Annotated in this window: 207 protein-coding genes, 1 tRNA gene, 1 pseudogene and 1 riboswitch (2 of these 210 cut by a window edge); of the genes and pseudogenes, 89 read left to right on the top strand and 120 right to left on the bottom strand. The window is 72.8% G+C overall.

What is annotated here, in order from left to right; all coding sequences use genetic code 11:
- Together ACFQO7_RS01315 and ACFQO7_RS01310 are read right to left on the bottom strand one after the other, a co-directional pair.
- On the bottom strand, positions 1 to 278 hold the 5' portion of the coding sequence (locus ACFQO7_RS01315; RefSeq protein ID WP_376804596.1) for a hypothetical protein. Its footprint begins 34 nt before the window's first position; only the first 278 of its 312 coding nucleotides appear in the window; it begins with the start codon at positions 276 to 278; the stop codon falls past the left edge of the window.
- A 68-nt stretch (positions 279 to 346) separates the two neighbouring features.
- Complete coding sequence (locus ACFQO7_RS01310; RefSeq protein ID WP_376804595.1) at positions 347 to 2257, bottom strand: anthranilate synthase family protein; 1911 nt, start codon at positions 2255 to 2257, stop codon at positions 347 to 349.
- Between the two features lie 307 nt (positions 2258 to 2564).
- On the opposite strand from ACFQO7_RS01310, the gene ACFQO7_RS01305 reads away from it, so the two are divergent.
- Positions 2565 to 3911: an ATP-binding protein gene (locus ACFQO7_RS01305; protein ID WP_376804594.1), complete on the top strand. Its 1347-nt coding sequence runs from the start codon at positions 2565 to 2567 to the stop codon at positions 3909 to 3911.
- On the top strand, positions 3908 to 4336 hold the full coding sequence (locus tag ACFQO7_RS01300) for a roadblock/LC7 domain-containing protein (protein WP_203694514.1): 429 nt from the start codon (positions 3908 to 3910) through the stop codon (positions 4334 to 4336). The genes ACFQO7_RS01305 and ACFQO7_RS01300 overlap by 4 nt, the downstream gene beginning before the upstream one ends.
- Positions 4337 to 4379: 43 nt before the next feature.
- Here the strand turns inward: ACFQO7_RS01300 and ACFQO7_RS01295 are convergent, their stop codons facing one another.
- Entirely contained in the window at positions 4380 to 5831 is a 1452-nt protein-coding gene (locus ACFQO7_RS01295) for a serine/threonine-protein kinase (protein ID WP_376804593.1), read from the bottom strand.
- 88 nt (positions 5832 to 5919) lie between these two features.
- Between ACFQO7_RS01295 and ACFQO7_RS01290 the strand changes: the two genes are divergently transcribed.
- The 3 genes from ACFQO7_RS01290 to ACFQO7_RS01280 all read left to right on the top strand — a co-directional run bounded on the left by ACFQO7_RS01290 (position 5920) and on the right by ACFQO7_RS01280 (position 10172).
- Positions 5920 to 7284: a mannosyltransferase family protein gene (locus ACFQO7_RS01290; RefSeq protein WP_376804592.1), complete on the top strand. Its 1365-nt coding sequence runs from the start codon at positions 5920 to 5922 to the stop codon at positions 7282 to 7284.
- A gap of 64 nt (positions 7285 to 7348) precedes the next feature.
- Positions 7349 to 7996 carry an HAD family hydrolase gene (locus tag ACFQO7_RS01285; RefSeq protein WP_376804591.1) on the top strand — a complete coding sequence of 216 codons (648 nt, stop codon included), beginning with the start codon at positions 7349 to 7351 and terminating at the stop codon, positions 7994 to 7996.
- A 268-nt stretch (positions 7997 to 8264) separates the two neighbouring features.
- Positions 8265 to 10172 carry a multicopper oxidase family protein gene (locus ACFQO7_RS01280; protein ID WP_376804590.1) on the top strand — a complete coding sequence of 636 codons (1908 nt, stop codon included), beginning with the start codon at positions 8265 to 8267 and terminating at the stop codon, positions 10170 to 10172.
- Between the two features lie 42 nt (positions 10173 to 10214).
- Here ACFQO7_RS01280 and ACFQO7_RS01275 read toward each other — a convergent pair whose 3' ends face one another.
- The 4 genes from ACFQO7_RS01275 to hrpB all read right to left on the bottom strand — a co-directional run bounded on the left by ACFQO7_RS01275 (position 10215) and on the right by hrpB (position 15409).
- Positions 10215 to 11324 carry a magnesium and cobalt transport protein CorA gene (locus ACFQO7_RS01275; protein WP_376804589.1) on the bottom strand — a complete coding sequence of 370 codons (1110 nt, stop codon included), beginning with the start codon at positions 11322 to 11324 and terminating at the stop codon, positions 10215 to 10217.
- 39 nt (positions 11325 to 11363) lie between these two features.
- Positions 11364 to 11888 (bottom strand): GNAT family N-acetyltransferase, encoded by a 525-nt coding sequence (locus tag ACFQO7_RS01270; protein WP_376804588.1) that lies wholly within the window; start codon positions 11886 to 11888, stop codon positions 11364 to 11366.
- Positions 11885 to 12784, bottom strand: a complete 900-nt coding sequence (locus tag ACFQO7_RS01265) for an NAD(+)/NADH kinase (RefSeq protein WP_376804587.1) — start codon at positions 12782 to 12784, stop codon at positions 11885 to 11887. The genes ACFQO7_RS01270 and ACFQO7_RS01265 overlap by 4 nt, the downstream gene beginning before the upstream one ends.
- A 78-nt stretch (positions 12785 to 12862) precedes the next feature.
- Positions 12863 to 15409, bottom strand: coding sequence for an ATP-dependent helicase HrpB (hrpB, locus tag ACFQO7_RS01260; protein ID WP_376804586.1), 2547 nt, complete (start codon positions 15407 to 15409; stop codon positions 12863 to 12865).
- An 85-nt stretch (positions 15410 to 15494) separates the two neighbouring features.
- Between hrpB and ACFQO7_RS01255 the strand changes: the two genes are divergently transcribed.
- Both ACFQO7_RS01255 and ACFQO7_RS01250 read left to right on the top strand, forming a co-directional pair.
- Positions 15495 to 15968: an RNA polymerase sigma factor gene (locus tag ACFQO7_RS01255; RefSeq protein WP_376804585.1), complete on the top strand. Its 474-nt coding sequence runs from the start codon at positions 15495 to 15497 to the stop codon at positions 15966 to 15968.
- A complete protein-coding gene (locus ACFQO7_RS01250) occupies positions 15958 to 17391 on the top strand; it encodes an outer membrane protein assembly factor BamB family protein (RefSeq protein WP_376804584.1) in 1434 nt (477 codons plus the stop codon). The genes ACFQO7_RS01255 and ACFQO7_RS01250 overlap by 11 nt, the downstream gene beginning before the upstream one ends.
- Positions 17392 to 17443: 52 nt before the next feature.
- Here ACFQO7_RS01250 and ACFQO7_RS01245 read toward each other — a convergent pair whose 3' ends face one another.
- Positions 17444 to 18859 carry a hypothetical protein gene (locus tag ACFQO7_RS01245; RefSeq protein ID WP_376804583.1) on the bottom strand — a complete coding sequence of 472 codons (1416 nt, stop codon included), beginning with the start codon at positions 18857 to 18859 and terminating at the stop codon, positions 17444 to 17446.
- A 217-nt stretch (positions 18860 to 19076) separates the two neighbouring features.
- On the opposite strand from ACFQO7_RS01245, the gene ACFQO7_RS01240 reads away from it, so the two are divergent.
- The 6 genes from ACFQO7_RS01240 to ACFQO7_RS01215 all read left to right on the top strand — a co-directional run bounded on the left by ACFQO7_RS01240 (position 19077) and on the right by ACFQO7_RS01215 (position 24611).
- Positions 19077 to 19715, top strand: coding sequence for a maleylpyruvate isomerase N-terminal domain-containing protein (locus ACFQO7_RS01240; RefSeq protein ID WP_376804582.1), 639 nt, complete (start codon positions 19077 to 19079; stop codon positions 19713 to 19715).
- A gap of 23 nt (positions 19716 to 19738) precedes the next feature.
- Positions 19739 to 20137 (top strand): GntR family transcriptional regulator, encoded by a 399-nt coding sequence (locus ACFQO7_RS01235; RefSeq protein WP_376804581.1) that lies wholly within the window; start codon positions 19739 to 19741, stop codon positions 20135 to 20137.
- A gap of 47 nt (positions 20138 to 20184) precedes the next feature.
- A complete protein-coding gene (locus ACFQO7_RS01230; RefSeq protein ID WP_376804580.1) occupies positions 20185 to 20526 on the top strand; it encodes a YciI family protein in 342 nt (113 codons plus the stop codon).
- Positions 20527 to 20700: 174 nt separating this feature from the next.
- On the top strand, positions 20701 to 22518 hold the full coding sequence (locus tag ACFQO7_RS01225) for a glycoside hydrolase family 15 protein (protein WP_376804579.1): 1818 nt from the start codon (positions 20701 to 20703) through the stop codon (positions 22516 to 22518).
- Positions 22519 to 22583: 65 nt separating this feature from the next.
- A riboswitch (ZMP/ZTP riboswitch) is annotated at positions 22584 to 22674 on the top strand.
- A 29-nt stretch (positions 22675 to 22703) separates the two neighbouring features.
- Positions 22704 to 24137: a glycine hydroxymethyltransferase gene (locus tag ACFQO7_RS01220; protein ID WP_376804703.1), complete on the top strand. Its 1434-nt coding sequence runs from the start codon at positions 22704 to 22706 to the stop codon at positions 24135 to 24137.
- A gap of 102 nt (positions 24138 to 24239) precedes the next feature.
- Complete coding sequence (locus tag ACFQO7_RS01215; protein ID WP_376804578.1) at positions 24240 to 24611, top strand: hypothetical protein; 372 nt, start codon at positions 24240 to 24242, stop codon at positions 24609 to 24611.
- 65 nt (positions 24612 to 24676) lie between these two features.
- Here ACFQO7_RS01215 and ACFQO7_RS01210 read toward each other — a convergent pair whose 3' ends face one another.
- The 3 genes from ACFQO7_RS01210 to ACFQO7_RS01200 form a co-directional block, all read right to left on the bottom strand.
- Positions 24677 to 27451 carry a PQQ-dependent sugar dehydrogenase gene (locus tag ACFQO7_RS01210; protein ID WP_376804577.1) on the bottom strand — a complete coding sequence of 925 codons (2775 nt, stop codon included), beginning with the start codon at positions 27449 to 27451 and terminating at the stop codon, positions 24677 to 24679.
- A gap of 187 nt (positions 27452 to 27638) precedes the next feature.
- Positions 27639 to 28328 carry a hypothetical protein gene (locus tag ACFQO7_RS01205; protein WP_376804576.1) on the bottom strand — a complete coding sequence of 230 codons (690 nt, stop codon included), beginning with the start codon at positions 28326 to 28328 and terminating at the stop codon, positions 27639 to 27641.
- Positions 28325 to 28939, bottom strand: coding sequence for an RNA polymerase sigma factor (locus ACFQO7_RS01200; protein ID WP_376804575.1), 615 nt, complete (start codon positions 28937 to 28939; stop codon positions 28325 to 28327). Before ACFQO7_RS01200 ends, ACFQO7_RS01205 begins: the two co-directional genes overlap by 4 nt.
- 204 nt (positions 28940 to 29143) lie before the next feature.
- Here ACFQO7_RS01200 and ACFQO7_RS01195 point away from each other — a divergent pair, with 204 nt between their 5' ends.
- From ACFQO7_RS01195 to ACFQO7_RS01185, 3 genes are all read left to right on the top strand, one after another.
- Positions 29144 to 29533 carry a hypothetical protein gene (locus ACFQO7_RS01195; protein WP_376804574.1) on the top strand — a complete coding sequence of 130 codons (390 nt, stop codon included), beginning with the start codon at positions 29144 to 29146 and terminating at the stop codon, positions 29531 to 29533.
- A gap of 2 nt (positions 29534 to 29535) precedes the next feature.
- Positions 29536 to 31668 carry a bifunctional polysaccharide deacetylase/glycosyltransferase family 2 protein gene (locus ACFQO7_RS01190; protein WP_376804573.1) on the top strand — a complete coding sequence of 711 codons (2133 nt, stop codon included), beginning with the start codon at positions 29536 to 29538 and terminating at the stop codon, positions 31666 to 31668.
- A 214-nt stretch (positions 31669 to 31882) separates the two neighbouring features.
- On the top strand, positions 31883 to 32980 hold the full coding sequence (locus ACFQO7_RS01185; RefSeq protein WP_376804572.1) for a glycoside hydrolase family 18 protein: 1098 nt from the start codon (positions 31883 to 31885) through the stop codon (positions 32978 to 32980).
- Between the two features lie 85 nt (positions 32981 to 33065).
- On the opposite strand, the gene ACFQO7_RS01180 is transcribed toward ACFQO7_RS01185, so the two are convergent.
- Entirely contained in the window at positions 33066 to 34016 is a 951-nt protein-coding gene (locus ACFQO7_RS01180; protein ID WP_376804571.1) for a zinc metalloprotease, read from the bottom strand.
- Between the two features lie 507 nt (positions 34017 to 34523).
- Between ACFQO7_RS01180 and ligD the strand changes: the two genes are divergently transcribed.
- Positions 34524 to 35963: a non-homologous end-joining DNA ligase gene (ligD, locus tag ACFQO7_RS01175; RefSeq protein WP_376804570.1), complete on the top strand. Its 1440-nt coding sequence runs from the start codon at positions 34524 to 34526 to the stop codon at positions 35961 to 35963.
- A 95-nt stretch (positions 35964 to 36058) separates the two neighbouring features.
- On the opposite strand, the gene ACFQO7_RS01170 is transcribed toward ligD, so the two are convergent.
- Positions 36059 to 36592 carry an EF-hand domain-containing protein gene (locus ACFQO7_RS01170; protein ID WP_191841069.1) on the bottom strand — a complete coding sequence of 178 codons (534 nt, stop codon included), beginning with the start codon at positions 36590 to 36592 and terminating at the stop codon, positions 36059 to 36061.
- A 210-nt stretch (positions 36593 to 36802) separates the two neighbouring features.
- Between ACFQO7_RS01170 and ACFQO7_RS01165 the strand changes: the two genes are divergently transcribed.
- Positions 36803 to 38182 carry an NAD(P)/FAD-dependent oxidoreductase gene (locus ACFQO7_RS01165; RefSeq protein ID WP_376804569.1) on the top strand — a complete coding sequence of 460 codons (1380 nt, stop codon included), beginning with the start codon at positions 36803 to 36805 and terminating at the stop codon, positions 38180 to 38182.
- Positions 38183 to 38257: 75 nt separating this feature from the next.
- Here the strand turns inward: ACFQO7_RS01165 and ACFQO7_RS01160 are convergent, their stop codons facing one another.
- The 3 genes from ACFQO7_RS01160 to ACFQO7_RS01150 form a co-directional block, all read right to left on the bottom strand.
- A complete protein-coding gene (locus ACFQO7_RS01160) occupies positions 38258 to 39706 on the bottom strand; it encodes an MFS transporter (protein ID WP_376804568.1) in 1449 nt (482 codons plus the stop codon).
- Positions 39707 to 39789: 83 nt separating this feature from the next.
- Positions 39790 to 40269 carry a MarR family winged helix-turn-helix transcriptional regulator gene (locus ACFQO7_RS01155; RefSeq protein WP_376804567.1) on the bottom strand — a complete coding sequence of 160 codons (480 nt, stop codon included), beginning with the start codon at positions 40267 to 40269 and terminating at the stop codon, positions 39790 to 39792.
- Between the two features lie 35 nt (positions 40270 to 40304).
- The gene (locus ACFQO7_RS01150; RefSeq protein ID WP_376804566.1) at positions 40305 to 40976 is read right to left on the bottom strand and encodes an adenylate kinase family protein; all 672 of its coding nucleotides are present in this window, start codon (positions 40974 to 40976) and stop codon (positions 40305 to 40307) included.
- An 80-nt stretch (positions 40977 to 41056) separates the two neighbouring features.
- Between ACFQO7_RS01150 and ACFQO7_RS01145 the strand changes: the two genes are divergently transcribed.
- Positions 41057 to 42418, top strand: coding sequence for an FAD-binding oxidoreductase (locus tag ACFQO7_RS01145; protein WP_376804565.1), 1362 nt, complete (start codon positions 41057 to 41059; stop codon positions 42416 to 42418).
- 7 nt (positions 42419 to 42425) lie between these two features.
- Positions 42426 to 43661, top strand: a complete 1236-nt coding sequence (locus ACFQO7_RS01140) for a class I SAM-dependent methyltransferase (protein ID WP_376804564.1) — start codon at positions 42426 to 42428, stop codon at positions 43659 to 43661.
- Position 43662: 1 nt separating this feature from the next.
- Here the strand turns inward: ACFQO7_RS01140 and ACFQO7_RS01135 are convergent, their stop codons facing one another.
- From ACFQO7_RS01135 to ACFQO7_RS01120, 4 genes are all read right to left on the bottom strand, one after another.
- Entirely contained in the window at positions 43663 to 44127 is a 465-nt protein-coding gene (locus ACFQO7_RS01135; protein ID WP_376804563.1) for an ATP-binding protein, read from the bottom strand.
- Positions 44128 to 44319: 192 nt separating this feature from the next.
- Positions 44320 to 45426, bottom strand: coding sequence for an amidohydrolase family protein (locus tag ACFQO7_RS01130; protein ID WP_376804562.1), 1107 nt, complete (start codon positions 45424 to 45426; stop codon positions 44320 to 44322).
- Positions 45414 to 46775 (bottom strand): type I glutamate--ammonia ligase, encoded by a 1362-nt coding sequence (locus ACFQO7_RS01125; RefSeq protein WP_376804561.1) that lies wholly within the window; start codon positions 46773 to 46775, stop codon positions 45414 to 45416. Before ACFQO7_RS01125 ends, ACFQO7_RS01130 begins: the two co-directional genes overlap by 13 nt.
- Before the next feature lie 153 nt (positions 46776 to 46928).
- Positions 46929 to 48863 (bottom strand): hypothetical protein, encoded by a 1935-nt coding sequence (locus tag ACFQO7_RS01120; RefSeq protein ID WP_376804560.1) that lies wholly within the window; start codon positions 48861 to 48863, stop codon positions 46929 to 46931.
- Positions 48864 to 49073: 210 nt separating this feature from the next.
- Here ACFQO7_RS01120 and ACFQO7_RS01115 point away from each other — a divergent pair, with 210 nt between their 5' ends.
- The 3 genes from ACFQO7_RS01115 (at position 49074) to ACFQO7_RS01105 (ending at position 52890) form a co-directional block, all read left to right on the top strand.
- A complete protein-coding gene (locus ACFQO7_RS01115; RefSeq protein ID WP_376804559.1) occupies positions 49074 to 51152 on the top strand; it encodes a PQQ-dependent sugar dehydrogenase in 2079 nt (692 codons plus the stop codon).
- Between the two features lie 206 nt (positions 51153 to 51358).
- Positions 51359 to 52420, top strand: coding sequence for an N-acetylmuramoyl-L-alanine amidase (locus ACFQO7_RS01110; protein WP_376804558.1), 1062 nt, complete (start codon positions 51359 to 51361; stop codon positions 52418 to 52420).
- Between the two features lie 68 nt (positions 52421 to 52488).
- Complete coding sequence (locus tag ACFQO7_RS01105) at positions 52489 to 52890, top strand: pyridoxamine 5'-phosphate oxidase family protein (RefSeq protein ID WP_376804557.1); 402 nt, start codon at positions 52489 to 52491, stop codon at positions 52888 to 52890.
- 4 nt (positions 52891 to 52894) lie between these two features.
- Here ACFQO7_RS01105 and ACFQO7_RS01100 read toward each other — a convergent pair whose 3' ends face one another.
- Complete coding sequence (locus ACFQO7_RS01100; protein ID WP_376804556.1) at positions 52895 to 53260, bottom strand: ATP-binding protein; 366 nt, start codon at positions 53258 to 53260, stop codon at positions 52895 to 52897.
- 140 nt (positions 53261 to 53400) lie between these two features.
- Between ACFQO7_RS01100 and ACFQO7_RS01095 the strand changes: the two genes are divergently transcribed.
- Positions 53401 to 54399: an alpha/beta hydrolase family protein gene (locus tag ACFQO7_RS01095; protein WP_376804555.1), complete on the top strand. Its 999-nt coding sequence runs from the start codon at positions 53401 to 53403 to the stop codon at positions 54397 to 54399.
- Entirely contained in the window at positions 54396 to 55106 is a 711-nt protein-coding gene (locus tag ACFQO7_RS01090) for a 4'-phosphopantetheinyl transferase family protein (RefSeq protein ID WP_376804554.1), read from the top strand. Before ACFQO7_RS01095 ends, ACFQO7_RS01090 begins: the two co-directional genes overlap by 4 nt.
- Here ACFQO7_RS01090 and ACFQO7_RS01085 read toward each other — a convergent pair.
- From ACFQO7_RS01085 to ACFQO7_RS01060, 6 genes are all read right to left on the bottom strand, one after another.
- Positions 55085 to 56536, bottom strand: coding sequence for an SDR family NAD(P)-dependent oxidoreductase (locus tag ACFQO7_RS01085; RefSeq protein ID WP_376804553.1), 1452 nt, complete (start codon positions 56534 to 56536; stop codon positions 55085 to 55087). The two genes, ACFQO7_RS01090 and ACFQO7_RS01085, sit on opposite strands and share 22 nt — an antisense overlap.
- 169 nt (positions 56537 to 56705) lie before the next feature.
- Positions 56706 to 56930 carry a ferredoxin gene (locus tag ACFQO7_RS01080; RefSeq protein WP_376804552.1) on the bottom strand — a complete coding sequence of 75 codons (225 nt, stop codon included), beginning with the start codon at positions 56928 to 56930 and terminating at the stop codon, positions 56706 to 56708.
- On the bottom strand, positions 56927 to 58135 hold the full coding sequence (locus ACFQO7_RS01075; protein WP_376804551.1) for a cytochrome P450: 1209 nt from the start codon (positions 58133 to 58135) through the stop codon (positions 56927 to 56929). Before ACFQO7_RS01075 ends, ACFQO7_RS01080 begins: the two co-directional genes overlap by 4 nt.
- 115 nt (positions 58136 to 58250) lie before the next feature.
- Positions 58251 to 59384: a serine hydrolase domain-containing protein gene (locus ACFQO7_RS01070; RefSeq protein ID WP_376804550.1), complete on the bottom strand. Its 1134-nt coding sequence runs from the start codon at positions 59382 to 59384 to the stop codon at positions 58251 to 58253.
- On the bottom strand, positions 59381 to 59992 hold the full coding sequence (locus tag ACFQO7_RS01065; RefSeq protein ID WP_360535978.1) for a TetR-like C-terminal domain-containing protein: 612 nt from the start codon (positions 59990 to 59992) through the stop codon (positions 59381 to 59383). Before ACFQO7_RS01065 ends, ACFQO7_RS01070 begins: the two co-directional genes overlap by 4 nt.
- A gap of 41 nt (positions 59993 to 60033) precedes the next feature.
- Complete coding sequence (locus ACFQO7_RS01060) at positions 60034 to 60207, bottom strand: hypothetical protein (protein ID WP_203696223.1); 174 nt, start codon at positions 60205 to 60207, stop codon at positions 60034 to 60036.
- Positions 60208 to 60417: 210 nt separating this feature from the next.
- Here ACFQO7_RS01060 and ACFQO7_RS01055 point away from each other — a divergent pair, with 210 nt between their 5' ends.
- A complete protein-coding gene (locus ACFQO7_RS01055; protein ID WP_376804549.1) occupies positions 60418 to 61179 on the top strand; it encodes a class I SAM-dependent methyltransferase in 762 nt (253 codons plus the stop codon).
- Between the two features lie 173 nt (positions 61180 to 61352).
- Here ACFQO7_RS01055 and ACFQO7_RS01050 read toward each other — a convergent pair whose 3' ends face one another.
- The gene (locus ACFQO7_RS01050; protein ID WP_376804548.1) at positions 61353 to 61922 is read right to left on the bottom strand and encodes a helix-turn-helix domain-containing protein; all 570 of its coding nucleotides are present in this window, start codon (positions 61920 to 61922) and stop codon (positions 61353 to 61355) included.
- A 59-nt stretch (positions 61923 to 61981) separates the two neighbouring features.
- On the opposite strand from ACFQO7_RS01050, the gene ACFQO7_RS01045 reads away from it, so the two are divergent.
- Positions 61982 to 63217 carry a benzoate/H(+) symporter BenE family transporter gene (locus ACFQO7_RS01045; RefSeq protein WP_376804547.1) on the top strand — a complete coding sequence of 412 codons (1236 nt, stop codon included), beginning with the start codon at positions 61982 to 61984 and terminating at the stop codon, positions 63215 to 63217.
- On the opposite strand, the gene ACFQO7_RS01040 is transcribed toward ACFQO7_RS01045, so the two are convergent.
- The 3 genes from ACFQO7_RS01040 to ACFQO7_RS01030 all read right to left on the bottom strand — a co-directional run bounded on the left by ACFQO7_RS01040 (position 63105) and on the right by ACFQO7_RS01030 (position 65478).
- On the bottom strand, positions 63105 to 63854 hold the full coding sequence (locus ACFQO7_RS01040) for an alpha/beta fold hydrolase (RefSeq protein ID WP_376804702.1): 750 nt from the start codon (positions 63852 to 63854) through the stop codon (positions 63105 to 63107). The genes ACFQO7_RS01045 and ACFQO7_RS01040 overlap by 113 nt on opposite strands.
- Positions 63855 to 64060: 206 nt before the next feature.
- On the bottom strand, positions 64061 to 64744 hold the full coding sequence (locus ACFQO7_RS01035) for a hypothetical protein (protein ID WP_376804546.1): 684 nt from the start codon (positions 64742 to 64744) through the stop codon (positions 64061 to 64063).
- Entirely contained in the window at positions 64741 to 65478 is a 738-nt protein-coding gene (locus tag ACFQO7_RS01030) for an ATP-binding cassette domain-containing protein (RefSeq protein WP_376804545.1), read from the bottom strand. Before ACFQO7_RS01030 ends, ACFQO7_RS01035 begins: the two co-directional genes overlap by 4 nt.
- 147 nt (positions 65479 to 65625) lie before the next feature.
- Here ACFQO7_RS01030 and ACFQO7_RS01025 point away from each other — a divergent pair, with 147 nt between their 5' ends.
- Positions 65626 to 66519 carry an LLM class F420-dependent oxidoreductase gene (locus ACFQO7_RS01025; RefSeq protein ID WP_376804544.1) on the top strand — a complete coding sequence of 298 codons (894 nt, stop codon included), beginning with the start codon at positions 65626 to 65628 and terminating at the stop codon, positions 66517 to 66519.
- A 4-nt stretch (positions 66520 to 66523) separates the two neighbouring features.
- Here ACFQO7_RS01025 and ACFQO7_RS01020 read toward each other — a convergent pair whose 3' ends face one another.
- Positions 66524 to 67174 (bottom strand): HAD family hydrolase, encoded by a 651-nt coding sequence (locus tag ACFQO7_RS01020; RefSeq protein WP_376804543.1) that lies wholly within the window; start codon positions 67172 to 67174, stop codon positions 66524 to 66526.
- Between the two features lie 138 nt (positions 67175 to 67312).
- On the opposite strand from ACFQO7_RS01020, the gene ACFQO7_RS01015 reads away from it, so the two are divergent.
- The 3 genes from ACFQO7_RS01015 to ACFQO7_RS01005 all read left to right on the top strand — a co-directional run bounded on the left by ACFQO7_RS01015 (position 67313) and on the right by ACFQO7_RS01005 (position 70346).
- A complete protein-coding gene (locus ACFQO7_RS01015; RefSeq protein ID WP_376804542.1) occupies positions 67313 to 68467 on the top strand; it encodes an ABC transporter substrate-binding protein in 1155 nt (384 codons plus the stop codon).
- A 41-nt stretch (positions 68468 to 68508) separates the two neighbouring features.
- Positions 68509 to 68964: an HIT family protein gene (locus tag ACFQO7_RS01010; protein WP_376804541.1), complete on the top strand. Its 456-nt coding sequence runs from the start codon at positions 68509 to 68511 to the stop codon at positions 68962 to 68964.
- 251 nt (positions 68965 to 69215) lie between these two features.
- A complete protein-coding gene (locus ACFQO7_RS01005; RefSeq protein ID WP_376804540.1) occupies positions 69216 to 70346 on the top strand; it encodes a hypothetical protein in 1131 nt (376 codons plus the stop codon).
- A gap of 47 nt (positions 70347 to 70393) precedes the next feature.
- Here the strand turns inward: ACFQO7_RS01005 and ACFQO7_RS01000 are convergent, their stop codons facing one another.
- The 6 genes from ACFQO7_RS01000 to ACFQO7_RS00975 form a co-directional block, all read right to left on the bottom strand.
- Positions 70394 to 70732: a nuclear transport factor 2 family protein gene (locus ACFQO7_RS01000; protein ID WP_376804539.1), complete on the bottom strand. Its 339-nt coding sequence runs from the start codon at positions 70730 to 70732 to the stop codon at positions 70394 to 70396.
- Positions 70733 to 70859: 127 nt separating this feature from the next.
- Complete coding sequence (locus tag ACFQO7_RS00995) at positions 70860 to 71984, bottom strand: YeiH family protein (protein ID WP_376804538.1); 1125 nt, start codon at positions 71982 to 71984, stop codon at positions 70860 to 70862.
- The gene (locus ACFQO7_RS00990) at positions 71984 to 72142 is read right to left on the bottom strand and encodes a hypothetical protein (protein WP_360536006.1); all 159 of its coding nucleotides are present in this window, start codon (positions 72140 to 72142) and stop codon (positions 71984 to 71986) included. The genes ACFQO7_RS00995 and ACFQO7_RS00990 overlap by 1 nt, the downstream gene beginning before the upstream one ends.
- Before the next feature lie 153 nt (positions 72143 to 72295).
- On the bottom strand, positions 72296 to 75670 hold the full coding sequence (locus tag ACFQO7_RS00985) for a 3-keto-alpha-glucoside-1,2-lyase-like domain-containing protein (RefSeq protein ID WP_376804537.1): 3375 nt from the start codon (positions 75668 to 75670) through the stop codon (positions 72296 to 72298).
- Positions 75671 to 75828: 158 nt separating this feature from the next.
- A complete protein-coding gene (locus ACFQO7_RS00980; protein WP_376804536.1) occupies positions 75829 to 76584 on the bottom strand; it encodes an adenosylcobinamide amidohydrolase in 756 nt (251 codons plus the stop codon).
- A gap of 155 nt (positions 76585 to 76739) precedes the next feature.
- Positions 76740 to 78950: an MMPL family transporter gene (locus tag ACFQO7_RS00975; protein ID WP_376804535.1), complete on the bottom strand. Its 2211-nt coding sequence runs from the start codon at positions 78948 to 78950 to the stop codon at positions 76740 to 76742.
- Between the two features lie 97 nt (positions 78951 to 79047).
- On the opposite strand from ACFQO7_RS00975, the pseudogene ACFQO7_RS00970 reads away from it, so the two are divergent.
- Positions 79048 to 79314 (top strand): annotated as a pseudogene (locus tag ACFQO7_RS00970) (Pr6Pr family membrane protein); the annotation flags it as partial.
- On the opposite strand, the gene ACFQO7_RS00965 reads toward ACFQO7_RS00970, so the two are convergent.
- A complete protein-coding gene (locus tag ACFQO7_RS00965) occupies positions 79307 to 80035 on the bottom strand; it encodes a carbon-nitrogen hydrolase family protein (RefSeq protein ID WP_376804701.1) in 729 nt (242 codons plus the stop codon). The pseudogene ACFQO7_RS00970 and the gene ACFQO7_RS00965 overlap by 8 nt on opposite strands.
- Positions 80036 to 80125: 90 nt before the next feature.
- A complete protein-coding gene (locus ACFQO7_RS00960) occupies positions 80126 to 81604 on the bottom strand; it encodes a LuxR C-terminal-related transcriptional regulator (RefSeq protein WP_376804534.1) in 1479 nt (492 codons plus the stop codon).
- Positions 81605 to 81660: 56 nt separating this feature from the next.
- On the opposite strand from ACFQO7_RS00960, the gene ACFQO7_RS00955 reads away from it, so the two are divergent.
- From ACFQO7_RS00955 to ACFQO7_RS00940, 4 genes are all read left to right on the top strand, one after another.
- Positions 81661 to 82155, top strand: a complete 495-nt coding sequence (locus tag ACFQO7_RS00955; RefSeq protein WP_376804533.1) for a hypothetical protein — start codon at positions 81661 to 81663, stop codon at positions 82153 to 82155.
- A 277-nt stretch (positions 82156 to 82432) separates the two neighbouring features.
- The gene (locus tag ACFQO7_RS00950) at positions 82433 to 83836 is read left to right on the top strand and encodes a cytochrome ubiquinol oxidase subunit I (RefSeq protein WP_376804532.1); all 1404 of its coding nucleotides are present in this window, start codon (positions 82433 to 82435) and stop codon (positions 83834 to 83836) included.
- Between the two features lie 12 nt (positions 83837 to 83848).
- Positions 83849 to 84868 (top strand): cytochrome d ubiquinol oxidase subunit II, encoded by a 1020-nt coding sequence (gene cydB / locus ACFQO7_RS00945; RefSeq protein ID WP_376804531.1) that lies wholly within the window; start codon positions 83849 to 83851, stop codon positions 84866 to 84868.
- Between the two features lie 161 nt (positions 84869 to 85029).
- Entirely contained in the window at positions 85030 to 87261 is a 2232-nt protein-coding gene (locus ACFQO7_RS00940; protein WP_376804530.1) for a M4 family metallopeptidase, read from the top strand.
- Between the two features lie 77 nt (positions 87262 to 87338).
- Here ACFQO7_RS00940 and ACFQO7_RS00935 read toward each other — a convergent pair whose 3' ends face one another.
- Both ACFQO7_RS00935 and ACFQO7_RS00930 read right to left on the bottom strand, forming a co-directional pair.
- On the bottom strand, positions 87339 to 88919 hold the full coding sequence (locus ACFQO7_RS00935; protein WP_376804529.1) for an SDR family oxidoreductase: 1581 nt from the start codon (positions 88917 to 88919) through the stop codon (positions 87339 to 87341).
- A gap of 243 nt (positions 88920 to 89162) precedes the next feature.
- The gene (locus tag ACFQO7_RS00930; protein WP_376804528.1) at positions 89163 to 89852 is read right to left on the bottom strand and encodes a hypothetical protein; all 690 of its coding nucleotides are present in this window, start codon (positions 89850 to 89852) and stop codon (positions 89163 to 89165) included.
- 212 nt (positions 89853 to 90064) lie between these two features.
- On the opposite strand from ACFQO7_RS00930, the gene ACFQO7_RS00925 reads away from it, so the two are divergent.
- From ACFQO7_RS00925 to ACFQO7_RS00895, 7 genes are all read left to right on the top strand, one after another.
- Positions 90065 to 91720, top strand: coding sequence for a hypothetical protein (locus ACFQO7_RS00925; protein ID WP_376804527.1), 1656 nt, complete (start codon positions 90065 to 90067; stop codon positions 91718 to 91720).
- Positions 91721 to 91792: 72 nt separating this feature from the next.
- Complete coding sequence (locus ACFQO7_RS00920) at positions 91793 to 92737, top strand: LPXTG cell wall anchor domain-containing protein (RefSeq protein WP_376804526.1); 945 nt, start codon at positions 91793 to 91795, stop codon at positions 92735 to 92737.
- Entirely contained in the window at positions 92734 to 93843 is a 1110-nt protein-coding gene (locus ACFQO7_RS00915; RefSeq protein ID WP_376804525.1) for a hypothetical protein, read from the top strand. Before ACFQO7_RS00920 ends, ACFQO7_RS00915 begins: the two co-directional genes overlap by 4 nt.
- Positions 93844 to 93846: 3 nt before the next feature.
- Positions 93847 to 95181 carry a type 1 periplasmic-binding domain-containing protein gene (locus ACFQO7_RS00910; protein ID WP_376804524.1) on the top strand — a complete coding sequence of 445 codons (1335 nt, stop codon included), beginning with the start codon at positions 93847 to 93849 and terminating at the stop codon, positions 95179 to 95181.
- Positions 95171 to 95890, top strand: a complete 720-nt coding sequence (locus ACFQO7_RS00905) for an ABC transporter ATP-binding protein (RefSeq protein WP_376804523.1) — start codon at positions 95171 to 95173, stop codon at positions 95888 to 95890. Before ACFQO7_RS00910 ends, ACFQO7_RS00905 begins: the two co-directional genes overlap by 11 nt.
- Positions 95887 to 98712 carry an ABC transporter permease subunit gene (locus tag ACFQO7_RS00900; protein WP_376804522.1) on the top strand — a complete coding sequence of 942 codons (2826 nt, stop codon included), beginning with the start codon at positions 95887 to 95889 and terminating at the stop codon, positions 98710 to 98712. The genes ACFQO7_RS00905 and ACFQO7_RS00900 overlap by 4 nt, the downstream gene beginning before the upstream one ends.
- Before the next feature lie 11 nt (positions 98713 to 98723).
- Positions 98724 to 99311 carry a neocarzinostatin apoprotein domain-containing protein gene (locus tag ACFQO7_RS00895; RefSeq protein ID WP_376804521.1) on the top strand — a complete coding sequence of 196 codons (588 nt, stop codon included), beginning with the start codon at positions 98724 to 98726 and terminating at the stop codon, positions 99309 to 99311.
- Positions 99312 to 99359: 48 nt separating this feature from the next.
- On the opposite strand, the gene ACFQO7_RS00890 is transcribed toward ACFQO7_RS00895, so the two are convergent.
- The 7 genes from ACFQO7_RS00890 to ACFQO7_RS00860 all read right to left on the bottom strand — a co-directional run bounded on the left by ACFQO7_RS00890 (position 99360) and on the right by ACFQO7_RS00860 (position 106088).
- Positions 99360 to 100949, bottom strand: a complete 1590-nt coding sequence (locus ACFQO7_RS00890) for a pectate lyase family protein (protein WP_360530258.1) — start codon at positions 100947 to 100949, stop codon at positions 99360 to 99362.
- A 598-nt stretch (positions 100950 to 101547) separates the two neighbouring features.
- Complete coding sequence (locus tag ACFQO7_RS00885) at positions 101548 to 102666, bottom strand: cytochrome P450 (protein WP_376804520.1); 1119 nt, start codon at positions 102664 to 102666, stop codon at positions 101548 to 101550.
- Positions 102663 to 103733 carry a glycosyltransferase family 2 protein gene (locus ACFQO7_RS00880; RefSeq protein ID WP_376804519.1) on the bottom strand — a complete coding sequence of 357 codons (1071 nt, stop codon included), beginning with the start codon at positions 103731 to 103733 and terminating at the stop codon, positions 102663 to 102665. The genes ACFQO7_RS00885 and ACFQO7_RS00880 overlap by 4 nt, the downstream gene beginning before the upstream one ends.
- On the bottom strand, positions 103721 to 104386 hold the full coding sequence (locus tag ACFQO7_RS00875) for a lysophospholipid acyltransferase family protein (RefSeq protein ID WP_376804518.1): 666 nt from the start codon (positions 104384 to 104386) through the stop codon (positions 103721 to 103723). Before ACFQO7_RS00875 ends, ACFQO7_RS00880 begins: the two co-directional genes overlap by 13 nt.
- Positions 104379 to 104708, bottom strand: coding sequence for a lycopene cyclase domain-containing protein (locus ACFQO7_RS00870; protein ID WP_376804517.1), 330 nt, complete (start codon positions 104706 to 104708; stop codon positions 104379 to 104381). Before ACFQO7_RS00870 ends, ACFQO7_RS00875 begins: the two co-directional genes overlap by 8 nt.
- Positions 104698 to 105171, bottom strand: coding sequence for a lycopene cyclase domain-containing protein (locus ACFQO7_RS00865; protein WP_376804516.1), 474 nt, complete (start codon positions 105169 to 105171; stop codon positions 104698 to 104700). Before ACFQO7_RS00865 ends, ACFQO7_RS00870 begins: the two co-directional genes overlap by 11 nt.
- Positions 105171 to 106088 carry a phytoene/squalene synthase family protein gene (locus tag ACFQO7_RS00860; RefSeq protein WP_376804515.1) on the bottom strand — a complete coding sequence of 306 codons (918 nt, stop codon included), beginning with the start codon at positions 106086 to 106088 and terminating at the stop codon, positions 105171 to 105173. Before ACFQO7_RS00860 ends, ACFQO7_RS00865 begins: the two co-directional genes overlap by 1 nt.
- A 66-nt stretch (positions 106089 to 106154) precedes the next feature.
- Between ACFQO7_RS00860 and ACFQO7_RS00855 the strand changes: the two genes are divergently transcribed.
- Genes ACFQO7_RS00855 through ACFQO7_RS00845 form a run of 3 tightly spaced genes read left to right on the top strand, consistent with a single transcriptional unit; the run spans position 106155 to position 109688 of the window.
- Entirely contained in the window at positions 106155 to 107285 is a 1131-nt protein-coding gene (locus tag ACFQO7_RS00855) for a polyprenyl synthetase family protein (RefSeq protein ID WP_376804514.1), read from the top strand.
- 17 nt (positions 107286 to 107302) lie between these two features.
- Positions 107303 to 108775, top strand: coding sequence for a phytoene desaturase family protein (crtI, locus tag ACFQO7_RS00850; protein WP_376804513.1), 1473 nt, complete (start codon positions 107303 to 107305; stop codon positions 108773 to 108775).
- A gap of 34 nt (positions 108776 to 108809) precedes the next feature.
- The gene (locus ACFQO7_RS00845; protein WP_376804700.1) at positions 108810 to 109688 is read left to right on the top strand and encodes a MerR family transcriptional regulator; all 879 of its coding nucleotides are present in this window, start codon (positions 108810 to 108812) and stop codon (positions 109686 to 109688) included.
- Positions 109689 to 109793: 105 nt separating this feature from the next.
- Here the strand turns inward: ACFQO7_RS00845 and ACFQO7_RS00840 are convergent, their stop codons facing one another.
- The 9 genes from ACFQO7_RS00840 to ACFQO7_RS00800 are packed head-to-tail and all read right to left on the bottom strand — an operon-like array spanning position 109794 to position 118175.
- A complete protein-coding gene (locus ACFQO7_RS00840; protein WP_376804512.1) occupies positions 109794 to 110537 on the bottom strand; it encodes a maleate cis-trans isomerase family protein in 744 nt (247 codons plus the stop codon).
- On the bottom strand, positions 110534 to 111196 hold the full coding sequence (locus ACFQO7_RS00835) for a hypothetical protein (RefSeq protein ID WP_376804511.1): 663 nt from the start codon (positions 111194 to 111196) through the stop codon (positions 110534 to 110536). Before ACFQO7_RS00835 ends, ACFQO7_RS00840 begins: the two co-directional genes overlap by 4 nt.
- Positions 111193 to 111966, bottom strand: a complete 774-nt coding sequence (locus tag ACFQO7_RS00830; RefSeq protein WP_376804510.1) for an SDR family oxidoreductase — start codon at positions 111964 to 111966, stop codon at positions 111193 to 111195. Before ACFQO7_RS00830 ends, ACFQO7_RS00835 begins: the two co-directional genes overlap by 4 nt.
- Positions 111963 to 112913, bottom strand: a complete 951-nt coding sequence (locus tag ACFQO7_RS00825) for a hypothetical protein (RefSeq protein ID WP_376804509.1) — start codon at positions 112911 to 112913, stop codon at positions 111963 to 111965. The genes ACFQO7_RS00830 and ACFQO7_RS00825 overlap by 4 nt, the downstream gene beginning before the upstream one ends.
- Positions 112906 to 113613: a hypothetical protein gene (locus tag ACFQO7_RS00820; RefSeq protein WP_376804508.1), complete on the bottom strand. Its 708-nt coding sequence runs from the start codon at positions 113611 to 113613 to the stop codon at positions 112906 to 112908. The genes ACFQO7_RS00825 and ACFQO7_RS00820 overlap by 8 nt, the downstream gene beginning before the upstream one ends.
- A 2-nt stretch (positions 113614 to 113615) precedes the next feature.
- The gene (locus ACFQO7_RS00815) at positions 113616 to 114818 is read right to left on the bottom strand and encodes an aromatic ring-hydroxylating dioxygenase subunit alpha (protein ID WP_376804507.1); all 1203 of its coding nucleotides are present in this window, start codon (positions 114816 to 114818) and stop codon (positions 113616 to 113618) included.
- A 3-nt stretch (positions 114819 to 114821) separates the two neighbouring features.
- The gene (locus ACFQO7_RS00810; RefSeq protein WP_376804506.1) at positions 114822 to 115793 is read right to left on the bottom strand and encodes an alpha/beta hydrolase family protein; all 972 of its coding nucleotides are present in this window, start codon (positions 115791 to 115793) and stop codon (positions 114822 to 114824) included.
- A complete protein-coding gene (locus ACFQO7_RS00805) occupies positions 115790 to 116590 on the bottom strand; it encodes an oxidoreductase (RefSeq protein WP_376804505.1) in 801 nt (266 codons plus the stop codon). The genes ACFQO7_RS00810 and ACFQO7_RS00805 overlap by 4 nt, the downstream gene beginning before the upstream one ends.
- Before the next feature lie 7 nt (positions 116591 to 116597).
- Positions 116598 to 118175 (bottom strand): carbon-nitrogen hydrolase family protein, encoded by a 1578-nt coding sequence (locus ACFQO7_RS00800; protein WP_376804504.1) that lies wholly within the window; start codon positions 118173 to 118175, stop codon positions 116598 to 116600.
- 88 nt (positions 118176 to 118263) lie between these two features.
- Between ACFQO7_RS00800 and ACFQO7_RS00795 the strand changes: the two genes are divergently transcribed.
- Positions 118264 to 118545, top strand: coding sequence for a Dabb family protein (locus tag ACFQO7_RS00795; RefSeq protein WP_376804503.1), 282 nt, complete (start codon positions 118264 to 118266; stop codon positions 118543 to 118545).
- Between the two features lie 6 nt (positions 118546 to 118551).
- Here ACFQO7_RS00795 and ACFQO7_RS00790 read toward each other — a convergent pair whose 3' ends face one another.
- Positions 118552 to 119118, bottom strand: a complete 567-nt coding sequence (locus ACFQO7_RS00790) for a dienelactone hydrolase family protein (RefSeq protein ID WP_376804502.1) — start codon at positions 119116 to 119118, stop codon at positions 118552 to 118554.
- Positions 119119 to 119220: 102 nt separating this feature from the next.
- Here ACFQO7_RS00790 and ACFQO7_RS00785 point away from each other — a divergent pair, with 102 nt between their 5' ends.
- The gene (locus ACFQO7_RS00785; RefSeq protein ID WP_376804501.1) at positions 119221 to 119709 is read left to right on the top strand and encodes a TspO/MBR family protein; all 489 of its coding nucleotides are present in this window, start codon (positions 119221 to 119223) and stop codon (positions 119707 to 119709) included.
- Positions 119710 to 119851: 142 nt separating this feature from the next.
- Here the strand turns inward: ACFQO7_RS00785 and ACFQO7_RS00780 are convergent, their stop codons facing one another.
- Positions 119852 to 120457, bottom strand: a complete 606-nt coding sequence (locus tag ACFQO7_RS00780) for a TIGR03086 family metal-binding protein (protein WP_376804500.1) — start codon at positions 120455 to 120457, stop codon at positions 119852 to 119854.
- A gap of 97 nt (positions 120458 to 120554) precedes the next feature.
- Between ACFQO7_RS00780 and ACFQO7_RS00775 the strand changes: the two genes are divergently transcribed.
- Positions 120555 to 121196, top strand: a complete 642-nt coding sequence (locus ACFQO7_RS00775; RefSeq protein WP_376804499.1) for a TetR/AcrR family transcriptional regulator — start codon at positions 120555 to 120557, stop codon at positions 121194 to 121196.
- A 127-nt stretch (positions 121197 to 121323) separates the two neighbouring features.
- On the opposite strand, the gene ACFQO7_RS00770 is transcribed toward ACFQO7_RS00775, so the two are convergent.
- The 7 genes from ACFQO7_RS00770 to ACFQO7_RS00740 form a co-directional block, all read right to left on the bottom strand.
- Positions 121324 to 121848, bottom strand: coding sequence for an RBBP9/YdeN family alpha/beta hydrolase (locus ACFQO7_RS00770; protein WP_376804498.1), 525 nt, complete (start codon positions 121846 to 121848; stop codon positions 121324 to 121326).
- A gap of 72 nt (positions 121849 to 121920) precedes the next feature.
- Positions 121921 to 123369 (bottom strand): aldehyde dehydrogenase family protein, encoded by a 1449-nt coding sequence (locus tag ACFQO7_RS00765; protein WP_376804497.1) that lies wholly within the window; start codon positions 123367 to 123369, stop codon positions 121921 to 121923.
- A gap of 43 nt (positions 123370 to 123412) precedes the next feature.
- Positions 123413 to 124699 (bottom strand): FAD-dependent oxidoreductase, encoded by a 1287-nt coding sequence (locus ACFQO7_RS00760; protein ID WP_376804699.1) that lies wholly within the window; start codon positions 124697 to 124699, stop codon positions 123413 to 123415.
- Positions 124587 to 125438: an isocitrate lyase/PEP mutase family protein gene (locus tag ACFQO7_RS00755; RefSeq protein ID WP_376804496.1), complete on the bottom strand. Its 852-nt coding sequence runs from the start codon at positions 125436 to 125438 to the stop codon at positions 124587 to 124589. Before ACFQO7_RS00755 ends, ACFQO7_RS00760 begins: the two co-directional genes overlap by 113 nt.
- Positions 125435 to 126910, bottom strand: coding sequence for an aldehyde dehydrogenase family protein (locus tag ACFQO7_RS00750; protein ID WP_376804495.1), 1476 nt, complete (start codon positions 126908 to 126910; stop codon positions 125435 to 125437). The genes ACFQO7_RS00755 and ACFQO7_RS00750 overlap by 4 nt, the downstream gene beginning before the upstream one ends.
- Positions 126907 to 128193: an acyl-CoA dehydrogenase family protein gene (locus ACFQO7_RS00745; RefSeq protein WP_376804494.1), complete on the bottom strand. Its 1287-nt coding sequence runs from the start codon at positions 128191 to 128193 to the stop codon at positions 126907 to 126909. Before ACFQO7_RS00745 ends, ACFQO7_RS00750 begins: the two co-directional genes overlap by 4 nt.
- Positions 128194 to 128216: 23 nt before the next feature.
- Entirely contained in the window at positions 128217 to 129206 is a 990-nt protein-coding gene (locus ACFQO7_RS00740) for a flavin reductase (protein WP_376804493.1), read from the bottom strand.
- 146 nt (positions 129207 to 129352) lie between these two features.
- Between ACFQO7_RS00740 and ACFQO7_RS00735 the strand changes: the two genes are divergently transcribed.
- Positions 129353 to 130162: an IclR family transcriptional regulator gene (locus ACFQO7_RS00735; protein ID WP_376804492.1), complete on the top strand. Its 810-nt coding sequence runs from the start codon at positions 129353 to 129355 to the stop codon at positions 130160 to 130162.
- A gap of 235 nt (positions 130163 to 130397) precedes the next feature.
- Here the strand turns inward: ACFQO7_RS00735 and ACFQO7_RS00730 are convergent, their stop codons facing one another.
- Together ACFQO7_RS00730 and ACFQO7_RS00725 are read right to left on the bottom strand one after the other, a co-directional pair.
- Positions 130398 to 131189 (bottom strand): hypothetical protein, encoded by a 792-nt coding sequence (locus ACFQO7_RS00730; protein WP_376804491.1) that lies wholly within the window; start codon positions 131187 to 131189, stop codon positions 130398 to 130400.
- A gap of 228 nt (positions 131190 to 131417) precedes the next feature.
- A complete protein-coding gene (locus tag ACFQO7_RS00725) occupies positions 131418 to 132125 on the bottom strand; it encodes a hypothetical protein (protein ID WP_376804490.1) in 708 nt (235 codons plus the stop codon).
- A 105-nt stretch (positions 132126 to 132230) separates the two neighbouring features.
- Between ACFQO7_RS00725 and ACFQO7_RS00720 the strand changes: the two genes are divergently transcribed.
- Positions 132231 to 133172, top strand: coding sequence for an HpcH/HpaI aldolase/citrate lyase family protein (locus ACFQO7_RS00720; RefSeq protein WP_376804489.1), 942 nt, complete (start codon positions 132231 to 132233; stop codon positions 133170 to 133172).
- 45 nt (positions 133173 to 133217) lie between these two features.
- Here the strand turns inward: ACFQO7_RS00720 and ACFQO7_RS00715 are convergent, their stop codons facing one another.
- From ACFQO7_RS00715 to ACFQO7_RS00700, 4 genes are all read right to left on the bottom strand, one after another.
- Positions 133218 to 133901, bottom strand: coding sequence for an FAD-dependent oxidoreductase (locus tag ACFQO7_RS00715; RefSeq protein ID WP_376804488.1), 684 nt, complete (start codon positions 133899 to 133901; stop codon positions 133218 to 133220).
- 312 nt (positions 133902 to 134213) lie between these two features.
- On the bottom strand, positions 134214 to 135683 hold the full coding sequence (locus tag ACFQO7_RS00710; protein ID WP_376804487.1) for an MmgE/PrpD family protein: 1470 nt from the start codon (positions 135681 to 135683) through the stop codon (positions 134214 to 134216).
- Positions 135680 to 136624, bottom strand: a complete 945-nt coding sequence (locus ACFQO7_RS00705; protein WP_376804486.1) for a cyclase family protein — start codon at positions 136622 to 136624, stop codon at positions 135680 to 135682. Before ACFQO7_RS00705 ends, ACFQO7_RS00710 begins: the two co-directional genes overlap by 4 nt.
- Positions 136624 to 137820, bottom strand: a complete 1197-nt coding sequence (locus ACFQO7_RS00700; RefSeq protein ID WP_376804485.1) for a CaiB/BaiF CoA transferase family protein — start codon at positions 137818 to 137820, stop codon at positions 136624 to 136626. The genes ACFQO7_RS00705 and ACFQO7_RS00700 overlap by 1 nt, the downstream gene beginning before the upstream one ends.
- A gap of 77 nt (positions 137821 to 137897) precedes the next feature.
- On the opposite strand from ACFQO7_RS00700, the gene ACFQO7_RS00695 reads away from it, so the two are divergent.
- Complete coding sequence (locus ACFQO7_RS00695) at positions 137898 to 139325, top strand: dihydroorotase (RefSeq protein WP_376804484.1); 1428 nt, start codon at positions 137898 to 137900, stop codon at positions 139323 to 139325.
- 106 nt (positions 139326 to 139431) lie between these two features.
- Here the strand turns inward: ACFQO7_RS00695 and ACFQO7_RS00690 are convergent, their stop codons facing one another.
- On the bottom strand, positions 139432 to 140319 hold the full coding sequence (locus ACFQO7_RS00690; protein ID WP_376804483.1) for a hydroxymethylglutaryl-CoA lyase: 888 nt from the start codon (positions 140317 to 140319) through the stop codon (positions 139432 to 139434).
- A 53-nt stretch (positions 140320 to 140372) separates the two neighbouring features.
- Here ACFQO7_RS00690 and ACFQO7_RS00685 point away from each other — a divergent pair, with 53 nt between their 5' ends.
- Together ACFQO7_RS00685 and ACFQO7_RS00680 are read left to right on the top strand one after the other, a co-directional pair.
- Positions 140373 to 141566, top strand: coding sequence for a CaiB/BaiF CoA transferase family protein (locus ACFQO7_RS00685; RefSeq protein WP_376804482.1), 1194 nt, complete (start codon positions 140373 to 140375; stop codon positions 141564 to 141566).
- The gene (locus tag ACFQO7_RS00680; protein ID WP_376804481.1) at positions 141566 to 142186 is read left to right on the top strand and encodes an isochorismatase family protein; all 621 of its coding nucleotides are present in this window, start codon (positions 141566 to 141568) and stop codon (positions 142184 to 142186) included. Before ACFQO7_RS00685 ends, ACFQO7_RS00680 begins: the two co-directional genes overlap by 1 nt.
- Positions 142187 to 142236: 50 nt before the next feature.
- Here the strand turns inward: ACFQO7_RS00680 and ACFQO7_RS00675 are convergent, their stop codons facing one another.
- The 3 genes from ACFQO7_RS00675 to ACFQO7_RS00665 all read right to left on the bottom strand — a co-directional run bounded on the left by ACFQO7_RS00675 (position 142237) and on the right by ACFQO7_RS00665 (position 146204).
- The gene (locus ACFQO7_RS00675; protein WP_360530389.1) at positions 142237 to 142845 is read right to left on the bottom strand and encodes a fasciclin domain-containing protein; all 609 of its coding nucleotides are present in this window, start codon (positions 142843 to 142845) and stop codon (positions 142237 to 142239) included.
- An 81-nt stretch (positions 142846 to 142926) separates the two neighbouring features.
- Positions 142927 to 144681, bottom strand: a complete 1755-nt coding sequence (locus ACFQO7_RS00670; protein WP_376804480.1) for an AMP-binding protein — start codon at positions 144679 to 144681, stop codon at positions 142927 to 142929.
- A gap of 20 nt (positions 144682 to 144701) precedes the next feature.
- The gene (locus ACFQO7_RS00665; protein WP_376804479.1) at positions 144702 to 146204 is read right to left on the bottom strand and encodes a succinic semialdehyde dehydrogenase; all 1503 of its coding nucleotides are present in this window, start codon (positions 146202 to 146204) and stop codon (positions 144702 to 144704) included.
- 117 nt (positions 146205 to 146321) lie between these two features.
- Here ACFQO7_RS00665 and ACFQO7_RS00660 point away from each other — a divergent pair, with 117 nt between their 5' ends.
- Positions 146322 to 147077, top strand: a complete 756-nt coding sequence (locus tag ACFQO7_RS00660; RefSeq protein WP_376804478.1) for an enoyl-CoA hydratase family protein — start codon at positions 146322 to 146324, stop codon at positions 147075 to 147077.
- 98 nt (positions 147078 to 147175) lie between these two features.
- Entirely contained in the window at positions 147176 to 148072 is an 897-nt protein-coding gene (locus tag ACFQO7_RS00655; RefSeq protein ID WP_376804477.1) for an alpha/beta hydrolase family protein, read from the top strand.
- A 58-nt stretch (positions 148073 to 148130) separates the two neighbouring features.
- On the opposite strand, the gene ACFQO7_RS00650 is transcribed toward ACFQO7_RS00655, so the two are convergent.
- The gene (locus tag ACFQO7_RS00650) at positions 148131 to 149387 is read right to left on the bottom strand and encodes an NAD(P)/FAD-dependent oxidoreductase (RefSeq protein ID WP_376804476.1); all 1257 of its coding nucleotides are present in this window, start codon (positions 149385 to 149387) and stop codon (positions 148131 to 148133) included.
- Positions 149388 to 149543: 156 nt separating this feature from the next.
- On the opposite strand from ACFQO7_RS00650, the gene ACFQO7_RS00645 reads away from it, so the two are divergent.
- Both ACFQO7_RS00645 and ACFQO7_RS00640 read left to right on the top strand, forming a co-directional pair.
- Complete coding sequence (locus ACFQO7_RS00645; protein ID WP_376804475.1) at positions 149544 to 151019, top strand: MFS transporter; 1476 nt, start codon at positions 149544 to 149546, stop codon at positions 151017 to 151019.
- Between the two features lie 177 nt (positions 151020 to 151196).
- Positions 151197 to 152567 (top strand): thrombospondin type 3 repeat-containing protein, encoded by a 1371-nt coding sequence (locus ACFQO7_RS00640; RefSeq protein ID WP_376804474.1) that lies wholly within the window; start codon positions 151197 to 151199, stop codon positions 152565 to 152567.
- A gap of 52 nt (positions 152568 to 152619) precedes the next feature.
- On the opposite strand, the gene ACFQO7_RS00635 is transcribed toward ACFQO7_RS00640, so the two are convergent.
- The 4 genes from ACFQO7_RS00635 to ACFQO7_RS00620 all read right to left on the bottom strand — a co-directional run bounded on the left by ACFQO7_RS00635 (position 152620) and on the right by ACFQO7_RS00620 (position 157231).
- On the bottom strand, positions 152620 to 154254 hold the full coding sequence (locus ACFQO7_RS00635; RefSeq protein ID WP_376804473.1) for a RecQ family ATP-dependent DNA helicase: 1635 nt from the start codon (positions 154252 to 154254) through the stop codon (positions 152620 to 152622).
- Positions 154255 to 154329: 75 nt separating this feature from the next.
- Positions 154330 to 154884 (bottom strand): protealysin inhibitor emfourin, encoded by a 555-nt coding sequence (locus ACFQO7_RS00630; RefSeq protein ID WP_376804472.1) that lies wholly within the window; start codon positions 154882 to 154884, stop codon positions 154330 to 154332.
- 35 nt (positions 154885 to 154919) lie between these two features.
- On the bottom strand, positions 154920 to 155588 hold the full coding sequence (locus ACFQO7_RS00625) for a Crp/Fnr family transcriptional regulator (protein WP_376804471.1): 669 nt from the start codon (positions 155586 to 155588) through the stop codon (positions 154920 to 154922).
- Complete coding sequence (locus tag ACFQO7_RS00620) at positions 155585 to 157231, bottom strand: adenylate/guanylate cyclase domain-containing protein (protein ID WP_376804698.1); 1647 nt, start codon at positions 157229 to 157231, stop codon at positions 155585 to 155587. Before ACFQO7_RS00620 ends, ACFQO7_RS00625 begins: the two co-directional genes overlap by 4 nt.
- 215 nt (positions 157232 to 157446) lie before the next feature.
- Between ACFQO7_RS00620 and ACFQO7_RS00615 the strand changes: the two genes are divergently transcribed.
- The 4 genes from ACFQO7_RS00615 to ACFQO7_RS00600 all read left to right on the top strand — a co-directional run bounded on the left by ACFQO7_RS00615 (position 157447) and on the right by ACFQO7_RS00600 (position 159886).
- The gene (locus ACFQO7_RS00615) at positions 157447 to 158133 is read left to right on the top strand and encodes a hypothetical protein (RefSeq protein ID WP_376804470.1); all 687 of its coding nucleotides are present in this window, start codon (positions 157447 to 157449) and stop codon (positions 158131 to 158133) included.
- Positions 158134 to 158181: 48 nt separating this feature from the next.
- Entirely contained in the window at positions 158182 to 158739 is a 558-nt protein-coding gene (locus ACFQO7_RS00610; RefSeq protein ID WP_376804469.1) for a DUF6529 family protein, read from the top strand.
- Positions 158739 to 159290: a Rieske (2Fe-2S) protein gene (locus ACFQO7_RS00605; protein ID WP_376804468.1), complete on the top strand. Its 552-nt coding sequence runs from the start codon at positions 158739 to 158741 to the stop codon at positions 159288 to 159290. Before ACFQO7_RS00610 ends, ACFQO7_RS00605 begins: the two co-directional genes overlap by 1 nt.
- 80 nt (positions 159291 to 159370) lie before the next feature.
- Positions 159371 to 159886: a DUF1990 family protein gene (locus tag ACFQO7_RS00600; protein WP_376804467.1), complete on the top strand. Its 516-nt coding sequence runs from the start codon at positions 159371 to 159373 to the stop codon at positions 159884 to 159886.
- Between the two features lie 27 nt (positions 159887 to 159913).
- Here the strand turns inward: ACFQO7_RS00600 and ACFQO7_RS00595 are convergent, their stop codons facing one another.
- Both ACFQO7_RS00595 and ACFQO7_RS00590 read right to left on the bottom strand, forming a co-directional pair.
- Entirely contained in the window at positions 159914 to 160966 is a 1053-nt protein-coding gene (locus tag ACFQO7_RS00595) for a hypothetical protein (RefSeq protein ID WP_376804466.1), read from the bottom strand.
- A 103-nt stretch (positions 160967 to 161069) separates the two neighbouring features.
- The gene (locus ACFQO7_RS00590) at positions 161070 to 161993 is read right to left on the bottom strand and encodes a GNAT family N-acetyltransferase (protein ID WP_376804465.1); all 924 of its coding nucleotides are present in this window, start codon (positions 161991 to 161993) and stop codon (positions 161070 to 161072) included.
- A gap of 126 nt (positions 161994 to 162119) precedes the next feature.
- Between ACFQO7_RS00590 and ACFQO7_RS00585 the strand changes: the two genes are divergently transcribed.
- Positions 162120 to 162782, top strand: coding sequence for an NADPH-dependent F420 reductase (locus ACFQO7_RS00585; protein WP_376804464.1), 663 nt, complete (start codon positions 162120 to 162122; stop codon positions 162780 to 162782).
- 127 nt (positions 162783 to 162909) lie between these two features.
- The gene (locus tag ACFQO7_RS00580; RefSeq protein WP_376804463.1) at positions 162910 to 163134 is read left to right on the top strand and encodes a hypothetical protein; all 225 of its coding nucleotides are present in this window, start codon (positions 162910 to 162912) and stop codon (positions 163132 to 163134) included.
- 46 nt (positions 163135 to 163180) lie between these two features.
- Here ACFQO7_RS00580 and ACFQO7_RS00575 read toward each other — a convergent pair whose 3' ends face one another.
- Positions 163181 to 164857, bottom strand: coding sequence for a DHA2 family efflux MFS transporter permease subunit (locus ACFQO7_RS00575; protein WP_376804462.1), 1677 nt, complete (start codon positions 164855 to 164857; stop codon positions 163181 to 163183).
- A 326-nt stretch (positions 164858 to 165183) separates the two neighbouring features.
- Between ACFQO7_RS00575 and ACFQO7_RS00570 the strand changes: the two genes are divergently transcribed.
- Positions 165184 to 166296, top strand: a complete 1113-nt coding sequence (locus ACFQO7_RS00570; RefSeq protein WP_376804461.1) for a lytic polysaccharide monooxygenase auxiliary activity family 9 protein — start codon at positions 165184 to 165186, stop codon at positions 166294 to 166296.
- Positions 166297 to 166401: 105 nt separating this feature from the next.
- Here the strand turns inward: ACFQO7_RS00570 and ACFQO7_RS00565 are convergent, their stop codons facing one another.
- Genes ACFQO7_RS00565 through ACFQO7_RS00555 form a run of 3 tightly spaced genes read right to left on the bottom strand, consistent with a single transcriptional unit; the run spans position 166402 to position 168585 of the window.
- Positions 166402 to 167508 (bottom strand): hypothetical protein, encoded by a 1107-nt coding sequence (locus ACFQO7_RS00565; protein ID WP_376804460.1) that lies wholly within the window; start codon positions 167506 to 167508, stop codon positions 166402 to 166404.
- Positions 167505 to 167852: a PadR family transcriptional regulator gene (locus ACFQO7_RS00560; RefSeq protein ID WP_376804459.1), complete on the bottom strand. Its 348-nt coding sequence runs from the start codon at positions 167850 to 167852 to the stop codon at positions 167505 to 167507. The genes ACFQO7_RS00565 and ACFQO7_RS00560 overlap by 4 nt, the downstream gene beginning before the upstream one ends.
- Before the next feature lie 46 nt (positions 167853 to 167898).
- Positions 167899 to 168585 (bottom strand): GNAT family N-acetyltransferase, encoded by a 687-nt coding sequence (locus ACFQO7_RS00555; protein WP_376804458.1) that lies wholly within the window; start codon positions 168583 to 168585, stop codon positions 167899 to 167901.
- A 245-nt stretch (positions 168586 to 168830) separates the two neighbouring features.
- On the opposite strand from ACFQO7_RS00555, the gene ACFQO7_RS00550 reads away from it, so the two are divergent.
- The 5 genes from ACFQO7_RS00550 to ACFQO7_RS00530 all read left to right on the top strand — a co-directional run bounded on the left by ACFQO7_RS00550 (position 168831) and on the right by ACFQO7_RS00530 (position 174011).
- Complete coding sequence (locus ACFQO7_RS00550; protein WP_376804457.1) at positions 168831 to 169415, top strand: nuclear transport factor 2 family protein; 585 nt, start codon at positions 168831 to 168833, stop codon at positions 169413 to 169415.
- Positions 169416 to 169484: 69 nt separating this feature from the next.
- A complete protein-coding gene (locus ACFQO7_RS00545) occupies positions 169485 to 170315 on the top strand; it encodes an aldo/keto reductase (protein ID WP_376804456.1) in 831 nt (276 codons plus the stop codon).
- 11 nt (positions 170316 to 170326) lie between these two features.
- Positions 170327 to 170737: a YkvA family protein gene (locus ACFQO7_RS00540; RefSeq protein WP_376804455.1), complete on the top strand. Its 411-nt coding sequence runs from the start codon at positions 170327 to 170329 to the stop codon at positions 170735 to 170737.
- A gap of 141 nt (positions 170738 to 170878) precedes the next feature.
- On the top strand, positions 170879 to 172966 hold the full coding sequence (locus tag ACFQO7_RS00535) for a peptidoglycan DD-metalloendopeptidase family protein (RefSeq protein ID WP_376804454.1): 2088 nt from the start codon (positions 170879 to 170881) through the stop codon (positions 172964 to 172966).
- 121 nt (positions 172967 to 173087) lie between these two features.
- Positions 173088 to 174011: a GNAT family N-acetyltransferase gene (locus ACFQO7_RS00530; RefSeq protein ID WP_376804453.1), complete on the top strand. Its 924-nt coding sequence runs from the start codon at positions 173088 to 173090 to the stop codon at positions 174009 to 174011.
- 85 nt (positions 174012 to 174096) lie between these two features.
- Here the strand turns inward: ACFQO7_RS00530 and ACFQO7_RS00525 are convergent, their stop codons facing one another.
- Positions 174097 to 175212, bottom strand: a complete 1116-nt coding sequence (locus tag ACFQO7_RS00525; RefSeq protein ID WP_376804452.1) for a M20 family metallopeptidase — start codon at positions 175210 to 175212, stop codon at positions 174097 to 174099.
- Between the two features lie 137 nt (positions 175213 to 175349).
- Here ACFQO7_RS00525 and ACFQO7_RS00520 point away from each other — a divergent pair, with 137 nt between their 5' ends.
- The gene (locus tag ACFQO7_RS00520; RefSeq protein WP_360530475.1) at positions 175350 to 176129 is read left to right on the top strand and encodes a GntR family transcriptional regulator; all 780 of its coding nucleotides are present in this window, start codon (positions 175350 to 175352) and stop codon (positions 176127 to 176129) included.
- A gap of 3 nt (positions 176130 to 176132) precedes the next feature.
- Here the strand turns inward: ACFQO7_RS00520 and ACFQO7_RS00515 are convergent, their stop codons facing one another.
- Both ACFQO7_RS00515 and ACFQO7_RS00510 read right to left on the bottom strand, forming a co-directional pair.
- Positions 176133 to 177110, bottom strand: coding sequence for an NAD(P)H-dependent glycerol-3-phosphate dehydrogenase (locus ACFQO7_RS00515; protein ID WP_376804697.1), 978 nt, complete (start codon positions 177108 to 177110; stop codon positions 176133 to 176135).
- A 108-nt stretch (positions 177111 to 177218) separates the two neighbouring features.
- Positions 177219 to 177620, bottom strand: coding sequence for a hypothetical protein (locus tag ACFQO7_RS00510; protein ID WP_376804451.1), 402 nt, complete (start codon positions 177618 to 177620; stop codon positions 177219 to 177221).
- A 250-nt stretch (positions 177621 to 177870) separates the two neighbouring features.
- Between ACFQO7_RS00510 and ACFQO7_RS00505 the strand changes: the two genes are divergently transcribed.
- Complete coding sequence (locus ACFQO7_RS00505; protein ID WP_376804450.1) at positions 177871 to 178437, top strand: HD domain-containing protein; 567 nt, start codon at positions 177871 to 177873, stop codon at positions 178435 to 178437.
- Between the two features lie 142 nt (positions 178438 to 178579).
- Entirely contained in the window at positions 178580 to 179458 is an 879-nt protein-coding gene (locus ACFQO7_RS00500; RefSeq protein WP_376804449.1) for a hypothetical protein, read from the top strand.
- A 48-nt stretch (positions 179459 to 179506) separates the two neighbouring features.
- Here the strand turns inward: ACFQO7_RS00500 and ACFQO7_RS00495 are convergent, their stop codons facing one another.
- The 12 genes from ACFQO7_RS00495 to ACFQO7_RS00440 all read right to left on the bottom strand — a co-directional run bounded on the left by ACFQO7_RS00495 (position 179507) and on the right by ACFQO7_RS00440 (position 193911).
- Positions 179507 to 180796, bottom strand: a complete 1290-nt coding sequence (locus ACFQO7_RS00495; RefSeq protein ID WP_376804448.1) for a toxic anion resistance protein — start codon at positions 180794 to 180796, stop codon at positions 179507 to 179509.
- A gap of 100 nt (positions 180797 to 180896) precedes the next feature.
- Positions 180897 to 182048 carry a hypothetical protein gene (locus tag ACFQO7_RS00490; protein ID WP_376804447.1) on the bottom strand — a complete coding sequence of 384 codons (1152 nt, stop codon included), beginning with the start codon at positions 182046 to 182048 and terminating at the stop codon, positions 180897 to 180899.
- A gap of 10 nt (positions 182049 to 182058) precedes the next feature.
- Positions 182059 to 182655: a hypothetical protein gene (locus tag ACFQO7_RS00485; protein WP_376804446.1), complete on the bottom strand. Its 597-nt coding sequence runs from the start codon at positions 182653 to 182655 to the stop codon at positions 182059 to 182061.
- 7 nt (positions 182656 to 182662) lie between these two features.
- Complete coding sequence (locus ACFQO7_RS00480) at positions 182663 to 184303, bottom strand: vWA domain-containing protein (RefSeq protein WP_376804445.1); 1641 nt, start codon at positions 184301 to 184303, stop codon at positions 182663 to 182665.
- A 153-nt stretch (positions 184304 to 184456) separates the two neighbouring features.
- Positions 184457 to 185740 (bottom strand): ATP-grasp domain-containing protein, encoded by a 1284-nt coding sequence (locus ACFQO7_RS00475; protein WP_376804444.1) that lies wholly within the window; start codon positions 185738 to 185740, stop codon positions 184457 to 184459.
- A 174-nt stretch (positions 185741 to 185914) separates the two neighbouring features.
- Positions 185915 to 186802 (bottom strand): DMT family transporter, encoded by an 888-nt coding sequence (locus tag ACFQO7_RS00470; protein WP_376804443.1) that lies wholly within the window; start codon positions 186800 to 186802, stop codon positions 185915 to 185917.
- A gap of 42 nt (positions 186803 to 186844) precedes the next feature.
- Positions 186845 to 188056 carry a glycosyltransferase 87 family protein gene (locus ACFQO7_RS00465; RefSeq protein ID WP_376804442.1) on the bottom strand — a complete coding sequence of 404 codons (1212 nt, stop codon included), beginning with the start codon at positions 188054 to 188056 and terminating at the stop codon, positions 186845 to 186847.
- On the bottom strand, positions 188050 to 189459 hold the full coding sequence (mptB, locus tag ACFQO7_RS00460; RefSeq protein WP_376804441.1) for a polyprenol phosphomannose-dependent alpha 1,6 mannosyltransferase MptB: 1410 nt from the start codon (positions 189457 to 189459) through the stop codon (positions 188050 to 188052). Before mptB ends, ACFQO7_RS00465 begins: the two co-directional genes overlap by 7 nt.
- A 268-nt stretch (positions 189460 to 189727) precedes the next feature.
- A complete protein-coding gene (locus ACFQO7_RS00455) occupies positions 189728 to 190342 on the bottom strand; it encodes a pentapeptide repeat-containing protein (protein WP_376804440.1) in 615 nt (204 codons plus the stop codon).
- A gap of 655 nt (positions 190343 to 190997) precedes the next feature.
- Positions 190998 to 191426, bottom strand: coding sequence for a hypothetical protein (locus ACFQO7_RS00450; RefSeq protein ID WP_376804439.1), 429 nt, complete (start codon positions 191424 to 191426; stop codon positions 190998 to 191000).
- Positions 191427 to 191539: 113 nt separating this feature from the next.
- A complete protein-coding gene (locus ACFQO7_RS00445) occupies positions 191540 to 192748 on the bottom strand; it encodes a glycosyltransferase (protein WP_376804438.1) in 1209 nt (402 codons plus the stop codon).
- Positions 192745 to 193911, bottom strand: coding sequence for a glycosyltransferase family 4 protein (locus tag ACFQO7_RS00440; protein WP_376804437.1), 1167 nt, complete (start codon positions 193909 to 193911; stop codon positions 192745 to 192747). The genes ACFQO7_RS00445 and ACFQO7_RS00440 overlap by 4 nt, the downstream gene beginning before the upstream one ends.
- Positions 193912 to 194058: 147 nt before the next feature.
- Between ACFQO7_RS00440 and ACFQO7_RS00435 the strand changes: the two genes are divergently transcribed.
- Positions 194059 to 194436, top strand: coding sequence for a VOC family protein (locus ACFQO7_RS00435; protein WP_376804436.1), 378 nt, complete (start codon positions 194059 to 194061; stop codon positions 194434 to 194436).
- Positions 194437 to 194442: 6 nt separating this feature from the next.
- Here ACFQO7_RS00435 and ACFQO7_RS00430 read toward each other — a convergent pair whose 3' ends face one another.
- The gene (locus tag ACFQO7_RS00430) at positions 194443 to 194937 is read right to left on the bottom strand and encodes a MarR family winged helix-turn-helix transcriptional regulator (protein WP_376804435.1); all 495 of its coding nucleotides are present in this window, start codon (positions 194935 to 194937) and stop codon (positions 194443 to 194445) included.
- Positions 194938 to 195011: 74 nt separating this feature from the next.
- On the opposite strand from ACFQO7_RS00430, the gene ACFQO7_RS00425 reads away from it, so the two are divergent.
- A complete protein-coding gene (locus ACFQO7_RS00425) occupies positions 195012 to 195488 on the top strand; it encodes a cupin domain-containing protein (RefSeq protein WP_376804434.1) in 477 nt (158 codons plus the stop codon).
- 9 nt (positions 195489 to 195497) lie between these two features.
- Positions 195498 to 196115 (top strand): mycothiol-dependent nitroreductase Rv2466c family protein, encoded by a 618-nt coding sequence (locus ACFQO7_RS00420; RefSeq protein WP_376804433.1) that lies wholly within the window; start codon positions 195498 to 195500, stop codon positions 196113 to 196115.
- Between the two features lie 100 nt (positions 196116 to 196215).
- On the opposite strand, the gene ACFQO7_RS00415 is transcribed toward ACFQO7_RS00420, so the two are convergent.
- A complete protein-coding gene (locus tag ACFQO7_RS00415) occupies positions 196216 to 196356 on the bottom strand; it encodes a hypothetical protein (RefSeq protein WP_361038920.1) in 141 nt (46 codons plus the stop codon).
- 106 nt (positions 196357 to 196462) lie between these two features.
- Entirely contained in the window at positions 196463 to 196987 is a 525-nt protein-coding gene (locus ACFQO7_RS00410) for a DUF4142 domain-containing protein (RefSeq protein WP_376804432.1), read from the bottom strand.
- 151 nt (positions 196988 to 197138) lie between these two features.
- Between ACFQO7_RS00410 and ACFQO7_RS00405 the strand changes: the two genes are divergently transcribed.
- The 3 genes from ACFQO7_RS00405 (at position 197139) to ACFQO7_RS00395 (ending at position 199302) form a co-directional block, all read left to right on the top strand.
- Positions 197139 to 197211: transfer RNA gene (locus ACFQO7_RS00405), tRNA-Val, on the top strand.
- Positions 197212 to 197240: 29 nt separating this feature from the next.
- Complete coding sequence (locus tag ACFQO7_RS00400) at positions 197241 to 197981, top strand: ankyrin repeat domain-containing protein (RefSeq protein ID WP_376804431.1); 741 nt, start codon at positions 197241 to 197243, stop codon at positions 197979 to 197981.
- 301 nt (positions 197982 to 198282) lie between these two features.
- Positions 198283 to 199302 (top strand): LacI family DNA-binding transcriptional regulator, encoded by a 1020-nt coding sequence (locus ACFQO7_RS00395; RefSeq protein WP_376804430.1) that lies wholly within the window; start codon positions 198283 to 198285, stop codon positions 199300 to 199302.
- 19 nt (positions 199303 to 199321) lie between these two features.
- Here the strand turns inward: ACFQO7_RS00395 and ACFQO7_RS00390 are convergent, their stop codons facing one another.
- From ACFQO7_RS00390 to ACFQO7_RS00350, 9 genes are all read right to left on the bottom strand, one after another.
- Positions 199322 to 201385, bottom strand: coding sequence for a hypothetical protein (locus tag ACFQO7_RS00390; RefSeq protein WP_376804429.1), 2064 nt, complete (start codon positions 201383 to 201385; stop codon positions 199322 to 199324).
- Between the two features lie 2 nt (positions 201386 to 201387).
- Positions 201388 to 202596, bottom strand: coding sequence for a hypothetical protein (locus ACFQO7_RS00385; protein ID WP_376804428.1), 1209 nt, complete (start codon positions 202594 to 202596; stop codon positions 201388 to 201390).
- Complete coding sequence (locus ACFQO7_RS00380; protein WP_376804427.1) at positions 202593 to 204383, bottom strand: HSP90 family protein; 1791 nt, start codon at positions 204381 to 204383, stop codon at positions 202593 to 202595. The genes ACFQO7_RS00385 and ACFQO7_RS00380 overlap by 4 nt, the downstream gene beginning before the upstream one ends.
- Before the next feature lie 121 nt (positions 204384 to 204504).
- Positions 204505 to 204816: a hypothetical protein gene (locus ACFQO7_RS00375; RefSeq protein WP_376804426.1), complete on the bottom strand. Its 312-nt coding sequence runs from the start codon at positions 204814 to 204816 to the stop codon at positions 204505 to 204507.
- Positions 204817 to 205017: 201 nt separating this feature from the next.
- On the bottom strand, positions 205018 to 206268 hold the full coding sequence (locus ACFQO7_RS00370; RefSeq protein ID WP_376804425.1) for a serine/threonine-protein kinase: 1251 nt from the start codon (positions 206266 to 206268) through the stop codon (positions 205018 to 205020).
- 93 nt (positions 206269 to 206361) lie between these two features.
- Positions 206362 to 207228 (bottom strand): AraC family transcriptional regulator, encoded by an 867-nt coding sequence (locus ACFQO7_RS00365; protein WP_376804424.1) that lies wholly within the window; start codon positions 207226 to 207228, stop codon positions 206362 to 206364.
- A 95-nt stretch (positions 207229 to 207323) separates the two neighbouring features.
- Positions 207324 to 208238 carry a serine hydrolase gene (locus tag ACFQO7_RS00360; RefSeq protein WP_376804423.1) on the bottom strand — a complete coding sequence of 305 codons (915 nt, stop codon included), beginning with the start codon at positions 208236 to 208238 and terminating at the stop codon, positions 207324 to 207326.
- Positions 208239 to 208369: 131 nt separating this feature from the next.
- On the bottom strand, positions 208370 to 209029 hold the full coding sequence (locus ACFQO7_RS00355) for a flavodoxin domain-containing protein (protein ID WP_376804422.1): 660 nt from the start codon (positions 209027 to 209029) through the stop codon (positions 208370 to 208372).
- Complete coding sequence (locus tag ACFQO7_RS00350; protein WP_376804421.1) at positions 209026 to 209274, bottom strand: dsRBD fold-containing protein; 249 nt, start codon at positions 209272 to 209274, stop codon at positions 209026 to 209028. The genes ACFQO7_RS00355 and ACFQO7_RS00350 overlap by 4 nt, the downstream gene beginning before the upstream one ends.
- A gap of 372 nt (positions 209275 to 209646) precedes the next feature.
- On the opposite strand from ACFQO7_RS00350, the gene ACFQO7_RS00345 reads away from it, so the two are divergent.
- Genes ACFQO7_RS00345 through lexA form a run of 5 tightly spaced genes read left to right on the top strand, consistent with a single transcriptional unit; the run spans position 209647 to position 212808 of the window.
- The gene (locus tag ACFQO7_RS00345; RefSeq protein ID WP_376804420.1) at positions 209647 to 210120 is read left to right on the top strand and encodes a hypothetical protein; all 474 of its coding nucleotides are present in this window, start codon (positions 209647 to 209649) and stop codon (positions 210118 to 210120) included.
- Positions 210113 to 210337 carry a helix-turn-helix transcriptional regulator gene (locus ACFQO7_RS00340; RefSeq protein WP_376804419.1) on the top strand — a complete coding sequence of 75 codons (225 nt, stop codon included), beginning with the start codon at positions 210113 to 210115 and terminating at the stop codon, positions 210335 to 210337. The genes ACFQO7_RS00345 and ACFQO7_RS00340 overlap by 8 nt, the downstream gene beginning before the upstream one ends.
- A 51-nt stretch (positions 210338 to 210388) precedes the next feature.
- A complete protein-coding gene (locus tag ACFQO7_RS00335; protein WP_376804418.1) occupies positions 210389 to 211501 on the top strand; it encodes a threonine aldolase family protein in 1113 nt (370 codons plus the stop codon).
- A 13-nt stretch (positions 211502 to 211514) separates the two neighbouring features.
- Positions 211515 to 212126, top strand: coding sequence for a nucleoside/nucleotide kinase family protein (locus ACFQO7_RS00330; RefSeq protein WP_376804417.1), 612 nt, complete (start codon positions 211515 to 211517; stop codon positions 212124 to 212126).
- 52 nt (positions 212127 to 212178) lie between these two features.
- Entirely contained in the window at positions 212179 to 212808 is a 630-nt protein-coding gene (gene lexA / locus ACFQO7_RS00325; RefSeq protein WP_376804416.1) for a transcriptional repressor LexA, read from the top strand.
- Here the strand turns inward: lexA and ACFQO7_RS00320 are convergent, their stop codons facing one another.
- On the bottom strand, positions 212809 to 213603 hold the full coding sequence (locus tag ACFQO7_RS00320) for an SHOCT domain-containing protein (RefSeq protein ID WP_376804415.1): 795 nt from the start codon (positions 213601 to 213603) through the stop codon (positions 212809 to 212811).
- Between the two features lie 95 nt (positions 213604 to 213698).
- Here ACFQO7_RS00320 and ACFQO7_RS00315 point away from each other — a divergent pair, with 95 nt between their 5' ends.
- A complete protein-coding gene (locus ACFQO7_RS00315; RefSeq protein WP_376804414.1) occupies positions 213699 to 214814 on the top strand; it encodes a hypothetical protein in 1116 nt (371 codons plus the stop codon).
- 92 nt (positions 214815 to 214906) lie between these two features.
- On the opposite strand, the gene ACFQO7_RS00310 is transcribed toward ACFQO7_RS00315, so the two are convergent.
- Complete coding sequence (locus ACFQO7_RS00310; RefSeq protein ID WP_376804413.1) at positions 214907 to 215893, bottom strand: ROK family protein; 987 nt, start codon at positions 215891 to 215893, stop codon at positions 214907 to 214909.
- Between the two features lie 146 nt (positions 215894 to 216039).
- Between ACFQO7_RS00310 and ACFQO7_RS00305 the strand changes: the two genes are divergently transcribed.
- The gene (locus tag ACFQO7_RS00305; protein ID WP_376804696.1) at positions 216040 to 217029 is read left to right on the top strand and encodes a LacI family DNA-binding transcriptional regulator; all 990 of its coding nucleotides are present in this window, start codon (positions 216040 to 216042) and stop codon (positions 217027 to 217029) included.
- Between the two features lie 150 nt (positions 217030 to 217179).
- Here the strand turns inward: ACFQO7_RS00305 and ACFQO7_RS00300 are convergent, their stop codons facing one another.
- Both ACFQO7_RS00300 and ACFQO7_RS00295 read right to left on the bottom strand, forming a co-directional pair.
- Positions 217180 to 218448, bottom strand: coding sequence for a Clp protease N-terminal domain-containing protein (locus ACFQO7_RS00300; protein ID WP_376804412.1), 1269 nt, complete (start codon positions 218446 to 218448; stop codon positions 217180 to 217182).
- Positions 218449 to 218565: 117 nt separating this feature from the next.
- Positions 218566 to 219369: an SGNH/GDSL hydrolase family protein gene (locus ACFQO7_RS00295; RefSeq protein ID WP_376804411.1), complete on the bottom strand. Its 804-nt coding sequence runs from the start codon at positions 219367 to 219369 to the stop codon at positions 218566 to 218568.
- 295 nt (positions 219370 to 219664) lie between these two features.
- Between ACFQO7_RS00295 and ACFQO7_RS00290 the strand changes: the two genes are divergently transcribed.
- Entirely contained in the window at positions 219665 to 220006 is a 342-nt protein-coding gene (locus tag ACFQO7_RS00290) for a cupin domain-containing protein (protein ID WP_376804410.1), read from the top strand.
- A 72-nt stretch (positions 220007 to 220078) separates the two neighbouring features.
- A complete protein-coding gene (locus ACFQO7_RS00285; RefSeq protein WP_376804409.1) occupies positions 220079 to 220702 on the top strand; it encodes a hypothetical protein in 624 nt (207 codons plus the stop codon).
- On the opposite strand, the gene ACFQO7_RS00280 is transcribed toward ACFQO7_RS00285, so the two are convergent.
- On the bottom strand, positions 220699 to 223044 hold the full coding sequence (locus ACFQO7_RS00280) for a hypothetical protein (RefSeq protein ID WP_376804408.1): 2346 nt from the start codon (positions 223042 to 223044) through the stop codon (positions 220699 to 220701). The genes ACFQO7_RS00285 and ACFQO7_RS00280 overlap by 4 nt on opposite strands.
- A 111-nt stretch (positions 223045 to 223155) precedes the next feature.
- On the opposite strand from ACFQO7_RS00280, the gene ACFQO7_RS00275 reads away from it, so the two are divergent.
- A protein-coding gene (locus ACFQO7_RS00275; protein WP_376804407.1) for a nucleoside hydrolase crosses the window boundary here: on the top strand, positions 223156 to 223367 show its 5' portion. It continues 724 nt past the right edge of the window; 212 of the gene's 936 nt are visible here — the first part of the coding sequence; its start codon is at positions 223156 to 223158; the stop codon falls past the right edge of the window.

Below are 223367 nucleotides of genomic sequence, written 5' to 3'. Positions count from 1 at the left end.
AGGCGGTCGAGGTTCGCGGCGGTCTGCTCCTCGGCGCGCCGGTGGGTGGCCGCGACGAGCAGCAGCCGGTCGGCGTCGGTGAGCAGGCCGTCGGCGAGCGCCGTGAGCGCGGCGGTCGCCGCGCGCACCGCGGCCAGGTGGGCCGTGGCGACGCCGGTGTCCATTCCGGACGGACGCTCCGGCGGCGGTGGCTGCGTCCGGTGCAGGGCTGTGGCCAGGGATTCCAGGTCCGCCGCGAGCCGCAGGGTCCGCGCGGGATCACTCGTCAGCTGTGTCACGCCATCGAGAGTGGCAGCGCGTGAGGGGCGGCACAACGCCCCTCACGCGATCTGTGGATAACTCTGCCTCAGGCGACCCCGGCGGGGGTGAAGATGCCGGTCACCAGCTCGGTGAGCAGCTCCGGACCGTGTTCGGTGAGCACCGACTCGGGGTGGAACTGCACCCCGGCGAAGCCCGGCCCGCGCAGCGCGTGCACGAATCCGGTGCCGTCCTCGATGGACAGTTGCAGGTCGCCGTACGCCGTCGGCATGGTGGGGGCGGGGGCGACCGCGGTGAAGGTGGAGTAGAAGCCCACCCGGCGGGTCACCCCGAACAGGTCGATGTCGCACGGCAGGCCCTGGTAGGGCACGTCGCGGCGGTGCATCGGCAGGCCGAGGCGGCGGCTGAGCACCTGATGGCCCAGGCACACGCCGAGCAGCGGCGCGCGGCGGGACAGCCGCTCCTCGACGACCCGGCCCAGCGTCGCCACGCGCGGGTCGCTGTCGTCGGCCGGGTCGCCGGGGCCCGGCCCGGCCACGACGAGGTCGTACGAGCTGAGCCCGCCCAGGGCCGTGGTGGGCTGGACGGTGACCCGCATCCCCAGCGAGCGCAGCACGTGCCCGAGCATGCCGGTGAAGGTGTCCTCCGCGTCGACGATCAGCGCGGTGCGGCCCACCAGCGGCCCGGTCACCGGCTCGGGGGCGCGCTCGGCCAGCCAGAACCGGGACAGCCGCTCGTTGCGGGCCAGCAGCGTGGCGCGTACCGCCGGGTCGGCGGCCAGCTCCTTGATGTCGGCGTCGGAGTGCGCGGCCGGCGCGGTGCGCAGGCCGAGCGCGGTGAGCACGCCGCCCGCCTTGGCGTGGGTCTCGGCGACCTCACCGTCCGGGGTGGAGTCGCGCACCAGCGTCGCGCCCGCCTTGACGGCGATGGTCCCGTCGGCGGCGATGTCGGCGCAGCGGAACAGGATCGGCGCGTCCAGGGTCTGCCTGCCGTCGGCGTCGCGGCCGAGCAGCGCCAGCACCCCGGCGTAGTAGGCGCGGCCGGTGGTCTCGTAGCGGGCGATGACACGGGCGGCGTTCTCGATCGGGCTGCCGGTCAGCGTCGGGGCGAACATCGTCTCCCGCAGCACGTCGCGCACGTCCAGGTCGGTGCGGCCGGCCAGCAGGTACTCGGTGTGGGTGAGGTGCGTCATGTGCTTGAGGTAGGGCCCGAGCACCTGGCCGCCCCGCTGGGCGACCACGGCCATCATCTTGAGCTCCTCGTCGAGCACCATGGACAGCTCGTTGATCTCCTTGCGGTCGCTGAGGAAGCCCAGCAGCGTCTCCCGCCCGTCCAGGCCGGGCGCGAGGTCGCGGTGGCGCAGCGTGCCGGAGATCGGGTTCATCATCACCAGGCCGTCGTCGACGCTGACGTGCCGTTCCGGTGACGCGCCGACCAGCGTGCGGCCCTGCTCACCCGGGATGTGCACGAGGAACGACCAGTACACGCCGCGCTCGCCGGAGATCAGGCGGCGCAGCGCGCCCCCGGCGAGCAGGCGCGGGTCGGCGTCGGTGCGGGCGCGGGCGGTGCGGTGGATGACGAAGTTGGACCCGGCGCCGTGGCCGATCTCGTCGCGCAGCACCGCGGCGACCAGTTCCCGGTAGGCGGCGTCGTCGATGTCGAAGCCGAGGTCGGTGACGTCCGGCACGGTGTCCGGCAGCGCGGCGAGGGCCTCGTCGAGCGGGATGCGGTCGTACGACTCGACGGTCAGGCAGGCCAGCGGGGTGCCGTCGTCGATGCGGTCGAAGCCGCGTTCGGCGAGCTGCCGGTAGGGCACCAGAGCGAGGGTGCGGGGTCCGGCCTCGTCGCCGTCCGCGTGCTCGGGCAGGGGGATGTCGGCCAGCCGTGCCACGGTGGACAGCGGACCTCGCAGCACCTCGAGGTGCTCGGAACCTTCGCGTCGGAGCAGCGCGAACGGGCCCGGGTCGGGCGCGCCGAGCAGATCGTGGAGCAGGTTCATCGATGGTCTCCCGGTTCGGGTGGCCGTGCGCCGGGCGACCGATAAAGCAAAGGCCGCCTCGTCGAGGCGGCCGCGGTGTGGGTTTGCCTACCCGCGTGTGTCGATGGCCGCCGGTCGGGCGCGCCACCACAGGTTGCGGTTGGAAGTCATGGCGGTAACCGTACCGGCGTCGCGCGCGACTGTCCAGAAGCCTCACCGGGTGGGGTGTCACATTCGCGCTCACCTATCCACTTTTCATTGTGTGACGGGTAACATACCGCGAGTCACCAATGGTGGCAGTGGTTCAGCCGAGGCAGGGGAGGGGCCGGTGGCGGACGACACGCGCGGCCAGCGGGCGGGTTCCCGTCTCGCGGTCGCGGTCACGCTGCCGACGGCAGCCTTCGCGGTGGCCGCCGGCGCGCTGCTGGCCTGGGCCGTGGCCGATGCGCTGAGCTGGCGAGAGCTGGTGGAGCTCCGGATCGACGGCGCCGCGCACGCCGAGGACGTCGCCTGGCGCTGGGTGGGCGTGCTCGGGGTCGGCGCGGTGCTGGTCCTGGCGGCGCTGATCCGGGGTGCGCTCGCCGCTCGCCGGGAACTGCTGGCCGCCGTCGACCGACTGCGGCGGGACGCGCTCGCGCTGGCCGAGGACGTGCCGGTGACCTTCGAGCGGCTGCGTGCCGGTGACGGTGAGGACACCGGCGAGGACGTGCCCGCGCCACCGGCCGGTGACGCGGACGAGTTCGTCGCGGCGGGGGCGGCTCTGGCGCAGGCCCGCCGCAGCGTCGTCACGCTCGCGCTGCGGCAGGCCCGCTCCCGGCGTACCGTCAACGGGATCTTCACGAATCTGGCCCGGCGCTCGCAGATCCTGGTGGAGCGGCAGCTGCGCCTGCTCGACGACATGGAGCGCGACGAGCGCGACCCCGACCGGCTGGCGGCCCTGTTCAAGCTGGACCACCTGGCCGCCCGGCTGCGCCGCAACGACGAGAACCTGCTGGTGCTCGCCGGGGCGGAGCCGCGCCGGCGGTGGCGCGAGGGCGTGCCGCTCGCGGCGCTGGTGCTGGCCGCGCTCTCCGAGATCGAGCAGTACGAGCGGGTCCGCGCCGACGTCGACGACTCGCTGCACATCGCCGGGCACGCCGCCGCGGACATCGGCCATCTGCTCGCCGAGCTGCTGGACAACGCCGCGGCCTTCTCCGCCCCGCACACGGCGGTGCGGGTGAGCGCGCACGCCCGGCCGGACGGGGCCCTGGTCGAGATCGTCGACGAGGGCATCGGCCTCAGCGAGCGGGCGCTGGCCGAGGCGAACGCGCTGCTGGCCGTGCCCGCCGAGGTCGACGTGGCGGTCAGCGAGCGGATGGGCCTGGTGGTGGTGAGCCATCTCGCGGCCCGGCACGGGGTGCGGGTGGGTCTGTCACTGTGCCCGGGTGGCGGCGTGCGCGCCGCCGTCGAGCTGCCGACCGCACTGCTTGCCGAGCCCGCGGCCCCGCCGGAGCCGCCCGCCGCGGCACCGGAGCGCCCGGCCACCGTTGAAACGCCGCGCGTTCCACAACGTCGGCGCGAGCCCGACCCGGCGGCCACGGCCGCCACGCTGACCCGGCTGTACGAGGGAGTACGGCGCGGCCAGGCCGGAGACGGCGCGGGGACGCCGCCGGACGACATCAAGGGGGAGCCATGACCACTGCGACGCTCAGCAAACCGGCCCAGGATCTCAACTGGCTGGTGGCCGGATTCGCCGACCGGGTGCCGGGGGCCCGCCACGCCGTCGTGGCGTCCTCGGACGGGCTGGTGGTCGCGGTCTCCGCGGACCTCGACCGGGCCACCGCCGACCAGCTGGCCGCGGTCACCTCCGGGCTGATCGGCATCGCCGGGTGCGTGGCGCAGCTGTCCGACGGCGACGAGGTGCGCCAGACGGTGATCGAGATGGGGCGGGGCTATTACCTCACCATGGCGATCCGGGACGGCTCGGTGCTGGCGGTGGTCGCCGACGGCGACGCCGACCTGGGCGTGGTCGGCTTCGAGATGGCGCGGCTGGCCAAGCAGACCGGGGAGATCCTCACCCCGGCGCTGCGGGCCGAGCTGCAGCGCGCACTGCCGCGCTGAGCACGGCGCGGCGCCCGGGCACCGGGCGCCGCCGCGATGTGGCTCAGCTGTTGCGCTTGGCGAGCTCTTCCAGCTCGTCGAGCAGCTTCTGCACCGGTTCGTACGCCTCCTTGGCGTCGTCCTCGGCGTCGGCGGCCCAGCCCTCGACCTTCTTCTGCAGGTTCTCGGCCCGCTTGCGCGCCTCTGCCCAGTCGCCCTGGAGCATCTTCGTGGAGATGTTCTTGAGCCCGTTCGTCAGCTCCGTCCGCTGCTTCGGAGTGATCACCTCGGTGTCGCGCAGCTTCTGCACGGCGTCGTTGAGGTCCGACAGCAGCTGCACCGCCTGGAACGGGCCACCCCGCTCAGGGGTGGGGCTGGGCTTGGGGGCCGCCGTGGTCCGGGCGGGCCGGTTCGGCGACTTGGTCGGGGTGGCGCTGGCGTCGAGCGGTTCGCGCAGTGCCGACATGATCATGAGTACGCCGCTGATCAGGATGATCGCCATCACCAGCATCACCGCGAGCAGAGGTTTGCGGCTGCGCTTGACCCGCACCGGCGGCGTCGGCCGGGCCTTCGGTGCGGCCTGCACCCGGGTCGCCGGGGCGGGCACCCGGGCCGCGCCGGCGATCGCGCCGCCGGTGGGCGCGAGCAGCGTCGGGCTGGGCCCGGCGACGGCGGTCGTCGGGGCGGACGCGGTCGGCACGGACAGGCCGCCCAGGGCGTGGGCCAGGTCGGCGGCCCGCGGGCGGCGGGCGGGGGAGGGGTCCACCGCGGCCGCGATCAGGGCGGTGATCGCCGGCGGCACCCCCGGCAGGGCGGGCAGCGGCCGCGGGCGGGCGTGCTCGGCCTCGAACTGCTCCCAGGACTCGATGCCGTTGCGGCGGCGGCCGGTCACCATCTCGATGAGCAGGACCCCGAGGGCGTACACGTCGGCGGCCGGATCGGCGGCCTTCTGGCGCAGCCGCTCCGGGGCCGCGTACGCGGGGGTGCCGATGACCAGCACGCCGGTCGCGTCGGGCAGGCCGGTCATCGCCGCGATGCCGAAGTCGAGCACCTTCGCGCCGGTAGCGGTGATCATGATGTTGCCCGGCTTGACGTCGCGGTGCACCACGTCCCGGGCGTGCGCGGCGGCCAGCGCCCCGGCGACCTGCGCGCCGATCGTGGCGGCCCGCGCCCAGCCCAGCGGCCCGCGGGCCATCAGCTCGGCCAGCGACTCGCCGGTGAGCAGTTCCATGACCAGGTACGGCTCGACGTGGCCGTCGGGGAAGGTGACCTCGCCGAAGTCGTGCACGGCGGTGATGTGCGGGTGGGTGAGCTGCGCCGCCGAGCGGGCCTCGCGCAGCGCCCCGGCGCGCAGGGCCGGGTCGGCGGCGGTCGGGCCGGCGAGCACCTTCACCGCCACCGGGCGGCCCAGCACGAGGTCGTGGGCCTGCCAGACCTCCGCCATGCCGCCGCTGCCGATGCGGCGGTCGAGCAGGTAGCGGTCGTGCAGCTTCAGACCGGGGGTGAAGGCGGACATGGTGGACAACCGTACCGTGTCTCAGCCACCGGTGACACCGAACGCAGGGCACCGTGAGTTCCGTCGCCCGCGACTACTATTCCTGCCTATGTCTGACTCCCCCGGACCAGGGCTCGTCCCGGTGCGCCGCCGCCCCGCGGACGCGCCTGGCGACACGGCTCTCCCTGCCGACGAAGTGACCGATTCGCCCGCTTCGTCGACCGAGGACGGGTCGGACGAGGCTGAGCCGACCCGAGGCCGGGTGGTCTGGCAACGGTGGCGGCCCTCGGTGGTCACCGGGTTCACGACCTGGGCCGCCGCGCTGCTGGCGTACTTCCTGGTCACGGCCGTGGCCTGGCTGCCGACCGAGGGGCTGGAGAGCAAGGCCGGGCCGGTCCCGTCGACGTTCGGGCAGCTGCTCCAGTCGTGGAACCACTGGGACACCGTCTGGTACGTGATCATCGCGGACTCCGGGTACGAGGCCGACTCGCGCAGCACCGCGTTCTTCCCGCTGTTCCCGATGGCGATGCGGGCGGCGAACCCGCTGCTGCCCGGGGGCGCGTTCGAGGCGGGCATCATCGTCAGCGCGCTGGCCTGCCTGGTCGCGCTGATCCTGGTGCACCGGCTGGCCACCGAGATGATCGGGGCCGAGGACGCCCGGCGCACCACGGTCTACCTGCTCGCCTTCCCGACCGCGTTCTACCTGGTGGCCGCGTACAACGAGTCGCTGTTCGTGGCGCTGGCGCTGGCGTCGCTGTACAACATGCGCCGTGGGCGCTGGTGGTGGGCGGCGATGTTCGCCGGGTACGCCAGCGCCACCCGGATGGCGGGCGTCATGCTCGGCGCGGCGTTCGTTTACGAATACCTGCGCCGGCGCGGTTTCTCGTTCCGGTCGCAGCGGCGCTACGGGCGGATCCTGCCGTGGCCGGCCGGGTTCCGCCTCGACCGCGATGCCCTGGCCGTGCTGCTGATCCCCGCGGGGCTGGGCGCGTACATGCTCTACTGCCAGTCGACCTTCGGCAACGCGCTGCAGTTCCTGGACGCGCAGAAGGCCTGGTTCCGGGAGGGGTTCACCCCGCCGTGGACCGTCATCGGCGACGTCGTCGCGCTGATCAGCAGCAGCGACTCGATCTACCACCCCGACGCGATCCGCAACATCGTCAACCTGACCACGGCCCTGGCCGTGCTCGTGCTGCTGGTGCTGGCCCTGGTCGGCCCGTGGAAGCTCGGCGCGGACCACGCGTACCTGGTGGTCTTCGCGGCGATCATCATTTTGATGCCGCTGTCGAACCCCATCCACATGCACTACCCGCTCAGCTCGACCTGGCGCTACGCGCTGGAGTGCACAGTCGCCTTCATGGTGCTGGCGAGAATGGGCCGCAACGTGCACTTCGACAGGGTGTACACCACCGTGATGCTGGCATTGCAAGGCGCAATGATCATCGTCTTCGTGCAGAACAACTTCGTAGCTTAGGTCGCCGGTGGGACGGGGTTGTGGGGGTGCGGGACACGGCTGAACCGGGCTGTAGGGTCCAGCCGTGATCGATTCGGTGGATCTTGTCATTTTCGACTGCGACGGCGTGCTGGTGGACTCGGAGACCATCGCCATCCGGGTGGCCTCGCAGATGCTGGCCGAGCTGGGCTGGCCGCTGACCGACGACGAGATCGTGGAGAACTTCGTGGGCCGCTCGGCGGCCTCGATGGTGCCGGTGATCGAGCAGAAGCTGGGCCGGCCGCTGCCGCAGTGGCCGGAGATGTTCGTCGCGCGCCAGCTCGCCGCGCACGAGGCGGGCCTGGTGCCAGTGCCCGGCATCGTCGAGGCGCTCAATGCGATCACGCTGCCGACCTGTGTGGCCTCCAGCGGGCGGCACGACAAGATGCGCAACACGCTCGGCATCACCGGCCTCTACGAGCGCTTCGAGGGCCGCATCTTCTCGGCCACCGAGGTCGCCAACGGCAAGCCCGCGCCGGACCTGTTCCTGCACGCCGCCGCGCGCATGGGCGCGGACCCGGCGCGCTGCGTCGTGGTCGAGGACAGCCGTCCCGGCGTGCAGGCCGCGCGGGCGGCGGGCATGCGGGTGCTGGCGTACGCCGGGGGAGTGACCCCGGCCGATTGGCTCACCGGTCCGGACACCGTGGTGTTCCACGACATGCGCAAGCTCCCCGACCTGCTCAGGATCCGGTAGCAGGGCGACCTCGATGACGGTGAGGTTCCGCTACCACAACGCGAGCAACAACTGGTACTGGGTGATCGACGACCTGCGTGTGAGCTGACCGCCGCGCGTCCCGGTCCGGCGGTGCGCCCGCCGGACCGGGCCGTCCACGGCTCGTGTCCCAAGGTCGATTGAGTCGTTCCTCCTGGCAGGCGCCGCACGGGGGCGGCGTCTCGCGGGGTGCCCGACGCTCCGCCGCAGCTTCGTGAACGCCGCGCGGGGGCGGCGGAGGGTGTACGACATGGTGGACCGCAGGCGGATTCTTCAGGCGACGGCGGCCGCGGGTGCCGCCACGGTGATCTCCCAGCGTGCCGGCTGGGCCTGGGCGGTGGGACAGGGCCGGGCGGGCACGCTCGACCCGGCGAAGATCCGCAAATACGTGACGCCGCTGGCGGTGCCGTCGGTGATGCCGCCCGCGTTTCGGGAGGAGGGCGGCATCGCCCGCTACCTGATCGGGGTGCGCCAGTTCCGGCAGCAGATCCTGCCGTCGAACCTGCCGCAGACCACGGTGTGGGGCTACGGGGACGTGTCGAAGCCGCGCAGCTTCCGCACGCCGTCGGACACCATCGAGGCGCGGGTGGACCGGCCGGTGCGGGTGACCTGGGTCAACGACCTGGTCGACTCGTACGGTGACTTCCGCCCGCACCTGCTGCCGGTGGACCCGACGCTGCACTGGGCGAACCCGCCGGGCGGCGACGCCGGGCGCGACACCCGGCCCACGTTCACCTCGACGCCGGGGCCGTACCGGGGGCCGGTGCCGATCGTCACGCACCTGCACGGCGGCCACTCCCACGAGGAGAGCGACGGCTACCCGGAGGCCTGGTACCTGCCGAAGGCGCGCAACATCCCGGCCGGCTACGCGACCGTGGGCACGTTCTACGACGAGTTCGGGGCGGAGTTCGAGCAGCGCTACGGGGCGGCGGCCTGGCAGCCGGGCACGGCGACGTTCCAGTACACCAACGACCAGCGCGCCTCGACCCTGTGGTACCACGACCACGCGCTCGGCGTGACCCGCGTCAACGTGTACGCCGGACTCGCGGGCTTCTACCTCCTGCGCGGCGGCAAGGGCGACCTGCCCAAGGGAGTGCTGCCAGGGCCGGCGCCGCAGCTCGGCGACAAGCCGGGCACGCGCTACTACGAGATCCCGGTGGTGGTGCAGGACCGCTCGTTCAACGCCGACGGATCGCTGTTCTACCCGGCCAGCCGGGCGTTCGCCGACGACGCGGGCCCGTACATCCCGGAGGGCCCGTTCCCGCCGATCTGGAACCCGGAGTTCTTCGCCAACACCATCATGGTCAACGGCAACACCTGGCCGGAGCTGGAGGTCGAGCCGCGTCGCTACCGGCTGCGCTTCCTCAACGGCTGCAACGGTCGCGTCCTGATCATGAAGGTGGCCACGGACCCGCTCGCGCCGCGCCCGGCCCCGGTCGCCCTGCCGATCTGGCAGATCGGCAACGACGGCGGTTTCCTGCCCAAGCCGGCCAAGCTCCAGCAGCTGCTGATGGGCCCGGCCGAGCGCGCCGACGTCATCCTCGACTTCACCGGCCAGCGTGAAGGCACCGAGTTCTACCTCATCAACGAGGGGCCGGACGAGCCCTACAACGGCACCTTCAACCCGTCCGACCCGGCCACCACCGGCCAGGTCATGCGCTTCACCGTCGGGCGGCTCACCGGCAAGGACCGCAGCACCCCGCCCGAGGACCTCGACCTGCCCTGGATCAAGCCGATCGGCCGGGCCGACAACACCCGGCAGCTGTCGCTGGACGAGGAACTGGGCCACGACCAGTCCATCGAGCTGATGCTCGGCACGGTCGGCCCCGACGGCCACGCGATGCCGATGCACTGGGACCACCCGATCACCGAGGACCCGAAGCTCAACGCCACCGAGATCTGGGAGCTGCACAACTTCAGCCAGGACGCCCACCCGATCCACCTGCACCTGGTGCAGTTCGAGATCCTCGGCCGGGGCGTGGACGGCAAGCAGCCGCCGGAGCCGGGCGAGCGCGGCACCAAGGACACCGTGATCGCGCTGCCGGGCGAGATCACCCGGATCAAGGCCACGTTCGACCTGGCCGGCCAGTACGTGTGGCACTGCCACCTGCTGGAGCACGAGGACAACGAGATGATGCGGCCCTACCGGGTCGGCTGAGCGGAAGGCCGGGGCGGTGCGTGACGCGCCGCCCCGGCCCCGTCACAGCCAGCCGGAGCGGCGGAAGGCGCGGTGCATCAGGGCCGCCACGGTGAACATCAGCCCCACCACGATGAGGTAGCCGTACTTCCAGTGCAGCTCGGGCATGTAGTCGAAGTTCATGCCGTAGATGCCGGCGATCGCGGTCTGCGCGGCGGCGATGGCGGCCCAGGCGGCGATCTTGCGCATGTCGTTGTTCTGGTCGACGGACAGCTGCGCCAGGCGCGCCTGCAGGATCGAGTTGAGCAGGTCGTCGTACGCGACGATGCGCTCCACCGTCCGCAGCAGATGGTCGTTGACGTCGCGGAAGTAGCGCCGGATCTCCTTGGGCAGCCCTTCCTTGTCGTCGATCAGCGCCGCCAGCGGGTGCTGCAGCGGGGCGACCGCCCGCTTGAACTCCATCAGCTCCCGCTTGAGCTGGTAGATCTGCGCCGCCCGGTTCTGCGACTGGGGCGCGAAGACGTGGTCCTCCAGCTCGTCGATGTCGTTCTCGAACGCCACCGCGACTTCCAGGTACGAGTCGACCATGCGGTCGGCCACGGCGTGCGCCACCGCCCACGGGCCTTGCGCCATCCGGTCCGGCCGCCGTTCCAGGTCGGCGCGCACCGGTCCGAGCGGCCCCGCGGGACCGTGCCGCACCGTGATCACGTAGCCGTCGCCGATGAACAGCACCACGGAGCCGGTCTCCACCACCTCGCAGGTCTCGGTCAGCGCCGAGTGCTCCACGTACCGGGTGGTGCGCAGCACGAACAGGGTCACGTCGGCGAAGTGCTCGATCTTGGGGCGCTGGCGGCGCGTGGTCGCCGCCTCCACCGCCAGCTCGTCCAGGCCGAACCGTTTGGCGATGGGGGCGAAGTCGGCCTCGCTCGGCTCGTGCAGGCCCAGCCAGAGGAAGGAGCCGGGCGTCTGCCGCACGGTCGCCAGGCCGTCGTCGTAGTCGCACGCACCCGGCCGGCGACGGCCGTCCACGTACACCGCGCAGTCGATGACGGTCCCGCCCGGTGCGGCGTCGTCGCCGGAGTCCGCCGGGCCGGTCGGCCGGATCCGGGAGGCGGCCTTGCGCAGCGGCGCGGTCCACGCCCAGGCGACGCCTGCCTGCTGCTCGTCGCTCACGATCACCTCCGGTCCGGTCCTCGTGGCGATCTTAGTCGGCTACAGCCGGAGGAACGGTTCCGCGTAGGTGAACACTCCCCGCACCGCCGGGTCGTACCCGGTCAGCGGCCGGGCCTGGAAGTGCACGCCCCACTCGGCCTCGGGGGCGAGCACGCCGAACTGCTCGGCCTGCCGGAAGCCGAACCGGCCGTAGTAGCCGGGATCGCCGAGCAACACCACCAGCGGCTCGCCGAGCGCGTCGGCGGCGCCCAGCACCGCGTGCATCAGCGCGCTGCCCACCCCGGACCGCTGCTGGTCGGGCCGCACGCTGAGCGGCCCGAGGCCCAGGGCCGGGGTGTCGCCGACACGGCCCCTGGTGCACACCACGTGCCCGACGACCTCGCCGCCGACCTCGGCGACCAGCGACAGTTCCGGCAGCCAGCCCGCGTCGGCGCGCAGCTGGTCGACCAGTCCCGGTTCAGGGGCCGGGCCGGGCGCGTACAACGGCCCGAACGCGGCCTCGGTGACCGAGCGGATGACGTCGACGTCGGCGGGTGTCTCGCGGCGGATCAGCACGCCGCTCATGGTGCCGTATGCGACAGCGGCGCGCCCGCGGGCCCGTCGACCTCGGCGCTGCCGCGTACCTGGAGCTTGCGCCGGGCCCGCTCGTAGAACGTGGTCAGCCCGAGCCGCACCACCCGGGCGGCGTCGGCGAGCGCGGTGATCGCCAGCCGGTCGCCCGGCGTCACGTGCCCGTCGACGCGGCCGTCGACCTCGACCGCGAGCCGGCCGCTGTTCTCCAGCACCTGCAGCGCGAGCGCCTCGTCGGCGGAGAGCACCAGCGCGCGGTTGAAGCTGGAGTGCGCGGCGGCGGCCGTCACCAGCACGGCGCGTACGGTGGGCGAGACGATCGGGCCGCCGCTGGAGAAGGCGTACGCCGTCGAGCCGGTCGGTGTGGCCACGATGACCGCGTCGGCGGCATAGCGTACGAACGCGTGCCCCTCGACGGTGATGGCCACCCCGGCCAGGCCGTCACCGGGGATGCGGCACAGCGCGATGTCGTTGAACGCGGTGACCTCGTGGCCGCCGGGCAGCGTGGTGCGCACCGCGAGCCGCGACTCCACCGAGTAGTGCTGGTTGTCGATCGCGGACAGCGCCGCGGGCAGCCCGTCCACGTCGATCTCCGGCAGGAAGCCGAGCCGGCCGAGGTTGACCCCGAGCACCGGCGTGGTCCGGCCCGCGCCCAGCCGCATGGTGCGCAGCATCGTGCCGTCACCGCCCAGGCTCACCAGCAGGCTGGACCGCTCCGCCAGCTCATGCGGGTCGACGGCGACCGCACCGCAGAAGATCCGGTCCACCTCGTCGGGCAGCCCGAGCACGGTGACGTCGCGGCGGCGCGCCCAGTCCATGATGGTGTCGATCGCGGGCACGGAGTCACGCTGCGGATGCAGCACCAGACCCACCGTGTGTACGAGGCCCACGCTGCCACTCTACGGTCCAACCCGCTTTCCCCGAGCCACATCGCCGCGCGCTGCCTCGCGATCAAGGGCGGGGAGCGGTCAGCGGTTGCGGGGTTGTAGGCGGCGGGTCGGCTCGGCGGTGGTCGGGTCCTCCGGCCACGGGTGGCGCGGGTAGCGGCCGCGCAGCTCCGCGCGGACCTGCGGGTAGCCGTTGCGCCAGAACGAGACCAGGTCACCGGTCACCGCGGCGGGCCGCCCGGCCGGGGACAGCAGGTGCAGCACGACGGGCACCCGCCCCCCGGCCAGTCGGGGGGTCTGCGTCCAGCCGAACGCCTCCTGCACCTTCACCGCCAGCACCGGCGCGGCCGGGTCGGCGTAGTCGATCCGGATCCGGGACCCGCTGGGCACCTCCAGCCGTTCCGGGGCGAGCTGGTCGAGTTGGGCCGCCTGCGCCCAGGGCAGCAGGGTGCGCAGCGCGGCGGCGACGTCGACGCGCTGCAGGTCGTCGCGGCGGCGGGCGGTGTGCAGGGCCCCGCCCAGCCACTGCCCGGCGTCGGCCAGCAGGGACGCGTCGTCCACCGCGGGCCACGGCTCGCCGAGCGCGTGCGCGAGGAACGCCAGACGCGCGCGCAGCGCGGTCGCCTCGGGCGTCCAGCGCAGCAGCCGCAGACCCTCCCGGCGCAGGCCCTCGGCCAGCGCCTGTGCGACGAGTTCGCGGTCGGGCCGGTCGAGCGGGCGCTCCGCCAGCACGATCGCGCCCAGCCTGGTCACCTGCCGGGCCACCACGTCCCCGTCGGACCAGGCGATCTCCTCGCCTGTGACCAGCAGCGGAGCCGCGGCCTGGCGCGCCGTCGCCTCGTCGGTCGCGGCGGCCAGCCGGATCCGGGCCGAGCTGCTGCCCGGCTGCCGGTCCGCGACGGCCACCGCCAGCCAGGGCACCCCGGTCAGCGGCGAGCCCGGCGGCAGCTCGGCCGCGGTGCCCCCGGCCATCAGGTAGGTCCGGCTGCCCGCGCCCCGGACCCGCGCGACCCGTTCCGGGTAGGCCAGCCCGACCACCAGCGCACCGGGCAGGTCGTCCGGCATCCGCCCCGAGCCGTCCCGACGGGTCGCGCCGCTCGCCCGGCCCGGCTCGGCGTCGGCGGAGTCGGTGCTGCGCACGTTGCCGGTCAGGCGGCGGACTTCGGTGCGCCAGGCGGCGCTCGCGGCCGCGTCGGCGCCGTCGCGCAGCCGCCGCCAGGCCGCGGCCAGGTCGTCGGTGCTGATCGGGGTGTCCGCGCCGAGGAGGGCGACGACCTCGGCGGCACGGTACGGGCCGAGGTCGGCGGCGTGGTCGAGCATCGCGCGGGCCAGGCGCGGGTGCGCGCCGACGCCCGCGATGGCCCGGCCGCGCGCGGTGACCCGGCCGTCGCCGTCCAGCGCGCCGATCGCGGTCAGCGTCCCGGTGGCCACCGTCGAGGCGGGCGCGGGCGGCTGGTCGAGCAGGGCCAGGCTCGCGCCGACCGCACTGGACCAGCAGGCCAGCTGCAGCACGAACGAGGTCAGGTCGGCTGAGGCGATCTCGGGGTCGGGGTGCTCGGGCAGCCGCTCGTGCTCGGCCTGCGACCAGCACCGGTAGACGACACCGGGGCCCTCGCGCCCGGCCCGCCCGGCCCGCTGGTGCGCCGAGGCCCGCGAGGCCCGGACCGTGACCAGCGAACCCAGCCCGCGGCCCAGGTCGGTACGCGGCATCCGGGCCAGGCCGGCGTCGACGACCACCCGTACCCCCGGCACGGTCAGGCTGCTCTCGGCGACCGCGGTCGCCAGCACCACGCGGCGGCGAGGTCCCGGCCGCAGCGCGGCGTCCTGGGTGCCCGCGGCCTGGCGGCCGTGCAGGGTGAGCAGGTCCACCTCGGCGCGCAGGCCCGCCAGCCGCCCGGCGACACCTTCGATCTCGCCGGCGCCGGGCAGGAACACCAGCAGGTCGCCGTCGGCCCCGCGCAGGGCTTCCCGGATCACGGCCGCGACATGGTCGAGCAGGCGCGGGTCGACGCGCAGCCCGTAGGGCGCGTCCACCGGGCCGGTCGGCGGACGCCAGCGGACCTCGATGGGATACGGCGTGCCCGAGGCGGTCACCACGGGAGTGTCCGGGCCCAGCGCGGTGGCCAGGCGTTCTGCCTGCGCGGTCGCGGACGCGGCGACCAGCCGCAGGTCGGGGCGCAGCGCGGCGCGTACGTCGGCCGTGAAGGCCAGCGCCAGATCGGAGTCGAGCTGGCGCTCGTGCACCTCGTCGAGCAGGATCGCGCCGACCCCGGCCAGCTCCGGGTCGTGCTGCAGCCGCTGCACGAGCAGGCCGGTGGTCACCACCTCGACCCTGGTCGCGGCGCTGGTGCGGCTGTCGCCGCGCACGCTGTACCCGACGGGCCCGCCCAGCGGCGTGCCGGTCAGTTCGGCCATCCTCCGGGCGGCAGCGCGGGCGGCGACCCGGCGTGGCTCGGCGACGATCACCCGGCCGGTGACCTCGCCCGCCAGCGCCAGTGGCGCGAGCGTGGTCTTGCCCGATCCCGGCGGCGCGACCAGCACCGCCGCCCCGTGCCCGGTCAGCGCCGCCAGTAGCGTGGGTAGCGCCTCCCGTACGGGCAGGTCGGTTTCGGCCGCGTCGGACAACACCCGCCCAGTCTGCCGGACGGGCCCTTCCGAAAGCCCGGCGGTGCCGCAACCTGGCGCGGGCCCGGCCCGTGTTCCAGAGGTGACAGTGTCAGATTTCGAGGCGTTCTACCGCGGCACCGCCCCGCGGCTGATGCGCTTCGCGTACGGCCTCACGGGTGGCCTGGCCGAGGCGCAGGACTTCACCCAGGAGGCGTACGCCCGTGCCTGGCAGCGCTGGGCGTCCCTGCAGCGCTACGACAACCCCGAGGCGTGGCTGCGGCTGGTGGTGACCCGGCTGGCCACCGACTGGTGGCGGCGGCTGACCGTGCGCCGCTCCACCGGCCTGCCCGACCCCCCGAACGTGCCGCCCCCCGACGAGGAGCTGATGACCGTCGTCGCGGCCCTCAAGACCCTGCCCATCGACCAGCGCCGGGTGCTGGCGATGCACTACCTGCTCGACCAGCCCGTGGCGGAGATCGCCGTGGAGCTGTCGGTGCCGGTCAACACCGTCAAGTCCTGGCTCGCCCGCGGGCGGGCCGGGCTCGCCACCGCCCTGGGGGAGCGCAGCCATGTCAACTGAGCTGGAACGCTTCTACACGAGGCTCGCCGACCGGGTGGACGCGGTGCCGCCACCGGAGCTGTCCGCGGTGCGCGCCCGAGCGGCCCAGCGCCGCCGTCGCTCCTTCGGCGGCCTGCTCGCCGCCGGGGCCGTCGTCGTCGCCGCGCTGTTCGGCGCGCAGGCCGTGCTGGCTCCAGCCGCCACGCCGGTACGCCCGGTGCTGCCCATGTTGCCCGCCGGGACGGACTTCGTCCCGTTCGACGGCACGGTCGCGCCGGTCATCCGGTACGCGTCGCCGGCCCGGTTCGGCATGACCGCCACCCTGGGCGAGCGCTCGTACGCCATGTGGATGGCCGAGGACGGCACCGAGTGGGTCGGCGCGGTCGATCTGATCGCGGGCAAGGAGCTGTGGCCCGCGCTGTCGCTGGGCAAGTTCGGCGACACCAACGGCTTCGAGGTGTCCGCCGGGGCGATCCTCCTGCTCACCGAGCAGGGCTTCGACAACCCGCTGATCAAGGACGGGAGTGACACGATCATCGCGGTCGACCCGGCCACCGGAAAGATCATGTGGACGCTGCCGTACTCCTTCAACGACACCGACCGGGTTCTGTACGACGACACGCTCGTGATCACCTGGGTCCAGCGCGGCGTGACCGAGGCACTCGACCTGCGTACCGGCAAGGCGCGGTGGACGGCAACCGACCGGGTCGCCCAGTCGGGCACCAACGCGATGCGCGCCATGGACGAGTTCCACACGGTCGGCGGCCTGATCAGCGGGGTGCCCGCGGACCGGCGCGTCGTGCTGCACCTCGCCGACGGGCGGGTGCAGGTGCGCGACGTGACCAGCGGAAAGGTCGAACGGGAACTCGCCGCACCGGTGCTGTCAGCCGGCCCGGACCTGCTCCGGCAGGAGACGGTGGTCGACGGCGTGCTGTACCAGTTCGCCGGGGGCAGGGCCGGCACACTGCGGCTCGACGGGTCGGCCGCGGCGGGCGAGGCCGCGTTCCAGGCGGATCCGGCCGGGTCCTGGCCGTCGCCGTGCGGCCGGGGCGGCGTGTTCTGCGTCATCACCGACGACACCGGCGACAGCGCCAAGCTGAGGGCCTTCGACGCGAACTCGGGCGCGACGGTATGGCAGCGCGACCTGACGACCGGCGCGCGCGGTGTGCTGTCGGCGCAGGCGGGACTGCTCGCCACGGGGGAGCGGTCCGTGGTCCTCGCGCTCGACGGCGCCCCGCTGGCCGAGCTGGACGGCCAGGCGATGTGGATCGAGTCGGGCAACCTGCTAGTCATCGGCCAGGCCGGCGTCTCCGGCCACCAGCTCGCCACCGGGGAGAACGTCGCACTAGGGCAGCTCGCCGTCACCGGCTACTGCTCGGCGAACGCGACCACGCTGACCTGCCCGACCAAGGACGGGATCGGCGTCTACCGGTACGCCCGCTGAGACGGCGCGGCGCCCCCGTCCGGACCGGACGGGGGCGCCGCATCAATCCTGATCAGGGACGGATGAAGGCGATCATCGGCGTGGTCGTCGCGACCTGCAGCATCAGCGCCGCTGCGACCACGGCGAACGGCCACACCCGGGGCGAGCGGGCGCACACCCAGGCCACCGGGATCATCAGGAACACCGCCAGGAAGATCCAGAGCCGGGTGGTCTCGCCGCGGTTGATGCCGACCAGGTCGAGAAAGGCCAGCACGGCCAGCCCCGACAGGGTCAGCGCGGCGATCGGGCGGGTCACGCCGCGGCGCACCGCGTCCCAGGCGGCGTACCCGACCAGCACGGCCGCCGCGATCCCGGCGCAGAGCGCGAAGTCGCCGAGGTTGCGCACCACCCAGACGTCGTACGGCCGCAGCGCGCGCTCGTTGAAGTCGTGCGCGTCGGCCAGCACCCAGGCCAGGTTGACGAACAGGTCGTACCCGAACACCAGCCGCATGCCCAGGTACGCGGCGGCGAACGCGGCCAGCGTCAGCGACACCAGTTTGAGCAGCCCGACCCAGTCCAGCCGCCGCCGGTACAGCGCCAGCACGGCCAGCGCGGCGAAGGTCAGCCCCATGACCAGCGGCAGCGGCTCGAAGAAGAACACCAGGTAGAGCGACGCGCCCAGCCCCACCGCCCAGCCCCAGTGCGCGTGCCGCAGGTAACGGGTGAACAGCCACAGCGACAGCAGGATCGGCACCGGCGAGACCGCGTTGAGGATCGGCAGGAAGTACAGCCGACCCGGCACCAGCAGGCACAGGATCAGCGCGAACAGCGCCACCCGGCGGTCGTCGAGCACCTCGCGCACCAGCAGGTACACCAGCAGCGCGGCCAGGCTGGACACCGCGGTGATCGCGATGCCGAGCGCCGCCGGGTTCGTGGTGAGGGTGCCGAGCAGGTGGTAGAACAGCGTCTTGCCGGGCATGTTCGAGCGCGCGTGCTGCGGCAGGTCGTGCACGATGTCCTGGAAGCGGGTCAGGTAGTCGTACGCGGTGAAGCGCAGCGACGGCGTGTAGAACGAGTTCGCCCGGTCGCTGGCGACGATCGCGCCCAGCGACACCTCGTCGGCGGCGCGCACGACCAGTTGCAGCGGCACCGCGGCGGCCAGCCACATGCCCACCACGAGCCGCTCCCGGCGCTGCCCGAGCCGGTGGGTCAGCCACAGCAGCGCCAGCAGTGCGGCCAGGCTGCCGGCGAACGGCAGCAGCATTTCCCAGGAGAACCAGCCGACGTACCGGTAGCGCCAGGCTCCCGCCCGCGAGCCCGCGGGCAGCATCCGCATCGCGGCCAGCACCGCGGCGGCGACGGTCAGCCCGGCTCCGGCGAGCACGGCGATCGCGACCGGGCGCGGCGTCCGGCCCGCGACGGGAACCGGCCCGGGTTCCGGCACGGCCGGGCGGGTCCGTTCGGCGGTGAGCAGCGAGCCGTCGTGCACGATCGATCCCCTTCGGCGGCGGTCAGGTGTCCCGGCCCGGAGCACGCGGGGGTCGGCGGTCCGGGTCAATCATCAAGAACGGTCATTCCGCGAGCGGGATACGGCGGCGTACGTCCCACGGTCAGTGCGTGCGGCCCGGCGGTCCCGCCGCCCGGTGCCCGGATCGATCGCGGGTTAGGGTGTTCGGCGGAGACGGCGAGCGGCCCGGGAGGCACGGATGAGCGCGGTACGCGAGGCATACCTACGGGCCGCCGCGTCGGCCGCGGCCCTGGTCGGCGACCCTGCCGTCGCGGCGGCCTGGGCGAAGCCGAGCGCGCTGGAGGCTTTCACCGTCGCCGGGCTGGCGGGGCACCTCGCCTCGCAGGTGGTGAACGTGCCACGGGTGCTGGCCGCGCCCGCCCCGGACGGGCCGCCGGTCGCCCTCGCCGACCACTACAGCCGGGTTACCTGGATCGACGCCCCGATCGACGCAGAGACCAACGTGCGGGTCCGCCAGGGCGGCGAGGCGCTCGCCGAGGCCGGTCCGCGCGAGCTGGCGCAGCAGACCGATCGCGCGGTGTCCGAGCTGCGCACGCTGCTCGCCGAGGAGCACGTCGACCGCCTGGTCAGCCCGCCTGCCGGGCCGTGGGCGATGCGGCTGGACGACTTCCTGGTCACCCGGCTGATGGAGATCACCGTGCACTCCGACGACCTGGCGTACAGCGTCGGTGTGCCCACCCCCGACCAGCCGCGCGAGGTGCTCGACCCGGTGCTCGCGCTGCTGAGCGAGCTCGCGGTGCGCCGCCACGGGCAGGCCGCGGTGATCCGCGCGCTGACCCGGGCCGAGCGCGCCCCGGCGAACATCTCCGCGTTCTGACCGCGCGACCAGGAGAGCGTCCGATGCGACTGGAGATCGACACCGACAGCGCCGTGCCGCCGTACGAGCAGGTGCGGGCGGGCATCGCCACGCAGATCGCCGAGGGGACGCTGGCCCCGGGCGCGCACCTGCCGACGATCCGGCAGCTCGCCGCGGACGTCGGCCTGGCCGTGAACACCGTGGCTCGCGCCTACCGGGAGCTGGAGGCCGCGGGCCTGGTGGTGAGCCGGGTCCGGCACGGCACCACGGTCGCCGAGCGCCGCCCCGACCTGCCGCCCGCCGAGGCGATGGCCCGGCTCGACGAGGCCGCGCGGGGCTACCGCGCCGCGGCCCGCGCGCTCGGGGCCAGCCTGGACGGCGCGATCCAGGCACTGCGCCGGGTCGAGGCGGAGCAACCGTCGCCCGACCGCACCCGCGCCTGACCCCGTCCGCTGCGGGGCGGGTCCGGCGGCCGGGCACACTGTGCCGCATGGAACTTGAGTCCTTCGAGCTGGTCATGCTGCGCCGCCCGGCGAATCCGCCCGAGTACGACGACGTGGAGTCCGCGCGCATCCAGGCGGAGCACCTGGCGTACCTGTCCGGGCTGCGCGCGTCGGGCCACGTGGTCACCAACGGCCCGGTGATCGAGCCTGCCGACGAGTCGCTGCGCGGCCTGGTCTTCTTCCGCACCGGCTCGCTGGACGAGGCCCGCCGCCTGGCCGAGCAGGACCCGGCGGTCCGCGCCGGCCGCCTCGTGGCCGACGTGATGACCTGGTGGTGCCCGCCCGGCACGATGGCCGCCCCCGGCCGGACGATCACCCTGCCCGACTGACCAGCGCTCGATCCCGCTCAAGATCGCTCGACTTGCCAGGCGGGTGGCGAATGGCTGCTCAAGATACGCACCGGTGCCAGGCAATTCGAGCGATCTCGACGCGGCGGCGGGGGCGGCCCGGGCCTGTGCGGGCTAAGTGCGGTGGGTGGGGCATACCGGTCATATGCTGGCGGTGTGGGGGACGGGGGAACCGACGGCCGCTACCTGGCGATCGCCGATCACGGGCTGATCGGCGACATGCGCAGCGTGGCGCTGGTGGGCGTGAACGGGACCATCGACTGGTACTGCTGCCCGCGGTTCGACTCGCCGAGCGTCTTCGGCGCGCTGCTGGACGCCGACCGCGGCGGTCGGTTCGAGCTGGCCGCCGCCGTCCCGGCGCAGACCAAGCAGTTCTACTTCCCGGACACCAACGTCCTGATCACCCGCTTCTACGCCTACGACGGGGTGGGAGAGATCCAGGACTTCATGCCGATCGTCGGCGACCCCACCGAGGCGGACCGGCACCGGCTGATCCGGCGCGTGATCTGCGTACGCGGCAAGCTGCCCTTCACCGCGCTGGTCGCGCCCCGGTTCGACTACGGCCGCCGGGCGCACACGCTGCGGCGCGAGGGCGACCGGGTGCTGTTCAGCTGCGACGTGCTGACGTTGGCCCTGACCAGCAGTGTCGAGGTCGCCATCGAGGACGGCGACGCGCGGGCGGAGTTCACCCTCGGCGAGGGCGAGACGGCCGTGTTCGCGCTGGACCGGGTCTCCGACCGGGTGCAGCCCCGGTCGTGCCCGCTGGCCGAGGCGGAGGAGCAGTTCACGCAGACCGTGCGCTACTGGCGGCACTGGCTGTCGACCTCGCACTACCGGGGTCGGTGGCGGGAGATGGTGAACCGCTCCGTGCTGACGCTGAAGCTGCTGACGTACGCGCCGACGGGGGCGATCGTCGCGGCCGCCACGACGAGCCTGCCGGAGCAGATCGGCGGGGAGCGCAACTGGGACTACCGCTACGTGTGGATCCGCGACGCCGCGTTCTGCCTGTACGGGATGCTGCGGCTCGGCTTCACCGAGGAGGCGGCGGCGTTCATGGACTTCCTGGACCGCCACGTGGCGCTGCGCGGCGACGGACCAGACGGCCCGCTGCAGATCATGTACGGCATCGACGGCCGCACCGAGCTGCCCGAGGAGGAGCTGCCGCACCTGGAGGGATACCGCTGCTCGGGTCCGGTGCGCATCGGCAACAACGCGGTGGGCCAGCTGCAACTGGACATCTACGGCGCCTTGATCGACTCGATCTACCTGTACGACAAGTGGGCGCACCCGATCTCCAGCGACCGCTGGGAGGAGGTGACCGGGCTGGTCGACTGGGTGTGCGGCAACTGGGACCGGCCCGACGAGGGCATCTGGGAGACCCGAGGCGGCCGCCGGAACTTCCTCTACTCGCGGCTGATGTGCTGGGTGGCCATCGAACGGGCGATCCGCATGGCCACGCACCGCGGCCTGCCGGCGAACCTGCCCCACTGGCGGCAGACCCGCGACGACATCTACCACCAGATCATGCGCAAGGGCTTCTCGTCGGACCGGCAGGCGTTCGTGCAGCACGAGGATGCCGAGGTGCTGGACGCGGCGCTGCTGATGATGCCGATGGCGAAGTTCGTCTCGCCGACCGACCCCAAGTGGCTGTCCACCCTGGACGCCCTCGCCGAGGACCTGGTCTCCGACTCCCTGGTCTACCGCTACGACCCCGCGGTCAGCCCCGACGGCCTGCGCGGCGTGGAAGGCACCTTCTCCATGTGCTCCTTCTGGTACGTCGAGGCCCTGTCCCGCGCCGGCCGCCTCGACGAGGCCCGCCTGGCCTTCGAGAAGATGCTCACCTACGCCAATCACGTCGGCCTGTTCGCCGAGCAGATCGGCAAGACGGGAGAGCAGCTCGGCAACTTCCCCCAGGCCTTCACCCACCTCTCCCTCATCTCCGCCGCCTACAACCTCGACCGCGCCCTCGGCTGACCGCCCGCCATGTGGGCGGGGACGGTGCGGCGGCAGGCGCGGACCGGGCCGGGTTGTTAGGCTGGGGACTGGGCCGTGACTGGCGCGCTGGGATGGGTCACCATCGGGGAGCGGCTCCGTCATCGTGACGCTGTGCCGTGCGCCTGGGCCTCTTCCGTATCGTCCAGGAGGTCCGCATGTCTGACGTGTCCCTGTCCAGCGAGTCTCTGGCCTACCGCCACGCGCTGGATGCCATCCGTGCCGTCGAGCCGGCCGTCGCCGCGGCGATCGGCGCGGAGCTGCACGACCAGCGCGAGTCGCTCAAGTTGATCGCCAGCGAGAACTACGCCTCGCCCGCGACGCTGCTGGCCATGGGCAACTGGTTCAGCGACAAGTACGCCGAGGGCACCGTCGGCCGGCGTTTCTACGCCGGCTGCAAGAACGTCGACACGGTCGAGGCGCTGGCCGCCGAGCACGCCCGAGAGCTGTTCGGCGCGCAGCACGCGTACGTGCAGCCGCACTCGGGCATCGACGCCAACCTGGTCGCCTTCTGGGCCGTGCTCGCCCAGCGGGTGGAGAGCCCGGCGCTGGCCAAGGCGCAGGCCCGCCACGTCAACGACCTCAACGAGGCCGACTGGGCGGCACTGCGCCGCGAGCTGGGCGACCAGCGCATGCTGGGCATGTCCCTGGACGCGGGCGGCCACCTCACGCACGGCTTCCGCCCGAACATCTCCGGCAAGATGTTCGAGCAGCGCAGCTACGGCACCGACCCGGCGACGGGCCTGGTCGACTACGACGCGCTGGCCAAGTCGGCGCGCGAGTTCCGGCCGCTGATCATCGTCGCGGGCTACTCGGCGTACCCGCGGCTGGTGAACTTCCGGATCATGCGGGAGATCGCCGACGAGGTCGGCGCGACCCTGATGGTCGACATGGCGCACTTCGCGGGCCTGGTCGCGGGCAAGGTGCTGACCGGCGACTTCGACCCGATCCCGCACGCGCAGATCGTCACCACCACCACGCACAAGTCGCTGCGCGGCCCGCGCGGCGGCATGGTGCTGTGCCAGTCCGAGCTGGCCGAGCAGGTCGACCGCGGCTGCCCGATGGTGCTCGGCGGCCCGCTGCCGCACGTCATGGCGGCCAAGGCGGTTGCGCTGGCCGAGGCCCGCCGGCCGGAGTTCCGCGACTACGCCCAGCGCATCGTCGACAACGCCAACGCGCTGGCCGAGGGTCTGCTGCGGCGCGGCGCGAAGCTGGTCACCGGCGGCACCGACAACCACCTGGTGCTGCTGGACGTGTCGTCGTACGGCATCACCGGCCGCCAGGCCGAGTCGGCGCTGCTCGACTCGAACATCGTCACCAACCGCAACGCGGTGCCGCAGGACGCGAACGGCGCCTGGTACACCTCCGGCATCCGGCTGGGCACGCCCGCGCTGACCACGCGCGGCCTGGGCACGGCCGAGATGGACCAGATCGCCGAGCTGATCCACACCGTGCTGGCGGGCACCACCCAGGGCACCACGAACGGCAAGCCGTCCAAGGCCGCGTACGTGCTGGCCGACGGCGTCGCCGACCGGGTCGCCGGGCAGACCACCGACCTGCTCAAGGGCTTCCCGCTCTACCCGACGATCGACCTGGGCTGATCATCGCGAAAGGCGCGGGGGCTACCCCGCGCTTTTCCATGCCCGCCGGCGGCGGGCTCCTGACGGTGCGCGGCGCTGGCGCGAGACGTCTACATTGACCCGATGGAGTCAATGATCCTTCTCTTCGTCGTGCTGGCGTTCATCGTCCTGGTCGTGGCCGGGATCGCCGCCGCGGTCATCGCGGCGACGCGCGGCGCGAACCGGGGGCAGGCAAGCAAGCGCCGTCCCGGTGGGTACCACGGCCCCGTGCACACCTCGTCCGGCGACCCGGTGTGGACCGACGAGCACACCTGGCAGCACAACGTCGGCAGCGGCGGTTCGTCGAGCGACTCGGGCAGCGGCTGGTCGAGTGGCGGCTCCGACTCCGGTAGCGGCGGCGGCTGGTCCGGCGGCGGCGCCGATTCGAGCGGCAGTTCGTTCGGCGGCGGTGGCGGCGGCAGCGATTCGAGCAGCAGCAGTAGCAGCAGTTCCTGATCGGGTACGCGGAAAGGCCCCGTCCCGCCTCGCGGCGGGAACGGGGCCTTCGTCCTTCGGGAGCGTCAGCGCTTGGCGGGCGCCCCGCCGACCTTGTCGACCGCGATCAGCGAGAACTTGTCGTTGACGTCCGCGCCGACGAAGGTGACGTCACCTGCCTTGTAGTAGCGGCAGATGCCCACGTCGAGCACGACCGGCTTGGTGCCGTGCTCGCAGGCGACCGCCCGGTGCCCCGGGGCGACCTGCAGCGAGCTGATGTTGTCGTTGCCGGCCCCGTCGAGGTCGCCGCGCGACGCCTCGAAGATGCCCAGGCCCAGGCCGGACTTGCCGCCCTTGAAGGCCTGGTCGGCGTACGCGGTGGCGTTCGCGCCCTTGACCGGCTCACCCGAGACGAGCAGCAGCGAGATGTTCTCGTCCAGGTCGGTGCCGGTCAGCGTGTGCTCGCCCGGCGGGAACGACCGGCAGCGGCCCAAGGTGGCCACGCCGGTCCCGGTGCTGCCGTCACCGGCGCAGGCCACGGCCCGGTAGCCGGGCTCCAGGCGCAGCGAGGTGATCGCGTTGTCGCCGACCTCGGCCAGCTCGCCGCGGGTGCCCTCGTACACCCCGGTCTCGAAGCTCTGGCTCTTGCCCTTGGCCTTGGCCTCCGAGAACACGGTCAGCGGCGGCCCGACGACGCCGATCAGCGAGATCTTGTCGTTGAGCGCGCCGACGGTGGCGTGCTCGCCGCTGCCGAGGATGCGGCAGACGCCGAGGGCGCCGCCCGCGGCGGAGCGGTCCTTGTCGCAGGCGATCAGCCGGTATCCCGCGCCGACCTTCAGCGAGCTGATCGAGGTGTTCTCGCCGCCGGTGAGCTCGCCCGCGACCGACTCGTGCATGCCCGCGCCGAGCGGCTGGGCCGTGCCCTTGAGGCCGGTCTCGCCGTAGCCGAGCACGCCCTTGCCCTCGACCGGGCCGCCGAAGACGGCCAGCGACGAGAGCTTGTCGTTGAAGTCGCCGAGCGAGCCGTGCTCGCCGGGCCCGAAGTAGCGGCAGCTGCCCAGGTCGGGCGCGGTCGCCGGGCTGTCGCAGGCGACGACCCGGTAGCCGCCGGCCACCCGCAGGGAGCTGGCGGTGTTGTCCTTGACCTTGCCGAACGCGGTGGCGTCGAAGATCCCGGTGCCCAGGCCCTTCGGGTCGCCCTTGAAGCCGCTGTCGGAGTACAGCGTCACCGGCGAGCCGGTGTCCTTGCGCACGTAGCGCACCCGCAGGATCTTCGCGCCGGAGTCGGTGGCGTCGCCGATCTTCGTGTACAGCGTGGTGAAGTAGAGGCCGTCCGGCCCCGGGGCCATGCCGCCGACGCTGGTCTTGCCGCTGCCGGTGTACTCGATCAGGGTCTTCGGGTCGTCGACGGAGCCGTCCTCGTTGAACGAGAACTCGACGATCTTCTTACCGCGCCGCTGCGGGCCGCTGGCGTACGTCGGGCCGCTCAGCGACACGAACGCGTTGTTGTACTTCTCCTGCGGGAATCCCGCCGCGTGGTAGACGCTCGGCTCGGTGAACGTGATGCCGACCGGACCCTGGGTCTCCTTCCAGTTGTAGAGGGCGTTCTTGGTCAGGCCGCTCGCGCCGCCGGTCCAGTGGTAGCGCCCGCCCTTGGTGATCCGGGCGAACCGGTCGTTGACCGAGGGCCCGTTCTCCACGGAGTAGTGCTGGCCGTCGGCCTGCCGCCACGCGCCGCCGAACGGGTTGCGCAGCCCGTACGCCCAGATGTAGTCCTTGGCCTGGAACTTGCCCGTGCCCTTGTAGAACGGGTTGTCGCTGGGTGCGGTGCCGTCCAGGTTCATCCGCAGCACCTTGCCGCGGAACGAGTCCATGTCCTCGGCGGTGTCGGCGATGAAGCCGTCGCCCATGTGCACGTAGAGCTTGCCGTCCGGGCCGATGGTCAGGTTCGAGATCTGGTGCGAGGTCGACTGCTCCTCGCCCGGCGCCTTGAAGATCGTGGTCTTGGTGGCGGCGGTCAGGCCGCCGTCCTCGCTGTGGAAGCGAACGATCTTGGGCAGCAGGTCGCCGTCGTCCTTGTACAGCATCGACACGAACAGGTCGCCGGTCTTCGGCTCGATCACGATGCCGGTCACGCCCATCTCGCCGGTGCCCGGGAACTGGGCGCTCGGGTCGAAGTCGAGCAGGTCGTCGGCGTACGTGTGCTTCTTGAAGTCGCCGGTGACGACGCGCACGCGGCCGTACAGCTCGGTGACGTAGAACAGCGGTTTCGTCAGATCGCCCGAGAAGTTCGGGACCATCGCGATGTTCACCGGCAGCGCCAGGTCGCCGGTGACCTCCTCGACCACGAAGCCGGGCTGGTGGATCTTCCAGTCGCCCGCGCCGGGCAGCGGCTTGCGCTCGACGTCGGTCTTGAACGGCCGGGTGGAGTACGCGCTCCACGCGCCGCTCGCGTCGCGGTGCCGCACCCGCAGCGTGTAGTTCTTGTCCGGGATCAGGTCCTTGCGGCCGGTGAACGAGTTCTCGAACACCCCGTCGCCCAGGTGCACGTGCACCCGGCCGGTGCCGCTGGCGCAGGAGTCGAACCAGACCCGCTCGCCGGAGCCGGCGTTGCCGGCCCAGATCTCCCAGTCGGTGCACAGGTGGGCGTCGCCGGCGTCGTTGTTCTGCATCGCCCGTGTCTCCATGTGCACGTCGGCGGCGCTGAGCAGTCGGTTGTCCTTCTCCGGTTCGGTGATGAGCGGGGCCGCGGGACCCGCGGCGCGGGCGGCGACCGGGGCCGGGGCGGCCGCGGTGCCGAACATCAGGACGGCCGACAGCAGCGAAGTGCCGAGCGCGCCTGCTCTCCATCCGTTATTCATGCTGGATATGCCTCCTGAAATGTCAACAAATGCGACAAACCAGGTCAGGCTACCTATAGCGCAGGGTGGTATAAAGCGCACGCGCCGAGCGGGACGTCGATGGACATGCGATGGGACCAGCAGGGGTGCGTCCTGCTGGTCCCACTCAGATAGCGCCGGGCGTCGCCGCCATGTCACGCGCCCGCCGTCAGCTGTCCTTCGTCTTCCTCGCCGATGGGGCGGGATGGGCCTTGCTCGGCTTCGGCGAGGGCCCGTTGCCGGGATTGGCGGTGGGGCGGCCCGCGTTCGCTGCGGTCAGCGCGGTGCAGTAGTCCGTCAGGTCCTGCCCGGCCGCGGCCGCGACCAGCGGGGCGTAGGTCGGGCTGTCCGTGGCCTTCGGCTTGTCCTTGTCGGCCGTGGCCAGGAACGAGCGGCACAGTCCGTGCACGTTCGCCGGGGCCGACACCGAGGCTGAGGGCAGTGCCGACGGCGAGCCGCTCGGCGTCGGCGAGGCGCCCTGGCCCGGGGTGCCGCCCGGCCGGGAGCCCGACGGCGACGCCGGTGACTGCGGGCCGATCGGGAACGGGTTGGGCAGCACACCCGAGTGGGCCGCGAACGCGACCCCGCCGACCGTCAGCGCGGCGACGATCGCTCCGACCTTGAGCGCGACGGCCCGCCGCAGCGTGCGGCCCTTGCGCGCCACCGGCTGCGGATACGCGGCGCGGAACGCGGCCATGACGGCGGGTGCCCCGGCGAGTTCCTCGGAACGGCCGGGAGCGGCGGCACGGGCCAGCAGATCACCGACCGGTCCCTGGTCGGCGACCTGGCTGCGGGCACCGTCGAGCAGCCGCTCGCTCGCGCCGGGGTCGAGACCGCCGGCCGTGGAAAACTCGCTCATGTCACCTCGTTGAGCGTCGGGTCCGCGCCGGGCGTCACTGTTCCGCGACTGTGACGCTCGACACCCAGCACCTCGGCGAGCCGGCGCAGACCGCGGTGTGCGGCCATGCGCACCGCGCCCGCCCGCTTGCCGAGCACGTCGGCGGCGGACTGGGCGTCCAGGCCCATCACCGCCCGCAGCAGCACCGCCTCGGCCTGGTCGGCGGGCAGCGAGGCGATGAGCGAGAGCGCGCCGTCGGTCGTCATCAGCTGCTCGGCCGAGGCCGCGGTGTCGTCGGCGGCGGGCAGGTCCGCCATCGCCTCGACTGGGAACGGCACCGACGGGCGGCGCTGATGGTGGCGCAGGTGGTCCATGGCCCGGTGCCGGCCCACGGTCGCCGCCCAGCGCCGGAAACCGGCCTCGTCGCCACGGAACGTATGCAGGTCGCGCACGATCTGCAGCCAGGTCTCGGAGGCGACGTCCTCGGCGTCCGAGCCGACGAGCATCCGCAGGTAACGCAGCAGCCCCGGCTGAACCGCGAGGTAGAGCGCGTTGAACGCCGCCTCGTCACCGTGCCGGGCCGCATCCACGGCCGCCGTCAGATCGGCGGCATGGGGTCGCAGCTCGGTCACCGGCAGCTCCCCCTCCCACGCGTCCCTGAGCGCTTGATTGTGCACACATCCCTCCCGCATGTGCGAACCGGCTGCCCCCCGTCCGGAGATACGCGTCACTCGGTGTGACGTTCGGTGGGTGTACGGCGCTCTACCCGGTGGCGCATGTCGTGCGCGGTGGCAGGCCTCCTCGGGAGGCGACGGGCTAGGTCAGGGCTGTAGGGGATGAGCAGAAGAAAAGGCGCGAACCGGCCGGTTTTCGTGGACCGTACGGGTCGCAGGCGGCGTCTGTTCACCGTGCTGGCCGCCGGCGGCGGGGTGGCGCTCACCCTGATGCTGGCCATCGTGGTGGCGGGCTTCTTCGGGGTGGAAGGGGCAGGTCTGCCTGGTCTGCCCCAGTTGTTGCCCGACCGGCCCGCGGCCGAGGAGTCGGCCGAACCGGCTCCGGCCGCCTCCACGCCGGAGCCGCGGCCGCAGCCTGCCACGGCGCCGTCCCCGTCCGTGTCGCCGACGAAGACCACCGGGAAGCCGAGCACCGCGCCCAGTGCCGCGCCGTCCACCCGCGGTAACCGGCCCACCGACCGGCCGCACCCGACCCAGTCGAAGAAGAACTGACGATGTCGCGACACGCGAGGCGCGGTGTGCCCCAGCGCCGCGAGCCCAAGGCGCACTGGCTGCTGCTGGCGCTGTCCCTGGCGCTCGCCCTGGCCGGGCTGTGCCTGAACGGATACGTCGAGCACGTCGGCGCGGAGGGCAGCGGCCCGCACCCGGTCAGCGACGAGCGCCCCGCCCCCGACGAGGTGGTCGGCGGCGGCCCGGTGCAGCGTCTGGCCGCCGACGGCACGGTGACCACCCGGGCGATGCCGGCGAAGACGATCGCGCTCACCTTCGACGACGGCCCCGATCCGCGCTGGACACCGGCGATCCTCGACGTGCTGCGCCGCCACGACGCGGCCGGCACCTTCTTCGCCGTCGGCGCGCAGGTCAACCGGCACCCCGACATCGCCCGGCAGATCGTCGACAGCGGCAGCGAGGTCGCCGCGCACACCTTCACCCACCTCGACCTGACCGCCGCGCCCGGCTGGCAGCGCACTGCCGAGACGACGCTGACCGGCAACGCCATCGCCGCCGCGACCGGCCTGCGCCCGACGCTGATGCGCCCGCCCTACTCGGCGACCCCGGACGCGGTGACCGTGCCCGCGTACGAGGCGATGCGGCAGGCCGCCGACGAGGGATACCTCACCGTGCTGGCCGACCTCGACACGAAGGACTGGAGCCGGCCGGGCGTCGACGCGATCGTCGCGGCGGCCACGCCCGACGGCGGCGCGGGCGCGATCGTGATGATGCACGACGCCGGCGGCGACCGCTCGCAGACCGTCGCCGCCCTGGAGATCCTCATCCCGAGGCTGCAGGAGCAGGGCTACCGCTTCACCACCGTGTCGCAGGCCATGGATCTGCCGGCCACCCCCGCCGCGGCCGGCGGGCAGCGGGTGCGCGGGCACGCCCTGCGCTTCGCGCAGCTCGGCGCGGGCTGGCTGGCCGGCGCGATGACCTGGCTCATGCTCGCCGCGGTGGTGCTCGCCGTGCTGCGGCTGATCGTGCAGGTGTGGTGCGCCCGCGTGCACGTGCGCCGGGTGCGCAAGCAGTCCCGCAAGCGCAAGCGGTACGTCGGCGCGGTGTCGGTGATCGTGCCCGCCTACAACGAGTCGGCCAACATCGAGGCGACCGTGCGCTCCCTGATCGGCAGCGACTACCCGAACGTCGAGGTCATCGTCGTCGACGACGGCTCCAGCGACGGCACCGCCGAGCTGGTGCGCCGCCTGCGGCTGCCGAACGTGTACGTCGTGGAGCAGGAGAACGCCGGCAAGCCGACGGCACTGAACACCGGCGTCATGTTCGCCCGCGGCGACATCCTGGTGATGGTCGACGGCGACACGGTGTTCGAGCCCGACGCGATCGGCGAGCTGGTGCAGCCGCTCGCCGATCCGTTCGTCGGCGCGGTGTCCGGCAACACGAAGGTGGCCAACCGCGGCGGGCTGCTGGGCCGCTGGCAGCACCTGGAGTACGTGATCGGCTTCAACCTCGACCGCCGCATGTTCGACATCCTGCAGTGCATGCCGACCGTGCCCGGGGCGATCGGCGCGTTCCGCCGCGAGGCGGTCGTCGACGTCGGCGGCGTGTCCACGCAGACACTGGCCGAGGACACCGACTTCACCATGGCGATCATCCGAGCCGGCTGGCGGGTCGTGTACGCGCCCGACGCCATCGCCTGGACCGAGGCCCCCGCCTCGCTGCGCCAGCTGTGGCGGCAGCGCTACCGCTGGTGCTACGGCACCATGCAGGCCATGTGGAAGCACCGCCGGGCGCTGACCGAGCGCGGGGCGTCGGGCCGGCTGGGCCGCCGCGGCCTGTCCTACCTGACGCTGTTCCAGGTGCTGCTGCCGCTGTCCGCGCCGATGGTCGACGTCTACGGCGTGTACGGCGCGATCTTCCTGCCACCGACGCAGGTCGCGGCGGTGTGGCTGGGCTTCACGATGGTCCAGGTGCTGACCGCGGCGTACGCGCTCAAACTCGACGGGGAACGCTACGGCCCGCTGTGGAGCCTGCCCCTGCAGCAGATCGTGTACCGGCAGCTGATGTACCTCGTGGTCATCCAGTCCACCGTCATGGCGCTGGTCGGCGACCGGCTGCGCTGGCACCGCATGGCCCGCACCGGCGCCGCCACCGCCCACGCCCGCACCAACGCCTGACCCGCCGCCTCCTTGCGTTGATCGTTCGACTTGCCAGGCACCTGTGCGTATCTTGACCCCGCATTCGCCCACCTGCCCGGCAAGTCGAACGATCGCGGTGCGTTGCGTCCCCGCGCTGACCGCGACGCACTGAGTGACGTATCGGCATTCGTTGACGCCTTAACGGTGAACCTTGTTTCCGGTTTCTGTTCGGGCACCAACGACGGAGGTCCTCATGAGACGCCTTGTGCTGCTCCTCGCCGTGCTGATCGGGCTGGCGGGCCCGCTGCCGGCGGCGGCCGCGCCCCCACCCGCGCAGTTGGCCGCGGCGGCCACCCCGATCCAGATCTACGGGGCCTGGCACTGCAGCAACGACGCCTGCCTGTGGGCGACGCCGCGGTCCGTGGCCGAGTTCGACAGCCAGAACCATTGGCTCGTCGACCGCGGCGACGGCCGACCGTCGGTCAACCTGGTCGTGCTCAGCTTCGTGAACCCGCTGAAGCTGCTGAACCAGACCACCGACGCGGCCACGCTCAACGGTGTGCCTCGCGGCATGACGCAGGAGATCGTCAACCACTTCACCTCGCGCGGTATCCGGGTGATGTTCTCCATCGGGGGCATCACGTACACCGACGACTGGGATGCCGCGCTCGCCGCGAACGGCGCCCTGCTCGGCCAGCGCGCCGCCGCCGTGGCGACGCAGTTCGGGGTCGGCATCGAGATCGACTACGAGCAGAACAGCAGCCCGAACGTCGCCGCGCTGCAGAACTTCATCACGGCGTACCGGGCGGTCCACCCGTACGACGCGAGCGGCGCGAATCCGCGGGCGCGGCTGACCATCGACGTGGCCGCGGGCGACCGCTGGCTGATCGCCCTCAACCAGAAGGCGACGGCCGACTGGCTGCGCACCGACAACCCGGTGCTGGACTGGGCCAACGCGATGGTGCCGGCCCGTCAGCCGTCGGCGTCCACGGCGCAGGCCAACTGGCAGGAGCACATCGACGGCAAGCCGCAGTACAACCCGCCGGTGCCGCCGTTGGCCCCGGCGAAGTTCACCGGCGGCCTCTACATCGCCGAGGGCAGCAAGGTCCGCCCGGAGTGCACCGACTACGCGAACTCGGTGCAGAAGGCCACGGCGCCGTACGTGCAGTCGGTCGCGCCCAACGGCGCGGGCACCACGGCGGGCATGCTGGGCTTCATGTTCTGGGCCGCGGAGAAACCGTCGACCCGGGGGATCGGCACCGCCCCGCCGAACACCTGCGAGGGCGGCATGGGTGTCGGCGCGACCAGCCTGAACATCCCCGTGCCGATGCCGGCGCTGCGGCAGAGCTGACGGACACCGGGTCCCGGCACCCACCTGTCGCCGGGACCCGGAGAACAACGGCGGGGCCCGGCGCGTGCCGGGCCCCGCCTCGTCGTCACGCGCGGTACGCGTTCCAGGCGTCGAGCATGCGGGTCGCCTGGCCCGCGGTGAACTCGTACATGCAGGAGTCGTCGGTGTAGTCCATGAAGTTGTGGATCGGGTCCAGGCCCGGCTTGCTCTTGCAGGTGTCCAGGTTGGTCGGGCACCCGAAGGCGGCGGTCTTCTCCGCCGGGGTGTCGGCGACCTGATCGCCCTGGCCGTTACAGCCGCCCTGGAAGGTGTGGTACAGGTTCAGCCAGTGGCCGATCTCGTGGGTGGCCGTGTCGCCCAGGTTGTACGGGCTGGCGTTGCCGCCGGGCAGTGACTCGGCGAGGATCACCGCGCCGTCGTACGAGGTGATGTTCGACTGGGGGAAGGTGGCCCAGCCGAGCAGGTCCTGGCTGAGCAGGCCGGTGTAGATGTTCAGCGTGCCGTCGCCGCCGACGCGCAGCGCAGCCTTCATCGCCTTCTCCGCGTTGGAGTTGTAGACGATCGGGTACCAGGCCGCGTTGGTGACCCGGTTGATCGACTGCAGCTGGAACGCGAACGCCGTGGCCGCACCGCCGGTGCCACCGGAGTAAGCCTGGTTGAGCACGTTGATCTGGTTGTTGATCATCGAGTCCGGGATGTTGCCGTTGGCCCGGGTGCCGTCCTCGGAGATCACGTGTACGACCACCGGGATGGTGACCGTGGCCGCCGCGGCCGCGGCGGCCGTGCCCGCGCGGGCCTTGCCCTTGGCCTTGAGCGCGGCTTCGAGGGCCTTCTCGTTGGCGGCCACCTGCTCGGTGGTCAGCTCGTTGGGGTCTTGCTTGGCGGAACCGCCCGGCTTGGCCTTCGCCGCGGCGGCCGGCTCCACACACGCCGGCGCGGGCGCCGCGGCCACACCGACCGCCGCCCCTCCGGTGAGCGTGGACGCCGCGACGAGCGCGGTCAGTCCGAGTGTGCTGAGGGAGCGCCTCAGGTCCATCGATTCACCTCTCCTGCCCCTGGCGCGGTGGGGTTGTCCGCGCCGTTCCCATGCATGTGGGAGGGACGCTAGAGATGATCGATGGAGATCGAAATCATGTGTACGGATGGTGGCGCTGTCACGGGCCGTGTCACGGATCCGCCATGATGCTCCGATAGGGATGGACGACCCAGCGTCGTGCATCGCGAAGCCCGTTTCGCGTACGCGGCTCTCCGCGTCGATCATGAACTTATGGCACGGCTCGACGGTGTGTCGCTGCCCCAAGTTCATGATCGACCGCGGCGCATGCGCTGGATGACATGGTGCGGTGTCGGGTCACATCTTTTTTGATGTGGCCACATCAAAAAAGATGTAGCCGCGCACGTGAGCGGTGCCGGCCCGCCCGTGGCGGCGAGGTCACGTGCCAACCGGGCGGCCGCGTGTGCAGGGCGTCTTCGTGTCGGAGAAATGCCGACCGCATGGGCAAACCCGGCCCACGCGGCGACAGTGCCGGGGTAGAACTGCACTGTGGCCGACAAGCTCGCGCCGTACCGGGGGAAGCGGTCGGCGGCGCGTACACCCGAGCCGGTGCCCGAGGCGGGGCCGCTGCCGCGCGGGCACGACGACACCTTCGTCATCCAGGAGCACCACGCCCGCGCGCTGCACTGGGACTTCCGCCTGGAGCACGGTGGCGTGCTCGTCTCCTGGGCCGTGCCCAAGGGCCTGCCTCTGGACCCGAAGGACAACCGCCTCGCGGTCCACACCGAAGATCATCCACTCGAATATGCCGACTTTGCCGGGCACATCCCCGAGGGCGAGTACGGCGGTGGCGAGGTCGCCATCTGGGACCGGGGCACCTACGACCTGGAGAAGTGGAGCGATCGCGAGGTCAAGGTCGTGCTGCACGGGCACCGGGTGCAGGGGCGCTACGTGCTCATCCGTACCAGGGGCACCCAGTGGTTGATGCACCGCATGGACCCGCCGCCGGCCGACCGGACCGCGCCGCCCGACCTGGTCCGGCCCATGATGGCGACGCTGGGGGAGCTGCCGTCGAAGGCGCAGGACGGCCGCTACGGCTACGAGTTGAAGTGGGACGGGGTGCGGGCGGTCGTCTACGTGGAAGGCGGCCGGGTGCGCGCCATGAGCCGCAACGACCTCGACGTCACGGCGGCGTACCCGGAGCTGCGGGCGTTCGGGGAGGCGCTCGGGTCGACGACCGCGGTGTTCGACGGGGAGCTGGTGGCATTCGACAGCTCCGGCCGCATCTCGTTCGGCGCGCTGCAGCCCCGGATGCACGTGCAGGACGCGGCGCGGGTGCGGCGGCTGGCGGCGCGGACGCCGGTCACGTACGTCCTCTTCGACCTGCTGCACCTGGACGGGCGGGACACCACGAAGCTGCCCTACCGGCAGCGGCGCGAGCTGCTGGAGGGTCTGGGTCTGTCGGGGGCGCACTGGGACACGCCGCCGTACACCGAGGGCGGTGGCCGGCGGCTGCTGGAGACCTCGCGCGAGCAGGGTCTGGAGGGCGTCGTCGCGAAGCTGCTGGACTCGGCGTACGAGCCGGGGCGGCGGTCACGGGCGTGGATCAAGGTGAAGAACCTGCGTACGCAGGAGGTGGTCGTCGCGGGGTGGCGGCCGGGGCAGGGCAACCGCGCGGACACGATCGGGGCGCTGCTGCTGGGGATTCCGGAGCCGGCCGGGTTGCGCTACGTCGGCTCGGTCGGCACCGGTTTCACCCGGCAGATGCTCGACGATCTGCGGGTGCGGCTGTCCAAGCTGGAGCGCAAGACTTCGCCGTTCGCGGCGGGGCCGCCGATCCGGGAGGCGCGCGACGCGCACTGGGCGACGCCGAAGCTGGTCGGCGAGGTCCGTTTCACCGAGTGGACCCGCGACGGCCGGCTGCGCCACCCGGCCTGGCGCGGCCTGCGCCCGGACAAGTCCGCGTCCGATGTGGTGCCCGAGTCCTGACGGCCTCATCACCGCAGGTCAGAGCCCTGTGGTGTTAACAGGGCGCCCTTCCTCTACGCATGGCGATAAGAAGGTGCCCTTCCTTCGTGGGCCTGTCAGCGGCCGAGGAGGGGGATGTCGAGGAGGCCGGCGTGGTAGTCGCGGACGGCTTGGGCGAGTTCGTCGATGCTCAGCTGGCCGTCGTGGTTCTCGTCGATCTGGTCGAAGGCTTCCTCGGCGTGGGGCTTGGTGACGCCGATGGCTTCGATCCAGCGGCGGAACTCGGCCGGGTTGACCTGGCCGTCGCCGTCGGTGTCGCACAGGTCGAGGGTGGCGCTGATGGTGGGGCGCAGCACGGTGCTGAAACCGGTGTTGCCCATCAGGATGATCTCGGTCTGCGCGATGCGGTCGAACTGCTTGGCCGACAGCGTGTCCTCGGGGGCCAGGCTCGCCTTGGCGGCCAGGTACTCCCACATCGCCAGGTACGAGTCGAGCACGGCCCGGCCGCGCGGGGACTGCTCGTCCTCGCCGAACGCCGCCACGATGCGCCGGCCCTCGGCCTCGAAGTCCGACCGGTCGACGTGGCCGTTGCCGTCGGTGTCCCACAGCCGGAACCGCCGCGCGAGCCGTTCGCTCCGAACGTCCAACATGTGTCGCACCCCCTGCTCTGCCGGCGCGAGCGCCGATCCGGAACCGAAGGCCGTATGGGAACCGGGTGAGCCACGCGGAACCCGAGGCCTGACAGGACACTACCAAGCGCGGGGAACCTGCGACGGAGCGTTGCCATTCTGTGACAGAGTGTGCGCGGGAGCTGGTCGGGACAGGTTTGCCGAACGCCGTCCCGGGGAATGGAGTCGGCCATGGCCCGGCCTCGCATCGTCATCGTCGGAGCGGGATTCGCGGGCTTCCACGCTGCCCGCAGCCTGTCGCGCAGCTCCCGCGGCCACGCCGACATCACCCTGATCAACCCGGCGGACTACCTGCTCTACGTGCCGCTGCTGCCCGAGGTGATGGCCGGCCTGCTGGAGCCGAGGCGGATCGCGGTCTCGCTCGCCGCGACGCTGCGCCACGTGCGGCAGGTGCCCGGCATGGTCACCACCGTCGACCTGGCGAACCGGCGGCTCGCCTACACAGGTCCCGAGGGCGCGCGCAACGCGCTCGACTACGACCGGCTGCTGCTCACCCCGGGCAGCGTCAACCGCCTGCTGCCCATCCCGGGCGTCGGCATGTACGCCCACGGCCTGCGCGGCATGGCCGAGGCGATGTTCCTGCGCGACCACATCACGCTGCAGGTGGAACTCGCCGCGCAGGCCACCGACCCCGAGGAGCGCCGCGCCCGCTGCACCTTCGTGGTGGTCGGCGCGGGCTACACCGGCACCGAGGTCGCCGCGCACGGGCAGCTGTTCACCGACGCGCTGGCCAGGTCGCTGCCCCGGCTGCGGGAACGGCCCCGCTGGCTGCTGCTGGACACCGCCGAGCGGGTGCTGCCCGAGCTGGATCCGCGGCTGTCGCGCACCGCGGCGCGGGTGCTGGCCCGGCGCGGCGTCGACGTGCGCACGCGCACCTCGGTGCGCCAGGCCGAGGCCGAGGGCGTGCAGCTCACCGACGACTCGTACGTGCCGACGCGCTCGCTGATCTGGTGCGTCGGCGTGCGTCCCGACCCGCTGGTCGACGGCCTCGGGCTGCCGGCGGTGGACGGCCGATTGATCGTCGACGAGTACCTCGCCGTGCCGGGCCACCCGGAGGTGTTCTCCTGCGGCGACGCCGCCGCCGTGCCCGACCTGACCCGCCCCGGCCGGCACACCCCGATGACCGCCCAGCACGCCGTACGGCAGGGCCGGGTCGCCGCCCACAACATCGCCGCCTCCTGCGGGGTCGGCACCCGCAAGCCGTACCGCCACCACGACCTGGGTTTCCTGGTGGACCTCGGCGGCTGGGACGCCGCCGCGAACCCGTTCGGCGTGCCGCTGTCCGGCCTGCCCGCGATGGCCGTCACCCGCGGCTACCACCTGCTCTCGCTGCCCGGCAACCGCGCCCGGGTCGCCGCCGACTGGCTGCTCGACGCGATCCTGCCCACCCCGTCCGTCCGCCTCGGCCTGGTCCCACCCCAGACCGCCGAACTGGACATGGCCTGCGAACCGGTCCCCGACCCCGGCCGCCACGCCGCCCAGCCGTCCCCCCAGATCCCCGCCGGCTTCATTCCCGCACACGACGACCGGCACCCACCCCGCCTGTCGTAGACGTTGGCCTATCTCATCGAATCCCGTTGCCGGATTTTCGATGAGATAGGCCAACGTTGATGAAATCCGCGCGGGTCAGGCGGTGGCGGGCACCGCGGAGTGGCGCCGGGCTGCTCGGCGAGGCTCGCGGAGCAGCGTGTACGCGACCAGGAAGGCGGCGATCATCAGTCCCGCACCGACGGTGTACGCGAGCCGGTAGCCGCCCGTCAGCGCCTCGGCCTGGCTCGCGCCCCCGGCCAGCGCATGCCCGGTGTGGCCCGCGGCCAGCGTGGACAGCACCGCCACGCCGACCGCCATGCCGATCTGCTGCGTGGTGTTGAACAGCCCCGAGGCGAGTCCCGCGTCGTCCGGACCCGCCCCGGACATGCCGAGCGTGGTCAGCGCGGGCAGTGCGAGCCCGAACCCGGCGGCCAGCAGCATGGCGGGCAGCAGGTCGGTGACGTACGACGCGTGCACGGGGATGCGGGCCAGCAGTCCGAGCAGCACGATCAGCAGCGCGAGGCCGGTCAGCAGCACGCGGCGCTCGCCGAAGCGGGTGTTGAGCCGGGCCGAGACGCTTAGCGACACCGCGCCGATGATCAGCGCGGCGGGCAGCATGGCCAGCCCGGTCTCGCCCGCGCCGTAGTCGAGCACCTTCTGCAGGTACAGCGCGGTGATGATCTGGAAGGAGAACAGCGCGGCGACCATCAGCATCTGCACCAGGTTCGCCCCGGCGACGCTGCGCGAGCGCAGGACCCGCGGCGGCATCAGCGGCCGCCGCGCGGTGGCCTGCCGGACCGCGAACCCGGCCAGCAGCAGTACCGCGACCGCGCCGGTGGTCAGGGTCGGCGTCGCCGTCCAGCCGTGCTCCTCGACCTTGACCACGGTGTAGATGCCGACCATCAGGCCCGCGGTGACCAGCAGCGCCCCGATCACGTCGGCTCCGGCGGTCAGGCCGAGTCCGCGGTCGGCGGGCAGCACCGCGACGGCGACCGCGAGGGCGGCCACGCCGATGGGCAGGTTGATGAAGAAGATCCAGTGCCAGTCGAGGGCGTCGGTGAGCACGCCGCCGAGCACCTGGCCGAGCGAGGCCCCGGCCGCGCCGGTGAAGCTGAACACCGCGATCGCCTTGGCCCGCTCCGCCGGGGCCGGGAACAGGTTGACCAGGATGCCCAGGCCGACGGCCGCGGCCATGGCGCTGCCGACGCCCTGCAGGAAGCGGGCGGCGATGAGCAGGGCCGGGGTGTCGGCGATGCCCGCGAGCAGCGACGCTGCCGTGAACACGGCGGTGCCGGCCAGGAAGAGGCGGCGGCGGCCGATGAGGTCGCCGAGCCGCCCGGCCAGCAGCAGCAGGCTGCCGAAGGCGATCAGGTACGCGTTGACGACCCAGCTCAGGCCGGCGGGGGTGAACCCCAGGTCCTGCTGGATCGCGGGCATCGCGACGGTGACGATGCTGCCGTCGAGGACGGTCATCAGCAGCCCGGTCGCGATCACCCCCAGGGCGATCCAGCGCGAGCGGGACGGGGCGGACGTGGACGTGGACATGCGGTCCTCCTGTGGACGGTGCCGTTAGGAGAGACCGTAGCGGATAGTTTTGTTGCAGACAATCTTTTACGGAACCGGATCGGCTACTGGCGGGCCCGCCGGACCGGTGCGGCGGACTCGGCGGGGGCGGCCAGATGGCCCGTGACCAGGCTTTCCAGGGCGCGCAGCAGGGTCTCGCGCTGGGTCGCGGGCAGGGCGGCAAGAGCCTGCTCGTGCACCCGGTCGACGATCTCCTGGCTGCGGGCGGCCATCTTCGCGCCCTCCGGGGTCACCGCGATGATCCGGGCCCGCCGGTCGGTGCTCGACGGGCGGCGCTCGGCCAGGCCCGCCTTCTCCAGCGCGTCGACGGTGACCACCATCGTGGTCTTGTCCATGTCCCCGATCGCGGCGAGCTGGATCTGGGTCCGCTCCTCCTCCAAAGCGTGCACCAGCACGCAGTGCATCCGCGCGGTCAGCCCGATCTCGGCCAGCTCGGCGGCCATCCGGGTACGCAGCACGTGGCTGGTGTGGTCCAGCAGGAAGGACAGGTCGGGGCTGGTGCGGGTGGGCGCCATCGCGGTCATACCCGCCAGTGTACGCCGAATAGATCCGTAGCAGATTATCTGCGCCGGTCAGCCTGCGGTTTGCGTACCGGCTGGGGCAGGCCGAGCTGCTCGCGGATGGCCCGCTGCACCGCGCCCTTGGCCGCCGTGGCGTCCACGCTGATCACCAGCTCCTTGCCGCGGAACAGCTCCAGCGCCGGGTCGGTCTTGGCGTGGTAGTCGGCCAGCCGGGCGGCCAGCGCCTCCTCGGTGTCGTCGGCGCGGGTGACCAGCTCGCCGCCGCACGCGTCGCAGCGGCCCTCGCGGGCCGGGCGGTGCTCGATGAGGTTGTAGTCCATGCCGCAGTTCGAGCACAGCCGCCGGGCCAGCACGCGGCGGCGCACCTCGCTGTCGGGCAGATCCAGGTGGATCACCGCGTCCACGTCGTAGCTCTCCAGGAAGAACTGGGCCTGGCGGCGGTTGCGGGGGAAGCCGTCGAGGATGAAGCCGTAGTTCCAGTCGTGCAGCGCCAGCCGGTCGCGGACCACGGTCTCGGTGGTGCTGTCGTCGACCAGCTCACCGGCGTTCATCGCCCGGCGCACCTGCGCGCCGAGCTTGGTGTGGTACTGCACGTGCCAGCGGTAGACGTCGCCGACGCTGATGTGCACCAGGTCGAAGTCGGCGGCCAGCTGCTTGGCCTGGGTGCCCTTGCCGCTGCCCTGAACGCCCATGATCACGTACTTGCGCACACCTGAAGTCAATCACGGGCGGGTATCGGAGTTGAGTGATTTATGACGCCCGGCACACCGGGCGGCGGTACGTTGCGAGCGTGGGGCCATCCGTTGAGGACCATGCCGGTGCGGTACGTGCGCTGAAGGCGCAGTACCAGGCCCTGCCCCGCACGGAACCGGTGCGGCTGGCCAAGCGCACGTCCAACCTGTTCCGGTTCGGCCGCCCGGAAGCCGGGCCGGGGCTGGACGTCAGCGCGTTCGACTCGGTGATCTACGTGGACGAGACCGAGCGCACCGCCCAGGTGCAGGGCATGGTCACCTATGAGCGGCTGGTCGACGCCACGCTGCGCTTCGGGCTGATGCCGCTGGTCGTGCCACAGCTCAAGACCATCACCATCGGTGGGGCGGTGGCGGGGCTGGGCATCGAGTCGTCGTCGTTCCGCAACGGCCTGCCGCACGAGTCGGTGCTGGAGATGGAGATCCTCACCGGCGACGGGCGGGTGGTCACCGCGCGGCCCGACAACGAGCACGCCGAGCTGTTCCGCGCCTTCCCCAACTCGTACGGCACGCTCGGTTACGCGCTGCGGCTGACCATCGAGCTGGAGCCGGTGCAGCCGTACGTGCGGCTGCGGCACCGGCGCTTCGACAACGCCGCGGCCTGCTTCGCCGCCCTCGACGAGCTGTGCACGTCCGGCCGCGACGGCGACGCGCGGGTCGACTTCCTCGACGGCACCGTCTTCCACGGCCGGCAGATGTATCTGACCATCGGCACGTTCACCGACACCGCGCCGTGGACCAGCGACTACACCGGCCAGGAGGTCTACTACCGGTCGCCGTCCCGGCGGCCCATCGACTACCTCACGGTCCGCGACTACCTGTGGCGCTGGGACACCGACTGGTTCTGGTGCTCGCGGGCGTTCGGCGCGCAGCATCCGCTGGTACGCCGCGTGTGGCCGCGCCGATACCGGCGCTCCGACGTCTACCACCGCATCGTCGCCTTCGACCGCCGCCACGGGCTCAGCGCGCGGCTGGACAAGGTGCGCGGCCGCCCGCCGCAGGAGGCGGTGGTGCAGGACGTCGAGGTGCCGGTGCGCCAGGGCCCGGAGTTCCTGGACTTCTTCCTCGACGAGGTCGGCATCACGCCGGTGTGGCTGTGCCCGCTGCGGCTGCGCGATCCCGTGCCGTGGCCGCTGTACCCGCTCAAGCCCGACGACCTGTACGTCAACTTCGGCTTCTGGTCCAGCGTCGCGCGGCGGCCGGGCCAGGCCGCGGACTTCCACAACCGGCTCATCGAGGCGCGCGTCGACGCGCTCGGCGGGCACAAGTCTCTCTACTCCACGGTGCACTACCCCCGCGAGGAGTTCTGGGAGCTCTACAACGGCCCCGCGTACGCGGCGGTGAAGGGCGAGTACGACCCCGACGGTCGGCTGCCAGACCTGTACGACAAGTGCGTTCGGTGAGGTCGAGATGAGCATTGCGAAGGTGGTCCAGGGGCTCGTCACGGGCCCGGTTCCGGTGCGGTTCTCCGCGTTCGACGGCAGCGAGGCGGGCCCGTCCGACGCCGCCGTCGGTTTCGAGGTGCGCAGCGAACGCGCGCTGTCCTACCTGGTCACCGGCCGTCACGAGCTGGGCTTGGCCCGCGCGTACGTCTCCGGCGACCTGGAGGTGCACGGCGACATGTACGAGGCGCTGGTCGCCGTCAACGGGCTGAAACTGGACCAGTCCTGGTCCGGGCGGTATCAGGCGCTGCGCGACCTGGGCGGGCTGCGGCTGCTGAACCCGCCGCCCCGGCCGCCGATGGAGGCGCGGCTGCACGGCCGGCGGCACTCCAAGGAGCGCGACCAGGCCGCGATCTCGCACCACTACGACGTGTCGAACCGGTTCTACGAGTGGCTGCTCGGCCCGTCGATGGCGTACACCTGCGCGGTCTTCCCCGACGCGGCCGCGACCCTGGAGCAGGCCCAGTTCGCCAAGCACGACCTGGTCGCCAGGAAGCTCGACCTGCAACCCGGCATGCGCCTGCTCGACGTGGGCTGCGGCTGGGGCGGCATGGTCATGCACGCCGCCCGCGAGTACGGCGTGAAGGCGCTCGGGGTGACCCTGTCCCGGCGGCAGGCCGAGTGGGCGGCCAAGGCGATCGCCGAGGCGGGCCTGTCCGACCTCGCCGAGGTGCGCCACCTGGACTACCGCGACGTGCCGGTCAACCACTACGACGCGATCAGCTCGATCGGGCTCACCGAGCACATCGGCCGGGCCCAGCTGCCCGGCTACTTCCGGTTCCTGCAGCAGCGGCTGCGCTACGGCGGGCGGCTGCTCAACCACTGCATCACCCGGCCCGACAACCGCGACCCGGGACGCTACCGGCGCACGTTCATCAACCAGTACGTGTTCCCCGACGGCGAGCTGGAAGGCGTCGGGCACCTGATCGGCGTCATGAACGAGAGCGGGTTCGAGATCCGGCACGAGGAGAACTTCCGCGAGCACTACGCGCTGACGCTGGCGCAGTGGTCGGCGAACCTGGAGCGGCACTGGGCCGAGGCGGTCGAGGAGATCGGGCACAGCCGGGCCCGGGTGTGGCGGCTCTACCTGGCCGGCTGCCGGCTCGGCTTCGAGCGCGACCAGGTGCAACTGCACCAGGTGCTGGGCGTACGCCTCGACCCGAAGGGCGCCGGCGGCATGCCGCTACGGCCGAGCTGGCCCTGAGTCAGCGCGGCCCGGACGGAGCCCAGATCTTCGCGGTGACCGTGGTGCCGAGCGTGCTGGAGTCGATGGTCAGCCGCTCCGAGAAGCACCGGGCGATCCACAGCCCCCGGCCGGAGGTCTGCGTGCCGGTCGGCGGCTGCCAGCCCGCCGTGTAGGGCCGGCTCACCCCCGGCCCGACGTCGCTGACCTGGCAGAACACCCAGCCGGCGTAGCGGGACAGCCGCAGCCTGCCGCGCCCGTCGGCGTGCATCACGACGTTGACGACCAGCTCGGTGGTGACCAGCTCCAGCGCCCAGCCGACCGGTTCCGGCAGCCGCCACGCCTCGCCCAGCTCGTGGATGCGCCGCCGGATGCCGCGCAGGTCGACGCGGCTGAACGGTCCCTCCACGAGCACCTGGTCGTGCGGCGTCATCGGGGTCGGGCCGGTGGCCGTCTCGTGCCCGGCCGCCTCCTCGTGCTCCGGCACGGGCGGGGCGGGAGGGGGCAGCAGGTTCCGCCGGGGCCTGCGGTACGGAGCGGTACCAGCGGGGGTGCCGTAGCGCGTTCTGGCGGCGGGGTTCATGTGTCACCTCGATCCAGTGGGTGCGGCTGACCTTTGGCCCATACCCATTCCCTCACGTTTTGATCGTCTACCCGGCGGCCGGTGTATCGGGCCGGTTCAGCCCAGCCGGTAGACGCGGGCGGCGTTGCCCGCGCCGATCTGCTCGGCGATCCGCCGCGCGTCGGCCGCGCTCGCCGCGCCGTCGTCGACCGCCTCCGCCAACACCAGCCCCAGGCTGTGCCGCAGCTGCGCGGCGGCGATCAGGTACAGCTCCGGCAGGCCGTATGCGTCGGAAGAGTAGAGCAGCTTGCCGAACGGGGCCAGCTCCAGGAACTCGCCCAGCACCGCGGTGGCCCGCGCGCCCAGGTGCGGCACGGTCAGGCCCAGGTCGGCGTGCACGTGCGGGTACACCTGCGCCAGCCAGCCGGCCTGGCGGTGGTACGGGTAGCAGTGCAGCAGCACCAGCGGCACCCCGTACGGCAGGGTGGCCTCGCAGAACGGCTGCAGCAGCGCCGGGTCGGCGCGGGCCAGCGCCGCGTCCCGATCGCCGAAGCCGGTGTGCAGCTGGATCGGCAGCCCGGCGTCGACCGCGCTCCACAGCAGGTGGCGCAGCAGCACCGGGTCGGTCAGCCGCCCGCCGTCGCGCAGCCAGCGGGCCGCGGCGGCGCTCACCTCGTGCGGCTCCGGTCGCGCTGGGTCCAGGTCCAGGCCGTGCCGGTACGCCGCGATCGACTTCGTCGCCACCGCCCCCGGCACGGCCTCGTCGAGCGCCACGGCGAACGCGGCCGCGAACCTCGCGGCGTCCGTGCCCAGCGCGACCTGCTCGGCCAGCAGTTCCAGGCGTACCACGGCGTGGGTCGGCGCTTCGGCCAGCGTGCCCAGCACGTGGCGGTCCACCAGCCCGCCCGCGACCGGACCGGTGTCCACCAGCAACGCGGACAGGTTCGCGGCCCGCAGCAGCCGCGTCGCGACCTCGTCCGGTCCGAGCCTGCGCCGCCGCCGCAGGTACTCCTCGACCGGGGCGTGCGCGGGCAGGTCCAGCACCGGCGCGCACCAGCGCCGCAGCGCCAGCCCCACCCGGCTGTCCAGGTAGGAGGTGCCCGGAGCGGGCGGCTCGTTGGCCTCCGTGCACCACAGCTCGAAGGCCGCGTCGTCGAGCGGAGCCACGGTGATCGCATGGCAGTGCCCGTCGATCAGCGGCAGGTCCGCGGTCAGTAGCGCCATCGCACCGCGGCCACCAGGTCGGTCGGGCTGAGCCTGCCGAGCATGTCGGCCTCGGCGCGGTGCACCGCGCCGAACGCGTCCAGCAGCGGCTCGCCCAGCATGGCGACCAGGCCCGCGTCGGCGCGCAGCCGCTCGGCCGCCAGCGCGGGGGAGTCCGGCAGCCGCGGCGGGCGGCGCGCCTCGGCCAGCGTGAACGGATCGACCCGCACCTCGTCCGGTAGCCGCATCCCGGCCCCGGCCGCGTCGGTCGCCAGCGCGCACACCGCCCCCGCCACCAGGTACGGGTTCGCTGAGGCGTCCACGCACTTGATCTCGGCGTTGGCGGCGGTGTCCCGGCCGCCGCTCGCGCCGGTGACGAAACGCAGCGCCGCCTCCCGGTTCTCGTGCCCCCAGCACTGGTAGGCCCCGGCCCAGCGCTGCGGAGCCTGGCGCAGCGCGCTGGCCGGGCTCGGCGCGCCCAGCCCGGCCAGCGCGGGCAGCCGCTGCAGCACCCCGGCCAGCACCGACTCGCCGCGGCGGGTCATCCCGTACGGGCCGTCGCCGCCCGCGAACAGGTTCACCCCGCCCGCCCAGACCGAGAAGTGCAGGTGCATGCCGTTGCCGACCTGCTCCGCGATCGCCACCGGGGCGAACGAGGCGCGGAGCCCGTGGCGGAACGCCAGCGCCCGGATCGTCTCGCGCACCAGCACCACGCGGTCGGCGGCGGTGACCGGGTCCGCGTGCGCGACGGACACCTCCAGCTGCCCGGGGCCGTACTCGGGATGGAACTGCTCCACCGCCACCCCCTGCGCTGCCAGCGCCGCCAGCAGGTCCCGGCCGAAGTCCGCCAGCTCCGCCAGCCGCGCCATGCCGTACGCCGGACCGTCGCCCGCGGGCGTGCCGTCGGGCCGCGCGAGCAGCCACTCGATCTCGAAGGCCATCCGCAGGTGCAGCCCCGCCGCGTGGGCGCGCTCGACCATGCGCTTGGCGAACAGCCGCTGGTCCACCGGGTACGGCTCGCCGTCCTGGGTCCACCGGTCCACCGGGGCCCAGGCCCAGCCCGGCATCGCGCCGAGCACGGTCAGCGCGTCCAGGTCGGGATGCAGCCGCAGGTCGCCGACCGGGCCGCCGATCAGGTCCCCGGCGGTGATCGCGTCGTCGACGCAGAACACGTCGTGCACCGGCGACATGCCCACGCCCCACGCGGCGGCGTGGTCGAGACGTTCGGTCGGCACCGACTTGACCCGGGTCACCCCGGCGTTGTCGACCCAGGTCAGGGCGACGGCGTGGATGCCCGAGGAGGCCAGCCGGGCGGCGGCGGCCCGGGCGGCGGCGGCGCGCGCGTCGCGGTCCAGCACCGGCTCCCACATGCCTGAATTCTCGCTGCCCGACCCGGACCCCGCGCCGTGGACGGCCGAAATCGACCGTCCCGTTCGGCCACCGGTAGCCGGTGGACATGATCGCCGTTTCGGGTCACGACGTGCGGCTGGACCGCATCTCTCGTCCCGAAACGGCGATCGTCCTCAGCGCCGGCGTGCGGGTGGCCAGTCGAAGCCGAGTGCCTCGGCGGCCTCGGCGCTGCCGCCGCAGAGCCACTCGGGGCGGCGCGGGTCGGTCTCGGCGAGCTGCCGGACCAGCACGTCGGCGACCGCGTCCGGCTCACCCGGCGGCACGTCGAGGACCGCGACGAACTGCAGCCACGGCTCGTCGTCCACGGCCGGGCGGCGGGGGTGGAAGTACGACACCTGCACCTGGCCGCAGTCGCGCGGCCCGGTCGACATCCAGCCGAGATCGCAGTCCCACCGGCCGAGCAGGTCCGGCTCCGCCCGCAGCCGGGCCCGCAGCAGCCGGGCGACGGTCCGGTCGGGCCACTCCCACGAGTGGTCGTTCTCGGCCCGGTGCACCTCGGCGTCGTAGTCGGCGGCGGCGAAGCGGAAGACCGGCAGGTCGACGCCGGTCCGGTCGGGGTCGCGCCAGTCGCGCCAGACGACCTCGTCGCCCCGGCGTTCGACGGTGACGTAGAGCGCCCCGCAGCAGCCCTCGGTGCAGTCCGCCTCGGCCAGCCGCACCTCGTGCGGCTCGTCGGCCGCCCGCAGCCGGTGCTCCGGTCCGAGCAGGTATTCGGGCTGCTCCGACGGTCCCTTGTCGAACGCCTCCAAGATGATCGGGCGACCGTCGATGAAGACCCTGGTCTCGACGCCGCCGTCCAGCCCGGGGTCGCCCACGTGCACCCGGATCGCGAAGGTGCTCTGCCCGCCGTCGGGTCGCGTCATCTCGGTCTCCTCGGCAGTGGCCGATCCGGCCGGTAACGGGGTCTGTCGGCAGGCGATGCGGGTGGCCAGCGCCCACTGTGCCCGCCGGCGGCTCATCGGGTCTGCCGACCGCTCGGCATCCGCCCGCACGGCGGCCCAGGCGGGCTCGTCGAGCAGCCGTTCGAGCGCCGCCCGCATCGCCGCCACCTCCCTCTCGGGCAGGCCGAGCGTGGCTGCCTGTCCCGCATAGAGATCAGCGAGCACGGTCACGACCATCGCGTACCGGTCCAGACCCGGCCGCATCCTTCCGGCCGCTCCGGTGAACCCGGCCAGCGCCGCCGCCGCACCCGCGTACCGCCGCAGTTCGGCACTGCCGGCCTCACGCCCCATCAGCGCCACCAACACCCTGCCCACCTGCGCGACAACCTCCCCCGAGCGAAGGAAGGGCGCCTTCCCATCGCTATCTGTAGAGGAAGGGCACCTTCCCATCGGCGTATCGGGGTTGAGCAGGGCGGGGAGGTCGACGGTCTCGGCGACGGCTCGGGCGTGGACGACGGAGGGTCCGTCGGGGCGTACGCCTTCACGCAGCAGCCAGGCGAAGGTGGCCGGGTCGGCCAGGGTGCACAGCGCTTCGACGGCTCGCGCGTGGTTCATCGGATCGGCTCGTTCGGCCAGCCAGATCAGGTCGTCGGCGGCGCCGGGGATCTGCCGGAGCACGCGGATCGCCGACTCGCCGAAGTGCCTGCCCAGCAGGCCGAGCAGGCGTACCGGCAGCACGTCGTCCGGACCGGCCGCTCCGGCGAGCAGGATCAGCCCGACCAGGACCTGGCTGCGTTCGGTGCCCGTGCAGGCCAGATGACGTCCGACCCGGTGCCGCCAGCGCGGGTCCACGGAGGCGACCGCCTCCAGCAGCAGCCCGTGACCGCGGGACGGGACGACCACCGACCGCAGCGCCTCGGCCAGCGGGAACCGGGCTCGGGCGGGGGACGGTTCGGCCCGGTAAGCGGAGGTGACCAGGTCGACGATCGCCTGGTTGCTCGCCGCGGTCCGCCGCTCGGTGCGGGGCAGCGCGCGGTAGCGGTCCTCGTCCGGATACGGTCGGCCGGCTTGCGGCAGCGGGCCGTCGGGATGGGTGAAATGCAGGAGTTCGGCGTGTTCGAGAATCGTCCGGGGTGCGAGCGCCTCGCGCTCGTCCACCTGGGTCATCGGACCGGGGACAGCTCGATTCCGTGTGTCATGGCGAGCACCCTGCCACAGCCGGCGCGCCCGCGCCAGCCGATGGTGCCGCCCAGGATAAACGGACAAACAGGCCGTAATTTGTAACAATGGGCGTGTAATACACAACAGCCCCCAAAAGTCTCTGTACCCTCGCCCGAGTTGCGTGAGGTGACGACACGACCCCGGGGGACAGCCCGCATGAACGCTCGCAAGATCGCGCTCGCCGGCGAGTCCATCCTGGTCGCGGTCCTGCTCACCATCATGGGTGTGGTCGCCGCGTGTGAGCACGTCGGCGGTCCCGTGCTGCCCGCCACGTCGGCCCCGCTCGGCCCGGTCATCACCGAGCCCGAGACCGACGGCGCGCTGCTCAGCGGCGCGGACGTGCACATGGAGACCAGCCCCATGCAGGACGTCGACGCGGGCAGCGAGCACGTCTGCACCGACTGGGAGATCTGGACGGCGCAGCCGCACGAGCGCGTCTGGTTCGCCGGCTGCATCGGCGGCGTACAGAAGACGCACACCCACTTCGGCGACGGCGTTTTCGAGAACTCCTTCGCGCAGCGCCGTGACCTGCCCGGTGACCGCGACTACGAGCTGCGGGTGCGGCACAAGGACAGCAGCGGCAACCCGGCGACGGAGTGGAGCCCGTACACCAGCCGGCCGTTCCGGACCGACAAGGAGCGCAAGCCGCTGCCCGGCGCTCCGCAGTGGGTGGTGGCCCAGCCCGGGTACAAGGTCGAGGAGGTGGCGTCGGGGTTCGAGCTGCCGGTGAACATCGCCATGGTGCCCTCGCACGCCGTCGCGCCCGACAAGCCGATGTTCTACGTCACCGAGCTGTACGGCACCATCAAGGTGGTGCGCGGCGACCTGAAGGTCGGGGTGTACGCCAAGAACCTGCTGAACTGGAACCCGTACGCGGACTTCCCCGGCACCGGCGAGATCGGCCTGACCGGGGTGGTCGTCGAGCCGACCACCGGGGACGTTTTCGCCAGCATGCTGTACCAGGCCGGGGCGGAGTACTTCCCGAAGGTCGTGCGCATCCACAGCGAGGACGGCGGCCTGACCGGCAAGACCGTCACCACGGTGCTGGACCTGAAGGACGATCCGCTGGTCGCCTCACACCAGATCTCCAACCTGACCATCGGGCCGGACGGCAAGTTGTACATCCACATCGGCGACGGCTTCGTGCCCAAGAGCGCCCGCGATCTCACCGACGCCCGCGGCAAGGTGCTTCGGGTCAATCTGGACGGCTCCGCGCCCGAGGACAACCCGTTCTACGACCCGGCCGACAAGAGCAAGGTCAAGGACCTGGTCTTCGCGTCGGGCTTCCGCAACCCGTTCGGCGGGGCGTGGCGGGCCGCGGACGGCCAGCACTACTCGGTGGAGAACGGCTCGACCAACAACGACCGGCTGGCCCGGATCGTCAAGGGCGGCGACTACGGCTGGAACTCGAACACGTCCAGCCTGAAGAAGAAGGCGCTCTACAACTGGGCGCCGACGCACGCGCCGGTGGGCATCACCTTCATCCAGAAGGAGGGCAACCAGACCGCCGGCTTCCCGGACACGAAACTCGGCAACGCGTTCGTGTCGGAGAGCGGCCCCACCTACGGCACCGGCCCGCAGCTGCGCGGCAAGCGCATCGTCGAGTTCACCTTCAACAAGGACGGCTCCGTCTCCAAGCCGAAGACCCTGGTCGAATACAACGGGTACGGCAAGACGACGGTCGCCGGGATCGCGGCCGGCCCGGACGGGCTGTACTTCTCCGGGCTCTACCCCGACCAGGGCTACAACCCGATCCTGTCGACCGCGAAGATCTACCGGGTGCGGTACGCGCCGCAGGCGGCCGGGGGCAAGCCGAAGCCGGTCGCCGCGAAGGAGTCCTGCACCGACGGTGACCTGCAGGTGATCGCGCGGGCGTCGAAGACCGAGGTCAAGGGCGGCACTCCGATCGGCTTCACCTTGGTGATCAAGAACCTGTCCAAGCACACCTGCAACCGCGACATCGGGGCCGACGCGCAGGAGCTGTTCCTGATGCACGGCACCGACAAGGTCTGGTCCTCGGACCACTGCGGCGCACCGAAGGGCAAGCAGGTCACCGCGCTAGCCGCGGGCCGCGAGATGGTGTTCACCGTGCAGTGGAACGGCAAGTCGAGCAGCGCCTGCGCGAAGAACCAAATGCGGGTGGCCACCGGGCCGGTGCCCGCGGCGGGGTCCTACCAGCTGTTCGCCAGGGTCGGCACCGATCGCAGCGTGCCGGTCTCGATCAAGATCAAGTGATCCGCTCGACCCGCTGACCCCTCTCGCGTCCGGCCCACCGCCGGTGACGACACCCTGCGCCGCTTCGCGGCCGTGCCGTCACCGGCGGTGGCGTGTTCGGTAGGAAAACTACGGACATCCAAAGAGTTTGGTAGACATCTTTCTTTGATCTATCGAACGTCGTTATAGTCGCGCCGAGCCGACCCCCACCACCCTGAGAGGTGCTCATGCTCGGTAACCCCTCCGTGCGCCGCCGCACTCTGCTGGCCGCCGCGGCCGGTCTCGCGGCCGCCCCGTTCGCGGCGAGCCCGGCCTTCGCCGCCAACCCGAAGGTCTACCTCGATCCCGGACACGGCGGCACCGATCCCGGTGCGGTCGCCAACGGACTCCAGGAGAAGGCGCTCACCCTGAACATCGCCCTGCAGATCCGCAACATCCTGCAGGCCAACTACGCCGTCGACGTGCGGATGTCGCGCACCACCGACGCGACCGTCAGCCTCGCCCAGCGCACCAGCGACGCCAATGCGTGGGGTGCGAACATCCTCGTCAGCGTCCACATCAACTCCGGCGGCGGCACGGGCTTCGAGAGCTACCGCTACCCGACCTCCGACACGGCCACCGTCAACCTGCACAACGCCCTGCACTCGCGGGTGCTCTCGGGCATGCGCACCGCCGGCTCGGTCACCGACCGCGGCCTGAAGACCGCGAACTTCCACATGCTGCGCGAGTCGAACATGCCCGCGGTGCTCACCGAGAACCTGTTCATCGACACCGTCGCCGACGCCAACCTGCTCAAGAGCGCCGCGTTCCTCACCGCGACCGCGCAGGGCCACGTCAACGGCATCGCGTCGTACCTGGGCCTGACCGCGCCGCCGCCGACCTTCAGCACCATCGTGGACAACGCCACCGCGGGCCGGTTCACCGCCAGCGCCAACTGGGGCACCTCGACGTTCTCCGGCCAGCGGTACGGCGCCGACTACCGCTTCGCCAACCCGGTGCTGGCCAGCGACTCCGCCTGGTTCAAGGTGAACATCCCGGCGACCGCCAACTACCGGGTCGACGTCTGGCACGCCGCCGACCCCGGATACAGCAGCTCCGCGCCGCACGTCGTGGTGACCACGGGCGGCAACCAGACCGTCCACCTCGACCAGCGCACCGGCGGCGGCGCGTGGCGCTCGCTGGGCACGTTCAACCTCGCCGCGGGCGACTACAACGCCGTCGGCGTCAGCCGGTGGACCAGCGCGACCGGCTACGTCATCGCCGACGCGGTGCGGGTCACCCGCGTGTAGCCGTGGTCGAAGCTCCGTCCATGCTGTTGGATCGGTGTGGACGGAGCTTCGGAAGGCAGGGGAGCGCGATGAACGGCGGCAGACGGGACCTCTCCAGTGCGGGACTGCTCTTCCTCGCTGAGCGGCGGCTGGCGACGCTGACCACGCTGCGGCCCGACGGCAGCCCGCACGTCACCCCGGTCGGCTTCACCTACGACCCGGCGACCGGCCTGGCCCGGGTCATCTGCGACGGGGGCAGCCGCAAGGCCGCCAACGCGCGCCGCAACCCGGCCGTGGCGCTGTGCCAGTTCGAGGGCCGGTTCTGGCTGACCCTGCAGGGCGAGGCGACGGTCACCGGCGACCCGGAGCGGGTCGCCGACGCCGTCGCCCGATACACCACCCGCTACCGCGAACCCCGGGTCAACCCGAACCGCGTCGCGATCGAGATCGCGGTGACCCGCCTGCTCGGCGACGCCTCCCTGCTGGCCTGACGGCTCAGCGCAGGCGGCACTCCAACCAGACCACCTTGCCGGTGCGGCCGGTCACCACTCCCCAGCGGGCCGACAGGCCGTCGACGAGGCCGAGGCCGAAGCCGCCGTCCACCCCCGGCGAGCGCTGCTCCGGTGGTCGCGGGCTGCGGTCGGTCACCTCGATGCGCAGCCCCGCGCCGGTGCGGGCCAGCCGGATCGCGACCGCCCCGCCGCCGTGCAGCACGGCGTTGCTCACCAGTTCGGAGGCGAGGATGAGCGCGTCCCCGTCCGGGTCGCGCAGGTTCCACGCGCCGAGCTGAGTGCTGACGAACTGCCGGGCGAGGACGTTGCTGGCCCGGCCGCCCGGCAGCCGGATCGATGCGGCCGTCACGGGCGTCCCGCCCCGGCCGTGCTTCGCTGATTTCACGGTCCACCCCCTGGGTCTCGGCTTGGTCTCGGCAGGGATTCGGGGCCGGACGGCATCCGGATGGGCGGCCCTGCGGTCCGGCTCGCGCCGGTAGAGTCGGCGGCGTGCCGGACCGTCGCGCCCCCCTCCGCCTGCTCGCGCTGTGCCTGGTGCTGAGCGTCGCCGCGTGCTCCTCGCCCGCTCCCGCAACGCCCGTGTTCACCCCGCCCAGCGGCACCGCCGCGGCGTCGGGCGCGCCGTCCGCCGCGCCGTCGGCGAGTGCGAGCGTGCGCCCGTCCGCGTCGCCGGTGGTGCGGGCCGCGCCGAAGAGCGCGCTGGCGGTGGGCGTACGCACGCTGAAGTTCACCCGCGGCGACCGCGCCCTGCCGACCACCGTCTGGTATCCGGCGACCGGCAAGGCGGGCGGCTCGCCGCGCAAGGACGCCCCCGTCGCGGCCGGGCGCTTCCCGGTGGTGCTGTTCAGCCACGGCCTGCGCGGGCTGCCGACCTACTACCAGCAGCTCACCACCCGGTTCGCGGCGGCGGGTTTCGTGGTGGCCGCCCCGGCGTACCCGTTCACCAACCACAACGCGGACCCGTTCAAGCAGCTCGACATGGCCAACCAGCCGGCAGACGGGTCCGCGGTGCTCACCACGCTGCTCAAGCTGGATGCGAAGTCGGGCGACCTGTTCGCCGGTCACCTCGACGGTGGCCACATCGGCGTCGCAGGGCACTCCGCGGGCGGGTACACATCGGCCGGCATGCTGGCCAACAACCGCGACGCCCGGGTGGACGCGGCGATCGTCATCTCGGGCGGGTCGATGGGCGCGTTCAAGGGCGCCCGCACCCCGGTGCTGTGGGTGCACGGTGACGCCGACGCGGTGGTGCGCTACCAGGCCGGGCGGGACGCGTACAACGCGACGTCCTGGCCGCGGGCCTTCCTGACGCTGCTCGGCGGCGACCACGGCACGTTCCTCGGGCCCGGCGCGAAGGGCTTCGACCAGACCATCAAGACCATGACCGATTTCCTGCGCTGGGCGCTGTGGGGCGACGCCGCGGCAAAGGGCCGGCTGTCGGCCGACGGCACCCGCGCGGGCGTGGCCAAGTTCGAGGCGAAACTGTGAACCTTCCGGGTGAGTGCCGGGTCTACTGGGCGGACCCGGCCGACGAGCAGCCCTGGCACCAGGAGTTGCTCAGCGAAGGGGAGCGCGCCCGGCGCGAGTCGCTGCGCAGGCCCGAGGACCGCGCCCGGCAGACGGTGGCCGCGGCCCTGCTGCGCCTGCTGGCCGGCCGGCACCTGGGCGAGAGACCCGCGGCGGTACGCGTCGAGCGCGCGTGCACCACCTGCGCGGTCCCGCACGGCCGGCCCACCGTGCCGGGCGGCCCGGACGTGTCCGTGTCGCACTCGGGAGACCGGATCGCCGTCGTGCTGAGCCTGGCCGGGCCGGTCGGTGTCGACGTGGAGCAGGCCCAGTCGCAGCGCGACATCCTCGGCGTGGCCCGGCTGGCGCTGTCCGAGGCCGAGCTGGCCGCCGCCGCGCCGCTCGATCAGGACGGCTTCTACACGTACTGGACGCGCAAGGAGTCGGTGCTCAAGGCTACCGGCGACGGCCTGCGCGTGGCGATGACGAAGATCGAGGTGTCGGCCCCGGCGCAGGCCCCGCGCCTGCACCGCTTCGACGGGCGGCCCGAGGTCGTCGAGGCCGCCCGCATGTTCACCCTCGCGCCGGGCGCGGGCTACCAGGGGGCGCTGACGGTGCTCGGCACGCCGTCGGCGGTCACTGAGCACGACGCCGCCGAGCTGCTGCGTCACCAGGGCGAGGGCTTGTAGTCCTTCAGGAAGCAGCCGAACAGGTCCTCGCCGAGCTCGCCGCGCACGATCGGGTCGTACACCCGGGCCGCGCCGTCGACCAGGTCGAGCGGGGCGTGGAAACCCGCGTCCGCCAGGCGGATCTTGGTCGGGTGCGGGCGCTCGTCGGTGATCCAGCCGGTGTCGACCGCGGTCATCAGGATGCCGTCGTCGAGCATTTCCCCGGCGCTGGTGCGGGTCAGCATGTTCAGCGCGGCCTTTGCCATGTTCGTGTGCGGGTGGCCCGGCCCCTTGTACTTGCGGCTGAACTGCCCCTCCATCGCCGACACGTTCACCACGTACTTGCGGCGCGCCGGGGACGCGGCCATCGCCGCCCGCAGCCGACTGACCAGCACGAACGGGGCGGTGACGTTGCACAGCTGCACTTCGAGCAGCTCGATCGGGTCGACCTCCTGCACCACCTGCACCCAGCTGTTGCTCGGGTCGAGGTCGGGCACCAGCCCGCCCGCGTCGATGGCGGAGCCGTCGGCGATGCGCTCCAGGCTCGCCCCGCCGGTGGTCAGCGCCAGCGACGTGATCATTTCCGGGCTCAGCTGCTGGTGCGGCATGGCCTGGATCGCCGCCGCGGCCGGGCTGGATCCGGTGTAGTGGCCGAAGCTGATCAGCTCGGGCAGCGGCCCGTCCGGCAGCGGGGCCGACTCGGCCGCCAGCAGCTGCGCGTACGCCTGCGGCGACCGGCGCACCGTCTGCGCCGCGTTGTTGATCAGGATGTCCAGCGGGCCCTGCGCGGCGACGGAGTCGGCCAGCGCCACCACCTGGGCCGGGTCGCGCAGGTCGATGCCGACCACGCGCAGCCGGTGCAGCCACTCGGCGCTGTCCGGCATCGCCGTGAACCGGCGCACCGCGTCCGACGGGAACCGGGTGGTGATCGTCGTGTGCGCGCCGTCGCGCAGCAGCCGCAGCGCGATGTACATGCCGATCTTGGCTCGGCCGCCGGTGAGCAGCGCGCGGCGGCCGGTCAGGTCGGTGCGGGCGTCGCGGCGGGCGTGGTTCAGCTCCGCGCACGGCGGGCACAGCTGGTGGTAGAACGCGTCCACCTGCGTGTAGCGGTCCTTGCAGATGTAGCAGGCCCGCGGCTGGCGCAGGTGGCCGGCGACGTCGCCCTTGGTGGGGGAGGTCAGCCCGAACACGCCCGCGGTCTCGTCGTCGATGCGCCCCGGCGCGCCGGTCGCGGTCGCCGCGGTCACCGCCTCGTCGGCGGCGAGGATCTCCTCGCGTTTGTCCCGGCGGCGCTGCTGCTTGACGGACTTGAACAGCCGCCCCACGGCGCGGCGCACCGCCACGGCGTCGGGGTGCTCGGTCGGCAGGTTCTCGACCTCCGCCAGCACGCTCAGGCACGCCTCCAGGCGCGCGGCATCGATCCCGGTGCGCTCCTGCTCAGTGATCGTCATCCCGCTGCCCGTTCCGTGCTCGCCTGCAACCTCGCCCGGAAACTGTACGCAAACGCCCGCACGATGACCGAATCAGCCGCCGAACGCACCCCGTACTGTCGCCCATCTCACCGCTGGGCACCGTTCAGCCCGGCGGGGCCGGGCCGCCGGGCTGAACGGTGCGGATGGGTCAGACAGGGGCGATGGTGTCGCCGGTGGCGGGGTCGGTGACGAGGATGGCCTCGACGGGGCAGCAGTCGGCGGCGTCGCTGACCGCCTCGTCGGGGTCCACGAGGTCATGCAGCGGCCGGGACTTCTTGTCGGCCAGCTCGAAGTACTCGGGTGCGGTGCCCGCGCACAGGCCCGACCCGATGCACCGGTCGCGGTCGACGGTGATCTTCCACTGCCCGCTCACCAGCGCACCGGCAGTTCCTTGAGTCCCCGGACCAGCATGCCCTTCTTCCACGGGAGCTGTTCCTCGGCGACGGCCAGTTCGAGCTTCGGAAAACGGGTGATCAGGGTGTGCAGCGCGACCTGCAGTTCCATCCGGGCCAGCTGCGCGCCGACGCAGTGGTGCGGGCCGTGCCCGAAGCCGATGTGCGGGTTGCTCTCGCGGTGGAAGTCGAGCTCGTCGGGGTGGTCGAAGACCTTCTCGTCGCGGTTGGCGGAGGCGAGCGCGCCGAGCACCGGCTCCCCGGCGCGGACCAGCACGTCGCCGAGCATGACGTCCTCGGTGGCGTAGCGGGCGAACGCGGCGGCGGTGCCCAGCGGGATGTACCGCATCAGCTCGTCGACGGCGGCCGGGATCAGCGCCGGGTCGGCGCGCAGCTCGGCCAGCCGGTCGGGGTTGGTGAGCAGCACGTACACGAAGTTGGGCAGCTGGGTGACCGTGGTCTCGTGCCCGGCGGCCAGCAGGCCGGCCGACAGCTGCACGAGTTCGGCCTCGGTGAGCCGGTCCTCGTCCTCGTCGCGGGCCTTGACCATGGCGCCGAGCAGGTCGTCGGTCTCCTGGACCCGGCGCTGGGCGATCAGCCCGGCGATGTAGGCGTGCAGGTTGCCCAGGTACTCCATGATCTGCTGCGGGGTGAGCGAGGTGGTCGAGATGATGGCCTCGGACCACAGCTGGAACCGGTCGCGGTCGGCGAAGGGCACGCCGAGCAGCTCGCAGATGACGGTGACGGGCAGCGGGGTGGCGAAGTGCTCGACCAGGTCGGCGGGGGAGCCGAGCCGCTCCATGTCGTCGAGCAGCTGGTTGGCGATCTCCTGGGTGCGCGGGCGCAGCGTCTCGACCCGGCGGGCGGTGAACGCCTTGGCGATGAGCTTGCGCAGCCGGGTGTGCTCGGGCGGGTCCATCGCGAGCATGCCGGACTCGCCCTGGTGCGGGTGGGTGCGCGGCTCGTCGCGCCCGACGCTGGCGGCCCGGCTGAACCGGGCGTCGCCGAGGACCATGCGCACGTCGTCGTAGCGGGTGGCGAGCCAGGCCTCCTCGCCGTACGGCAGGCGCACCCTGGTCAGCGGTTCGCTGCGGCGCAGCTGCTCGTAGAGCGGGTTGAGGTTGAGCCGGTCAGGGTCCCCGAACGGATAGGTCCGGGCCGCCATGACTTCACTGCCGGTCGACATCGTCGCCCCCTCGTGTGCGCACGAATTCAACTCTATGGATGGTAGTGTGGCTCAGTCCCGAAGTCGATGCCCATTCTATGAAAAAGCCGGATATTCAAGGCGGTTCTGGGCGTGTTCACTCGCGGCTGATCCGGGACGGCAGCGTCGCCGGCGCCTCCTCCCGGACCGCCGAGATGATCATTTCGCGGAGCTGCTCCATCGGGTCGCCGTCGCCGACGGCCAGCGAGTTCTTCGTCGCCGCGATGGTCAGCCCCAGCTCGGGCAGGGCTCCGGCCAGGCTGCCGCCGATCCCGCCCACCTCGATCATCGGACCGTCCACCGCGTAACCGAGCGTCCACCGCACCGGCATGCCGAACGTCCACTCCGGACCCCGGGTGACGGGCCGGGTCGCCTCGCGCAGCCGCGCCGGGGAGATCAGTCGGACCCCGTCCACCTCGCCGAGCAGCGCCGCGAACATGCGGGCCGCCGCGCGGGCGGTGATGGCGCCGACGGCGGGCACCTCCGCGCGCAGGAAGGCGCGGTCGTTGCCCAGGTCGGCGTCCGGCCGCGCGCCGTGCGGCACCGCCCGGTCGAAGTTCGGCAGCTGCGCGCTGAGCTGCTTGAGGGCGTCCGACCAGCTCCGGTCGTCGAGCACGGCGAGCCGGCCGAGGTCTTCCTCGGGTACGCGGAGCAGCAGCTCGCCGGGCACGCCCAGCGGTGCGGCCACGTCGGTGGCGAGCACCTGCGACAGGGTGCGGCCGGTGGCCCGCCGGACCGTCTCGCCGACCAGCCAGCCGTACGTCCACACGTGGTAGCCGTGCGCCGTGCCCGGCTCCCACTCCGGCACCGTGTCGGCGAGGATCGCGCACATGCGCCCCCAGTCGGCCAGGTCGGCGGCGGTGACGTCGGGCGGCAGCGCGGGCAGGCCCGCGGTGTGCGTGAGCACGTGCCGCAGCGTCACGCCCGACTTGCCGTGGCGCGCGAATTCCGGCCACACCTCGGCCAGGCGCAGGTCGTAGTCGAGCCGCCCCTGCTCGGCCAGCACGTGCACCACGGTCGAGGTGAGCGCCTTGCCGGTGGAGAAGCTGAAGAACGGCGTGCCGGGCGTGACCGGCCGTCCCGTCGCGGGGTCGGCCAGCCCGGCGACGGCGTCCACGATCGGTTCGCCGTGCAGGTACGCGGCGACCTGCACGCCGGTCTCCTGCCCGGAGCCGACGAGCTCGTCGACCCGCTGCTGCACACGCTGCTGGAGGAGGTGGTGCCGGTTCATGGTGCGGGGGTTTCCTCTCGGGGGGTGTCGCCGGGCGTCGCGGCCGGCCAGTGTTCGAGCAGCACGTGCAGCGCCTCGACGGACCGCCGCCACGACAGCTCCACGTCGCGCGGGTGGCCGAAGCCGCCGGTCGCCTCCAGGCTCACGAACCCGTGGAACGTGCTGCGCAGCAGGCGCACCGCGTCGGTGAGATCGGGTTCGGACAGACCGTACCCGCGCAGCATGCCGTAGGTCAGCTCGTAGGTGCGCCGGAACGCCACCGGGTCGGCGGCCACGAGTTCCGGTGGCACGGGGAGCTGGGTGGCGGCGTACCGGCCGGGGTGGGCCAGGGCGTAGGCCCGGTAGGCGTCGGCGAAGGCCAGCAGCGCGTCGCGGCCGGATCGGCCCGCCACGGCCGCGCCGATGCGGTCGACGAGCTCGCCGCCGGCCAGCAGGGCGATGCGGTGCCGCAGGTCCTGCAGGTTGCGGACGTGGGAGTAGAGGCTGGCGTCCTTCACGCCGAAGCCGCGCGCCACCGCGGAGATGGTGACGCCGTCGAGCCCGGCGGTGTCCGCCAGGTCGGCGGCCGCCAGCGTCACCCGCTGCGCCGAAAGCCCTGCCCGTGCCATGAACCTAAGGCTACTAGGTTTTAGCCTAGGATGGCTAGGGTTCAGTCCACGTACGGCCGAACCAGGCCCGGGGCCGGCAGGTACGGCTCCCAGTAGACGATCTGCCAGGCCGCCTGCAGCGCGTCCTCGCACGGGTAGGTGTGCCCGCACCGATCGCAGATGCCCTGCACCTGCATGTGGTGCTCGTTCCAGCGCTGGCGTCCCTCGGTGACCATGGTCAGGGCGCGGCTCTGAATCGCCGTCCTGCCGACATAAGTCGTGCTGTGGGACGTGCGCCGGGCGTCGCTAGAGGATCTGGGTCGTGGCTGCGGCCTTGACATGAATCTTCTCCTGCCGTCATCCCGCATAACGCGCTACGGCGTCTTAAGGTGCCGAGCTGTCGTAAACCCGTTGCCCGGGCAGGCCCCCTGCGATGGACTGGCCCGGTGAGATCGTTCGAAGAGTTGCTGGTGGAGGGCGCGAACGCGCCTGTCGACGGGTGGGACTTCGGCTGGTTCGCCGGGCGGGCCACCGAGCAGCGCCCGTCCTGGGGCTACGCTCGGCTGCTGGCCGAACGCGCCGGGACCGCGACGGCCGTGCTCGACGTGCAGACCGGCGGCGGCGAGGTGTACGCCGAAGTGCTGGCACGAGCCGCGCACCGCCCGGCCACCGCCGCCGCGACCGAGTCCTGGCCGCCGAACCTCGCGCTGGCCCGCCGGAACCTCGCCCCGCTGGGCGTGACCGTGGCCGAGGCCGCAGACGGGGCGGCACTGCCGTTCCCGGACGCGTCCTTCGACCTGGTGGCCAGCCGGCATCCGACGGTCACCAACTGGGCCGAGACGGCCCGGGTGCTCGCCCCCGGCGGGCATTACCTGTCCCAGCAGATCGGCGCGGGCTCGATGCGGGAGCTGAGCGAGTTCTTCCTCGGCCCCGTCGACCCGGGCACCGGCCGCCTGCCGCAGACCCTGGCCGCTGAGGCGCAGGCCGCCGGGCTCACCGTGACGGATCTGCGGCCGCAGGCGCTGCGCACCGAGTTCTACGACGTCGCAGCGGTGATCGTCTTCCTGCGCAAAGTGATCTGGACGGTGCCTGGCTTCTCCGTGGAGAGGCACCACGACCGGCTGGTGGCCATGGACGCGCGGATTCGCGCCGACGGCCCGTTCGTCGCCCACTCCCAGCGGTTCCTGCTCGCCGCTCATCGGCCGTGATGCGCGGTCTTGTCCGGTGCGGGACAAGATCGCTGTTTCCGGTCCGAAAGTGAGTCCTGACCTCAGCTTTTGACCCGAAACAGTGATCTTCATCGCGCTGCGCCGCGCTGCGCCGCGCTGCGCCGCGCCGCATCGTGCCGCGCCGCGCCGTGTTGGGCGGGGGCGGGGGCGGGTCAGGGGCGCGGGTAGCGGATGAGGAGGCTGGCGTGGACGGGGTGGGTGCCGACGGCCTCGTAGAGGTGGGGGACGTCGGACTGCCAGGAGATGTGCTCGCCGGGGTGGGCGGTGAGGGGGGCGTCGGCGGGGCCGGCGCGCAGGATGCCGTCGAAGACGGTGACGTGCTCGGTCACCCCGGCGTGGTGCGCGGGTGAGCGCTGGACGGCGCCCGGCGGGACGACCATGCGGTACAGCTCGTAGGTGACCGCGTCGTCGTCGAAGACCTGCAGCAGTGTGGCTTCGACGGCGGTGCCGCGGACCACGCCCGCCTGCTGCCCGGACAGCAGCGTGGTGATCGGCACGCCGAGCGCGGCGGTCACCGACCACAGGGTGTCCAGGGTCGGGTTGCGGGTGCCGTTCTCCAGCCCCGACAGCGTGGCCTTGCCCACGTTCGCCCGCCGAGCCAGCTCCGACAGCGAGATGCCGGCGGCCTCCCGCAGCTGTCGCAGCCGCGGCCCGACGCCCTCGGCGCCGGGCTCCAGGGCCGAGGGTGGGCTGCTGCGGACGGTTGCCGGACGCGAGCTCATGGGGCTATCGTGCACCACAGACAACCGTTCCGTTTGCGGAACGCCAGTGGGAGGTGCACGTGGGCAGGGGAGTGCTGCAGCCGGTGCTGGCCGGGGTGGTCACGGCGGTGGTCGGGTTCGCGAGCACGTTCGCCGTGGTGCTGGCCGGGCTGCGGGCGGTCGGCGCGGACTCGGCCCAGGCCGCGTCGGGCCTGCTGGCGGTATGCGTTGCCGCCGGCGCGACGGCGATCGTGCTGGGCCTGCGGCACCGCATCCCGATCAGCATCGCCTGGTCCACCCCGGGTGCGGCGCTGCTGGCCGCCACCGGCGCGGTCGGCGGCGGGTTCGCCGCCGCCGTGGGCGCATTCCTGGTCACCGGCGCGCTGATCGTCGCGGCGGGGCTGTTCCCGGCGCTGGGCCGGGCGATCGCGGCGATCCCGCGGCCGATCGCGGCGGCGATGCTGGCGGGTGTGCTGCTCGACCTGTGCATCGCCCCGGTGCGCGCGCTGGTCGACGTGCCGCTGCTCGCCGCGCCGATAGTGCTGGTGTGGCTGGTGCTGAACCGCTTCGCGCGGGCCTGGGCGGTGCCCGCCGCGCTGGCCACGGCCGCGGTCGTGATCGTGCTGGACTCCCCGGGCGCGCTGCGCGGAGCCGCCGCCGCGCCGGAGGTCGTGCTCACCGCGCCGGTGTTCACCTGGCAGGCGTTGGTGAGCCTGGCCGTGCCGCTGTTCCTGGTCACCATGGCCTCGCAGAACGTGCCCGGCATGGCCGTGCTGCAGGGGTACGGCTACACGCCGCCGCTGCGCGGCGTCCTGCTCGGCACCGGGGCCGCGACGGCGGTGGCCGCGCCGTTCGGCTCGCACGCGGTGAACCTGGCCGCCATCACCGCCGCGCTGGCCGCCGGCCCCGACGCGCACCCGGATCCGCGGCGGCGCTGGATCGCCTCGGTGACCGCGGGCACCGGCATGATCGTGCTCGGGCTGGGCGCGAGCGCCGCGACGGCGTTCGTGCTCAGCTCGCCGCCGCTGCTGATCGAGGCGGTGGCGGGCCTGGCCCTGCTCGGCGCGCTCGGTGCGGCGCTCGCGTCGGCGACGGAGCAGGCGCAGGGGCGGGAGGCCGCGGTGGTCACCTTCGTGGTGACGGCGTCGGGCGTGGCCCTGCTCGGGATCGGGGCGGCCTTCTGGGGCCTGCTGGCCGGCGGCCTCATGCTGCTGCTGCGACCAGGAACGACTCCACCGTCGCCGCGAACGTCGCCGGATCGTCCACCCACGGAAAGTGACCCGACGCCGGCTGCACCGTCAGCCGTGCCGAGCTGAGCCGCTCGGCCAGCGCGCGTACGGCGTGGCGGGTGGGCCAGATGTCGTGCTCGCCGACCACCAGCAGCATCGGCGCGGCGAGCCCGGCCAGCCGGTCCACCAGCGCCGGATCGGGCTCGTAGCCGGCGTAGAAGCCGTCGGTGGCGGGCCTGGCGAACTCGGCCGGCTCGGCGGCGGCCTGGGCTTTCGCGGCGTCGTTCCACTGCCCGTACAGCAGCGGGGCGGACAGCCACCGCAGCCGTTCGAGGTCCTCGTCGTCGGCGGCCTCGGTGGTCAGCGCCGCGGCGGCCTCGTCGATCCACGGCTCGTGCGAGCGCTCGGCCAGCACGTGCGCCACGTCCAGATCGGACGGCAGCCCGAGCACCCGCAGCGACGGGTCGACGACGACCAGGCGGCGCAGCCGGTCCGGATGTCTGTCGGCGTACAGGAAGCACACGCCGCCGCTGGCGGAGTGGCCGAACAGGTCCATGGTCGGAAGGCCCAGGTGGGCGCGCAGCGCCTCGACGTCGTCGGCGATACGGTCCACCCGGTAGCTCGCCGGATCGGCGGGCACGGCCGAGTCCCCGGTGCCCCGGTTGTCGAGCAGGATCAGCGTCCGCGTGGCCGACAGCCCGCCCAGCTCCCCGAGATACCGCACCGCCTGCCCCGGCCCGCCCGGCACACACACCAGCGGCGGCCCGTCCCCGACGACCCGGTAGGCGAGCTCGGTCCCATCCCATGATCGAAAGCGCTCCACCCACCCCATCCTGCCAGCCCACCCCCTGCCGCAACTCTTAAGGAGTCGCGCCCTGGGCGGCGGGCTGATGCCGCGACTCTTTAAGAGTTGCGGCAGCGAGGGTGGGGTCAGGGGCGGGTGTGGCGGAGGCGGGTGTAGGCGTAGGCGGTGGCGGTGGTCCAGAGGAGGGCGTGGGTGGTGAGGGTGAGGGCGGTGCGGGTGGGGCCGCCGGAGGCGGTGTAGCGGGCGGCGGCCATCAGCGGCGGCACCAGCCAGGGGACGGGGGAGCCGTGCAGGCCCAGGACGACGGCCAGGACGGAGCCGGTGACCAGGACCGCCGCGCCCGTTCCGGCGGTACGGGTGACCGCCCGGCTCGCCAGCGCGCCCAGGGCCACGGCCGGTCCCAGCGCCAGCAGGTGCACGCCGAGTCCGATGAGGACGGCGCGACCGACGGAGCCGCCGGGGTCGACCTTGACGGACTGGAACACCCAGGGCGCGGCGAGCGCGACGGCGATGGTGCCGAGCCCGGCCACGGCGGCGGCCAGCAGCCCGGCGACGGTCTCGCGCGCGGCGGAGCCGAGGGCGACGCGGGCCAGTCGGCGCTGCACGTCCGGCTCGACGTCCAGCAGGATCTTCGTCTGCCAGGCCAGCACGGGGAAGGCGACCAGGGCGGAGACGCCGTACGCCTCACCGGGCTCGGCCCGCCCGCCGCCGTAGAGGATCGACAGCGCGGCGAGGGCGGCGATCAGGGGCGCGACGGCCCGGCCGGTGCGGACGAAGCCGTGCAGCCGCATCCTGGCCAGTGCGATCACGAGCCGACCTCCTCGCGTACCCGCAGCACGTGGTGGCCCTGCTCGCGCAGGCGCGCGACGGCGCCGGCCAGGTCGGCGGCGCTGACCGCCACCTCCACGACGCAGCGCGGGCCGGTGTCGGCGGCGGCGGTGCTCAGTGTGCCGTCGGCGACGGTCCACATGGCCGCGCCGGGCAGCCGCACGGTCTCCCCGCGGTGGTCGCTGACCAGCACCGACCCGCCGCGCGCGGCGACCTCCAGCACGATCCCGGGGACCAGGTCGCGGGTCGCGGCGTCCAGGCCCTCCCACGGCTCGTCGAGGATCAGCAGGTCCGGCGGGGCGAGCAGGGCCTGCGCCAGGCCGACCTTCTGCGCGGTGCCCTTGGACAGCTCGGGCAGTTTGACGTCGCGGAACTCGCCGAGCCCGAGCCGCTGGACCCACTCGTCGACGGCCCGCCCGGCCGCTGCCGGGCCGAGCCCGCGCACCGCGGCCATGGCGCGCAGGTAGCCGTCGACGGTGCTCGGCTGGCCGGCGGGGAAGCGCTCCGGGACCCAGCCCACCACGGTGGGACGGCCGCGCACGTGGCCCTTGGCCGGGCGCAGCACCCCTGCGATGAGCTGGAGCAGTGTGGACTTGCCGGCGCCGTTGCGGCCGAGCACCACCACGATGCCGCCGGGCTCCACCCGGGCCGTGACGTTGCGCAGGACCCATGGGCCACCGCGGCGGTAGCGCAGCCACACGTCGTCGAGATGCACCGGGCGATTGTGCCACCGGCCGCGCCGTACCGGCCATGAGTGATCTTCGTGCGATGCCGTCGGAGCGGACATAGGATGGTGCTTTCGCGCATGTTCGCGTGGTGCCGCGGGGTGGCGGGCCGGGCGGCCGTCGGCAGGAGGATCGCCATGGATCTCGGAGTGCACCTGGTCAGCTTCACGTTCCCGGGCGGGACGGCGGCGATCGGCCCGACGCTGGCCGCGGCGGGCCGGGCGGCCGAGGACGCCGGGGTGGCCAACCTGTCGGTGATGGACCACTACCTGCAGATGGAGGGCATGGACCTGGGCGGTCCGCTGATGCCCATGCTGGAGGGGTACACCACGCTGGGCTTCCTGGCCGCCAGCACCCGCACCACCACGCTGCAACTGCTGGTCACCGGCGTGACGTACCGCCACCCGGGGCTGCTCGCGAAGATCGTGACCACGCTGGACGTGCTGTCCGGCGGGCGGGCCGTGCTCGGCATCGGCGCGGCCTGGTACGACCGTGAGCACGCCGCCTACGGGGTGCCCTTCCCGCCGGTCGCCGAGCGGTTCGAGCGGCTGGAGGAGACGCTGCGCATCGTGCGCCAGATGTGGAGCGACGACGACGGCCCGTTCGAGGGTCGGCACTATCGGCTCGCGGAGACGGTCAACTCGCCGCAGGCGCTGTCCGCCCCGCACCCGCCCATCATGATCGGCGGCGGGGGCGAGAAGAAGACGCTGCGCCTGGTCGCGAAGTACGCCGACGCCTGCAACCTGTTCGCCGGGCCGGGCAGCGCCCCGGAGGAGATCGCGGCGAAGCTCGACGTGCTCCAGCGGCACTGCGAGCGCGAGGGCACCGACTACGACCGCATCCGCAAGACGATCGCCTGGTCTGCGCCGATCACCCCGGACGCGGCCGGCGGAGCCGAGTTCGTCGCGTCGCTGGAGCCGTACGCGAAGCTGGGCGTCACGCAGGTGCACGTGATGCCGTACACGGCCGAGCCGGTGGCCTTCCTGGACGGGCTCGGCGAGCACGTGGTGGGCCGGCTGAAGCAGCTGTGAGCCCTCAGCCGAGGCCGAGCAGCGGCGGGACCTGCGCCATCGCGGTGACCACGTGCTCGGCCCCGGCGACGCGCAGCGTGTCCGGGGAGGCCAGCGCGGCGAGCCCGATCACGGTCATGCCCGCCGCCCGGCCGCCGCGCACCCCGAACGGGCTGTCCTCGATCAGCACGCAGTCCGCCGGGTCGACCCCGATCCGGTCGGCGGCCAGCAGGAACAGGTCGGGCTCGGGCTTGCCCCAGGCCACCATCGACGCGCTGTAGAGGTGCTCGCCGAAGTAGCCGGCCAGCCCGGTGACCCGCAGCCGGAAGGCGATCTCCGGCGGCGTGCCGCTGGACGCCACGCACACCGGCACCGCCGCCGCGCGCAGCAGGTCCAGCAGTTCGCGTACGCCGTCGACGGCGGTCAGCTCGGCGTGCTGGCGGGCCAGCACCTCGCGCTCGTACTCGGCGGGCAGGTCGAAGCCGAGCGGGCGGCCGAGTTCGCGCTCGACGTCGGCGACGCATTCGACGGTGGCGCGGCCCATGTAGCGCTCGATGCTCTGCTCCAGGGTCGTGGGCAGGCCCGCCCGGGTGACCAGTTCCGCGAAGACCGCGTTGTTGATGATCTCCGAGTCCACCAGCACGCCGTCGCAGTCGAACACCACCGCTTTGATCACCCGTACAGGCTGCCACGGTCGGGTGCGTCGGTGCTTCCCGGGTGTGATCGCAGTGTCGCCAAATGGACAAATCGGATGTTTCGCCTGTGCGGTTCGATGGATCATCCACGGCAACGACCCAGTGCGCGGAGGTACGCCATGTCCCGTCAGCTGACCCGCAGATCCGTGCTCGCCGCCGGGCTGGGCCTGGCCGCCGCGCCGCTGCTGCCCGCACACCGGTCGGCCGCCGCCGAACCCCCGCTGCGTGTCGGCGTGCTGGCCGCGCGCACCGGTGTCCTCGTCGAGTACGGCCGCCAGCACCTGCTCGGTGTGCAGCGGCGGGCCGACGGGCTCAACGGCGCGGCCGGGCACGGCGGCACCCACCCCGCCGCGCAGCTGGAACTGCTGCTCCAGGACGTCGGCGACACCCCGGCGACCGCCCGCGAAGCCGTGTCCCGGCTGCTCGACCGGGGCGTGCACGCCATCGTCGGACCGCCCGCCGGCTGGCTCGACGACGCCGTCACCGGAACCGCACAGGCCGCCTGCACGCCGCTCGTGCTCCCGGCCACCGGGCCTGCCCCGACGTCGCCGTATGCCTTCCGCAGCGCGCCCACCGACACGCAGGTGCACCGGGCGCTGCTCGCCGCGATGACGGCAGGCGGCCAGCGCACCGCCGGGGTGCTCCGCCTCGACGTGCGCGACACCCCGGCACTGCGGGAGGCGCTCGCCGCCGAGGCGGCCGGGCAGGGCGCGCGCATCGCGGCCACCGAGACGCTGCCGCTCGACGGCACGGGCCTCGCGGACAAGGTGAAGGCCCTACTGGCGGCGACGCCCGAAGCGCTGCTGCTGGACCTGCCCGCGCCCCTGGCCGCTGCGGCCGCCGCAGCCGCGAAGACCGCCGGGTGGACCGGACCCGTGCTGTCCACACCGGACGCCGCGTCGGCGACGTTCCACCAGCTCGCGGGCGAGGCGGCGGCGGGGGTGCGGGCCGTGAGCCCGTGGCTGCCGGTGGCCGCCGAGGCTCCGGAGGCGCTGGCGAACTGGTCGAGCGTGCGCCGGTTCGCTACCGAACTGGGCACCGCGCCCGCCCCGCCCGCCGGGTACGCCGCCGACGCGGTGACCCTGCTGCACCAGGCGTTCCTCGGCCACCGCGACAAGATGGCCGCGCGCGACCAGCTCGAACGCGCCTGCTGCGTCGGCGTCACCGGCGTGTTCAACCTGACCGCCGACGACCACGCGGGCCTGGCCTCCGACGCGCTCACCATGCTCACCTCCCGCGCGGGAGCCTGGACGACCCTGCCGCCGGCCCCGTGACCACGTCCGCGGGCGGCCTGCGCTGGGCGCACAATGGCGGCATGTCGGATGACTCCGCTGCGCGCGCAGCCGTCGAGGAGGACTGCCTGCTGTGCCGGGTCACCGAGGCGGACGAGGTGTTCCAGCGGCGGCGGGTGTGGGAGGACGAGCACTGGCGGCTGTCGGTGGTGCTCCGGGGCGCGGTCGCGGGGTTCGCGCACCTGGAGCCGCGTAGGCACATCCCGTACATCACGGACCTGGCCGGGCCTGAGGCGGCGACGCTCGGGCCGGTGCTGGCCCGCGCCACCTCGGCGGTGCGCGAGGCGACCGGAGCGGACAAGGTCTACGTGTCCGTCTTCGGCGACCGGGTGCCGCACCTGCACTTCAACCTTGCCCCGTTCCACCCGGGCGGCCCGCTGGTCGGCGGTGCGGGTCAGGTGCGGGCCGATGCGCCCAGGCTCGACCGGGTCGCGCATGAGGCCGCTGCGGCGTCGGTGCGCCGAGTGCTCGGCGGCTGAGGGGAGCGCCGTCGCGCCTGCGCCCCGCATGCCGCCGGCACCGTCCGGTTGCGGATGAAGATCTGTTTTTGCGGACGCCAGCTGCCCCTATAACGGCACCCAGCGTCCACAAAAACAGATCTTGCGGGTGCCGACGACAGTGGTGACTGGGCCAATGGGGCATTTCGGCAATTTTGCGAATTCTTGTCCGGTTTACGCTGTTTGTCGGTAGCGTCAGGGCAGCCCGACCTTCCCCTAGCAGTGGAGAACCCATGCGCCGCACCGTGCGACGTGGTCTCTTGTTGCTGACCACGGCCACCGTCCTCGTCCTCGGCTGGCCCGGCGTCAGTGCGCAGGCCGCCGCCTACCTGAGCCACCGCACCACCGTCGACATCTTCCGCGACGCCGGGATCTCGATCTGGTCCAGCGGCAAGTGCTCCGACCGCGACAACCCGAACTGCACCTCGTTCGAGCGCATCCGCCGCAGCACCGTCGACGGCCTGCTCACCCTGCGCAAGGCAAGCAAGTGCGACCTGCGGGTCACCGGCGGCACCGAGACCGGCCACGGCTCCGGCACGTACACCCACTGGAACGGCTGGAAGATCGACATCAGCAAGTACGACTGCGTCGGCCGCTACATCAAGCGGTACTTCCGCTACGTCGGCTACATCAAGGGCTGGGGTTACCAGTACAAGGCCCCGTCCGGGAACGTCTACACCGACGAGGGCAACCACTGGGACATCCTGTACTACAGCTGCGGCGGCTGCTCCGACGACGATGCCGACCTGGCCCCGAGCCCGTCGGCGAAACCGAGCCCGTCGCCGTCGCCCTCGGCGAAGCCCAGCCCATCGCCCTCGGCGTCTGCGAAGCCGAGCCCGTCGGCGTCCACGAGCCCGTCGGTATCGCCCCTGCCTGGCGCGTCGGTGTCGGCCTCGCCGAGCGCGTCCGCTTCGGCGCAGCCGGTGGTCGCCCCGGTGGTCTCGCCCGGTGTCACGCCTTCGGCGAGCCCGAGCGCCGGTCCGCCGGCGGCAGGCACGACGCCGCAGCCCAGCGCGACCGCACAGCCGAGCACGACGGCGCAGCCCGGCATCACGGCACAGCCCAGTGCGACTGCGGCGGCCCAGCCGGGCCTGGCACCACCGCCCTCGACCCCGTCCGCGGCTCCTTCGGTCACGCCGTCCGCCTCGCCGTCCGTGGGGCCGTCGGCATCGGACGGCAACGTCCCGGTCGCACCACCGGTCGTGGCGGGTCAGGCGGCACCGGAGTCGCCGGTGGCACTGCCGCCGCCTCCGCTGCGCGAGCCGGTGCCGCAGCCGACGAAGCTGCTGCGGGCCGTGGACCCGGAGCCGCGTACGCCGCCCGCGACCATGAACCCGGCAGAGGTGGACGCCCCGCTCGGCTGAGCAGGCGTCGGGCCGGCCGCGGGTGAGCCCGCCCGCGGACGGCCCGGTCAGCCCTTGACGTAGGAGAACTTCTCGGCGATCCGGCCGTCGCGGACCCGGATGACGTCGACGCCGCGCACGTGGCCGGCGCCCCAGTCGTAGCGCCACCGCTGCACCACCAGGTCACCGGCGACGGTCAGCTCCTCGATGTCGAACCGCCCTTCGAGCTGCTCGAACACCGGCCGCCACGCCTCGCGTACCTCGTCGCGGCCCTCGTGCCGGCGGCCGTCCGGGGCGGGGTTCGTGCTCTCGAACACCACGTCGGCCGTGCACAGGTCGAGCGCGGCTTCGAGGTCGTGGTCGTTCCAGGCGTCGTTGAACGCGCCGACCAGCGCGGGTGTGTCCATGGCGTCGACGATAGGGCCGCGTGCGGCACGGGATGTCGAGGCCGGGCCGCGCGCCGGTGCCGGGTTGGCGGACATGGGCCGCGCGCCGGTCCTGTGGCCCAGCGACCGGCGCGCGGAGTTCGGGTCGTCAGGCGGTGAAGCCCGCGAACAGGATCGACGCCAGGCCGAGGCCGATGGCGAGGTTGGCCAGGGTCGCGCCGCCGAACACGGCGACCGGCCGCCAGCCCGCCTCGCGCAGGGCGCTGACGCGCAGCTGCAGGCCGATGCTGACGAAGGCGAGGATCAGGAACCAGGTGCGCAGGTCGTTGATGACCCCGATGTGGGCCTTGGCCTCGGCCGCGCTGACGGTGCCGGCGTACCAGGTGCCGATGGCGGAGGCGGCGATGAAGCCGAGCACGAACTTGGGGAAACGGTCCCACAGCTGGCGCAGGCCGGGGCGCTGCGCGTCGGCGTCCTTCTCGACCTTGAACGCGAAGTAGGCCGTCAGCGCGACCGCGACGATGCCGATCAGCGCGTTCTGGGTGGCCTTGACGATGGTGGCGATCTGCAGGGTCTGCTCGCCCGCGATCGCTCCGGCGGCGGTGACCGCGGCGGTGGTGTCGATGTTGCCGCCGATCCAGGCTCCGGCGACGGCGGGGCTGAGTCCGAACACCTCGGCGAGCCACGGCAGCAGGAAGATCGAGGGCAGCGCGAAGATGATGACCAGGCTCGCCGCGTACGCGAGCTGCTCGCGCTTGGCCCGCACGGCTCCGGCGGCGGCGATCGCGGCGCTGACGCCGCAGATGGACACGGCGGCCGACAGCAGGGCGCGCAGCTTCTCGTCGAGGCCGAGCAGGCCGCCGAGATACCAGGTGATCAGGAAGACGCTGCTGATCAGCAGCACGGCCTGCAGGATCGCCGGCCCGGCGGCCTTGACGATCAGGCTGAGGTTGATCGACGCGCCGAGCAGCACCAGGCCGGTCTTGATGAAGAACTCGGTGCGCACCGCGTCGGCGATGCGCTCGCGCAGCCCGGCGTAGTAGACGATCACGTTGCCGATCAGGCCGAGCGCGATCGCGTAGATCGGGTATTCGACGGCGGCGGCGAACTTCTCCAGGCTGGTGCCCTTGGCCGCGGCCGGGACGGTGTCCTCCAGGTAGCGGGCCACCGAACCGAGGACGAGCACGATGAGCACGCCGAGGATGAGCCACGGCCAGGTGCGGGCGGTGCGCTCGGCGGTCGCGGGCGCGAGGTCCTCTTCGGTGGCGACCATCAGGGCACCAGGCCCGTCGGGATGACGCCGGTCAGCACGAGCGCGACCAGGAGCAGGCCGACGGCGGTGGCCAGCCAGTCTTCGTTGAGCGCGGCGCGCAGGGCGCGGGCGACGGCGTTGGAGTCGGTGGCGGTCTGCTGCGGGGTCAGGTCACTCATGGCGTACGCCTTTCGGGCCGGAGGTGGCGACGGAGTTCATTCTATACAAGGCCGGTAGGATTAGTCGAGATTAGATTTCTTGCCTGGTCACAGGGCTGCGCCCCTGCTGTTGTAGCAGCAGGGGCGCAGCTTTCGTCCTATTTGCGGTAGTGGCTACAGCGGTTCGAGCCAGATGTTGCGGAACCGGGGGTTCGCCCCCGCGTCGCCGTGGTCCTGCAGCCGCAGCGGGCCACCGGACGCACCCTCCGGTGCACCGGCACCGGTGGGTCCGTTGATCGTGATGTCGTTGTGCACCACGAACCCGTTCCACACCACGGTCACCCGGGCGTCGGCGATCTTGTTGCCGGAGCCGTCGAACCGCGCGGCCCGGAACACGATGTCGTACGACTGCCAGGTCTCCGGCGCGCCCGCCGCGTTCACGGTGGCGGCCGCCTTGGTGTAGATCGCGCCCGCCTCGGTGTTGTCCAGCGCGGTGTCGCCGTACGAGTCCAGCACCTGCAACTCGTACCGGTCCTGCAGGTAGATGCCGCTGTTGCCGCGCTGCTGGCCGGTGACGTTGGCCGGGTAGAGCGGCTCGTACCACTCGACGTGCAGCTTGAAGTCGCCGAACGCCTGCCGGGAGCGGATGTCGCCGCCCAGCGACTCCAGCGAGCCGCCGGAGAACGGCCACGTCGCCGCGCCGCCGCTGGAGTTCTGCCACGAGGCCACGTCGTCGCCGTCGAACAGCTGGATGCGCTGGCCGCTGCCGGCCGCCGCCCAGCGCTGGCTGAGCACCCCGGCGGGCTGCCAGATGTGCAGCTGGGTGCCGTCGGCGGAGCTGCCCGACAGCGCGTCGAGCACCTTGCCCGACTGCGGGTTGAGGATCGTGCCGTCCGGCTGCGGCTGCCAGACCTGCGAGCCGGTGCCGTTGCAGTTCCACAGCTGCACCTTGGTGCCGTTGGCGGTGCCCGCGTTGTCGACGTCCAGGCACTTGCCCAGCGCCTGGTAGGTGCTGCCGACCCGGCTCCAGCGCTGCGCGGCCGAGCCGTTGCAGGTGTACAGCTGGATCTTCGTGCCGTTGGCGGTGCCCGCGTTGTCGACGTCGACGCACTTGCCGCCGATGCCGACGATCGGCCCGGCCCCGCCGGTCAGCGTGAGCGCGTCGAGGTTGACGTGCCCGGTGTCGCCGCTGTCGTACTTGATCGCGATGGTGTTCGCGCCCGCGTTGAGCACGACGCTCTCGGTGATCGTCGACCAGGTGTCCCAGTTGCCGGTGTTGCCCATGGTCACCTGGCGCTGCTTGACGCCGTTGACGTACAGGCTGACGGTCTTCGGCCCGACGAACGGGTTCGGCCCGTTGCTGTAGCGCACCGCCGCCTGGTAGGTCCCGGCCGTGCCCGCGGTCACCGTGAACGTGGTGGTCGCGCCCAGCGTGCCGTACCCGGCGACGAAGCCGGTGCCGGTGTAGCCGGTGTGGTCGGTGGCGACCGTCGCGCCGCCGGTGCGGGCCGCCGACTCGGCCTGGTAGATCCCGTCCGCCGGGGGCGGGGTCTGGCCGGGGATGGCGTTGAGGGTGTACCAGGCCTCGGTGCTCCACAGCGAAGCGCCGGTGCTGGAGGTGAACGGGCGCGGCGAGCGGATGTGCACGACCCGCCCGGCCAGCCGGCCGTCGACCGCCAAGGTGACCTTCTTGCCGTCGGCGGACAGCGTCGCCGAGGTGACGGTCAGCGTCTGCTCGTCGAGCTTCGGGCCGCCGTAGTCGGCCGTGGCCTGGTAGCGCCACTGCTTGAGCTTGTACGCCGAGGCCAGGCTCGCCGCGGTCGCCGCCGACAGGGGCTGGGTGTACTCGATCTCGAACCCGGCCCCGGTGGCCCGCACGGCCAGGATGTCGAAGACCGACGTGCTGTTCGGGGTCAGCTTCTGCAGGCCGTAGGTCAGCTTGCCGGACTGGCCCCAGTTGCCGCCCGCGCCGAGGCCGCCGAGGTAGATCGCCCCGTCGGGGCCGATGTTGACCTCGGAGACACCGGCCTCCAGGCCCTGTGTCATCCGGAACAGCGCGCCCTGGTACTCCCCGTTGACCTTCTCCACGAACGCCCGCTGCAGGCCGCCGTAGGTCACGTCGCCGATCACGAACTGCCCGGCGTACACGCCGCTGGGCAGCAGGATCGGGGTGCTCGGCGAGTTGGCGATCTCGTTCTGCGGCATCCACAGCACCGGCGGGGTCACCGGCGCGGTGTCGAACGGGCCCGCAGGGGTGGTGTAGTGGTTGAAGAACCGGCCCTGCTTGATGTGCAGCAGCTTCGACGAGGGCAGCCAGCCGCCCTGGTTGTCGGTGACGAAGACGCCGTTCTCCGGGCCCCAGCCGATGCCGTGCGGGGTGCGCAGGCCGCCCGCGATGTAGGACACCGCGCCGGTCGCCTTGTTCACCTTGATCGTGGTGCCGCGGTTGGTCGCGGGCTGCGGCACGGTGGTCGCGCCGCCGTAGTTGATCGACACCGACAGGTTCAGGTAGAAGGACCCGTCGGCGTACAGCAGGCCGAACGCGAACTCGTGGAAGTTGCCGCCGAACGGCCAGGTCGCGATGGTGTTGTACTGGTCGGCCACGTCGTCGCCGTTGGTGTCGAGCAGCTGCGTCAGCCGCTGCTTCTCGGTGACGTAGACGACGCCGTCGACCACCTTGAGGCCCATCGGCTCCTTGAGGTTGCCGGCGATCTTCTTCGTGGTCACGTTGCCGGGGCTGGTCGCCCCGCCGGTGTTGGCCAGCACGAAGACCTCACCGGCCTGCGACGTGCCCGACTGGTCGGTGCCGCCCCAGGTGCAGATGACCAGCCGCCCGTCGGGCAGCCAGTCCATGCCGGTCACCTTCGGCTGGAACGTGCCCGGCCGCAGGTTGGTCAGCGTGTACCCGGGGTGCACGCCGGTCAGCGGCAGGCCGTCGCCGGGGGAGTCGGCCACGCCCTCGCACTCCTTGCGGCCCGGCGCGGTCACCCGCACCACCCCCGCGTCGGTGCTCAGCGCCGAGTTCGGCACCAGCGTGAACGTCGACGAGCCCGGCGTACGCCACTCCAGGGTGAGCTGCTGGCCGCCGGTGCGCTCGAAGTAGTCGATGCGCAGCGCGTGGTAGCCGGTGGTCAGGTTGACCGTGCCCTCCATCGCGGTCGCGCCGTGCAGGCCGTCGTGGTTGACCACCATCGCGCCGTCGATCATCAGCTCGGAGCCGTCGTCGCTGGTGAGCCGGAAGGTGTACGCGCCGGCCGTGGTGATGTTGACGTTGCCGAGCACCTGGGCGAGGAACAGGTCCTCGAACCCGAAGTCGGCGGCGGTGGTCCAGTTGACCGTCGGCATCAGCTTGTCGACGTTCGGGGTCTGGCCCGGCTTGAGGACGCAGATCTCGTTGAGCGGCACCTGGAGGTCGAACACGCGCAGGGTGACGCCGGGTTCCTGGGTCGGGATCGCCGCGGCGGGCGCTGCCCATACCCCGCCCGCGAGGGCGAGCGCCAGGGATACCAGCACGGGACCGCGAATTCGGCGTAGCAGTCGTCTGCCCATCGTTGCTCCTGGGGGAGGAGAGAGGTGGCCGTGCCCGGGTGGTCATCGACGCCGACGATTAACACACCAGAAACATCGGAGGGTGGATCGAGACATTAGACGCTTTCGATCGCGCTGTCCATATCTTTCGATCAGTACTGCAAAAGTTCTTGCCGTCTCTACGAAAGTCGCCGGGCGCGGTATCGCAGAGCGGCCTCCAATGTGGCCGTATGCACTGCTCGCGCCAGCCGCGATCCCCACTCCGAGCGCGGCCCGCAGAACAGGACCTCCTCGCCCGCCTCCCGTGCGGCCACGCACACCGCGTCGGTGGGCGTGCCCGAGGCGTCGAACCCGGCGTCGAGCAGCGCCTGCACCTTCGCCTCGGTCGCGGTGGCCACCGCGTTGACCATCGCGCCGGGTGACAGGGCCACCGGCAGCGCGACGACGATGTTGACGGTGCCCGGGACGGGCGCGGCCCTGCCCGGCGCGGGCTGGCCCGCCGTCGGCTCGGTCGCCGCGGGTGCGATGGTCCGGTGTGTGGTGGACGCTGCGGCTTGTGTGGTCACCGTTGGGTCCGCGGCCCACCCGCACACGCCGATCCCGGCCGTGACCAGTGCCTCGACGCCGCCGACGGTGGCGAAGGCGCCCTCGGTCACGCGGGCGGCCGTCATCAACCCCACGCCGCGGCCGGTCATGCCGTGCCGCTGGGCGATCTCGGCCAGGTGCCGGTCCGGGTCCAGGCGGGTGTATCCGTGGCCGACCTGGGCGTTGAGCACCCACGCCCGGGGGCCCGTGCCGCCGCCGAGCACCGCACTGGAGATCATCTGCCAGCCGTCGCCGGCCCGCCACAGCAGCGCCGGCCAGGCGCCCGACGCGTCCTCGTGGTGGACGAGCAGGGCGCGCAGCAACGCGGCGTCGGGGTGGGGGATCGGCACACGGCACCCTAACGTGGTCGCCGACCCCGCCGCGCCGGAGGCGACTTGTGTCGACGTTGGCCTATCTCATCGAATTTGATCTGCGCCCAGTCGATGTGATAGGCCAACGTCGGCCGGCGGGGCGGCGGGGTGGATGGCGGTGGCGGTCGCCTTCGTCAGGGGTGGGGTGGGCGGGCGGTGGCGGCCGCCTTCGCGGATTGGGTGCGGCGGGGGCGGGGAGGAGTCGGCGGGGCCGTCGTGGGAGTGGTCGGCGGCGCGGTGCCGGTCGGCAGCGCGGTGCCGCGGGCGGGCCACCAGTTGGCGCGGCCGAGCAGGGACATCACGGCGGGCAGCAGCAGCCCGCGGACCACGGTCACGTCCAGCAGCACCGCGACGGCCATGCCGACGCCGATCTCCTTGACCGCGATCAGCTCGCCCAGCGCGAAGCCGAGGAACACGATGCCGATCGACACCGCGGCAGCGGTGACCACCGGGCCGGTGGCGGTGATCCCGGCGAGCACGGCCCGGTCGCCGGCGGCACGCGAGTCGCCGCCACGGCGCGCCCACTCCTCCCTGATCCGGGCCAGCAGGAACACCTCGTAGTCCATGGACAGGCCGAAGATGAACACGAACAGCAGCAGCGGCGTCGTCAGGTCCAGGGCACCCCAGGGCGTGAAGCCGAGCAGGCCCGACCCCCAGCCCCACTGGAACACCGCGACCAGCACGCCGAGCGTGGCGACCATCGTCAGCAGGTTCATCAGCAGCGCCTTCACCGGCACCACCAGCGAACCGGTGAGCAGGAACAGCAGCAGGAACGTGGCGGCCACGACGACTGCCAGCGCGACGGGCAGCCGGTCGCCCGTGGCGTCCTTCGCGTCGACGAGCTGCGCGGCGGGACCGGCCACCAGCACCGGCACCGTGGTGTCGAGCGCGCGCAGGTCGCGTACCAGCTGCTGGGTGCGCTCGCCCGCGGCCGGGCCGGGCAGCTCCACCTCGGCGACGACGGCCTGCGGCGGCACGTTCTCCCGCAGGTCCACATCGGTCACGCCGGGCAGGGCGCGGATCCGGGCCAGCAGCGACCGCACCGCCGGATCGGCTGCCCCGGCCTCGATCACCACGGGCACCGGCTGGGGATACTTCGCGGCGAAGTGGCGCTCGTACGCCTCATACGCCTGCCGGGACTCGCTGCTCGCGGGCAGTGAACGGGCGTCGGAGTCGGCCAGGTTCACGTGCAGCAGCGGCACGCCCAGCGTGAGCAGGGCGGCGCTGACCGCGAGCGCGACCGCGGCGGGGCGGCGCTGTGCGAACGCCGCCGAGCGGGCCAGCAGCCCGGGGCCGCGCCGGGCGGGACGCCGCCACACCCAGGTCCGGGTGCCCGGCGCGGGGATGCGCCGGTGCGCGACCGCGATCAGCGCGGGCACCAGCGTCAGGCCGGTCGCGGTCGCCAGCAGCACGACCAGCGCACCGCCCAGCGCCATCGCGGCCAGCAGCGGATCGGCGAACACGAACAGGCCCGACAGCGCGACCCCGACCGCCAGCCCGGACACCAGCACGGCCCGCCCGGCGGTGGCCACCGTCCGCGCCAGCAGGTCGGGGATCGGCGCACGCGGGTCGGCGGCGCGCTCCTCGCGGAACCGGGCCACGATCAGCAGGCTGTAGTCGACGGCCAGGCCCAGACCGAGCAGCGTGACCACGTTGACCGTGTACTCGCTGACGCCGGTCATCCCGGCCAGCCCGGTCAGGGCGAGCAGGGTCGCGGCGACCGTGGCCAGCGCCGCGCCCAGCGGCAGGCTGCCCGAGGCCAGGCCGCCGAGCATGACGACCAGCGCCCCGCACAGCACCACCAGCGCCACCGACTCGCCGAGCGCGGCGTCGGCGATCGCCTGGTCGCCGAAGTCGCGCTCGGCCAGCAGTTTGCCGCCGACCAGCACCTCCGGCATGTCCATCCGGTGCAGCGCGGCACGCACCTTGTCCGCGGCAGCGAGCGCCTCGTCGTCGCTCAGCTCAGGCGACAGCTCGACCACGACCATACTGCGCTGGTAGTCGGGCGTGATCTGCGACGAGCCCGCCGTCCACGGATCGGTGACCTTGGCGACGCCCGGGATCGCCCGGATCTCGAACATGACCCGAGTGGCCTGGTTGACCAGGTCCGTGGCGAAGAAGTTGCGCCCCGACAGCACCGCCACCACCTGCTCGCCGGTCGGCGTCAACGCGTCCAGGCGGGCCTGCGCGACGGTCGAGGGCGCGCCGGGGCGCAGGTCGTCCAGTGGCTCCGTCCGGTCGTAGACCGTGCCGCCGAAGACCGCACCGCACAGGGCGATCCCGGCCCAGACCGCGATCACGGCGTACCGCCCCCGGGCCGTGAGCCGACCGAGCCGTGCGAGCATCGCGTCCTCCAAGGCGTGACCATGCCGATCTTTCGATCGCCGGACGCCATGAAATACCCCCGACCGTCCGAACGCAACAGGCTCGTGGCGGGGGACTGTTCACTGCGACCGGGTGCGCTGGTGGCACGCCGGGGCCTGGCTCGCCTACCCCCTGGCCTACCTGGCGTTCGCACTGGTACGCGGCGCGCTCACGGGACGGTACCCGTACCCCTTCATCGACGTGGCGGCGCTGGGCTACGGCGCGGTCGCGGTCAACGCCCTGGTCTTCTCCGTGTTGTTCTTCCTGCTCGGCCTGCTGCTGATAGGCCTGGGCGAACTGGCCCGCAGAATTCGGCGCGCCCCGGCCGTCGAGCAGATCAGCTGACGGTCGCCGTCACCATGCCCGTCGTGCCGAGGGGGACCTGCGCGACGACCTGTCCCGCGGGGTTCAGCACGCTGGTCGGGCCGTAGCCGATCCGCAGCTCGTCGCGCTCTCCGGTCACGTCGGCGGAGATCAGCCACATCCGGGTCTCCCGGGCCCGAGCCGCCCTGATCTCATGGTGCCGGTCGCGCCACTCCCACGCGGCCGGCCGCCGCATCATGTTCTGCGCCGGCACCAGCAGCACCCGCGCGCCCTGCCCCGCTACCGCGGCGGCGGCTTCGGGGAACCGGGTGTCGTAGCAGATGTTGATGCCGAACCGGACGCCGTTGCGGACGAACGTCGGATACGACCCGCCGCTGTCGAAGTACCGCTCACCGTCGGTGAGATGGGTCTTGCGGTAGACGCCGGCGAGTTCACCGCCGGTGACCACCACTGCCGAGTTGTACAGCGCGTCGCCGTCGCTCTCGATCAGGCCGAACACCAGCGTCTGCCGCACCGGGCGCAGCCGTCGCAGCACGGCGGCGAACCCCGGCGAGCCGAGGCTCAGCGCGTGCCTGTTCAGGTGCCCCGGCTCCACCAGGTATCCCTGCAGGAATCCCTCCGGGAACAGCAGCAGGTCGAGGTCGCGCGCGTCGTCGCGGGTCGCGAAGGCGGCGATGCAGGCGACGGCCGCGTCGATGTCGCCGAGCAGTTCCGGCGTCTGGCACGCGCCGATCCGCAACATCCCGCCCACGTACCGCACGATAGCGGGCCGTGCCTGACAGGACCGCCGGGATCTAGAAGGTCTGTGGTCGCTAGAGCGACAACAGAGCTTCTAGATCGGATGGTCGCGCGCCATGGTGGCCGAGGCGAGTTCGGTGCGGTTGCGTACGCCGACTTTGCGGAAGATGTTGCCGAGATGGAACTCGACGGTCTTGGCCGAGACGCCCAGCAATTCCGCGACCTCCCGGTTGCTGAGCCCGCCCGCGACGGCTCGGGCGACCCGAGTCTCCGCCTCGGTCAGCTGTGGCCCGTCGGACAGGTCCGGTCGCGGCTCGGCCGCGCCGGGCCGTCGACCGTCCGGCGGAACCCGCGCTTCGGACCGGGTGAGCAGCGGCTCGGCGGAGCGGGGCGCGGGGATCCGGGGCACGCCGCGCGGCGCGCCGAGGTGTTGCAGGTCGGCCATGACGCGGGCGAGCAGGCCGGCCGCGCCGATCGTGGCGTATCCGGTGCAGGCGACCTCCAGCAGCCGGACCGCGTCGGCCCGGCGGCCGAGCCGGGCGTGCTGCGCGCCCAGCAGCCAGGCCATCCGCGGCCGGGAGAGCCGCTCGACGGGCCGGTTCAGCCCGGCCAGGGACGCCTCGAAGCGGGCCATCGCGGCGGCGTCGGCCGGCTGGGCGATCCACGAGCGCCAGGCGGGCAGCGCGGGTGCGCCGGGCCAGCCGAGCGGCGGGTCGGGCATCCCGGCCAGCAGCGCGGCGGCGGCCTCGGGGCGGCCGTGCAGGGCGTAGTGGGTGGCCAGTTCCCAGCGGTGCTCGAAGATCAGGCCCGAGTTGGCCCCGACCACGGTGCCGACCAGGTACTCCAGCACGCCGAGCCAGGCGTCGGTGTCGCCCGAGGCCAGGTGCAGCGCGGCTGCGCACTCGGCGATGTGCGCCGCGACCCAGGCCGACCCGGACCGGGCCGCGAGGTCGCGGGACTGCTCCAGGCAGGCGGCCGAGGCGGTCAGGTCCCCGCACATCGCTTCGATCTTGATCAGCCACGAGGCGGCCTCGGCCTCGATGTCGATCCGTCCGGCCGCGCCGGCCAGCCGCCGCGCGTCGCGCAGCCCGGCCCGGCCCCGCAGCAGGTCGCCGCTCCAGGCGTCGCCGAGCGCGAGCATGGACGCCAGCCGCGCCCGGCGGGCGGGGTCGGCGTCGGCCTTGGCCACGAGGTGGGCGAAGCGCGGCCGGACCTCCTGCGGACGCATCAGCTGCAGTGTGCAGATGAGCGCGCATTCCAGGTAGAGAGGGTCGGTGTGCAGGCGGTGCGTCTCGGCGAGCCGCAGCGCGGTCTCCAGATGCCGGGTAGCGTGCGGTTTCCTGGTGCGTACGCCGACGACCCCGGCGACGGTGTGGAACAGCACCTCGGTCTGCGGCCGGGCCGGGTCGGAGCGCAGCGCGGCGAGCCGGTCGGCCAGCGGCCGCAGGGTGGTCGCGTCCGCGGTGCGGGACATGCTGAAGAACGCCTCGGCGATCAGCCGGGCGGCGGCCACCGGCTCGCCGGCTCGCCGGGCGTCGGCCAGCAGGCGATCGGCATCGACATCGGGAAACACGCGCACAGAGTAGTGGGGCCGTACCAGGGAAATCCCCAGGTCGTGAGGGGGTGCGAGTGGCGGGATCACGACAGCGGGTGGACGGCGCGGCGGCGGTGCGCGACATGCGCGGCCAGCTCGACCAGCCCGACGGCGGCACGGACTCGACGCACGAGGGCACCTCCCGCGACGACCTCGACGGTCCCGAGGACAGCTACTCCGGTGTCACCGACTACCCCGAGGACGTCGGCGGTTACGTCGACCCCGACGAGGCGTACCGCGGGATCGTCACCGAGGAGATGGTGGACGGCGTGCTGCGGCTGCGCGGCGCGGCGGTGAACGCGGTCCAGGGCTGGCACGCGCCCGGGACGGACGGGACGCCCGACGACGTGCGCGACCCCAGCACGATCATGCTGGTCGACGACACCGCCGGGGATGTGTACCTACTGGTCGAGCCGACCCGGCTGGCCGCCGTGCCGCTGCCCGAGAGCCGTCCTGACCTGCCGAACCCGATGGACCGGGTGCCGCCGCGAGTGCCCGGCACGGGAGGCGGGTGCGACGGACTCTGCTGACGCTCGGCCGGGTGGCGGTGATCGGCCGCCACCCGGCCTGCTCGCCGCGCGGGCGGGAATCGCCTTCCTGGGGGAGCGTGGGAGCGCTTTCAGATCGTCAGAATTCAGCCGACCCGGCATTCGCATAGACGTTTCCAAATGTCTTCCGGATGGGCCGCGAAGGCGGACAGTGACGCACGAGCGTGACTCAGCTCGCATCCGGGGGATACGCCGTCATTCAGCTCATGTTCAGGGAGCACTCTGCTGCCAGTAGCCTCGCACAGGCAGGAGTCCCGGCATGGACGTGACTGATCTGGCCCGCTGGCAGTTCGGTGTCACCACCGTCTACCACTTCCTTTTCGTGCCGCTCACCATCGGCTTGGTGTTCATGGTGGCCGCCTTCGAGACGGCCTGGGTGCGCACCGGCGACGAGAAGTGGCTGAAGCTCACCAAGTTCTACGGCAAGCTCTTCCTGATCAATTTCGCGATGGGCCTCGTGACGGGCATCGTGCAGGAATTCCAGTTCGGCATGAACTGGAGCGAGTACTCGCGCTTCGTCGGCGACGTGTTCGGCGCGCCGCTGGCCATGGAGGCGCTGGTCGCGTTCTTCCTGGAGTCGACGTTCCTCGGCCTGTGGATCTTCGGCTGGGACCGGCTGCCGAAGCGGATCCATGCGGCCTGCATCTGGGTCGTCGCGGTCGGCACCGTGCTCAGCGCGTACTTCATCCTGGCCGCGAACTCGTGGATGCAGAACCCGGTCGGCTACCGCATCAACCCGGACACCGGCCGCGCCGAGCTGACCGACATCGTCGCCGTGCTGACCAACAAGGTCGCGCTGATCACCGTGCCGCACACCGTGGCCGGCTGCTTCCTGGTCGCGGGCGGCCTGGTCACCGCGGTCGCGGTCTGGCACCTGGTGCGCCGTCCCGGCCAGGACACCGCCACGTACCGCAGCGCCGTGAAGATCGGCGCGTGGACCACCCTGGTCGCGATGGGCGCGATGCTGCTCACCGGCGACATCCAAGGCAAGATCATGACCGAGGTGCAGCCGATGAAGATGGCCGCCGCCGAGGCGCTCTACGAGTCCGAGCAGCCCGCGCCGTTCTCAGTGTTCACCGTCGGCACGCTCGACGGCAGCCGGCTGATCTGGTCGGCGGAGATCCCCGGCCTGCTGTCGTTCCTCGGCACCGGCAGCTTCGACGGCCGGGTCGAGGGCATCAACGACCTGCAGGCCGAGTACGAGCAGAAGTATGGCCCCGGCGACTACTCGCCGAACATCCCGCTGACCTACTGGACGTTCCGCTTCATGATCGGCCTGGGCGCGGCCGCGGCGCTGCTGGCGCTGTGGTCGCTGTGGTCGATCCGCCGCGGGCGCACGCCGACGAACCGGTGGCTGGTGCGCACGCTGCCGTTGCTGCCGCTGCTGCCGCTGGCGGCCAACTCCACCGGCTGGATCTTCACCGAGATGGGCCGCCAGCCGTGGGTGGTGTTCGGCGAGCTGAAGACGGCCGCCGCCAACTCGCCCAACGTCGGAGCGGGCGAGCTCATCACGTCGCTGGCCGTCTTCACCCTGGTGTACGGCGTGCTGGCCTTCATCGAGGTGCGGCTGCTGCTCAAGTACGCCCGCGCCGGGCTGCCCGACGTCACCCCGCCACCGGTGGCCGAGTCCGACGAGGACCGCCCGCTGGCCTTCGCGTACTAGGAGAGGTGCGCCATGGAACTGACCACCCTGTGGTTCCTGCTGATCGCGGGACTGTTCGTCGGCTACTTCGTGCTGGAGGGCTTCGATTTCGGCGTGGGCATGCTGGTGCCCGTGCTCGGCCGTGACGACCGGGAGCGCCGGGTCGTCATCAACACCATCGGGCCGCTGTGGGACGGCAACGAGGTCTGGCTGATCACCGCGGGCGGGGCGATGTTCGCCGCGTTCCCCGAGTGGTACGCGAGCCTGTTCTCCGGGTTCTACCTGCCGCTGCTGCTGATCCTGCTGGCGTTGATCCTGCGCGGGGTCGCCTTCGACTTCCGCGGCAAGCGCCCGGAGGCGGCCTGGCGGCGGCGCTGGGACTGGTGCATCGTGTTCGGCTCGGCGGTGCCCGCGTTCGTGTGGGGGCTCGTGTTCGCCAACGTGGTGCGGGGAGTGCCGCTGGATGCCGGCCACAACCACGTCGGCGGCGTGCTCGACCTGCTGAACCCGTACGCGCTGCTGGGCGGGGCGACCATGGTCGCGCTGTTCCTCACCCACGGGGCGATCTTCATCGCGCTGAAGACCAGCGGCGACATCCGGCGGCGGGCGAACGCGCTCGCCGGGCGGGCCGGTATCGGGGCGGCCGCGCTGGCGGTGCTGTTTCTCGGGCTCACGCTGGCGCACCGGGGCGGCACGGCGGCCGTGGTGCTGTCGGTGCTCGCGGCGCTGTGCCTGGTCGGCGGGCTGATCGCGAACCGGCTGCCGGCCCGCGGTGGCGAGGGCCGCCGCGAGGGCTGGGCGTTCGCGGGCACCGCCGCGGCGGTCGCGCTGGCCGTGGCGTCGCTGTTCGCCGGGCTGCACCCGTACGTGCTGCCGTCGACCGTCGAGCCGGCCGTCAACAGCCTCACCGTGCTGAACGCGGCGTCGTCGGCGTACACATTGAAGATCATGTCTTGGGTGGCCGTGGTGTTCGCGCCGATCGTGGTGCTCTATCAGGGCTGGACCTACTGGGTCTTCCGCAAGCGCATCGGTACACAGAACATCCCTGAGTGACCGGATGGTCAGAAAGTGTGACGGCCGTCGCTGAATCGCGCGCGAGTATGTCACACATGAATCTGCATACTCAAGTCTTTCTATGTAAGGGGGTAACAGGGTATCCATAGGGAACTCGTGGCTACCGCCACGAGAACTTTGTGGAGAGTCGGGGAGGACTCGTGAGGAAGATCCTCGCCACTGCCGGCGTGGCCGTCACCGCGGTCGCGTTCGTGGCAGTGTCAGCAACCTCGGGCGCGGCAGCGCCCGACCAGGTCGCGGCGACGCGCGCCGCGTCCGTCGGAGCCAACGCCGCGGACATCCGCTCGTCGGCGTCGGACGGTTACACCGTCGACCGCGTCCGCAAGGACGCCAACGGCGCCACCCACACCAAGTACACCCGCACCTACCAGGGTCTGCGGGTCTACGGCGGTGACTTCGTGGTGCACACCAAGGCCGGCGGCGCTTACGCCGGCGTGTCCAACGGCCTGATCGCGCCCATCTCCGTGGCGACCACCCCGAAGGTCACCGCGGCGAAGGCGCTGGAGACGGCCAAGGCCAACTTCGCCGGCACCATCACCGCCGAGCGCGGGTCGGAGCTGTTCATCGACGCCAGCACCGGTCAGGGCCGCCTGGCCTGGGAGACCACGCTGCATGGCTGGCTGGCCGACGGCCAGACCCCGTCCAAGCTGCACGTCATCACCGACGCGCAGACCGGCGCGCTCATCGGCTCGTTCGACGAGATCGAGACGGTCACCGGCACCGGCAACGGCATCTACTCGGGCAACGTCAGCATCGACACGACGCTGTCGGGCTCGACGTACCAGATGATCGACCCGGTGCGCGGCAACGGCCGCACCTGCGACATGAACAACGGCACGTCGACCTGTACGACGTTCACCGACGCGGACAACGCGTGGGGCACCGGCGCCAACTCCAACCGGCAGTCCGCCGGTGTGGACGCGCACTTCGGCGCGGCCAAGACGTTCGACTACTTCAAGAACGTGCACGGCCGCAACGGCATCTTCGGCAACGGCTCGGGCGTGCCCAGCCGGGTCCACTACGGCAACAACTACGTGAACGCGTTCTGGGACGGCGCGCAGATGACCTACGGCGACGGCTCCAGCAACAGCCGTCCGCTGGTGTCGCTGGACGTCGCGGGCCACGAGATGAGCCACGGTGTGACCGAGGCCCTGGCGGGCCTGGTCTACTCGGGTGAGTCCGGCGGTCTGAACGAGGCCACCTCGGACATCTTCGGCAACATGGTCGAGTTCTACGCGGCCGCGCCGTCGGACCCGGGTGACTACCAGGTCGGCGAGAAGATCAACATCAACGGCAACGGGACCCCGCTGCGCTACATGTACAACCCGTCGCTGGACGGCGCGTCGCACTCCTGCTGGTCGACCTCGACCAACAGCGTCGACGTGCACTACAGCTCGGGTCCGGGCAACCACTTCTTCTTCAACCTGGCCGAGGGCACCGGCGCGACCGCGTACGGCACCAGCCCGGTCTGCGGCTCGGCTCCGGCCGTCGTCGGCATCGGCCGCGCCAAGGCCGAGAAGATCTGGTACCGCGCGCTGGACGTGTACTTCACCTCCAGCACCCGCTACGTGCTGACCAGCAACCCGGCCAACACCGCCCGTGCCTACACCCTGCGTGCCGCCACGGACCTCTACGGCACCTGCTCGGTCGAGTACAAGACCGTCCAGGCCGCCTGGACCGCGGTCAACGTGGCCGGCAGCGACACCGCCTGCCCGACCGGCAACGACTTCTCCCTCGCCGCGTCGCCGGCGTCGGGCTCGGTCAACCCCGGTAGCTCGGTGACCAGCACCATCGCCGCCACCCTGACCAACGGCAGCGCGCAGACCGTCAGCCTGTCGGCCAGCGGCCTGCCGAGCGGCGCGACCGCGTCGTTCAGCCCGACGTCGATCACCTCGGCCGGCGGCACCTCCACGCTGACCATCGCCACCGGCTCGTCGACCCCGTCGGGCACGTACGCGATCACCGTCACGGGCACGGGCGCCAGCTCGACCCGGACCACCACCTACAGCCTGACCGTCAACGGCGCGCCGGGCTGCACGGGCACCAACCCGACCGACGTCACCATCCCGGACAACACGACGGTGACCAGCACCATCACCATCTCGGGCTGCGCCCGCAACGCGTCGTCCACCAGCGCGGTCGCGGTCAACATCATCCACACCTACAAGGGTGACCTGGTCGTGGACCTCGTCGCGCCGGACGGTTCGGTGTACAACCTGCACAACCGGACCGGCGGCAGCGCCGACAACATCAGCCAGACCTTCACCGTCAACCTCTCCACGGAGGCCGCCAACGGCACCTGGACCCTGCGGGTCCGCGACGCCGCCTCCCTGGACACCGGGCGTATCGACACATGGTCGCTGACCCTCTGACCTGATCCTCCCCGGAAAGAAATGACGGAGGCGCCACCCGCACCCCTGGGTGGCGCCTCCGCGCACGTTCCCGTTGACTACGGGCCGGCGCCCTCGGCGCGGACCCGGGTCGGCGACAGCGCCCGGACCGGCGGGGGCGTCGGCTCGGCCGGCGACGCGGCGCGCTCCGCGGCGTGGGCGATGTTGCGGGCCATGCCGCCGAAGATGAAGTGGTGGAACGGCGAGATGCACTGCCAGTACAGGTGCCCGGCCAGCCCGTGCGGGATGAACACGGCCCGCTGGTCGTACCGGCACACGTGCGCAGGGCTCAGCAGGTCGGGGTCCACCCGCAACTCCAGCCAGGCCCGGCCGGGCAGCAGCATCTCCGCCCGCAGCCGCAGCAGCCTTCCGTGCTCGATCTCCTCCACGCGCCAGAAGTCCAGCGCCTCCCCGACGTAGAGCTCCACCGGGTCGCGCCGGCCCCGGCGCAGCCCGACCCCGCCGATCAGCCGGTCGAACCAGCCGCGCAGCACCCAGGCCAGGGGTGAGGAGTACCAGCCGGTCTCCCCGCCGATGCGCACGATGACGTTCCACAGCGCGTCCGGCGGCGCGTGCACCCGGCGCGTCTTGTGATCGATGTACACGCTGCCGCCCGACCAGTCCGGATCGGTGGGCAGCGGCTCAGCGGGCGCGCCCGTCCAGGTCGCCGTCGACCAGCGGGTCTCCACATCGGCGTCACGGATCTTCACCAGCGCCAGCGTGACCGCCTCGTCGAAGCCCTTGAGCCCTTCCGGCGGGTCGGGCACGTATCGCGCGATGTCGTGCTCGCGGCACACCGCCTCGTGGATGAGGCTCGCCACCAGCGGTTTGGCGATCGCGCCGGGCACCGGCGTGACCAGGTTGACCCACTGCGAGCTGAGCCAGGGCGTGAGCACCCCGACCGGCACGATCACGCGCGGGCGCAGCCCGGCGATGCGGGCGTACCGGTCCATCATCTGGCGGTAGGTGAGCACGTCGGGGCCGCCGATGTCGAAGGAGCGGCTGACCTCGCCCGGCACGCTCGCCCAGGCGACCAGGTAGTGCAGCACGTCGCGCACGGCGATGGGCTGGATGCGGGTGCCGACCCAGCGCGGGGTGACCATGACCGGCAGCCGCTCGGTGAGGTAGCGCAGCATCTCGAACGAGGCCGAGCCGGAGCCGATGATGACGGCCGCCCGCAGCGTCACCGTGGGCACCCCGGACGCGGCCAGCAGGGTCGCCACCTCGTCCCGGGAGCGCAGGTGCGCCGAGGCCGGCGTGCCGTCGCGGGCGGGCTGCGGCTCCGGGCCGCCCAGGTAGACGATGCGTTTCACCCCGGCCTGGCGCGCGGCCTCGGCGAAGGTGTGCGCGGCCCGGCGGTCCACGTCCTCGAACTGCGGCGTGCCCAGCGAGTGCACCAGGTAGTAGGCCACGTCGATGTCGCGCAGGGCGTCGCGGGTGGCGTCCAGGTCGAGCACGTCCGCCTCGGCGATCTCGGCTTCGTGCGCCCACGGCACGTCGCGCAGCCGCCCCGCCGACCTGGTCAGGCAGCGCACGTGGTGACCGGCCTCGATCAGTCGTGGGGCCAGCCGCCCGCCGATGTACCCGGTCGCCCCGGTCACCAGGACCCGTGCCCGCCGCCCCGCCGATTGCCGCGACATGCCTGAATTCTACGGACTTCGACCTTTATTCGGGCCGGTGGAGCGGAAGCTGCGTCGTTTCGCGCCGCGCGTCACGCGCACTGCTTGCCGTCCGCTGCGCCGAGGTGACCACCGCGTGACGTTCCGTAAGGCCGGGCGCGGACAGGTGTCCCTATGTGCGGTTACATCTTTTTTGATGTGGCCACATCAAAAAAGATGTAACCGCACGGCGAGCGATGCCTTCCTGCGGCCGCCCGCCGGAGGTCAGTTTTGCGGGAGTGGCTCCTGCGTCGGCTGGGAAGGCGCGGCGTCGAGGGCCGGGCGGGTCGTGCGGAGGACCGTGGCGAGGACCGCCAGCTGCAGTAGCAGCTCGCCGACGTTGCCGAGCCAAAAGTGCGCGGCGCCGGACCCGGCGGCGGCGAATATGGCGATCCCGCCCAGGCAGAGCCAGGGGAACCGGGCCGTGCGCCACACCAGCGCGCCGATCACGACGACCACGAGCATCGTGACGATCGCCGGGACCGGCGGTCCGGCGGTGGCCGCGTTGACGTAGCGCAGGGTGTCGGCGTACTCCTTCGGTTCCAGGCGCAGCGCGACGACGTCGGCGGCGACACCGAGCGCGATCAGGACCGCGACCAGGACACCTCCGGCGATCCGTACGGCCTTGCGCCGCAGCGAGGTCACGCCGAGCCGGGCGGCCAGGGCCGCGGCGGCGACGACGAGCAGCGGCGTGAAGACGGCGTGGATCCAGTACCGCGGCGCGTTGACGGCTTCCAGGGCCGGGCCGAAGCCGAGCAGCCGCCCGGCGGCGACGGCTCCGCTGTCGTAGGCGAGGCCCACGCAGATCACGGCGACGAGAGCCGCGGCCGGTCCGGCGGTGCTTCGGCGGCGTGCCGCCAGCCCGGCCAGGATCAGCATGCATACCGCGATCGACGCCATCAACGCAGAGATCATCTGGACCGCCCTGGTGTTTCGTAGATGGGAACACCGTTTCGTCAGTGGGAAAGCTAAACCTCGCCGCCCTGATGGCGCAAGGGTTTGCGGCGGCCGCCCGTAAACATCTCCGGTCGGACGGTTGACAAGCCGGGTCGCCGCTGACTTCATAGACGTATCGCTGGCGAGAACGTTGTTTCGTCTAGCGAAACAAGAAGGAGAAGGGAGGTTCCATGCGAAGTAAGTGGGCGGTCGTCACCAGCAGCATCGCTGTCGTCGCCGCGCTGGGTCTCATCGAAGCACCGGCCCAGGCGTACGGGCCGACAGCGAATTCGCTGGGCTGCCGGCTCTACTTCGGCGACGCGGGCACCGGCTCGTCACCGACCACCTGGAGCGACACGTTCGGGCTGACCCTGTCACCGGCCACGCCGGCACCGGGCCAGACCGTCACGGTCACGCTCACGGCCGCCGCCGGACCGCTCAACGGGCCCGCCCCGTTGGTCGCCGGTGACGTCCCGGTGGTCGCCACGGTGGCGCTCGGCGGCTCGCAGTCGGGCACGGTCACGCTGAACCTGGCGCCGTACCCGACGTCGGCCAAGGATCCGTACACGCCGCTCGGCGCGATCTCGGCGACGGGCACCTTCGTCGCCGGACCGGCCGGCGCGGCCACCGCCACGGTGACGCGGGTGAAGTTCGCCAACACCACCGCGGCGACGTACTGCTCCAACGCCGGGGACCGCGACCACAAGGCCGCGCCCCAGGCCAGCACCATCGTCGAGGCGTTCAGCGTGTTCGACGGCTCGGCCACCGTGACCGCGGTGTCCGGGCAGACCGTCACCACGCACGCCCGCGCGGGCAACACCGTCACCTTCGCGGTGGCGGGCCTCGCGCCCGGCGCGACGCTCACCGCGTCCCTCAAGGACGGCGCGGGCGCGGGCACGGGCGAAGGCACCGGCACGGGCAGCACCGACGGGTCGGGAGCCGGGACGGGCACCATCGCCGTGCCGGCGGGCGCCACCACCGGGGTCCGCAGCGTCGCGGTCTCCGACGGCGTCAACACCGTCGTCGCGCCGATCACCATCCTGGGCACCCCCACCATCGCCATCAACCCCGGTGGCGGCGGCGCGGGCACCTCGGTCGCGGTGACCGGCACGAACTGGAACCCGGGCAGCACCGTGGCCATCCGCGGCTACCAGGCGCTGGCCGGACCCCCGCCGCCGAGCCCGACCGGGGACGCACCCGTGAGCATCACGGCCTCGGCGTCCGGCGGCATCAGCACCACCTACACCGTCAACGACCCCGCGACCGCCTATCTCGGCGCGTCGTCGGGCGTGGGCCCGAGCACTCTCTTCGCCATCGCGAACTGGGCGGCCTCGGCCGACGCCTGCGTCGCGAAGACCGGCGCGGCGACCACCGGGTCCTGCTCGCTGACGTACAACCTGTCGCAGACCGTCACCGCGGGCAACCTCGCGATGGCCCGCGCGGCAGGCAGCGGCAACATCGCGCTGTCGGGCGTCACGCTCGACGGCACCGTCCACACCAGCACCGGAACGCTGCCGGTCATCACGGTGACGGACTACCGCGGCAGCACCTTCGGCTGGAGCCTGGTCGGCACGCTCACCGACTTCACCGGCACCCCGGGCGGCACCATCCCGAAGGCGAACCTGTCCTGGACCCCCGCCTGCACCGGCACCGCCGGCGCGACCAACGCCGTCACCGCGGCCGCGGGCACGGCGGGTCCGGTCGACGGCGCCACGCTGTGCTCGGCCCCGGCCGACGCGGCGGGCACCGGCGGCAGCTTCGACGCCTCCGCGGCGCTCGCCCTGACCGTGCCCGCCCACCAGCAGGCCGGTTCGTACTCCGCCACGCTCACGATCACGCTGAGCTGACGCGGAGACCGGTGGGGGCGGGCGCTATCCGTCCCCACCGGCCCCTGTATCCCACCACCCGGGGAGAGGCTGATGGCCATCTGGTCGCGTACGGCCGCGGCCGCGCTCGCCGCCGCGCTGCTCGCCGTCATGGCACCGATCCCGGCCCACGCCGCCGGCAACGGGCGCTGGGCGGTCGTGCCGACGCCGCCGGACAAGCCCGGCCCCGCCCCGCGGCAGTACTTCTTCCTGGAGTCGCCGCCCGGCCGCACCGTCATCGACTCGGTGCGCGTGGCGAACCTGACCGACCGCCCGATGACCCTGCGCCTGTACGGCGCGGACGCCTTCAACACCAGCGCCGACGGCGGGTTCGGGCTGCTCCCGCAGGCCGAGCGGCAGCGCGGGATCGGCGCGTGGACGCAGCTGGGCCTGGCGGAGGTCGTCGTGCCCGCCAAGCGCCAGACCGACATCCCGTTCACCATCACCGTCCCGGCCAACGCCCCGCCCGGCGACCACGTCGGCGGCGTCGTCGCCGCAGAGTCCACGCCCAGCGGACAGCTCGCCGAGGGCGGCATGAACGTCGGCGTCACCCACGCCGTCGCGGCGCGCGTCTACCTGCGCGTCAGCGGCCCGACCGTGCCCGGCCTGGCCGTCGAGGACCTCGCCGCCGATCCGGGCGAGCTGACCTACACCCTGGCCAACACCGGCAACATCCACCTGTTGCCGGAGCTCACGGTGACCTCGTCCGGCCTGTTCGGACACACCGTGACCGCCGCCGGGCCCGGCTCGCAGCTCGACCTGGTGCCCGGCGCGCGCACCCGGCTGCGCGCCGCGCTGCGCGGCGTGTGGCCAGTCGACATCGTCACCACCACGGTCACCGCCACCGCCGAGGGCGGCGTGCGGGCCACCTCATCGACGACCACGGTCACCGGGGTCCTCCCCGCGCTGGGACTGCTCGCACTACTCGCCGCCGCCGCATTCCTGCTGGTCCGGCGTCGCCGTCGGGCCCGCCGCCTGCGCCCGCGAGGCCTGGCATGAGCCGCCTGGTCACGCCGCCCGGGTCTGCCAGGCGCAACAAGGACGCGGGCCGTAGTCTGACCGCCGCCCTGCTCGTAGTGCTTGCGGTGCTGGCGATGCCGGTTGCGGCGCACGCCGACGGGTGGAGCGTGACACTGTCCGCGCCCAAGGCAAGGCCGGGCGACACCGTGCGGGTCACCGGCGCGAACTGGCCCGCGGGGCGGCTGGTGCAGCTCGTCACCTGCGGAGAGCTGGCGCTCGGCGGGTCGTCCTCGTGCGACATGCGCGGCGCGCTGGCCACCGCAGTGAAGCCGGACGGCACGTTCTCCGTGGTGCTGACCGTCGGCGAGCCGCCCAAGCCCTGCCCGTGCGTGGTGCACGCGGCGGCGGTCGGCACCGGCGAGAGCGGCCACGTGGACACCCCGCTCGACGTGTCCGGCCACCCGACCGGGCCGGTGCCGACACCGGCGCGGACCCTGGCCCGGCTCGACGTGGTCGAGGCGCGGCTCACCGGCGGCGGGTCGGTGTCGGCCTGGTTCGGCGGGTCCCAGCACCGGACGCTGGTCTACACCGTGCGCAACGTCGGATCACAGACGCTGAGCGGCGCTCCGCTGACCGTGCGCGTCGGCAACGGCGCGGACGCCGTGCCCACACCGCCCACCGGTGAGCTGCGCCCCGGCGAGACGCGCACGTACGAGGTCGCGGTCACCATCCCGTTCGCGGCGTTCGGGGCGTACCCGGTGGCGGCCGAGCTGGGCGGGTTGGGGCAGGCCAAGGCGGTGCACCAGGCGTACCCGTGGGGGCTGGTGCTGCTCAACGTCATCGGGTTGGCGCTGATCGGGTTCGGGGTGCTGCGGCTGGTGCGCCGCCGCCGCGCCCGCGCCGCCGCTCCGGCCCTGGCCGTGGACGGGCCGATGCTGCTGCCCGCTGTGGTGCGGGTGCCGGACCTGGGGGCGTACCTCGTCTTCGACGACGCGCCCGGCGCGGGCCGGATGCGCCGCCTCGCGGGCGGGCAGCTCGCCCCCGACGAGGTGCGCCGCCTGCTGGAGCGCGAGCAGCGGCAACCGGCCGCGGTCGTCGACCTCGACGCGCTCGACGCCTACCTGACCACTCGCGAAAGAGGGTGACCCGTGGACAGATCGACGGCGCTGCGCGCCGCGGCCGCGGCGGTGGTGGCGGCGGTGGCGTTCACCGGCTGCTCGGCCGTCATGCCCGGCGCGCTCGACCGGCAGCAGCCGGCGACGCTGACCGGCACCGGGCCGGGCGTCACCGACAGCACCGTGAAGGTGGTCTTCGTCGGCGTCGACCTGGGCACCACCGGCAGCAGCCTCGGCTTCCGCACCGCCGACGCCGGTGACCTGCCCGCGCAGGTAAAAGCGCTGGAGGAGCACGTCAACGCGAACGGCGGCATCGCCGGGCGCAGGCTGCAGGCGGTGTTCCGCTCGTACGAGGCCAGCAACGACTCCCCGGCCGCCGAGGAGAAGCTGTGCAACCAGATCACCCAGGACGACAGGGCGTTCGCGGTGGTGCTGACCGGGCAGTTCCAGTCCAACGCCCGCCCCTGCTACGCCTCGCGCGGCACGCTGATGCTGGACGCGACCCTGGTCCCCAACGACGACGCCACGTACGCCAAGCTGTCGCCGTACCTGTGGTCGGCCAGCTATCCCGGCTACGACGAGTTCGTGAAGGCGCTGTTGACCTCGCTGAACGGCGAAGGTTTCTTCACCGGCGCGGACGCGGTCGGTGTGGTCGCCGCGGACACCCCGGTCAACAAGGCCGTCTACGAGCGGCTCGCCGAACCCGAGCTGAAGCGGCTCGGCGTCGCCCCGACCGTGTCCTGGGTCGACACCACCGACCTCGGCACCCTGAACGCCGGGCTCAACCAGGCCGTCGTCGACTTCCGTAGCAAGGGCGTCGCCCGGGTGATGTTCCTGGGCGGGGCACGGCTGGCCTCGTTCTTCCTGACCACGGCCGCAGCGCAGAGCTACACCGCGCGCTACGCGGTGTCCAGTTTCGACAACCCGGCGTTCCTGGTGAACAACCCGGGCACGATTCCGGCCGCGGCCCTCGACGGCATGGTCGGCATCGGCTTCAACCCGAGCCAGGACGTGCCCGACAGCAGGCTGCCGTTCCCGGGCGGCGACGCCGAGCGGGCCTGCCTGGACATCTTCGCCAAGGGCGGGCAGAGCTTCAAGACCAGGGAGAACGCCCGCGTCGCATTCACCTACTGCGACGCGGCGCTGCTGCTGCACGCCGCCGCGAAGGACCTCGGCGCGAACCTCAACGCGGCCGCGTTCGCGCAGGCGGCGTCCGCGCTCGGGGACCGGTTCACCCCGGCCGCGGGCACCCGCGGGCTGCTCGGCGGGGACCGGCGTGCGGCCGGCGACGGCTACCGGGTGCTCGCGTACGACCCGGGCTGCTCGTGTTTCACCTATCGCGGTGAGGAGAAACGCTTTGCCGGCTGACGCGCTCAAGGCCACCGGGATCGACTGCTCGTACGGTCCGGTGCAGGTGCTGTTCGGGGTGGACCTGCGGGTCGCGCCCGGGGAGATGGTGGGGCTGTGCGGGCCCAACGGGGTCGGCAAGTCCACGCTGCTGCGGGTGCTGTCGGGCCTGCACCGGCCGACGGCGGGCCGGGTCGAGCTGTTCGGCGCGGACATCACCGGCGTCTCGGCGGTGCGGCGGGTGCGGCTGGGCATGGCGACCGTGGTCGGCCAGGCCGCGTTCGGCTCGCTGTCCGTGCTGGACAACCTGCGCCTGCACGGGTACGCCATGCCGCCCGCCCAGGCCCGCGAAGCCGTCGACGCCGCCCTGGCCGTGTTCCCGCGCCTGGCGCAGCGGGCACACCAGCCCGCCTCGACCCTGTCCGGCGGCGAGCGGCAGATGCTGGTGCTCGCCAAGGCGCTGATCCAGCGCCCGCACGTGCTGCTCGTCGACGAGCTGTCGCTCGGCCTGGCCCCGATCGTGGTCGGCGGCCTGCTGGAGATGCTGCGCCGGCTGAACGCGACCGGCGTGTCCGTGCTGGTCGTCGAGCAGTCGGTGAACGTGGCGCTGTCGCTGGTCGACCGGATCTGCTTCATGGAACGCGGCACGATCGCCGCCGAACACCGCCCGCAGGACCTGGCCGACCGGCCCGAGCTGGTGCGCTCGCTGATGCTGGGCGGGCACGCATGATCGACCCGGTCGTCCTCGGCCTGTTCACCGGCCTCACCTACGGGCTGCTCGCGGTGGGCCTGGTGCTGGTCTACCGGTCCAGTCGTTTCCTCAACTTCGCCCACGGCTCGGTCGGCGTCTTCGGCGCGGCGGTGCTCAGCCAGCTGGTGACCGGGGCCGGGGTGCCGTACTGGGTGGCGTTCCCCCTGGCCATGGCCGTGTCCGCGGGCGTCTCCGCGCTGATCGAGGTCGCCGTCGTACGCCGCCTGCGCGGCCGTCCCGGGGTCACCGGGATGATCGCCACGCTGGGGCTGTCGCAGTTCGTGCTGATCCTCGCGCTGCTGGTGAGCAGCCAGGGGCTGAACGGCCTGACGTTCCCGAAGCCGCCCGGTATGCCGTCGTTCACGCTCGGGCGCACCCCGATCGGGCCCGCGTTCACCGCGATGGCGCTGCTCGCGCCACTGCTGCTCGGCGGACTGGCGCTGTTCCTGCGGCGTACCCGGTTCGGGCTGGCGGTGCGCGCCGGAGCGGACGCGCCGGACACCGCACAGCTCAACGGCATTCCGGCGGCGCGCATGACCACGCTCGCCTGGGCGCTGGCCGGAGCCGTCGCGGCGTTCTCCGCGATCCTGGTCACCCCCACCCAGGGCGCGCAGTCGATCGACACCCTCGGGCCCGAGCTGCTGCTGCGCGGCCTGGCCGGGGCGGTGGCTGCCCGGATGGCGTCGTTGCCGATCGCGTTCGCGGCCTGCCTCGGGGTCGGGGTCGGCGAGCAGGTGCTGCTGTCGATGGGCGGGGGCCGCGGCGGGGTGTCCCTGGCCCTGGCCCTGTTCATCCTGGTGGCGCTGCTGCTCCAGCCGCAGCTCGGCCGCCGCGACGGCGAGCAGGCGCGCTGGCCGCGCGCGGTGCCCGCGCCCGCGTCCCGGGCCGGACGGGTGCTGGCGGGGCTCGCACTGCTGGCGGCCGTCGCCGCGGCGTACCTGGTCACCAACGAGACCGCCTCCGCGCTGACCACCGTGGCCGGGTTCGCGGTCGTCGGGCTGTCCGTGCTGCTGGTCACCGGTCTGGCCGGGGAGCTGTCGCTGGGCCAGTTCGCCTTCGCGGGCATCGGCGCGGCGGTGTCGCTGCACGTGGCGGCGGCGACCGGGAACTTCTTCACCGGCGCGGTGGCCGGGTGCGCGGCCGCCGCCGGGTCCGCGGTGCTGGTGGGCCTGCCCGCGTTGCGGTTGCGCGGCCTCGCGCTGGCCGCGACGACGCTCGCGTTCGCGCTGGCCGCCGAGGCGTGGCTGCTGCGGCTGCCGTGGCTGCTCGGCGACGGAGTCAGCGCCCCTAAACCGGTGTGGACCGGGTACGCCCTCGTCCTGGCGAAGGACTACTACCTGTTCGCGCTGCTGATGCTGGGGCTCGCGCTGTGGCTGGCGCACCGGCTGCGCTCCGGCGGCTTCGGCCGGGTCGTGCTGGCGCTGCGCGACAACGAGGACGCGGCCCGTGCTCTGGGCGTGCCCGCGCCACGCCGCAAACTCCAGGTGTACGCCGCCGCGGGCGCGCTCGCCGGCCTCGGCGGCGTCGTCATCGGACACGGCCAGACCCAGGTCACCGTGAACAGCTTCCCGGCCGTCGCCGGGATCGACGTGGTCGCCCTGACCGTCGTCGGCGGGCTCGGCCTGCTCGGCGGCTCGGTCCTCGGCGCGCTGCTCCTGATCGGCCTGCCGGGCCTGGTGGACCTGGGCATCTTCGGCCAGGCCGCGCTGACCCTGGGCTGGCTGCTCGTCGTAGTGGTGCTGCCCGGCGGCCTCGGCGAACCCCTGGCCCGCCTGGTCGCGCGCCTGCCGGGCAAGGCCAGACGGGCCGGCGGTCCGGTAGCCGACCCACAGCCGCCCGCGCCGCCGCCGATGCCGGCACCCGAACCGCTGCCGCGTCGACGTCCGCGGTCAGACGCCGATCCGGCCGTGGCAGTCGCTCCGATTCCCAAGCCGCAGCCTTCCGTGGTGTCCGCGGCTTCCCCAAGGGCGTCCATGACGCTACCCCGGCGGACGTCGCCGCTGGTGGCGGGGCCGGGGCCGCTGCTGGAGGCGCGCGGGGTGGCGCGGGCGTTCGGCGGGGTGCAGGCTGTCGGCGGGGTCGACCTGGCGGTGGGGCCTGGCGAGGTGGTCGGCATCATCGGCCCGAACGGGGCCGGCAAGACGACGCTGTTCGAGATCCTGGCCGGGTTCACCCGCCCCGACCAGGGGCAGGTCGCGTTCGCGGGGCGGGACGTGACCGGCTTGAGCCCGCAGCGGCGGGCCGCGCTGGGCCTGGTGCGCTCGTTCCAGGACGCGCGGCTGTTCCCGACGCTGACCGTACGCGAATCGCTGCTGGTCGCGGGGGAGCGCCTCGCGCCGACCGGCCTGCTGACCGCCGCGCTCGGCGGACGCGGCCCGCAGCGCCGGCAGGAGGCGCTGGCCGGGGACCTGCTCGACCTCTTCGGCCTCGCCGGGCACGCCGACCGCCAGGTGGGGGAGCTGTCCACCGGCACCCGGCGCACCGTCGAGCTGGCCTGCCTGCTGGCGCTGGAGCCGTCGCTGCTGCTGCTCGACGAGCCGTCGTCGGGAGTGTCGCAGGCCGACGGGGTCGCGCTGGCCGACCTGCTGTCGCGCGTCAACCGCGAGCTCGGCGTGGCGCTGCTGGTCATCGAGCACGACCTGCCGCTGCTGTCCCGGCTCGCGGGGCGGATGGTCGCCATGGACGCGGGCCGGGTCATCGCCGACGGCACACCCGACCAGGTCAGGTCCCATCCTGCCGTGGTCGCCGCATACCTCGGCACCGATGCCGCCGCGGTGCACCGGTCCGGTGCCCCCGTCTGAAGGAGGTTCCCATGTGGAGAGCACGTGCGGTCGCGGTCCTCGCCGTCCTGGCGGTGTCCGTGCCGATGGTCGCGTCACCGGCGGCCGCGAAGCCGGTGCTGACGCTGAGCAAGTCCAGCGGGTTGAGCGACGGCGCGTCGATCACGGTCAACGGCTCGGGGTTCACCGCGAACCTCAAGCAGATCGCGATCGGGCAGTGCATCGCCGAGGTGAAGGGCCCGACCGACTGCAACCTCGCGGGCGGGGCCCAGTTCGTCAACGCCGACGCGAGCGGGAAGATCCCCTCGGTGACGCTGCGGGTGGCGAAGAAGTTCGGCTCGTTCGACTGCACGAAGCGCCAGTGCGTGATCGCGGCGCAGATCCTGCCGTCGTCGGCCTCGGACGACATCGTCAAGGCCAACGCCACCAGTACGAAGATCTCGTTCGGGACGTCCGGTGGCAGTTCACCCGCGCCGCAGACCTCGCCGGGCGGGACGCTGGCCAAGACCGGGCCGGGGGACGAGCACTGGGTGATCGTGCTGGCCGGGACCGCCCTGCTGCTGCCGGGCGTCGGCTTCCTGCTGCTCATGCCGCGCCGCCGCCGGGCTCTGGCGGGCTGAACGCGAAAGGGGGCGGGAGCCCGACGGCTCCCGCCCCCTCGCCATACGTCAGCTGGCGTAGGTCTCGAACTCGGCGACCTTCGGGGTGGCCGACGAGCTGGTGATCCGGAGGGTGACCTTCGTGGTCGAGGTGGCGGTGAAGGTGATGGTGCCCGAGCCGCTGCCCGACTTCAGGACGGCCCCGGTCGCGCCGTTGAGGACCTGCCAGGACCCGATTCCGGAGCCCGACGCCTCGCGAATGACGATCCGGGACACCGTCTTGGCGGAGCTCCACTTGACCGAGATGTCACCGGTCGACCCGGAGGGCGACCAGAACGTGCTCAGGTTGCCGTCCTTGACGTTGCCGTAGCTGGTGCCGCTGGCCTTGCTGGAGCCGTCGGCGCCCGCGTCGGAGGCGAGGCTGAGGTTGGTGCCGCTGGGGCTGCTCGACGGCTGCGGGCTCGGCGAGGAGCTGGCTGACGGCGACGGCGCGGTCGAGCGCGACGGGCTGGCCGACGGGGCGGGGCTGCTCGGGCCCGCGGTCGGCGACACCGGCGTGCAGCTGCCGTTGGACACCTGCAGGCCCTTGTTCGCGCCCGCCGTGGCGGCCACGACGCTCGGCACGCAGCTCGCCGCGTCCAGGGTGTACGCGTACGGGATGCTGACGGTCGTGTTGGACACCACGTTCGGGCCGGCGGGGTTGTTCTCCGAGCCGGGGCTCGACCAGGTCACGTTGTTGAAGATGTTGCCGCTGACCTGCCAGTAGCCGGCCTCGCTGGTGTAGAACGTGCCGAGCACGTCCTTGGAGTTCTGGAAGTAGTTGTTGTCCACCTTGGCGCGCGCCCCGGCCCGGGAGTTGATGCCGGACTCGACCAGGCCCGAGTAGTGGTTGTTGTAGATGTGCGCGATGCCGCCGCGCAGCAGCGGCGTACGCGAGTCGATGTTGCTGTAGTAGTTGTGGTGGAACGTGATGAAGCCGTTGCCGGTGTCGCTCTCGCTGGAGCCGATCAGGCCGCCGCGGCCGGAGTTGCGCAGGATGCTGTAGGACAGCGTCACGTACTGGACGTCGTCCTTCATGTCGAACAGGCCGTCGTAGCCCTCGGACTCGCCGCCGGACGCCTCCAGCGTGACGTGGTCGACCCAGACCCGGCGCACGGTGCTCTCCATGCCGATGGCGTCGCCGCCGTTGGACAGCGGCGAGCCCGACTTCTTGACGTTCCGCACGGTCACGTTCTGGATGATGATGTTGCTGGAGTCCCGGATGTGGATGCCCAGCTGGTCGAAGATCGCGCCGCTGCCGACCCCGATGATCGTGACGTTGCTGATCTCCTTGAGCTCGATCTTGTCGGCGGCGGTGTTGCAGCTGTCGCCGGACACCTTGGTGGTGTTGCCGTGGTTGATCGTCCCGGAGACCTGGATGATGATCGGGGTGCTGCTGCTGGCCCGGTTGCACAGGGCCGCGTGGATCGCGGTGCCCGTGGAGGCCTGCACCGTCGCGCCGCCCGCGCCGCCGGTGGTCCCGCCGTTCTGGGTGGCGTAGCCGGTGACGCCGCCGGTGGCGGCCGCCGCCTGGGGCGCCTGCAGCGCCACGCCGACCGCGGCCGCCAGGGCCGTGCCGGCCAGCGCGGCCGAGAGTCGCACAACGACTGGTCGTTTCATCTTCGTCTCGCTTTCGTGTTCGGGCGCGGGTGATCGCCGCTGATTGGCCGATCGCGGCGGGCCGGCGAGGCTTCGGGCCTGTCGCCTGTGGCCGGGCAGGTCGCGGATCGACCGGGAAGAGTGCTCTGGTCGAGGTGGAGCGGTCGTCGGTGCCGTCGCGACCTGGAATCGGGCCTTCGAAGCCGGCGGCGGCTGCGCCCGTGCCGAATCGTCGGGGTCGCGGGCTGCCGTCTCGAGCCGGAGCCGCCCGATCAGGAACGGTCGGGCGTCAGTAGCCACGCGCCCCGGTCACGTCCGGTGGGAGGCCCGTTCCGCCGGCGTTTCGGGAAAGCGCATTCCCTAACACGGTGCAGTCCGCGCGGGACGAAGTCAATGGATCACCGTGTGCAGGATTGTTGCAGCGCCGGGCCGCTGTCCTCGTCGAGAGCCATTGACACCCATAGGACGCCGGTCGCCGGGGCGTTCGCGGGCGGCACGCTGGTGGCCGCCGACGCCGACCCCGCAGTAGCACCGCCGACCAGGTGCAACGCCTTCCGCCTGCCCGACAGCGTGGTCGAGCCGCCGTTCCAGGAGTTCCGGCCGTTCTGAGCGCCGCCGGTCACCAGCGGCGTTCGAGCCACAGCGGTCCGCGCGGGCGCAGCGCGATCGCGGCGCTCGGCGTGGGATCGCCCTCGACCTGGGCGAGTTTCGCCTCGCACCAGGGGAGCAGGGCGGCGCGCAGCATGGCTCGGGCCAGGTGCGCGCCGAGGCAGGTGCGCCGCCCGGCGCTGAACGGCAGGAAGCCCCAGGCGGGCCGCCCGCCGTCGAAGCGGTCCGGCCGGAACGTGTCCGGGTCGTCCCACAGCCGCGGGTCACGGTGGGTGAGCAGTGGGGAGTAGAGCACGAGCGTGCCCGCGGGCAGGGGCACGCCGGTGGCGGTGGTGTCGCGGGCGGTGACGCGGCTGCCCAGCCAGCCCGCCGGGTAGAGCCGCAGGGTCTCGTCGAGCACCTGGCCGAGCGTGTCGGCCTGCCGCCACTCGGGCGCCCCGGCCAGGTGCCACAGGGCCCAGGCGAGGGTGTGCGCGGTGGTGTCGTAGCCCGCGGCGAGCCCGACCCGGATCTCCGCGACGGCGTCGTCCAGGCCGGACAGGGCCTCGGCCAGGCTGCCCGGCGGCGGGTCGGCCAGGATCGCCGTGATGGCCGCGTCGAGCCGCCGGAACAGCAGCGGGCGCGGGATCATCGGGCCGGGCGCGGGATGCTGCAGCGGGTGCAGGAAGTCGGCGAGCAGCCGGTCGGGCATGGTGTTGGCGAAGAACGCGGCGTTGAGCATGCGGCGCACCACACCGCTGGCCCAGTCCAGCGCCTCGAACCGGCCGGTGGGCAGGTCGGCCCGCGCCACCAGGTCGAGCTGTTCCAGCAGGTGGCCCAGGGCACGGGCGTGGAAGTGCGGGTTCAGCTCGCGGCGGCGCGGGTCGTGGCCGGGGTTGTCCTGGTAGACCACCCCGGCGGACAGGTACGGCGTGAGGCCGCTGAGGCTGCCGACGCTGCGGAAGGTGTCCAGGTCGCCGAGCACGGCCCGGTTCCAGTCCGGGGTGTAGCCGACCACGGCGGTGCGCCACAGCCGCAGCCGGAACACGTCGCCGGTGCGGGCCCCGTCGCGCAGCAGCCGTACCGGGTCGGTGGACCACCGCCACAGGTGGCCCAGCAGCGGCGTTCCCGCGGGGGAGGGGAGCTTCACCGGTACTCCCGTCCCTTCCAGACCGCGGTGCGGCGCAGCGCGGTCAGGTAGACGGGCAGCGCCGCGGGAGCGATGAACGGCACCAGCGCGGCTTCGGCGTACGCCCCGCGCCCGGTCTTGGCGTTGGACAGCACCCGTTCGGCGAGCCCGAGCACCGCGGCCACCCGCCAGCCGGGGCCGCGCCGCCACAGCAGCCACGGCAGCGTGTAGGCGACCAGGTTCCCGGCGAAGCTCGCCGCGAGCAGCACGTCGCTGCCGTTGTGCGCGGCCCGCATGCTCTTGCCGACCCCGCGCACCGCGCTGCGGTAGTCGTCGTACATGCGGGTGCTGACCAGGTCGCCGCCCAGCGCGAGGCCGAGCTTGAGCCCTTTGCGCCGGCTGAGCCTGGCCAGCTCCAGATCCTCGACGATCTCCCCGGCGACCGCCGCGTGCCCGCCGACGTGCTCGTACGCGGCGCGGCGGAAGGCCAGCAGCTGCCCGTTGGCCACCGCGGCCGCCGGGATCGGCAGGTCGAGCAGCTGGAATGGCAGGAAGCCGAGCAGGTTCTCGTCGATCAGCGGGACCAGGAAGCGCTCGCCCAGCGTGCCGGTCTGCTGGCGCGGGAACACCGAGAACACGCCGGCCCGCTGGCGGCGCTGCTGCGCCCACACCGCGTCCAGCGCCCCGGGCCGCAGGGTCACGTCCGCGTCCAGGTAGACCAGCAGGTCGCCGGTTGCGGCCTCGGCGAGCTGGTGGCAGGCCCAGTTCTTGCCGATCCAGCCGTCGGGGCGGGGCGCGCCGGTGATCAGTTTGAGGCGCGGGTCGGTGAAGCCCGCCACGACGTCGGCGGTGCCGTCGGCGGAGCCGTCGTCCAGGACCAGGATCTCCTCGGCGGGCTGGGCAAGCAGGCCGGGCAGGGTGTACGGCAGCCGCGCGGCCTCGTCGCGGGCGGGCACCAGCAGCGACGTGCGCGGCCGCCCCGGCGCGGACTGCCCGCGGGCCAGCACCGGGAACGAGCGCGCATTGCTCAGCAGCCCGGCCGTCTTGACCAGGTGGAAACCGGCGACGGCGGTGCTCAGGACGCCCACGGCGCGGCCCCCTGCACGGTGTCGATCTGCTCGTCGACGCTGCGCCGCCCGGCGAGCACCCGCCGGAAACTGGCCAGCGGGCGGCGGGGCTCGGCAACGGCGAGCTGGCCGTCCAGGGCCGACAGGTCGGCGGCCAGGGTGTTGGCGAGCCGCTCGGTGACCTGGCCGTCGCTGCCCCGGCGGGTCACCTCGGTGCAGGAGACGTACGCCTCGGGCCGGGTGTGGCCGCGCATGACGACCCGGACGGCGACCGCGTAGAGCGGCACGCGCGCCTGGCGGGCGTACCAGGCGGCGCCGGGCGACAGCGGGCCGGGCGGCCCGGCGGGGCGCAGCTCGCCCTCGGGATAGATGACCAGGGTGCGGCCGTCGGCCAGGTGCCGCAGCCCGGTGCGGGGCTCGGCGGTGCCGAACACCCCCACCCGGCGCACGAACCGGTAGCGGGCCAGGTTGTCCTGCTGCATGAGCAGGCACGCGGGGTGCCGCGAGCGCTCCAGCACGACCGACGCGACGAACGGGTCCCACCAGCTGTGGTGGTTGGCCGCCCAGACGAACGGCCCGCGGGGCAGCCCGCCGCGCAGCCACACCCCGCGCAGGTCCCGGCGCACCAGGTAGGTGAAGCCGTGACGCAGGAACGCCGCCACCGGGTCACGCATCGCGGGCCTCGCCGTCGGCGGCCGGGCGCTGCCGCTGCCACAGCAGCAGGGTCAGGGTGATCAGGGCGAGGCCGAACCCGTAGTCCTCGACCGGGATGTGCCAGGGCGCGCGTACGCCGCTGATCTGCTCCTCGGCGTAGTGCACGACGGTCGCGTCGGGCCGGGTCAGCCAGCCGTCGACCGGCACCATGAAGGCCAGCGAGATGGCCACGGTCAGCCAATACCGGGCGGTGCGCAGCAGCCCGGTGCGCAGCACGGCCAGCTCCAGGGCCACCACGGCGACCGGGGCGGTGACGGCGGCGATGGTGTACTCAGCCGCCATGCCGACCCCCGGCGGCGGCCTGCCGCCCTGGCACGTCGGGCGTCTCGTGCGGGCCGAGGCGCGCGGACTCCGCGGTGGGCGCGGGATGCGCCACTCCGCTGGACTGCCCGGGAACGGTCTCACCGCGGTGTTGCGGGCCGGTGCGGACCCGGCGCAGCAGATGCGGTCCACGGCCCAGCACCTCGAAGGTGAGCAGCGCGCACAGCGGCACCACCAGGAAGAACAGCCACTCCTCCCACGGTAGGCCCGCGACGGTGCCGCCGGTGGTGTACCGGTCGGAGAACCACCAGTGGCCCCGGGCGGTCGCGATCAGATCCCAGGTCACGAACACGGCCACCACCGGGGCCAGCGTGGACACCAGGCGGCGCGGCTGCCGGTAGACCCGTGCGCCGAGCACCGCTTCCAGCGGCAGCGTCACGGCGACGCAGGCGGCCAGGATCAGCGCGTAGCGCAGCGCGTCCATCAGCTCGCCCGCTCCGGCGCGCGGGGCGTCGCGACCGGGGTGCCGGCGGGGGTGAGCAGGCAGCGGGCGGCCACCTGCAACCGGCGATGGGTGGGCACTGTCGCGCGGCGGGCGAACACGTCGAGGTCGGCCCGTTCGATCTCGTCGAGGATGCCGCCGTACAGGTGGAACGCGGTGCGGATGCAGGCCTGCGAGGTCGGGGCGAGCATGGTGACGCCGGGGGCCGCGGCGGCGTAGTGCTCGCGGGCCCGGGTGATCTCGTAGCGGACCAGTTCCCGGATGGCAGTGGTGGCGGTGCCGCGCGCCGCCGCCTGGTGCAGCTCGGCCGGGCTGACGCCGAACGTGCGCAGGTCGCGCTGGGGCAGGTAGATCCGCCCGCGCTCCAGGTCCTCGCCGATGTCGCGCAGGAAGTTGGTCAGCTGGAAGGCCAGCCCGAGCTGCCGGGCGGGTTCGCGGGCGGCGTCGGCGTCGGCCGGCTCCAGGATCGGCAGCATCATCGTGCCGATCACGGCGGCGCTGCCCTCCATGTAGCCGAGCAGGTCGTCGTAGTCGGCGTACTCGGTGACCTCCAGGTCCATGGCCATGCTGCGCAGGAAGGACGCGAAGTCGGCGCGGTCCATGTCGAAGCGCTCGATCGTGTGCAGCACGGCGGGCAGCAGCGGGTCGTCGACGGCGGCGCCGTGCAGGCCGGCCACGAAGCGGTCGGACCACTCGCGCAGCCGGGCGGCGCGCTCGCCGTCCGGGAGGTAGTCGGTGCTGTCGACGATCTCGTCGGCGTAGCGGGTGAAGCCGTAGAGCGCATGCACGTGCGGGCGCTTCCAGGTCGGAAGCAGGCGGGTGGCCAGGTAGTACGTGCGGCCGTGGCGGCGGTGCAGCTGCCGGCAGCGCTCGTACGCGGCGGCGAGTTCAGGCTCCACGGTGCTCTCCTCGAAAAAATCGACTCAACAATCGACGCAACTTCGACTCTACGCTAATCTGAGCGCGTGGCAAACGACACCTTCTCCGCGACCGCTCCTTCCTTTACCCCGACCGCGGGTCCCGGGTCGGTAGACCACGCCGTCGACCTGCACGAACGAGTCGAGCAAGCGCTCAGCGACTTCGTGCTCGCCGAGACGGCGGCACTGCTCGACGTCGACCACGCGCTCGAACCGCTGCTGGCCGCCGCCCGCGACGCGGTGCTCGGCGGGGGCAAGCGCATCCGGCCGCTGTTCGCCTACTGGGGCTGGCGCAGCGTGGCCGGGCCGGCCGCGCCTGTGCAGCCGGTGCTGCCCGCGCTCGCCGCGCTGGAGCTGCTGCACGCGTTCGCCCTGGTGCACGACGACGTGATGGACCGTTCGGCCACCCGCCGGGGCCGCCCCACCGCGCACCGGGCGCTGGCCGCGGCACACGCCGGGCAGCGGCTGCGCGGCGACGCCGAGCGCTTCGGCGACTCCGGCGCGATCCTCGTCGGCGACCTGTGCCTGGTCTGGGCCGACCGGCTGATGAGCCGGGCGAAGGTGCCCGCCCCGGCGCTGGCGGGCGCGCGGTCGGCGTACGACCGGATGCGGGTCGAGGCCATCGCCGGGCAGTTCCTCGACGTGCTCGGCGACCACGCGCGCAGCTGGTCCCCGGAGCGGGCGCTGCGCACCGCACGCCTCAAGACGGCCGGTTACACCGCCACCTGGCCGCTGCATTACGGCGCGGCGCTCGCCGGGGCCACCGGCGCGGCGTTCGCGCGCGGGCCGCTGGGACGCGCCTACACGCGCTACGGCCTGGCCGTCGGCGAGGCGTTCCAGCTGCGCGACGACCTGCTCGGCCTGTACGGCGAACCCGCCGTCACCGGCAAACCGGTCGGCGACGACCTGGGCAAGCCGACCATGCTCCTGCTGCTGGCCCGCGCTCTGGCGAACGCGGCCCAGCACGCCGAGCTGGATAAACTGCTCGCCGCCGAGCAGCCCGACGTGACCCGGCTGGCCGAGGTGGTCCGCGCGACCGGGGCCGCGCGGCGGCTCAGCGACATGATCACCGACCGGGTGGCCGACGCGCAGGGCAGGCTCGCGGACGCGCCGCTGGACGAGTCCGTCCGCGCCGCGCTGGGTGAACTGGCCGCCGCCGTAGCCTGGCGCGCGGCATGACCGGAAGGAGCGCACGCATGCGGACGGTTCCCGGACGCACCGACCACGTGGTCGTGGTGGGGGCAGGGCTGGGCGGGCTGGCCTGCGCGCTGCACCTGGCCGGGGCGGGCCGGCAGGTGACCGTGCTGGAACGCGAGGACGTGCCGGGCGGGCGGGCCGGTCGGCTCGACCGCGACGGCTACACCTTCGACACCGGCCCGACCGTGCTGACCATGCCCGACCTGATCGCCGAGGCGTTCGCCGCGGTCGGCGAGGAGATGGCCGACTGGCTCACCCTCACCCCGCTGGACCCGGCCTACCGGGCCTGGTTCGCCGACGGTTCGAAACTCGACGTGATCGCCGACCCGGAACGCATGGCCGAAGAGATCACGCGGGTCTGCGGCCCGCGCGAGGCCGACGGCTACCGGCGCTTCGTCGACTACGCCCGCCGGCTGTGGGAGCTGGAGCGGCACGACTTCATCGAGCGCAACTTCGACAGCCCGCGCGACCTGCTCACGGCGAACCTGCTGCGCCTGGTCGCCGCGGGCGCGTTCGGCCGCCTGCAGAACCGCATCGACACCTTCCTGAAAGACGACCGCACCCGCCGGGTCTTCTCGTTCCAGGCCATGTACGCGGGCCTGTCCCCGCACAAGGCGCTGGCCGTGTACACCGTCATCGCCTACCTCGACTCCGTCGCCGGGGTGTACCACCCGCACGGCGGCATCCACGCTCTGCCCCGCGCCATGGCGGCCGCGGCCGAGAAGCACGGCGTGCGGGTGCGCTACGGCACGCAGGCGCTACGCGTCGAGACCGGCGGCGGCCGGGCCACCGCCGTGATCACCACGGACGGCGAGCGTATCCCCGCCGACGCGGTCGTGCTCAACCCGGACACCGCCGCCGCGCACGCGCTGCTGCCCGGCTCGAAACCACGGCGGCTGCGCTACTCGCCGTCCTGCGTGGTTCTGCACGTCGGTTCCGACGCCGAATACACCGAGGCCGGTCACCACAACATCCACTTCGGGCGGCAGTGGCGGCGCACCTTCGACGAGGTGATCAGCAAGGGGGAGCTGATGAGCGACCCGTCGCTGCTGGTCACCAACCCCAGCCGCACCGACCCGTCGGTCGCCCCGGCGGGACGGCACACCTACTACGTGCTCGCGCCCGTCCCGAACCTGGTCGCCGGGGAGCAGGACTGGCGCGGCGGGCTCGCCGACCGGTACGCCGACGAGCTGATCGACGTGCTCGAAGCGCGCGGCTACCCCGGTTTCAAGGCGGGGGTGCAGACCCGGACCGTCGTCACCCCGGTCGACTGGGCCGAGCTGGGCATGGACGCGGGCACCCCGTTCGCCGCCGCGCACACGCTGACCCAGTCGGGCCCGTTCCGGCCGCGCAACCTGCACCCGGCGCTGCCCAACGTGGTCTTCACGGGCTCCGGCACCACCCCGGGCGTCGGCGTGCCGATGGTGCTGATCTCAGGCAAGCTCGCCGCCCAGCGGATCACCGGCGGCTGACGCCATGAGCGAGCACCGCGAGCGAATCGACGGCGTGGGCGGGCAGGGGCGCAGCGCCGGGGACGTCGCGCGGCGGCTCGGCGTCGCGGTGACCACGCTGCGCACCTGGCACCAGCGGTACGGCCTGGGGCCGAGTGAGCACGTCGCGCACCGGCACCGCCGGTACACCCCCGACGACGTGGCCCGGCTAGAGGTGATGTGCCGGCTGACCACCGAGGGTGTGCCCGCGCACGAGGCGGCCCGGATCGCGCTGGCCGGGCTGCCCGGCGAACCCGCCGCGGCCCGCCTCGCCCCGGAGCCCGACCCGTCGGCGCGGGGGCTGACCGTCGCCGCGGTGCGCCTGGACATGCCCGCCATGCTGTCGACCATCGCCGCGGCGGTACGCGGCCGCGGCGTCGTCTACGCCTGGGACCACCTGCTGTGCCCGGTGCTCGTCGAGGTGGCCCGGCGGCAGCAGCCGGACGGGCACATGATCGAGGTGGAGCACCTGCTGTCCCGGTGCATCCTGGAGGTGCTGTGGACGGTGCCCCGGCCGTTCGGCGCGTCCGCCGCGCGTCCGCTGCTGGCCTGCGCCGCCGAGGAGCAGCACACGCTGCCGCTGGAGGCGCTGGCCGCCGCGCTGGCCGAGCAGGGCTGCGGCAGCCGCATGCTCGGCGCCCGCGTCCCGCCCCTGGCCCTGGCCGACGCGATACGCCGCACCGGCCCCGCCGCCGTCTTCATCTGGTCCCAGTTCGCCGCGACCGGCGACCCGGCCCAGCTCACCCCGGTCCTGGCCGCCCGCCCCCGCCCGGCCCTCATCGCCGCGGCCGGCCCCGGCTGGTCCACCCCGCTCCCCGACGGCGTCTCCCGCCCAGCCGACCTGACCGACGCCCTCCGCCTGGCCCTCCCCGTCACCGCCGCCCGCCCCCGCTGACCCCGTTCGCGGGCCGGGCTTGTCATAGACGTTGGCCTATCACGTCGAGTTTTCGTGCCTCGCAGTCGATGTAACAGGCCAACGTCGATGAAAGAGCGGAGCGGGTCAGTGGTCGCGGAGCAGGGAGCCGGCGCCGTGGACCTTGTCGGCGATGCCGTTGTCGCGCAACGCCATCCACCAGGTCGCGGCGTTGATCGCGATGACCGGCTTGCTCAGCCAGCGCTCCGCCTCGTCGGCGAGCCGCACCACGGACAGGTTCGTGCCGCACTGCACGATCGCGTCGACGTCCGGGCCGTCGACCTTGCGGATCGCCGCGCGCAGCTCGTCCTCGGTCACGTGCGCGATCGCCACCGCCGTCGGGCACTTCAGGCCCTCGATCGCGGTGACCTCGAACCCGATCTCGCTGAAGAACTTCACCACGTTCTGGTCGCCGACCGGCTGGTACGGCGTGACCACGCCGATGCGCCGCGCCCCGTAGAGCTTCAAGGCCCGCTCGCAGGCCTCGGCCCCGGTGGCGACCTCCAGCCCGGTGATCGCCTTGATCTGGCGGACGAACTCGCGGTTGCCCTCGACCCCGCCCCAGAACGTCTCCGCCGACATGCCCATGACCATGTAGTCGGGCTCGCAGGTCAGCACCCGCTCGCAGGCGGCCCCGATCTCGTCGCGGATCTGCACCAGCAGGTGCTCGAAGTTCGCGTCGTCGGACAGGTCCTGGTTGCGGATGTGGATCCGCGAGAAGTGCGCGGTCACTCCCGGCACCGTCATCGAGTAGAAGTCCGGCTCGACGATCGTGTTCGTCGACGGCGCGATCACCCCGAACTTGCGCCGCCACCCTAGTGCGTCGGTCATGCGGGCACCTCCACGGGACGAAGGCCGGCGGCGCGGGACGCGCGGACGGTGAGCAGGGCGGCGGTCAGGAAGACGGCCTGGGCGAGGGTGTTGGTGCCCTGCTCCAGCCACTGGAAGGCCAGCGTCTCGTGCTCGGGGTGGTTGCGCAGCGGCACCAGCGAGGTGACGGCGACGATGCCGAGCACGAAGAGCACGACCGCGACCCAGGCCCGGCGGCGTCCGGCCAGCACCGCGCCGAGCACGCTGATCAGCGTGACGCCGGTGGTGGCCGCGATGAACGCCGGTTGCACGCTGCCCAGCGCGACCGCGGCCCCCGCGACCCCCACACCCACCAGGGCGTACGGCCACCACGGCGCGCGCCGCCCGCGCAGGGTCGTGTGCAGCGACCACAGCACCAGCAGCGCACCGGCCGCCATCAGCGGGAACAGCGACTGCTCCAGCCAGCGCAGGTCGTGGCCGGACGAGGACAGGATGAGCTTCCAGGTGGACTTGGCCACCCCGCCCAGCCCGATCAGCACGCCGCCGAGCCGCCCGGCGACGGCGGCCCGCCGGTCGATCGCGGCGGACGCCCCGCCGAGCAGCCAGAACCCGGCCAGCGCCAGCAGCGTGGGGACGTAGTCCTCCAGCGCCAGGATCACCGGGTAGTCGTTGGTGTTCACGCGTCCTCCCCGAACACGTCGCGCTTGCGGAACGCGGTCAGGAACCGCCAGAACGCCTTGCCCTGGGTCAGCCACGCCACCCGGGCCCCGTTCTTCGCCCCGGCCAGCACCTTCTCGGCCAGCCACGGGGTGACGGTCTCCACCCGGTCCGCCAGGATGTTGAAGACCTTCTTGGCCTGCGCCAGTTCTTCCGGGGTGTAGTCGTGCGTGAGCAGGTCGGTGACGACCATGCCGGGGGACAGGTGGTGCACGGTCACCCCGGTGCCGTCCACCTCCTTGGCGAGGCTGTCCGTGGTGTAGGTGACGGCCCGCTTGGTCGCGCCGTACACGGTGAGCCCGGGGCGGCGCATGCCGTTGGACCCGAAGCCCTCCATGTTCCACAGCGCGCCCGCGCCCTGGCCCCGCATCCCGGCCAGCGCGACGGCACTGGCGTGCAGCAGGCCGCGCAGGTTCAGGTCCACGGTCGCGTCCAGGGCCTCGGGGTCGAGCTCCCACAGCTTGCGCCGGGCCGGGGACATGCCGGCGTTGTTGATCCAGATGTCGACCCGCCCGTGCCGCTCCACGGCCGCGTCCCACAGGCGCTGCACCGCCTCGCGATCGGTGACGTCGGCGACCACGCCGTACGCCGCCGGAACCTGCTCGCCGGCCCGCTTGACCGAGTCGACGGACCGTCCGCAGTAGACGACCTGCGCGCCCCGCGCGGCCAGCTCCCGCACCAGCCCGAGCCCGATGCCCCTGGTCCCGCCGGTGACCACCACGACTTTGCTCACGCGGCGTCCTCCCATTCCAGGAGGCCGTGCAGGACGCTGTCGAGCACGTTGCCCTGGAAGATCTCGTAGACGACGGCGAGGCGCTTGCCCGCCGACATGCCCGGCTCGGCGTCGATCATGAATTCGCGGTACTTCACCTTGGTGACGTCGGCGAAGTGCAGGGAGCCGAAGGCGGCTCGGCCGAAGGCGACCGCGTTGCCCCAGGCGTCGGGGCCCTCGTGGAACAGCCGGTTGCCGTCGCGCCGGGCCGAGGCCGTGGCGCTGCGGTTCAGGGCTCCGGACCAGGTCAGGGTGCGGCGGGTGTGCAGCAGGTCGACCGGTTCGAGGGCGAAACGCACGTCGACCGTGCCGCGCGGCTTCTGGTCGGCGCCCCAGAGTTCGCAGCTGCCCGCGTACGCCCCCGATTGTTTGGTGGGCATGATGTGCGGGACCGGGCCGCGGCGCGTCTCGGCCGCCAGGAAGTCGGTGACCCGGGCCTGGGTGGCGGGGTTGTCGTCGTGGTCGGTGCTGCGGGTGTAGACGCCGTTGAAACAGCCGACGACCGACCAGCCCTGGTAGAGCACGGACGAGTACACCTGGGTCTGCCCGTCGGGCAGGATCTGGTTCCAGGTGTTCAGGTCCACCTGCCAGCCGGGGCCGTAGTAGTGCGAGTCGACGAACGAGCCGTAGGGCTGGCCGGTGCCGTAGAAGTCCGGCCCGGTGTACACCCGGTCGTCGTCGGCGTCCTCGACCCCGAACGCGAACGGCGCGCCCAGCCGGAACTGCCCGGCCAGCGGCCCGCCCCCGGTGAGCCCGCCGTCCATGTAGTACGTGGTCACGCCGTTGTCGAAGACCGACGAGCGCCGGATGTCCTCGTATCCGCACCAGGTGCCGGTGGCGTCGAACAGCGACGGCCGGCCGTGCCACTCCCCGGTGATGCGCTTCTGCCACTCGCTGGGCTCAGCCATTGGCCACCAGCTCGGCCCGGATCGCGTCGGTGGTCGCGTCGCCGAGCAGCCGGGACACCTGCGCCCAGACCGGGTCGACGTCGCGGCTGAAGATGTTGCCCCGAACGGCGGCGTCCCGGGCCGCCAGGTCCACCCCGTCCGGGTTGGGCAGTCCCTTCTCGACGAGCGTCGACCAGTGGTCGGCGTAGGCGTTCACATACGCGTCGATGCTGGCGAAGGCCTCCTCGGTGGCGCGGTTGACCAGCATCCACGGCGACATGACGGCGCGCTGGCGCGGGCCGACCGCGGCCGGGGACAGGCCCTCGGTCGCCGAGGCGGCCTCGAACACCGGGGTCAGCGGGTGGAAGGCCGCGTCCAGGTAGGGCAGGTTGACCGCCAGGTCGGCGCGGGGGATCAGGTCCAGGTGGAAGGCGTGGTAGGAGCCGCCGTACACCGAGTCGAGGGTGAAGTGCGGGACGGCCGAGTCCTCGGGGGTGAACGCGAAGATCATGTGGCTGTCCAGGTGGATCATCGGGACGACCAGGCCGACGTAGACGACCTTGGCGACGGCCTCGCCGCGGAAGATCCGCACCGAGCCGACCGGGGCGGGCGACATCGGGCTGGTCAGCTCGGCCAGCGGGGTGTCCTGCGCGACCAGGTCGGGGTGGCGGGCGAGGATACGTTGCAGGGTGCGCTCGCACAGGTCGGCGGGCAGGCTCACGGTCACTCCTCAGGGGTGGATTCGGACTCGGCCGCCGCGGCCGCGTCCCAGGCGGCCTGGACGGTCGGGTGCTCGCCCCGGGCCTTGTGCACCCAGGCGCGGGCCAGCTCGGGGTTCTCCCGGCGGGCCGGGGACGCGATCACGGTCGCGGTGCGGCGCGGCACGTCGCCGGTGATGCTGTCCTCCTCGGACAGCAGCCAGCCCTTCTCGGCCAGCTCCTGGCGGCGACGGCGGTAGTGCACCGCGATCAGGTCGCTCTTGATGTGCAGCTCCGCGCCCAGGTCGAAGGGCAGCAGCTCGGGCCGCACCTTGTTCACGACCTCCGCGTCTTCGTAGAAGATCTTCAGGGTGCGGTTGATCGCGTTCTTGTCGGCCCACTTGCCGGTGAAGAAGGTGCGCAGCGCGACCCACTTGACCAGCGTGGTGGTCTCGTCGATTGGGATGTTGGTGTCGTAGATGACCAGCTCGCCGATCGGCAGCCGCACGTGCAGCTTGATCATGTTGGGTAGCATCCAGCCGGCCGACGTGCGCACCGGCGGGCGGTTGTTCAGGTCGCCCTTGTTGCGGTTCAGCGCCGCCCAGATGCCCTTCGGCCGCGGCGGGTACAGGTCCACCGTCGCGAACGCCGACCACTCGTCGGGGGTCTCCAGCTCGTACTCGGCGACCTCGGGGCGCTCCGGGTTGCCGAACGCGCCCGCGTGCACGAAAGGCGCGTGCGCGATGTCGCAGCCGTTCTCCAGGATGCGCTCGTAGTTCGCCTTCCACAGGAACTCGCCGGTCACCGCCCGGAAGCGGCCGCCGTTCTCCAACAGGTCGTCGAACTCCGGCCACACCGGGATCGGCGGGCGCTCGGACTCCGGCAGGTCGCCCATGAACACCCAGACGAAGCCGTACTTCTCGGCCACCGGGTACGAGTCGACGCGGGCCTTCTTCGGGATGGCCCGCCCCGGCAGGTTCGCCGGGATCTTCGTGACCTGGCCGTCGGCGTCGTACTCCCAGCCGTGGTACGGGCACACGAGGCAGCCGTCCTTGGTCCAGCCGCCGGACAGCGCCGCGCCGCGGTGCACGCACAGGTCGCTCAGCGCCACCGGGCGGCCCTTGGGCGTGCGGTAGAGGGCCAGGTGCTGGCCGAGCACGGTGACCCGGGCCGGCTTGACGGTCACCCGGTCGGCGAACTCGACCGCGTACCAGAAGTTCTTCAACATGGCTTACCTCCGCTGGATGGACGCGACGCCGTCGTGCCCGGCGAGCTTGTCCCATTCGGTATACGACGCCTGGTCGCCGGTCAGATGCATCCGGCAGAACGTGCCGAGCAGGTCGGCCAGCAGTTCGCGGTGGGCCGCCGGGTCGCCGTCGGCGGGCTGGTCGAGGAACGCCCGCGCGGCGGTGTGGTCGACCGGGTGCACGATCGCGAAGTGGTTCGCCCCGGCCAGCCGGACCAGCGCGTTGTCGCCGCCCCGGTCGGGCAGCGCCTCGTCGAAGGTGCGGGTGATCGGGTCGCGGCGGGTGGCCGCGTCCTCGCCGTAGCGGTCGGCGGAGCCGTTGATGACGCCGTCGTTGGTGCCCGCGACCAGCAGCACCGGGCAGTCGGCCTGGGCCGGCAGCACCGTGCCCGCGGGCCAGCCCAGCATGGTCGCGACCATCGTGTGCGCCCCGTACGTCGCCACCGCCTTGACCTCGGGCACGAACCGCGCGGACTGCAACGCGACCGTCCCGCCCGCCGAGTGTCCGATCAGGGCGACCTTGTTCAGGTCGAGCAGCCCGGCGACCGGTCCGGTCATCGCGGCCAGCGCGTCGAGCACAGGCCGCAGCGACGGCGTGGTGGGCCGCTTGCCGTAGCCGTCGGGCCGGGCCGCGTCCAGGTCCACGCCCGGCGTGATGCCGTGCAGGCCCCCGAACAGCGTGCCCACCCAGTCGTACGTCACCGCCACGATGCCCTGCTCGGCCAGCCGCACCGCCAGCCAGCGGTACGCCTCCTGGCCGACGTTCACCCCGGACACGATCACCGCCACCGGGTACGGCGCCCCGTCCGCGTCGGCGGCCATCACGCCGGACAGCCGCTCCCGGTCCGAGCCGTCCGGCCGGGCCGGGTAGTAGACACGCAGGTGCGCGGTGTCGAACGGGGCCTCGTGCCCCGGGATCGTCGCCGCCCACCAGACGGAGCGGATCACGGTGGTCACGGCCGGGCCGACTTCCGGTCGCCGCCCCACAGGCCGCGGACCAGCTTGTCCGTGGTCTCCTGGCCGAAGAAGCGCACGCCCATCACGTTGGCCGGGTCGCGCTCGGCGATGTTGCGCCGGATGCGCAGATCGGTCTCGGCCAGCGCCGCCCGCTCCTCCTCGGGCACCGGCGGGGCCTCGTCGACCCAGCGCAGCCACCGGTCCACGTGCTCGTGGGTCAGCCTGCGCACGATGTCGAGGTTGCGCTCACTGCGGCCGAACGAGTAGCAGTACGCCGTCGGGCTCAGGCTGGCGCGGATGAAGCCGGCCCGGCTGACGAAGTACTCGAACTCGGGGTCGGCGCGGTGGGCGAGCCAGTCGGCGTCGAGCGGGGCGTAGTAGCTGTCGTAGTACTCGCCGTCCTCCATCAGGTTCACCCGGGGCACCGAGTCGAGGTAGAACCAGCCCTCCGGCCACACCAGCAGGGCCAGGCCCAGGTGCGGCACCTTGACCTGCGGGCCCAGCCACACGGTCAGGTGCAGGTTGGCGAAGCTCGCCGACGGGTTGCCCAGCCAGGAGTGCACCATCCAGTCGACCTCGGGACCGCTGTACGCGGCCAGCGAGCCGCCGGGGCCGTCCGGGTACTGCCCGTACGACTCCAACTCGAGCGTGGACTCGTCGCGGTGCAGCTCGAACCGGGCGTCGATCTTCGCCTTCAGCTCGGCGAGCAGTTCCTGGTACAGGTGGAAGGTCTCGTGCACGTCGACGACGGGGGAGTTGTCCACCATGTCCTCGACGTGGCGCAGGGTCTCGGCCACGGTCGGTCTACCTTTCTGTGAGGGCTTGCACGAGCCGCCAGGGGCGGCCGTCGACGAGATCGGTCTGCCGCGACACCTGCCGGTTGGCGGCCTGCGCGGGCGCGACATCAGCCCGCCCGGACACCTGTCCGGCGGGCACGGTGGTGATCACCGGATGGCTGATCCGCCCCGTGAACGGGCCCTGCCACGCGGTCCACAACGTGAAGTCCGGCGACAACGCGAACACCGCGCTGTCCTGCTCCACCGGCGCGGCCGCGATCACGTTGAGCCGGTTCTCCGCCGCCCGCTCCGGCAGCCCGAGACTCAACTCCCACGCCTCACCGGCCTCGAACGGCACCGCCACCACATCGGCGTCGGCGAGCGCCGCCAACCGAAACACCTCCGGGAAGATCGAGTCGGCCCCGGCCACCATCGCCAACCGCCCCCACGGCAGCTGCACGATGCGCACCTCGCCGCCCGTCGTGTCGGGGGCATGCAGCACGGGCTGGTGGGCGACCTCGCCGTTGGCGTCGAGGAGGATCGGGCCGGTCGGGGTGGCGGTGACGGCGTGGGCGTTGGTGCCGTCGAGGGCGGCGGCGAGCAGGGTGGGGTCGGTTTCGGTGGTGACGATGAGGCGGGCGCCGGCGGCGGCGGCGCGGGCGGTTTCGCGTACCACGGTCGCGGTGTCGCCGCGGACGATCGCCACCGGCAGCGTGGCCGCGCCCGCGGGGTGGCGGCGGCCGTGGGGCGGGGCGGCGATGGGGGCGTAGAGCTCGGGGCGGCGGGCGGCGAAGATGTCGGTGCCGTCGGGGCGGCGCTTGTCGTCGGCCAGGGACGGGTCGATGTCGGCGATGACGACGGCCTCGCCGGTGCGGGGGCCCTTGGCGACCACCGTGCCGTCGGGGGCGACGATCTGGCTCTCGCCCGCGCCGTGCAGCCACTCGGCGGGCACGCCGAGCGCGGCGCTCAGCCGCGGCAGGTGCTCCTCGGGCAGCAGGGGGCCGACCTTGTTCGCGGCGACGACCCACACCTTGTTCTCGGCCGCGCGGACCGGGATGTGCAGGCTCGCCTCGTCGGTGGCGAACGAGTTGAGGCTGTTGAGCAGCACCTGCGCGCCGCGCAGGGCCAGGCCGCGGGCGACCTCGTTGATGACGCCCTCCATGCAGGCGTACATGCCGAGCCGCCCGAGCGGGGTGTCCAGCACCGGACCGATCTCGCCGGCCGGGTCGAGGTGGTCGTTCTCCGCGCCCATCAGCGTCTGCTTGTCGCACTGGCCGAGCACCGTGCCGTCCGGCCCGAACATGAAGTTGGTGCCGCCGGTGCGGCCGTCCGGGTGCGCGTGGGTGACATTGATCTTCACGTACGCCCGGTGCTTGCGGGCGCGCTCGGCGACCGCGGTCAGGAACGGGTCACCGGGCCGGGTGGCGATGCGGTGCGCCTGCGCCCGGTCGGCGTAGTAGGACAGGTGGTTGCAGAACTCGGGCAGGACGATCAGCTGCGCGCCCTGGGCCGCGGCCTCGTCGATCAGTCGCAGGCAGGCGGCGAGATTGGCCTCGACGTCCTGCGACGCCGCGAGCTGCACCGCGGCAACCCGTGTTGGAGCCATGTGGTGTCTCCGGTTCCCCTAGCGAAACGCTGTTTCCCGAAACTACACTCGCGGGGGCGTTTGCAACAGTGGTTGACCGGAGGTCGTGATGCTTTCTCACGTGGTGCTGATGACGTTCGCCGACGCAGACGATGCTGCCAAGGCGAAGGATCTTTTGGAAGGGCTGGTCGGGGCTGTTCCGCAGGTCCGAACGCTCCAGGTGAACCTCGACGAGCTGCACACCCCGGTCTCGGCGCACCTGTGCCTGATCACGACCCACCACGACGCGGACGACCTGCGCGGATACCAGGAGCACCCGGCGCACCTGGAGCTGGCGCAGTGGCTGCGCCCGCGGCTGGCCGCCCGGGTGGTCGTCGACTTCAGCAGCTGACCCGCTTCAGCTCAGCGCGGCCAGGAACCGCAGGCAGCGGTCCCAGGCCAGCTCGCTGGACGCGGCGTCGTAGTCGGGCGAGGCGTCGTCGGTGAACAGGTGCCCGCCCGCGTACGTGAACACCTCCGGATGTGCCCCCAGCCGGGCCATCGCCAGCTCCCACAGCATGATCGCGTCGGCCGACTCGTACTCGTCGCGCTCGGCGATGTGCAGCTGGGCGTCCAGACCCGACGGCATGCGGCGCGGCGTGCCCGCGGTGCCGTGCAGCAGGAGCAGGCCGCCCACTCGCGGCTCGTGCTCGGCGACGGCCTGCGCGAAGCTCGCGCCCATCGACAGCCCGGCCAGCACCCCGCCTCCCGGCAGGTGCGCCGCCGCCTGCCGGGCGCGGTCCTGCACCACCTCCGGCCCGATCTCCCGGAGCAGCGCGAACCCCTCGTCCACGGTGTCCACCACCACCCCGTCGTACAGGTCGGGCGTGAGCACCGTGTGCCCGGCGTCGCGCAGGCGCTCGGCGGCGCTCAGCACGGCCGGGCGCAGCCCGATGACGGAGTGGAACAGCAGGACGTGGGCCATCCGCCCATCCTGACAGGCGCGCAGGCGCCCCGCCTGCCGCGAAATCGACGCAACCGGGCGGAACGCCGTTTCCGTTCCAGGCGGTTCGGCTATAGCGGAGTCATGACGGTTCACCTGGCACGGCGTCCGGCGGCACAGTGGTGGGCGCTGGCCGGCTTCTTCGCGGCGGTGATCGTGGTGGCGCTGGTCGGCTCGCTGGCCGTGGCGCGGCCCGCCGACGACTACACGGCCCTGGCCCGGCCCGGCTGGGCACCGCCGTCGTGGCTGTTCGGGCCGGTCTGGACGGTGCTCTACGCGATGATCGCGGTGGCCGGCTGGCTGGTCTGGCGGCGGGCCGGCTGGGGACCGCCGATGTGGGCGTACACCCTGCAGCTGGTCCTCAACGCGATCTGGACGCCGCTGTTCTTCGGCGCGGGCCAACGCGGCCTGGCGTTCGCCGACATCGTCGCACTGTGGCTGGCCATCGGCCTGACCGTGCTGCTGTTCCGCCGGATCTCCGCGCTCGCGGCCTGGCTGCTCGTGCCCTACTGGCTCTGGGTCACCTTCGCCACGGCCCTCAACCTCACCATCTGGCGACTCAACCAGCCCTGACCGCCCGCCCCGTGCGACCTGCCACGAGCGCCCCGCCCCGGCGGCCCCTGCCATAGGCCGCAACTCTTCAAGACTCCCGGCCTCCGTCACTGCGAGAGGCCGCGAGTCTTTAAGAGTTGCGCCAGGTGGGGGCCGGGCAGGGTCAGGCCTGCGGCGTCCAGTCGGCGCGGCGGCCGAGGTAGGCGAGCAGTTCCGTGGTCGGGTCGGTGTCTGCGGCCACGGTCAGTTCGGGGGCGTACGCGCCATAGGCACGCAGTGGTTCGACGATCTGCCGGGCGACCGTGAGCAGCTGCTGGGAGTCGTCTGCGGTGAGTGGGGACGGTCGGCCGGTGGCGACGGCGATGTCCCAGGCGTGCACGGCCGCGTCGAGCGCGGCGGCCCCGGCGGCGATCCACAGCGGCAGCGGACCCTGCGGCAGCGGCACGGGCACCTGCTCCGCGTCGGCGGGCACGGTGGCGAAGGCGGCCGCCGACGCGCTGAGGGCCTGCTCCAGCAGGGCGGTCGCGTCCCCGTCGATGCTGCCGGAGGGCCGGAACGGGTCCTCGCTCGGCCACGGCCCGCCGGTGATGGCGGCGGCGAACCCGATCTGGTCGCCGGTCGCGTGCTGCAGCACCTGGGTGACGTTCCAGTGCTCGCAGGGCGTCGGCAGGTTCCAGCCGTCGGCCGACACGCCCGCCACGGCGGTACGCAGCGCGGTGTGCGCGGCGGCGAGCAGGGTGATCGCGTTGGTGCCGGTGATCGTGGTCATGGCTCCGCCCTTCGTCTCGGCAATTCCGGAACGGAATGCCTTGTTCTGTTTCAGCTTAGCAGAGCGGAACGATCCGTTCCACTGCTAAACTGAACCGGTGACGGAGACGGACGCGGCCCCGATGTCGGGTCGCAAGCAGCAGGCGGCGCGCAACGACACGGCGATTCTCGACGCGGCCCGGGAGGTGTTCCTCGCCGATCCGAAAGCGCCCATCGCCGCCGTGGCGGAGCGGGCCGGCGTCGGCATCAGCGCGCTCTACCGCCGGTACAGCGGCAAGGAGGAACTGCTGCGCCGACTGTGCCACGACGGGCTGCTGCTGTTCGTCGCCCAGGCCCAGGCGGCGCTGGGCGAACCCGACCCGTGGCGCGGCCTGACCGGCTTCCTGTCGGCGGTCGTCGACGCCGACGTGCACTCGCTGACCGTGCACCTCGCCGGGACGTTCACGCCGACGCCCGAGATGGGCGCGACCGCCCGCCAGGCCGGTGAACTTGCGGCGCAGCTCGTGCAGCGGGCGCTCGACGACGGCAGTCTGCGCGCCGATTCCGTACTCGCCGACGTGACCCTCCTGCTGGAGAGCTGCGCCGCGGTACGCGTACCCGACCCCGCGCGCACCCGCGAACTACGCGCCCGGCACCTGGCCCTGCTCCTGGACGGCCTCGCCGCCGGCCGCGACCGCGCCGACCTCCCCGGCCCGCCCCCCACCCCCGCCGAACTCACCTGGCGCTGGCGCACGGCCTGACCGGGTCGCCATACGCGTCAAGGTCATCCGACGTGCCTGGCACCTGGGCGTATGCGTCCTCAAGATACGCACGATTGCCAGGCAAGTCGGACGATCATCGGCGCTCGGCGGGGCCGAGGTCGGACGGTCAGTGGAGTTCGGCGAGCAGGGACTGGCCCTGGGGCCAGGAGCCGAGGCCGGAGTCGGCGTTGAGGTGGCCGCCGCCGGGGACCACGACCAGGCGGGATCCCCACGCCTGAGCGAACGCCTCGCAACGCGGCAGGGCCGCCCACGGGTCGTCGTCACCGGCGACGACGATGCTCGGGAACGGCAGCGGCACGAGCGGCACCGGCCGGAAGTTCACCAGCTCGGGCACCTCGGCGGTGTCCACATCGGCCGGTGCGACCAGCAGCGCGCCGCGCACCTTTGCGGTGTCGCCGCTGCGAGCGACCCAGTGCGCGACCGTCACGCAGCCCAGGCTGTGCGCCACCAGCGTCACCGGCGCGGGTGCGGCCGCCACCGCGGCGGCCAGCGCCTCGACCCAGTCACCGACCAGCGGGTGGAACCAGTCGGCCTGCTCGACCCGCCGGAACCCCAGCCCCTGCTCCCACCGGGTCTGCCAGTGCGCCGGGCCGGAGTTCTCGAAGCCGGGCAGGATCAGCACGCTCGTCACACCGGCAGCGTAGGCGGCAGCCGGCTCGGCTCGCCGACGCGGGTCACGCGCCGCCGCCGAAACCGTGGCCGATCACGACGCCGGGTACGCGTTCGCCGCCGCGCCCGCGCCGCCCGCCCGGAACGCGGCCGGGGCGTGCACAACACACGTCTGCGCGTACTCGGCGATGCCCTCCTCGCCGTACTCGCGGCCGTACCCGGAGCGCTTCACGCCGCCGAACGGCGCGCGCAGTGACATACCGGTGCGGTTGTGCGTGTTGACGAAGACGAACCCGGCCTCCAGCCGCCGCGCCACCGCGAACGCCCGCTCCTCGTCGGCCGACCACACCGACGCGCCCAACCCCAGCTCACCGGCGTTGGCGCGAGCGATCAGGCCGGCCTCGTCGCGGTAGGACAGCACCGGCACGGTCGGCCCGAACTGCTCCTGCGCGACCAGCGGCGCGTCCTCGGGCACGCCGGTCACCAGCGTCGGCGTGACGAAGTGCCCGGCTCGCAGGTCGGCGCCCGGGTCGACGCGGCCCACCGGCAGCGCCCGGCCGCCGCGCGCGACGGCGTCCTCGACCAGCCCCGTGATCCGCGCCGCGGCCTCGGCGGTCACCACCGGGCCCATGCTGACCCCGGCGGCGAGCGGGTCACCCAGGCACAGCACCTCGGCGGCGGCCGCCCGGTACGCGGCCACGAACTCGTCGTGGCGTGACTCGGGCACGTACAGCCGTTTCGCGGCCATGCACACCTGCCCGCTGGTCGCGAACGACGCCATGACCAGCCGCCGCATCGGCTCCGGGGACAGGTCGGCGTCGTCGAGCAGCAGCACCGGATCGTTGCCACCCAGCTCCAGCACCGTCGGCGTGGTCTGCGCCGAGGCCGCCGCGGCGGTCACCCGGGCGGTGGCCGTGCCGCCGGTGAACGCGACCTTGCCGACCAGCGCGTGCCCGACCAGGGCCGCGCCCGCCGCCGCGTCGCCGTGCAGCACCTGCAGCACGGCGGCCGGCAGCGCCGACGCCAGCAGCCGCACGGTGCGGTCGATCGCCAGCGGGGCCAGCGGCGACGGCTTCACCACGACCGTGTTTCCCGCGGCCAGCGCCGGGGCGATCTTCAGGAAGGACAGGATGATCGGCGCGTTCCACGGGGTGATCGCCGCGACCACGCCGTACGGGCGGCGGCGCAGCAGCAGCCGTCCCGCCGCGTCGTCCAGGGCCGTGTCCGCGAGCACCCGCGGGGCGTGCTCGGCCACCCAGCGCAGGAAGGTCAGCGCGAAGCCGAGCTCGCCGCGGCAGTCGGCCAGCACCTTGCCCGACTCGCGGGCCAGCAGCTCGGCCAGGATCGGCAGGTGCGGCTCGACCGCGTCGGCGGCGGCCCGCAGCGCGGCCACCCGGTCGGCGACCTCGACGCGCGCCCAGTCCCGCTGCGCCGCGTCGGCGGCCCGCACCACGGCGTCGACCCGGGCCGGGTCGGCGGCGGGCACGGTGCCGACCAGCTCATACACCCGCGCCGGGTTGTAGCGCGTGATCCGCTCGCTCATGCCGTCTCCCCGGGGCGAACCCCGGCGGGTTCGCAGCACTCGCTCATGCGGGCACCGGGCGCAGGGACGAGATCATGCAGGCGCGTAGCAGGTGGGCGCGGGCGCGGACCGGGTCGGCCGCGGTGGCGCGGATCTCGTCCAGGTACGCGGCGCGGGCCGCCGGGTCGGTGGCGGTGAGGCGCTGATAGTTCTGGTGGGAGACGGTCTGCACGTACTCCAGGGCGATGCGTCGCCGCTGGGCCGCGGCCAGCCGGATCGCGCCGTCGCCGGTGACCAGCGCGCGGGCGTACGCCACCGCGTCGTGGATGCCCGAGTTCATGCCCAGCCCGCCCAGCGGGTTGTTCACGTGCGCCGCGTCCCCGGCCAGCAGCACCCGTCCCACCTGGAACGTCTCGGCCACCCGCTGGTGCACGCGGTAGATGCTGGCGTGCGCGACCCGCCACGGCCGGCCCGGGTCGGCGACCTGGCGCAGCCGCCCGTCGAGCCGGTCCAGCTCATCGCGGTCGGGCGTGCCGTCCGGCGTCGGCAGCAGCACCCGCCAGTGGTCCGGGGTGTGCAGCAGCACCGACCAGTCCACCGGGTCGAACACGTAGTTGACCTCGGCCAGGTCGTCGAGCAGCGCGGGCAGGTCCTCGTCGGTGGACGCGACCAGGAAACGCTCCGGGTAGGTGATGCCCGCGAACTCGACACCCAGCGATCGGCGTACCGCGGAGTGCGCGCCGTCGGCGGCGATCAGCCAGTCTCCGCGTTCGGTCCGGCCGTCGGCGGCGCGGACCACCACGCCGTCGGGGACCTGGTCGACACCGGCGACGGGCCAGCCGAGCCGGATCACGCCACCGGCGGCCTCGACCTCGGCCCGCAGGATCGGGGTGAGTTTCGACTGCTCGCACTGCACCCGGTACGGGTACGGCGTGTCCCGGGCGAGCACGCCCAGGTCGAGCGTGGCGACGTGGCCCGACGCGCGGTCGCGGTAGGCGAACGTCGGCGCGACCAGGCCCCGGGCCAGCAACGCGTCGACGACGCCCAGCTCGGCCAGCATCTCCAGGGTCGGCGGGTGGAACGTCGACGCCCGCGACTCGGCGGCCAGGTCGTCACCGGCCTCCAGCACGGTCACCGCGACACCCTGCCGCGCCAGCGCCAGCGCGGCGGTCAACCCGACCGGCCCCGCCCCGGCCACGACGATCCTGCTCATGCCCTCTCCTGCCTGTGTCGGGTCGTCAGTTGTGTCTCGCGTCGAGCGCCAGGGCCTCTTCCTGGCCCACGAGCCCGGTGAACTCCGACCAGGCCAGGCGGTCCACGCTCGCCCCGCCGACGGCGGCGATCTCGCGATAGGCGCGGTCGGCGGCGTGCAGGGCCGCCAGCAGCGGCGCGACCGGGTGCAGCACCAGGCGTACCCCGGCCGCGGCGAGTTCTGCGTCGCTCGCGGCGGCGGTGTGCCCGCCCGCCTCGGAACGGTTCAGCACCAGCGGCACCCCGGGCAGCGCCGCGTGCGCGCGGGCCAGTTCGTCCAGGTCGGACACGCCCTCCAGGAAGACGGCGTCCGCTCCGGCGGCCGCGTAGGCCCGGCCCCGGGTGATCGCGTCGTCCAGGCCGGTCACCGTGTACGCGTCGGTGCGTGCCACCACGACGATCCCCGTGCCGTCGGCGACGATCGCCCGGATCTTGCGGGCGGCCGTGGCGGCGTCGACGAGTTCCTTGCCCGCGAGGTGCCCGCAGCGTTTCGGCATCACCTGGTCCTCCAGGTGCAGGCCGGACACGCCCGCGGCGACGTAGCGCCGGGCCGTCCACACGGCCTGCAGCGCGTCGCCGTAGCCGGTGTCCGCGTCGGCGAGCAGCGGCGCCCCGCCCAGCGCGGGCGTGATCCGGGCGGCGCGTTCGGCGATGTGCGTGCCGTGCACGTAACCCAGGTCGGGCAGGCCCAGGTCGAGGGCGGCGCAGGCGGCCCCGGACAGGTGCGCGGCCCGGTGCCCGGCGCGGACGGCCAGCGCCGCGGTGGGCGGGTCGTACACGCCGGGCAGGTGGGTGACGCCGGCCGAGGCGAGCAGGGCCCGCAGCGCCGGGGCGGTCACGGGCGGCCGTGCAGCGCGAAGCCGCCCTCGACGCCGACGACCCGCGGGTTGGTGAAGAAGCGCAGCGTCTCGGCCGTGCCCTCCTCCGAGTAGCCGGACAGGCCCCAGGCCGGGCGCGGGGTGAACAGGTGCAGGCTCATCACGCTGGACCCGTTGACCTTCACCTCGCCCGCGCGCAGCCGCCGCGCGACCGCGAGCGCGGCGTCCTCGTCGGTGCCGGTCACGTACGCCTCCAGCCCGTACGGCGTGCCGTTGGCCAGCGCCACCGCCTCGTCGACGGACTCATACGTGTGCACGGCGGCGACCGGCCCGAAGATCTCGTGCGTGGTGTGCGCCGGGTCGACCCCGGTGACCAGCGTCGGGCTGAGGTAGTTGCCCTGCTCCGGCACGGTCAGCGGGGCGTGCGCGGTGCCGCCGTGCCCGACGAGGGCGTCGCGGGCGGCGATGACCTCATCGCGGTGTCCGGAGTGGACCAGCGGCCCGAAGTCGGTCTCGGGGTCGAGGGGCGCGCCGACCCGTAGCGTGGCCAGCCGTTCCAGGGTCGCGTCGAGGATCTCCGCGGCCCGCCCGGCGGGCAGGATCAGGCGGCCCAGGGCCCGGCACCACTGCCCGTTGAGGGTGGTGAGCAGGTCGGCGGCGGCGCGGGCGGCCGTGGCGGTGTCCGCGTCGGGCAGCACGACCAGCGGGTTGTTGCCGCCGAGTTCGAGTTGCACGGGCTTGATGTCGTACGCGCACGCCGCCGCGACGGCCCGGCCGCCGGACAGCCCGCCGGTGAACGACACCGCCCGCACGCGCGGATCGCCCACCAGCCGCGCCCCCGTGCCCGCGTCGCCGTGCACGAGCTGGAACAGCCCGCCGGGCAGTCCCGCCCCGGCCAGCGCCTCGTGCACCGCCCGCGCCAGCAGCTGCGTGCCGTACGGGGCGTACTCGCTGGGTTTGACGATCGTGGGGCAGCCGGCCGCGAGCGCGTTGGCGGCCTTGTGCGCGGCCATCGGCGCGGGCGCGTTCCACGGGACCACGCACGCCGCGGGCCCCCAGGGCAGCCGGTCGACGTGCGCGAGCCGCCCGTCCTCGCGCGGCATCGCGCTGCTCAGCCAGCCCTCGCGCAGCTGCATCGCGGCCAGCCGGAACGCGCCGCCGAGGATGACCGACAGCGGCATCGTCTGCGAGATCGGCACACCGGTGGCGAAGGACTCGACGGCCGCGATGTCGCGGCCGACGGCTTCCACCCGGGTGGCCACCGCGTCGAGCACGTCGGCGCGTGCGGCGGCGGGCAGGCCGGACCAGGCGCCGGAGTCGTGCACCGCGGTCGCCGCGGCGACGGCCGCCTCGACCCGCGCGGGCTCGCTGCCGACGGCCGCGCCGACGGGCTCGCCGGTGGCCGGGTCCTGCAGCGTGAAGCCGAGCGGGGCGGCGCACGCCGCCCACTGTCCGTCGACGAGGTCGGCGACCGCCTCGGGCCGGGCGCTCACTTGGGCACGCTCGCGAACAGGTCGTTGGCCCGGTCGGCGGTGACCATGCCGGCCGCCTCCAGCCGCCCGCGCTCCGGCGGGAACGTCATGACCAGGCCCATCGACAGGTCGCGCAGGGCGCGGCCCATGGTGCCGTGCAGGGTCGCGCCGGAGGTGCCGGACGCCTTGAACGCCCCGACCGCGACCGCGAACGCGTTCTCGCAGATGGAGCCCTTGGCCAGCCGCCACTGCCGGTAGACCTCGTTCTTCGGCGCGATGGGCGGCTCGGACGTCTCCAGCAGCAGCTGGCGGCGCAGCCACAGGTACGCCGTCTCCAGGTTCTCGGTCATGTCCCCGATGATCACCTGGTGCATGGGGGACTCGGCAATGGGCCGTCCGGTGTCGGCGAACGTCTTGCCGGTCAGCCGCTGCAGCGTCTCGTCGTACACGCCCTGGGCGCAGCCGACGTACACGGCGGTGATGGCGAGCTGGTTGCCGACGAAGCTGCCCCGGCTGCACTGGAGCATCTTCACGAACGCGCCGGGCACGGTCAGCGCCTCGGTCGCGGGCACCCACACGTCGCGCAGGGTGATGCCGTGGTTGGCCGAGCCGCGCATGCCCAGCCCGTCCCAGGCCGGGCGGGAGGCGACGCCCTCGGCCTCGCGCGGCACCAGGAACAGGGCCAGCCCGGCGGCGGTGTCGGTGCCGTCGAGCCGGGCGGTGACCAGGTAGGTGTCGGCGACGCCGGTGGCGCAGCCGAACGACTTCTCGCCGGTGACCAGCCAGCCCTCGACGCCGTCGCGGGTCGCGGGGCGGGCGGTGGTGGAGATGGCGATGTTGGCGCTCGCGCTCTTGACCGACTCGCTGGCGAAGTTGGCCAGCCAGGTGCCGCCCGCCATGCGGCGCAGCACCTGCTCGGCGAAGGCGCGCACGACGGGCACGTCGGCATCGCCGAACAGCCCGGCGTCGATCGCCTCCAGCGGCAGCAGCCCGCGCGAGGCGCTGGTGTTGTGGAAGAAGAAGGCGAGCGCGGTCGACGGGCAGGCGCTGCCCATCGCGAACGTCGCGGCGGCCAGGTCGCGCAGGCCGCCGCCGAGGCCGCCGTACTCCTCCGGCACGACCAGGCCGAGCAGCCCGGCCTCGCGCAGCAGGGCGACGTGGCCCGCGGGGAACTCCCCGGCCGCGTCGGCCTGCTCGGCGGCGGCGCGCAGCGCGGGCAGCACCGCTTCCACGCGTGCCGCGCGGTCGAGTTCGGCGGCGGTCATGTCGTCGACGAGGCGCTGGCCGATGAGCCGGTCTGCCATTTCGTGCACTCCCTTGTGGATGGTCAGGCGAGTTCTTCGGAGACTGCGGGCAGCGGCGCGCACGCCACCCCCAGCTGGCGGGCCAGCAGCAGCAGGTCCTGCGCGGGCAGGCCGCCGGAGCCCGGGTCGAGCACGGTGTCGAAGCGGTGCACACCGCTCTTCATCGCGACCAGTGCGTTGACCAGGCCGAGGCCGTGGTGGGCGAGCAGTCGTACGTGCACCGGCGCGGGGCGGGCGCGCACCACGGCGTCCTGCAGCACCCGGCGCACCTGCAGCGGGGACGCCGGGCTGCTCTCGGCGCAGCCCAGCGTCACCCCGGGCAGCCCGGCCAGGGCGTCGATCGCGGCGAGCACGTCGGTCTCGCGGGCGGGGGAGAAGGCGTCGGCGACGTACGCCAGCACGGGCGCGTGCGCCGCGGCGGCGGCGACCTGCGCGACGTCGCCGGGGTCGCGGACGAGCAGCGTGTGCGCCCGCTCGGCGGCGGGGCCGTCGAGCACCGTCATGGTGATCTCCTCGGGCAGCGGGTCGGCCAGCTGGCCCCACGCGCGCGAGTGGAACAGCAGCGGCGCGGTGACCCGCGGCACCGCGGCCTCGACGACCCGGCCGACGAAGATGGTGTGGTCTCCACCGGGGTACGCGTGCTCGACGGTGCAGTCGAGCCGGCCGGTCGCGTCGGCGAGCATCGGGCAGCCGGTCTGCCCGGTCAGCCAGTCGAGTCCGGCGAAGCGGTCCTCGCCCGGTCGCGCGCCCGCGAAGCGGCGGCCGATCTCGGCCTGGTCCTTGCCGAGGAAGCTCAGCGCGAACACCCCCGCCTGCTCGATCATCAGCCGGGTGGGCAGATGATTGCCGAGACAGACGGAGACCAGTGGCGGATCGAGGCTGACGGAGGAGAATGAGCTGGCGGTCATGCCATGGGGACGCCGCCCGCCGTCCGGCTCGGTCACCATGGTGGTGACCACGGCGACGCCGCTGGGCCACTGGCTCAGCACCGAACGCAGGTGCGTGCCGTCCACTGCCACCGCCTTCCGTTTCGCATTAGGAAACGCTGTTGCCGTGAAGGTAACGACTCGGCCGCGCCGCTGTCAACGCCCGTGCGGCCTCTGCGCGCCGGGGGTGGCTGGATCTACACTGACGACCGTCCGCGCTCACAGGAGGACCCGTGCCCACTGCCGCTGCGAAGTCGACCGTCACCGCTGACGACGACAGCCAGTCCCGCTCCATCGCCGCCGTCGAGCGGGCCATGGACGTGCTGCTCTACTTCGGGCGCAGCGGACACCCCGACCTCGGCGTCACCGAGATCGCGACCGCGCTCGGCCTGACCAAGGCCGCGGTGCACCGCATCCTCACCGCGCTGCGCAGCCGCGATCTGATCACGGTCGACCCGGTGACCCGGCGCTATGCCCTCGGCCACGCCGCGGTGTCGCTGGGCCGGGCCTACCTGGCCCGCACCGACCTGCGCGCGATGGCCGCACCCGAGCTGCGCCTGCTCGCCGAGCGCACCGGCGAGACCGCCACGCTGTCCCTGCGCCGCGGCGACACCCGCCTCTACGTCGACCAGGTCGTGCCCGACCAGGAGCTGCGCATGGAGGTCACGCTCGGCATCCCGTACCCGCTGCATGCCGGCGGCTCGTCGAAGGCGTTCCTGGCCTTCCTGTCCGACAGCGAGGTCGACGCCTACCTCGACCGGCACCCGCTGCAGCCGCTGACCGACAAGACCGTCACCGACCCGGCGAAGCTGCGCAAGGAACTGGCCGCGATCCGCAAGCGCGGGTACGCGACCTCGCTCGGCGAGCGGCAGGCCGGGGCCGCGTCGATCGCCGCGCCGGTGTTCGACCACGACGGCCACGTGGTCGCCGTGCTCAGCGTCGCTGGCCCGGCCGCGCGCTTCAAGCCGGAGGGCTCGGGCAACGCCCAGGAGCTGGTGGCCGCGGCGGCCCGCATCTCGGAGCAGCTCGGCTACGTCGCCTGAGCGCGGCCGACCGGCCGTCGGAGTCGCCTCCGGCAGGTGCTTCGCGATGCGGCTACATCAAAATAGATGTGGCCACATCATCTTTGATGTAGCCACTCGACGACCTATATGTTCCTGGCGGCTGGCGCGCCACCGTCGGGCGCGGCCGGCGCCCTGAGCCGCCATCGCCTAGAGCGGCCGGCGTCCGAAGCCGTCACCGTCCGGAGGCGGCCGCAGCGGCGCGGCCGCCTGGCGATCAGAGCCGCCTGCGCCGGCCGCCCTGCGACTCGTAGCGCTCGCCGCCGCGCGACGGGTCCCAGCGGCGGCTGCCGTCGTAGGTCGCGTACTCGCCGGACGGCCATTGCTGGGCGGGCTCGGTGACGGTGTCGGCGTCGGAGAAGTCCTGGCCCTTGCCCTTCACCGCGCGGTAGGTCAGCAGCGCGGCGACGAAGAAGATGCCCTGGGCCATGGTGTTCATGCCCTGCTGCACCCACTGGAAAGCCAGGGCGTCGCTGGCCGCGTGGCCGCGCAGCGGCACCAGCACGATCACGGCCAGCACGCTGACCGGGAAGAGCCCGGCCGCCAGGGCGTTGCCGTGCCGCCAGGCACGGATCGCGCCGAGCACGCTGATCCAGATGACGATGATCGTGGCGAAGATGAACGCCGGCTGAATCGAGCGGGCCTGCACCGCCAGGGTCGCCACGGCTGCTCCGATGAGCAGCAGCGGCCAGCGCCACCACCGCAGCGACTGGTGCAGCGACAGCGCCAGCAGCAGGCCACCCGCGGCCAGCAGCGGGAAGAGCAGGTCGTCCAGCCAGTTCACCTCGATCGACCAGGCGGCGTGCAGCAGCTTCCAGGTGGACTTCGCCGCGCCGCCCGCACCCATGAGCACGGCGCCGATCCTGCCCAGGGCCGACGGGGCCAGCAGCAGGAACCCGGCGAACGCCAGCAGGGTGGGCGCGAAGTCCTCCACCGCGAGCGCCACGCTGAGCGCGGGCGGCTGCTCCTCCGCAGCCACCGCCAGGATCGCCAACGCATTCATGGACATGCGCGCGAGCGTAACCGTGAGCAGTGATGGCGTTCCAGTCTGCGAAACGGACAACAAGTCACGGTCTACTTTGGAGGTATCCACCTTGCATGCGACACGTCCGTGCGCAGTCAGTCGATCACGGGAAGTGATCAACTGACTGCTGTATCGAAAGGGCCGCCCTCCCACCTTGGGAGGGCGGCCCTTCGCCGGTGCCGGGAGCCGCGTGGAACGAACCCGGCCCGGCGGCTACAGCTCGGCGAACGGCTTCAGCACGCCGAGCGCGGCGGCGACCAGCACGCTGCCCCAGATGCCCCACACGTACGGCAGGCAGCCGTCGATGGAGCGCTTGAGCGTGCTCTCGACCTCGGGCGTCGATCCCGTGGTCATCAGCGCGCCGAACGCCGGGCCGAACGGGCGCAGGGTCAGCCGGATGCCCAGCCCGCAGCCGATGGCCACGGTGTAGAGCAGCAGCTTCGCGCCGAGCCAGCGCGGATTCGTGTCGACGCCGAAGGGCTGGTCCGCGGCCAGGGTGTACACCGCCGTGAGGCCGAGTGCCGTGATCAGGGTCAGTCGGATCGTCCAGTCGGCGCGGCGCACCCAGGGCCGCCGGCCGGGATGGTGGTGGTCGGTGATGGTCGCGGCGAGCCAGGCGGCGGCGAACAGCCACACCGCGACGACCACCGGCCAGCCGAACGGGTTGACCCCGAACACCTGCGCGCCGTGCGGTTCCAGGGCCATCAGCGTGACGCCGCTGGGCAGGAACAGGACGAGGCAGATCTTCGGGCCGAGGTCGAGCCCGCCCATGATCTTCAGGGCGGTGGCGCGGGCGGCGGGGGTGAGGTCGGGCCGGAGGACGAACCGGCTCGACCAGAACACGCCCAGGTCGCCGCCGAGCCAGAAGACGAAGAGGATGATGTGGAGCAGAATCCACCAGCCGTGCGTATGCGGTCCCACCGCGTAATGGAAACACTGATCCGCTGTGAGAAACAAGCCCTTGACGGGCTGGTCAACGCCTGGCTAGCGTCGCCCCATGGTCGGCGATGACTCTGCGGGCACCGGATGAGGTCCTACCTGTACGTGCCCGGCGACAGCCCGACGAAGCTGGCCAAGGCGCTGACCGTCGGCGCGGACGCCCTCATCGTCGACCTGGAGGACGCCGTACCCCCGGCCGGCAAGGACGCCGCGCGGGTTGCTGTGGCCGCGTTCCTGGGCATGATCGCTGCTTCCGGTCAGAATCTGCGGTCGGACCCCAGCTCTGGACCCGAAACAGCGATCTCCGCAGCGGCGTCCGTCCGTGCGGACGCGGGTGGGAGCTCGGCCGCGGACCGGCCGCGGGTGTGGGTGCGGGTGAACCCGGCGGTGCTGGGCCACCTCGACGCGGCCGCGGTGGTCGGGCCGGGGCTGGCCGGGCTGTGCGTGGCCAAGACCGAATCGGTGGAGCAGCTGTCCGCGCTGGACGAGGTGCTGGCCGGACGGGAACGGGCGGCGGGGCTGGCCGTCGGCTCGACGAAGGTCGTGCCGCTGCTGGAGTCGGCGGCGGCGGTGCTGGCCGCGCCCGCGATCGCCCGTGGGCCGCGGGTGGCGCGGTTGCAGCTGGGCGAGGCCGATCTGGCCGCCGACCTCGGCGTCACCCTGGGGCCGGACGAGCGCGAACTGCTCTGGGTCCGCTCGCAGGTCGTGCTGGCCTGCGCCGCGGCGGGCATCGCCCCGCCGGTCGCGCCGGTGTCGGTGAACTTCCGCGACCCCGACGCCCTGCGCACCTCGACCCTGGCCCTGAAACGCCTCGGCTTCCGCGGCCGGGCCTGCGTCCACCCGGCTCAGCTCGCGGTGGTGCACGAGGTCTTCACGCCGACGGAACCTGAGCTGGCTGCCGCCCGCGACCTGGTGACCCGGCACGAGCAGGCCCTGCGCGACGGCTCCGGCGTATGCCTCGACGCCCACGGCCGCCTGGTCGACGAGGCTGTCGTCCGCTCCGCCCGCCGCCTGCTCGCCCTGGACTGACCCGCCGACCCGCTCCGCTCCGCGCGCGGGTCGGCGGGCCACCGGTCACGGGGCGACGGCCGTGGTGGCGTCGTCGTGCAGGCCCTTGAAGGTGTCGGTCTGGATGTCGTCGTCGGGGACGCCGGCGTTGTGCAGGTGCTCGACCGCGCCGGAGATGAACGCGTCCGAGCCGGCCACCAGGTACGCCGCGGGCGGTTCGACGTCGCCGACCGCGGCCAGGGTGTCGGCCAGCTCGGCCCGGCCGACCCGGTGGTACGCGATCGGCATGGCCGCGAACTCGTCGCCGTACAGGTAGTCGCCGCGTGCCGCGTGGACCAGCGCGACCGGGGTCTGCGGCTGGTGCACGCGCAGGTGCCGCAGGATCGAGCGGAACGGGGTCACCCCGATGCCGCCGCCGACGAGCACCAGCGGCCGGGCCGGGTCCTCGGGCAGCTTCAGGTGGCCCCCGATGCCGAAGACCTGCATCGCCGCGCCGGGCGCCAGCGACCGGAAGTGCTCCTGGAACGGCGACCCGGAGCTGTGGTCGAGGGTGAACCACACCTCGTCGTCGCCGGGCGCGGAGGCGAACGAGATCTCCCGCACCGGCTTGGCGAACCGGCGGAGCAGCTGCGGGAAGAACAGGTGCCCGTACTCGCCGGGCTGGAAGGACAGCGTGCCCTGCGGGCGGAAGCGGTACGTGAACACGTCGCCGTACTCGTGGGTGCTTCCGGTCAGGTGCAGTCGTGCCATCGGTGGTCCTCCTCGTGGGGCGCTGCCGCACATCCTCGCCCGTCCGGCCGGGTCCGGTCCAGCACCGCCTACGAGTATCGAAAACGGTCGACGCCGTACCGGTGGTGGATAGCTTGCGGGCTCCATCCACTCCCGAGAGGAGCCACGCCCATGGCTTTGTCCCATCCCGGCGGTCGTGCCATGTCCATCGCCGGAACCACCACCCTCCGGTGGACCTGCGGCGCCGGCCCTCAGTCCTACCAGGTCTGGTTCCGCAGTGAAAGGAAGGGCACCTTCTACAACACATAGCGATGAGAAGGTGCCCTTCCTTCGTCAGCAGGTGAGGGGGAGCAGGTGGGAGGCCGGTTGCTGGGCGCGGGTGGCGGCGGCGATCTCCGCGGCGCGGGCGGGGGTCAGGGCCGAGGCGTTGAGGCGGAACTTGAGGTCGAGGTCGGCTGAGGTCAGCGGGTGGGACTCGCTGCCGCGGGAGGCGTCGACGCGGTGCTCCAGTACGCGGCCGTCGGTGGTGCGTACCCGGAGCACGGCGGCGAAGGCGTTCGGGAACAGGGCGGTGGCGCGCTCGTCGGGCACGCAGGTCACCCGGGCTGCCAGTGCCAGGACGGCTTCGTCGAGGTCGCGGAAGTCGGCCGAGCCCACGCCCAGGCCGCCGCCGCCGAGCAGCGCCGTCGCGACGGTGTACGGCCCGGAGAACTTCCCGTGATACGCCGTCTGCGGCCGGGCCTTGTCGGCGGCCGGCTCGGCGATGGTGCGCAGCACCGGGGCGGCCACGCCCAGCTCGATCGACGCGACGTCGGCGGCGCGCAGCCCGGCGGCCCGCAGCGCGAGCGCGCAGTCGATGCCGGGGTGCGTGAAGTGGTTGGTCGGGTAGGGCTTGTAGACCGTGCGCGACAGCTCCCACCGCTCGCCGAGGCCGCCGAGCAGGGCGTCGGCGTCGAAGATCCCCGAGGTGTACGCGGCGAAGAAGCCGAACCGCCCCTCCAGCACCGTCGGCGGGCCGGTCAGCCCGTCGGCGGCGAACACGGCCGCGCTGACCCCGGCGTGCGCCGCCCAGCCGCAGTGCGTCTTCTTGACCGTGCCGCCGGTGCGATTGGCCTCCAGCAGCCCCGCGCCCATCGACGCGGCGATGCCCATCGCGTGCCCGATCCCGGCCGCGTCCAGTCCGTAGAGCAGTCCCGCCGCAGCCGCCCCGCCGATCGTGCCGCAGATCGAGGTGGCGTGCAGGCCCCGCTCGAAGAACACGGAGTTGCGCAGCTCCCGGTCGTACGCGGCCATGCCGAGCCGGTTGCAGATCTCGATCCCGGCCGCGACGGCGCGCACCAGCGACGGGCCGTCCGCGCCGGTGGCCTCGGCGGCCGCCAGCGCGGCGGGCACGATGCTCGCGCTCGGGTGCAGCACCGACGGCAGGTGCGTGTCGTCGAAGTCCAGCGCGTGCGCCATGACCCCGTTGACCAGCGCCGCGGCGGGCGCGGGCAGCCGGTCGCCCGCGCCGATCAGGGTCGCCTCGGGTGTGCCGCCCCAGCGGCGCACCGACGCGAGCACCGCCCGCACCGCGGGATCGTCCTGCGCGGCCAGCGCCAACCCGAGGATGTCGAGGATCCGGTCCGGCACCCCGTCCGGGACCGCGCCTTCCCGGCAGCCCGCGGCGAACTCGGCGAGCCGCGCCACCGCGTGCTCTGGGGAGTGGTGCGAGACGGCATCGGATCCCGTGGGCCGAGGGCCGGCGGCGTCGCCGCTCGGACGGGGTGCGGCAGCGGGACCGTCGATGGCCTGCTCGGTGGTCATGCCAGCACCGCCAGCGGGCGGACCGGGGCGCCGGTCGCGCCGACCAGGGGGAGCGGGTTGAGCACGAGCAGGATCTCGCGGGCGCCGGTGGCCAGCAGCGGGTCCAGGTTCATCGTCTCGATGATGTGCACGCCGTGCTCGACGAGCAGCACCCGGTGCGCGGGCAGCACGGCGTGGCCGCGCCCGGCGGGGATGTGCTCGAAGGCGATGGTCTCCGCGCCGACGGCGGCTGGGGAGTGCGCGGCCAGCCAGCGCGCGGCCGCCTCGTCCGGGCCCGGGGTGCCGTCGCGCACGCCGATGAAGGCGTCGTGTTCGGACCAGCGGCGGGACCAGCCGGTGCCGATCAGGATCACCTCGCCAGGGGCCAGGGTCAGGCCCGCCGCGGCGCGGTCGAGGTCCTCGGGCGTGATCGCGTACGCGGCGGGCAGCACGTCCACGCCGTGCGCGCGGGCCACGTCGAGCACCACGGCCCGGCCCAGGTACGGCGGGAACGTGTCGATGCCGAGGTCGCTGAAGCCCAGGTGGGACTGCAGCGGTGCGGCGGGGCGGCCGCCGTGCAGCAGGCCGTCCTGCGACACGTGCGACAGCGCGTCGACGTGCGTGCCGACGTGGCCGCCGGTGACGATCAGCTCGTTGGCGGCCGAACCGCCGTCGGGGCGCGTCATGTCGCCGTGCCGGCGTTCCAGAGCCATCCGGAACGGCGGATGGTTCGGCGACTGCGGCATGCCGCGGCGCATCGGCTGTGCGAGGTCGAGGACCCGCCGCCCCCGGAGCGCCTCCCACGGGGTGACGGATGCGGCCGCGTCGCTGCTCGGCGACGCCGTGCCGCCGGGCAGTGCTGTCGTGTCGTGCCCGGCGGCGCCGTTCGCGGTGCGCGACGGTGCGATTCGGCCGCTCGGGGCGGGTAGCAGTGCGTGCCGGTCCTGGTCGAGGCCCTGCATCAGATCACTCCCGTGTCGCGCAGTGCGGCCAGCTCGTCCGGGGTGAGGCCGAGCCGGTCGCGGTAGACGGTGTCGTTGTCGGCCCCGCGAGGCCGCCCGGTCCAGCCGATGCGGCCGGGGGTCTGGGACATGCGGTAGAGCACGTTCGGCATGCGCAGCGGGCCGAGCACCGGGTCGTCGACGGTGGTGATCGAGTCGAGGGCGGCGAACTGCGGATCGGCGAAGACGTCGGTGATGTCGTAGATCGGGGCGACCGCGGCCTGCGCCTCGTCGAACGCCTGCGCCACTTCGACCAGGTCGCGCTGCGCGATCCACGCCCCGACGTGGGCGTCCAGCTCGTCGGCGTGCGCGGCGCGGCCTGCCCCGGTCGCGAACCACGGTTCGGCGATCACCTCGGGGTGCCCGACCAGGCGCATGACCCGTTCGGCGATGGCCTGGGCGCTGGTGGACACGGCGACCCAGCGGTCGTCACGGGTGCGGTACGTGTTGCGCGGCGAGTTGTTGACCGAGCGGTTGCCGGTGCGCTGCTGCACGAGCCCGAGCTGGTCGTACGCCATGGCCTGCATACCCAGCACGGTGAGCATCGGCTCGACGATGGCCAGGTCGACGACCTGCCCGGTCCCGCCGCGCGCGTCGCGGTGGTAGAGCGCGGTCATGACGGCCTGCGCGCAGGTCAGCGCGGAGATGCCGTCGGCCAGCCCGAACGGCGGCAGGGTGGGCGGTCCGTCGGGTGCCCCGGTGATCGCGGCGAAGCCGCTCATGGCCTCGGCGAGGGTGCCGAACCCGGGCCGGTGCGCGTACGGGCCGTGCTGGCCGAACGCGGTGACCCGGGCGACGATCAGGCGCGGGTTGACCTCGTGCAACACCTCGGGGGACAGGCCCCAGCGCTCCAGCGTGCCGGGCCGGAAGTTCTCGATGAGCACGTCGGCGTCGGCGAGCAGCCGTTTGGCCAGCTCGGCTCCCTCGGCACGGCCGAGGTCGAGGGTGACGGTCTGCTTGTTGCGGCCCAGCATGGTCCACCACAGCGGCACGCCGTCGCGGGACGGGCCGTGGCCGCGGGACGGGTCGCCCTTCGCCGGGTGCTCGATCTTGATCACGTCCGCGCCGTAGTCGCCGAGGATCGTGGCGGCCAGGGGGCCGGCGAAGAGGGTCGCGGCGTCGACGACGGTGACGCCGGACAGGGCGGCGGGCGGCATGGGGGAACGGTACACGCCCTACCCTCAAAAAGGAAACCTCGTTACAGTGTGCGAAACGCACCCCTGGGAGGACCGCCATGGCTCGATACGATCTGCTGGTCAAGGACGGCACGCTGGTGCTGCCGTATGTCGGCACGGTACGCGCAGATCTCGCCGTACGCGATGGGAAGATCGTGTCGATCAGTGACGACCTCGACGCGGCGCAGGCCGAGCAGGTGCTGGACGCGAGCGGCCGGCTGGTCTTCCCCGGGGCCGTCGACGCCCACTACCACCTGGGCATCTACCGCGACCTGGCGCTCGACGCGGCCGAGGAGACCCGGTCCTCGCTGGTCGGCGGCGTGACCACGGTGCTGTCCTACTTCCGCACCGGCCAGCACTACCTCAACCGCACCGGCCCGTACGCAGAGATCTTCCCGCAGGTGCTCGACGCGGTCGCCGGGCACGCCTGGACCGACTACGGCTTCCACCTCGCGCCGATGGACACCGCCCAGGTCGGCGAGGTGCCGTCGCTGATCGACGAGCACGGCGTCAGCTCGTTCAAGTACTACATGTTCTACAAGGGCTTCAACCTGTCCGCCGACTCCCGCGACGCCAAGTCGTTCACCATGAGCGACGAGTACGACCTCGGCCACCTGTACCAGATCATGGAGGCGGTCGCGGCCAACCAGCGCGAGGGCCGCCGGGTCTCGCTGTCGCTGCACTGCGAGCAGGCCGAGCTGATGCGGCTGTTCATCGACCGGGTCCGGGCGGCGGGCGACCCGCAGACCCTGAAGGCGTACTCCGACGCCCGCCCGCCGCTGACCGAGCAGGTCGCCATCGGCGAGGCGACGACCCTGGCCGGCGCGACCGGCTGCCCCGTCAACCTGCTGCACCTGTCGTCGGCCGAGGCGATCGCCGCCGCGGCCGCCGCCAAGGCCACCAAACGTCTCGACCTGCGCTGCGAGGTGACGCTGCACCACCTGTGCCTGGACCACGAGAGCCTGGACCGCCGCGGCGGCCTCGGCGCGAAGGTCAACCCGCCGATCCGGTCCGTATCGGACACCGAGGCGCTGTGGGCGGCCGTGCTCGACGGCACCGTGGACTGGGTCGCCTCCGACCACGCCTGCTGCCTGGAGGAGAACAAGGGCGACGCGCTGTGGCCCGCGCTGCCCGGCTTCGGCGGCACCGCGCTGCTGTACCCGATCCTGCTCAGCGAGGGCATGCACAAGCGCGGCCTGTCCCCGCAGCGCGTCGCCGAACTGGCCGCGGGCAACCCGGCCCGCGCGTACGGCCTGGCCGGGCGCAAGGGCAGCCTGATGGTGGGCATGGACGCCGACCTGACCATCGTGGACCCGGAGCTGGAGCAGGAGGTCACCACCGACCTGCTGCTCTCCGGCCAGGACCACTGCCCGTTCGAGGGCCACAAGGTCAAGGGCTGGCCCGTCGCCACCGTCGTCGGCGGCCACCTCGCCTACCGCGACGGAACGGTCCTCGGCACCCCCACGGGCCGCTTCGTCGCCCGCTGACCCGGCCCGCCCATCCCCCCCCCGGCAACTCTCAAAAAGTTGCGGTCTCCAGGGGGTCTGGAGACCGCAACTTTTTAAGAGTTGCGACAGGTGGGGTGGCGGCGGGTCAGGCGGGCGGGAAGGGGCCGGCGCGGCCGAGCATGGCGGGGGCGGTGACGTCGAGCTGGTTCGCGATCCAGGTCCCCGTGTCGGCCAGGGCGGCCAGGTGCACGCCGGTGTCGATGCCGGAGCGCTCCAGCAGGTAGGCGAGGTCCTCGGTGGCGATGTTGCCGGTGGCCGCCGGGGCGAACGGGCAGCCGCCGATGCCGCCGGTGCTGGCGTCCAGCGCGGACACCCCGTAGTCCAGGGCGGCCAGCGCGTTGGCGTACCCCGTGTTGCGGGTGTTGTGGAAGTGCGCGCGCAGCGCGACGCCGGGCGCGACCGCGCGCACGGCCGGGACCAGTTCGGCGACCTGGCGCGGCACGCCGACGCCGATGGTGTCGGCGAGGCAGATCTCGTCGGGCCGGGTGCGCGCGGCGGCGACCAGCCCGGCCACGTGCTCGGCGGACACCTCGCCGGTGAACGGGCAGCCGAACGCGGCGGCGACGGTCAGCGTGGCGCGCAGCCCGGCGGCGCGGGCCCCGGCGGCGACCTCGTCCCACTGCGCGAGCGACGCGGCGGTGCTCATGCCCTGGTTGCGCTGGGAGAACTCGTCGGTGGCGACCAGCACGTAGTTGACCTCGTCCACGCCCGCCGAGGCGAGCGCGCGGTCGAGCCCACGCCGGTTGAGCACCAGGCCGATGTAGGACACGCCCGCGGGGCGGGGGACGGCGGCGAGCACCGCCTCGGCGTCGGCCATCTGCGGCACCCGGGCCGGGTGGGCGAACGCGACCGCCTCGATGCGGCGCACTCCCGCGGCGATCGAGCGCGTGATGTACTCGACCTTCACCTCGGTGGACAGCAGCGTCTTCTCGTTCTGCAGCCCGTCACGCGGGCCGACCTCGACGATCTCCACGACACCCTCGGTTCCTCTAGCGAAACAGCGTTTCCAAAGCATAGGATGCCGCCGTGACAGGCGCACTATCCGACATCAGGGTCATCGAGACGGGCACGCTGCTGGCCGGCCCGTTCTGCGGCCAGCTACTCGGCGATTTCGGCGCCGAGGTCATCAAACTCGAGGACCCGGGCAAGGGCGACCCGATGCGCCAGTGGGGCCGGGAGAAGCCGCACGGGCAGTCGCTGTGGTGGCCGGTGGTCGCCCGCAACAAGAAGTCCGTGACCTGCAACCTCCGCGTCAAGGAGGGCCAGGACCTGGTGCGGCGGCTGGTCGCCGACGCGGACGTGCTGCTGGAGAACTTCCGCCCCGGCACCCTGGAACGCTGGGGTCTCGGCTGGGACGAGCTGTCCGCGATCAACCCGCGGCTGATCCTGGTCCGGGTCACCGGCTACGGCCAGACCGGCCCGTACGCCCCGCGCGCCGGGTTCGGCTCGATCGGCGAGGCGATGGGCGGCATCCGGTACGTGACCGGTGAGGCCGACCGGCCGCCGTCGCGTTCGGGCATCTCGCTCGGCGACTCGCTGGCCGCCACGTACGCCGCGTACGGCACCCTCGCCGCGCTGCACGCCCGCGAGCGCACCGGCCGCGGCCAGGTCGTCGACTCGGCGATCTACGAGGCCGTGCTGGCGATGATGGAGTCCCTGCTGCCCGAGTGGGCGGTGGCCGGCTACCAGCGCGAGCGCACCGGCGCGGTGCTGCCCAACGTGGCCCCGAGCAACGCCTACCCGACCGTGGACGGCACCGAGCTCCTGATCGGAGCGAACCAGGACACCGTGTTCCGGCGGCTGTGCGAGGTCATGGGCGCACCGGAGCTGGCCGACGATCCCCGCTACGCCACCCACGGCGCGCGCGGCGCGCACCAGGCCGAGCTCGACGACCTGATCGCCGCCTGGACCCGCACCCCGCACCCGGACAAGCTGCTCGCCGCGCTGCACGACGCGGGCGTGCCGGCCGGCGGCGTCTACACGGCCAAGGACATCCTGGCCGACCCGCACGTCGCCGCCCGGGAGGCGGTCGTGCGCGTGCCGCACCCCGACTTCGGCGAGCTGCCCATGCAGAACGTCGCCCCGCGCCTGTCGGCCGACCCCGGCTCGGTGCGCTGGGCCGGGCCGGCGCTGGGCCAGCACAACGACGAGGTGTACGGCAACCTGCTGGGCCTGTCCGAGACCGAGCGGGCGCAGCTGCGGGAGCGGGGCGTCATCTGATGGCGCTGGACGCCGACTACGCGCGGGCCGGGTTCGCCCGGCGGCTCGGCTGGGGCGAGCGCCCCGCGGTGCTGCTGGTCGACCCGGTGGCCGCGTACACGATGGACGGCTCGCCGCTGCGGCTCGACACCGGGCAGGCGGCCCTGGAGGCGATGGCCGCGCTGCTGGCGGCCGCGCGGGCGGTGGGGCTGCCGGTGGTGCTGACCGGAGTGCGGTACGCCGACGCCGGCTGCGCCGAGGCCCCGCTGTTCGCCGCGAAGGTGCCCGCGCTGGCGGCGTTCGCGGCGGGCAGCCCGCTGGGCGAGTTCCCGGCCGAGGTCGCCCCCGCGCCGGGGGAGCACGTCGTGCTCAAGCATTACGCGAGCGCGTTCGCGGGCACCTCGCTGCCGGCCTGGCTGACCGCGCACCGGGTGGACACGCTGGTCATCGGCGGCTTCTCGACCAGTGGCTGCGTACGCGCCTCGGCCGTGGACGCGCTGCAGCACGGCTTCCGGCCGATGGTCGTCCGCGAGGCCTGCGCCGACCGCGATCCCGGCCCGCACGAGGCGAACCTGTTCGACCTCGACGCCAAGTACGCCGACGTGGTGAGCCTGGCCGAGGCGCTGACCCGGCTCGGCTGACCATGGGCACTCCCCGGCCCGGAACGCGGGCCGGGGAGCGGTCGTTCGGCTCAGGACGGCGGCATCAGCACGGAGTCGACGATGTACACCGTGCCGTTGCTGGTCTGCACGTTGCCGCAGACCACCTTCGCGCTGTCGTTGACCTTGAAGTCCGTGCCGCCGCCGGACACGGTCAGGTCCTGCCCCTCCAGGGTCTTGTGGGTGCCCGCGAGCTGCTCGGGCGCGGTCTTCCCGGCCACCACGTGGTAGGTCAGGATCTTCGTGAGCAGCGCCTTGTCGGCCAGCACCTTGTCCAGATCGGCCTTCGGGATCTTCGCGAAGGCGTCGTTGGTGGGCGCGAAGACGGTGACCGCCTCGGCGTTGTTGAGCGTGTCCACCAGGCCGGCCTGCTTCACCGCGGTGACCAGCGTGGACAGCAGCGGGTTGCCCGAGGCCGCGGTGGCCACGGGTTGCTTGGCCATGGCCTCGAAGCTGCCGGCGTTGTTCGGGTCCTTGGGTACGGCCGCGCAGCCGGGCCCGAACTCCTCCGCGGCCATCGCGGCGGTGCCCGTGCCGGTGGCCTGGGTGGCCATCGTGTCGGTGCCGCAGGCCGTCAGGGCCAGCGGAAACGCGAACAGACCGGCTGCCGCGAGCGCGGTCAGCCTCCTCTTGCCGAGCATGTCGGTGTCCTTCCTCCGGTGTGACTTCAGGAGGGGATTCGACGCCGGGCCCGGCATGGTTTGGTCGGATGGCCGGATTTCTTAATTTTCTGATTTCTGAGCGTTATGGGAATATCTTTCGGGTGACGCGTAGAGCGTTTCGATCACCGAGGCGTACTTGCGCACGATCGCCGCGCGGCGCAGCTTCAGGGTCGGCGTCAGCTCGTCCCCGCCCGGCGCCCACACCGCGTCCAGCACCTCGTACCGCTTGATCTGCTCGACCCGGGACAGCTCGGCGTTGCCCGCGGCGACCCCGGCCGCGATCGCGTCGGGCACCGCCGCCGCCCCGTGCCGCGCGGTGAACGACGCGACCGCCTCCGGGTCGGCCACGATCAAGGCCACGTTGTACGGCCGCCCGTCGCCGACCACGACCAGCGCGCCGATCAGCGGGCACGCCGACTTGACCACGCCCTCGATGTTGGCCGGGGACATGTTCTTGCCAGCCGCGTTGATGATCAGTTCCTTCTTGCGGTCCACGATGGACACGTACCCGTCGGCGTCGATCGTGGCCACGTCGCCGGTGCGCAGCCAGCCGTCGGCGTCGAACGCCTCGGCGGTGCGGGCCGGGTCGCGGTGGTAGCCGCGGGTCACCAGCGGCCCGCGGATCAGCAGCTCGCCGTCGTCGGCCAGGCGCACCCGCACCCCCGGCGCGGGGATGCCGACCGTGCCGGGGCGGATCGCCGCGGGCGGGTTGAGGGTGCTCGCCCCGCAGGTCTCCGACATGCCCCAGATCTCGCACACCGGCAGCCCGAGGTCGAGGAAGAACTCCAGCACCGGCACCGGCAGCGCGGCCGCACCGCACATCGCCCAGCGCATCCGGTCCATGCCCAGCCGGGCCAGCACCTGGCCGAGCACCAGCCGGTCCGCGACCCGGGCCAGCGCTCGCGCGGCCGGGCCGCCCCGCCTGCCCCGGCCCCAGCGCAGCGCCAGCCGGAACGCCCACCGCCGCGGCGCGGGCGCGTCGAGCAGCGCGTCCTCGATCCGCGCGCGCATCTTCTCGAACACCCGCGGCACCGCCGCCCAGTACGTCGGGCGCACCTGGGCCAGGGCGGGGCCGAGCTGGGTCAGGTCGGCCAGGCAGGTGATCCGCGCGCCGTAGAGCAGTTGCAGGTAGTGGCTGGCCAGGCGGTCGGCGACGTGCGCTGCGGGCAGGTAGGACAGCCCGTGGTCGGCGCGTTCCATAGGAAAGAGCGCTGTTACCGCGTCCGCCTCGGCGAGCAGGTTGGCGTGGGTCAGCTCGACACCCTTGGGCGGGCCGGTGGTGCCCGAGGTGTAGATGAGGGTGAGCAGGTCGTCGGGCTGCACGGCCCGCCACGCGGCGTCGAAGTCGAAGCCCGGCTCGGCCAGCGCGCACAGCTCGTCGAGGGTGACCGTGCCGTCGGGCCGGCCGTCGACACACACCAGGTGCTCGTAACCGGCCCCGCTGGCGATGATGCGCGCCGCGGACTGCGTCTCGCAGATCACGACCCGCGCCTGCGCGTTGTCGAGCACGTAGGCGATCTGGGCGGGCGATGACGTGTTGTAGACCGAGAACGGCACCGCGCCCAGGTGGATCGCCGCGGTGTCGGCAAGGTGGAACTCGGGCCGGTTGGCCAGCATCAGCGCGACGGTCTGGCCCCGTCGCACGCCCGCACCCGCCAGGCCTGCCGCGATGGCCCGCACCCGCTCGGCGTACTCCCGCCAGGTCAGCTCCGTGTCGGAGCCGTACGCGCCGAGCGCGACGTCGTCGGGCGCGACCGCGGCGGTCGCCTGGAAGGCCGCGCACAGGGTCGTGACGGGGGAGGTGACGGGGGGCATCGGGTCCTTTCCGGAACGGGTCAGCGCAGGTGCAGCAGCTGCATGGCGCGCACGGCGGCGGTCAGCGCGCGGGCGTAGCGGGCCTGCCCGGGGCCGGCCGGCGGGGTGAGGTTCAGGCGCTGGTGGGCGATGGTCTGCGCGGCCGTGTAGGCGAGCAGCCCGGCGGTGCCGTGGCGGCGGCCGAGCCCGGACGACTTCATGCCGCCCATGGGCGCGTCGTGCGAGGCGTACGCGGCCGCGTAGCCCTCGTTGATGTTCACCGTCCCGGCCCGCAGCCGCCGGGCCAGCGCCCGTGCCGCGCCGGTGTCCCGGCTGAACACGGCCGCGTTCAGGCCGTACTCGGTGTCGTTGGCCAGCGCGACCGCCGCGTCGTCGCCAGGCACCGCGAACACGGCCACCACCGGCCCGAACGTCTCCTCGCGGTACACGGCCATGTCCGGGGTGACCCCGGCCAGCACGGTCGGCTCGTGGAACAGCGGGCCCAGGTCGGGACGGGCCGCGCCACCGGCCAGCACCACGGCCCCGCGTCCGGTCGCGTCCTCGATGTGCCGGCGCACGGTGGCCAGCACCCGGGGCAGGCTGAGCGAACCCATCTGTGGGCCGTAGTCCAGGTCGGCGGCCAGCCGCAGCCCGCGCACGAGGGGCAGGAAGCGCTCCAGGAACGCGGCGTGCACGCTCTCGTGCACGATGATGCGCTCGGCGGACAGGCACAGCTGCCCGGCGCTGGCGAAACAGGCCCGCACGGCGGCGTGCGCGGCCTGGTCGAGGTCGGCGTCGGCGCGTACCAGCAGCGAGTTCTTGCCGCCGAGCTCTAGCGAGCAGCCGATCAGCCGCCGCCCCGCGCCCGTCGCGACCGCTCGGCCCGCGGCCGTGGAACCGGTCAGGCTCAGGTGGTCCGCGCCGTCGAGCAGCGCGTCGCCGATGTCCGCCGGTTCGCCGGTGACCTGCTGCCACAGCCCGTCCGGCAGCCCGGCCTCGGTCATCAGGTCCCGCGTCCACGCGGCGGTCCGCGCGGTCTGGGTGTCCGGCTTGTGCACCACCGCGTTGCCGGCCAGCAGCGCGGGCACGATGTCGGTGACGGCCAGCGCCAGCGGATAGTTCCACGGCGTGACCACCCCGACCACGCCGAGCGGATGGCGCACCTCGACCGCGTACGTCAGCAGCGGCAGCGCGCCGCCCCGGCGGCGCGGTCGCAGCAGGCGCGGCGCGCGGCGGGCGTAGTACGTGCTGACCAGCGCCGCGTCCAGCACCTCCTCGTGCGCGTGCAGCCGGGCCTTGCCCGTCTCGTGCTGCACCAGGTCGAGGATCTCGTCCTGGCGGCGCAGCAGGAGCGCGGCGAAGCGCCGCACCGGCCGGGCCCGCTCGCGTGCGGGCAGGGCGGCCCAGCCCGACTGGGCCGCGCGAGCCCTGGTGTAGGCCAGCGCGACATCGTCGGCAGTGGACTGCCGCACGGGTGGGAGGGGCTCGCCGGTGAGCGGCGCCAGCGGAGTGGCGACGGCTGCCCGGCGTCGAGGGATGCCCATGCGTGCACGGTAGCCCTTCGGACCGCAAACGCAAGAGGCTGTCGTATCAACGCTGGTCAGCGCCGTATAAATCAAGCGCGCTTGACTTTTATTGGTCGGCTCATGAGGGTTGACTCCGTGGCTGACCTCGTGACCTCGACCGTGGAGCGCGGCGTCGCGACGCTGACGCTGGACTCCCCGCACAACCGCAACGCCCTGTCCGCCGTGCTCGTCGCGCAGCTCGGCGAGGCGCTGACCGCCGCGGCGGCCGACCCCGGCGTACGCGCCGTGGTGCTGACCCACACCGGCCGCGTCTTCTGCGCCGGCGCGGACCTGACCGAGGCCGCCGGCGGCGGGATCGCCGAGGGCACCGTGCGCCTGCTGGGGCTGCTACGGGCCATCGTCGACCTGCCGAAACCGGTGGTGGCGCGGGTGGACGGCCAGGTGCGCGCGGGCGGCCTGGGCCTGCTCGGCGCGTGCGACATCGCGCTGGCCGGGCCCGCCTCGGGCTTCGCGTTCACCGAGGCCAGGCTCGGCGTCGCCCCCGCCGTGATCTCGCTGACCACGCTCACCCGGATGCCGGAGCGCGCCGCCGCGCGCTACTTTCTGACCGGCGAGGTGTTCGACGCCGTCGCCGCCGTCGCCTGCGGGCTGGTCACCCAGGCTGGGGACGATGTGGACGCGCTGCTGGCCGGCGTGCTGGACGGGCTGCGCGCCGCCTCGCCACAGGGCCTGGCCGCGTCGAAGTCGCTGACCACCGCCGTGGTGCGCCGGGCTCTGGACGAGCACGGGTTGCGCCTGGCCGAGGAGTCGGCGCGGCTGTTCGCCACGGACGAGGCGGTCGAGGGCATGACGGCGTTCCTGCAGCGCCGCAAGCCGTCCTGGGCGGCGTGACCAGCATATCGATATGTTGGCATAAATCATCGCTTGTCTCGTCAAGGGAAACGGTGTTCCACTGTGCGAACCAGATTCCCTCGACGAGAGGAACAGTGATGATCAGACGAGCGATCCTCGTGCTGGCCATGATCACCGCCGCGGTGGCGGGCTTCGGCTCGCCCGCCGCGGCCGACAGCTCCACCCCGGGTGCGTACGCCGTCGGCTATGTCGACGCCTCGGTCAGCGCCTCCGGCCGCTCCTTCAGCGCCCGGATCTACTACCCGGCGGCGACGGCGGGGCAGAACGCGGCCGTGGCCGCCGGACGCTTCCCGGCCATCGCGTTCGGGCACGGCTTCCTGCAGAGCGTCAGCAAGTACTACAGCACCATGCAGCACCTGGCCTCGTGGGGCTTCGTGGTGGCCGCGCCGACCTCGCAGGGCAGCCTGTTCCCGAGCCACAGCGCCTTCGCCGACGACCTCAACGCCCAGCTCACCTGGCTCGTCGCGCAGGACACCACGGCGGGTTCGCGCTTCAACGCGCACATCAACACCGCCAAGCTGGGCCTGTCCGGACACTCGATGGGCGGTGGCGCGAGCGTGCTGGCGGCCTCCCGCAACCCCGCGGTCACCACGGTCGCCAACCTGGCGGCCGCCGAGACCAACCCGTCGGCCGCGGCCGCCGCCGCCTCGGTGACCGTGCCGATGATGCTGGTCGCCGGGCAGAAGGACGGCACCGCGCCGATCGCGAGCCACCAGCGCCCGATCTACCACGGCAAGCCCGCGCCCAAGCAGCTGCGCACCATCGTCGGCGGCTTCCACTGCGGCTTCATCGACACCTCGTCGGCCTTCTGCGACAGCGGCACCATCACCCGGGCCGTCCAGCTGCAGATCACCCGGCGGGTGCTGACCGACTGGTTCCGCTACTACCTGGCGGGCGACACGACGGCGTACAACGCCGTGTGGGGCCCCGGCGCGACGGGCGACCCACAGGTCCTGTTCGAGGGCGTCGCCTAGGTGGGGAGGATGCCGGGCGCGTCCGCCGATCGCGGCACGCGCCCGGCGCCATCGCGACTCAGACCCGGCCCGCCGCGTAGACGCGCGCGCCGAGGTCGGCCAGCACCGCGTTCGCCGCGCGGCGGCCGGAGACCAGGGCGCCCTGGACCGAGCTGGTGTCGCGGTGGTCGCCGCAGACGTAACGGCCGTAGCCGTGGCGCACGGGGCGGCGCATCCGGTGCGGGGCGGGCATCGCGGGCAGCGCGTGCGGGATCCGATACGCGTCGAGGAACTGCCAGCCGGCGGTGGGCACGTCGTACAGCACCGCCAGCCGGGCGCGGACCGAACGTTCCAGCGCGTCGATCGGCGTGCTCATGTCCAGGGTGGACGTGGCGATCAGCGCCCGCCCGTCGGTGGCGTACCCGGCCGCGGCGGCGGTGAGCACCACCGTGTTGGTCACCAAGCCGCCGCCCCCGGGGTCCACGGTCAGCATCGGGTGCACGGACGGAGCCCCGAAGCAGGCGTGGTAGAACGTGGTCACCCCGTGCCAGGCAGGCCTCCGCAGGCCGGGTAGCAGCGTCGCGGCGGTGGCGCCGTCGGTGGCCACCACGACGGCCCGCGCGGTGACCTCGTCGCCGCCCGCCACCGCCACACCGTGCGCGGTGAGGTGCTCGACCCGCGCGTCGCAGCGCACCGATCCCGCGGGCAGCCGCGCCGCGAGCAGCCGGGGCAGCGCCTGCATGCCCTGGGCGGGCACGGCCGCGCCGCCGCGCAGGAACATGCGCCACATGAGATGGAAGAAGCGGCCCGAGGTGTCGAGCCGGTCCTCCAGGAACACCCCGGCCAGGAACGGGCGCAGCACCCGGTCCACCGTCGCGGGGGCGAGGTCGGCCAACCTCAGCTCGTCGAGGGTGCTCACGTCCGGTTGGCGCAGCACCGCGGCGGTCGAGCCGAACGTGTCCCGGGCGGCCAGCTCGACCAGCGTCAGCGCGTCGGCGGCCGGCACCAGCCCGGAGGCCAGCGCGAACGCGGCCGTCGGGCCGGGTCGCAGGTGATGGGTGCGCCCGGCCCAGTGCACCGCGACGCCGCGCGTGAACGGCCGCAGGTGCAGGTCGGTGAGGTCGCACTCCTCCTGGAGGGCGGGGTAGGCCGGGCACAGCGTCTGGAAGCCCCGGTCCAGCAGGAAGCCGTCGACGGTGTCGGTGCGCACCCGCCCGCCGATGTCGTCGGACGCCTCCAGCACGGTCACCCGCAGCCCCGCCTCGGTGATCCGCCGGGCGGCGACCAGGCCGGCCAGTCCCGCGCCGACGACGGCCACGTCGCAGTGTTCCGCCATGTTTTCAGGCTAGGCCGCCGCACCTGCGGCGCAGCGCCTTTCGCGGGAGTGCGTCGGTTGATCGCAACCTGGTTCCTCTAGCGAAACGCCGTTTCCCGTACATAGGATGCACGGCACCGGGCCGGACCGCCCGGTCCCAGCCCTGGAGGTAGGCGCATGGCCGTCCCCGCCGTCGACGAGCAGGTCCGCGAGATCGCCGCGTATCCAGGACGGCCGCCGGTGCGGGTCGCGCGCGGGCGCGCCGCCCCGTTCGGCTGGTGGCCCGCGATCTGCGTGGCGCTGGTCGCGCTGATCGACCGGATCGAGTACAACCTGCTGGCCGGGGCGCTACCGGCGATCCAGCGCGAGTTCGGGTTCGACGACGGCGCGGCCGGGGCCATCGCCACCGCCGGAGCGATCGCCGCGGTGCTCCTGCTGCTGCCCGCCGGGCGGCTGGCCGACACCGGGCGGCGCACCTGGACCGTGGCCGCCGTGGTCGCCGTGTGGGCGCTGCTCACCCTCGGCACCGGTCTGGCCGGCTCCTACGCGATGCTGTTCGGCGTGCGGGTGCTGCTCGGCGCGGCCGGTCAGCTCTACAACCCGCCCGCGTCCAGCCTGCTCGGCGACCTCTACCCGGGGCCGAGCCGGGCCCGCGCCTACGGGCTCGAACGCGCCGCCTACTTCGCGGGCCTGCCGATCGGCGTGATCGCGGGCGGGGCGCTGGCCAAGGCGTACGACTGGCGCACCGGCTTCTTCATCGTCGCCATCCCGGGCGCGGTCATCGCGCTGCTCATGCTCACGGTGCGCGAACCGGTCCGCGGCATCGGCGACCGCCTCAGCTCCTGGTACGCCGACCCGGCCGCCCAGCCGCCGGCTGAGTCGCGGCGCGACGCTGCAGGCGAGGCGGCGACGTCGGCAGGAGGCTCAGCGCTCACTGTGGCGACGGCCGACGGTCCCGCAGACGGACCGCGCGAGACGGCCGGCTCCGTCGCCGGCACAGCCGGCATGTCAGGGCTGGTGGCGCAGGTGCGCGAGCTGTGGCGAATCCGCACGCTGCGCTCGGTGGTGAGCGGGCTGAGCATCCTGTTCTTCGGGCTGGGCGGGCTGTTCTTCTGGATGCCGTCGTTCTACCAGCGCGAGTTCGGGCTCGACGAGGCCGCCTCGGCGGCGGTCGGCGGCGGCGCCGGCCTGGTCGGCATCCTCGCCGGCATCGGCCTGGGCAGCTGGCTCGGCGACCGCGGGCACGGCCGCCGTCCCGGCTGGCGGGTGCGGCTGGGTGGCTGGTCGCTGCTGTTCGGCACGGTCGCGCTGGCCGGGGCCGTGGCGGTGGGACCGATCGTGGCGCAGGTGGTCTGTTTCGGACTCGCCAACGTCGGCTTCGCCGGGGCCATCGCGAACCTGACCGCGGCCAACGCGGACGTGGTCGAGGCGTCGCGGCGCGGTCTGGGCTTCGCGGTGCTCCAGTCGGTGATCACGCTGGGCGGCGCGCTCGGCCCGTGGCTGATCGGCGAGGCCTCCGACGCCACCGGTTCGCTGCGCCTGGCGTACGCCGTGGTCATCGCTCCGCTGGTGGTGGGCAGCCTGATCGTGCTCCGGGCCTGGCGCGGCTACGACGCCGACGCCGCCGCGGCACTGTCGCCGTCCAGTGTGTGATCGTCCGACTTGCCAGGCAACCGGGCGTATCGGCGTCCAAGATACGCACACCTGCCGGGCAATTCGGACGATCAAGGACAGGGGACCTGGTGGGATCCCTAGGTCCGGTGGCCGGGGAGTGTCGGTGACCTTGCAGAAGGCCGGGTCGAGGGCGCGGCGGCTGACAGCATCCGGGCCATGACACCCCCAACCCACACCCTCGCCCGGAGGCTGCTCGGGGCGGCGGGCGCGCTGACGCTCGCCGCCATCGGTCTGTCCGCGCCCGCCGCCGCGGTGGAGGAGAAGGAACCGCCGCGCCGCCCGTACAAGCAGGTCAAGATCTGCGATCTGAGCATGTGCTACATCGCCTGGCGGGTGATCGACTCCGACGGCGACGGCTGGTGCGACGCCGACGAGCTGGCCGCCCGCACCGACCCGTTCGACCCGGCCAGCTTCCCGTCACCACAGTTGGTCGCCGAGCTGGCGATCGGGCGGCAGCTGCCGTCGTTCGAGTACGGCCAGGGCGTCTTCGTGCTGCTCCCGCTGGAGACGGTCAAGCTGCGCGAGCAGGTCGACCGGGGCTGGCTGGAGTCGTTCCCGCTGCCGGCCCGCAAGGACTCGCTGGCCCGCATGGGCGTCGACGGCAAGCTGCTCGACGCGTTCGGCCTCGACCCGAGCAGCGACGGCATGACCCTCGGCCTCGACCTGCCCGGCAGCGGCGGCGACGGGCTGCCAGCGGGGATCAAGCTGGGCGGCCTCGACATCGCGCTGATCAGCGCGGGCGGCGGCGCCTCGTACGCGGCGGACCGGGGCGGGGTGAAGAACAACACCCGCGACGAGGACGGGTTCGGCGACGTCACCGAGTACTACGACGGCTCCTCGGCGCACACCCGGGTGGACCGGGACACCGGCCGCACCGAGATCGCCTACACCGATGAGAACGGCGACAACAGCGCGATGGTGACCATCGACCGGGACTTCGGCTACGACGGCGAGACGCGGGTCGAGACGGAGACCACCACCGTCACGGACGCGGGCGGCAGGGTGCAGTCGGAGTCGACCACCACCACCCGCACGGGCAAGGACGGCAGCACGGAGAGCCAGACCGACAAGACCACGTACAAGCGGGACAAGGACGGCAACGTCACCGGCACCACCGTCACCCACAGCGAGTCGTCGAAGCCGGCGAACGGCTCCACCACCAGCGGTTCGGTCACCTACCGTTGCGACGCGAACGGCGAGAACTGCACGCAGGTGTCCTCGACCGGCGGCTACTACGACGAGAGCCAGCAGCCGGCCGTCATCACCGAGGAGGTCGTCCAGGGCGTGCTGCGGGTGCGGGGCGCGGCGATCAACGTGGTCCAGGGCTGGACGCCGCCGGGTGACGGCGAGCCGGAGACCCCGGACCCGAGCGTGATCGTCAACATTGACCCCGACTACGTCGGCGAGTTCGTCCTCGTCGAGCCGAAGCTGACCACGCACGCCCAGCCGGAGTTCGCCAATGGGCTGCCGAACCCCATGGACGGCGCGGTGCCGCCGACCGGCGGCGGCTGCGGCGGCCTCTGCTGACCCTGACGCCGCCGGGCCCGGCCCCGACCTTCCCCGGTCGGGCCCGGCGGCGTCAGCCGCGTTCGAGGACCAGCAGCTTCTGTGCCGTGACCACGGCGACCGCCAGGGTCTTGTAGCCGACCGAGTCGAACAGCACCGTCATCCGGTCCTTCTCGTAGCCGAGCACCATGCCCGTGCCCCAGTCGGCGTGGCGCACCGTGCTGTGCAGCGGGTACGGCACATCGTCGTCGATCACTTCCGAGGTGCCCTCGTGGCAGCTGTCGCAGTGCCCGCAGACGTCGTTGAGCTGCTCGCCGAAGTAGCCCAGCAGCGCCTGCACCCGGCACCCGCGCATCTCGGCGAAGCGGCGCATCATGTCGGTGCGCGAGCGCTGGCCCGCCTGGTATCGCCCGTGCTCGGCGAGCGCGTCGCGGGCCGCCTGGTCGGGCAGCGGCGCGAACCGCGGCACGCTCAGCTCGCCCTTGGTCCCGGTCGCCACCGCGCCGACCTGTTCCAGCAGGCTCAGGTGCGCGGCGAGCTTGCGGGTGTTGTAGCCGGTGGTCTTGGCCAGCGCGGTCTTGGTGACCGGGCCGCTGTGCAGGGCCGCCGCGACGGTGCGCAGCTCGGCCAGGTCGGGCGCGCCGCCGTTGAAGAAGCGTTGCAGGGCGACGTCCTCGGCGCGGTGCAGCAGTAGCGCGTGCGCGGGTTCGCCGTCGCGGCCGGCCCGGCCGATCTCCTGCAGGTAGCTGTCGGGGGAGTCGGGCAGGGCCATGTGCACCACGAAGCGGATGTTCGGCTTGTCGATGCCCATGCCGAACGCCGACGTGGCGACCATGATCGGCACCCGGTCGGCGAGGAACGCCTCGTGCGCGCGGGAGCGCACCCCGGCCGCCATGCCGCCGTGGTATGCCGTCGCCTCGTAACCGGCCTCGTTGAGCCGCTGGGCCAGGTCCTCGGCGGCGCGCCGGGTCGCCACGTACACGATGCCCGGCGGGGTGGCCTCCTCCAGCAGCTTGAGCAGCCGCCGCCAGCGGTAGTCCTCGCTCGGGCAGTGGGTGGCCTCCAGGAACAGGTTGGGCCGGTCCAGCCCGGTCTGCACCACCTTGGGCTTGCGCAGCCCGAGCCGGGCGATGATGTCCTCGCGCATCGGCGGCGACGCGGTGGCGGTCAGCGCCACCACCGGCGGGCGGCCCAGGCCCCGGATCAGGTGCCCGATGGTGAGGTAGTCGGGCCGGAAGTCGTGGCCCCAGGACGAGATGCAGTGCGCCTCGTCGACCGCGACCAGCTTCGGGCGCAGCGCCTTCACCTCGGCCATCCGCTCCGGCGAGCTGAGCTGCTCCGGCGTGATGAACAGGAACCGGGCCGTGCCCTCACGCAGCTCCTTCAACGCCGCGGCCTGCTTGGCCGGGGTCTCCGCGGAGCTGATCCGCACCGCCCGCAGGGCCGGATTGCCCCGGTCGTTGAGGTTCGCGATCTGGTCGTGCTGCAGGGCCAGCAGCGGTGAGATCACCACGGTAGGTCCCTTCAGGAGGGACGCGGTGACCTGGTAGACGGCCGACTTTCCGCCACCGGTGGGCAGCACCACCATCGCGTCGCGGCCGCGCAGCAGGGCGCGCATGGCGTCCAGCTGCGCGGGCCGCAACCGGTTCCAGCCGAAGTGGTCACGGGCGGCGCGGCGCAGGCGCAGGGAGCGGAATAAGAACATCATCGCCGCGACTCTAACCAGTTCCGCCGACACACAAACGTCACCGGAATGCCATCCGTCGACGCGTATGGATGAAGATCAGATGCGGGTAGCGTTGCCGACCAGGGCTGTTATCGCGGCGGCGGTCTCTGGCAGATTTTCGTCACCCGGGCAGTCGGTGTACATGACGGTGACCGTGCCGGCGCCGCCCATCCGATGGACGGTGACGGTGTACTGGAAGGCGTCGGCGCACTTGGTCGGGGCGGTGGGGCGGGCGGCCTCGGTGTCCAGCCGCGGATCGGCGGCCAGCGCCTGGAGCTCCTCGCGCTCCGAAGTGGTCAGTACACCCGATTTGGTGCCTCTGGAGCGGTCTGTCAGGGTCCAGGCTCCGGCCGGGTCGACCGTGATCCGGTCGTCCACACCGGCGAAGCCGCCGGTCCGGTACACGGCTACCGCAGCGGGGGCGGGCGAGGCCGTGCCGACCGGGCTGGGCGAGGACGCGCGGACCGGGCTGGGCGATGCTCCGGGGTCGGCCGGGGTGCAGGCCGTGGTGAGCGACAGCAGTGCCACGAGGGCGGCGATACGCGGTCCGGTCATGCTTCCTGGGACGGCCCGGGTCGCGGAGCGGTTGCCTGCCGGCAGTGTCTGTGCCATGTGCTGCAGTCTATGCGTCCTGCCGCGCGATCCACTCAGCCGGGCAGGCCCGCGCGCGCCCGTAACGCGGCAAGATCCAGTACGGTCACCGACATGCGGCTGGTCCGGATCCAGCCCGCGCTGCGCAGCACGCCGAGCGCCTTGCTGACCGCCTCGCGGGAAGCGCCCACCCAGCCTGCCAGCTCGTCCTGCGACAGCGGCAGCGCGATCGCGATGGCGTCGCCGTCCGGGCGGCCGAAGCGCTCGGCCAGCTCGACCAGGCGCGCGGCGACCCGGCCGGTGCTGTCCTGCGCGCCGAACTCGACGCGCTTGCGGTCGGCGTCGCGCAGCCGCTCGGTGAGCAGCCGCATCAGCAGGAACGCCACCCGGCCGTGGGCCTGCAGGTAAGCCTCGAACTCCGCCAGCGGCATGACCAGCGCCGTCACCGGCTCCAGCGCGGTGAGCGTGGCCGAGCGCGGCGCGCGGTCCACCGCGGACAGCTCACCGAGCAGCGCGCCGGGTCCGCGTACGGCGAGCACGACCTCGCCGCCCGCGGCGGTGTGCGAGGACGCCTTGACCCGGCCCGCGCGCAGCATGGCGACCCAGTCCGAGCGGTCGGCCTCCCGGCACAGCACCTCGCCGCGGCTCCACCGGCGCAGGGCGCTGCGCCGGGTGAACTGCTCCTGCTCGGGGGGTGTGAGCAGGCTCCAGAAGTCACCGCTCACGCCGTCTCCTCGCTGCGCTCCACGGCTGCCTGAGCCGGGATGTTCATCGACCGCATCCCGGTGACGGCGTACGCGCGTACCGTGGCGATCCGGCCCTTGACCGGCAGGTCGCCCAGCGGCGCGGCGGTGATCGCGTCCCCGGCGGCCAGGCGGGTCGCCTCGCCGATGACGACCTGGCCGGGTTCGGCCAGCGTCTGCAGGCGGGCGGCGACGTTCACCGCGTCGCCCATCGCGTTGAAGCCGCGCAGCTGCTCACTGCCGATGTTGCCGACCAGCGCCGGGCCGGTGTTCGCGCCGACGCGGAACCGGGGCCAGTCGGGGTGCCCGGCCGCGATCCGGTCGACGCCCTGCTGCATCGCCAGCGCCGCGCGCACCGCCCGCAGCGCGTGGTCGGGCTGCCGGGCCGGGGCGTTGAACAGCGCCAGCAGGGCGTCGCCGACGAACTGCACGACGGTGCCGCCGTTGTCGAGGATGGCCGGCACGGCGACGCCGTGGTAGCGGTTGAGCATGCGCACGATCTCGGCCGGCTCGACGCCTTCCGAGAACGTGGTGAAGCCGCGCAGGTCGGCGAAGAGCGCGGTCACCTCGACCACCTCGCCGCCGAGCGCGGCCTGGTCGGGGTCGGCGAGCAGCGCGGCGGCCACGTCCGGCGACAGGTAGTGCCGGAACAGGGTGCCCAGCGTGCGCGACACCTCCCGCTCGGCGGACAGGGCCGCGGCGGCCCGGTCGAGCACCGCGGTCTGGCCCTCGGTCAGCCCGAAGCGCTCGGCCAGCCGGGCGGCGACCGGCCCGGTGGCGGCCCCGGTGCGCTCGCGCTCCTGCAGCGCGGTGACCAGTTCCTCCAGCGCGGCGCCGTACTCGGCGCGGATCGCGCGGGCGGTCTGGTCCAGGGTGATCGCGTCGAACAGGCCGGCGCTGCCGCCCTCCCGGCCGTACTGCACGTAGGCGCTGTACGCGACGAAGCCGAACGCGAACGCCAGCAGCAGGTGCCACTCCCACCACGACAGCTGCCACTTGTACGCCAGCAGTACCGCCACGCTCGACTCGGCCAGCAGCGTGAACGCGGTGACGATGCTGATCAGCATGGCGGCGGGCTTGCGCCGGTGCATGGCGAAGTAGCGCAACGCGGCGACCAGGTACAGCACGACGGTGGCGGCGGTGACCCAGGCCATCGCGCCCTGCACGTCGCGCGGGCCGGGCCGGGCGCTCAGCGGCGGCAGGTCCAGCAGCTCGACCACGCCCCAGGCCAGGATCAGCGCCCACAGCCCGCCCTGCAGCCAGGGCCGGGCCCGCAGCACCGCCGCACCCCGCGCGCCCTCCAGCGGCAGCGACGAGGCCAGCGCGAACACCGCCGCGACCGCCAGGCCCACCGGCTGCGACAGGTCGAAGCCGACGGACGGGTGGTGCACCAGCACCCCCGGTGTGGCCAGCGCGTGCAGCAGCAGGAACCCGGCGCTGGCCAGGAACGCCAGCGACACCAGCAGCAGGCGCGCGTCGGCGCGTCTGCGCGCCACGGCCGAGATCCGGATGCCCAGCACCACGTTCACCGCGGCGACCACCAGCACCAGCCAGAAGTGGCTGTGCGAGTCGTGCCAGGCGATGTCCGTGCCCGGGACAGCGAGCAGCAGCCACAACCCCGCCATCGGCAGTGCCAGGTGCAGCAGCCAGACCAGGGCGCGCACCGGCTGGACGGCAGGCGGGAGGAAGGGGCGCGACACGCCGACACCCTACGCCCCAGCGCCCCACCGCAGCACTGTCGCGAATCCGCTCTGTGGACTTGTACGCAGACGCACCGCCCGCATCGGGGGTTGGCTGGACTCGTCGCCGGTGCTGTGTCCGGCGGCGTTAGGAGCTGACCATGAAGCGCAACGGGCCCCTCATCACGCTGCTGGCCGGCCTCGCGCTCGCGGCCGTGCTGATCACGATGAACCTGTCGCTCACCAAGGGCGGCGGCGAACCGGACCCGGCCGGGCTGGGCGCGGCGGTGGCCTCGGCCGCGCCTGCGGCGTCCGCGCCGCCGTCGCCGACCGCGTCCGCCTCCGCCGCCGCGCCCGCCGCGCCCGCCGAGAAGGTGAACGCCACCTGGGCGGGCACCGTGGACGGCGGCGGCGCGACGATCGCGATCGCGGTCACCGACGGCGTCGCGGTCGCGTACCTGTGCGACGGCAAGAAGGCCGAGGTGTGGCTGCAGGGCACCGCGGCCGACGGCAAGCTGGCGCTGACCGGCAAGAAGGGCGCGACCCTCACCGGGACCTTCGGCGGCGGCAAGGCCACCGGCACGGTCACCGCGAACGGCCGCAAGTGGACCTTCACCGTGAAGGCGGTCGCCAAGCCGTCCGGCCTCTACCGCGCCACCGCGACCGTACGCAACGCCAAGGTCGTCGGCGGCTGGATCGTGCTGCCCGACGGCAGCCAGGTCGGTGTCGTCACCGTCGACGACGTGCCCCAGCCCGCGCCCGCGATCGACCCGGCCACCGGCGCGGTCACCGTCGACGGCGCGGCGCTGACCGCCGCACCCGTCACCGGCGTACTCGCCGAGAACTGACCGGGGCCAGGACATGAATCGACCATTCGCCGGAGGAAGGAACAAGGCATGAGCGACGAGACCACCAGGCGTGCCAGGGTCTCGGCGGCCGGGCTGTACGTGCCGCTGCTGCTCGGTGCGATCGTGACCGTGACGCTGGGCGTGTACGGCAGCGTGCACACGCCGACCGGGATCTCGGTGAACGTGGCCGGCTTCTCCGGCCCGCAGACCGTGAAGGTGTGGCTGGCCAGCGGGGCGGCGCTGCTCGCACTGGTGCAGCTGGTCAGCGCGTTGGCGATGTGGGGCAGGTTCGGGGCGAACGTGCCATCGTGGATCGGGCCGCTGCACCGCTGGTCGGGCCGGATCGCGTTCCTGCTGACCGTGCCGGTGGCCGTGCACTGCCTGTACGCGCTGGGCTTCGCCACCTACGACACCCGCACCCTGGTCCATTCGCTGCTGGGCTGCTTCTTCTTCGGCGCGTTCACGGTCAAGATGCTGAGCCTGCCCAAACGCGGCCTGCCCGGCTGGACCCTGCCGCTGCTCGGCGGCGCGGTCTTCGCCCTCCTCACCGGCCTGTGGCTCACGTCGTCCTTCTGGTACTTCACCACGATCGGGGTGCGTTTCTGATGACCCGGGAGACCGCGATGCACGACCACACGACCACCGGCGGCTGCGCGGCCGGCTGCGCCTCCCGGCGGGCCGTGCTGGCGGGCGTGGCCGGGGCGGCCGCACTGCTGACGGGCTGCCAGGCGTACGGCCAGAGCAGCCAGCCGGAACCGCAACCCGCCGACGCGGGGCCCACCGGCCCCGCCGAGCCCGCTCCGGGCACGACCGGCCCCGGCGACCCCGCCGCGTCAGCCCCCGCCGGCACGACGCCCGCCAAACCGGCGGGCAAACCGCTGGTCGAGACCGCCAAGGTGCCGGTCGGCGGCGGCGTGATCCTCGAAAGCGAGCGCCTCGTCGTCACCCAACCACAGGCGGGCGTGTTCAAGGCGTTCTCCGCCGTCTGCACCCACCAGGGCTGCACCGTCACCAGCGTCGACAACGGCATCATCGAGTGCGGCTGCCACGGCAGCCGCTTCCGCGCCACCGACGGCTCCGTCGCCGGCGGCCCCGCCAACGCCCCCCTGCGCGAAACCCGCGTCACCTCCGACGCCACCACCGTCTACCGCACCTAGGCGAAGGAAGGGCACCTTCTTATCGTTATCCGTAGAAGAAGGTGCCCTTCTTAACGCCGATAAACTGGGGACGTGCTGCGATGAGCGGGTTCAGTTACGCGGAGGTCGGCGCGACGCGTGCCGACGTCCTGCCGCGCGGCTATAACCACCTGCGCTACCGCACCCGCATCGGTGACGCGTCGGTGCTGGCGGCCGCCGCCGAGGCGGTGCTGACGTTCGCGCCGCAGCGCGCGATCGGGGTGCGGATCACCGCCGACGGTCCGCGCGCGGTCGAAGGGCTCACGGTGACCTCGGGCCTGGGCGTCGGCTCATTGCGCATCGCCGCCCCCTGCGAGGTCGTATGGGTCGAGGGCGGCCCGCAGCGCGCCGGGTTCGCCTACGGCACCCTCGCCGGCCACCCCGAGTCCGGCGAGGAGGCCTTCCTCGTCGAGGTGGCCGACGAGTCGGTGTGGTTCTCCGTGATCGCGTTCAGCCGCCCCGCCCGCTGGTACACCAAGGCGGCCGGCCCGGTGGTGGTCGGCTTCCAGCACACGTACGCCCGCCTCCTGGGTCGCGCCCTGCGCCGCCTGACCGCGCGGAACGGCCACGCCCGGTAGGGAGCCGGGCGTGGCCGTGTGTGCCCGTCAGAGGCGTGAGCTGGCGCTGACGGTGAAGCCGGTGTTCACGGCCGCGCCCGCGTTGGTGTAGCAGCTGACGTCACGGACGTACAGGTCGACGCCCGAGATCGTCCACGGGAAGTTCAGGCCGCAGAAGTTCGAGTTCGAGCCGGCCGCGGTGACCTGCACGGTGAGCGGTGCGAAGCCGATCTGCCGGAAGGTGACCAGGGACAGGCCGAGGCCCGCCGAGATCAGCGTGTTGGCGCCGTACCCGAGCACCGAGTTGAAGTTGGTCAACGCGGGGCCGACCGGCGGCGCGTTCCACAGGTAGCCGAAGTACTGCGGCGGGAAGCCCGCGCCGTACAGCGACGCCTTCTGCTGGTACGTGACCGTGAAGCGGCTGTTGACCAGCGCGCCCGCCGAGTTGAAGCAGAGCACGTTGACCTCTTGCTGGGCCGGGATCGAGGTCCAGTTGCGGATCTTGCAACGGGTGCCCACGGTGCCCACGGCCGTCACCTGCGCGCTGCCGTCGATCGGCCCGCCGGAGCCGATGTTCGGGAACTTGACGCTCCACTGGCCCACGCCCATCGGGGTGACCAGGTTGGCCGCGCCGGCCGCGTTGTACTGGCTGATGATCACGCCGGTGGGCTGGGTGTCCACGTAGCCGTAGGGCCCGGACGCGCCGACGCCGGAGGCCATGGTGAAGAACGCGCTGAAGCCGCTGTTGTCGGGCACCCCGCCGACCCGGTAGCAGCGGATGATGGCGATCTCGTTGACGCCGGACGGGAACCAGGTCTCGGCCTGGCACCAGCGCGGCCCGTTGGTGATCGCGGTGACGTGCACGACGCCGCCGGGGGCTGCCTGGCCGGGGAACGTGACCTGGTAGAGCCCGACGCCCAGCGGCGCGACGGTGGTGGCGGCCGGGGTGGTGCCTCCGGCCACCACGGCCGCGCCGTTCCAGAGCACGAACCCGAACCGGTTCGGCACGGCAGCCTGCGCGGGCGTGCCGGCGACCAGCAGTGTGCCGAGCATGGCGACGATCCCCACCAGGGTGGAGAGCACGCGAGTCGGTCTTGGCATGTTCGATACCTTTCCGTGACGGGACGGTAACTCGATACATGCAAACATGTGGATCTAACGATCTCAATGAATGTGTCGGAACCTGACTGAGAGTGAATGCCGGTTACAGGTCCTCGGCGCGGTTCTGTTCGACGACCTGGTAACCGAGCGAGTCGTAGAGGCGGCGGGCGACCGTGTTGTGGCCGAAGACGTTCAGCCCGAGCTGGGCGTCACCGGCCGCCGCCGTCGCCTGCTCGCCGACCAGCATCGCCGCGCGGCCGTAGCCGCGGCCCCGGTGCGCCGGGTCCACGTCGACGCCGAACACGAAGCTCAGGCCGGGCAGGAAGCCATGGCGCAGCCAGATCGTGCCGACGACCTCGTCGCCGGCGGTCACGCACCAGAAGGCGTGCCCGGGGCTGCGCAGGCCCTCGGGGAGCAGCTCGGAGTGCTCGGCGACGGACGCGGCCAGCGCGTCGGCGGGGGAGCGGCTGCCGGAGGCGGTCATCTCCTCGGCGTACATCCGGATCGCCTGCTCCAGCCACTGATCGAAGTCGACGGGCGTCATCGCCCGTCCCGCCAGGCCGTCCGGCAGGGAAACCCCGGCGGGCACCGTCTTGACCATCTGCTGCGCCCGCAGGGGGTACGCGCCGAAAAGCGCGTCCGTCACCGGGTCACCGGGCACGACGGTGACGCCCAGGCGGGTGCCGCCGTCCGCTGCGGCCCGCTCGCGGGCCCACGCCACCAGCTCTCGGCCCAGGCCGTGGCCGCGGTGCTCCGGCGCGAGCCACAGGTCGTGCAGGCTGCGCTGCTCGGGGCGGCGCGGCCGTGATCCGCCGAGGGCGAGGTATCCGGCTGCCGTGCCGCCGACCTCGACCGCGTACACCCGCCCGCCCGGGTCGTCGCGCTGGTTGGCGAGATTGCGCTCGACCTCCCGCTCGACCGTCGCCGGGTCGGTGTAACAGCGGGTGTACCGCTCCCGCAGCCGCGTCACCCATCCGGCCCGCCACCGCTCGGTCTCCGGCCCGGTCGCCTCACGCACGCTGATCATGCCGTGACCCTACGAGCGCGGGCGCGGCACGGTCCACCCGATTCGCCCCGGAACCGTCGGCGGCGGTGCGCCGTTGACCACCGTGGTGCCGGCGATCATGCCGGGCGACGGGGGAAGGCAGTGACGATGACGACGATCGGGTGCATCGGCAGCGGGTACATCGGCGGCACCGTGGCCAGGCTGGCCGTGGCCGCCGGGTACGACGTGGTGCTGAGCAATTCGCGGGGGCCGGAGACGCTGGCCGACCTCGCCGCCGAGCTGGGTCCGCGGGCCCGTGCGGGCACCGTCGCCCAGGCCGCCGCGGCGGGTGACCTGGTGCTGGTCAGCGTGCCGCTGCACGCCTACGACAGCGTGCCGCCGGAGCCGCTGACCGGCAAGGTCGTGATGGACACCAACAACTACTACCCCGAGCGCGACGGGCGGATCGAGGTCCTCGACGACGGCAGCGCCACCAGCAGCGAGCTGCTGCAGCGCCACCTGGCCGGCGCGCACGTGGTGAAGGTGTTCAACAACATCTTCTACAAGCACCTGAGCTCCCTGGCCCGCCCGGCCGGCGCGCCCGACCGCTCCGCCCTGCCCATCGCCGCCGACGACCCGGCCGCCAAGGCCGCCGTCACGGCGTTCCTCGACGCGATCGGCTACGACACCGTCGACGCGGGCCCCCTGTCCGCCGGCCGCAGATACCAGCCTGGCACGCCGGCCTACGGAACGCCCTACGGCACCTTCGACGACGAGCACGGCACCCCCGCCTCCGCCGCCGACGTCCGCGCCGCCGTCGAAGCCGCGTGACGAAACGATAGGAAGGGCACCTTCTACAACGCGGAGCGTTGTGAAGGTGCCCTTCCTTCGCTCGTACCGCGTGGGGGCTGCGGAAATGCGGGTGCGGGCGGGGTGGGGCGGTGGCAGGATCGGGCGCGTGCCCGCGCCCCATGGATTCGACTTCGCCGTACGCGCCGACGGGACCGTCGCCGTGTCCCACCACCGTGCCGTCGTGACCCTGCTGCGCGGTGATCGCGCCAAGCGTTTCCTGGACGAGGTGAAGGCCGGTGACCCGCAGGAGGTCATGGCCCGCTGGACCGGCAACTACCGGCGCGGCAACGAGCGCACCGCGCGCGACCACCCCCGCAACGCGGGCCGCTGACGCCCTGAGCTGTCGGGCCGCATCGCTCAGCGCTCCGACGTCGCGCTCAGCCCTGTACGCCCACGCTCTGCTCCTCGGTGCTCCCAGCGGCGTCGCCCGCGCGCTGTTCGACCGGCAGGCCGGCGGAGACCCTGCTCCGCCGGACCAGCAGCACGGACAGTGCCGCGACGCCCAGCACGATCAGTGGCAGCGTCATGGTCGACTTCATCGCCGCCGTGAAGCCCTCGTGGAAGGTGGTCAGCGCGAGTTGTGCGATCTCCGGTGGAGCGCCCGCGGGCAGGTGTGCGCCGCTCTGGCCCGCGCCGACCTCCATACCGCGTGATCCGGCCTCGTCGAACGCGGCGACGAAGCGCTCGCGGAACGGCTCGGGCAGCGCGGCGGCACTGGTCCGGGCCTGCGCGGCCAGGTCGACGGCGAGCCGGGCCTGCAGCAGCGCGCCCACCGCCGCCGCGCCGATGACCGCGCCGAGCTGGCGGGTGGTGTTGAAGACGCCGGACGCCGCGCCGGCCAGCCGCGGTTCGATGTCGCGCATCGCGATGGTCTGCAGCGGGGCGAAGACGCCGCCGAGACCCAGGCCCGCGACGAGCAGGCCGGGCAACAGGTCGCCGCGGTCCGAACCGGCCTGTGCGGCTATCACGACCCAGGTGAGGCCCGCCGTCCACAGGGTCATGCCGGCCAGCAGGACGTACCTGCCGTGGCGGTCGGCGAGGCGGCCCGCGACAGGGGCCACGAACATCGAGATCAGGGACATGGGTGCGGTGGTGAGCCCGGCCTGCAGGGCGGTGAGCCCGAGCACGGACTGCAGGTAGATGGTCAGCGGCAGGAACAGCCCGAGCATGCCGAAGGAGACCGCGGCGACCACGGCGTTCATCACCGAGAAGTTGCGGTCGGCGAACAGCCGCAGCGGGATCAGCGGCTCCCGGTCGCGTCGGGCGTGCGACTGCCAGACGAACCCGGCCAGGACCAGCAGCCCGGCCGCGATGACCATCGGTACGGTGACCGGGCCCCACACCCGTCCCCAGTCGTGCGACTGGCCCTCGATGAGGCCGTAGCAGATCAGGAACAGGCCCGCGGTGACCAGCGCGGTGCCGGGCAGGTCGAGCCGGTGGCGGCGGTTGAAGCGCAGGTCGGGCATGATGACCGCGGCCATGGCGAGGGCGATCACGCCGACCGGCACGTTGACGAAGAAGATCCAGCGCCAGCCCCACTCGGAGACCAGCCAGCCGCCCAGGGTCGGCCCGGTGACCGTGGCCAGCCCGGCGACGCCGCCCCAGACGCCGAACGCGGCCCCGCGCCGTTCGGCGGGGAAGATGGTGGTGATCACGGCGAGCGTCTGCGGGGTGAGCAGCGCCCCGCCGAGTCCCTGCAGGATACGGAACACGACCAGCTGGGCCGGGTCCTGGGCGAAGCCGCACGCGATCGAGGCGACGGTGAACAGGGCGAGGCCGATCATGAACAGCCGCTTCGGGCCGTGGATGTCGCCGAGCCGGCCCGCGGTGATCAGCAGGACGGCGTACACCAGGATGTAGGCGTTGAGGATCCACAGGATCTGGTTCAGGGTCGCGCCGAGGTCGTCGATGAGGTCCGGGATCGCGATGTTCACGATCGTGGTGTCCAGCAGGATCATGAAGAAGCCCAGGCACAGCACGGACAGGATGAGCCAGGGGCGGCGTTGCGGGGCAGGCTCCGCGGGCGTGCCGCCGGCCGTACGCTGAGTGATCATGGCGGTTCTCCTGTCTGCGTCCGAGCGGGTGGAGCATAGTCCTCGGACGATGAATTCCGCTGAACCGCCACGCTGCCGGGGTGGCGGCCCGGTGGTCACCACGTGACGGCACGACCTGTACGCAGAGTGATAAATTGACATATTCAAGGTAATGCGTAAGGTCTGACTCGACCGCTACGGGAGCCACGTAGCAGCGCGGAAGTGGGGCAGCCTTCCGCGGCTGAAGTCGAAGTCCGACCATGCGTGCGTTCGCGGGCGGAACGACGGCCCCGGGCTCCCTCGTCTCCCGCCCCCGCGTGCATGGCACTCCGTACGAAGGAGCTCCCATGTCCACCACACTCGCCGCTCGGCGGCGGGCCGCACTCTACGCGCTGATCGTGGCCGTCGCCTCGGTCCTGCTGCTCACCACGGCGCTGGCGAAGATCGCCGACGCGCACGGCAGCATCGTCAGCCCGGCCTCGCGCAACTACGGGTGCTGGCAGCGCTGGGGCAGTGATTTCCAGAACCCGGCGATGGCCACCCAGGACCCGATGTGCTGGCAGGCCTGGCAGGCCGACCCGCAGGCCATGTGGAACTGGAACGGCCTGTTCCGCGAGGGCGTCGCCGGCAACCACCAGGGCGCCATCCCGGACGGCCAGCTGTGCAGCGCCGGCCGCACCCAGGGCGGCCGCTACAACGCGATGGACACCGTCGGCGACTGGAAGGCCCAGACGATCGGCACCAACTTCAGCGTCAAGCTGTACGACCAGGCCAGCCACGGCGCGGACTACATCCGGGTGTACGTGACCAAGCAGGGGTACAACCCGATCACGCAACCGCTGGGCTGGGGCAACCTGGAACTGGTCGGCCAGATCGGCAACACCCCCGCCTCGCAGTGGACCCCGGAGAGCGCGGGCGGCGTGTCGATCCAGGTCGGCGGCAGCGCCAACGGCCGCTCCGGCCGGCACATCGTGTACACCATCTGGCAGGCCAGCCACCTGGACCAGTCGTACTACTTCTGCAGCGACGTGAACTTCGGCGGGGTCACGCCGAGCCAGTCGGCCTCGCCGTCGGCTCCGCCCTCGCCGTCGGCGTCCCCGTCGCCGAGCCGCCCGCCGTCGCCGAGCCCGTCCGCGTCGTCGTCCCCGCCGCCGCCCGGCGGCTGCTCGGCGACGTACTCGCTGACGGGCCAGTGGCCCGGCGGCTTCCAGGGTGAGGTCAAGGTGACCGCGGGCTCCTCCGCGATCACCAAGTGGACGGTCACGGTGACCTGGACCAACGGCCAGCAGATCACCAGCGCCTGGAACGCGACGGTCACCACCAGCGGATCCACCGCCACGGCCAAGAGCGTCGCGCACAACAGCGCGCTGTCCGCGGGAGCCAGCACCACCTTCGGCTTCCTCGGCAGCTACACCGGCTCCGCCAACGGAGCCCCCACCCTCACCTGCTCACCCACCTGATGAATGCAAGGGCACCTGCACAACGCTCCGCGTTGTAGCAGGTGCCCTTCCTCACTTCGTACCCTGTGCGGGCAGCGTCCCCGTGGCGCTGCCCGCACAGGGCGCTCAGGAGGGCGGCGCGGCGGGTCCCAGGCGCGCGGCGCGCTCGGCGGCTCGGCCCAGCTCGATCAGGTGCGCATGCCGTTCGCCGCGTTCCACCAGCAGCGTTCCGGCGAAGAACACCACCGGCGGAAATACGATCAGGAACAGCCACTGCCCGGACGCGAGCAGCACGGGCGGGTCGAACCGCTGGGTCGACACGAGGAATCCGTTGAACACGATCGGCACGACCAGCTTGATCGCCAGCGTCGGAGCCGCCATCGCGATCAACCGCCGACGCACCGGCGCGCCGGCCCGCACCAGGCAGTACAGGATGACCAGGGCGGAGAGCCCGCCCAGTACGACGGTGATCAGCCCGCTGGCCCAGAAGCCGCCGAGCCAGCCCGGGCTGTTGTAGCCGCCGAACGCGCCGATCGACCAACCGCCGTCGGGGTACCGGTGGACCTCGGCGAGCAGTGCCTCGATCGACGGCACGGCGGCCAGGACCGAGAAGCCCGCCGCGACGGTGACGGTGCGGCGTGCGCCGAGCACGTCCTGCGGGCGGGTCCGGCCGCGCACCGTGAGGGCCAGTGCTCCGCTGACGCCCAGCACCAGCACCCACCAGGCGCTCACGAGGACGCTCGGCCAGGCGGGGTAACCGGTGAGCACGGTCGCCGCCTGAACGAGCACCGCCGCCCAGGCGCTCGCGGCGGCGACGAGCCCGAACCTGGTGAACGAGAAGATGACCGCCACCGTCCACCCGGCCGCGGTGAGCCACCACTGCATCGGGAACAGCGCCAAGTGCTCGCTGTACCGCCAGTAGCTGAACAGTTCCGCCCCCGTGGCGCCCAGTCGGTAGGCGAGCATGGTGAACACGGTGACCAGGCCGAAAACCGCTGCCGCGGCGACTCGGCGGTCGTCGGCCGCACCCGCGCCCTGCCCGCCCAGCCGCTGCCACACCGCACAGCGGACCAGGTCGGCCGCTTCGCGCAGGCCGGGGAAGCGCTGCTGCGGCTTCGCCCCGGCCAGCAGAACCCCGATCATCTCGTCGCCGTACTCCTGCCGGTAGGCGGCGGGGAACAGCGCGAGCAGGCGCTCGTAGCGCGCCTCCAAGCGATCGTGATGCTCGCTCATGCCGCCCCCGTCCCGGGACGCAGCCCGAAGCCGGCCAGCCGGGCGGCCGCCGCGTCGGCATTGCGGCGCAAGCGTGCGGATTCTGCGGCCAGGCGTTGCTGCCCGATCCCGGTGAGCCGGTAGTAGCGCCGCAGCCGCGACGCGACGACCTCCTCGCGGTCGACCTCGATCAGGCCGCCCTCGCGCAGGCGGTCCAGTACGGAGTAGAGGGTTCCGGTGTGCAGGCGGACCTGCCCGCCGGAGATGTCGAGCACGTCCTCGATCACGGCATAGCCGTGTCTGGGTTCGGCTGCCAGCGCCGTGAGGATCAGAAAGGCGGGCTCCCCCATGGGTACATCAGCCATGCCGGGAGCATATACGTCTAGCAAACATATGCAACCCATGAAGACATCAGCCGGGTGACTGTGGACGGTCGTCTTCGGAGGCTGCGGAACCGTTCAGCCCCATCAGCGCCAGGCAGCGCGTCAGGCCGTCGACGGTCACGTCGGGGCGCTCGCGCTCCAGCCATGCTTGCCTGGTCAGCCGCAGGCGGCGGATCACCCGCAGGCGGCCCCGGTCCTCGTGTCGCTCGATGCCGTCGTCGGTGTATCCGAGCTTCGTCGACACCCCCAGCGACGCGGCGTTGTCGGTGAACGCCGACGAGACCAGGTCCGTCGCGCCCAGGTGGGTGAACGCCAGGTGCGCGACGGCGGCCCGCATCTCGGCGCCGATGCCCTGCCGGTGATACCGCCGACCCAGCCAGCTTCCCGTCGAGCACTCGGTGGTGATCGCGAGGTCGACCGCCTTGAGCAGTTGCACGCCGACCGGCGCCCCGTCGCGGAAGACCGTGAGCGGGAGCCGCCACTCCCGCGGCGTCCACTGGCCGAGCACGCTCCAGTGGTGCAGCACCACGGACCGGGCCCGCTCGGCCGGCGGCAGCTCGGACCACCGGATCCGGAACGGCATGTAGGCCGGGTCGTGCACGCCGTCGGCGGCGACGTCGGCCAGTGCGGCCAGTTCCTCCGGGTCGGGCAGCCGCAACTCCAGGCGAGGGGTGCGCAACCGCAGCTCAGTGAGCGGAAAGTGATCGACCAACATGATTCCATGGTCGGGCTGGGCGCGAGCGGGGGTCAACGCGATTTCGGCGGCGGCCGGCCCTGTCGACGGCCTGGTATCCGTACCGTATGGGCGGTTTGATCATTATTCGGGCTCTCTGGTCCTTTGCTCCCGGCCGATGGCGATCAACCGCGACGACCGGCCGTCTCATTCCGCGCCCGCCAGGTGATCTACCCGATAACCCGGATGCTGGGGATCCGGGTCGCACCGCAGGTAGCGTTCCGACCATGTTGATCCAGGACCAGGCTGTCGCGTCCGCACCTTGGACAGGCCTTTCCATCGGCCAGTCGCCCGGGATCGTCCCGCTGCGCCGTCCCCAGGCCCCCGCGGTGCCCGGCACCCGCGCGATCGTCGAGGAGTACCTGGCCAGGCTGGTGGAGGGCGACGCGGACCGCATCACGGAACTGTTCGCCGAAGAGGTCGAGTGCCTCGTCGCGGTGGCCGAGGCGGCGCCGTGGATGGCCAGCCGAGGGCTCGCCGCCGACTTCCTGCGCCTGACCATGCCGCGGTTCGAGCTCGGCCGGAGCTCGGTCGAGGCGGACAAGGTGCTGGTCGACGGTGCCGACGCGGTGGTGCTCGGGCACTTCATCCACGTGATCGAGCCGACGGGCCGCCGGCTGTCCTCGCCGGTCGCCATCCACCTCAGCGTCTCGGCCGGGCGCATCCACTCGATGCACCTCTACGAGGACAACGTCGCGCTGGTCTCGCGCATCCGCGGCAAGCGCCCCATCACCTCCTCCGCCTGCGCCGCGGCCAAGAACGCCCTGACCTTGACCGCCGCCGCGTCGGGTGCCTCGCCGACGGGAGCCTGAACCAGGCCCCGGGTCGGTCCGGGTGCGGCCGGACGTGACGGCGGGGCGCGAGCGCGCGAGGATGGCGGTATGAGCAACGAGACGACGGTGAAGCTCGGCCACGGCGCGGTCATGCCGCGCATCGGGCTGGGCACCTGGCCGATGGACGACACCCAGGCCGCTCGGTGCGTGGTGCAGGCCGTCGAGGCGGGTTACCGGCTCTTCGACACGGCGGAGAACTACGGCAACGAGCGAGGCGTCGGCCAGGGCATGCGCGACGCCGGCCTGCCCCGCGAGGAACTGTTCGTCACCACCAAGTTCAACGCCCGCTGGCACGGCCGCGACCTGGTGCGCCGGGCGTTCGACGCGTCCGCCGGGCGGCTCGGCGTCGACTACGTCGACCTGCTGCTGATCCACTGGCCGAACCCCGAGCAGGACCGGTACGTCGACGCCTGGAAGGGCATGGTCGCGCTGCTGGAGGAGGGCCGGCTGCGCGCGGTGGGCGTGTCCAACTTCAAGCCCGCCCACCTGGAACGGCTGCGCGCCGAGACCGGGGTGCTGCCCGACGTGAACCAGGTGCAGCTCAGCCCGCGTATCGCCCGTAGGCTGCCGCGCGCCTACCACGCCGAGCACGGCATCGTCACCCAGTCGTGGAGCCCGCTCGGCCAGGGCCGCGAGCTGCTGGCCGATCCGGTGATCGTCGAGGTCGCGGCCGCGCACGGGCGCAGCCCGGCCCAGGTCGTGCTGCGCTGGCACCTGCAACTCGGCCTGACCGCGGTGCCGAAGTCGGCCGACCCGCAGCGGATGCGCGACAACCTGGCCGTCTTCGACTTCACGCTGAGCGAGGCGGAGCTGGACCGGATCTCGGGGCTCGACCAGGGGGAGCGGGCAGCGGTCGACGCCGACCTCGTCGGCCACTGAACGGGCCCCCGGTGCGGGAACTGCTGATCGGCATCGGGGTCGGGCTGCTGGCCTCATGGCTCGCGCTGGTCGTGGGTCTGCTGCTGGTGCGGCCCCAGGGCCCGCTGCTGGGCGAGGCGGTGCGGCTGCTGCCGGATCTGCTGCGGCTGCTGCGGCGGCTGGCCGCCGACCGCACCCTGCCCCGGGGCGTACGCATCAGGCTGGCGCTGCTCATGGCGTACCTGGCGATCCCGTTCGACCTGATCCCGGACTTCCTGCCGATCATCGGCTACGCCGACGACGCGATCATCGTCGCGCTCGTGCTGCGCTCGACGGTGCGCCGCGCAGGGCTGAACGCGGTCCGGCGGCACTGGCCGGGCACCGACGACGGTTTCGCCGCGCTGACCCGGCTGGCCGGGCTGGGCGACCGCACGCCCGGCTGAAACCCCCTCCCAAATCTCGTCCTATTTCCGACATCGGGGACACGCGATGGATGTCGGAAGCGTCTGTCGGCGCTGGCTACCGTACGGGCGCCACCCCCGACGACGAGATGGGGTTCTGAGATCCGCATGCAACGAACGACGATGAGAGCGCTGCGCGCAGCCGCCGTCGCCCTGGTCCTGGCCGGGGCGGTGCTCGGCGCGCCCGGGGCCGCGACGGCCACCGGCATCGCGGGCCCCGCCTGCGACTTCAACGGCGACGGCCGGTCCGACCTGGCGGTCGGCGTGCCCGGGGAGAGCGTCGGCACGCTGGACAGCGCCGGTGCGGTCAACATCCTCTACGGCTCGGCCGCGGGCGTGACCGCGACCGGCAACCAGCTGTTCCACCAGGACAGCGCGGGCGTGGACGGGGTCGCCGAGGCGGGCGACGCGTTCGGCGCCGACACCGCGTGCGGCGACTTCGACGGCGACGGCCGCGACGACCTGGCGATCGGCGTGTCGCACGAGGGCGTCGACGTCTCCGCGAGCTCGGTCTACGACGCGGGCGCGGTCAACATCCTGTACGGCTCCGCGAGCGGCCTGACCACCACCGGCAACCAGGTGCTGCACCAGGCCACGCCCGGGGTGCCGGAGACGCCGGAACGCGGCGACGAGTTCGGCACCGCCCTGGCCGCCGGGGACTTCAACGGCGACGGCCGCGACGACCTCGCGGTCGGCGCGCCCGGCGAGAACGTCGACGGCGCGAACCAGACCGGCACGGTCACCGTCTTCTACGGCACCCGCACCGGCCTGTCCGGCACCGGCAGCCAGGACTGGAACCAGGCAACGTCCGGTGTGGAGGGCGACCCCGAGGGCGGCGAGCAGCTCGGTGCGGCGCTGGCCGCGGGCGACTTCAACGGCGACGGCGAGGCCGACCTGGCCATGGGCACGCCCGGGGAGTCCATCGGCGGCGAGTCCTGGGTCGGCTCGGTCAACGTGCTGTACGGCAGCCCGGCCGGTCTGAGCGCCGCCGGTGACCAGGTGTGGAACCAGTCGACCACCGGCGTCCCGGGCAACTGGGAGGCCGGCGACCTGACCGGCACCGCGGTCACCGCGGGCGACTTCGACGGCGACGGCCGCGACGACCTCGCGATCGGCTCGCCGGGCGAGGACGACGGCGCGATCCGCGACGCGGGCGCGGTCAACGTGATCTACGGCGCGGCGGCGGGCCTGACCGCCACCGGCAGCCAGATCGTCACCCGCACCACGCTGCTGCTGTCCGGGCTGGCGCAGGCGGGCGACTCGTTCGGATCGGCGCTGGCCGCCGGCGACTTCAACGGCTCCGGCCACGACGAGCTGGCGATCGGCATCCCGCGCGCGACGGTGTCAGGCAACGTCGCCGCGGGCGCGGTGGCGGTCGCGTTCGGCAGCGGGCTCGGGCTGTCCCTGCTCACCAGCCAGCTCATCAGCCAGGGCACGCTCGGCGTCGAGGGCGCGCTGGAGGCCGGGGACAGCCTCGGCTACGCGCTGGGCACCGGCGACTTCGACGGCAACGGCCGGGCCGACCTGGCCGCCGCCGCGCCCGGCGAGGCCGAGGGCAGCCTGGCGGGTTCGGGTGCGGTGAACGTGCTCTACGGCTCGGTGCTGCGGCTGCTGACCGCCAACGACCAGATCTTCACCCAGAACAGCACCGGGATCGACGGCGTGGCCTCGGCGTACGACCGCTTCGGCGGCGGGCCGGGGGTGTCGACCGGGCAGTACCGCATCGGGTACACGACCGGCACCCGGGTGGCGGTCACCCGCGACCACCAGTCGCACTCGCCGACCCGGTTCCGCATCGACATGGCCGGGGTGGACGCCGGGCCGGACTACGAGATCGTCGCGGCGCGCGCCGGCACCATCCGGTACATCGTGGACACCAATGTGGAGCCGACCGACAACAACAACTATGTCTGGATCGAGCACGCCGACGGCGAGTGGAGCAAGTACACCCACTTCCAGACGAACAGCGTGACCAGCCGCGGCCACCAGGTCGGCGACGTGGTCAGCGCCGGCACGGTGCTCGGCCTGGAGGGCGACATCGGCCAGGCCACCGGCGAGCACCTGCACTTCGAGATCGCCGTGCCGGACAGCACCGCCGACCCGATCAACAGCGCGGGCTTCATCCGGGGCATCAACCGCATCCCGCAGATCTGCGGCGTGCCAGGCAACGTGTTCCTGCAGGGGCAGACGTACACGGCCGCGCCCTGCTGACGGGCGGCTGACGGACGGGGCCGGCACGATGCCGGCCCCGTCTCGATCGCGGGGCCGCCCTCCCGTCCGGCTCGTCCGCACCCTGCGTAGGCTGCTGAAGATCAACGACGGAGGAAGTACTGTGCTGACGATCCGCCCCGCCCGATCCGAAGAACTGCCCGCGCTGACCGTGCACCCGGACGACGACGAGCGCAACGGCGCGACCGCGGCATACCTGTCGAAGCTGCTCGACAGCGGCTGCACGCGACCGGACTGGTGCCTGGTCGCCGACAAGGACGGCGAGCTCGTCGGCAACGTCGTGCTGTGGACGATCCCCGGCCGTTCGGTGCCGATGGACCTGGTGCTGCTGGAGCCTGGCGACGACGAGACCGCCGCCGCCCTGCTCGCGCATGCGGCCGAGTTGGCCCGTTCGCTCGGTGCGCACACGCAGGGCCATGTGCTGGACATGCCGAGCCAGGCGCCTCAGTTCCAGCGTGACCCGCAGCGACGCGAGCAGCTGATCACCGCCCACGGGTTCGCCGTCACCCGCGACGGATGCCGGTTTCTCTGGGCGGACGGCGATGCGCTTCCGGTCCAGGACGACCGGCTACGTTGGCGGTCGCTGGCGGAGCTGGGGGAGGAGGCTTTCGTCGACCTGCTCGCCGATGCCTTCGCCGACACCAAGGATTCGATCTTCCGCGCTGAGATCGCCGAGCACGGCCTGCGCGGCGCGGCCGAACGCAACCTTGCCGACATGCTGGACATGGACCACGAGCGGGACTGGTTCGAGATCGGTTACGACCAGCAGGATCGGCCCGTCGCGGCCAGCCTACCGGCCCGTACGCCGAGTTCGGCGGTGATCGGCCTGGTCGCGGTCGCCACGGCCGGACGCGGTCACGGCTACGCCACCGCTGTTGTCGCGCGCGGCACGAGCGTCCTGGTCGCGGCTGGGGCGACGGAGATTCGCGGCGACTGCGACGCCGGTAACCTCGCCATGTTCAAGGCGTTCCAGCGTGCTGGTTACCGCAACTTCGCGAACCGCAGAATGTTCAGCCGTCCATTGTGAGGTATCGCCGGCCGGGTGGGGGCGAGCGGAACGGAAAAGGCGGGCGGGCCGGGACCGGCCCGCCCGCGGCCGGGCGCCAAGGCGGTCACGCCTGGGCCCGGGGACGCAGCACCCGATCGACGAGTGCGGCGAGCAGTGCGGCCCGCTCGGCCATCGCGGGCAGGTCGACCCATTCGCCCTCCGCGTGGGCGTTGCCGCCGACGGGTCCGAGCCCGTCGAGGGTCGGGATGCCGAACCCGGCCGTCAGGTTGCCGTCGGAGGCCCCGCCGACGGCGACGCCCGCGGGTGCGGGCAGGCCCAGTTCCGCCGCGACCACCCGGGCGAGCCGGTAAAGGTCTGCCGAGGCGGTGGGCGGCAATGCGGGCCGGCTGACCCCGCCGTGCACGGTCAGCCCGCTGCCCGCCAGGACCGGGCGCAGCCCGCGCATCGCCCGGTCCACCCGCGCGAACTCGGCCTGATGGAAGGCGCGCACGTCGACGGCGAGCCCGGCCGCCGCCGGAACCGTGTTCTCGGTGGTGCCCGCGGTGAGCACGGTCGGCGTCACGGAGGTGTCGCCGTCACCGAGCCCGGCCACGGCCAGCACCTGGTGCGCCAGCTCCACCCCGGCGTTGATCCCGCGGGCCGGGTCCAGCCCGGCGTGGGCGGCCCGGCCGGTCACCTCCAGCCGGTAGCGGGCGATGCCCTTGCGGGCGGTCTTCAGCGCGCCGTCGGCGCTGGGCTCGCAGATGAGCGCGGCTCGCGCACCCTGCCCGGCCTGCTCGATGAGCGCCCGGGAGGCGGGCGAGCCGATCTCCTCGTCGGCGTTGACCAGCACGGTGACCCCGTCCAGCGAGGGCAGCGTGGACAGCGCATGGAACAGCTGGACCAGGCCGGCCTTCATGTCGAAGCAGCCCGGCCCGGTGGCCCGGTCGCCATCGACCCGGAACGGCCAGCGGGCCAGGGTGCCCACCGGCCAGACCGTGTCGTGGTGCCCGACCAGGAGCACCCGGGTGTCGCCGTGCCGCCAGACCAGGTGGGCGCCGTGGCGCTCGGGGGAGCCGCCGAGCAAACGGCTGCCGAGGGCGGTGACCGCGTCGGCGCTGTGCGCGGTGGCGCGCGGGTCCTCGGACGGCGACTCGACGGCGACCAGGGTGGCGAGGTCCTCGACCAGCCGGGGCAGCCGTGTCCGCAGGTCGCGCAGGGTGGGGGCGAAGTCTGACATGGGTTCCTCCGGCAGCTCGTTTACGTCGTCTAGATTGACTAGACAATGTAGATGTTGCGGATGATGGTGCAGTGAGCTTGGATCGGTTGTCAAGACATCGATCGCGGACGCGTCACAGCGTCAGGGAGGTGGAGCACGTGGAGACGGCCCGGAGTGCGGCGATGCCCGCGTACCAGCGGATCGCGGCCGCGTACCGCGGGCTGATCATGTCGGGGGAGCTGCGGCCCGACGACCGGCTGCCGACCGAGCACGAGATCGCCGACCGGTTCGGCGTGGTCCGCCAGACCGTGCGCACCGGACTCGGCATCCTGGTCACCGAGGGGCTGATCGTCGCCCGCCGGCCGCACGGCTACTTCGTGCGCCGCCGCGAGCACATGGTCTACCGGCCGCAGGAGAAGTCCCGCCCGCGCCCGGCCACCCCGGAGATGGACCGGTTCTCGCAGCAGATCGTCGCCGAGGGCCGCACCCCGCACCAGGCCATCGAGGTGTCACTGGTGCAGGCCGCGCCCGATCTCGCCCAGCGGCTGGGCATCGCGGCCGGGCAGACCGTCGTGGCGCGCCGCCGGGTGCGGTTCATCAACGGCGAGCCGACCAACATCAACGACTCGCACTTCCCGATCGACCTGGTCAAGGACTCGGAGATCATGTCTCCGGCCTACCTGCCCCGGGGCACCGACCAGGTGCTGGCCGACCTCGGCTACCGGCAGGACCGGGCCATCGACGAGATCTTCATCCGGATGCCGACGCCCGAGGAGATCCACCGCCTCAGCCTGGGCCCTGGCACCCCCGTCGCGGCCCACTACGACACCGGGTACACCGCGTCCGGGCAGCCCGTGCAGTGCACCCTCAACGTGCTGCCCGGCGACCGGCACAAGATCGTGTTCGAGCGGCACTGGCAGGGGGAACCCGCCGGATGACCGCTACTCGGGCTTGGTCTGCCGGCTCATCAGGGTGGCCAGGGCGACCTTCGGGTCGACGCCCTCGTGGCAGATCCGCTCCACCTGCTCGGTGATCGGCATCTCCACGCCGTGCTTGTGGGCCAGGTCCCGGATGGCCAGGCAGCTCTTGACGCCCTCGGCGGTGTACCGGGTGGCCGCCTGGGCCTGCTCCAGGTTCAGGCCGCGGCCCAGGTGCTCGCCGAAGGTGCGGTTGCGGGTCAGCGGCGAGCAGCAGGTGGCAACCAGGTCGCCCAGTCCCGACAGGCCGGCGAAGGTGAGCGGGTCCGCGCCCAGCGCGATGCCGAGCCGGGTGGTCTCGGCGAGCCCGCGTGTGATCAGGGTGGCCTTGATGTTCTCGCCCAGCTCCATCGACGTGGCGATGCCGTACGCCAGGGCGATCACGTTCTTGACCGCCCCGCCCAGCTCGGCCCCGATGACGTCGTCGTTGGTGTACGGCCGGAAGTAGGGCGTGGTGATCGCCTCCTGCACGGCTGCCGCCCGGTCCAGGTCCGTGCAGGCGACCACGGCCGCGGCGGGCTGGCGCACGGCCAGTTCGGGCGCGATGTTCGGCCCGGTGACCACGGCGACCCGGCTCGGGTCGACCCCGGCGGTCTCCACGATGACCTCGCTCATCCGCTTGGTAGTGCCCAGCTCGATCCCCTTCATCAGGGAGACCAGCGTCGCCCCGGCCGGGATCAGCCCGGCCCACGCGCTCAGGTTCGCGCGCAGCGTCTGCGAGGTCACCGCGAGCACGACCAGGTCGGCCCCGGCCAGGGCGGCCGCGGGGTCGGCGGTCGCCGTGACGTTGCGGGGCAGCGCGACCTCGGGGAAGTAGTCGGGGTTGCGGCCGGTCGTGCGGATCGCGTCCGCGATGGACTCCCGGCGGGCCCACATGGTGACCTCGCCGCCCGCCTCGCCCAGGATCTTGGCGAAGACACTGCCCCAGGAACCGGCTCCCATCACCGCGGTCCGCACGCTGTGCCACCTCTCCGCCGCGGCCACGGCCGGGCACGATCACCGGCGTCCGGGCAGGCCGCCGTCGTCGCAGCGAATCATGCCATGCGGCCGTCAGGCGGGCCGGGGTCCGCCGGACGGATCGCGGCTCGCGCGCAGCGCCTGCTGCACCCGCAGCTCCATGTCGTGCAGCGCCTCGATGGCCCGCAGCTGACCCGCGATCTCCGGGTCGGCGGTGGCGGGGCCCAGGCCGATGAGCCCGCAGCGCTCGCACTCCACCCGCGCGGCCGAAGCCGGGCAGGGCGTCTGCGTCGCGCAGTCGACGCAGGTGTGCGCGGCGTCGACGGCGAGCACCTGGTCCGCGGTGATCGTGTCGAGGTAGCCGCATTCGGCGCACTGCCAGGTCACCTGCTGTGCCCAGTCCACGTCGCCGGTGTCGCCGAGTTCGTAGTCGAGGCGCTCGGCCGGGCCGACGAGATCGCAGCCCGGGCAGCGCACGTAGGGACGTGGTCTCATGGCGCGCTCTCCCCGTGATCGCCCGACAGTGCGATGTGGACGTTAAATACGTAAGTGTTTCAGCGCGCCCGCCGATCGGACGATCGTTGCGAGGCGAACAACCGAGGAGTCCTGTCGACCGCGGTGCCGCCATGGCCGGGCGGTGGGCGCCGGGCCGGAGCGCGCCGGCCAGATGAACAGCGGGCGAACAGTGGAAGGCCGGTGCGCGACATCGATTGAGCAGGGCGGTGTACCGGCATACCGTCAGCTCGTGCCGCTGGTCATCGATCATCTCGTGCCCGCCCGGGCCATGTGCCTGGCAGACGAGCTGCTGGTCGATCTGCCGCAGCGGTGGTCGCACTCCGCCGGGGTGGCGGGCCGCGCGGCCGATCTGGTCACCGCGGTCGACCCGGCCGATCGCGATCTACTGCTGTGCGCGGCCTGGCTGCACGACATCGGGTACGCCGTCGCGGCCCGCGACACCGGTTTCCACTCCCTCGACGGGGCACGCCTGCTGCGGCGGCTCGGCTGGCCGATGCGGCTGTGCGCGCTGGTGGCACATCATTCCGGGGCATCCTTCCTGGCCGTGGCGCAGGGCGTCGACGGCATGGCCGAGTTCGACGACGAGCGCTCGGCGGTGACCGACGCGCTGGCCTGCGCCGACCAGACCACGGGGGTACGCGGGGAGTCCGTGTTCTTGGAGGACCGGCTGGCCGAGGTGCTGCGGCGGCACGGGGCGTGCTCGCCGCACGCGGCCGCCCACGGCGGCCGGGCGCCGTACCTGCGGTCCGCCGCGAGCCGCGTGCAAGCCCGCCTGCTCGCCACCGCGACGGCGTGATGCCGAGCGGTGGCCCTCGCCGGGCGGGCGGATGGCTGCACGGTCTAGTTCGCCATCCATGGGGATGGCATTTCCGGTCGGCTTGTTGACTGCCTGCTATCTGCCGGTCTCCTAGTATCTCCACTTTGGTCTGGGAGGACGTATGGCAGCAGGCGAGAAGCGCCGACGGGAACTGACACCGCGAGGACTCTCCGCCATCAGCATGGGCTACCTGATGTTGCTATTGATGCTGGTGTGGGGGTATTTCAAGTTCCACGACTATCTGCTGAATTCCAAGGCCCCGTTGATCTACGACCCTCGGCACATGCTGTACATCGCATGGTACGGAGCACTTGGCGGTGTCATGGCGAACTTCACGGGCCTCCTGCGGCATCGCGAAAAGTGGAATCCGGCCTGGAATCTCTGGTATGCGGCCCGACCGTGGACGAGCTCGATCGTCGGGGTGATCGGCTACCTGATCTACATCTCGATTGTCCAAGCCTCGCTCTCGTTCGATGACGAGAACAACCCGCCCAGGGTCCTCGGTTACGTCATTGCCTTCGCCATCGGCTATCGGGAAGACCTCTTCCGGGACCTGCTTCAACGCGTTTTCGAGTTGATCGCTTCAGCTGGCGGAGCCGATACTCAGGCGCCTTCGGTGCCGCCCGACTTCAAGGGTGGAATCGGCGACGACGGGCGGCATGCCGTGCTGACGTGGGGCCATGCTACGGACAACGTCGCAGTGTCGACCTATAACCTCTACCGGGATCGGCGGCTACTGGCGACTGTCAAGGTCAGGCCGCCAGCGGTCGAGCACAGCGGCGAGCGCATTCGATTCGCGGACTATACGCTGGGCTGCGGAGCAGAACCGTCCAGCCATAGCTATGCCGTAACCGCCGTGGATGCCGCCGGCAACGAGTCGATCCTTGCTGGACCTATCCAGATCATGTTTCCAGGAGATTGTGAGTGGCGTCAGCCCGCAGACGCTGCAGGCGTTTCGGTGCTGACACCAGGGCAGCCCGCCCCCAGCAAAGGTCATTAGAGTTGCCTCCCCCGGTCTTCGACGGGGGGAGGCAACTCATCCCTGCGTTCATGCCTGGTTCGTGACCCGTTCGAGGACCGAGTCCGGCAAGTGCGGACCGACGGGTAGTTCGAGTGGTTTGTTTGCTTTCGTGACGAGGTCGACGACGGTGCGGCTGAGGTGCTGGGAGCTCGCGGACATGGACTCCTGCGCGGTGACGATCGCGGAGACGACCTCGGCACGGGCCTGCTGGCCGAACCGGACCGCCTCCTCGATGCCCTTGGCCTGGGCGTCGATCGATGCCGCGACCTCCAGGATGGTCTCGGGGCGGATCGTCGGAGTCTGGATCAGTCGGGCGATCTGGGGGACGCCGGTGCCCGCGGCGTGGGCGTACGCCGAGAGCACCTCGTTGGCTCCGTCGGCTACCGCCTGCTGCATCTGGGCGGCCTGGTTGGCCTGGAGCAGCAGGCCCCACTGGGCGATGGTCAGTTTCATGGTCGGAATGGTCAGGTTGACCAGCAGGGCCAGCCGCTGACCGAGGCCGTAGTGCAGGGAGCGGATGTTGCGCACCTGGGGCGAGGTCGACCAGGCGACGAACAGCCGCTGCTGGAACTCGCTGATGCGCACCTCGATCGCCTGGACGAACTCGGTGACCCGGGCCAGGCGCTCCTCCTTGTCGCGGCGGTCGACGTCGGCCGGGTCGACGCGGATCGACGCGGCCTCGGCCACCGCCAGGTCCCGGATCAGCTCCATGACGGCGATGACCCCGACGAGCTGGCTGATCGCGGCCTCGTTGGCCTTGTACAGCTCGTCGCAGAGCACCACGTTGCGCTTGAGCTGCTGCTGCTTCTCGACCAGGGTGCCCGCGATGCGGTCGAGCTGCTGCTCCACCGAACGGGCCTCCTCGAACAGCATCTCCACCAGGTCGCGGCCCTTGCGGAAGACGCCCCGGACGGCGTCCATGAACTTGTCGAACACCTCGCGCACCCGGGGGTCGGCCGGGTCGTAGCGGCGGCGGAAGTCGCGCATCCGGTCGTTGATCTCGTGCATGATCTGGGTCAGCTCCGGGATCTTGACCGGGCCGACCTCCCGGAAGATCCGCTGCACCTGTGTGTTGACCTGGTCGATCGCGCTGTTGCCGAACCCGGCGAGCTGGTCGGTGTCGGCCATCATGCGCGGGTAGGTCTGCTTCGCCAGGGCGAGCGCCTGCTCGCGCTGCGCCGGGCTGAGCAGGTCGGCGCAGACCAGCCGGCCGGGTTCACCGGTGCGGGCCACGGCGGCCAGCGCCGTGTCCGCGCTACCGGCCGGCTGCGGCGGCGCGCCCGTGATGCTGCCGAAGTCGATCGCGAGCTCGCTCATGGGTGGTTCTCCTCCTGCTGTTTCAAGGAAAATGCGCTTTCGGCGGGCCCGGATCGTGCAGTTTCCCCGAAACTGCGGACGCCGAGCGCGGTGCGGGCGGTCAGGAGCATTTGGCGACCTCTTTGACGCAGGCGAGCAGGGCCAGGGTGACCTCGGCGCCAGGCGGGGCGGTGGTGCGGAACTGGTCGGCCAGCGGGAGGTTCGGGAAGTCGGAGACCTTGGTCAGGCCGACGTGCAGGCCCGAGCGCAGGCCGTACTTCTGCCAGGCGAGCTGCTGGATGCCGGGGTCCTTCATGGCCTCCAGGAAACGGGCCGCGTCGGCGTCCAGTGCCAGGATCGGGTGGTCGCTGTAGATCGTGGGGTCGGGGTAGAGCACCCGCACGTCCTTGAGCAGCTTGTCGGCGTCCGCGCCGAGCTGCACCACCTGCTGGATGAGCTGGTTCTCGTAGCCGGCGTACAGCGGGGCGTGGAACTCCGCGCCCTGGGTCAGCCACTGCCGGAAGCCGGCCTCCGAACCCGCCGCCTGCAGGCCCTGCGCGTCGTAGACGGCGCGCACCGTCGGCAGCACCTTGCGGGCCTGGGCCAGGCTCGGCGCGGAGAACACGTCGTCGGTGGCGATGATGTTCAGCTGGAGCTGGGCCAGGGTGAAGCCGCTGTTGGACTTCGCCGCGTCGGTGCTGGACACCGCGATCGGGCCGCGCAGGTCGGCGGCGCCCAGCGACTGCCAGGTGGTGCGCTTGAGCACGTGCTCCAGCAGCAGCTTTTTCATGTCGACGATGAAGTAACGGTCCGCGCGTTTGGCCACGATGCCCGCCTTGACCAGCGCGTCGGTGCCCTGCGGCCCGGCGTAGATCACCTCCGGCGACTGGAGCACGGTCTCCGCGCGGTACTGCGGGAACTGCCCGGAGTGCAGGCTCTCGAACACCTTCTGCGCGCTGGCGCTGGACGGCCACAGGCAGCCCGCCTTGCGCGCGGCCAGGTCGTCCTTGGACAGCTGCACCAGGTCGTACGAGCCCAGCGGCTGGAACCGCACGGTCAGGCCGTACTGCTCGCGCAGGATCTTCTTGACCTGCTCGTCGGCCATCAGCTCGGTCTTCTCCGAGCCGCCCAGGCAGGTGACGGTGACGGCCTGCGCCGTGCCGCCCCCGCCGGGCGGGGAGTCCTCGCCGCGGGTCAGCGCGTACGCGGTGGCCACGCAGACCACCAGGACCAGGACGAGCCCGACGAGGAATCGGCCGCTCGGCAATCTCACGTGATGCTCCTTATCCCAGCTGCGGGAGTTTCGGCGGGGCGACGGTCTGCAGGTTGGCCTGGTACTGGGCGAGGTCGCCCTGGTTGACCAGGCGCAGGCTGTCGATGGTGAACTCGGTGAAGCGCTGCACGGCCTGCTCGCCGCCGGCCAGCAGCGCCGCCGGGTCGTCGTAGAACGCCGGGTTGCGCTGGATGTCCAGGTACTGCCGGACCACGCCGAGCAGGCTCTGCAGGTGCGCGCCGAGCTGGCTGGCACTGGAGTAGAGGCTGTTCGGCGAGGTGGCCCGGACCCGGTCGAGCAGTTCGGGCACGAACTCGGCGGCCTGCTGCAGCAGGTGCTTCACCGACGGCGAGGCGACGTCGCGGCTGAGCTTGCGGATCTCCTTGGCCGCCCGGACCACCTCGTCGGCCTTGCGGTCGGCGTCGGCCCCGTACTCGTCATCGCGGACCTGGGACGCGGTGCGCGAGTCGAGCATCAGGTAGACGCCGAGCGCGGACACGGCCGCGAGCAGCGGCGACCACAGCAGGCTGCCGGTGACCGAGAACAACCCGCCGAACACGCCGACCGCGACGAGCAGCGCCAGCGGGGTGGCGACCTTGCGCGTCATCGCCGCCTCACTTGTAGCCCGCGGCGGTACGCAGCGCCGCGACCAGGTCGTTCTGCTGCACGAACGCGCCACCGGTCGCCTCGGCGACCTGCTTGAGCTGGCCCGGGTCGGCATCGTCGCCGAACGCGATGGCCACCACCGGCACCCCGGCCGCCTTGAGCGCGGCGACGGCCTCGGCCTGCTCGGCGTCCTCGGACATGCCGTCGGACATCACGATGACCAGGCTCTTGCGGGTGGCCGACTGCGACGCGGTCAGCGCGGTCACGGCCTGCTTAAGGCAGGCGTACATGTTGGTGCCGCTGCCGGGTTCGTGGGCGACGATCTTCTCGGTGAGCCCGTGCAGCTGCCCGGCGTCGTTGCCGGTGACCCGCCACGGGCCGGCCGAGATGCCGCTGTTGAAGACGGTCACCGTGGTGATGTCCTCAGGGTGGGTCTGCAGCAGGTTCAGCGCGGCCTGGTCGGCGTCGAAGATCTGGTGCGCGGCGTCGCGTACGCCGGCCCAGCCCGCGTTGTCGTTCATCGAGCCGCTGCCGTCGAGGCAGTAGTAGGCATCGACCGGCTTGCGGTAGTGCGTCTGGTAACGATCCAGCGCCGCCTTGATCACAGCCACCGAGGGATAGGTGATGCCCTGCTCGCGCACGTTGGCCTGGATACCCCAGTCGGGGTTGAACACGCTCAGGTCCGGGTTGTCGAGGGTCAGGCCGATGCCGGTGGCCGGGCGGCGGCCCAGCGCCAGCAGCTTCGCCTTCGCGCCCGCGTCGGTCAGCAGGTAGGTCTGCAACTCGGTGACCAGCGACCGCTTGGCGGGGTCGGCGTCGGTGCCGTGCGGCAGGAAGCCCAGCGGGGCGTCGCTGATCGCCAGCGCCCCCTTGGGGTACACCGCGTACAGCGGCTCCTTGCCCGCCCTGACCAGCTCCTGGTTCTTCTCGATGACCAGGTCCTCGTAGGTGAACACGGTGCGGCACACGTCCGGCCGGGCCAGGCAGTCGTTCATCAGCGTGCCGGTGGACGGCGGGGTCGCGTCCATGGCCTGGATGAACCGGCTGATGCCCGCGTCGACGGCGGGGGAGTCCAGCTGCGCCTGGGTGAGTGGCTGGCCGGGACCGTTGCCCGCGAAGTGGTTCAGGAACCCGAACAGCACCGTCGCGCCCGAGTTGGACTGGGTCGGGTTGGTCACCCACACCGTCGTCTTCCCGGACTCGACCGCGTCGAGCACGTCCTTGACGGCGACGTCGGTGCGGCCGGTGAAGCCGAGCCGCCGCATCTCGGCGTGCCACCCGGCGTACACGACCGGGGTGAGGAACATCGGCTTGACGTCCTGCAGCTTCGCGGCCTGGTCGCCGATCTGCGAGAAGACGGAGCTGGCGAACCAGTACGCGTCGAAGTCGCCGTTGCCGGAGGCCAGCAGCCGCGCCTGGTCCACCGACCCCTTGAGGGTGAACCGGCAGTCGTAGCCCTGCTCGGCGCACCACGGCCTGACGACCGTGTCCAGCACCGACTGCTGCTCGGACCCGGCGACGAGCTGCAGCACCTTCGGATCGCTGCTGTACGGCGCCGTGCCGCCGGAGGGCGGGTCTGACGTGTCGTCGCAGCCGGCGGACAGCAGCACGGCTGCCGCCAGCATCACGGAGAGCACCCTGGTTCGCACACGGACTCCTTGCCACGGATGGACTTTCTGCCAAGACCATTCCTTGGTATCAAGCCGCTACCAGGGCAAACAGGCCAACAAAGGGTTAACGGGAAGTGAAGGCAGCGCCCGGGGCGGCGCACCGGCAGCCGGTGCGCCGCAACGGTTTCGCCGTCAGCGCAGCGGCTCGACGGCGACCGCGGTGGTGAGCGCGGCGACCAGGGCCGCGGTGGCGGGCAGCAGGGCGCGTCCGTCCGGTGCGGACAGGCTCGTGGTCGACTCCAGGCGGGCCAGGATCGCGCCCGGCAGCAGGGTCACGCCGAGTGCGGGCAGGCCGGTGACCTGGATTCCGGCGTACGAGTCGGGCCGTGGCACCGCCCGCACCACCCCGCCCGGCCCGGTCCAGCGGACCAGCAGGTGGCTGCCCGCGGTGGCGAGCACCGGCCGGGCCGCGTCGGCCGGGTCGAGCGGTTCGCCGAGCAGCGCCCGCAGGTGCTGGTGCAGGCAGGGGTCGAGCCCGTGCCGCTCCTGCAAGCGGCTCAGCAGCCACGACGAGCCCTGGATGCGCGGGTTGACCTCCAGGAACGCCACGTCGCCGCCGGACACCGCGATGTCGGCCCCGAACAGGCCCCGGTGCCCCTGCGCGGCCAGCCACGCTCCGATGCGCTCGGTGTGCAGGTAGGCCTGGGCCAGCGTGCCGGGGTCGACGCGCGGCGTGGCGAAGTCGCTGCCGCAGTAGCCGCCGAACGCGTACCCGAGCTGCGGGATACCGCTGATCTGCAACGACGCGGGCAGCAGGAGCACCCCGTCGGCGTGCACCACCCCGGCCACGTTGATCGTCACGTCTCCGGCGTAGCGCGACAGCAGCCACCGGGTGACGTGCGGGTGCGCCTGCCGTGCCGCGGCCAGCTCGGCGGCGTCGCGCACCAGGTAGGTGCCCTGCCCGCCCGCGCCGTTCGGGGTCTGCGCGATGAACGGCGTGTCGAGCCGCCGGGCGACGGCCGCGAAGTCGAGTTCGGACCGGTCGAGCGCCAGCGCCTCGGGCACCGGCACGCCGAGTCCCTGCAGCGCGGCGCGGATGTAGACCTTGTCCTCGGCCAGCCGTTCCACGACCTCCAGCGGCCCGGCCGCCAGCCGCACCCGGCCCGGCCAGGCCGCCGCGGCGGACTCCCACGCGGTGCTGGCGCGCGGCGGCACCAGCAGTATCGGCCGGTCGTCGGCCGGGGCCTCGGCGAGCACCTTGGGGACGAAGTCGGCCAGCCGGGCCACGTCGCCGAAGCGCCAGCGGCGGCGCACGCCGTCGAGCCGCTCCAGTGACAGCGCCCGGGTGCCGGGCAGGTCGGCGTCGGCGTCGCCGGACAGCACGCAGACGCACGAGGGGTGCTCGGTCAGCGGCGCCATCATGCCGGGGTACGCGCTGGCGGTCACCAGGCGGTAGTCGTGCAGGTCCCATGCCATGGCGGCAACTGTGGCCGATCCGCGGTGGCCGCGCCGCACGTCGCGAACGTACTTCCGGCAAACGCCGCAAGAACTCTTCGGCACGCCCCGGTGCGCCGCAAGGTCATCCGACCTGCCGGGCAGGTGTGCGTATCTTGGACGCCCATACGCCCAGGTGCCGGGCAAGTCGAACGATCAAGGGCGAGCGTCGGACGCCACGCGTCGGGTGGGGGAGTAGGCCAGCAGGGCCACACCGGCGGCGATCGCGGCTCCGGCCAGGGCGAGCGTCCACAGCGCCGCCAGGCTCGCCGGTGGGGCCTCGTCGAACAGGAGCGCGCCCCACAGCCAGCTCAGCACCGGGTCGGCGACGGTCATCGCGGTCAGCGCGGCGGGCAGCGAGCCGCTGCCGAACGCCTCCTGCGCCAGCACCGCCGCGACCAGGCCGGACAACGCCAGCGCGGACAGCGGCCAGTCCAGCGCGGCCGTCAGCGGTCCGCGGGTGGCGAGCTGGTCGGCGACGACGACGGTCAGCACGGCGGTGGTGCTGAACCCGGTGCCCGCGGCGACGCCGGTCAGCGCGGTGCGGGCGCCCCGCCCCGGCCGGCTGCGCGCGACCGCGAGCAGCACCAGGATCAGGACGATCGCGGCCAGCAGCACGGCGGGCAGCGGCTCCCGGCGTACCGTCTGCGCGACACCGCCCCGGGCCAGCACCAGCACCGCCAGGCCCGCGCAGACCGCGGCGGTGCCGAGCCAGTCCCGGGCGGCGGGCGGGCGGCCGGTGCGCGTGTACGCCATCGGCAGCGCGAACATCAACTGCACCGCCAGCAGCGCCTGCACGATGGCGATCGAACCGGTGTGCAGCGCCGAGGCGTGCGCGGCGAAGCCCAGCACGTTGCAGCCGAGCCCGGCCAGCCAGACCGGGCTGCGCAGCAGGCGTGCGGCGGTGCCGAGCACGGGCAGCCAGTGCCCGGCCGTGTCGCCGCGAGCCTGCGCGACGGCCCGGGTGACCCGGTGCTGCAGCGCGGCGGCCGCCGCGAACAGCGCCGCCGCGAGCAGTCCCAGGATGGTGCTGAGGATGGTCATGGTTCCCCTTGCACGCCGTCACGGCCGGACGGCGTGCGCGCATCATGACCGCGCGGCGAGTACGGTGATCGACTCTTGCGCCGCCGCCCGGTGAACGGTGGGCGTCGCCGCGCGCAGCGGCAGGAAGACGAGCAGCCCGAGCGTGATCCAGACGTACGCGCTCCCGCCGACGAACCCGTCCGGGTCGCCGGACCTGTTCGCCCACAGCCACACCACGCTGCTGCACAGGACCACGTAGGCGGTCCCCGCCCACCACAGCAGCCTGCGGCGGCAGCGCGGTTCCGCCTCCCGCAGCCCCGCCCCGGTCAGCAGGACCAGCGCGGGCACCACCCACACCAGGTGGTGCACCCAGGTGACCGGACTGACCAGGCACGCGGCCAGGCCGGTGAGCGCGAACCCGCCCCAGACGTCGCCCTGGCGGGCCGCCCGGCGCACCCGCCAGGCCCACAGCGCCAGCACACACCCGACCACGAGCAGCCAGTACACCGGATGCGAGGTCTCCGGATCGAGCCGGGCGATCACGCCGCGCAGCGACTGGTTGGAGATGTAGAACAGGTCCCCGATCCGGGCGGTGTCACCGAACGCCGACGTCCAGAACGTCCACGACGGACCCGGCGCGACCAGCGCCGCCAGCAGCGTCGCGGCGGTGGCGGTGGCGCTCGCGACGGCGGCCGCCCGCCGCCGCCCGGCCAGCAGCAGGTACAGGATGAAGATCGCCGGGGTGAGTTTGATCGCGGCGGCCAGCCCGGTCCCGATGCCCGCCCAGCGGCTCCGGCCGCTCGTCAGCAGCCGGGCGTCGGCGAGCACCAACGCCACGAGGACCAGGTTGACCTGGCCGAAGCTGACCGTGTCCCGGGCCGGCTGCAACGCGGCCAGCAGGCACGCGGCGACCCCGAAGGCGAACAGCCGCGGCCACCCGTGCTCCCGGGCGATCGGGTCGACCAGCCAGTACAGCACCAGCGCGCAGGCCGCGGCGGTCAGCGCCGCGTTCACCGCGATGACGGTGTGCCAGCCGAGCATGCTCATCGGCACCATCGCCACGGCCGCGAACGGCGGATACGTGAAGCCGTAGTGGGTGCCCGGCACCAGGTAGTCGTAGACGCCGCCGCCCTCGTGCACCCAGTCGTTGACCGTGCCGTAGTAGACCAGCACGTCGAACCAGCCGCGGTGCCCCGGGATCAGCGCGATGAACAGGCCTACGGCGGTGGCCAGCGCGAGCACGCACAGCAGGCGGGCGCGGGGCGTCTTCACCATGCGGCGGGCTCCGTTCCTCGCAAGGCGATGTCGCCGGTGGACAGGAACACGACCGGCACCGCCAGCAGCGCGCCGGTCAGCGCCGCGGCCAGCTCGTCCGCCGACGGGGTGAAGCCGTTCGGGAACACCGTCACGGTCAGCGCCAGGCAGGCCAGCGCGGTCCAGCGGCGCACCCGGCCGTCGGGCGGCGCGGCGGCGGCGATCGGCACCAGGCCCCACAGCAGATACCAGGGGCGCAGCGCGGGGCCGAGCAGCGCGAGCGCGGTCAGGCTCAGGCCGAGGGCGTACACCAGGCCGAGCCTGCTCCGGTGATGCCAGGCCAGCAGCGTCGCGACCGCGGCGGCCACCAGCCCGATCCAGCGCCACGCCGGGATCGCCGACGCGGCCAGGTCGCTGCCCGCCGACTCCAGCAGGTTCCGGGTGATCCGGCCGACGGTGCTGCTCAGCGACCAGTTGTGGGCCGAGATCGGCGTCGCCAGCGAGCGCACCCACCCGTAGCCGGTCCCCGTCACTGCGGTGATCAGTGCGGTCGTCGCCACCGCGAGGCCCACGGTCAGCGCGAGCGCCCGCAGCGTGGCCACCGGCCGGCTGAGCGCCGGACGCAGCGAGCGCTGCCACAGCCAGACCACCACGACCAGGCCGAGCGCCGCCGGGGCCTTCACCAGGCAGGCGAGCGTGATCGCGACGGCGGCCAGGGTGAACCGGCCCGCCGCCGCGGCGGTCAGCCCGGCGATGAGCAGGCCCAGCATCACCGCGTCGTTGTGCGCGCCGCTGACCAAATGCAGCAGCACCAGCGGGTTCAGCGCGCCCAGCCACAGCGCCGCCGCCGGGTCCACGCCGCAGGTCCGGGCCAGCCGCGGCAGGCACACGATGAGCAGCACCACCCCGGCCAGCGCCACCGCCCGCATGCCGAACACGCCCAGCGGCACGTCCGTCGTGGTGAACCCGGACACCCCGGCGGCCAGGGACAGGAACGCCGGCCCGTACGGCGTCGGCGTGTGCTGCCAGATTGCGGGCACCTCGGCGAGCAGCGGCCCGCCCAGCGCGGACGGCCCCGCCTGGTAGACGTCGAGCCCCGCCGTGACCATCGCGCCCTGCGCCAGGTAGCTGTACACGTCCCGGCTGAACAGCGGCGGCATCGCCACCAGCGGCAGCGCCCACGCGGCGAGCACCACCAGCAGCCCGCGCGGCGAGGGCGGCTCCGCGCCGCGTACCGCCCGGCCCAGCCGCCACCACGCCGCCGCCAGCAACGCGAGCCCGAAGTACGCGCCGACCAGCCCGAGGCTCTGATACTGCCGCAGCTCACCCAGCCCCAGCGCGGGCGCGAGCGTGTCCCGCACCGGCAGCGCCCCCGCCGCCAGCCCACCCCCGGCCAGCGCCACCGACCCGACCAGCCCCAACACCAGACACCGCCCCGCCTCCCCACCACCCAGCCCGCGCGAAAGGAAGGGCACCTTCACATCGCTCCGCGATGTAGAAGGTGCCCTTCCCAACTTCGCAAGGTCGCTGAGGAGGGCAGACGGCACCCAGGCAGGGTGCCAGCAGGCGGTGTACGGCAGGCGACCGAGCACCCAACCGGCAGTGGCCGCCGGGTTGCGGCTCGCGCGGCGCGCTGACCATGCCGCGCGGCACGGACTCGCCGGTGAGCGGCGGCGAGTCCGTGCCGGCCGGTCAGCCCTGGTCGATGGTGATGTCCAGCGCCGCGGCCAGCGTGTACGCCAGCCCGGCGAGGTCGTGCGCGCTGACGCTCGCCCCGCGCAGGCTCGTCACGCTGCCGATGCCGCCCAGCTCGCACCGGGTGAACCGGGCCCCGGCGCAGTCGGCCTGCGCGAACTGCGCGCCCGACAGGTCACAGCCGGTGAACGACGCCCCGCGCAGGTCGGCGTTGGTGAAATCGGCCCGGGCCAGGTTGCAGTCGACGAAGGCGACGTCCTTGAACGAGGTGAACCGGAACGTCGCCAGATCCATCCGGCACTCCCGGAACGTCACGTCCCGCAGCGTGCCGTCGACCCACTGCAGGCCGGTCAACCGGGCCAGAGACACCTCGACCCGCAGCAGGCCCGACTTGGTCGCCTTGAGGTTCGCCCAGTCCGAGGTCTCCACCAGGCAGTCGGTGAGCATCGCCCGGTCCAGCACCGTACGGGCAAGGCCGGTCCTGGTGAACCGGCACTGCTCGAACTCGGCGGAGTCGGCGGCCTGCCCGGTCAGGTCCAGGTCGAGGAACGCCAGCCGCCGGAACGTCGCCTCGTCCTCCAGGTCGTGGTCCGGCGACACGGCCGTGTCCATGGCCGCCGGTGGGCGTGGCCGGGCGGGCAAGCGGGGTGAGCGGGCGGAGTCCCTGCTGGTGGCTGACCGAGGTGGCACGCGTCGACCCTAGCGCGATGACCGTGTGCTTGTGCTGCGAGCTCGTGGTCCGTAGGTTACGCGCGCTGGGTTGTTCGGGGGGAGGAGCTTTGCGGTCAGGTCGGGGCGTTCGCCCGTGACGGGGGCGAGCGGGGAGCGAGGTTCTTCGCCTCGCGTCGATGCTTGGGACGGGCCGAAGGTGAAGGTGGCGCTGTCGGCCGCGCTGATGAGAAGGCAAGCGTCCGGGGGAGGCACGGCTGAACTGCGGCAACGTGCGCAAAGAGTGGTGGGAGCAGGCGTGGGCATCGCGGGAGGTCTCGCTGTGCTGGCCACGGTTGCGTCAGCGTTCCAGCGTGACTTCGAGTTCTGGCTTTACCCAGTGATCGGGATCGCCCTGCTCGGCCTCACTCAAACCGGGACAGCTCTGCTGAGGCGTCATCATCGGAAGGCGGGGCGAGACATGAGCGGGTTCGCCTGACGTCCTCATGTCGAGTCATGGGGGTGACCTGTGACGTGGACGGGTTCACGGTGATGCGTCAGCCTGTCGCCCCAATCGCGGTGCTCGGATGCGGGCATCCTCATCTCCGGTAGCGCGCCCTCACCGAAGCAGGTTCAATTCGTCGCCCCAGGAGTCGAGCACATCGCCGTGGCCGTGGTCGCGGGCGAGCCGTCCCAGGTCGGGTAACAGTCCGGCCGGGTCGTCGGCGACGCGGACCGGCAGGGTGGCGGCATCCCACGGCTCGCCGAGCGGGTACGTCTCCAGCTCCCAGCGCAGGTACTTGTTGTACGGCCGCACCCGGCCGTGCAGCGCGAACAGGGTGAACAGGAACCAGGAGACGCTCTCCATCTCCTCCAGCCGGGCCAGGTCGGCGCGGCCGTCGCGGTGGTTCTTCGCCGCGCGGTAGATGAAGTTGACGTACCCGTCGAGGTACTCCCGCGACCCGGCTCCGCGTGGACCGAGCCGTGCAGGGCGCAGGCTTGGGTCGCGCCCTGGTCGTTGACTCGCTACGCCGCATCGCCACCGCATCTGAGGTGATCGGAGTCCGAGCATTGCTCATCCACTGCGAATCCGAAGCTGCCCGAGACTTCTACCTAAGGCTGGCGAAGTTCGACCCGAGCCCGACGGACTCGTTGCACCTGCTACTGATGATGAAAGACCTGCGCCGCGCTCTCGCTCCGTGACGAGTCCCTCGCGCTGATCGGGCCTGATCGACGAGCGCGGGTCACCGTCACGCGGTCGAGGGCGGTGTGTACGGCGAGGAAGCCGCGCACGGCGGTGTCCCAGCCGAAGAGTTCGGCGCGGGTGCGGGCGGCGTCGCGGCGGCGGCGCTCGTCGCGGTCGAGCAGCCGCAGCACCCCGTCGGCGAGGTCCTCACCCGCCACCGCGACCCCCGCGTCACCGACGACGGCGGGCAGCGCGCTCGACGCGCTCACCACGGCCGGGGTGCCGCAGGCCAGGGCCTCCAGCGCGGCCAGCCCGAACGTCTCCATGGGGCCGGGCGCGAGCACCAGATCCGCACTGGCCAGCAGCGCCGCCAGCCGTTCCCGCTCACCGATCCACCCGGTGAAGTCCACCGGCAGCCCTGACGACGCGGACTGGAGCCGGGACCGCAGCGGCCCGTCACCCGCGATCACGAGCCGGGCACGCACCCCCCGGTCGAGCAGCGTGCGCAGCGTGGTCAGCGCCCGTTCCGGCCGCTTCTCCGGCGACAGGCGTACGCAGCAGACCAGCAGCAGTTCGCCGCCGGGCACGTGTTCGCCGCGCACCAGCGGGTCGCGGCGGTCGGGGTGGAACAGGTCGAGGTCGACGCCGAGCGGCACCTGCGTGACGTTGTGCGCGCCGACGCTTGTGAACTCGCCCGCGGCCCAGGCGGTGGTGCAGACCACCTGGTCGTACGCGGCGGCGCTGGCGCGGTTGAGCCCGGCCGCCACCCGGGCGCGCACCGGGGCGGGCAGCTTCACGACGCCGAGCAGGCCGTCGACGCTCTCGTGCGACACCATCACCGACGGCACGCCGTGGCGGCGTGCCCAGGCCCCGGTCCAGCGCAGTGTGGTGCGGTCGGACACCTCGATCCGGTCCGGCGCCAGGTCCGCGAGCAGCCGGGCGAGCGGCGCGCGGCGTACCAGCATCCGGTAGCCGCCGCCCAGGCCGGGCGCGACCGGTCCGGGCAGGGTGATGACGCGGCCCTGTTCGGTCGGCTCGTCGGTGTGCCGTGCCCCGGGGACGACGAGCACCGGCTCGTGCCCTGCCGCCGCGTACCCGCGGCCCAGTTCCCGCAGCGCGGTGCGCAGGCCGCCGGAGCTGGGCGTGACGAAGTTGGCCAGGCGCACGATGCGCAGCCCGGTCACGGCGCGGGCACCGGGACGGCGACGGGCGCGGCGGCGAGGCGGCCGGGCGCGCGTACCGCGTCGGCCGCGGCGGCGTAGTGGCCGATCAGCTCGTCGCCCAGCGCCGACCAGGTCCGGGTGCCCACGGCCGCGCGGCCGGCCTGCCCGTAGGCGCGGCGTGCGGCAGGGTCGGTGAGCGTCCCGACCGCCGACGCGAACGCCGCGGGGTCGTCCGGGGTCACCAGCAGCCCGTCGACGCCGTGGCGGACCAGGTCGAGCGGGCCGCCGATCGCCGGGGCGACCACGGGCACGCCGCTGGCCTGGGCCTCCTGCACGGTCTGGCAGAACGTCTCGTGCGGTCCGGTGTGGACGAAGATGTCGAGGCTCGCGTACAGCCGGGCCAGGTCGGTGCCGCGGCGGGTGCCCAGGAAGGCCGCCTGCGGCACCGCGCGGCGCACCGCGTCGCGGGTCGGGCCGTCGCCGACCACGACGACGCGCACGCCGGGCAGCGCGGCGGTCCGCGCGAGCAGGTCGACCCGCTTCTCCCGGGCCAGCCGGCCGACGTAGCCGACGATCAGCTCGCCGCCGGGGGCGAGTTCGGTGCGCAGTGCCTCGTCGCGGCGCGAGGGGTGGAACAGCGCGGTGTCGACGCCGCGGCCCCACCGGCCGACGTCCGGCACGCCGTGCGCGACGAGTTCGGCGGCGGTCGCCGACGACGGGGCGAGGGTGAGCGCGGCGCGGCCGTGCACGTGCCGGATCCAGCGCCAGGCCAGCGCCTCCCCGGTGGCTACGCCATAGGCGCGGGCGTAGCCGGGCACATCGGTCTGGTAGATCGCGACGACGGGCACGCCGAGGTCGGCGGCGGCCTTCGCGCCCCACACGCCGAGCACGAACGGGCTGGCCAGGTGCACGACGTCGGGCCGGTGCCCCGCGAGCGCCTCCCGGAGGCGGCGGGTGGGCCAGGCCAGGCGCACGTTGCCGTAGCCGGGCAGCGGCAGCGAGCCCAGCCGGACCACGGGGTACGGCTTGCCGGTGACGGCCCGGCGCGCCCGCGGGGACGGCTTCGGCGCGATCACCATCGGCTGGTGGCCGCGTGCGAGCAGGTGCTCCGCGACGCGGGCGACGGAGTTCGCGACGCCGTTGACGTCCGGGGAGAACGACTCGGTGATGATCGCCACGCGCATGGCGGTGACGCTAGGTTCGCCGTCCGGACGCGGGGCGAAGAGCCGGAGTCGCGACGGCGAAGACCAGTGGAACGGTGGAGCCGCGGTGGCGGGTTCCGGGCGGTCGGCGGACGGCGGATGCGGGCACGGTCGGCCTAGGATCGGGCCATGCTGGCTGAACTGCAGTGCGTGGTGCTGGACTGTCGTGACCCGAAGCGGCTCGCCGAGTTCTACCGGTCGCTGCTCGGCGGGGTCGTCAACCAGCCCGACCGGCGCTGGTCGCTCGGCGACGACTGGTCGACGTTGCACGCCCCGAACGGGCTGGTGCTCGCGTTCCAGCGGGTGGCCGAGTACCAGCCGCCGCAGTGGCCGGACCCCAGCAAGCCGCAGCAGTTCCACCTCGACTTCGGCGTGCCGGACCTGGACACCGCCGAGGAGGAGGTGCTGGCCTGCGGCGCCGCCGTGCTCGACGCGGGTTCGCCGGGCCAGAGCTGGCGGGTGTACGCCGACCCGGCCGGTCACCCGTTCTGCCTCGTGCGGCACTGAGCCGCGTCAGCGGGTGACCGCGGCGGCGAGTTCGCGCAGCAGGTCGCCCAGGCGGCGGGCGTCGGCGGGGTCCAGACGGCTGAGCGCCTCGCGCTGCACCGCCAGCCCGGCCGCGACGGCTTCGTCGATCAGTTCCCGGCCGGCCGGGGTGAGCTGCGCGCGCAGAGAGCGCCGGTCGCCCGGATCGGGGGTACGCGTGATGAGCCCGGCCGTCTCCAGCTTGTCCAGCCGCCCGGTCATGCCGCCGGTGGTGAGCATCAGGGTGTCGGACAGCTGCTTGGGGGAGAGGTTGAACGGCTCCCCGGCGCGGCGCAGCGTGGCCAGCACGTCGAACTCCCCGCGCCCGATGCCGAGGCGCTGGTAGGCCCGCTCCATCCGGTCGCCGATGGCGGCGGCGACCCGGTAGACGCGCCCGAACACCTCCATGGGCAGCAGATCGTCGAGGTCGGGACGCTCGTCGCGCCACTGGTCGATGATCACGTCGACAGCGTCCTTGGTCATGAGCAGATGGTAACTTGACGGAAACTAGCTTAGTGGTAAGTTACTTGTAAGCTAGTTGATGAGAAGGGGCAGCCATGACTTACACCGGCGATCTCGGCGCGGTCAGCGCCGCGTACCACCCGTCCGGCATGGCGGAGCAGGCGGTCATGGGCTCGGGCTCCACCGGCCGATTCGTGGCCCCGGGCAGCGTCACCCAGGGGCGCTTCGGCCTCTACGAGTGGCACATGCCGGCCGGGGCGGGCGGGGCCGACGCGCACTTCCACCGCACCTTCTCCGAGTCCTTCTACGTCATGACCGGCACCGTGCGGTTGTACGACGGCGCACGCTGGGTCGACGCCTCGGCCGGCGACTTCCTGCACGTGCCCGAGGGCGGCGTGCACGGCTTCCGCAACGACAGCGGCGCGGCCGCCTCGATGCTCATCCTGTTCGCGCCAGGCATCCCCCGGGAGATCTACTTCCGCGAGCTCGCCGACATCGCCGCCAGTGGGCGGCAGCTGTCCGAGGACGAGTGGACCGAGCTGTTCGCCCGCCACGACCAGTACCGCGCCTGAGGAGGCCCGATGACGACGTACGCCGACATGTGGTTCGACCCGAAGTGCCCCTGGGCCTGGAACACCTCGCGCTGGCTGCTGGAGGTGGAGCAGGTCCGCGACGTGCGGGTGCGCTTCCATGTGATGAGCCTGTGGCTGCTCAACCACGGCCGCGAGGTCGACCCCTGGTATCGCGGCTGGCTGGCCGACACCCTGGGCCCGGTCCGCGTGGTCGCCGCGGTGCAGGAGAAGTTCGGCGTCGCCGTCGTACGCGACTTCTACACCGCCCTCGGCGACCGGATCCACCGCGACAAGACCCCGATCGGCCCCGACCTCTACACCGCCGCGCTGTCCGACCTGGGCCTGCCCGCCGAGCTCGCGGCCGCGGCCGACGTGCCCGACCACGACGAGGCCCTGCGCCGCAGCCACGACGAAGGGCTGCGCCCGGTCGGCGAGGACCTCGGCACCCCCACGATCCACGTCCCCGGTCCCGACGGCACGCGCAACGCCTTCTTCGGCCCGGTCGTCACCCCGGTGCCCCGCGGCGAGGCCGCCGGCCGCCTCTGGGACGGCGTCCTGTTCGTCTCCGCCACCCCCGGCTTCTACGAGCTCAAACGCGGCAACCGCCCCCGCCCCACCGTCTCCTGAACCCGCCCGAGAGCAAGGAAGGGCACCTTCTTATCGCTCCGCGATGTAGAAGGTGCCCTTCCCATCCGGTGGCTGCTGTCTTCGCAGGACAGAGGCGGTGTCAGTAGTCCTCGTCGTCGTCGTACGGCGCGAAGCCCTCGGCCGCGCTCAGGTCGATGGTGTCGTCCGCGGAGGCCACGAACTCCTCGAGCTCGTCGTCGTCGATCAGGTACGGGTTGTCTGCCTGCTGAGGTTCGCTCACGGTACGGCCTGCACTTTCACGGTCAGTGAACAGTGGTGACGCCCTCGATTAGAGCGCTGCGGTCGGGTCCGCGCGAGCTGACACTCCGTGCGTGGCCGCCGTGGGCTCAGCCGGTCTGCACCTGCGCGTCGGCGCGGTTGAGCTCGGTGGTGTGCGCGATGAACATGTCGTCGGCCTGCCGGGCCAGCTCCTTCACCCGAGGGTCGAAGCCGTAGTTCAGCTCGGTACGGGCCGCCTGCAGGCTGTCCCCCTGCGTCTGGATGTCCCGCGTGATCCACATCTGGTCGAAGGTGCCCCCGGCCGGTGCGGCCGCCAGTTCCTTGAGCGAGTCCAGCTGCTCCTGGGCGGGCTGCTTCGGCAGCGTCACCTTGACCTGGTCGGCGACCGCGACGACCGCCGCGTCGAACTTCGTGTGGTCGTCGACCATCATCTGGCCGAGCCGCCGTACCTCGTCAGACGTGCCCTTCTGCGCGGCGAGCGCGCCGGCCGCGATCTCGTACAGGTTCGCCTGGTGGATGCCGATCAGGAAGGAGGCGTCCTGCGGTGACGGCACCGCCGCCGCCGGGCTCGCCAGGCCGACGGCCAGCGCCGCCGCGGCGAGCAAGACGAACAGCCCTCTGCTCCGGTTCATGACCAAGCCTCCATCCCCCGGACCGCGCGGCGCAGCCTGATGCCGCGGGTGGCGCACGGCCGCCTGCGCCCTGGTCAGTACCCACGAACGCCGTCGCCGACACCTGCGGGCACCCGGGCGGCGATCTTCCTGCCTAGACTGCTCGGCGAGCGGGGCCGTAGCGCAGAAGTCGTCGCGCCCGTCCAACAAGCGGGAGGACGCCGGTGCGAATCCGGCCGGTCCCGCTCCCGACGAGCGGCGCGGGAGGTCGTCCATGGCTCCATCAGGCGACGACCTGCTCACCGGCGCGGTGCCCGCCCACGAACTGCGTCCGCTGGTCTTCGCGGCGCTGCACCCCGATGTCGTCCAGCAGCCCGCCACGCCGATCTGGGAGTTTCCCGCGGTTCGTGTGCGCTGCGGGAGGGTGTGGCATGACGTGCAGGTGCGCGAGGGCCGCCTGGTCGCAGTAGCGCACACCGAGGTCGAGATCCAGCGGGAGATGGCGCTCGGCGGGCTGGGCGGCCCGGTCCGCGGCTGCGCGGCGGCGCTGCGTGACTGGCGCACCGGGTATGGCCGCCTGCCCAAACGGCTGCGATGGCAGCGGGATCGGCTGTTCCGCTGCGCGCGGGCCGGGCAGACCGACCTGGTGCTGTCGATGCTGGACGCCGGGTTCGACCCGGGTGTGGTCGGTGGCGGCGGAGTGACCCTGCTGCACCTGCTGGCCCGGCTCGACCACGAGCGGCTGCTGCCGCGGCTGCTCGCGGCCGGGCTGCCGGTGAACGGTGCGGACAAGGAGGGCGCGACCCCGCTGCACCACGCTGAGCGGGCCGGGGCCGACGATGTCGTGGCGGCGCTGCACGAGGCGGGCGCTGATCCGGGCCTGACCGACCGATTCGGCCGGCTGCCGTCGGCACTGCGTCCGGTCCCGCGCCTGCGGCCGGTGCCCGAAGTGCTCGCCGCGCCTCGGCCCTCGTTCTTCCGTAGACTCCGCGAGCTGTGCCGGATTCGCCGTTAGGCGGCACCTGGGCGCCGACGACGTGGTCGCGGCCCTGCTGGCCGCCGGTGCGGACCCCGGCCAGGTGGCATGACAGCGCGTACGTGACACCTTGTCGTCATCGGACGCGATCTGTATAACGTTGTAAAGCGATCGTGGCAGATCGCCATCGGGCCGGGACGGCTGCGGCCGCCGTCGTCATCGGCGACTTCCTCGACGTCGTGGCAGTGGTGCGGACGTGCCTGACCAGGCGGCGGCACCTGCGTTGACGGACCTGCCCCGGCAGTGGGGACAATGAGCGGTGAGTGGAGGAAACCCGCCGATGGCGGTCAGTCTCAAGGACATCGCCAGGCGGGCGGGCGTATCGCAGGCGACGGTGTCCAATGTCGTCAACGGCTACCGGCCCGTCGGCGAGGCCACCCGGGCGCGGGTGCAGCAGGCCATCGACGAACTGGGCTACACACCCAACCTCAGCGCCCGCCACCTGCGCCGGGGCCGCACCGGCATCATCGCGCTGGCCATCCCGGAGCTGAACAACCCGTACTTCGCCGAGCTGGCCGACGCGGCGATCCGCGCCGCCACCGAGCGCGGGTACACCTTGCTACTCGACTACACCGACGGTGACCGGGACAAGGAACTCCTGGTCGCCGACGGGTTCCGGGCGCAGATCATCGACGGGCTGATCCTGTCGGCGGTGCACCTCAGCCGCGACGACATCGCCGGCCGCACCAGCCAGACCCCGATGGTGCTGGTCGGCGAGGCGATCTACCACGCACCGTACGACCACGTGGTCATCGACAACCTCGCCGCCAGCCGCGAGGCGATGCGGCACCTGATCGCACTCGGGCGGCGGCGGATCGCGTTCATCGGCGCGCACATCGAGGCCGACCGGGCCCCGTCGCTGTTGCGCCTGCGCGGTTACACCGAGGCGCTGGCGGCGGCCGGGCTGCCGTTCGACCCGGACCTGACCGTCACCACCAGCGGCTTCGGCCGCGGTGACGGCGCGGCGGGTATGCGGGCGCTGCTGGCCCTGCCACAGCCGCCGGACGCGGTGTTCGCGTTCAACGACCTGATCGCGCTGGGGGCGATCCGAGCGCTGCACGACCACGGACTGCGGGTGCCCGACGACGTCTGCGTGATCGGCATCGACGACGTGGAGGAGGGCCGGTTCAGCATCCCGACCCTCACCACGATCTCGCCGGACAAGGAGCTGATCGGCCGCCTCGCGGTGGAGAAGCTCCTCGACCGCATCGAGGGCCGCCCGGCCGGGCCGCCCGCGGCGTTCCAGCCGCCGTTCCGGCTGGTCGTCCGCGAGTCGGCCCCGGCCGCCGGGCCCGCCTGAGCGGAGCCGACAGCCCCGGTCAGTCCTCGTCCTTCTCGTCCTCGTCGTCCGAGTCATCCAAGTCGTCGTAGTCGGCGTCCTCGTCCTCGAGTTCCCACGGCTCCAGATCATGTGCCCTGATCAGCGCGTTCGCGCCGGCTACGTCGCCCTGGGCGCGCAGCGCCACGGCGATGACGGCGTGCAGTTGGCGGGTGTCGGCCTCGTCCGCTCCGTCGAGGCCGCGGCGGGCGCGCTGCTCGGCCTCGGCAGGCCGCTTCCGGCGCAGCAGCCGCCAGCCGGTGAACACCGCCGCCTCACCCCGGACCACGCCGTCACCGCACTGCTCGGCCAGCTCGGCACGGGCCATCGCCTCGTCGTCGCGGTTCTCGCTGTCGTACCACCAGGCGGCGATCAGGTTCAGCCGGCCGCAAGCGGCCTCCCACGCTGCCGGATCGGCGTCTGCGGGCGGGGCCGCCGCGAGCGCGTCCGCTCGGGCCATCACCTGCTCCACGGGCTCCCAGTAGGCGACGCGGGCGCTGCTGACCGCGTCGCTCAGTGAGCGCAGCTCGGCCGGCCGGTCACCGGCCTCGGCGTGCCGGTCGGCGGCCAGCAGGCTGCGGTCGGCCCGCTCGGCGCCCCAGAACAGCCGGGCCGACTCGTCCAGCAGCCGGCCGTGGCCGGAGGCGGTCAGCGACGGCTCGGCCAGCAGCAGGTCGAGCACCTGCATCGCCTGGTCGCGGTGCTGCCCGCCGTCGCGGTAGAGCTGCCACAGCAGCTCCCGCCCCCGCCGCAGCGGCTCGGGCAGGCCGGCCCGCTCCAGGGCCAGCACCGCCTCCTCTGCCGCCCCGTAGCGGGTCTCGGCGTCGTTGTGCTCGCGCAGCAGCACCGCCGCGTCGAGCCGGGCCAGGGCGGCGGCGGCCACGTCACCGGCTGCCGTGTGTGCGGCGATGCGGTCCTGCACCTCGGCGAGCCGGTTGCGGGTGCGCCGCCCCGCGGTGTCCAGCACGCTCAGCGGCAGGCTGTCCACCAGCGGTGGCGCGGTCATCCGCTGCCGGGCCAGCTCGCCCTGGAACGTGGTGCCGTTGCGGGCGTCGAACCGGGCCGCGAGGTCGGTTACCAGCGCGGTCAGCTCGTCGCGCAGCGCGGTCACCGTCGTCGCCGGCCGCCGCCCGTCCGCACCGGTCCGGCCCTGCACCGCGATGTCGCCATGGCCGCCGTCGGCCAGCCGGTTCAGCACGAGCACGGCGGGAGCGGCGAAGGCCAGCACGTCATGTGGGCTCACCGAGCCCTCCAGCCACGGCAGGTGCCGTTCCAGCAACTCCAGGCCGCGCAGCTCGTTGCCGCTGCGGCCCAGGAACGTCAGGTGCGTGCCCAGGGCCGGCAGGTGCAGCCGGTCGGTGCGCATCACCCGGTACGCCGCGCGGTGCAGCTCGGCGGCCTTGCGGTACGCGCCCGTGTGCAGGTGCGCCAGCATCAGGTTGGTGCGGATGCGCTCGGGCTGGGTGCGGCACCAGCTGTCGGCGAACGGCTTGGCGACCTCGATCGCGTCGGCGTGCCGGTCCAGCATCATCAGATACCAGGCCTGCGCCGACGGCACGCACACCGAGCAGTTGGCCAGGCTGTCCCGCTTGGCGGTCACCATGTCGTGGTAGGCCGCCGCCGCCTCGTCCAGGTCGCCGACGTGCAGGGCGATCTGCCAGCGGGCCTGGTGCACCGCGTGCAGGCTGTGCCCGCCGCGCAGGTAGCGGGCCCGCATGTCGGCCAGCACCGCGTACGTGCGGTCCAGCGGGATGTCGGGGAACTCCGGCAGCGCGTTCACGATCCACTTGAACTGCCAGAGGATCGACTCCTCGGTGTCCGGTCCGCCGATCTCCGGGTCGCGGTCGTAGGCGGCCAGCGACAGCGAGAACGCCAGGAACGCCCGCCGGTCGTCGCCGCCGAACACGAACTTCTCGATCGCCTCGTGCCGGAACTCGAACGTCAGCCGCTCGTCGCCGGACGCCTGCGCGTGCCGGATCACGCTGTCGAGCGCGTTGTGCTGCGCCGGACCCTCCGGCATCGCCATGGCCGCCGCGAACTCGTCGCGCAATTGCTGCTCGCTCATGGTCACAGCGTCTCCTCCTCCTGCAGCGACGTCGCGGCGGTGTCCGCGTCGGCCTCGCTCACCACGTCCATCAGCGCGCCGACCGCCGAGGTCATGCGCTCGCGCGGCCGGGTCGCCACGCTCGTCGACAGCCGGTCGGTCAGCGGCTCGGCGGCCAGGTGGCCCTCGACCCGAGAGCTGATGTGCGTATTGCCGTTGCGGGCGTCGAACCGCGCCGCGATCGCGCGGGCCAGCGCCGCCACCTCCGCGCCGACCTGGGCGACGGTGCTCGCCGCCGGGCCGCCCGGCACCGCTGCGACGGGCAGGTCGCCGTGCCCGGCCTCGGTCAGCCGCCGCAGCACCTGCCCGGCCGCGGCCGCGAACTCCATCGCCGCGTACGGCGACGACGGCGCGTCCAGCCAGCCCCGGTGCCGCTCGATCAGCTCCAGGCCACGCGTCTCGTTACCGGACAGGCCGCAGAAGCGCAGGTGCGCGGCGATGTTGTCCAGATGGTGCCGGTCGGCGCGCATGTGCGGGTAACCGACCCGGTGCGCGTCCATGGCGTCGGCGTGCCGGCCCGTGCGCAGGTAGGGCAGCAGCAGCTCGGATAGCATCCACTGCGGCTGCTCGGTGCAGCCGCCACGGGAGAACGGCCGGCCGATCTCGATGGCCTCCTCGTCGCGGCCCAGCGACACCAGGTGCCGGACCTGACCCGACGGCACGCAGGCGGCGCAGTCCGACAGCCGGTCCCGGCGGGCGGTGACCATGCGGTCGTACCAGTGCTCGGCGGCGGGGTCGCCGGTGTGGTGGGCGACCAGCCAACGGTGCTGGTGCACCGCGTGCAGGCTGTGCCCGCCGCGCAGGTAGCGGGCCTCCATGTCGTCCAGCACGGACCGGGTGCGGTCCAGCGGGATCTCCGGGAACTGCGGCAGCGACCAGACCACCCACTTGAACCGCCACAGCAGCGTGTGGTCGGCGTGGTGCCCCGTCGCCGCCGGGTCGCTGTCGTAGGCCTGCAGGCAGTGCGAGAACGCCAGGAACAGCCGTGCCGGGTCGCCGCCGTGGTGGAACTCGCTCATCGCCGACATGCGCCAGCCGAACGCCTCCCGGCGCATCCCCGCCGCGTCGGCGTGGCGCAGCGCGATGTCGTATGCCGCGAACCGCGCCGCGCCCGGCGGCCGGCGGTGTGCCTCGTGCCACAGCTCGTGCACGGCCTGCTCGGTCATCGTCACGCGGCACCGCCGTGCATGGCGCGGCCGAGCAGGCCCAGGAACGACTGGTTGAGCGCGGCCGTGTCGACCGGGCGCAGCGGCTGGCGGCCCAGCAGCAGCGCCTGCACGTACAGGCCCTCCACGACCAGCACCGTCAGGTCCGGGTCGGTGACCGTGACGGCCTGGCGGATCAGCGGGTTGCGGTGGTTCAGCACCAGCTGCGGCCGGTCGGTGCGCCCGGCGGTGAACGAGCCCAGGATCGAGGCCCACACGTCGTCCACGTCCTCCTGGCCGCGCTTCAGGTCCAGGTGCAGCGCGGTGTCGCCGTCGAGCAGGTACAGCGCGGGCAGGCCGGCCGGGTCGAAGGCGCGGATCAGCACCTCGACGCCGAAGCGGTCCAGCGCCCGCTGCGCGCCGACCAGGAACGTGCGCAGCCGCAGCTCCTCGTCCGGGGCGAGCTCCTCCAGCCGGGTGGACAGGTCGCTGGCCGACAGCGCCTCGGTGGTGATCTTCTCGTCGAGGGCGGGCAGCCGGGACAGCAGCTCGGCGTCGTACACGTAGCCGGCGTTGACGACGGCCAGGCCCTGCGCCGAGGCGACGGCGGCGATCTGCCGGAACTCGTCCAGCGACGGCACGAAGCGCACCACGCCGTAGGTGTCGCGGAACTGGGCCAGGGTCATCGGGCCGACCGTGGTCTCGTACGGCCACCACTGCTCGACCAGCCGCAGCATCTCGTCGTCGTGCACCGCGAGCGCCTTCACACCCAGGTGGTGGATGCGCAGGAACTGCTGCAGCTTCGCCTCGTCGACCGTGCCGAGCCGGGTCATCCAGCCGCGCAGCTGGTCGCCCAGCGACTCGCGGACCTGGGCGAGCAGCGTGTCGTCGTACAGCGCCTCGCGGCTGGCCGTCGGGCGCAGCTCGGTGGTGTCGATGACGCAGCGCACGAAGAACGCCCACTCCGGCAGCAGCCCCTCGACACCCTCGCTGAGCAGCATCTGCTTCAGGTACACCCGGTGCGCCACGCGGGCGGCCGGATTGGACGGCATCGGCAGCACGAACGCCACGCCGCGCAGCCCCGCCTCGGCGACGTCGAGGTCGATCACGTCGAACGGCGTGAACCCGAAGGCGTCCTCGGCGTACGACAGCAGCCGCGCCCGCCGCGCCACCTGCGCCTCACCCTCGCCGGTCTCCCACGGGGCCAGCCCGGTCGTGATCGGCTCACCGTCGACCTGGACCGTGATCGGCAGCATCGAGCCGTACAGCCCGGCCAGCTCGCGCACGGTCTTCGGCAGCAGCCACTCCTCCGCACCGCGCCGCGGCCGCAGCGTCACGATGGTGCCCGGCGCGGCGAGCGCGTCGTCGCCGTCCAGCACGCGCACCTGGTAGCTGCCGTCCGAGGAGCCCAGCCACTCCACGGTCGGGTTGTCGCCGCACCGGGTACGCACCTGGATCGTGTCGGCGACCAGGAAGCACGACAGCAGGCCGATCCCGAACTGGCCCAGGAACTCGTGCCGGGCGAAGCCCAGATCGTCGCGCTTGGAGCTGCGGCCGATCGTGGCCAGCAGCTCGTGCACCTGGGGCTCGGTCAGCCCGATGCCGTTGTCGGTGATGGTCAGCGGCTGCCCGGCGGCCTTCGGGGCGCTGATCTCGATGGTGCCGGCGTGGTCGGGGTCGTTCACCCGCACCGCGGTGATCGCGTCGACGGCGTTCTGCATCAGCTCGCGGACGTACACCCGCGGGCTGGCGTAGAGGTGGTGGCTGAGCAGGTCGACGATGCCGCGCAGATCGACATGGAAGGTGTACGACACGAGGTCCTCCGTGGTGGGGTGTACGCGGTCGCCGACCCTACCGTCCGTCACCGACGTTCGCGGATCGGTTTTCCACCGGTGCCGCCCCCGCGGGCGGGCGGCACCGGTCACCGCGCGGCGGTCACGAAGCCGGGATGGGATCGTGGAGGTTGCGCTGCAGGGCGTACAGCGCCCAGATCAGCATGTCGGTGGCGTGGTGGTCCTGGACGGGGTCGATCTGTCGAGCGTTCGCGACCGCCTCCTCGGCGAGCCGGAGCCGGGTGTCCGGCGAGTCCGTGACGCGCTCCAGGCGCAGGAGCGCGCTCACCAGGCGGGAGCGGTAGCCGGGGGTGCGGGCGGCCAGCGTGCGACAGGCCCATACCTCCGCCGCGAGGTCCGGTCCGGTGGACGAGAGGAGAACGGTCCGCGCGATGTGCTCAGCCTCGATCAACATGCCTCCGTGGCTCGGTGGACACAACGCGACGCCCGCCGCGGGCGGCGGGCGTCGCGTGCCGGTCTCCGAGGGGCGCCACCTCGAAAACGGACACGAGCGGGAAGCTTAGGCAGCACGCATCGCAGGTCGCGACGGTCGAACGGCCGAGTGAAGATCGCGCGGAACCGCCTTATGCTGATGGCGGTTCAACCTCCGGTGTGTTCAGACGGGCGGCCGCCGGGTGTCCGTGGAGGACTTCTTCAGGGAGAAGTCGGAGCAGCCCGGGTCGGTGATCTCGCCGCGGATGCTCTGCCCGGCCAGGGGTGAGAACGAGGCTTCGAGCCCGACCATGATGTAGTCGCCCGGCCGTTTGATCCAGTGGTCCGGCTCCAGCGTGAAGCCCGTCGCCGTGTACGAGCCCTCGACCACGTACGACCCGCGCGGCACGTTCGGGTTGCTCTTCACCGGGAAGAACTCGAAGGTCGCCTCGACCTCGTGGTCGTCGACGACGAAGATGACCAGCTTCAGCCCGGTCAGGCCCTGCCGGCAGCGGTAGGTGCCCTCCCACGTCCCGTTGAGATAGGCCCGCGCCGCCGTGAGCCGGTCCTCGGACGGAGTGGGCGAGGGCAGTGGCGAAGGGCTCGCCGTGGGGGTGGGCGCGACCACGAGGTTCGGTGCGGCCGGGCTGTCGGGCCGCTGGATCAGGTACCACGCGCCACCGGCGACGAGCACGAGCGCCACCAGGGCGGCCACTCCGGCGAGCACCCAGGTGAGCGTCTGCGAACCGCCGGACCGGGCTGCCGTCGCGGGCGGCGACCAGGGCGGCAGTGTCTCGGTGGGCGGCGGGTACGCCCCCGGGGCGAGCGGCAGCGTGCCGGTCGGCGCGAACATCGGCGGCGCGAGGTCGTTGAGCAGCGCGTCCAGCCACGTGGTGAGGGTGTGCACCCGGCCCGACGGCGCGGCGGACAGCGCGTTGAGCAGCCGGTGCTGGAAGGCGGGGAACGCCGCGCACAGCGGGTTCGCGCGCAACAGGTCCGACAGCCGGACCAGGTCGATGCCCACGCGTGGGCCGGGCCCCTGGTGCGGCGGGTGGACCGGTGGGGGCGCGCCCAGCACGGCGTGCACGACGGTGGCGACGAACGCGTAACGGTCGGCGTCGGGGCTGGTCAGCGCGCCGGGCAGGAACAGCTCCGGGGCGGCGTACGGGGTGCTGCGGGCCGCGACCAGGGAGCCGTCGACGGTCCACAGTTCGCCCAGGTCGGCGGGGCTGCTGGAGCCGTCGGGGCGGACGACGACGGTCGCCGGCTTGACGTCGCCGTGCGCCACGGGAACGCCGGTGCGGCGGCCCGAGTGCAGGTCGTCCAGGACGGCGGCGGTCCCGGCGAGCACGCGTACCCGCTGTGCCAGCCCTTCGTACGGGTTGAGCGCGAGCCAGTCGAGATAGGACTGGTTGCCGAACCGGTTGTCGTACACGGCACCCCCTGTCTCGGGACAATATAGATGGCCGTGTCGCCGGTGCGGACCGTGCGGACCGCCCGCACCGGGACGGGTGCGGGCGGTCCGGGATCAGGCCGGGATCCGTTCGACCGGGATCCACAGCTGGGCGTCGACGTGCGTGCCGTCGGCCGAGATCCGGTTCTGCGACAGCTCCGGCCCGGGACGGCTGCGGTACGGGTTCGACGGGAACCACTGCGTGTACACGTCCCGCCAGAGGAACTGCACCGCCTCCGGGAACGCGCCCGAGGCCTCGAACACCGCCCACGTGCCCGCCGCGACCGGCAGCGCCTCCAGATCCGCGGGCGCGTCCGCGCCGGTGACCACGCCGTGCCAGTAGTCCAGCTCGACGCCGGAGGACCGGTCCTCGCCCAGGCCCGCGCTGACGTTCACGATGCCGCCCGGCTCCTGGTCGCTGAGCGCCTCGATGCGCGCGACCGTCTCCTTCGGGATGCCCTTCAGGAACGCGACGATCGCCGGGTTCATCCCTTCGTGCACCAGCGGGACCCGCGCCTTGAGGCCGACCAGCTGGAACTTCTCCTTCTCCACCACCCGATATCGCATGGTGCTGCTCCCTTCGACGATGAGCCGGAAGGACATCCGGGGGTACGCCCGCAGCGTCGCCCCGCCGCGGCGCGCCTCGCCCGGACCGACGCCGTGCACGGCCTTGAACGCCCGCGCGAACGCCTCGCCCGAGCCGTAGCCGTAGCGCACCGCGATGTCGAGCAGCGTGCGCTCGCCGGCCAGGACCTCGGCCCCGGCGACCGTCATGCGCCGCCGCCGGACGTACTCCGACAGCGGCACCCCGGCCAGCGCCGAGAACATGCGCCGGAAGTGGTACTCCGACGTCATCGCGATCCGTGCCAGCTCGGCGATCTCGATCTCCCGATCGAGGTGCCGCTCGACGTGTTCCAGCGCCTGGTTGAGCTGCTCCAGCACCCCGGACTCCCTCCTGTTTCCGAGCACCACGCTAGGGGGAGCCGGGCCCGCCCGACCCGACTAACGGTGCCCGCCGCGGTCGGGTGCTCCGCCGGTCAGAGCAGGTCGGACAGGGTGCGCAGCTGCGCGGCGACCGACTGGCCGATGGCGCGCCCGTGCGCCTCGCCGCCGGAGGAGTAGCGGGTCAGCACGGCCATGGTCCAGTCGTCGCCCAGCGCCAGGCAGTTGACGTTGTAGAAGCCGTACGGCGCGGGTCGCCACACCCAGCCGTTCTTGATGGCGATCTTGGACTGCTCCGCGGCCGGGAACGCGCGCCGGATGCCGAAGTCGCCGGTGCCGCGCACCGCGCGCATCTCCCCGATGAGGTAGTCGGTCCAGGTCGGGCCGGCCGCCGCACCGGTGCCGATGGCGTGGGCGATGCGGCAGGTGTCGCGCGCCGACAGCTGGGTCTTGCTCCAGTCGGGCCCGGCTGCGGAGTCGGTCAGCTTGCAGATCGAGATCAGCCGGGTGATCGTGTTGCGCCCGCCGAGCTCGTTCCACAGCAGCGTGGCCACGCCGTTGTCGCTGTCGCGGATCAGCTTGGTGATCTCGGCGAACCGCGCCGCACTCGGCGTCCGGCCCTGTTCGGTGGCGCGGCGCAGGTAGTCGGCGGCCAGCCAGGCCTTGATCATCGAGGCGGTCATGTTCGTCTCGTGCAGGTTCTTCGCGCCGACGATCTCGCCGGTGCCGCGGTCCATCAGCGCCCAGCTGTACCAGCCGCTGGTGGTGATTTTGACCAGGTCACCGGCGTTCGCCGCGGTCAGCGTGCGGGCGCGCTCCACGCCCGGCGGGCCGGGCTGGGCGGGCACGGCGACCGGCGCGGTGTCGGGCAGGGTGGCCGGTTCGTGCCAGACCGCCGCCGCGCCGGGGTCCGCGCCGCCGCGGCCGGCCAGCCAGAAACCGCCGGTGGCCAGCGCGGCCACGCCCGCGCCGCCGGCCAGCAGGGCGCGTCGACGGGTGTGCTCGGTCATGAGGGGGTGCTCCGTGGGGGTGCGGAGTGGCGGCCGGCGGGCGGGGGTGCGCGTCGGCGGTTCAGTGCGGGGGTGTGGTCATCCCGTCGATGATGCCCCACGCCGGGGCCTCGTGTGGTCCGCGAACCGGGTCAGTCCAGGCTGATCGTTCCGGTGATGGTGGTCGGGCCGGCCGCGGTGAGCGTCTCGGCGATGCCCTCGGCCCAGCCGCGGATCGCGTCCCAGTCCCGGAAGTCGCCCTCGGGCGCCCGCAGCGCCACGACCAGGGCCTGCTCGGCGATGCTCAACCGGCTGTGTTCGAGCCGCCCGGCGAACACCTTGTGCTCGCGGGCGGCGGTCGCCTCGGCGATGGCGATGACGTCGACCGGGTCCTCGTCGGGCATCGGCGGCTCGCCGACCGGGCCGCTGGAGAACAGCCACACCGGCCGGGCCGACAGCACCGCGGCGTGGCTCTGCACAAACCAGCGGGCCGGTTGCAGCCAGTGCCCGGAGTACACCGCGCTGCCGATGACGAACGCGTCGAAGCCGTCGACCTGCACCGACGGGTCGATCTCGACCGCGTCGGCCTCGAAACCGCGCTCCTGGAGCACCTTGGCGATGGCGTTGGCGATCTCCGCCGTCGCCTCGTATTTCGACGCCGCGGCCACCAGCACGCGGCGCGGCGGGCCGGTCTGGCCGGTCAGCGCCTCGGGCAGCTCTTCCAGCTGCGCCATGACCAGGCGCTGCAGCGGCGGCTCCAGTAGCGGCGGCGCGGTGACGGGGGCGGTGGCGGGAGCGGGAGCCGTGGTCATGCCGGGGTCCGCTCCAGGTCGGCGTCGGCCTGCGCGAGCAGCCGCTGTCCCAGTTCCACCAGGGCCCGGCCGGCGGCCAGTTCGTCGCCGATCTCGGGCACCTCCTCGTCGAACCGGTTGCGGGCCGCGCTGCCGTCGCCGCGCAGCGCCGCCGTGCCGCCGGTGTCGAGGCGGGCGTGTGCCCGCGTACGGCCGGAGCCGTCGTCGTCGATCGTGATGTCGACGGTCCAGTGCTTGGTGCTCATCGGCCCGGCCTCCCGGCAGTCACGCGCCGGCACGCCGTCAGGTCGCGTGCCGCCCCTGCCATTGTCGCGCCCGTAGCGCCCGGGTTGGGCCGGTTGGCCTGCACAAAGGCATTTCCGGCCGGATCGCGGCCGCCGCGCCCGGCGACGTGGTGACGGCGCGACGGGCCGCCGCTCACTATGGTGTGCGTGTGTCCAGCGAACAGGTGTACGCCGGTGTGTTCGGCACCGTCCTCGGAATCGCGCTGCTCGTCGCCGCCATCAGGTGGATGTTCGGCAAGCGGTGATGTAAAAGATAGCTGACAGGGTGTACGCTCCGGTGTGCCGGCGATGTCAAGAATTCTTTACATCACCGGCTGACCGAGAGGAGCCGCCATGACCTCCTGCAAGCCCGCGCCCGCCGCCGACACCGACCGCGTCCCGACCACCTACGAGGAACGCAACACCTGGTGCATGGCGATCCTGGTGCCCGTCACGTCCCTGGCGTACTTCGCCGTGGTCGTCCCGCGCCTGTGGCGCCAGCCCGTGGCGGAGATCGCCTGGGTGACGCCGATGCTGTGGGCGATAGGCGTCAGCGTCGTCGGGACCATCCTCGGCTCCATCGTGGCGGCCATGCTCGCCCGGGACGGCCATACCGAGTCCGACGTGCGCGACCGGGAGATCGTCCGGCACGGCGACCGCATCGCCCAGAACGTGCTGGGGTTCGGGGCCGCCGCCGTGCTGGTGCTGGCGATGGTGCGGGCTGACCAGTTCTGGATCGGCAACGTGCTGTTCCTGCTCGGGGCCGTCGGCACGACCTGGGGCGCCGTCGCGAGGATCCGGGCCTACCGCGGGGCGTTCCATGGTTAAACCGACCCGTGTCACCAACCGCATCCGGGTGCTGCGCGCCGAGCACGGCGAGATGACCCAGGCCGAGCTGGCCGAGCGGATCGGCGTCACCCGGCAGACCGTCATCGCCATCGAGCAGGGGCGCTACTCGCCGTCGCTGGAGATGGCGTTCCAGATCGCCCACGTGTTCAAGGTGCCCCTCGACGACGTGTTCCAGTACCCCGAGGACGCGGCCTGACGGGTGCCGGGGCTGCCCGCGGCCCGCGCCGGGTGGTGGCATCATGGCCCGATGGCTGCTGAGGATCCCGCGGAACGCCGCTGGCGGACGATGCGCGGCTGCGACCGGATCCTGTCCGGGCACCGCACGCCGTCCCTGCGTGAACGGCTCGCGGACCTCGCGGCCGTCGACTACGACGGGCTCGACGACCGGCCCGACTTCTACGGCGGCGGGCCGGTCGCGGCACTGGAGCGGCGGGTCGCCGGGCTGCTCGGCAAACCCGACGCCGTGTTCTTCCCGACCGGCACCATGGCCCAGCAGGTGGCGCTGCGCTGCTGGGCCGAGCGCACCGGCAACCGGGCCGTCGCGCTGCACCCGCTCGGGCACCTGGAGGTGCACGAGCGCAAGGCCTACCAGGTGCTGACCGGCCTGCGCGGGGTCTGGCCGACGGCCGAGCCGCGCCAGCCCACCGCGCAGGAGGTGCGCGACCTCGACGAGCCGTTCGGCACGCTGCTGGTCGAACTGCCGCTGCGTGACGCGGGCTTCCTGCTGCCCACCTGGGACGAGCTGAACGCGCTGGTGGCCGCGGCCCGCTCGCGCGGGGCGAAGGTGCACTTCGACGGCGCGCGGCTGTGGGAGTCGGTGTTCCACCTGGGCCGGGACCTGCCGACCGTGGCAGGGCTCGCCGACAGCGTCTACGTCTCGCTGTACAAGACCCTCGGCGGGCTGTCCGGCGCGCTGCTGGCCGGGGCCGAGGACTTCACCGCGCAGGCGCGCGCCTGGCGGCACCGCTACGGCGGGCAGCTGTTCCAGCAGTGGCCCGCGGTGCTGGCCGCACTCGCCGGCCTCGACCGGGAGCTGCCCCGCCTCGGCGAGTACGTCGCACACGCGAAGACCGTCGCCGCGGCGCTGGCCGCGCTGCCCGGCGCGCGGGTCTTCCCGCACGAGCCGCACACCCACCAGTTCCAGCTGTGGCTGCCCGGCCCGGCCGTGTCGCTCAACCAGGCCGTGCTGACCCTGGCCGAGCAGCAGAAGACCTGGTTCGCCAACGTGTTCACCGACCGGACCCCGGGCCTGGCGATGACCGAGATCACGGTGGCCGCGCCGGCGCTGGAGTGGACCGCCGCCGACGTCACCGCGGCCGGGCTCGCCCTGCTGGAACTGGCCGCCGCGGCGCAGGGCTGAGAGACTGGCCGTGATGCTCACGACGCTGCTCGACGAGGTGGCCCGGCTGCGCGCGACCCGGCCGGGCCGGTTGCTGGTCGGCATCGCCGGCGCGCCCGGCGCCGGCAAGTCCACCCTGGCCTTGGAGCTGGCCGCGAAACTCGGCCACGCCGTGGTCGTGCCGATGGACGGGTTCCACCTGGCCAACGTCGAGCTGCGGCGGCTCGGCCGGACCGACCGCAAGGGCGCGCCGGACACCTTCGACGCGGCCGGCTACACCGCGCTGCTGCGCCGCCTGCGCGAGGCGACCGGCGAGACGGTGTACGCGCCGACGTTCGACCACGTCCTCAACGAGCCCGTCGCCGGGTCGATCCCCGTCCCGCCGGACGTCGAGGTCGTCGTCACCGAGGGCAACTACCTGCTGCTGGACACCCCGCCGTGGGACCGCGTGCGGCAGCTGCTCGACCTCGCCGTCTACCTGTCCGCCGACGACGGCCCGCGGGTCGAGGGCCTGCTCGCCCGCCAGCACGCCAAGGGCCTCGACCCCGCCGCCGCCCACGACTGGGTGCACCGCAGCGACGAGGCCAACGCCCGCGTCGTCAAGGCCACCGCGCACCGCGCCGACCTCCACCTCCACCGCCCCTGACGCCTCGGCTCGCTTTGCGGCTTTTGAGGGGATGTTCCGTTAGCCTGCCAGGGTGCAGACGAAGCTCAGTGAGCGGCAGCGGCGCATCCTGGAGGTGATCCAGGATGGCGTGACCAGCCGCGGTTACCCGCCCACGCTGCGGGAGATCGGCCGGGCGGTGGGCCTGGCCGCGTCCTCGTCGGTCGCGTACCACCTGCGTGAGCTGGAGGAGAAGGGCCTGCTGCGACGCGACCGGGGCCGGCCGCGGGCGCTGAGCGTGCGCCTGCCGCTCGACGACGACGGCATCCCGCAGCAGCGCGGGGCGGCCACCGTGCAGGTGCCGTTGCTCGGCACGATCGCCGCCGGCGGGCCGATCCTGGCCGAGGAGTCCCTGGAGGAGACGCTGACGCTGTCGCGCGACCTGGTCGGCCACGGCACCCTGTTCTCGCTGCGGGTGCGCGGCGACTCGATGGTCGACGCGGCGATCTGCGACGGCGACGTGGTGGTGATCCGGCAGCAGCCGACCGCGCACAGCGGGGAGATCGTCGCGGCGATGATCGACGGCGAGGCGACCGTGAAGGTGTACCGGGTCAGCCGCGGGCACGTGGAGCTGGTGCCGTGTAACCCGGCGTACGACCCCATCCCCGGCGACGACGCCGTCGTGCTGGGCAAGGTGGTGGCGGTCGTACGCCGGGTGCGGTGATCAGCTTTCGAAGCGGGCGCGCTCGGCGGCGTACTGCTCGTCGGTCAGCTCGCCCCGCTCGCGGCGGCGCTCCAGCGTGGCCAGTGCCTCCGCGCGCTGCTCGAAGGTGAGCGAGGCCTGCGGCGCGGCCGGGACCTGCTGGGCGGGGTAGCCGGGGGCGGGGTGGCCGGCCGGGTAGGCGTACGGGACGGGCGCGAAGCGGGGGGCACGGCGGAAGTAGGCGTTGGCCGGCGGCAGGGCCAGCAGCACCGCGGCGGCGATCAGGGCCAGCATGCCGAAGCCGAACAGCGCCAAGCTGCTGTAGAAGTACCAATCCGGGTAGCCCTGCGGCAGCCGCTGGGCGAACGTGTGGATGCCCGAGCTGTCGCGGCTGTACGCGGTCAGGTAGCCGATGCTGCTGAACGCGGGCGTGCCCGCCGAGCCGAGCCCGCACACGTTGCACAGCAGGGCGAATCCGACGGCGATCCAGGTGAGGATGCGCCCGACGAACGCGCCCCGGCCGACCGCCAGCGCGAGCAGCACCACTACGGCGGCCGCGACGACGCCGAACCCCGCCGACACCACCGGCAGCGCACCCGCGAGCCCACCGATGAAGTCCCAGGCCCGGGGATCGACCCCGGAGTCCGTCATGGCCTCCCGCACCCGGGCGGGGTACTCCCCGGAGCCCGCCATGATCATGACGGCGTCGATCAGGTAGGCGGCGGCCACGGCGATCAGCAGCCACATCGCCGCGGTCACCCCGGCCGGGCGTTGCTTCGTCGTGGGCGCAGGGTGGGGCGCGGCGGCGTCGGTCATCTTGTTCCTCCCGTGGACAGGGCTGCGAGGTTAGCAGTCACCCACCAACCGGGACGACCTGCCGCCAGGTCGCATCCATTGTGTTAACTGTCGGAATGCGTGCCTGGGAGGACGAGTACGCCGAGTTCGCCACCGCGCTGGCCCCGGCGCTGCGGCGGCAGGCGCGCCAGCGGTGCGGCGACTGGGCGGTGGCCGAGGAGCTGGTGCGGCGCACCCTGCTGCGGCTGTACCGGCGCTGGCCGGCGCTGGGCTACGAGCCGCCTGAGGCGTACGCCCAACGCCACCTGCTGCGGGCACTGCGCCGGCACAAGCCCGGAGTGCCCGCCGAAGGCCCCGAGCCGCCGCTGGGCCTGGCCACGGCCGAGCTGGTCGGCGCCGGACGGCGGCTGCGCCGCCGCGACCTCGCGGTCAGCGCCCTGCTCACGGTCGCGCTGGCGGTGGGTGTCGGGTTCGCGGTGATCATGCTGCGGCCCGATCCCGGGGGCACGCCGCCGCCCGAGGAGGTCGACTGCATGGCCGGGGTCCCCGGGCCGACACCCCTGCCGTCGTCGACCCGCTCGCCGGTGCCGCCCGCGCCGCCGCAGGCCGGAGGCCGGGCCGGGGTGGACCGGTTCGCGGTGCTGTCCGGCGCGATGCCGCTGGCCCAGGCCGAGCCGGTGACCGCCGACGCGGCGCTGACCGAGCGCTACGCCTGCCTGATGGCCGAGCTGATCCTCACCCGGGTCAACCCGCTCGGCCTGCGCCGCAACGACCTGGGCCTGGCCGACGGCGGGGACACCCGCGAGCTGGCCCCGCTACCCGACCCGGCGCTCGCGCCCGGCGCGCTCACGGTGAGCCTGCAACTGGTCAACGGCAACGGCTACGGCACCCTGACCATCTCGGCCGCGCCCACCACCTACGTGCCCGACCTGGGCCACTGCGAGCGCCTGACCTGGTGCGGCTTCAGCGCCGAACTCGACAGCGGCGCGATCCTGGAGCAGTACGGCGTGCGCGAGCAGCCCGAGGACCGCCGTGCCGGCTTCGCCCTCGGCCCCGACGCCCAGCTCTGGACCGTCCTCGTCTACACCGGCCACACCCTGGTCATGGTCACCATCACCAACACCCCCGACCCCTTCGCCGCCCAACCCTCCAGCCAGCGCAACCCCGCCCTCGGCATGTCCGTCACCCAATTCGCCGCCGACCCCCGCCTAGCTCTCTTCGACCCACCCTGACCCGCGCCGAGCCAGCGCCGAGGCGCGCTGAGGCGCGTTGATCATGAACTTATGGCACGGCTCGACGGTGTGTCGCTGCCATAACTTCATGATCAACGCATGGGGGGCGTGGGCTCCTGGCCGGGCCAGTAGGGGTGGGGGGAGTGGATGAGGGCGGCGGCGCCGATCAGGCCGGCGTTGTCGGCGAGCTGGGCCGAGGTCACCGTGATGTGCTGGAGGAAGCCGAGGCGGCCGAAGCGGGCCAGGCCCTCCTTGAGCGGGGGGAAGAGCAGGTCGGCGGCGTTGGCGACGCCGCCGCCGATCACCACCTGGTCCAGGTCGCACATCGCGGCGGCCGAGACGATGCCCGCCGCCAGGGCGTCCGCGGCACGGGTGAACGCGCGCAGCGCCACCGGATCGCCGGAGCGCGCGGCGTCGGCCAGGTCGCGGGCGGTGCCGTCGCCGGTGGGCCGCCAGCCTTCGCGCAGCGCGTACCGGACCATGCTGGGTCCACTGGCGATCGCCTCCACGCAGCCGCGCCCGCCGCACGGGCAGTCGTCCCCGTCGAGGTCGACGACCATGTGGCCGACGTGCCCGGCGTTGCCGGACGCGCCGGTGAAGGGCCGCCCGCCGTGGACGAGCCCGCCGCCGACGCCGGTCGACACCACGAGCACCAGCAGGTCGTCGTGCCCGCGGCCCGCCCCGCGCCAGTGCTCGCCGATCGCCGCGCACACCCCGTCGCCGGCCAGCCGCACCGGCACGCCGGGCACCTGCGCGGCGAGCCGGTCGACCAGCGGGAAGCCCCGCCAGGCGGTGATGTTGACCGGGCTCACCGTGGCCCCGGCCAGGTCGAACGGTCCGGCGGTGCTCGTGCCGACCCCGACCACGGGCCGGTTTCCGGCTTCCTCGAGCAGGCCGTCGAGCATCGCCGACAACCCGGCCCACACCTGCTCGCCCGCGTCCGGGCCCGGCAGCGGGCGTGGCGTGGGGATGCGGTCGGCGGCCAGCACGGTCCCGTCGGCGTCGACGAGTCCGGCGGCCATCTTGGTGCCGCCGATGTCGACGGCGAGGGCGAGCGGTCCGGCAGCGTGGTGCGGCATGGGGGGCTCCTGGATCTCGGGGCGTTGGAAGAGATTATGACAACGTTGTCCGACCGTCGCCGCCCCGCCCTCGGCGACCGGGTACCGTTCCTGCCGTGACGAGCGAGCACAGCGAAGCCCCGGCCCGGGCCGGCCGCCGCCCCACCATGGTCGACGTGGCCCGGCTGGCCGGAGTCAGCCTCAAGACCGTGTCCCGGGTCGTCAACGGCGAACCGCACGTGCAGCGCGCCATGGCCGACCGGGTGCTCGCCGCCGTCGCCGAACTCGGCTTCCAGCGCAACCACATGGCCAGCGCGCTGCGCGCGGGCCGGGCCAGCGCCACCATCGGCCTGATCATCGAGGAGCTGGCGAACCCGTTCTACTCCACCATCGCCCACGTGACCGCCGAGATGGCCCGCGAGCGCGACACCCTGCTGCTGTCGGCGTCGTCGGAGGAGGACCCCGTACGCGAGGAGCGGCTGCTGCGCGACCTGTGCTCGCGTCGCGTCGACGGGCTGCTGGTGGTGCCCGCCGGCTGCGACCACTCGTTCCTCAACTCGCAGGTCGAGATGGGCATCCCGGTGGTGTTCCTGGACCGTCCCGGCACCAACATCGAGGCCGACGCGGTGCTGCTGGACAACCGCGGCGGCGCGCGCAACGGCGTACGCCGGCTCGTCGCCGAGGGCCACCGCCGCATCGGGGTGCTGCTCGACTCGGTCGACGTGCACACCATGCGCGAGCGCCTCGCCGGAGCGCAGGACGCCCTCGCCGACGCGGGGATCGACTACGACGGCGCACTGGTGCGCGGTGGCGTACGCGACCCGGGCACCGCCGCGTCCGCCGTCGCCGACATGCTGACCCAGCCGAACCCGCCGACCGCGTTCCTGGCCCTGAACAACCGCATCACCGTCGGCGCGGTCCAGGAGCTGTGGCGGCGGGGCAGCGACGCCGCCCTGGTCGGCTTCGACGACTTCGAACTGTCGCACCTGATGCCGCGGCCGCTGACCGTCATCGGGTACGACACCCGTGAACTGGCCCGGCGCGCCACCCAGCTGCTGTTCGCCCGCATCGACGGCGACCGGTCGCGGCCCCGCACCGTCGTGCTCCCCACCGAACTGCTGGACCGCGGCCTGACCCCGCCCCGCACCCCCCGCTGACCGCCCCGGCCCGAAGGAAGGGCACCTTCACATCGCCATACGTTGTGCAAGGGCACCTTGCCATCCTTGCGGAGCGGGCGGGGCAGGTCAGGGGTCCTGCGTCAGGCCCGAGGGCGCCGCGGCCGGCGGGCCGCGAGATGTCGGCGGCCGTCAGCCAGGCGTGGCGGGTTCGGTCGCCGGTGCCGCCGCGGCGGCGCGGGCCAGTCTGGCCGCCGCGAGGCGCAGCGGCGGGCGGCCGAGCCGGCGGCACCACAGCCGCCACCGGCTGAACAGCCCGGACCGGACGTCCGCGAGCTGTCGGGACTCGTCGAGCCACGCCTGGGTCGCGTCCGCCCCGACCCAGCGGGCGGCCGCCGCATCGCAGGCGAACTCGGCGTACCAGCGGCTCACGACGTGCTGTGCCAGGCCGCCGATCAGCGCGATGGCCAGTGCCGGGGCGTTCATGGCGACCAACCCGCAGGCGCACAGCAGCAGCCACAACGAGGTGCCGACCGTCCGGATCACGCGGTCGTTGCGCACCAGGTGGGCCGCCTCGTGGGCGAGCATGAACGGCAGGTACGGCTGGGCCGCGGTGGAGGTGGTCACGCCGAGCCAGCTCCGCGTGTCGGTGCGCAGGCTGAACCCGTGCCAGTCGGTCGAGGCGCGCATCCGCACCTGGACGTCGCGCATGCCGTGGGCGGCCAGCATCGCGGCGAGCGGCACGGGCAGGTGCACCGGCGGTGGAGCCGGCACCGAGGTGCGGACGAGGCTGCGCGGGCTGGGGCCGATGAGCAGCGTGCCGAGGCCGATCGCGACGACGGCCAGGAGCAGCATGCTGCCCGCGGCGGCCCAGCCGGCGTCCGGCCAGGCGACGGCCGTCGTCACGAGGGCCAGCACGGCATACCAGGTCAGCGTGGCGGCAAGGCGCAGGCCGAGACGGCGAGGTATCGACATCGACGCGTCGAAGGGCAGGGGTGCCGACGGCAGTGGCTCCTCCGCGGCGTCGTCGTCGCCGGACTTCGCGAGCAGCGCGGCCCGCAGCGCCGCCGGTGTTGCGCCCGCCGCGGTCAGCGTCCTGCCGCCGACGCCGTCCGGCCGACTGGCGACTGCCAGCAGCAGGTGAACCGTGGTCAGCTCGTTGTCCTGGCGGCTCAACGCCTCGCGTAGGGCCAGCTCCAGCAGCAGCTTGACTTCGCTGGTGAAGGGCAGATGGCGGATCGGGTGGTCGCCGGGAACCGCTGGGCGCAGGGCGAGGTACGCCTCGCGCAGTGCCTTGGTGTCGGCCTGCTCGGTCAGCACCGACGCGGCCACCGAGCCCTCGGCGCCGAGCAGCCCGAACAGCAGGTGTCCACTGTCGATCGTGTCGTGGCCGAACGACAGCGCCACGGACTGTGCGGTGACGATCGCCCGGCGGGACTGTGCGGTGAGCCACTCGAACATGATCTCCCTCTCCGGTCCGGGATCATGCCACGACCGCGCTGCTCACGTGGTCCCGCGCGATGGGAAGGGCACCTTCTGCAACGCGGAGCGTGAAGAAGGTGCCCTTCCTTTGCTTTTTCAGGCGGCGGCGGTGCGGAAGACGGGGTAGTAGCCGCCGGAGTGGCCGGTCGCCATGGGGTGGTAGGAGATGCCCAGGCTGGCGAAGTTGAGGGCGTGCAGCCACTTGTCGCCGCTGCAGAGCTGGTGCCCGACGAAGATGGAGCGCACGTCGGCGAAGACGAAGCCGTGCCGGCCGGCGGCGGCCTTGGTGAGGTCGTCCACCAGGTTGATGCCTTCGTTGATCTTCGCGTGGGACGTGGCGCTGAGGCCGATGCAGGTGGTGCCGAGCTGGTAGAAGACCGGGTAGCCGAGGACCACGACGCGGGCGTTGGGGGCGCGGGAGCGGATCGCGTTGTACACGTTGTCGAGCAGGCCGGGCAGGGACGCGCGGGCCTTGTCCTCGGCGGTCTGCACGGCGGCGACGCACTGCGTGGTGCCGTAGAGGGCGCAGGTCCGCATGATGTCGGCGAAGCCGACGTCGTTGCCGCCGACGGAGATGCTGACCAGTGTGGTGGTGCTGCTCAGGGCGGACAGCTGGGAGCTGGTGACGCTGGTGGTGGTCGCGCCGGAGCAGGCGACGAAGGCGTACGACGCGGGGACGTTGGCGGCGGCCCACAGGGCCGGGTAGGCCTTGGTGCTGCGCTGGCAGGAGCCGCTTTCGGAGGTGTAGCTGCCGGCGCCGACGCCGGAGGAGTAGGAGTCGCCGAGGGCGACGTAGCGGACGGTGGAAGCGGCCTGGGCGGGGGTGGCTACCAGGGCGACCAGCACGGTGAAGGCGGTGGCGAGGCTCGCCGTGAAGGTCAGCAGGCGCGATCGGGTCAAGTCGTCCTCCGGGTCAGGGGCGATCGATCGCATATAGATATCAGTTGAACCACCGCTTGTGAAGATCTCAATTCGCAAGTGTTGCAAGATGTTTCGGGGGTCTGGCGTAATGCGGGACGGTCCCCTACATTGGATCCGTTTGCCCTGGTGGTACGGCCATCCGAGGCTGATCGCGGGCTGCGCGCGGTGCGGTGCTGGAGATCGGTCGGCGACCCGCATGGCGCTTCGCGGCGTACGTCGGCCGTCAACTTCTTGCAGGGCGCGACGGGCGCGACGGATGGTTAGGCTGACCGGCATGCAGATCATCGAAGGGGCGGGACGGTGGACGCCGCCGCCGGCCGGTACGGCCAACGACTGGGTGGAGCACCTGAAGACGCCGGACCTGTCCGTGGGCACGTACTGCATCCCGGCGGGCGGGGTCGACGACCAGAGCCCGCACACCGAGGACGAGGTCTACGTGGTCACCGCGGGCCGCGCCCGGATCGTGACGCCGGACGGCGAGGCGGCGGTCGGCCCCGGTGCGGTGATCTTCGTGGCGGCCGGTGAGGAGCACCGGTTCGTCGACGTCACCGAGGATCTGGCCCTGCTGGTGTTCTTCGGCCCGGCCTACGGTTCACGCGGCGGCGTCGCGGGCTGAGGCGAGGGGGCGGCGTCGCTTGCTCCCACCTGATGTACTGCGCGCATGTCTCGGGGGAGCAGGATTTTCACCATGGTGCTCGTGGCGGTCATCGCGGCCGCCGGTTACGGCGGCTACCGCTGGTGGCACGAGCGGCCGCCGTACGGGCCGGAGGTGATGGCGTTCACCGCCACGGCAGAGCAGTTGCCGTCCGGCGACGGGCGGGAGCTTCAGCACCACGGTCATACGATTTTCGTCCGTAAGGACGAGATGGCCATCAGCGGGAGCATCACCTGGCGGCCGCCGGCGGGGCGCGGTTCCGACTGGGACGAAGACGGCTGGTTCATGATCTTCGTGGTGGACAAGCGCGTCGACCTCATGCCACCGAGAGTCTGGGGCACCTCCCCGAGCGGGCTTGAGGTGGTGTCCGGTGGCGACGGCGTGCAGAACCGGATCGCGGAGAAGTATCCGTGGCTGCGGGGCGCGGGCGACATCCAGATCGATGAGAACACGTGGCGCGACGGCGGAATGACCCTGGCGACGACGCCCGCCGCCGGCGGGGTCGACTTCATCGCCATGTTCCCGCCGATCCCGGTCGGCGATCCGGCGCGGCGGTTCGTGGCCGCCGCCCCGATCGCCCTGTCCGACATCATGATCGCCGTCGCGTTCGTCGGCCCCGACCGGCAGGTCTACTGGGCCGAGCGGGTGTACGGCTAGATCCCCACCTCGGTCTCGGTCACCGGCGGGCCGGGCTGCACGGGCACCCGGGGTCCGGCGGCCAGCGCCGCGGCCAGCTCGTCGACCTCGCGCCACACCGCCGGGTCGTCCCAGTAGCCGGTGTGCCGCCGGGCCAGCGGCAGCGGCTGGCCGTAGATGTACCAGCAGGTCTCCGGGTCAGGCAGCAGCACGTCCACGGTGGACGCCGGCTGGGCGGCCAGCGCCGCACCGCCGATGTAGTCGGTGTCGTAGTGGAAGTTGCGCCACGCGAGCAGCCGCGGCTCCAGCGAGCGCAGCACGCTGTCGGTGAAGTACGCCGGGAAGGCCCACCCGTACAGCGTGCGCAGCGGCGAGCCGAAGGTGACCAGCGCGTACTGGCCGTCGGTGGGCAGGTTGTCGCGTTGCAGCAGGGCCGCCGCGGCGATGACGCTGCCCTGGCTGTGTGCCGCGACGACGGCCTTGCCGCCGTTGCTGTGCAGCCGCCACAGTCGCCGCTGCACCTCGGGCACGGCCCGCTCGGCGTACGACGGCGGTGCGAGCGGGTGGAACGCGCGCGGCCAGAACGTGCACACGTCCCAGATGACGCCGATGCGGCGGCGGCTGGCCAGGTTGGTCCAGCCCCGGCGCAGCAGCAGCACGACCAGGAGCGGCAGCGCCGCGGTGAGGTAGCTGCCCGCGGTGACCGTCCACTGGGTGCCCCACGGGAGCTGGTGGAAGACCCAGTAGCGGATCTGGATCGCGATCAGCAGGACCACGCCGACCACCGCCATCGCGGTGAGCAGGCGGTCGATGTGGCGCGGCATCTTGGCGACCACCCGCGCCCGCACCACGCTCGCGATCCAGCGCCGCTGCCCGGCCGCGTTGTCGTACCAGTCGGGTTCGCCGTCGGGCTGCGGGTAGCGGTCGACGGCGTAGTACTTCTCGGCGGTCGCGCGGGCCTTGCGGCTCGCGCCGGCGCGCCAGTACGCGACCAGCTCGAAGAGGCCGAACAGCACGATCAGGGCCAGCGGCACCAGGGTCAGGTACTGGTGCAGCGTGGTGATGATCGGGTAGACGTACAGCTCGCCGGGCTCGGCCGGGAACACCGGCACCAGCGACAGCGAGTTGACCTCGCCGAACAGGTCGGTGATCCGCAGCATCGCGCCCAGCATCACCGCGTTGAGCAGCGCGATGCTGACCGCGAGCACCACGAACGGCCCGAAGATGAAGAAGATGCCCCGCTTCCAGCCGCCCAGCAGCGTGGACACCAGCGTCAGGCCCAGCGCCCCGAAGATGCCGCCGAAGGCGAAGTTGATGGTCCACCGCATGTTCGGCAGGTAGCCCCACGGCTTGCCCATCTCGGGCTGGGCCAGCAGGAACACGGCCGCGGCGAGCAGCGCGCCGACGGCCAGGGCGATCAGCAGCCCGGCCGCCCAGCGGCGGCACTCGTCGAGCGCGGTCACCACCAGCGCGCCGAGCACGGCCGCGCCGCCGAGGCCGATCGTGGCCAGCAGCGCCCACCGGGTCTCCATCGGCGGCAGGTCTCCGGCGTAGAACATGCCGTGGCCGGTGTAGCCCAGGGCCAGGGCGATGAAGGCCAGCGCGGCGGCGATGTGCGCGCAGCCCAGGTCGAACGCGCTGCGGCGGCCGTCCCAGAAGGTGCGGTCGGCCAGGGTCAACTTCGGCTGGGCGGCGCTGGTCGCGGCCCGCGGCGGCTTGTGGCCCACCTGGTACGGCGGGTCCACCTCCTCGTACCGGTTGATGCTGCGCACGGTCAGCACCGCCAGGAACGCCACGAACAGCACCGGCACCAGCGCGCCGATCAGCACCCGCCGCCCGGCGTACTCGGCCAGCAGCGGGCTGCGCAGCCAGCTCAGCAGCCAGTTGTCCCCGGCGCAGTCGTCGCGACCGCCGCACTGGTAGGCCAGCAGCTCCATGGTGCCCATCGCCATGATCAGCACCACGTTCACGGTGATGCCGAGCGAGGCCCAGCGCACGAACGTGCGGTGCAGCCGGAACCGCCAGCCGGAGCCGTGGGTCTTCGGCGTGCACATCCACCCGGCCAGGTTGGCCATCGCGAACGGCAGCAGCAGCAGCCACAGCACCCGCGAGCCGCTGCGGGACGTGAGGCCGCCCCACGAGTACGCCTCGACGTGGCGGGTGGGCAGGTCGGCGGTGCGGTAGAAGCCGGCGATGCGGTCGCCGGAGACCTGCTGCGGGGCGAGGTCGCCGAGCAGATCCTCCGCGGTGGTGCCGCCGACGCCGTGCAGGCGCAGCTCGGTCACCCCGGACAGGTCGACAGGGGGCGGGATGAGGCCGGACGGGCGGTCCACCGGCGCGGCGTCGTAGCGGGGCACGGGCATGGGGACACCTTGTTGCGGGGCAACGGGTCTGGCAACCGTCCGAATCGGCATACCGGGCGTCGCGAGCGCGACAGGGCGGCAGCCGATCACCCGATGGGGGAGGATGGCGGCATGGCACGCGCTGTGATGATCGACTGCGATCCGGGGATCGACGACATGATGGCCCTGCTCACCATCTGCGCCAGCCCCGAACTCGACCTGCGCGGTGTCAGCAGCGTCGGCGGCAACGTCGGCATCGAGCTGACCACCCGCAACGCCCGATCCGTGCTGGCCCTGGCCGGGCGCGGCGACGTCCCGGTCGCCGCGGGCGCGGCCCGCTCGCT

Origin of the sequence: Catellatospora aurea, from assembly GCF_042663325.1 — a bacterium.
Lineage (GTDB): Bacteria > Actinomycetota > Actinomycetes > Mycobacteriales > Micromonosporaceae > Catellatospora > Catellatospora aurea.
Note: the sequence above shows the minus strand (reverse complement) of the source record. Positions and strands in the feature narration are given on the sequence as shown.

What these genes read in the sequence shown, in the direction of transcription:
- ACFQO7_RS00795 (WP_376804503.1), top strand. Translation starts at nt 118,264, where the DNA reads ATGCTTTCTCACGTGGTGCTGATGACGTTCGCCGACGCAGACGATGCT.
- ACFQO7_RS00790 (WP_376804502.1), bottom strand. Translation starts at nt 119,118, where the DNA reads ATGGCCCACGTCCTGCTGTTCCACTCCGTCATCGGGCTGCGCCCGGCC.
- ACFQO7_RS00280 (WP_376804408.1), bottom strand. Translation starts at nt 223,044, where the DNA reads ATGCCCGTGCCCCGCTACGACGCCGCGCCGGTGGACCGCCCGTCCGGC.
- ACFQO7_RS01010 (WP_376804541.1), top strand. Translation starts at nt 68,509, where the DNA reads ATGTCGGATGACTCCGCTGCGCGCGCAGCCGTCGAGGAGGACTGCCTG.
- ACFQO7_RS00475 (WP_376804444.1), bottom strand. Translation starts at nt 185,740, where the DNA reads ATGGCATGGGACCTGCACGACTACCGCCTGGTGACCGCCAGCGCGTAC.
- ACFQO7_RS00355 (WP_376804422.1), bottom strand. Translation starts at nt 209,029, where the DNA reads ATGACCACGGCTCCCGCTCCCGCCACCGCCCCCGTCACCGCGCCGCCG.
- ACFQO7_RS00925 (WP_376804527.1), top strand. Translation starts at nt 90,065, where the DNA reads ATGCGAAGTAAGTGGGCGGTCGTCACCAGCAGCATCGCTGTCGTCGCC.
- ACFQO7_RS00995 (WP_376804538.1), bottom strand. Translation starts at nt 71,984, where the DNA reads ATGGTCGCCACCGAAGAGGACCTCGCGCCCGCGACCGCCGAGCGCACC.
- ACFQO7_RS00935 (WP_376804529.1), bottom strand. Translation starts at nt 88,919, where the DNA reads ATGTCGCGGCAATCGGCGGGGCGGCGGGCACGGGTCCTGGTGACCGGG.
- ACFQO7_RS01170 (WP_191841069.1), bottom strand. Translation starts at nt 36,592, where the DNA reads ATGTTGGACGTTCGGAGCGAACGGCTCGCGCGGCGGTTCCGGCTGTGG.
- ACFQO7_RS00550 (WP_376804457.1), top strand. Translation starts at nt 168,831, where the DNA reads ATGTTGATCCAGGACCAGGCTGTCGCGTCCGCACCTTGGACAGGCCTT.
- ACFQO7_RS00815 (WP_376804507.1), bottom strand. Translation starts at nt 114,818, where the DNA reads ATGTTGAAGAACTTCTGGTACGCGGTCGAGTTCGCCGACCGGGTGACC.
- ACFQO7_RS00870 (WP_376804517.1), bottom strand. Translation starts at nt 104,708, where the DNA reads ATGGCGGCTGAGTACACCATCGCCGCCGTCACCGCCCCGGTCGCCGTG.
- ACFQO7_RS00630 (WP_376804472.1), bottom strand. Translation starts at nt 154,884, where the DNA reads ATGGCACAGACACTGCCGGCAGGCAACCGCTCCGCGACCCGGGCCGTC.
- ACFQO7_RS00495 (WP_376804448.1), bottom strand. Translation starts at nt 180,796, where the DNA reads ATGAGCGAGCTCGCGATCGACTTCGGCAGCATCACGGGCGCGCCGCCG.
- ACFQO7_RS00465 (WP_376804442.1), bottom strand. Translation starts at nt 188,056, where the DNA reads ATGGTGAAGACGCCCCGCGCCCGCCTGCTGTGCGTGCTCGCGCTGGCC.
- ACFQO7_RS00450 (WP_376804439.1), bottom strand. Translation starts at nt 191,426, where the DNA reads ATGCGGTGGCGATGCGGCGTAGCGAGTCAACGACCAGGGCGCGACCCA.
- ACFQO7_RS01180 (WP_376804571.1), bottom strand. Translation starts at nt 34,016, where the DNA reads ATGGACCTGAGGCGCTCCCTCAGCACACTCGGACTGACCGCGCTCGTC.
- ACFQO7_RS00840 (WP_376804512.1), bottom strand. Translation starts at nt 110,537, where the DNA reads ATGACCGACGCACTAGGGTGGCGGCGCAAGTTCGGGGTGATCGCGCCG.
- ACFQO7_RS00470 (WP_376804443.1), bottom strand. Translation starts at nt 186,802, where the DNA reads ATGACCATCCTCAGCACCATCCTGGGACTGCTCGCGGCGGCGCTGTTC.
- ACFQO7_RS01105 (WP_376804557.1), top strand. Translation starts at nt 52,489, where the DNA reads ATGAACGGCGGCAGACGGGACCTCTCCAGTGCGGGACTGCTCTTCCTC.
- ACFQO7_RS00705 (WP_376804486.1), bottom strand. Translation starts at nt 136,624, where the DNA reads ATGCAGGGCCTCGACCAGGACCGGCACGCACTGCTACCCGCCCCGAGC.
- ACFQO7_RS00605 (WP_376804468.1), top strand. Translation starts at nt 158,739, where the DNA reads ATGACCCGGGAGACCGCGATGCACGACCACACGACCACCGGCGGCTGC.
- ACFQO7_RS00440 (WP_376804437.1), bottom strand. Translation starts at nt 193,911, where the DNA reads ATGCGCGTGGCGATCATCACCGAGTCGTTCTCCCCGGACGTCAACGGC.
- ACFQO7_RS01120 (WP_376804560.1), bottom strand. Translation starts at nt 48,863, where the DNA reads ATGACCCAGGTGGACGAGCGCGAGGCGCTCGCACCCCGGACGATTCTC.
- ACFQO7_RS00700 (WP_376804485.1), bottom strand. Translation starts at nt 137,820, where the DNA reads ATGCCGCCCGCCGCCCTGTCCGGCGTCACCGTCGTCGACGCCGCGACC.
- ACFQO7_RS00695 (WP_376804484.1), top strand. Translation starts at nt 137,898, where the DNA reads ATGGCTCGATACGATCTGCTGGTCAAGGACGGCACGCTGGTGCTGCCG.
- ACFQO7_RS00785 (WP_376804501.1), top strand. Translation starts at nt 119,221, where the DNA reads ATGACGGTTCACCTGGCACGGCGTCCGGCGGCACAGTGGTGGGCGCTG.
- ACFQO7_RS00420 (WP_376804433.1), top strand. Translation starts at nt 195,498, where the DNA reads ATGACGACGTACGCCGACATGTGGTTCGACCCGAAGTGCCCCTGGGCC.
- ACFQO7_RS00640 (WP_376804474.1), top strand. Translation starts at nt 151,197, where the DNA reads ATGACACCCCCAACCCACACCCTCGCCCGGAGGCTGCTCGGGGCGGCG.
- ACFQO7_RS00745 (WP_376804494.1), bottom strand. Translation starts at nt 128,193, where the DNA reads ATGGCAGACCGGCTCATCGGCCAGCGCCTCGTCGACGACATGACCGCC.
- ACFQO7_RS01060 (WP_203696223.1), bottom strand. Translation starts at nt 60,207, where the DNA reads ATGGTCACCGAGGGACGCCAGCGCTGGAACGAGCACCACATGCAGGTG.
- ACFQO7_RS00290 (WP_376804410.1), top strand. Translation starts at nt 219,665, where the DNA reads ATGCAGATCATCGAAGGGGCGGGACGGTGGACGCCGCCGCCGGCCGGT.
- ACFQO7_RS00410 (WP_376804432.1), bottom strand. Translation starts at nt 196,987, where the DNA reads ATGAACCGGAGCAGAGGGCTGTTCGTCTTGCTCGCCGCGGCGGCGCTG.
- ACFQO7_RS00965 (WP_376804701.1), bottom strand. Translation starts at nt 80,035, where the DNA reads ATGTTGCGGATCGGCGCGTGCCAGACGCCGGAACTGCTCGGCGACATC.
- ACFQO7_RS00920 (WP_376804526.1), top strand. Translation starts at nt 91,793, where the DNA reads ATGGCCATCTGGTCGCGTACGGCCGCGGCCGCGCTCGCCGCCGCGCTG.
- ACFQO7_RS00535 (WP_376804454.1), top strand. Translation starts at nt 170,879, where the DNA reads ATGAGAGCGCTGCGCGCAGCCGCCGTCGCCCTGGTCCTGGCCGGGGCG.
- ACFQO7_RS01050 (WP_376804548.1), bottom strand. Translation starts at nt 61,922, where the DNA reads ATGAGCTCGCGTCCGGCAACCGTCCGCAGCAGCCCACCCTCGGCCCTG.
- ACFQO7_RS00590 (WP_376804465.1), bottom strand. Translation starts at nt 161,993, where the DNA reads ATGATCAGCGTGCGTGAGGCGACCGGGCCGGAGACCGAGCGGTGGCGG.
- ACFQO7_RS00575 (WP_376804462.1), bottom strand. Translation starts at nt 164,857, where the DNA reads ATGATCACTCAGCGTACGGCCGGCGGCACGCCCGCGGAGCCTGCCCCG.
- ACFQO7_RS00285 (WP_376804409.1), top strand. Translation starts at nt 220,079, where the DNA reads ATGGTGCTCGTGGCGGTCATCGCGGCCGCCGGTTACGGCGGCTACCGC.
- ACFQO7_RS01005 (WP_376804540.1), top strand. Translation starts at nt 69,216, where the DNA reads ATGCGCCGCACCGTGCGACGTGGTCTCTTGTTGCTGACCACGGCCACC.
- ACFQO7_RS00895 (WP_376804521.1), top strand. Translation starts at nt 98,724, where the DNA reads ATGTGGAGAGCACGTGCGGTCGCGGTCCTCGCCGTCCTGGCGGTGTCC.
- ACFQO7_RS01160 (WP_376804568.1), bottom strand. Translation starts at nt 39,706, where the DNA reads ATGTCCACGTCCACGTCCGCCCCGTCCCGCTCGCGCTGGATCGCCCTG.
- ACFQO7_RS00375 (WP_376804426.1), bottom strand. Translation starts at nt 204,816, where the DNA reads ATGTTGATCGAGGCTGAGCACATCGCGCGGACCGTTCTCCTCTCGTCC.
- ACFQO7_RS01290 (WP_376804592.1), top strand. Translation starts at nt 5,920, where the DNA reads ATGTCTGACTCCCCCGGACCAGGGCTCGTCCCGGTGCGCCGCCGCCCC.
- ACFQO7_RS00315 (WP_376804414.1), top strand. Translation starts at nt 213,699, where the DNA reads ATGCGTGCCTGGGAGGACGAGTACGCCGAGTTCGCCACCGCGCTGGCC.
- ACFQO7_RS01185 (WP_376804572.1), top strand. Translation starts at nt 31,883, where the DNA reads ATGAGACGCCTTGTGCTGCTCCTCGCCGTGCTGATCGGGCTGGCGGGC.
- ACFQO7_RS00350 (WP_376804421.1), bottom strand. Translation starts at nt 209,274, where the DNA reads ATGAGCACCAAGCACTGGACCGTCGACATCACGATCGACGACGACGGC.
- ACFQO7_RS01110 (WP_376804558.1), top strand. Translation starts at nt 51,359, where the DNA reads ATGCTCGGTAACCCCTCCGTGCGCCGCCGCACTCTGCTGGCCGCCGCG.
- ACFQO7_RS01270 (WP_376804588.1), bottom strand. Translation starts at nt 11,888, where the DNA reads ATGAGCGGCGTGCTGATCCGCCGCGAGACACCCGCCGACGTCGACGTC.
- ACFQO7_RS00390 (WP_376804429.1), bottom strand. Translation starts at nt 201,385, where the DNA reads ATGAGCGAGCAGCAATTGCGCGACGAGTTCGCGGCGGCCATGGCGATG.
- ACFQO7_RS00680 (WP_376804481.1), top strand. Translation starts at nt 141,566, where the DNA reads ATGGCGCTGGACGCCGACTACGCGCGGGCCGGGTTCGCCCGGCGGCTC.
- ACFQO7_RS00615 (WP_376804470.1), top strand. Translation starts at nt 157,447, where the DNA reads ATGAAGCGCAACGGGCCCCTCATCACGCTGCTGGCCGGCCTCGCGCTC.
- ACFQO7_RS01125 (WP_376804561.1), bottom strand. Translation starts at nt 46,775, where the DNA reads ATGTGGGAGCCGGTGCTGGACCGCGACGCGCGCGCCGCCGCCGCCCGG.
- ACFQO7_RS00825 (WP_376804509.1), bottom strand. Translation starts at nt 112,913, where the DNA reads ATGGCTGAGCCCAGCGAGTGGCAGAAGCGCATCACCGGGGAGTGGCAC.
- ACFQO7_RS01075 (WP_376804551.1), bottom strand. Translation starts at nt 58,135, where the DNA reads ATGTCGACCGGCAGTGAAGTCATGGCGGCCCGGACCTATCCGTTCGGG.
- ACFQO7_RS00425 (WP_376804434.1), top strand. Translation starts at nt 195,012, where the DNA reads ATGACTTACACCGGCGATCTCGGCGCGGTCAGCGCCGCGTACCACCCG.
- ACFQO7_RS00655 (WP_376804477.1), top strand. Translation starts at nt 147,176, where the DNA reads ATGATCAGACGAGCGATCCTCGTGCTGGCCATGATCACCGCCGCGGTG.
- ACFQO7_RS00950 (WP_376804532.1), top strand. Translation starts at nt 82,433, where the DNA reads ATGGACGTGACTGATCTGGCCCGCTGGCAGTTCGGTGTCACCACCGTC.
- ACFQO7_RS01240 (WP_376804582.1), top strand. Translation starts at nt 19,077, where the DNA reads ATGAGCGCGGTACGCGAGGCATACCTACGGGCCGCCGCGTCGGCCGCG.
- ACFQO7_RS00865 (WP_376804516.1), bottom strand. Translation starts at nt 105,171, where the DNA reads ATGGACGCGCTGCGCTACGCGCTGATCCTGGCCGCCTGCGTCGCCGTG.
- ACFQO7_RS00485 (WP_376804446.1), bottom strand. Translation starts at nt 182,655, where the DNA reads ATGACGCGCAAGGTCGCCACCCCGCTGGCGCTGCTCGTCGCGGTCGGC.
- ACFQO7_RS00620 (WP_376804698.1), bottom strand. Translation starts at nt 157,231, where the DNA reads ATGGCGGGGTTGTGGCTGCTGCTCGCTGTCCCGGGCACGGACATCGCC.
- crtI (WP_376804513.1), top strand. Translation starts at nt 107,303, where the DNA reads ATGCGGACGGTTCCCGGACGCACCGACCACGTGGTCGTGGTGGGGGCA.
- ACFQO7_RS00730 (WP_376804491.1), bottom strand. Translation starts at nt 131,189, where the DNA reads ATGTCCATGAATGCGTTGGCGATCCTGGCGGTGGCTGCGGAGGAGCAG.
- ACFQO7_RS01070 (WP_376804550.1), bottom strand. Translation starts at nt 59,384, where the DNA reads ATGAACCGGCACCACCTCCTCCAGCAGCGTGTGCAGCAGCGGGTCGAC.
- ACFQO7_RS00340 (WP_376804419.1), top strand. Translation starts at nt 210,113, where the DNA reads ATGGTTAAACCGACCCGTGTCACCAACCGCATCCGGGTGCTGCGCGCC.
- ACFQO7_RS01190 (WP_376804573.1), top strand. Translation starts at nt 29,536, where the DNA reads ATGTCGCGACACGCGAGGCGCGGTGTGCCCCAGCGCCGCGAGCCCAAG.
- ACFQO7_RS01230 (WP_376804580.1), top strand. Translation starts at nt 20,185, where the DNA reads ATGGAACTTGAGTCCTTCGAGCTGGTCATGCTGCGCCGCCCGGCGAAT.
- ACFQO7_RS01115 (WP_376804559.1), top strand. Translation starts at nt 49,074, where the DNA reads ATGAACGCTCGCAAGATCGCGCTCGCCGGCGAGTCCATCCTGGTCGCG.
- ACFQO7_RS00635 (WP_376804473.1), bottom strand. Translation starts at nt 154,254, where the DNA reads ATGATGTTCTTATTCCGCTCCCTGCGCCTGCGCCGCGCCGCCCGTGAC.
- ACFQO7_RS00565 (WP_376804460.1), bottom strand. Translation starts at nt 167,508, where the DNA reads ATGAGCGAGCATCACGATCGCTTGGAGGCGCGCTACGAGCGCCTGCTC.
- ACFQO7_RS00560 (WP_376804459.1), bottom strand. Translation starts at nt 167,852, where the DNA reads ATGGCTGATGTACCCATGGGGGAGCCCGCCTTTCTGATCCTCACGGCG.
- ACFQO7_RS00545 (WP_376804456.1), top strand. Translation starts at nt 169,485, where the DNA reads ATGAGCAACGAGACGACGGTGAAGCTCGGCCACGGCGCGGTCATGCCG.
- ACFQO7_RS00975 (WP_376804535.1), bottom strand. Translation starts at nt 78,950, where the DNA reads ATGCTCGCACGGCTCGGTCGGCTCACGGCCCGGGGGCGGTACGCCGTG.
- ACFQO7_RS00610 (WP_376804469.1), top strand. Translation starts at nt 158,182, where the DNA reads ATGAGCGACGAGACCACCAGGCGTGCCAGGGTCTCGGCGGCCGGGCTG.
- ACFQO7_RS00330 (WP_376804417.1), top strand. Translation starts at nt 211,515, where the DNA reads ATGCTCACGACGCTGCTCGACGAGGTGGCCCGGCTGCGCGCGACCCGG.
- ACFQO7_RS00900 (WP_376804522.1), top strand. Translation starts at nt 95,887, where the DNA reads ATGATCGACCCGGTCGTCCTCGGCCTGTTCACCGGCCTCACCTACGGG.
- ACFQO7_RS00595 (WP_376804466.1), bottom strand. Translation starts at nt 160,966, where the DNA reads ATGCCAAGACCGACTCGCGTGCTCTCCACCCTGGTGGGGATCGTCGCC.
- ACFQO7_RS01155 (WP_376804567.1), bottom strand. Translation starts at nt 40,269, where the DNA reads ATGACCGCGATGGCGCCCACCCGCACCAGCCCCGACCTGTCCTTCCTG.
- ACFQO7_RS00300 (WP_376804412.1), bottom strand. Translation starts at nt 218,448, where the DNA reads ATGTTCGAGTGGCTCACCGCACAGTCCCGCCGGGCGATCGTCACCGCA.
- ACFQO7_RS00645 (WP_376804475.1), top strand. Translation starts at nt 149,544, where the DNA reads ATGGCCGTCCCCGCCGTCGACGAGCAGGTCCGCGAGATCGCCGCGTAT.
- ACFQO7_RS01235 (WP_376804581.1), top strand. Translation starts at nt 19,739, where the DNA reads ATGCGACTGGAGATCGACACCGACAGCGCCGTGCCGCCGTACGAGCAG.
- ACFQO7_RS01085 (WP_376804553.1), bottom strand. Translation starts at nt 56,536, where the DNA reads ATGACGATCACTGAGCAGGAGCGCACCGGGATCGATGCCGCGCGCCTG.
- ACFQO7_RS00800 (WP_376804504.1), bottom strand. Translation starts at nt 118,175, where the DNA reads ATGGCTCCAACACGGGTTGCCGCGGTGCAGCTCGCGGCGTCGCAGGAC.
- ACFQO7_RS01210 (WP_376804577.1), bottom strand. Translation starts at nt 27,451, where the DNA reads ATGAATAACGGATGGAGAGCAGGCGCGCTCGGCACTTCGCTGCTGTCG.
- ACFQO7_RS01165 (WP_376804569.1), top strand. Translation starts at nt 36,803, where the DNA reads ATGGCCCGGCCTCGCATCGTCATCGTCGGAGCGGGATTCGCGGGCTTC.
- ACFQO7_RS00665 (WP_376804479.1), bottom strand. Translation starts at nt 146,204, where the DNA reads ATGGGCATCCCTCGACGCCGGGCAGCCGTCGCCACTCCGCTGGCGCCG.
- ACFQO7_RS01310 (WP_376804595.1), bottom strand. Translation starts at nt 2,257, where the DNA reads ATGAACCTGCTCCACGATCTGCTCGGCGCGCCCGACCCGGGCCCGTTC.
- ACFQO7_RS00600 (WP_376804467.1), top strand. Translation starts at nt 159,371, where the DNA reads ATGAGCGGGTTCAGTTACGCGGAGGTCGGCGCGACGCGTGCCGACGTC.
- ACFQO7_RS01300 (WP_203694514.1), top strand. Translation starts at nt 3,908, where the DNA reads ATGACCACTGCGACGCTCAGCAAACCGGCCCAGGATCTCAACTGGCTG.
- ACFQO7_RS00455 (WP_376804440.1), bottom strand. Translation starts at nt 190,342, where the DNA reads ATGGACACGGCCGTGTCGCCGGACCACGACCTGGAGGACGAGGCGACG.
- ACFQO7_RS01295 (WP_376804593.1), bottom strand. Translation starts at nt 5,831, where the DNA reads ATGTCCGCCTTCACCCCCGGTCTGAAGCTGCACGACCGCTACCTGCTC.
- ACFQO7_RS00990 (WP_360536006.1), bottom strand. Translation starts at nt 72,142, where the DNA reads ATGAGTGACCTGACCCCGCAGCAGACCGCCACCGACTCCAACGCCGTC.
- ACFQO7_RS00720 (WP_376804489.1), top strand. Translation starts at nt 132,231, where the DNA reads ATGAGGTCCTACCTGTACGTGCCCGGCGACAGCCCGACGAAGCTGGCC.
- ACFQO7_RS01140 (WP_376804564.1), top strand. Translation starts at nt 42,426, where the DNA reads ATGAGCATTGCGAAGGTGGTCCAGGGGCTCGTCACGGGCCCGGTTCCG.
- ACFQO7_RS01195 (WP_376804574.1), top strand. Translation starts at nt 29,144, where the DNA reads ATGAGCAGAAGAAAAGGCGCGAACCGGCCGGTTTTCGTGGACCGTACG.
- ACFQO7_RS01025 (WP_376804544.1), top strand. Translation starts at nt 65,626, where the DNA reads ATGGATCTCGGAGTGCACCTGGTCAGCTTCACGTTCCCGGGCGGGACG.
- ACFQO7_RS00650 (WP_376804476.1), bottom strand. Translation starts at nt 149,387, where the DNA reads ATGGCGGAACACTGCGACGTGGCCGTCGTCGGCGCGGGACTGGCCGGC.
- ACFQO7_RS01205 (WP_376804576.1), bottom strand. Translation starts at nt 28,328, where the DNA reads ATGAGCGAGTTTTCCACGGCCGGCGGTCTCGACCCCGGCGCGAGCGAG.
- ACFQO7_RS00395 (WP_376804430.1), top strand. Translation starts at nt 198,283, where the DNA reads ATGGCGGTCAGTCTCAAGGACATCGCCAGGCGGGCGGGCGTATCGCAG.
- ACFQO7_RS00585 (WP_376804464.1), top strand. Translation starts at nt 162,120, where the DNA reads ATGACGACGATCGGGTGCATCGGCAGCGGGTACATCGGCGGCACCGTG.
- ACFQO7_RS01250 (WP_376804584.1), top strand. Translation starts at nt 15,958, where the DNA reads ATGTCAACTGAGCTGGAACGCTTCTACACGAGGCTCGCCGACCGGGTG.
- ACFQO7_RS01215 (WP_376804578.1), top strand. Translation starts at nt 24,240, where the DNA reads ATGGAGTCAATGATCCTTCTCTTCGTCGTGCTGGCGTTCATCGTCCTG.
- ACFQO7_RS00570 (WP_376804461.1), top strand. Translation starts at nt 165,184, where the DNA reads ATGTCCACCACACTCGCCGCTCGGCGGCGGGCCGCACTCTACGCGCTG.
- ACFQO7_RS01015 (WP_376804542.1), top strand. Translation starts at nt 67,313, where the DNA reads ATGTCCCGTCAGCTGACCCGCAGATCCGTGCTCGCCGCCGGGCTGGGC.
- ACFQO7_RS00930 (WP_376804528.1), bottom strand. Translation starts at nt 89,852, where the DNA reads ATGATCTCTGCGTTGATGGCGTCGATCGCGGTATGCATGCTGATCCTG.
- ACFQO7_RS00985 (WP_376804537.1), bottom strand. Translation starts at nt 75,670, where the DNA reads ATGGGCAGACGACTGCTACGCCGAATTCGCGGTCCCGTGCTGGTATCC.
- ACFQO7_RS00500 (WP_376804449.1), top strand. Translation starts at nt 178,580, where the DNA reads ATGGCAGCAGGCGAGAAGCGCCGACGGGAACTGACACCGCGAGGACTC.
- ACFQO7_RS01000 (WP_376804539.1), bottom strand. Translation starts at nt 70,732, where the DNA reads ATGGACACACCCGCGCTGGTCGGCGCGTTCAACGACGCCTGGAACGAC.
- ACFQO7_RS00715 (WP_376804488.1), bottom strand. Translation starts at nt 133,901, where the DNA reads ATGGCACGACTGCACCTGACCGGAAGCACCCACGAGTACGGCGACGTG.
- ACFQO7_RS00875 (WP_376804518.1), bottom strand. Translation starts at nt 104,386, where the DNA reads ATGCGTGACCCGGTGGCGGCGTTCCTGCGTCACGGCTTCACCTACCTG.
- ACFQO7_RS00765 (WP_376804497.1), bottom strand. Translation starts at nt 123,369, where the DNA reads ATGAGCGAGCGGATCACGCGCTACAACCCGGCGCGGGTGTATGAGCTG.
- ACFQO7_RS00780 (WP_376804500.1), bottom strand. Translation starts at nt 120,457, where the DNA reads ATGACCACGATCACCGGCACCAACGCGATCACCCTGCTCGCCGCCGCG.
- ACFQO7_RS00400 (WP_376804431.1), top strand. Translation starts at nt 197,241, where the DNA reads ATGGCTCCATCAGGCGACGACCTGCTCACCGGCGCGGTGCCCGCCCAC.
- ACFQO7_RS00670 (WP_376804480.1), bottom strand. Translation starts at nt 144,681, where the DNA reads ATGCCCCCCGTCACCTCCCCCGTCACGACCCTGTGCGCGGCCTTCCAG.
- ACFQO7_RS00310 (WP_376804413.1), bottom strand. Translation starts at nt 215,893, where the DNA reads ATGCCGCACCACGCTGCCGGACCGCTCGCCCTCGCCGTCGACATCGGC.
- ACFQO7_RS00360 (WP_376804423.1), bottom strand. Translation starts at nt 208,238, where the DNA reads ATGACCGAGCACACCCGTCGACGCGCCCTGCTGGCCGGCGGCGCGGGC.
- ACFQO7_RS00555 (WP_376804458.1), bottom strand. Translation starts at nt 168,585, where the DNA reads ATGTTGGTCGATCACTTTCCGCTCACTGAGCTGCGGTTGCGCACCCCT.
- ACFQO7_RS00890 (WP_360530258.1), bottom strand. Translation starts at nt 100,949, where the DNA reads ATGAAACGACCAGTCGTTGTGCGACTCTCGGCCGCGCTGGCCGGCACG.
- ACFQO7_RS00320 (WP_376804415.1), bottom strand. Translation starts at nt 213,603, where the DNA reads ATGACCGACGCCGCCGCGCCCCACCCTGCGCCCACGACGAAGCAACGC.
- ACFQO7_RS00435 (WP_376804436.1), top strand. Translation starts at nt 194,059, where the DNA reads ATGCTGGCTGAACTGCAGTGCGTGGTGCTGGACTGTCGTGACCCGAAG.
- ACFQO7_RS00525 (WP_376804452.1), bottom strand. Translation starts at nt 175,212, where the DNA reads ATGTCAGACTTCGCCCCCACCCTGCGCGACCTGCGGACACGGCTGCCC.
- ACFQO7_RS00675 (WP_360530389.1), bottom strand. Translation starts at nt 142,845, where the DNA reads ATGCTCGGCAAGAGGAGGCTGACCGCGCTCGCGGCAGCCGGTCTGTTC.
- ACFQO7_RS00430 (WP_376804435.1), bottom strand. Translation starts at nt 194,937, where the DNA reads ATGACCAAGGACGCTGTCGACGTGATCATCGACCAGTGGCGCGACGAG.
- ACFQO7_RS01065 (WP_360535978.1), bottom strand. Translation starts at nt 59,992, where the DNA reads ATGGCACGGGCAGGGCTTTCGGCGCAGCGGGTGACGCTGGCGGCCGCC.
- ACFQO7_RS00915 (WP_376804525.1), top strand. Translation starts at nt 92,734, where the DNA reads ATGAGCCGCCTGGTCACGCCGCCCGGGTCTGCCAGGCGCAACAAGGAC.
- ACFQO7_RS00345 (WP_376804420.1), top strand. Translation starts at nt 209,647, where the DNA reads ATGACCTCCTGCAAGCCCGCGCCCGCCGCCGACACCGACCGCGTCCCG.
- ACFQO7_RS00510 (WP_376804451.1), bottom strand. Translation starts at nt 177,620, where the DNA reads ATGAGACCACGTCCCTACGTGCGCTGCCCGGGCTGCGATCTCGTCGGC.
- ACFQO7_RS00305 (WP_376804696.1), top strand. Translation starts at nt 216,040, where the DNA reads ATGGTCGACGTGGCCCGGCTGGCCGGAGTCAGCCTCAAGACCGTGTCC.
- ACFQO7_RS00710 (WP_376804487.1), bottom strand. Translation starts at nt 135,683, where the DNA reads ATGACCACCGAGCAGGCCATCGACGGTCCCGCTGCCGCACCCCGTCCG.
- ACFQO7_RS00335 (WP_376804418.1), top strand. Translation starts at nt 210,389, where the DNA reads ATGGCTGCTGAGGATCCCGCGGAACGCCGCTGGCGGACGATGCGCGGC.
- ACFQO7_RS01130 (WP_376804562.1), bottom strand. Translation starts at nt 45,426, where the DNA reads ATGGCGCTACTGACCGCGGACCTGCCGCTGATCGACGGGCACTGCCAT.
- ACFQO7_RS00515 (WP_376804697.1), bottom strand. Translation starts at nt 177,110, where the DNA reads ATGGGAGCCGGTTCCTGGGGCAGTGTCTTCGCCAAGATCCTGGGCGAG.
- cydB (WP_376804531.1), top strand. Translation starts at nt 83,849, where the DNA reads ATGGAACTGACCACCCTGTGGTTCCTGCTGATCGCGGGACTGTTCGTC.
- ACFQO7_RS01280 (WP_376804590.1), top strand. Translation starts at nt 8,265, where the DNA reads ATGGTGGACCGCAGGCGGATTCTTCAGGCGACGGCGGCCGCGGGTGCC.